Annotated in this window: 153 protein-coding genes, 2 tRNA genes and 6 pseudogenes (1 of these 161 running past the window's edge); 82 read left to right on the forward strand and 79 right to left on the reverse strand. The window is 64.3% G+C overall.

Going from position 1 to position 162,250, the window contains the following annotated elements; translation table 11 throughout:
- A protein-coding gene (locus B4400_RS05720) for a serine hydrolase domain-containing protein (protein WP_078307453.1) crosses the window boundary here: on the reverse strand, window positions 1–203 show its 5' end (the start). Its footprint begins 1,021 nt before the window's first position; 203 of the gene's 1,224 nt are visible here — the first part of the coding sequence; its start codon is at window positions 201–203; its stop codon lies off the left edge, out of view.
- A gap of 169 nt (window positions 204–372) precedes the next feature.
- Between B4400_RS05720 and B4400_RS05725 the strand changes: the two genes are divergently transcribed.
- Window positions 373–984: a TetR/AcrR family transcriptional regulator gene (locus tag B4400_RS05725; RefSeq protein ID WP_078307361.1), complete on the forward strand. Its 612-nt coding sequence runs from the start codon at window positions 373–375 to the stop codon at window positions 982–984.
- Between the two features lie 74 nt (window positions 985–1,058).
- Window positions 1,059–1,132: transfer RNA gene (locus B4400_RS05730), tRNA-Gly, on the forward strand.
- Between the two features lie 113 nt (window positions 1,133–1,245).
- Here B4400_RS05730 and B4400_RS24565 read toward each other — a convergent pair.
- Complete coding sequence (locus B4400_RS24565) at window positions 1,246–1,383, reverse strand: hypothetical protein (RefSeq protein ID WP_170914926.1); 138 nt, start codon at window positions 1,381–1,383, stop codon at window positions 1,246–1,248.
- 127 nt (window positions 1,384–1,510) lie between these two features.
- On the opposite strand from B4400_RS24565, the pseudogene B4400_RS25130 reads away from it, so the two are divergent.
- The 3 genes and pseudogenes from B4400_RS25130 to B4400_RS24570 all read left to right on the forward strand — a co-directional run.
- A pseudogene (locus tag B4400_RS25130) lies at window positions 1,511–2,077 on the forward strand (DUF6973 domain-containing protein); the annotation flags it as partial.
- Window positions 2,078–2,850: 773 nt separating this feature from the next.
- Entirely contained in the window at window positions 2,851–3,330 is a 480-nt protein-coding gene (locus B4400_RS05740; RefSeq protein WP_139360145.1) for a hypothetical protein, read from the forward strand.
- Between the two features lie 56 nt (window positions 3,331–3,386).
- Window positions 3,387–3,460 (forward strand) — tRNA-OTHER (locus B4400_RS24570).
- Between the two features lie 3 nt (window positions 3,461–3,463).
- Here B4400_RS24570 and B4400_RS05745 read toward each other — a convergent pair.
- The 4 genes from B4400_RS05745 to B4400_RS05760 all read right to left on the reverse strand — a co-directional run bounded on the left by B4400_RS05745 (window position 3,464) and on the right by B4400_RS05760 (window position 6,710).
- On the reverse strand, window positions 3,464–3,829 hold the full coding sequence (locus tag B4400_RS05745; protein WP_286142049.1) for a hypothetical protein: 366 nt from the start codon (window positions 3,827–3,829) through the stop codon (window positions 3,464–3,466).
- A 173-nt stretch (window positions 3,830–4,002) separates the two neighbouring features.
- A complete protein-coding gene (locus tag B4400_RS05750; protein ID WP_286142057.1) occupies window positions 4,003–4,989 on the reverse strand; it encodes a GNAT family N-acetyltransferase in 987 nt (328 codons plus the stop codon).
- A 113-nt stretch (window positions 4,990–5,102) separates the two neighbouring features.
- Window positions 5,103–6,176, reverse strand: a complete 1,074-nt coding sequence (locus tag B4400_RS05755; RefSeq protein WP_078307440.1) for a hypothetical protein — start codon at window positions 6,174–6,176, stop codon at window positions 5,103–5,105.
- Window positions 6,177–6,299: 123 nt separating this feature from the next.
- On the reverse strand, window positions 6,300–6,710 hold the full coding sequence (locus B4400_RS05760) for a DUF6188 family protein (RefSeq protein ID WP_078307316.1): 411 nt from the start codon (window positions 6,708–6,710) through the stop codon (window positions 6,300–6,302).
- Window positions 6,711–6,970: 260 nt separating this feature from the next.
- Here B4400_RS05760 and B4400_RS05765 point away from each other — a divergent pair, with 260 nt between their 5' ends.
- The gene (locus tag B4400_RS05765) at window positions 6,971–8,155 is read left to right on the forward strand and encodes an alpha/beta hydrolase family protein (RefSeq protein WP_078307314.1); all 1,185 of its coding nucleotides are present in this window, start codon (window positions 6,971–6,973) and stop codon (window positions 8,153–8,155) included.
- Here the strand turns inward: B4400_RS05765 and B4400_RS05770 are convergent.
- The 3 genes from B4400_RS05770 to B4400_RS05780 form a co-directional block, all read right to left on the reverse strand.
- Window positions 8,152–9,054 carry a class I SAM-dependent methyltransferase gene (locus B4400_RS05770; RefSeq protein WP_078307312.1) on the reverse strand — a complete coding sequence of 301 codons (903 nt, stop codon included), beginning with the start codon at window positions 9,052–9,054 and terminating at the stop codon, window positions 8,152–8,154. The genes B4400_RS05765 and B4400_RS05770 overlap by 4 nt on opposite strands.
- 64 nt (window positions 9,055–9,118) lie before the next feature.
- Window positions 9,119–10,642, reverse strand: coding sequence for a sugar transferase (locus tag B4400_RS05775; protein ID WP_286142050.1), 1,524 nt, complete (start codon window positions 10,640–10,642; stop codon window positions 9,119–9,121).
- A gap of 621 nt (window positions 10,643–11,263) precedes the next feature.
- Window positions 11,264–12,061, reverse strand: a complete 798-nt coding sequence (locus tag B4400_RS05780) for an oxygenase MpaB family protein (RefSeq protein WP_286151018.1) — start codon at window positions 12,059–12,061, stop codon at window positions 11,264–11,266.
- 208 nt (window positions 12,062–12,269) lie between these two features.
- On the opposite strand from B4400_RS05780, the gene B4400_RS05785 reads away from it, so the two are divergent.
- Window positions 12,270–12,872, forward strand: a complete 603-nt coding sequence (locus B4400_RS05785; RefSeq protein WP_078307439.1) for a TetR/AcrR family transcriptional regulator — start codon at window positions 12,270–12,272, stop codon at window positions 12,870–12,872.
- Here the strand turns inward: B4400_RS05785 and B4400_RS05790 are convergent.
- Window positions 12,862–13,443, reverse strand: coding sequence for a VOC family protein (locus tag B4400_RS05790; protein ID WP_078307435.1), 582 nt, complete (start codon window positions 13,441–13,443; stop codon window positions 12,862–12,864). The genes B4400_RS05785 and B4400_RS05790 overlap by 11 nt on opposite strands.
- Before the next feature lie 118 nt (window positions 13,444–13,561).
- Between B4400_RS05790 and B4400_RS05795 the strand changes: the two genes are divergently transcribed.
- The 6 genes from B4400_RS05795 to B4400_RS05820 all read left to right on the forward strand — a co-directional run bounded on the left by B4400_RS05795 (window position 13,562) and on the right by B4400_RS05820 (window position 20,302).
- Window positions 13,562–14,173, forward strand: coding sequence for a TetR/AcrR family transcriptional regulator (locus B4400_RS05795; protein WP_078307437.1), 612 nt, complete (start codon window positions 13,562–13,564; stop codon window positions 14,171–14,173).
- A 2-nt stretch (window positions 14,174–14,175) separates the two neighbouring features.
- Window positions 14,176–15,291: an alpha/beta hydrolase gene (locus tag B4400_RS05800; protein ID WP_078307306.1), complete on the forward strand. Its 1,116-nt coding sequence runs from the start codon at window positions 14,176–14,178 to the stop codon at window positions 15,289–15,291.
- 1 nt (window position 15,292) lies between these two features.
- Window positions 15,293–16,255 (forward strand): 2-hydroxyacid dehydrogenase, encoded by a 963-nt coding sequence (locus tag B4400_RS05805; RefSeq protein ID WP_078307304.1) that lies wholly within the window; start codon window positions 15,293–15,295, stop codon window positions 16,253–16,255.
- A 65-nt stretch (window positions 16,256–16,320) separates the two neighbouring features.
- On the forward strand, window positions 16,321–17,172 hold the full coding sequence (locus B4400_RS05810; RefSeq protein ID WP_078307302.1) for an SDR family oxidoreductase: 852 nt from the start codon (window positions 16,321–16,323) through the stop codon (window positions 17,170–17,172).
- 15 nt (window positions 17,173–17,187) lie between these two features.
- The gene (locus B4400_RS05815) at window positions 17,188–19,371 is read left to right on the forward strand and encodes an acyl-CoA dehydrogenase family protein (RefSeq protein ID WP_078307300.1); all 2,184 of its coding nucleotides are present in this window, start codon (window positions 17,188–17,190) and stop codon (window positions 19,369–19,371) included.
- Entirely contained in the window at window positions 19,361–20,302 is a 942-nt protein-coding gene (locus B4400_RS05820) for an alpha/beta fold hydrolase (RefSeq protein ID WP_078307298.1), read from the forward strand. Before B4400_RS05815 ends, B4400_RS05820 begins: the two co-directional genes overlap by 11 nt.
- 25 nt (window positions 20,303–20,327) lie before the next feature.
- Here the strand turns inward: B4400_RS05820 and B4400_RS05825 are convergent, their stop codons facing one another.
- Genes B4400_RS05825 through fadD2 form a run of 3 tightly spaced genes read right to left on the reverse strand, consistent with a single transcriptional unit; the run spans window position 20,328 to window position 23,743 of the window.
- Complete coding sequence (locus B4400_RS05825; protein ID WP_078307296.1) at window positions 20,328–20,792, reverse strand: SRPBCC family protein; 465 nt, start codon at window positions 20,790–20,792, stop codon at window positions 20,328–20,330.
- Window positions 20,793–20,821: 29 nt separating this feature from the next.
- Window positions 20,822–22,069, reverse strand: coding sequence for a saccharopine dehydrogenase family protein (locus B4400_RS05830; protein WP_078307294.1), 1,248 nt, complete (start codon window positions 22,067–22,069; stop codon window positions 20,822–20,824).
- 3 nt (window positions 22,070–22,072) lie between these two features.
- Window positions 22,073–23,743, reverse strand: coding sequence for a long-chain-fatty-acid--CoA ligase FadD2 (gene fadD2 / locus B4400_RS05835; protein WP_078307292.1), 1,671 nt, complete (start codon window positions 23,741–23,743; stop codon window positions 22,073–22,075).
- 123 nt (window positions 23,744–23,866) lie between these two features.
- Here fadD2 and ligD point away from each other — a divergent pair, with 123 nt between their 5' ends.
- Window positions 23,867–25,063 carry a non-homologous end-joining DNA ligase gene (gene ligD / locus B4400_RS05840; protein WP_078307433.1) on the forward strand — a complete coding sequence of 399 codons (1,197 nt, stop codon included), beginning with the start codon at window positions 23,867–23,869 and terminating at the stop codon, window positions 25,061–25,063.
- Here ligD and B4400_RS25020 read toward each other — a convergent pair.
- The 5 genes and pseudogenes from B4400_RS25020 to B4400_RS05865 all read right to left on the reverse strand — a co-directional run.
- Window positions 25,060–25,305 (reverse strand): annotated as a pseudogene (locus B4400_RS25020) (hypothetical protein); the annotation flags it as partial. The gene ligD and the pseudogene B4400_RS25020 overlap by 4 nt on opposite strands.
- Before the next feature lie 30 nt (window positions 25,306–25,335).
- On the reverse strand, window positions 25,336–26,094 hold the full coding sequence (locus tag B4400_RS05850; RefSeq protein WP_078307290.1) for a MerR family transcriptional regulator: 759 nt from the start codon (window positions 26,092–26,094) through the stop codon (window positions 25,336–25,338).
- Window positions 26,091–27,590: a flavin-containing monooxygenase gene (locus B4400_RS05855; RefSeq protein WP_078307288.1), complete on the reverse strand. Its 1,500-nt coding sequence runs from the start codon at window positions 27,588–27,590 to the stop codon at window positions 26,091–26,093. Before B4400_RS05855 ends, B4400_RS05850 begins: the two co-directional genes overlap by 4 nt.
- 11 nt (window positions 27,591–27,601) lie before the next feature.
- A complete protein-coding gene (locus tag B4400_RS05860) occupies window positions 27,602–28,522 on the reverse strand; it encodes a ferritin family protein (RefSeq protein WP_078307286.1) in 921 nt (306 codons plus the stop codon).
- 35 nt (window positions 28,523–28,557) lie between these two features.
- Entirely contained in the window at window positions 28,558–29,442 is an 885-nt protein-coding gene (locus tag B4400_RS05865; RefSeq protein WP_078307284.1) for an SDR family NAD(P)-dependent oxidoreductase, read from the reverse strand.
- A gap of 59 nt (window positions 29,443–29,501) precedes the next feature.
- Between B4400_RS05865 and B4400_RS05870 the strand changes: the two genes are divergently transcribed.
- Window positions 29,502–30,566, forward strand: a complete 1,065-nt coding sequence (locus tag B4400_RS05870; RefSeq protein WP_170914927.1) for a ferredoxin--NADP reductase — start codon at window positions 29,502–29,504, stop codon at window positions 30,564–30,566.
- 202 nt (window positions 30,567–30,768) lie between these two features.
- Here the strand turns inward: B4400_RS05870 and B4400_RS05875 are convergent, their stop codons facing one another.
- The 4 genes and pseudogenes from B4400_RS05875 to B4400_RS05890 form a co-directional block, all read right to left on the reverse strand.
- A complete protein-coding gene (locus B4400_RS05875; RefSeq protein ID WP_078307280.1) occupies window positions 30,769–32,652 on the reverse strand; it encodes an acetoacetate--CoA ligase in 1,884 nt (627 codons plus the stop codon).
- A complete protein-coding gene (locus B4400_RS05880; RefSeq protein ID WP_078307277.1) occupies window positions 32,642–34,282 on the reverse strand; it encodes an AMP-binding protein in 1,641 nt (546 codons plus the stop codon). The genes B4400_RS05875 and B4400_RS05880 overlap by 11 nt, the downstream gene beginning before the upstream one ends.
- Window positions 34,283–34,367: 85 nt before the next feature.
- Window positions 34,368–35,186, reverse strand: a pseudogene (locus B4400_RS05885) (HpcH/HpaI aldolase/citrate lyase family protein); the annotation flags it as partial.
- Window positions 35,183–35,716 (reverse strand): MaoC family dehydratase, encoded by a 534-nt coding sequence (locus B4400_RS05890; protein WP_078307431.1) that lies wholly within the window; start codon window positions 35,714–35,716, stop codon window positions 35,183–35,185. The pseudogene B4400_RS05885 and the gene B4400_RS05890, both read right to left, overlap by 4 nt.
- 112 nt (window positions 35,717–35,828) lie before the next feature.
- On the opposite strand from B4400_RS05890, the gene B4400_RS05895 reads away from it, so the two are divergent.
- Window positions 35,829–36,587 (forward strand): IclR family transcriptional regulator, encoded by a 759-nt coding sequence (locus B4400_RS05895; RefSeq protein ID WP_078307271.1) that lies wholly within the window; start codon window positions 35,829–35,831, stop codon window positions 36,585–36,587.
- Here the strand turns inward: B4400_RS05895 and B4400_RS05900 are convergent.
- Window positions 36,584–37,459, reverse strand: coding sequence for a LysR family transcriptional regulator ArgP (locus B4400_RS05900; protein WP_078307268.1), 876 nt, complete (start codon window positions 37,457–37,459; stop codon window positions 36,584–36,586). The genes B4400_RS05895 and B4400_RS05900 overlap by 4 nt on opposite strands.
- Window positions 37,460–37,530: 71 nt before the next feature.
- Here B4400_RS05900 and B4400_RS05905 point away from each other — a divergent pair, with 71 nt between their 5' ends.
- From B4400_RS05905 to B4400_RS05950, 10 genes are all read left to right on the forward strand, one after another.
- Window positions 37,531–38,124, forward strand: coding sequence for a LysE/ArgO family amino acid transporter (locus tag B4400_RS05905; RefSeq protein WP_078307266.1), 594 nt, complete (start codon window positions 37,531–37,533; stop codon window positions 38,122–38,124).
- Window positions 38,125–38,190: 66 nt separating this feature from the next.
- Entirely contained in the window at window positions 38,191–38,658 is a 468-nt protein-coding gene (locus tag B4400_RS05910) for a DUF4334 domain-containing protein (protein ID WP_078307264.1), read from the forward strand.
- The gene (locus tag B4400_RS05915; RefSeq protein WP_078307262.1) at window positions 38,655–39,722 is read left to right on the forward strand and encodes an NAD(P)-dependent alcohol dehydrogenase; all 1,068 of its coding nucleotides are present in this window, start codon (window positions 38,655–38,657) and stop codon (window positions 39,720–39,722) included. Before B4400_RS05910 ends, B4400_RS05915 begins: the two co-directional genes overlap by 4 nt.
- A 41-nt stretch (window positions 39,723–39,763) precedes the next feature.
- Window positions 39,764–40,309, forward strand: a complete 546-nt coding sequence (locus B4400_RS05920) for a TetR/AcrR family transcriptional regulator (protein ID WP_170914928.1) — start codon at window positions 39,764–39,766, stop codon at window positions 40,307–40,309.
- A 69-nt stretch (window positions 40,310–40,378) separates the two neighbouring features.
- Window positions 40,379–41,359 carry an ABC transporter substrate-binding protein gene (locus B4400_RS05925; protein WP_078307430.1) on the forward strand — a complete coding sequence of 327 codons (981 nt, stop codon included), beginning with the start codon at window positions 40,379–40,381 and terminating at the stop codon, window positions 41,357–41,359.
- On the forward strand, window positions 41,359–41,748 hold the full coding sequence (locus B4400_RS05930) for a hypothetical protein (protein WP_078307255.1): 390 nt from the start codon (window positions 41,359–41,361) through the stop codon (window positions 41,746–41,748). The genes B4400_RS05925 and B4400_RS05930 overlap by 1 nt, the downstream gene beginning before the upstream one ends.
- A 10-nt stretch (window positions 41,749–41,758) precedes the next feature.
- Window positions 41,759–42,472: a queuosine precursor transporter gene (locus B4400_RS05935; RefSeq protein ID WP_078307251.1), complete on the forward strand. Its 714-nt coding sequence runs from the start codon at window positions 41,759–41,761 to the stop codon at window positions 42,470–42,472.
- Window positions 42,473–42,511: 39 nt separating this feature from the next.
- A complete protein-coding gene (locus B4400_RS05940) occupies window positions 42,512–43,147 on the forward strand; it encodes a 5-oxoprolinase subunit B family protein (RefSeq protein WP_078307249.1) in 636 nt (211 codons plus the stop codon).
- Window positions 43,144–44,019, forward strand: a complete 876-nt coding sequence (locus B4400_RS05945; protein ID WP_078307247.1) for a 5-oxoprolinase subunit C family protein — start codon at window positions 43,144–43,146, stop codon at window positions 44,017–44,019. Before B4400_RS05940 ends, B4400_RS05945 begins: the two co-directional genes overlap by 4 nt.
- Window positions 44,020–44,037: 18 nt before the next feature.
- Window positions 44,038–44,589, forward strand: coding sequence for a GNAT family N-acetyltransferase (locus tag B4400_RS05950; RefSeq protein WP_078307245.1), 552 nt, complete (start codon window positions 44,038–44,040; stop codon window positions 44,587–44,589).
- 59 nt (window positions 44,590–44,648) lie between these two features.
- Here the strand turns inward: B4400_RS05950 and B4400_RS24830 are convergent.
- The 3 genes and pseudogenes from B4400_RS24830 to B4400_RS05965 form a co-directional block, all read right to left on the reverse strand.
- A pseudogene (locus B4400_RS24830) lies at window positions 44,649–45,209 on the reverse strand (VC0807 family protein); the annotation flags it as partial.
- A gap of 44 nt (window positions 45,210–45,253) precedes the next feature.
- Entirely contained in the window at window positions 45,254–45,922 is a 669-nt protein-coding gene (locus B4400_RS05960) for a VC0807 family protein (protein ID WP_078307243.1), read from the reverse strand.
- 20 nt (window positions 45,923–45,942) lie between these two features.
- Complete coding sequence (locus tag B4400_RS05965) at window positions 45,943–46,602, reverse strand: VC0807 family protein (protein WP_078307241.1); 660 nt, start codon at window positions 46,600–46,602, stop codon at window positions 45,943–45,945.
- A gap of 217 nt (window positions 46,603–46,819) precedes the next feature.
- On the opposite strand from B4400_RS05965, the gene B4400_RS05970 reads away from it, so the two are divergent.
- Window positions 46,820–47,281 carry an Hsp20/alpha crystallin family protein gene (locus B4400_RS05970; RefSeq protein ID WP_078307239.1) on the forward strand — a complete coding sequence of 154 codons (462 nt, stop codon included), beginning with the start codon at window positions 46,820–46,822 and terminating at the stop codon, window positions 47,279–47,281.
- Window positions 47,282–47,308: 27 nt separating this feature from the next.
- Here the strand turns inward: B4400_RS05970 and B4400_RS05975 are convergent, their stop codons facing one another.
- Together B4400_RS05975 and B4400_RS05980 are read right to left on the reverse strand one after the other, a co-directional pair.
- Window positions 47,309–48,277, reverse strand: coding sequence for an acyl-ACP desaturase (locus B4400_RS05975; protein WP_078307237.1), 969 nt, complete (start codon window positions 48,275–48,277; stop codon window positions 47,309–47,311).
- Window positions 48,278–48,572: 295 nt separating this feature from the next.
- The gene (locus B4400_RS05980) at window positions 48,573–49,247 is read right to left on the reverse strand and encodes a TetR/AcrR family transcriptional regulator (RefSeq protein ID WP_078307235.1); all 675 of its coding nucleotides are present in this window, start codon (window positions 49,245–49,247) and stop codon (window positions 48,573–48,575) included.
- 99 nt (window positions 49,248–49,346) lie between these two features.
- Between B4400_RS05980 and B4400_RS05985 the strand changes: the two genes are divergently transcribed.
- From B4400_RS05985 to B4400_RS06000, 4 genes are all read left to right on the forward strand, one after another.
- Window positions 49,347–49,835 (forward strand): DUF4383 domain-containing protein, encoded by a 489-nt coding sequence (locus B4400_RS05985; protein WP_078307233.1) that lies wholly within the window; start codon window positions 49,347–49,349, stop codon window positions 49,833–49,835.
- 95 nt (window positions 49,836–49,930) lie between these two features.
- A complete protein-coding gene (locus tag B4400_RS05990; RefSeq protein ID WP_078307231.1) occupies window positions 49,931–50,677 on the forward strand; it encodes a cutinase family protein in 747 nt (248 codons plus the stop codon).
- A 182-nt stretch (window positions 50,678–50,859) separates the two neighbouring features.
- Window positions 50,860–54,045 carry a bifunctional cytochrome P450/NADPH--P450 reductase gene (locus B4400_RS05995; RefSeq protein WP_078307229.1) on the forward strand — a complete coding sequence of 1,062 codons (3,186 nt, stop codon included), beginning with the start codon at window positions 50,860–50,862 and terminating at the stop codon, window positions 54,043–54,045.
- 63 nt (window positions 54,046–54,108) lie between these two features.
- Window positions 54,109–54,837 carry an isochorismatase family protein gene (locus B4400_RS06000; protein WP_078307221.1) on the forward strand — a complete coding sequence of 243 codons (729 nt, stop codon included), beginning with the start codon at window positions 54,109–54,111 and terminating at the stop codon, window positions 54,835–54,837.
- 60 nt (window positions 54,838–54,897) lie between these two features.
- Here B4400_RS06000 and B4400_RS06005 read toward each other — a convergent pair whose 3' ends face one another.
- On the reverse strand, window positions 54,898–55,425 hold the full coding sequence (locus B4400_RS06005) for an alkyl hydroperoxide reductase (RefSeq protein ID WP_078307219.1): 528 nt from the start codon (window positions 55,423–55,425) through the stop codon (window positions 54,898–54,900).
- A gap of 1 nt (window position 55,426) precedes the next feature.
- Complete coding sequence (locus B4400_RS06010; RefSeq protein ID WP_046255069.1) at window positions 55,427–56,014, reverse strand: peroxiredoxin; 588 nt, start codon at window positions 56,012–56,014, stop codon at window positions 55,427–55,429.
- A gap of 96 nt (window positions 56,015–56,110) precedes the next feature.
- Here B4400_RS06010 and B4400_RS06015 point away from each other — a divergent pair, with 96 nt between their 5' ends.
- Complete coding sequence (locus B4400_RS06015; protein WP_078307218.1) at window positions 56,111–57,049, forward strand: hydrogen peroxide-inducible genes activator; 939 nt, start codon at window positions 56,111–56,113, stop codon at window positions 57,047–57,049.
- On the opposite strand, the gene B4400_RS06020 is transcribed toward B4400_RS06015, so the two are convergent.
- From B4400_RS06020 to B4400_RS06035, 4 genes are read right to left on the reverse strand one after another with little or no spacing between them, the layout of a single operon-like run.
- Window positions 57,046–57,801 (reverse strand): isocitrate lyase/PEP mutase family protein, encoded by a 756-nt coding sequence (locus B4400_RS06020; RefSeq protein ID WP_078307216.1) that lies wholly within the window; start codon window positions 57,799–57,801, stop codon window positions 57,046–57,048. The genes B4400_RS06015 and B4400_RS06020 overlap by 4 nt on opposite strands.
- A 29-nt stretch (window positions 57,802–57,830) precedes the next feature.
- Entirely contained in the window at window positions 57,831–58,523 is a 693-nt protein-coding gene (locus tag B4400_RS06025; RefSeq protein ID WP_078307213.1) for a GntR family transcriptional regulator, read from the reverse strand.
- Window positions 58,520–59,251, reverse strand: coding sequence for a maleate cis-trans isomerase family protein (locus B4400_RS06030; protein ID WP_078307212.1), 732 nt, complete (start codon window positions 59,249–59,251; stop codon window positions 58,520–58,522). Before B4400_RS06030 ends, B4400_RS06025 begins: the two co-directional genes overlap by 4 nt.
- A complete protein-coding gene (locus tag B4400_RS06035; protein ID WP_078307211.1) occupies window positions 59,244–60,005 on the reverse strand; it encodes a maleate cis-trans isomerase family protein in 762 nt (253 codons plus the stop codon). The genes B4400_RS06030 and B4400_RS06035 overlap by 8 nt, the downstream gene beginning before the upstream one ends.
- Before the next feature lie 100 nt (window positions 60,006–60,105).
- Between B4400_RS06035 and B4400_RS06040 the strand changes: the two genes are divergently transcribed.
- The gene (locus B4400_RS06040; protein ID WP_286151003.1) at window positions 60,106–61,068 is read left to right on the forward strand and encodes a D-2-hydroxyacid dehydrogenase; all 963 of its coding nucleotides are present in this window, start codon (window positions 60,106–60,108) and stop codon (window positions 61,066–61,068) included.
- On the forward strand, window positions 61,061–62,452 hold the full coding sequence (locus tag B4400_RS06045) for an amidase (RefSeq protein WP_078307210.1): 1,392 nt from the start codon (window positions 61,061–61,063) through the stop codon (window positions 62,450–62,452). Before B4400_RS06040 ends, B4400_RS06045 begins: the two co-directional genes overlap by 8 nt.
- Before the next feature lie 7 nt (window positions 62,453–62,459).
- On the opposite strand, the gene B4400_RS06050 is transcribed toward B4400_RS06045, so the two are convergent.
- Together B4400_RS06050 and B4400_RS06055 are read right to left on the reverse strand one after the other, a co-directional pair.
- Window positions 62,460–62,954: a DUF3830 family protein gene (locus B4400_RS06050; RefSeq protein ID WP_078307208.1), complete on the reverse strand. Its 495-nt coding sequence runs from the start codon at window positions 62,952–62,954 to the stop codon at window positions 62,460–62,462.
- Window positions 62,954–64,231: an aspartate aminotransferase family protein gene (locus B4400_RS06055; protein ID WP_078307206.1), complete on the reverse strand. Its 1,278-nt coding sequence runs from the start codon at window positions 64,229–64,231 to the stop codon at window positions 62,954–62,956. Before B4400_RS06055 ends, B4400_RS06050 begins: the two co-directional genes overlap by 1 nt.
- Before the next feature lie 66 nt (window positions 64,232–64,297).
- Between B4400_RS06055 and B4400_RS06060 the strand changes: the two genes are divergently transcribed.
- The 9 genes from B4400_RS06060 (at window position 64,298) to B4400_RS06095 (ending at window position 71,948) form a co-directional block, all read left to right on the forward strand.
- Window positions 64,298–65,758: an NAD-dependent succinate-semialdehyde dehydrogenase gene (locus B4400_RS06060; RefSeq protein WP_078307205.1), complete on the forward strand. Its 1,461-nt coding sequence runs from the start codon at window positions 64,298–64,300 to the stop codon at window positions 65,756–65,758.
- A complete protein-coding gene (locus B4400_RS06065; RefSeq protein WP_078307202.1) occupies window positions 65,755–66,807 on the forward strand; it encodes an isocitrate/isopropylmalate dehydrogenase family protein in 1,053 nt (350 codons plus the stop codon). Before B4400_RS06060 ends, B4400_RS06065 begins: the two co-directional genes overlap by 4 nt.
- A gap of 110 nt (window positions 66,808–66,917) precedes the next feature.
- The gene (locus B4400_RS06070; RefSeq protein ID WP_070938077.1) at window positions 66,918–67,190 is read left to right on the forward strand and encodes an Rv0250c family protein; all 273 of its coding nucleotides are present in this window, start codon (window positions 66,918–66,920) and stop codon (window positions 67,188–67,190) included.
- The gene (gene sdhC / locus B4400_RS06075) at window positions 67,187–67,996 is read left to right on the forward strand and encodes a succinate dehydrogenase subunit SdhC (protein WP_078307199.1); all 810 of its coding nucleotides are present in this window, start codon (window positions 67,187–67,189) and stop codon (window positions 67,994–67,996) included. Before B4400_RS06070 ends, sdhC begins: the two co-directional genes overlap by 4 nt.
- A 36-nt stretch (window positions 67,997–68,032) precedes the next feature.
- On the forward strand, window positions 68,033–69,958 hold the full coding sequence (locus B4400_RS06080; protein ID WP_078307197.1) for a fumarate reductase/succinate dehydrogenase flavoprotein subunit: 1,926 nt from the start codon (window positions 68,033–68,035) through the stop codon (window positions 69,956–69,958).
- Between the two features lies 1 nt (window position 69,959).
- The gene (locus B4400_RS06085) at window positions 69,960–70,706 is read left to right on the forward strand and encodes a succinate dehydrogenase/fumarate reductase iron-sulfur subunit (protein ID WP_078307195.1); all 747 of its coding nucleotides are present in this window, start codon (window positions 69,960–69,962) and stop codon (window positions 70,704–70,706) included.
- 24 nt (window positions 70,707–70,730) lie between these two features.
- Entirely contained in the window at window positions 70,731–71,339 is a 609-nt protein-coding gene (locus B4400_RS06090; RefSeq protein ID WP_078307193.1) for an SRPBCC family protein, read from the forward strand.
- Window positions 71,340–71,413: 74 nt separating this feature from the next.
- On the forward strand, window positions 71,414–71,569 hold the full coding sequence (locus tag B4400_RS24295) for a hypothetical protein (protein WP_139360154.1): 156 nt from the start codon (window positions 71,414–71,416) through the stop codon (window positions 71,567–71,569).
- A gap of 82 nt (window positions 71,570–71,651) precedes the next feature.
- The gene (locus B4400_RS06095; protein WP_078307191.1) at window positions 71,652–71,948 is read left to right on the forward strand and encodes an ArsR/SmtB family transcription factor; all 297 of its coding nucleotides are present in this window, start codon (window positions 71,652–71,654) and stop codon (window positions 71,946–71,948) included.
- Window positions 71,949–71,973: 25 nt separating this feature from the next.
- On the opposite strand, the gene B4400_RS06100 is transcribed toward B4400_RS06095, so the two are convergent.
- A complete protein-coding gene (locus B4400_RS06100; RefSeq protein ID WP_078307426.1) occupies window positions 71,974–72,441 on the reverse strand; it encodes a winged helix-turn-helix transcriptional regulator in 468 nt (155 codons plus the stop codon).
- An 89-nt stretch (window positions 72,442–72,530) separates the two neighbouring features.
- Between B4400_RS06100 and B4400_RS06105 the strand changes: the two genes are divergently transcribed.
- Both B4400_RS06105 and B4400_RS06110 read left to right on the forward strand, forming a co-directional pair.
- A complete protein-coding gene (locus B4400_RS06105) occupies window positions 72,531–73,226 on the forward strand; it encodes an SDR family oxidoreductase (RefSeq protein ID WP_078307424.1) in 696 nt (231 codons plus the stop codon).
- Window positions 73,227–73,254: 28 nt separating this feature from the next.
- Entirely contained in the window at window positions 73,255–73,689 is a 435-nt protein-coding gene (locus B4400_RS06110; RefSeq protein WP_078307189.1) for a tautomerase family protein, read from the forward strand.
- Here B4400_RS06110 and B4400_RS06115 read toward each other — a convergent pair.
- A complete protein-coding gene (locus tag B4400_RS06115) occupies window positions 73,686–74,174 on the reverse strand; it encodes a flavin reductase family protein (protein ID WP_030097287.1) in 489 nt (162 codons plus the stop codon). The genes B4400_RS06110 and B4400_RS06115 overlap by 4 nt on opposite strands.
- 28 nt (window positions 74,175–74,202) lie before the next feature.
- On the opposite strand from B4400_RS06115, the gene B4400_RS06120 reads away from it, so the two are divergent.
- A complete protein-coding gene (locus B4400_RS06120) occupies window positions 74,203–75,000 on the forward strand; it encodes a crotonase/enoyl-CoA hydratase family protein (RefSeq protein WP_078307187.1) in 798 nt (265 codons plus the stop codon).
- Window positions 75,001–75,044: 44 nt separating this feature from the next.
- Here B4400_RS06120 and B4400_RS06125 read toward each other — a convergent pair whose 3' ends face one another.
- Together B4400_RS06125 and B4400_RS06130 are read right to left on the reverse strand one after the other, a co-directional pair.
- A complete protein-coding gene (locus tag B4400_RS06125) occupies window positions 75,045–75,359 on the reverse strand; it encodes a hypothetical protein (protein WP_078307185.1) in 315 nt (104 codons plus the stop codon).
- Between the two features lie 88 nt (window positions 75,360–75,447).
- Window positions 75,448–76,413 carry an isopenicillin N synthase family dioxygenase gene (locus tag B4400_RS06130; protein WP_078307421.1) on the reverse strand — a complete coding sequence of 322 codons (966 nt, stop codon included), beginning with the start codon at window positions 76,411–76,413 and terminating at the stop codon, window positions 75,448–75,450.
- A 108-nt stretch (window positions 76,414–76,521) separates the two neighbouring features.
- Between B4400_RS06130 and B4400_RS06135 the strand changes: the two genes are divergently transcribed.
- A complete protein-coding gene (locus tag B4400_RS06135; RefSeq protein WP_078307183.1) occupies window positions 76,522–78,252 on the forward strand; it encodes a serine/threonine-protein kinase in 1,731 nt (576 codons plus the stop codon).
- On the opposite strand, the gene B4400_RS06140 is transcribed toward B4400_RS06135, so the two are convergent.
- A complete protein-coding gene (locus tag B4400_RS06140) occupies window positions 78,249–78,818 on the reverse strand; it encodes a DinB family protein (protein ID WP_078307181.1) in 570 nt (189 codons plus the stop codon). The two genes, B4400_RS06135 and B4400_RS06140, sit on opposite strands and share 4 nt — an antisense overlap.
- Before the next feature lie 270 nt (window positions 78,819–79,088).
- Between B4400_RS06140 and B4400_RS06145 the strand changes: the two genes are divergently transcribed.
- From B4400_RS06145 to B4400_RS06155, 3 genes are all read left to right on the forward strand, one after another.
- Window positions 79,089–80,924: an acyl-CoA dehydrogenase gene (locus B4400_RS06145; RefSeq protein WP_078307179.1), complete on the forward strand. Its 1,836-nt coding sequence runs from the start codon at window positions 79,089–79,091 to the stop codon at window positions 80,922–80,924.
- A 97-nt stretch (window positions 80,925–81,021) separates the two neighbouring features.
- Window positions 81,022–81,975, forward strand: a complete 954-nt coding sequence (locus B4400_RS06150; protein ID WP_078307177.1) for an alpha/beta fold hydrolase — start codon at window positions 81,022–81,024, stop codon at window positions 81,973–81,975.
- Between the two features lie 33 nt (window positions 81,976–82,008).
- The gene (locus B4400_RS06155) at window positions 82,009–82,698 is read left to right on the forward strand and encodes a DUF1361 domain-containing protein (RefSeq protein WP_078307174.1); all 690 of its coding nucleotides are present in this window, start codon (window positions 82,009–82,011) and stop codon (window positions 82,696–82,698) included.
- Window positions 82,699–82,716: 18 nt separating this feature from the next.
- Here the strand turns inward: B4400_RS06155 and B4400_RS06160 are convergent, their stop codons facing one another.
- Window positions 82,717–83,157, reverse strand: coding sequence for an ATP-binding protein (locus tag B4400_RS06160; protein WP_078307172.1), 441 nt, complete (start codon window positions 83,155–83,157; stop codon window positions 82,717–82,719).
- Window positions 83,158–83,223: 66 nt separating this feature from the next.
- On the opposite strand from B4400_RS06160, the gene B4400_RS06165 reads away from it, so the two are divergent.
- Window positions 83,224–84,717, forward strand: a complete 1,494-nt coding sequence (locus B4400_RS06165) for a molybdopterin-dependent oxidoreductase (protein ID WP_078307170.1) — start codon at window positions 83,224–83,226, stop codon at window positions 84,715–84,717.
- On the opposite strand, the gene B4400_RS06170 is transcribed toward B4400_RS06165, so the two are convergent.
- The gene (locus B4400_RS06170) at window positions 84,718–85,845 is read right to left on the reverse strand and encodes an NDMA-dependent alcohol dehydrogenase (RefSeq protein WP_139361273.1); all 1,128 of its coding nucleotides are present in this window, start codon (window positions 85,843–85,845) and stop codon (window positions 84,718–84,720) included.
- Window positions 85,846–85,847: 2 nt separating this feature from the next.
- Window positions 85,848–86,873 carry an oxygenase MpaB family protein gene (locus tag B4400_RS06175; RefSeq protein ID WP_286142053.1) on the reverse strand — a complete coding sequence of 342 codons (1,026 nt, stop codon included), beginning with the start codon at window positions 86,871–86,873 and terminating at the stop codon, window positions 85,848–85,850.
- Window positions 86,874–86,951: 78 nt separating this feature from the next.
- Here B4400_RS06175 and B4400_RS06180 point away from each other — a divergent pair, with 78 nt between their 5' ends.
- Complete coding sequence (locus B4400_RS06180) at window positions 86,952–87,575, forward strand: TetR/AcrR family transcriptional regulator (protein WP_286151002.1); 624 nt, start codon at window positions 86,952–86,954, stop codon at window positions 87,573–87,575.
- Window positions 87,576–87,802: 227 nt separating this feature from the next.
- Here the strand turns inward: B4400_RS06180 and B4400_RS06185 are convergent, their stop codons facing one another.
- Window positions 87,803–89,134, reverse strand: coding sequence for an acetyl-CoA C-acetyltransferase (locus B4400_RS06185; RefSeq protein WP_078307163.1), 1,332 nt, complete (start codon window positions 89,132–89,134; stop codon window positions 87,803–87,805).
- A gap of 99 nt (window positions 89,135–89,233) precedes the next feature.
- Here B4400_RS06185 and B4400_RS06190 point away from each other — a divergent pair, with 99 nt between their 5' ends.
- The 5 genes and pseudogenes from B4400_RS06190 to B4400_RS06210 all read left to right on the forward strand — a co-directional run bounded on the left by B4400_RS06190 (window position 89,234) and on the right by B4400_RS06210 (window position 95,271).
- The gene (locus B4400_RS06190) at window positions 89,234–90,592 is read left to right on the forward strand and encodes a 3-oxoacyl-ACP reductase (protein WP_078307160.1); all 1,359 of its coding nucleotides are present in this window, start codon (window positions 89,234–89,236) and stop codon (window positions 90,590–90,592) included.
- A gap of 2 nt (window positions 90,593–90,594) precedes the next feature.
- Entirely contained in the window at window positions 90,595–91,449 is an 855-nt protein-coding gene (locus B4400_RS06195; RefSeq protein WP_078307157.1) for a MaoC/PaaZ C-terminal domain-containing protein, read from the forward strand.
- 246 nt (window positions 91,450–91,695) lie between these two features.
- Window positions 91,696–92,263, forward strand: a pseudogene (locus B4400_RS06200) (TIGR03086 family metal-binding protein).
- A gap of 98 nt (window positions 92,264–92,361) precedes the next feature.
- On the forward strand, window positions 92,362–93,480 hold the full coding sequence (locus B4400_RS06205) for a sulfate ABC transporter substrate-binding protein (RefSeq protein ID WP_078307417.1): 1,119 nt from the start codon (window positions 92,362–92,364) through the stop codon (window positions 93,478–93,480).
- Window positions 93,481–95,271, forward strand: coding sequence for a SulP family inorganic anion transporter (locus tag B4400_RS06210; RefSeq protein WP_078307154.1), 1,791 nt, complete (start codon window positions 93,481–93,483; stop codon window positions 95,269–95,271).
- A gap of 4 nt (window positions 95,272–95,275) precedes the next feature.
- Here B4400_RS06210 and B4400_RS06215 read toward each other — a convergent pair whose 3' ends face one another.
- The gene (locus B4400_RS06215) at window positions 95,276–95,893 is read right to left on the reverse strand and encodes a TetR/AcrR family transcriptional regulator (RefSeq protein WP_030097306.1); all 618 of its coding nucleotides are present in this window, start codon (window positions 95,891–95,893) and stop codon (window positions 95,276–95,278) included.
- A gap of 186 nt (window positions 95,894–96,079) precedes the next feature.
- On the opposite strand from B4400_RS06215, the gene B4400_RS06220 reads away from it, so the two are divergent.
- On the forward strand, window positions 96,080–96,967 hold the full coding sequence (locus tag B4400_RS06220; protein WP_078307415.1) for a TerC family protein: 888 nt from the start codon (window positions 96,080–96,082) through the stop codon (window positions 96,965–96,967).
- Here B4400_RS06220 and B4400_RS06225 read toward each other — a convergent pair.
- Together B4400_RS06225 and B4400_RS06230 are read right to left on the reverse strand one after the other, a co-directional pair.
- The gene (locus tag B4400_RS06225) at window positions 96,964–98,292 is read right to left on the reverse strand and encodes a cytochrome P450 (protein WP_286142054.1); all 1,329 of its coding nucleotides are present in this window, start codon (window positions 98,290–98,292) and stop codon (window positions 96,964–96,966) included. The genes B4400_RS06220 and B4400_RS06225 overlap by 4 nt on opposite strands.
- Complete coding sequence (locus B4400_RS06230; RefSeq protein WP_078307152.1) at window positions 98,289–99,179, reverse strand: metal-dependent hydrolase; 891 nt, start codon at window positions 99,177–99,179, stop codon at window positions 98,289–98,291. Before B4400_RS06230 ends, B4400_RS06225 begins: the two co-directional genes overlap by 4 nt.
- An 89-nt stretch (window positions 99,180–99,268) precedes the next feature.
- Here B4400_RS06230 and B4400_RS06235 point away from each other — a divergent pair, with 89 nt between their 5' ends.
- On the forward strand, window positions 99,269–100,009 hold the full coding sequence (locus B4400_RS06235; protein WP_078307150.1) for a MerR family transcriptional regulator: 741 nt from the start codon (window positions 99,269–99,271) through the stop codon (window positions 100,007–100,009).
- Window positions 100,010–100,011: 2 nt separating this feature from the next.
- On the opposite strand, the gene B4400_RS06240 is transcribed toward B4400_RS06235, so the two are convergent.
- The 3 genes from B4400_RS06240 to B4400_RS06250 form a co-directional block, all read right to left on the reverse strand.
- Entirely contained in the window at window positions 100,012–100,374 is a 363-nt protein-coding gene (locus B4400_RS06240) for a YciI family protein (RefSeq protein ID WP_078307148.1), read from the reverse strand.
- Window position 100,375: 1 nt separating this feature from the next.
- Window positions 100,376–100,732, reverse strand: a complete 357-nt coding sequence (locus tag B4400_RS06245) for a YciI family protein (protein ID WP_078307146.1) — start codon at window positions 100,730–100,732, stop codon at window positions 100,376–100,378.
- Window positions 100,733–100,874: 142 nt separating this feature from the next.
- Window positions 100,875–102,725 (reverse strand): fatty acyl-AMP ligase, encoded by a 1,851-nt coding sequence (locus B4400_RS06250; protein ID WP_078307144.1) that lies wholly within the window; start codon window positions 102,723–102,725, stop codon window positions 100,875–100,877.
- A gap of 349 nt (window positions 102,726–103,074) precedes the next feature.
- On the opposite strand from B4400_RS06250, the gene B4400_RS06255 reads away from it, so the two are divergent.
- The gene (locus B4400_RS06255) at window positions 103,075–104,415 is read left to right on the forward strand and encodes a cytochrome P450 (RefSeq protein WP_078307142.1); all 1,341 of its coding nucleotides are present in this window, start codon (window positions 103,075–103,077) and stop codon (window positions 104,413–104,415) included.
- Window positions 104,416–104,473: 58 nt separating this feature from the next.
- Window positions 104,474–105,763: a cytochrome P450 gene (locus B4400_RS06260; RefSeq protein ID WP_078307140.1), complete on the forward strand. Its 1,290-nt coding sequence runs from the start codon at window positions 104,474–104,476 to the stop codon at window positions 105,761–105,763.
- Here the strand turns inward: B4400_RS06260 and B4400_RS06265 are convergent.
- Window positions 105,760–106,884, reverse strand: coding sequence for a glycoside hydrolase family 3 N-terminal domain-containing protein (locus B4400_RS06265; protein ID WP_078307138.1), 1,125 nt, complete (start codon window positions 106,882–106,884; stop codon window positions 105,760–105,762). The two genes, B4400_RS06260 and B4400_RS06265, sit on opposite strands and share 4 nt — an antisense overlap.
- Window positions 106,885–106,902: 18 nt before the next feature.
- The gene (locus tag B4400_RS06270) at window positions 106,903–108,129 is read right to left on the reverse strand and encodes an RNA polymerase sigma factor (protein WP_078307136.1); all 1,227 of its coding nucleotides are present in this window, start codon (window positions 108,127–108,129) and stop codon (window positions 106,903–106,905) included.
- Between the two features lie 88 nt (window positions 108,130–108,217).
- Between B4400_RS06270 and B4400_RS06275 the strand changes: the two genes are divergently transcribed.
- On the forward strand, window positions 108,218–108,550 hold the full coding sequence (locus B4400_RS06275; RefSeq protein WP_078307134.1) for a TfoX/Sxy family protein: 333 nt from the start codon (window positions 108,218–108,220) through the stop codon (window positions 108,548–108,550).
- A 14-nt stretch (window positions 108,551–108,564) separates the two neighbouring features.
- Here the strand turns inward: B4400_RS06275 and B4400_RS06280 are convergent, their stop codons facing one another.
- Both B4400_RS06280 and B4400_RS06285 read right to left on the reverse strand, forming a co-directional pair.
- A complete protein-coding gene (locus B4400_RS06280) occupies window positions 108,565–110,241 on the reverse strand; it encodes a sulfatase-like hydrolase/transferase (protein WP_078307132.1) in 1,677 nt (558 codons plus the stop codon).
- A gap of 68 nt (window positions 110,242–110,309) precedes the next feature.
- On the reverse strand, window positions 110,310–111,359 hold the full coding sequence (locus tag B4400_RS06285; RefSeq protein ID WP_078307130.1) for a discoidin domain-containing protein: 1,050 nt from the start codon (window positions 111,357–111,359) through the stop codon (window positions 110,310–110,312).
- A 276-nt stretch (window positions 111,360–111,635) separates the two neighbouring features.
- On the opposite strand from B4400_RS06285, the gene B4400_RS06290 reads away from it, so the two are divergent.
- Together B4400_RS06290 and B4400_RS06295 are read left to right on the forward strand one after the other, a co-directional pair.
- Window positions 111,636–111,809 (forward strand): DUF2613 domain-containing protein, encoded by a 174-nt coding sequence (locus B4400_RS06290; RefSeq protein WP_078293036.1) that lies wholly within the window; start codon window positions 111,636–111,638, stop codon window positions 111,807–111,809.
- Between the two features lie 43 nt (window positions 111,810–111,852).
- Entirely contained in the window at window positions 111,853–116,085 is a 4,233-nt protein-coding gene (locus B4400_RS06295) for an alpha-(1->3)-arabinofuranosyltransferase (protein WP_078307127.1), read from the forward strand.
- Here B4400_RS06295 and B4400_RS06300 read toward each other — a convergent pair.
- Window positions 115,968–117,137: an acyltransferase family protein gene (locus tag B4400_RS06300; protein ID WP_286151017.1), complete on the reverse strand. Its 1,170-nt coding sequence runs from the start codon at window positions 117,135–117,137 to the stop codon at window positions 115,968–115,970. The genes B4400_RS06295 and B4400_RS06300 overlap by 118 nt on opposite strands.
- A 191-nt stretch (window positions 117,138–117,328) precedes the next feature.
- Between B4400_RS06300 and pgfA the strand changes: the two genes are divergently transcribed.
- Window positions 117,329–118,510 carry a cell envelope lipid trafficking protein PgfA gene (gene pgfA, locus B4400_RS06305; RefSeq protein ID WP_078307125.1) on the forward strand — a complete coding sequence of 394 codons (1,182 nt, stop codon included), beginning with the start codon at window positions 117,329–117,331 and terminating at the stop codon, window positions 118,508–118,510.
- A gap of 10 nt (window positions 118,511–118,520) precedes the next feature.
- Window positions 118,521–120,203 (forward strand): MmpA family trehalose lipid delivery protein, encoded by a 1,683-nt coding sequence (locus B4400_RS06310; protein ID WP_139361274.1) that lies wholly within the window; start codon window positions 118,521–118,523, stop codon window positions 120,201–120,203.
- Between the two features lie 8 nt (window positions 120,204–120,211).
- On the opposite strand, the pseudogene B4400_RS25135 reads toward B4400_RS06310, so the two are convergent.
- Together B4400_RS25135 and B4400_RS06315 are read right to left on the reverse strand one after the other, a co-directional pair.
- Window positions 120,212–120,364, reverse strand: a pseudogene (locus B4400_RS25135) (4-hydroxyacetophenone monooxygenase); the annotation flags it as partial.
- A 63-nt stretch (window positions 120,365–120,427) separates the two neighbouring features.
- Window positions 120,428–121,612, reverse strand: a complete 1,185-nt coding sequence (locus B4400_RS06315) for a glycosyltransferase family 4 protein (protein ID WP_078307122.1) — start codon at window positions 121,610–121,612, stop codon at window positions 120,428–120,430.
- A gap of 128 nt (window positions 121,613–121,740) precedes the next feature.
- On the opposite strand from B4400_RS06315, the gene B4400_RS06320 reads away from it, so the two are divergent.
- From B4400_RS06320 to mmsB, 6 genes are all read left to right on the forward strand, one after another.
- Complete coding sequence (locus B4400_RS06320) at window positions 121,741–122,520, forward strand: class I SAM-dependent methyltransferase (RefSeq protein WP_078307120.1); 780 nt, start codon at window positions 121,741–121,743, stop codon at window positions 122,518–122,520.
- Window positions 122,521–122,563: 43 nt separating this feature from the next.
- The gene (locus tag B4400_RS06325; RefSeq protein WP_078307118.1) at window positions 122,564–123,775 is read left to right on the forward strand and encodes a phosphotransferase family protein; all 1,212 of its coding nucleotides are present in this window, start codon (window positions 122,564–122,566) and stop codon (window positions 123,773–123,775) included.
- A complete protein-coding gene (locus tag B4400_RS06330) occupies window positions 123,772–124,899 on the forward strand; it encodes an Rv3169 family protein (RefSeq protein WP_078307116.1) in 1,128 nt (375 codons plus the stop codon). The genes B4400_RS06325 and B4400_RS06330 overlap by 4 nt, the downstream gene beginning before the upstream one ends.
- Window positions 124,896–126,371 carry an aldehyde dehydrogenase gene (locus B4400_RS06335; protein WP_078307114.1) on the forward strand — a complete coding sequence of 492 codons (1,476 nt, stop codon included), beginning with the start codon at window positions 124,896–124,898 and terminating at the stop codon, window positions 126,369–126,371. The genes B4400_RS06330 and B4400_RS06335 overlap by 4 nt, the downstream gene beginning before the upstream one ends.
- 76 nt (window positions 126,372–126,447) lie before the next feature.
- Window positions 126,448–127,794 (forward strand): MFS transporter, encoded by a 1,347-nt coding sequence (locus tag B4400_RS06340; protein ID WP_078307112.1) that lies wholly within the window; start codon window positions 126,448–126,450, stop codon window positions 127,792–127,794.
- 15 nt (window positions 127,795–127,809) lie between these two features.
- The gene (gene mmsB / locus B4400_RS06345; RefSeq protein WP_078307110.1) at window positions 127,810–128,721 is read left to right on the forward strand and encodes a 3-hydroxyisobutyrate dehydrogenase; all 912 of its coding nucleotides are present in this window, start codon (window positions 127,810–127,812) and stop codon (window positions 128,719–128,721) included.
- On the opposite strand, the gene B4400_RS06350 is transcribed toward mmsB, so the two are convergent.
- A complete protein-coding gene (locus tag B4400_RS06350; protein WP_078307108.1) occupies window positions 128,709–129,680 on the reverse strand; it encodes a cytochrome c oxidase assembly protein in 972 nt (323 codons plus the stop codon). The two genes, mmsB and B4400_RS06350, sit on opposite strands and share 13 nt — an antisense overlap.
- A 164-nt stretch (window positions 129,681–129,844) precedes the next feature.
- On the opposite strand from B4400_RS06350, the gene B4400_RS06355 reads away from it, so the two are divergent.
- A complete protein-coding gene (locus B4400_RS06355; protein WP_078307106.1) occupies window positions 129,845–130,069 on the forward strand; it encodes a hypothetical protein in 225 nt (74 codons plus the stop codon).
- Between the two features lie 57 nt (window positions 130,070–130,126).
- On the opposite strand, the gene B4400_RS06360 is transcribed toward B4400_RS06355, so the two are convergent.
- The 5 genes from B4400_RS06360 to B4400_RS06380 form a co-directional block, all read right to left on the reverse strand.
- Window positions 130,127–130,960 (reverse strand): LLM class F420-dependent oxidoreductase, encoded by an 834-nt coding sequence (locus B4400_RS06360; RefSeq protein ID WP_078307104.1) that lies wholly within the window; start codon window positions 130,958–130,960, stop codon window positions 130,127–130,129.
- Window positions 130,961–131,007: 47 nt separating this feature from the next.
- Entirely contained in the window at window positions 131,008–132,828 is a 1,821-nt protein-coding gene (locus B4400_RS06365; protein ID WP_078307409.1) for a phosphoenolpyruvate carboxykinase (GTP), read from the reverse strand.
- 208 nt (window positions 132,829–133,036) lie between these two features.
- A complete protein-coding gene (locus B4400_RS06370; RefSeq protein WP_078307102.1) occupies window positions 133,037–133,402 on the reverse strand; it encodes a DUF6802 family protein in 366 nt (121 codons plus the stop codon).
- Window positions 133,399–134,844: a hypothetical protein gene (locus tag B4400_RS06375; protein ID WP_078307407.1), complete on the reverse strand. Its 1,446-nt coding sequence runs from the start codon at window positions 134,842–134,844 to the stop codon at window positions 133,399–133,401. The genes B4400_RS06370 and B4400_RS06375 overlap by 4 nt, the downstream gene beginning before the upstream one ends.
- Window positions 134,841–135,926 carry a hypothetical protein gene (locus tag B4400_RS06380; RefSeq protein WP_078307101.1) on the reverse strand — a complete coding sequence of 362 codons (1,086 nt, stop codon included), beginning with the start codon at window positions 135,924–135,926 and terminating at the stop codon, window positions 134,841–134,843. Before B4400_RS06380 ends, B4400_RS06375 begins: the two co-directional genes overlap by 4 nt.
- 130 nt (window positions 135,927–136,056) lie before the next feature.
- On the opposite strand from B4400_RS06380, the gene trmB reads away from it, so the two are divergent.
- From trmB to B4400_RS06400, 4 genes are all read left to right on the forward strand, one after another.
- Complete coding sequence (gene trmB / locus B4400_RS06385; RefSeq protein WP_286142060.1) at window positions 136,057–136,872, forward strand: tRNA (guanosine(46)-N7)-methyltransferase TrmB; 816 nt, start codon at window positions 136,057–136,059, stop codon at window positions 136,870–136,872.
- 14 nt (window positions 136,873–136,886) lie between these two features.
- The gene (locus B4400_RS06390) at window positions 136,887–137,552 is read left to right on the forward strand and encodes an NYN domain-containing protein (RefSeq protein WP_286142061.1); all 666 of its coding nucleotides are present in this window, start codon (window positions 136,887–136,889) and stop codon (window positions 137,550–137,552) included.
- Window positions 137,553–137,599: 47 nt separating this feature from the next.
- On the forward strand, window positions 137,600–140,620 hold the full coding sequence (mmpL3, locus tag B4400_RS06395) for a trehalose monomycolate exporter MmpL3 (RefSeq protein WP_078307100.1): 3,021 nt from the start codon (window positions 137,600–137,602) through the stop codon (window positions 140,618–140,620).
- 192 nt (window positions 140,621–140,812) lie between these two features.
- A complete protein-coding gene (locus tag B4400_RS06400; RefSeq protein ID WP_078307099.1) occupies window positions 140,813–141,445 on the forward strand; it encodes a hypothetical protein in 633 nt (210 codons plus the stop codon).
- 6 nt (window positions 141,446–141,451) lie between these two features.
- Here the strand turns inward: B4400_RS06400 and B4400_RS06405 are convergent, their stop codons facing one another.
- The 14 genes from B4400_RS06405 to B4400_RS06470 all read right to left on the reverse strand — a co-directional run bounded on the left by B4400_RS06405 (window position 141,452) and on the right by B4400_RS06470 (window position 157,439).
- On the reverse strand, window positions 141,452–143,263 hold the full coding sequence (locus B4400_RS06405; RefSeq protein WP_502688379.1) for a DUF2339 domain-containing protein: 1,812 nt from the start codon (window positions 143,261–143,263) through the stop codon (window positions 141,452–141,454).
- A gap of 76 nt (window positions 143,264–143,339) precedes the next feature.
- Window positions 143,340–144,005, reverse strand: coding sequence for a TetR/AcrR family transcriptional regulator (locus B4400_RS06410; protein ID WP_078307095.1), 666 nt, complete (start codon window positions 144,003–144,005; stop codon window positions 143,340–143,342).
- 25 nt (window positions 144,006–144,030) lie between these two features.
- Window positions 144,031–145,281 carry an MlaD family protein gene (locus B4400_RS06415; protein ID WP_078307093.1) on the reverse strand — a complete coding sequence of 417 codons (1,251 nt, stop codon included), beginning with the start codon at window positions 145,279–145,281 and terminating at the stop codon, window positions 144,031–144,033.
- Window positions 145,278–146,471, reverse strand: coding sequence for an MlaD family protein (locus B4400_RS06420; RefSeq protein WP_078307090.1), 1,194 nt, complete (start codon window positions 146,469–146,471; stop codon window positions 145,278–145,280). Before B4400_RS06420 ends, B4400_RS06415 begins: the two co-directional genes overlap by 4 nt.
- Entirely contained in the window at window positions 146,471–147,598 is a 1,128-nt protein-coding gene (locus B4400_RS06425) for an MlaD family protein (RefSeq protein ID WP_078307087.1), read from the reverse strand. Before B4400_RS06425 ends, B4400_RS06420 begins: the two co-directional genes overlap by 1 nt.
- Entirely contained in the window at window positions 147,595–148,641 is a 1,047-nt protein-coding gene (locus tag B4400_RS06430; protein WP_078307083.1) for an MlaD family protein, read from the reverse strand. The genes B4400_RS06425 and B4400_RS06430 overlap by 4 nt, the downstream gene beginning before the upstream one ends.
- Complete coding sequence (locus B4400_RS06435) at window positions 148,634–149,692, reverse strand: MlaD family protein (protein ID WP_078307080.1); 1,059 nt, start codon at window positions 149,690–149,692, stop codon at window positions 148,634–148,636. Before B4400_RS06435 ends, B4400_RS06430 begins: the two co-directional genes overlap by 8 nt.
- The gene (locus B4400_RS06440) at window positions 149,689–151,257 is read right to left on the reverse strand and encodes an MlaD family protein (protein WP_078307078.1); all 1,569 of its coding nucleotides are present in this window, start codon (window positions 151,255–151,257) and stop codon (window positions 149,689–149,691) included. The genes B4400_RS06435 and B4400_RS06440 overlap by 4 nt, the downstream gene beginning before the upstream one ends.
- Window positions 151,258–152,115 carry an MlaE family ABC transporter permease gene (locus B4400_RS06445; protein WP_078307076.1) on the reverse strand — a complete coding sequence of 286 codons (858 nt, stop codon included), beginning with the start codon at window positions 152,113–152,115 and terminating at the stop codon, window positions 151,258–151,260.
- Window position 152,116: 1 nt separating this feature from the next.
- Entirely contained in the window at window positions 152,117–152,974 is an 858-nt protein-coding gene (locus B4400_RS06450; protein ID WP_139360162.1) for an MlaE family ABC transporter permease, read from the reverse strand.
- 506 nt (window positions 152,975–153,480) lie between these two features.
- Window positions 153,481–154,113: a response regulator gene (locus B4400_RS06455; RefSeq protein WP_078307399.1), complete on the reverse strand. Its 633-nt coding sequence runs from the start codon at window positions 154,111–154,113 to the stop codon at window positions 153,481–153,483.
- Between the two features lie 41 nt (window positions 154,114–154,154).
- Window positions 154,155–155,330: a MacS family sensor histidine kinase gene (gene macS / locus B4400_RS06460; protein ID WP_078307074.1), complete on the reverse strand. Its 1,176-nt coding sequence runs from the start codon at window positions 155,328–155,330 to the stop codon at window positions 154,155–154,157.
- A gap of 9 nt (window positions 155,331–155,339) precedes the next feature.
- The gene (locus B4400_RS06465) at window positions 155,340–156,539 is read right to left on the reverse strand and encodes an AI-2E family transporter (protein ID WP_078307072.1); all 1,200 of its coding nucleotides are present in this window, start codon (window positions 156,537–156,539) and stop codon (window positions 155,340–155,342) included.
- A 21-nt stretch (window positions 156,540–156,560) separates the two neighbouring features.
- The gene (locus B4400_RS06470) at window positions 156,561–157,439 is read right to left on the reverse strand and encodes an alpha/beta fold hydrolase (RefSeq protein WP_078307070.1); all 879 of its coding nucleotides are present in this window, start codon (window positions 157,437–157,439) and stop codon (window positions 156,561–156,563) included.
- 142 nt (window positions 157,440–157,581) lie between these two features.
- Between B4400_RS06470 and B4400_RS06475 the strand changes: the two genes are divergently transcribed.
- The 5 genes from B4400_RS06475 (at window position 157,582) to B4400_RS24835 (ending at window position 161,583) form a co-directional block, all read left to right on the forward strand.
- The gene (locus B4400_RS06475; protein ID WP_078307068.1) at window positions 157,582–159,105 is read left to right on the forward strand and encodes an adenylate/guanylate cyclase domain-containing protein; all 1,524 of its coding nucleotides are present in this window, start codon (window positions 157,582–157,584) and stop codon (window positions 159,103–159,105) included.
- A gap of 72 nt (window positions 159,106–159,177) precedes the next feature.
- Window positions 159,178–160,341: a lysylphosphatidylglycerol synthase transmembrane domain-containing protein gene (locus B4400_RS06480; protein ID WP_139360170.1), complete on the forward strand. Its 1,164-nt coding sequence runs from the start codon at window positions 159,178–159,180 to the stop codon at window positions 160,339–160,341.
- Window positions 160,342–160,396: 55 nt separating this feature from the next.
- Complete coding sequence (locus tag B4400_RS06485) at window positions 160,397–160,948, forward strand: YceI family protein (RefSeq protein ID WP_078307064.1); 552 nt, start codon at window positions 160,397–160,399, stop codon at window positions 160,946–160,948.
- A 30-nt stretch (window positions 160,949–160,978) separates the two neighbouring features.
- On the forward strand, window positions 160,979–161,380 hold the full coding sequence (locus B4400_RS06490; RefSeq protein WP_078307062.1) for a DUF3054 domain-containing protein: 402 nt from the start codon (window positions 160,979–160,981) through the stop codon (window positions 161,378–161,380).
- Window positions 161,381–161,457: 77 nt separating this feature from the next.
- Window positions 161,458–161,583, forward strand: a complete 126-nt coding sequence (locus B4400_RS24835) for a hypothetical protein (protein WP_286142055.1) — start codon at window positions 161,458–161,460, stop codon at window positions 161,581–161,583.
- Window positions 161,584–161,667: 84 nt separating this feature from the next.
- Here B4400_RS24835 and B4400_RS06495 read toward each other — a convergent pair.
- The coding region (locus B4400_RS06495) for a hemophore-related protein (protein ID WP_286151530.1) at window positions 161,668–162,250 on the reverse strand (583 nt) is incomplete at its 5' end.

Genomic DNA, 162,250 nt, shown 5'->3' on the forward strand with positions numbered 1-162,250 from the left:
TTGTCGCTAGTGCCCGCCCAGAGATCCACAACCTTCTCACCCCGGTAGTAGACGGCCAGTGCCCCGCCGCCGCGCAACCGGTTGCCGAAGAGCGCACCGAAGGCCTTGCCCAACAAGCGGAATCGATGGTCCACCAATAGCTCCCGAGGGACATGTGGGGCGATCTCCGGCAGATCAGAAGAAAACTCGGGCTCGGATGTCATCTGCTGACCCAATCGATTGATGAAGGAACTTCGGCGGTCCTGCCACATCAGCTTTACCCGAGAGTAAAGCCAGTGAGATGTTCCGTCAAGACTGGCGCTGCACCCTGCTCGATACGACGACCGCTCACAGGTGCCGGATCACGGAAGTCATCCATGCCATCCTGTGACGATGCCACCCACCCATCGCAGGCCGTCCGATGACGAGCTGCTGGACGGCGCCCGTGACGTATTTGCCGAACATGGTTACCAGGCAGCGAGTATGGCCGAGATCGCCCGGCGTGCGTCGACCACAAAGCCGACGTTGTACGCACATTTCGGGTCAAAGGAGGCGATGTACTCGCTGGTCTTCCAACGCGAGGCCGAGGCCATTCAGAATCACCTGTTCGCGGTGTACGAAAACCTGCCGGAGGGCGACGTCGAGGGGTGGGTGAAGACGGCACTGGACGCCGGAATGAGCTATGTCGCTGACAATCCCACCAGCTTTCGCGTCTTGGTTGGCACCTCGGAGGCCGGGACTCCAGCTGCCGCAGCGATGCGGTCGATGCTCGACAGCTTCATCGATCGAATCGCCCAGATCGTCGATGACGCGGTCCGTCGCCGCGGCGCCATACCGGCGCTACCGACGCGAACAGTGGCGGCAATGGCCGTTGCGAGCGGTCTGGAAGCGGCGCGCCAGGGCATCCTTGTCGACGGGCTCAGTCCCGCGCATGCCGCCGAGCTGGCGACCGCCTACATCGCGGGCGGAATAGCCGCGATAGAAACAAGACTGGTGACCCAGTAGCGCCCGTGAGCCCACAACGGCCAGGACCGCGAACGTCAGTCCCGTGATCCGGTAGAGTTCCCCGGCGAGGCACCGCCGATGTAGTTCAATGGCAGAACATCAGCTTCCCAAGCTGAATACGCGGGTTCGATTCCCGTCATCGGCTCCATAAGTGAGCAGCGGTAACGCCGTTCGATCCTGTTCGACCGGGGCCCTCAGGGTCGCCAAAGGTCACAAGTCAGATGACACTCTTGTCGGCCGTCGAGTGATGCCCCTGCTCTCTTACGGATGGGCTTTGCCGTACTCCAGAACGGAGAGTGCCGCCCCCATCTGGGGGGTTCCGAGGAACGACGGGGGCGGCACCAGCGATGATCCTGGCAGATTGCTGACCGATTCGCCCAATCCACGCGCGACACTCACGCCTAGGAGCAACCTAAGCCGATCTAGCAAACATCATATCCTGGACAAGTGCCGGTGTGATGTGAGAGAGTTCGACTGCGGCTACTCAGAGTCGTCTGTGGGGGATTTACGCGGAGGGGCTCATCTCGTGGTCATCAAGCATCGTTGGCATGTGTCTACAGGTTTGCGCAGCGCACTGGCAGTGACGGCCGTGGCGGTTGTAATCGTTGGTGGCGTCAAGGTGACCAGCGACTACACGACCCCGGGTAGCGGCTTCTCTACTATCGCCACAGGCGCGGCCGACCCAACTGGTCCCACGGGAGGCTCGAACGGGCCTGGCGGGATGAACGGCCAGCAGTTCCAGCCGCCAAGTCTGCCGCCGCAGCAGTCGGACTACCAGGGCGGTATTAACCAGCCGCCGCTTGATCAGAACAACGGGATTTCCATCTACAACACGGGCGCTCAAGGTGCGCCTCAGCAGGTCCCTGGTCAGCAGGGTGGGCAACAGCCGGAAGGGCAGCAGCCTCTACACGGGACGCAGATTCCCGACTACCAGACTGCGACTCCATACACGCAGGGCCCGGGTAAGACGAATCCGGATTACCAAGCGCCACAACAGGGAAATCAGGCTCAACAACCACAGCAGGGCCAACAACAGCCACAGACCCATGCCCCTACCCAACAGCCGAGTCAAGCGCCCACGCAGACTCAGCAGCCGTCAAGAGAGAATCCGAGTCCAACGAGCGCCACCCAGCCGAGTTCGACTGTCAGCACAACGATTTCGACCACAACGACTTCTCAGAACAACAACGCCCCGTGCGACAAAGCCGTATCGATTGACCGACTGACGTGCGTGTTGACTAAGGCAAACAAGGTAAAGGACCTCACCACAAACAAAGAGCAGATCGAGACGATCTTCAAGTCGCCGACCCTGAGGCAGGAGTGGATAGATCACTACGCCGACTTCGAGTTCCGGATAGTCCCAGGCAACTCCGCATACACCCAGCCAAGCGAGGGATATATAGCAGTCGGACAGAACATCGTTCAAAGCAACAACCCGGGGTCTCTGGCCGAAACGCTTGCTCACGAGTTCGGGCACGGCCAGTACTTCTATTCAGGCAGGCCCGATGGCGACAGCACGGGCCTGGTGAACGAGGCCTATGCAACGCTTCACAACATCACAGTTCAGCGGGAAATCCTCTCCAACGGCGGACAAGATATCGGCATAGCTGGGCAATATGCAATCTTTGGCCCAGACGGTCAGCCCGTAGTGAACCCAGACGGGACCGCCGGCTACTACGACGTCACCCAACTGTTGAACCAGATATACGACTCCCCAAAAAGCCTCGATGAAAAGATGGCCGATATCGCACAGATATTCGCTGTCCACGAGGCACCGAGCAGTTGCCCGACCATCAACTATGCGCAGTACTACAAGACGGGATGCCCATGACGATTACCCCCACAGTCCGTCGGCGATCCGCTGTTGTGGCGGTCGCGTTGACGGCCGTATTTCTGAGTTGCTGCGCTAGCCCGCCCAACGCGACTGGAGTGCCAGACGGTGATCGTGATCTCTGGTGGCTGGTAGATCAGGCCGAACAGAACGTCCCGCTGACGATTGATAAGACCCAAGACATCCTCGGCATACCGCTCAAACAGGTGAGCGATCAACGGTGGCGTGGCGAGAAATCGGTTGAATTGAGTTCAAAACTCACCGTGCAGAACGTCGAGTCCTTCGCGAATGACAACGACAAACAGCGACTCACATTTTTCATGGTGTCAACCCGGCCATGCATCACAAAGGCCGATGTCGAATCCAGGTACAGCACCCTCGAGCGATACTACGTATCACCGCACAATCCCGACTTCAAAGAGGGCTGGGCGCAAAACCGGGCGTGGGGAAAGCTCGTGTTTCTGATCGGCCGCGGCTCGGGCTGCGTCGCGGAAGTCTCACTAGTCGACAGATAGCAGAACTGTGCCTCTGGATAGCCGTTAGGCGATCCCGCAGCATCGCGTCCGTATGAGCCACCGGAGGGGCTTTGATCGGGCGTTGCCTTCCCCCAAGCTGAATACGCGGGTTCGATTCCCGTCGTCGGCTCGACTAGTTCCGGCACTTCCTCTTGGTGGCTTCGTGCTCCTCGGGATTCGTGTGCTTGACCCACGCGCGTACCGGCCAGAACAGCACCCACAGCACGCCATATCCCGCCCAGTAGATGGGCAGCATGATCATCAATGCAAAGAGCCAGCCCGGATAGATCAAGATCAGGCAGAACTGGGCGAACTGCTTGATTCCCACCGGCTGTCCCTCGGCCATCGAAATCAGGAACCCGGGCCGCATGGCCTCCAGGATCCATTTGCCGGCGGGCTTCTGCGCGGCAGCCGCGCCCTCGATCTGCGCGGAGGTCTGCTCGGAGGCTGTCGACACAGGCTCGATACCCGCGGATCCGGTGGGCTCATAGGCGGTCATGTCGTTGACGCTAAGCACCCACGTTGGAGATCCATTGAATGCCTGCACACGGCGCTGGAACGGGGTCCAACCGATTTCCAATCACCCCTACTCCGATCTTGCGCAGCGCCGTTGGAAATTGATTGGACCGTCGGTTGGAGATCGTTAGGAAGCCGGTTCGGTCGAGTGCAGCGTTAGAGCTGCTTCACCAGACTGACCGAGCGATTGACCTCCGAGAACCCCAGCCCCTCATAGAGCCGCACGGCACCGGTGGGGCTATCCGCGTCAACGTCAAGAACGGCCCGCTCAAGCCCTTCGTTTTTGTAGGTACGCATGGCGTACGTCAACACCGCCCGCGCGAGTTTGCGTCCACGCCAGTCGCGCCGGACACCCACCAAGTCGATGAACCCGAACGAGTAACCGTTCGCCTCCCACTCCTCCTCATTGACCTCACTGAGCAGGTACGCGGCGACGGTATCCTGTCCCGCGGCATCACGTGCGACGACGACGAATGAGAGGTCAGCGCGGAACGCCTTCAGCCTGTGGTCCGATTCCCAGTCCACGCGGGCGATCGGCTGGCTGCCCCAATGATCGCGGAACGCCTCGTTGTGGGCGTCCCGGGTTGCTTCAGACCATTCGGGACCATAGGTCTCGATCCGCATGCCCTCAGGAAGAGTGACGTCAGGGATGGGTTGACTGAGATCGCGCTCGAGCTCATGCCACCACCTCACCGATTCGTATCCGTTGCGGTGGAACAAATCGATCGTCCAGACAGCGCGTTCCTCCGCGACTCCGGCGAGCCAACCAGGCAAGCATTCATCCGATTCCACGAGATGCTGCAGCCCGCGCTGCTCCTGCCAACGGAGCAGACTGGTCCCGATTCCTTCGCCGCGCCGGTCGGGATGAACGGTGCCATCCAACGTCACCCATACGACAGTTTCATTGCTGGACTTCACCGTTGCCGAGCCGAACGCGACCGCTCGCCCCGATTGGTCGACTGCGATGACCGAGTCGAGCGCCGGATCGAAGTCGTCGTCATCGAATTCTTCTACGAGTTCGTCCATCATGACCAGGCTCGTGGGGTGATCAATCGCTCCCGAGGCTCGCCAGAGGTCGAACAGCAGCGGTATGTCATCTTCGGTTGCTGCCCGCCACGTCAAGTCATCTCCGGCGCTTGGCATTTCCACCACGGCCGGGGCACTGACTCGTTCACTCAGCGGGGTGGTAGACGCGTGCAGCTCTTTGGACGTCATCGGTCCAATCTATTTCTGACCCCAAAAATGCCGCAACGGATTTAGTCGCCCGTGGCCTTCTTCGCGGGCTTATCCGGGGCGCTGGGCTTCTTCCCCGAGACGTCTCCCAGCACCTTCTTGATGGCCCCGCCCAGACCCCGCATCACGTTCGGCTGCTTGGTCGTTGGGGATACTCCCTGATTGGGTTTCGACATCAGCACCGGCGGCTTTGTCAACATCGTCGGCAGCTTCGGTGTGAGGTCGGGCCGCACCGTAGGCGCTTTCGTCTGCGGTGCGGTCTTGATGGCTTCCGCCGTCGTGGATTCCGTCTTGGACGCCGTTTCCTTGGCGTCAGTCGCCTTGTCCGTTGCCTTCACATCGGCTGTCGTGACGGCTGGCCTCTCCGCCTGCTTGGCCGCCGCCGGCGTAATCGGGATCGGCTTGGTCAGCGCATCGCGGATCGGCGCGACCGACTCCGAGACGGTCGTCACCACCGCCTGCCCCGTCGCCTGCACCGCCGCTACGACATTTCCTGTGCTTCCCAACGTTGTCAGAAACGCATTGGGCACCCGCGTCACGATGAGCGTGAGCTGTTCAGTCGAATGAAACGCCACCGCCCAAAACACCTCAGTACCGCGCACCGCGGCGGCCTCCAACGGCGTATGCACCACGGGCACGGACTCGGGGCCCGGGGGATTGTTCAACGCGTCGAACAGATCGGAGCGCGCCTGCCCCAAAACCCCCGGGAGTTGACCAGGCTGGGTGAGGGCCGCCTCGCCGATCCGCACGAGCCCCACCGCGATCACCTCAGTACCGAACTGGGTGCGTGGCACCACCTGATCCAGGTCGGTGCGGATAAGCCCGGTCCACACATCGTTGGCCGCCCCACTCACCGTCGCGCCGGCCAGTCCAAGTGCCTGCACCACGGGCTGTCCCGACTGCAGCTGGGTCACGAACGTCCCCGGCGCCAGCAGCGTCGCCGTCGGCACCTGGACGGCACCCTGAACGACGAAAGGGCAGATCAGCGAGCAGTTCTGCACCTGGTTGGCCAAGAACTGGGTGATCAACGCGCCAGGCGGAGGCTGCACCGACGCCGCGGTGAGATAGACGTCGAACCGTGCGCTGCGTGCCGACAGCCCCGGCGGAGCATTCAGTCCTACGGACGTCGCGAGTACCGCTGACGCACATGCCACCGCGAGAAGTCTCACGCAGTAACCACGAGCCAACCCGCCGTCGGGTTCGATCGTGGCGAAAGCCGGTTAGGCCCCGGCTTCCTCCGGCACATCGTGGCGCACCACGCGGACCTTGCCGCGCGGCAGGCTGGCCACGTACCCGTGGTACTTGCCATAGATCTCCCACGCCGTGTCGAAGTCGTGATGTGGCACGTCGATCACGTGGTCGTCGGAGAACTCCATGTGCAGATCGCCTTGGTCGTTCCACCTGGCCTCGGTGCACGTAGCACCCGAGATGCTGAAGAGCGGACGCTCCTCATCCAGGATTGCCTTCGGATCGACGCAGACGATTTCCCGTGGCCACCTCCCCGCGGGGGGAAGTGTGAGCCACATCGGCACGGCGATAACCACCTCGTTGTAGTCACCCAGGCTGATTACCAATCCGTCACGGAACATGATCCGCTGGACCGGTAAGCCCTCAATCCATGCTTCGGACATACCTTCACTCTGAACCCACCCAAGAGGCCCGCACAAGGGGTTGACGCCACAAGTTTTATTGTCGAAACTAGACGAAACGTAAACGTTATTTGTGCTGCCCCGGTCCGTGGACAGCACACTGTTCTACTTGCTTTCAGCCTGTTTCCGGGCTCCCGCCAAGACCACGGCGTCACCGCGCTTGACGAACGAATTTCGCTTAGGTGCCCTAGCATTCGCTGTGAGCTAGCAGCGTGGCTAGCAGGCGGGCGAAAGGTACACCCATGACAGCGGAGCTATCGGAAGACATCGACCGGCCGCGGATCACCCCGCGCCCCGCCCCCACCGCACGCCCACAGCTGCCGCGTCGCGGTGACTTAACCCTGCGGGAACGCGCACTGGTCGAGACCTCCGCGCTCACCGACATCGCCCTACGGACCGTCGGCGCCCTCTCGGTCATGGGAGTGGTGGCCCCGAGCCTCATCATCGACCGCGAGTTCGTGGCGCGTGAACGCGACAACCTGGCCTTCTACGGCGAGCTCGCCGCGATGGGCGATGCGGATCTTTCCTTCCCGGCGCCGGAGACCACGCCCGTGGTGTTCTCCCACCCCGCCGGCCCGGTCGCACAGGCCCTGGCCAAGGGCACCGTGGAGAACCTGGACTTCGAAAGCCCTTACGTGGCACGCAATCCAGCGATGCGCGACCTCTGGAAAAGCTTTCCGCACAATAGCGTCGCGCGCGCCCAACACTGGCGCCATGACGACGGACCCCGCCCCACTCTGTGCGTCATCCACGGATTCTTCGGATCGCCGTACCTGCTCAACGGAGTGTTCTTCGCACTCCCCTGGTTCTTCCGCAACGGCTACGACATCTTGTTGTACACCTTGCCTTTTCATGGACGACGTGCCGAGAAATACTCGCCGTTCAGCGGGGCGGGGTACTTCAGCCACGGGTTCACCGGTTTCTCCGAGTCGATGTGCCAGGCCGTGCACGACTTTCGGATATTCGTGAACTACCTGCGCGGCACCGGAGTGGAGAAAATTGGGCTGACGGGTTTGTCACTGGGCGGATACACCACCGGATTAATCTCCACCGTAGAGCGCCGTATCGATGTCGCCATTCCGAATGTGCCCGTGGTTGACGTGAAATCGCTTCTGCACGGCTGGGTTCCGGCGGAGCCCACGATCAAGCTCGCCGCCAAACTCGGCCACCTCGATCAGGACCAGCTGGACGGAGCCCTCTCCTACTCATCACCGCTGACGTACCAGCCGGTGGTACCCAAGGAGCGGCGTCTGATCATCACCGGGCTCGGCGACCGTCTAGCGCCCCCGGAGCAATCCGAGATGCTGTGGGAGCACTGGGATCGTTGCGCACTGCACTGGTTCCCCGGAAATCACATTCTGCACGTGAATCAGGGCGACTACCTGCACCAGATGACCGACTTCCTTGACCGCTATCTCGCCACCTAACCCTTGACGGCCGACACCAGGCTGATCGAATTGAACATGTACCAGGCAGGTTGACTGGGCTCCGGCAAGGCACGCCCCGAAATGTTCAGGTAGTCCAGCAGCTCGGTGCGCTCCGAATCCCAACCGTGACAATGGAACCAAGTCGTGGCTTCACTGCGCTGCTGGTTGTAGATCAGGGAGAAGAAGTCAGAGTTCGCCTCGTCTCCACTTTCCTTGGCACCCGCCACCAGCATGTCGAAGACCACGTCGGCGTACGTCGTCATCTGCTCAATACCCACGAAGCTGCCCGGTGCGGCCAGCTGGTCGATGGACTCGAAAAGTCGTTCCTGCGCATCGGCCGGCAGATAGATCAACAATCCTTCGACAATCCACGCCGACGGCGCCGATGGATCGAAACCCTTGTCCTGTAGCGCCTTACCCCAGTCCTCACGAAGGTCTATCGAGATCTCCTGGCGAGACGCCTTGGATTCGGCGCCGTGCTCGGCGAGTACTTCGCGCTTGAACTGATGTACCAAGGGCTGGTCCAATTCGAAGATCGTCGTCCCCGGAACCCAGTCGAGTCGATAGGCCCGCGAATCCAGCCCCGAAGCCAGGATCACCACCTGCTTGACTCCGGCCTCGATCGCCCTACCGAAGTAGTTGTCGAAATAGCGGGTGCGAGCGCCTTGAAAGCTCACGAAGTACTGCCCGAATTCCTCTGAACGCAAAGGGTGTTCGGGTACGCCACCGGCGACCAGGTCGGCCCACTCCCCGCCCGCGGCGCGACAGAACACCCCCGCGTACTGATCGGCGGCCAGCGGCGCGGGCTTGGTGGCCTCGAGCGCTCGGCTGGCGGCTACGAACAGGGCCGTGGAGCCGACGCTTGTGTTGATGTCCCAGTTGTCGCGATCGGTACGCATGGTCGCGACAATACCCCGCGACTGTGACAACTAAGTTGACATGCGTGGGCGCATCGACGGCGCGCTAGTAGGCCCCGTCACTGCGGGCCACCGCGCGGAAAGTGCGCCACAGGATGGATACGTCGGACACCATGGACCAGTTCTCGACATACGACAGGTCCAACCGCACCGCCTCATCCCACGGCAGATCGGAACGCCCACTGACCTGCCACAAGCCGGTCATCCCCGGCTTGACCAGCAGCCGGCGCTTGATGACGTCGGTGTACTCCTCGACCTCCCGGCGCAGCGGCGGCCGGGGGCCCACCAGACTCATCTCACCCCGCAGCACATTGAACAGCTGGGGCAGTTCATCCAGGCTGGTACGGCGCAGGAACCTGCCCACCATGGTGACCCGCGGATCTTCGCGCATCTTGAAAAGCGGTCCGGCGCCGTCGTTTTGTGCCAGCAGCTCGGCCACCATCTGGTCTGCGCCCGCCACCATGGACCGGAACTTGATCATGCGGAACGGCTTGGACCGCACGCCGATGCGTTCAGCCGAGTAGAACACCGACCCACGCGACTCCAGCTTCACAGCAAGGGCGCAGGCCAACAGAATCGGGCTAAACCCGATGATCAGCAACAGTGCACCCACGCGGTCGAACAGAACCTTGTGCATGCGCGAAGCACCCTCGTACTGGGGCTCTGCGAGGTGGATCAGCGGTACGGACCCGGCCGGCCGCACCCGAACCCGGGGCTGGTCGACATCGAACACACCGGGCGCGACCAGCAGATTGACACCGATCTCGCTGAGACGCCAGGCCAGTTCGCGCATCTTTTCCGGGCCCAGCTGCTCGGTGGCCGTCACCGCCACGGTGTCGGCACCGGCCTCCAGTACCGCAGCGACAATGCGGTCTTCCGAACCCAGGATGGGGATCACCCGGTCGATGACCTCGATGTTCTGGCCCGGTGCACCCAAATATCCGGGAACACACACGCCGACGACGCGATACCCGAGCGCAGTATCACGCCCGAAGGCCTCGGCGAGGTTGAGCGCCGCAGCGTCGCCGCCGAGCACCACAACCCTGAAGATCTGCTTGCCGCGCGCACGCTGACGGTTGAGCCAACTGCGGCTGAGCTTCCGGTTGAGCAACAGGAACACAATCCCGACGATGAGCGACATCCCCAGCGCGAAACGCGAGACATTGAATTTGAACAGCACGCTGACGATGGCGAAAAGACCGAACATGTGGAATGTCGCGCGCAGTACCCGCTGGTACTCCTCGCCTCCACTGCCCATGAGATGCGGTTCCCTGCTGCGGTACACACCCAGCAGCAAGGCCCAGTAGCAGAAGAACCCAATCCTGATCCACAGTTCGGCGGGGGTCATCGGGTTGGTGGCGTTGCGTAGTTCGATCCAGGTCCAGCCGGCGACCGCGACGATCAGGGTGTCGGTAATCATCAGCCACCGGGTGTAGCGGTCTCCCCATTGCGCAGCGCGGTGTCCGGCAGAGGTTTGACCGACTGCTTGTGAGCGGCGCGGGCGCCGCACGCTGCCGATTCGGCCCCTCAGCCGGGTCGGCGCAGGCGAGCCTTCGTTCACCGCGACCACGAGCGTGTCCTTCCAGAACAACCCCAACAGCAAAAATCAGAAAGTCTTGTGTCATGAAGCGCCAGGCGCCGAAGTCTCGCCCAATCCGGCGATGACAACCGCCGGGCGAACGAATCAGGCCGGTGGCCACGTCAAAGGTGAAACGCCCGTTACCCAGTTTTGTACGAAAGGGAATGTATCCAGAGAATCGCCGTCGGGCAACACCTCACCGCCCATGGCCTGCAATTGTGATTGAGGTCACCGACGCTCAGGAGAAATGAACAGCTTGTTCTTATCCGGAAGCGCTGAAAGTCGCTCTGAACTGGGAAAATCCCGAACTCTGTCAAGTCGAAGCAAAGTTCATCATGTACAAATTAGCTCACTACAAACGTCGCAGCAGGGAACGCCAGCAATGTCAGCGTCAATTAATAGAGACGGCTGCGCAACATCTTCAAGGGAAAGCGACGGCGGGCCGGCCGCAGCCAGGGGGCCATGGGGTTACCCCTCCACGACCTGACAGATTTTGCTCACAAGCGAACAGGCACCCAGTAATTCTGGTAACGGCAGTGAACCACATGGTCAGCGCCTCGATGTGGTGCACCTCATACCGCTAACTGGATACGTGCGTTAGCCCAATTTGGTTCAGACCAGCGCGCGCCCGGTGCGAATTCTCCGGTCGAGATCGATCATCAGCGCGTTGAACGGGAAGCGTCGCAGCCCGTTGGGCAGGAGACGATTGGCCATACCAAGAAGCGTGACGACGGCCCGGAAGGTTCGCTCACGCGCAGGACTCCAGGGCAGCCGCATCTCATCCCGGAACCGCTGCGGCAAGAATCCCGTCGAGATGAGTCGCGAGAAGGCACCCACCGGCCGGCGCATGAACCGCGGTACCGCAATGGCCGCCGAAATGATCCGATACAGGTACGGCCGCACGTGATCATCGATATGGACCAGGTCCAGGGATTGCTCCCAGTACGCGTCGAACTCCGCACAGGACTTCGGCCACATCGCGAGGGGCATCTGCAGCGTCGTCCCCATGACGGCACCCTCTTGCAGACACCGCTCGGCCATGTCGGCCGTCATCGGACCTACGAAGGCCTCGTACACATCGACAAATCCCTTGTAGAGGCAGATCGCCACCCATTTCTGCAGTTCCGGGTCAAAGGCGTTGTACTGCACCGTGTCCCCTGGGGCCGAGCGGACCTGCGCGTGGGAGCGATTGGTCGCCTTCCGGAATGCGGCCTTCTGCTCCGGGCTCCCCAGGGATGACACCGCCAGGAAGGTGAAGGTGGTACGGGCCCGCTTCACGGGGTGCAGGTCGGCGCGGCCACTCTCTACCTTGCTATCGACGACGCCATACCCGACGCCGGGGCGTGCCAGCTGCATGACGATGTTGGCCGGACCTCCCAGCAGGGCCAGCCCCATCAGGTTGTCCGCCATATTGCTCTGTCGTCGCCAGGACCACCACGGCGACAGACGCGCGGCGGGAGGCACCGGCTCGTCGCGACGACTCCGCGTACCCGGACCTCCGTCGCCAACGATCGATTGATCGACCTCTGACACCCGTTCGATTGTCACCGTTGACCCCTTAATCTGCGAACGCTTGTTCTCAAATATCTTCCAGCGGGGTACCACCTGTCAAGATGTACTGGTGACGTCATCGCGGGTCTATGGCGGCGTGCAGGCTCCCGACCGCCAAGCCGAGCGCCGGAACCGGCTGCTCGAGGCGGGCCTCGACCTACTGACCTCCGGCCCCGCACCCAATGTGACGGTCCGCGGCGTGTGCAAGCACGCCGGTGTGGTCGCACGGTACTTCTATGAGAACTTCACCGATCTCGACGAATTGACGGCCCAGGTGTACGACGGCGTAATCGGCACGGTCGCCACATCAACCCAGAAAGCCGTCGACGCCGCGCCGCTGCGCGAGAAGACCGCGGCAGGCATCGCCAACATCGTGCACGTCATCGCGGCCGATCCCCGGATCGGCCACCTACTCTTCGGCAGCAATCCTGCTAATTCGGTGATCGCACAACGCCGTAGCGCGGCCGAGCAGCTTTTCGCAGCCCTCTCCGGCCAGCACTTGAACAAGACGTACCAACTCCCGAACGACGAATCGATGCGCGCCGCAGCCTACTTCGCCGTCGGCGGCGTCGGCCAGACGCTCGCGGCCTGGGTGACCGGCCAGTTGAAGCTCAGTGCAGACGAGCTTGTCGTCGTACTTACCCGCCTGCTCGAGCCGGTCAGGCGGTAGCGACTTCCCGTGGGGTGCGCTCGGCGGCAGTCTTCGGCGCAACACGCACATCCGCCGAGGTGAACTCCTTAGTCCAACAAGCGAATTCGAGTGTAATTCCGTCAGGATCGAGGAAGTAGAACGACCGCACGTACACGCCCGGGTGCAGTTCCCTCGACACCTGGAACTCACTCTCGTCGTGATTGAGAATCGGTCCCACCCGCACACCCTTGGCCTTGAGCTTGACGCGGTACTCATCGAACTTCTCAGCGGGAACATGCAGCGAAATGTGGTTCATGGAGCTGACGGCGCTCACGATGTCGCCGATTCCCGGAATGGCGGCCGGGGCCGAAATGCCCGGGACACCGTCCGGCGCATCCTTGAACCAGAAGAAGGCCAGACTGTCGCCACCACCGGCGTCGAAGAAGAAGTGTTGCCCCTGCCCCATCGGCAGGTCGAGCGACTTGATGAGCGGCATGCCCAGCACGTTGGTGTAGAAGTCCACAGTGCGCTCCATGTCCGAACATACAAGCGCCACATGGTTGAAACCGCCGAACTCGAATTCGGGGTTGGGGTTGTTCGGTTTGATCATCGTCATGGGGAGCCTCCTTGATCCGACCGCATGACAGCCTTGCGTTTTACGCTAATCTGAATCTAACATCAGATTCAGAAATGGGTCAATGGTGCACGGCGAACAGACAGGGGTGAGCGTGGTCCAACCCACCGTGCGAGGCCGTCAAACCCAGGCCGCGATCGATGAGGCCGCGCGAACTGTCATCACCCGCAAGGGAATCCTTGCCACCACCGTTGCCGATATCGCCAGCGAGGCAGGCCGGTCCACGGCGTCGTTCTACAACTACTACGACTCCAAAGAGGCGATGGTCGCGCAGTGGGCCATGCGATTTCGCACCGAGGCGCAGGAGCGGGTCTCCTCACTGGTGGCCGAGCCACGGGCACAGACAGATAAGCAGCGCGCGCGAGACATCGCGACCGCGCACTGGCTCACCTGGCGCCACCAGTTGGCCGAGATGATCAGCGTCTCGCAGATGGCCATGATCAGTACCGAGTTCGCCGAGTTCTGGAATCAAATATGTTCCGAACCCATCGATTTCCTCACTACCACCATCAAACGGGCACAACGCGACGGCTACAGCCCTGGCAATGATCCGCATCTCATGGCCACCGCGATCGTCTCGATGATGAACCAGTTTGCCTACAACCAGCTCAGCCAGGGCAATGCCGCCACCGTCGACGACGATGCCTGCATAGACACTCTGGCCGGAATCTGTTACCGCGCCATCTATTCCAAGGAGGTCTGCTGAACATGACGACGATCGTGCGGGACTTTATCGGGCTACCGTCGCCGACCGCCGGACGCAATGGTGCCGGTGGGCACCCGTGCCAGGGTCTGTATCACCGGGCGGCCGGAACCACACCCAAGATCGCCTTCATCGCCACCCACTATCAGATCGACTTCTCCGAGCATTACATCGCCGAATACCTGGCACGGCACGGGTACGGATTCCTGGGCTGGAACACCCGATTCCGGGGATTTGAAAGCCACTTCCTACTCGACCATGCCCTGGTGGACATCGGCGTGGGGGTGCGCTGGCTGCGGGAGCAGGCGGGCGTGGAAACGGTACTGCTGCTGGGCAATTCAGGGGGTGGCTCACTGATGGCGGCATACCAGTCGCAGGCGGTCGCTCCGAAGGTGACACCGCTGGAGGGCATGCGTCCGGCAGAAGGGCTCGACACTCTGCCCGCCGCATCGGGCTATGTGGCCAGTGCTGCCCATCTCGGCCGCCCCGATGTGCTGACCGACTGGATGGATGCCTCGGTGATCGACGAGAGCGACCCGGCCTCCACCGACCCGGCCCTCGACCTGTTCAACGAGGAGAACGGGCCCGCATACTCCCCCGCGTTCGTCGCCAAGTATCGCGAAGGCCAGGTGGCGCGTAATCACCGGATCACCGCCTGGGCGCTCGATGAGCTCGCCCGGGTACGTGCGGCCGGGTTCAGCGACCGCGCCTTCACCGTGCACCGGACCTGGGCCGATCCCCGCATGGTCGACCCCACCCTGGAGCCCACCAAGCGCCCGGCCAACCTCTGCTACGCGGGCGTGCCGGTCAAAGCCAACCGCTCCACCTTCGGAATCGGTTGTGCCACCACGCTGAAGAACTGGCTCGGCATGTGGAGCCTGTCGCACGCCCAGACCCGCGCCGAGCCGCATCTGGCCGATGTCACCGTCCCCGCCTTGGTCATCAACGCCGATGGCGATACCGGAGTCTTCCCCTCGGACGCCCAGCACATCCACGACGCACTGGGCTCGACCGACAAGTCTCAGGCCTCCATCGACGCCGACCACTACTTCCAGAACCCGGGAGCCCGCCAGGAGCAGGCAGATATCATCGCAGAGTGGGCAGGCAAGCGGTGGCGGTGAGATGAGCCGCTCGCGCGAAGGCCATCGGGTACGAGTCCTCGCCCACTTTCCGGGCGGTCCACTCGCTCGCGAACAGCTTGCACCGCACACCGATTGGCTCGACGTCCATTTCTGTGCCGAAGACGACGACGACACCTTCTACGCCGAACTGCCGCACGCCGAGGTGCTGTGGCATGTGCTTCGTCCGCTGTCCGCCGACGACGTCGCAAAGGGCGAACGGCTGCGGCTGATCCACAAGTTCGGTGCCGGGGTGAACACCATCGCGCTGGACGCCGCCTCCGCACAGGGTGTCGCCGTCGCCAACATGCCGGGCGCCAACGCGCCGTCGGTCGCCGAGGGCACGCTGCTGTTGATGCTGGCAGCGCTGCGACAGCTCCCGCGGCTGGACCGGGCCATCCGCGCCGGTCGCGGATGGCCCACCGATCAGTCTCTCGGCGATACCGTTCGCGATATCGGCTCCTGCACAGTGGGATTGGTGGGGTACGGCAACATCGCCAAGACCCTGGAACGGATTTTGCTGGCAATGGGCGCCACCGTCGTGCACACCAGCACCCGCGACGACGGTTCCGCCGGCTGGCGAAGCCTGGATGACCTGCTGACCAGCAGCGATATCGTGTCGCTGCATCTGCCGCTCACAGACGCCAGCTCCGGCCTGCTCGACGCCGCGGCGCTGGCCCGGATGAAACCCGGATCGGTCCTGGTCAATACCTCCCGCGGCGCGGTCGTCGACGAGGCGGCGCTGGTCGCGGCGCTACGGCAGGGGCCGCTCGGGGCCGCCGGTCTCGATGTCTTTGCACAAGAGCCGATCTCGCCAGAGAATCCGCTGTTGACCCTGCCCAACGTGGTGCTCACACCGCATGTCACGTGGTTCACCGCCGACACCATGACGCGCTACCTGGAGCATGCAATAGACAACTCCCGGCGTATACATGAGGGGATGCCGCTAGCTGACCGCGTGCGCTAGGCTAGCGCCCGGAGATTTACACTAGAGAGTATTCGTAAACGAACCACAATGGCGTGGGAGGACGAATGGGAACAGCTGTACAGCTCGCGGGCAAGGTCGTCGCCATCACCGGCGGAGCACGCGGAATCGGCCGGGCCATCGCCACGGCGTTCGCGGCCGAGGGCGCGAAGGTGGCGATCGGCGATATCGACAAGAAGCTGTGTGAGAACACCGCCGCCGAGATCGGAAACGGCACCATCGGTCTGCCGCTCGACGTGACCGATCATGGCAGCTTCGAGGCCTTCTTCGACACCATCGCGGCCACCGTCGGACCCGTCGACGTGATCGTGAACAACGCGGGCATCATGCCGATCACACCGTTCGGGGAAGAATCGCTCGAATCCATCCAGCGCCAGCTGGACATCAATGTGCGCGGCGTCATGTGGGGCAGCCAGCTCGCCGTCAAACGGATGAAGCCGCGCGGTGGTGGCGTGATCGTCAACATCGCGTCGGCGGCAGGCAAGATGGGCGTGCCCGGACTCGCCACGTACTGCGCCACGAAATGGGCAGTGGTCGGTCTCTGCGAGTCACTGACCCTCGAACTCAAGGATGACAACATCTCCGTTGTCTGCGTGATGCCGGGCGTGGTCAACACCGAGCTGGTGGCCGGCCTCGAAGAGCATTGGCTGCTGGGAATCGTTCAGCCCGAAGACATTGCCGCCGGCGTACTGAAAGCAGTGCGCAAGGGCAAGTTCCCCGTCATGGTGCCCAAGAAACTGGGCCCACTGCTGCGAACAACCGCCATGCTGCCCCGAGCGCTGTACGGTCCCGCGGCGCGGTCACTGGGGATGGACCACTTCATGCTCGACGCCCATGGCACCTCGGCGCGTGCCGCATACGAGGACCGCGCCAGCCACAGCGAGCCCAGCGCCGACTAGTTAGGAAGCAGCCCAATGCCTATCGCCATCAACAGTGAACATGTAGCACTTGCGGATTCGGCGCATGCGTTCGTCGAACGTGTGGTGCCCTCCGAGCTGCTCCACGAGACACTCGAGACGCCATTGCCGTGGCCGCCCCCATTCTGGAAGGCCGCCGCAGACCAGGGCCTTACCTCTGTGCATCTCGCCGAATCCGTTGGCGGCCAGGGATTTGGCGCACTTGAGCTCGCGATCGTGGTGGCCGAGTTCGGACGGGGAGCCGTCCCCGGACCGTTCGTCCCGTCGGTGATCGCGAGCGCGCTCATCAGCGCCCATGATCCCGGCCATCCGCTGCTGAACGATCTCGCCTCGGGTGCGTCCATCGCCACCTTCTCCTCCGCATCGTCGTTCACCGGAACGTCTACCGCTGAGGGCCTTACCGTGGATGGGCAGGCTCGTTCGGTGCTGTCTGCCGCGTCGGCGGCGTATGTGGTAGCGCCCGTTTCTCTTGGCGCCGAACGGGTGTGGGTGGTCCTGAGCGCCGATGACCTCACCCTCGCCCCGCAGCAGAGCGTGGACCGGCTGCGACCGGTCGCGCATGTGACGGCAACCGGGGCGCAGGTTCCCGCCGAGCGCGTGCTGTCCAACCTCACCGACGCCCGGGCCACCAGCATCATCTCCACGATCGTCTCGGCCGAGGCCGTCGGCGTCGCCCGCTGGGCCACCGATATCGCATCCGAATACGCCAAGGTGCGTGAGCAGTTCGGCCGCCCGATCGGACAGTTCCAGGGCATCAAGCACAAGTGCGCCACCATGGCCGCAGTCACCGAGCGCGCGACCGCTGCCGTATGGGACGCCGCACGCGCCCTCGACGATGCTGACGAGAGCGCCGGCGTGGTGGAGTTCGCGGCCTCTGCGGCCGCGACGCTGGCGCCCGCCGCTGCCCAGCAGTGTGCGCAGGACTGCATTCAGGTACACGGGGGCATCGGTTACACCTGGGAACACGATGCCCACATCTACTATCGCCGGGCGCTGGGTCTCATTGCCGCACTGGGCCGTTCCGGCAGTGCACCGGCGACCGTGGTGCGCACCGCCGTCGAGCACGGCCTGCGCAAGGTGGACATCGACTTGGCACCGGAAACGGAGGCGCTGCGCGAAGAGATTCGCGCCGAGGTCGCCGCGCTCAAAGAGATCCCGTCCGGAAAGCGCAACACGGCCATCGCCGAAGGCGGCTGGGTGCTGCCGTACTTGCCCACACCGTGGGGACGCGCCGCCTCTCCCATCGAGCAGGTCATCATCTCCCAGGAGTTCCTCACCGGAAAGGTGCGCCGGCCGCAGCTCGGCATCGCGACGTGGCTGGTGCCGTCCATCGTCGCGTACGGCACCGAGGAACAGAAGCAGCGCTTCCTGCCTCCCACGTTCCGTGGCGAGATGATGTGGTGCCAGCTGTTTTCCGAGCCCGGCGCCGGGTCAGATCTCGCGGCTCTGTCGACCAAGGCCGTCAAGGTGGACGGCGGCTGGCGTCTCACCGGCCAGAAGATCTGGACCTCGGTGGCGCAGTTCGCCGACTGGGGCGCCTGCCTGGCCCGCACGGATCCGTCCGCACCCAAACACAACGGCATCACGTACTTCCTCATCGACATGAAGAGCGAGGGCGTCACCGTTCGGCCGCTGCGCGAGATGACCGGCGGCGCGCTGTTCAACGAGGTGTTCATCGACGATGTGTTCGTGCCCGATGAGCTGGTGGTCGGCGAAGTCGACCGCGGCTGGGAGGTCAGCCGCAACACGCTGACGGCGGAACGGGTTTCGATCGGCAGTTCGGATCTGCCCTTCCTGGCCAGCCTGGACGACCTGGTGGCCTTCGTCGGCAAGAGCGAGCTCAGCGAGGTCGCGCGCGATCGGGCCGGACAGCTCATCGCCGAAGGACACGGGGTGAAACTACTGAACCTGCGCTCCACGCTGCTCACCCTTGCCGGTGGCGACCCTATGCCGTCGGCAGCCGTCTCCAAGCTCCTTGGCATGCGCACCGGACAGGGATATGCCGAATTCGTCGTGAACCATTTTGGACAAGACGGCGCTATCGGCGATTCTGAGCAGGAGCAAGGCCGCTGGGCGGACTATCTTCTCGCAAGCCGCGCCACCACCATCTACGGCGGCACCTCCGAGGTGCAGCTCAACATCATTGCCGAGCGACTGTTAGGACTGCCGCGTGACCCGTAATTCCGCTATCGAAACCGGCTGGCGCCTGAACGAGGGATTTTTCACCGCCGCCGACGGCACCCAGATTGGATTCTCCGATACCGGGAACCGTGCGGCGCCTGTGACAGTCCTATTCCTGCACGGCTGGACCCAGAATCGCGAGGCCTGGGACGACGTCGCGGGTCCCCTGCACGAGCGCAGTCCCGAACTACGCGTCATCGCGCTCGACCACCGGGGCCACGGTAAGTCTGATCCCGCGCCCGGGGGCACCGTGAATGTTCCCCAACTGGCCACGGATGCTGCCGATTTCATCAACGCAGAGATCCCCACGGGGCAGATCGTGATCGTCGGCCACTCGATGGGCGGCATGACCATGATGGGTCTCGGTGAATATCACCCCGAGCTCGTGGCCCGACGGATTTCCGGCGCGGTATTCGTCGCCACCTCCGCGGGCAGGCTTCTGCACCGGCTCCGGGTCGTCCCGCCGGTCTTCGAGGTCGTCAAGGCGGTAATCCTGGGTGTCGTGGCGCAAGGCTGGTTCCTCCAGCAGGGCTACCTCATGCGCCCTATCATCTCGACGCTGGTATTCGGACGCGACCCACGGCCCTATGACGTCAGCCGAGTCTGGGACCAGATCCGCTCGGGTACCCCGCGAAGCTACAAGGATGCCGCCGAGAGCATGGTGCTCCACGAGGACTTGACCGAAGGCCTGGGCGCCTACCGCGGCAAGCCTGCCGCAGTCCTGGCAGGTGCGCGTGACTTCCTCACTCCGGCAGGCGATTCACGCATCATCGCCGCGGCTCTGCAGACCAACGAATTGCGCACCTATCCGGGTTCGGGGCACATGCTGCCCAATGAGCGCGCCAGCGAGGTCGTCAACGAGATCGTGACGGTGCTGGAGGCACTACGTCAGGAACCAGCCACCAGAATTACCACGGAATCTGCCGGGTAATGGCATCCCGGCAGCCTGTTGTCGGCTAGCTGTACCGACCGTGAAGTCGCGTCAGTGTGGCCTCAATCCCTCGGGTGTTTCCCTTGATGAAGCCGGCTAGCTTGTAGTTCAACAGGTTCTGTATCGGGCCGGCATTGCGGAAGTCGAACGTCTCGGTGACACGCGTGCTGGTCGGCGATAGGGCGTCAAACTCCCAGCGCCACCGGTGGCCCAAAGGATGCCGCCATTCGACAACCCTGTCGGGTTCGAGCGCCGTCACGGTGCTGGTGATGCGGTAAGGAAGACCGAACATTCGCATCCCCGTGGAAAAGCGCGAGCCCACCTCGAGATGATCAGGCGTGCGGATATTCTGGCCGACAGTGCCCGACCCGTCGAGTTCGTGGTGACGCCGCGGGTCCGCGACAATTCCGAACAATTCCGTCGCCGGGGCAGATACCTCCACTGAACGACTGATCTGCTGAGGCCCCGCCTCTACCACTGATACAGACATACATCCACTCCTTCGTTTAGCGGAGAAACCTAGAGCCGTTCGACGTCGACCGTCACGCCCTGGGCCACCCGCAGCCGCTTCAACAGCGGGTCACCCATGGCAGCCGCGGGCGTCAAAACCCCCAGCCGGTCCGGTAATTCGCTGCGATCCAGAGCCAGGGTCAAGCCACTCTCGCCCAGCAGCACCGCGGTCGCCTTGTAACCGGGGTCGCCTTCCTGCGCGATGACCGCCCGATAACGCACCCCCTCGGTTGTGGTGGTGTAGGTCTCTACCCGGTAGTGGCCCTTGTTCCGGGTGCGCTCGCTGGGACCCGAACCTGGCTTCGGCAGTAGGCGCTGGGCAACGAATTTCGGCATAGGCACCCGCGTGCCCAGACCGAAACCGGCTGTCAGGAAACCTGTGACGGCGGCGGCCGCAATCGGCGCGACCACCGAACTTCCCAGGCTCATCACCTCGCGATAACGTATGCGGGTTCCGTAACCCCAGTCCAATAATGCGTTGCTACGTCGCACAATCCGGGTGTTGACCGGCCCCATGAAGAACGCACCCAGCCACTTGCCCGCCAACTCCGGTGCCACAGATTCCCCACGGAGCGTTTGAAACTCACGCTGACGCCCCACCTCCGGCTCGGCCGGGCGGTCCGGGCTCAACGAGTAAGGATCCTGAGAGTTGCGACGCACCTCCGGATCCTCGGCGCTCGCCTCCATGACCTCGACCATCGACGCCGCCGTACCACCGCTGACACCGCCGCGGAACTTACTCAGCACATAGGTCGTCTCGAGCAACTCGCCGGTGCCGTCTTCCTGAGCCTGCCGGTACAGCGCATACACGCTCAGATCCGAGGGGATGGAATCGAATCCGCAGCAATGAACGATCCTGGCGCCGGTGTCAGCGGCCTGCTTGCCGTAGACGTCGATACTCTCCCGGACGAAGTTGACCTCACCGGTCAAGTCCGCGTAGTCGGTTCCCGCCTCGGCGCACGCGGCCACCAACGGCAACCCGTACTTTGTGTACGGCCCGACGGTGGTAACAACCACCTGGGTTGAAGCGGCCATGGCCGCCAGCGTCGCCGGTCGCGTGGCGTCAGCCTCGATCAACGGCCAGTCTCGAGCCGCCGGACCACACGCAGCACGCACGGCGGCAAGCTTTTCGGTGTTTCGCCCGGCCAGCGCAATCCGTGCCCCGGTGGCCTCAACCCGTCCGGCCAGATAGAGCGCGGTCAGTTTCCCGACGTACCCTGTTGCCCCGTAGAGAACGATGTCGTGTTCCCGAGACATGCGCTACACCTCCAAGTCGCGTAGCTGGCGCTTGAGGATCTTGCCGGAAGGATTGCGCGGCAAGATATCCAGGAAGACCACGTCACGCGGCACCTTGTATCGCGCCAGGTTGTCGCGCACGTACGCACGGATGCTGTCGGCATCCACCGTCGATTCGGGGTGACGAACCACGAACGCCCGCAACCGTGCTCCCCAATCCGGGTCGTCCACACCGAGCGCGGTGGCCTCGATGACATCCGGGTGTCCGCTGATGAGGTCTTCGACCTCGGCGGGGAACACGTTCTCACCACCCGAAACGATCATCTCGTCATCGCGTCCGGACACATACAGCAGCCCGTGCTCGTCGAAATAGCCGACGTCACCACTGGACATCAGACCGTCGATGATCTGCTTGTGCCCACCACCGGTGTAGCCGTCGAACGGGATCGCGTTGCTGACGAAGATCCGCCCGACGGTGCCCTGGGAGACCGGCTTTCCTTCGTCGTCAAGGATTTTCACGGTCGCACCCTTGACAACGGGGCCCACGGTGGACGGGTTGATGGCGAGATCCTGAGGGCGCGCGATGGTGGCGAAAGCGACCTCGGTGGATCCGTACAGGTTGTAGATCACCGGCCCCAGCGTGCTGAGCGCTCGCGAGGCCAGCTCACCGCCCAATTGCGATCCTGACACGAAAACGATACGCAGCGCGGACAAGTCGGGTTTGCGCTCGGCCTCATCGAGAGCGTTTAGGATGCGATTGAGCATCACGGGTACCACCACCACGGCAGTCACCCGGTACTTCTCGATATCGGTGAGCACGTTCTCCGGCTTGAACTTGCGATGCAGAACCAGGGTGCAGCCCAGGGTGAGCGCCAGACTCTGATGCAGGTAGCCCAGGGCGTGGAACATCGGTGCGGGCACCGATGTCACCTCACCCGAACGGAACGGCACATGCGAGAACATGCCGCCGACCGGCGCCAGAGTCAGTGCCAGCTTGCGTGGCGCGCCCTTGGGGGTGCCGGTGGTGCCGCTGGTGAGAATCACCAGTGAGGAGTACTTCGAGGGGCGCGGCGCCGGCGAGGTGCTGTTGCGTTTGATGACCGCCTCGATGGTGTCGTCGCTGGAGGCCGGCTGGTCGGGGTTCTCGGGGTTGGTGGGCAGCGCCATCAACCGCCCCAGCTCCGGGCTGTACCCGTCCAGGAACTCCGCGTACTCGGCGTCGTAAATCAGGACGCGGGCGCCTTCACGCTCGGCGACTTCTCTGGTCTGCGGTCCGGAGAAGTCGGTGTTGAGCAGGATCACCCGCGCACCCGCACGGTGCGCGGCGTAGTTGGCGATGATGAACCAGCGGTGGTTACGCGCCAAGATCGCGACCCCGTCGCCGCCCTTGATACCGAGGCGGTTCAAGCCATGAGCCAGGGCGTTGACGCTGTCATTGAACTCGGCGTAGGTGATCGAGCCCTCGTCGTCGATGATCGCCGTCCGAGCCGGGCTACGGTGCGCGCCGAAGCCCGGTACCGCACCGATCTCGCCGAACCGGTAGAAGTCGCGGACGATCGCCGCGAGCACGTTGGGCGGATCGAGTTTGAGCATGCCCGCCTCGATGACCTTGCGGAGATAATGCAGCTCAGCGCCACCGCGCTTCGCAAGAGTCTGAAGTTTCGAGAAGAGCGGCCGTTCGGCGGTGATCGACATGATCGACAGCCTATGTGACCTCCCTCTCAGTGGCACAGCCAACCGGTCGGTCGGGGGGCACGCCACCAAGTACCCCCCGGGAAAGTCGGTCTGCGGCCCTACGATGACGCCATGGCAGACATCGTGCTGCAGGTCGCGGGGCGCGATGTCACCATCACGCACCCCGACAAGGTGATATTCCCCAGCGGGGAAAACACCGCGGGCATCGCCAAGGGCGACCTGGTCCAGTACTACCTCGATGTCGCCGACGGGGCGCTGCGTGGCGTGCGCGACCGGCCGATGATTCTGAAGCGGTTCGTCAAGGGCATCTCACAGGAGGCGGTGTTCCAGAAACGGGTGCCGGAGAAGCGGCCGGACTGGATCGCCTCCGCGGAGCTGCACTACGCGCGCGGGACCTCCGCCCGGGAAGCCGTCGTCACCGACGCGGCGTCGCTGGCCTGGGTGGTCAACCTGGGGTGTGTCGATCTCAATCCACACCCGGTGCGCGCCGACGATCTGGACCATCCCGATGAGCTGCGGATCGACCTCGACCCCGTGCCGGGGGTGCCGTGGAGCCAGATCCTCGATGTCGCGTTTGTCGTGCGCGGCGTTCTGGAGGATCACGGACTGACCGCGTGGCCGAAGACGAGCGGGTCGCGGGGCTTTCATATCTACGCGCCGATTGCACCGCGATGGACCTTCCGGGAGCTGCGGCGGGCCGCCGAGACGGTGGCCCGCGAGGTGGAACGCCGTGCCCCGGAGCTGGCGACCAGCCGGTGGTGGAAAGAGGAGCGCCACGGGGTTTTCGTCGACTTCAACCAGAACGCGAAGGATCGCACGGTGGCCTCCGCCTATTCGGTGCGCGCGACCCCGGACGCCCGGGTGTCGACGCCGCTGCGGTGGGACGAGGTGGCGGGGTGCCGTCCTGAGGAGTTCACACTGCATACGGTCCGGGAACGGTTCGCCGATATCGGCGATCCCTGGCGGGGCATGGACGACGCCACCGGGACGCTGGATCAGCTGCTGGAGCTGGCAGCAGAGCTCGGACCCGCCGAAAAGGCGCCCACGGGTGCTTCCCGCGAAGGGCGGCGTCAATCGACGATGCCCCTCATTGAGATCGCGCGGACGAAGACCCGGCCGGAAGCCGAGGCCGCGTTGGCCCAGTGGCGCGACGACTATCCCGACGTCTCGAAACTCCTTGAACCGCAGGATGTTCTCGTGGACGGTATGCGTGGGCCGAGTTCGGTGTGGTACCGGGTGCGGGTGAACCTGATACACGTGCCGGAGGCAGAGCGCCCGCCACAGGAAGAGCTGATCGCCGACTACTCACCGTGGGGCTAGTCCTGTGGTGCCGGTAACGCGGCCAGCGAGGCAACACCTACCGGCGACAGCCGAAAGCGCTACCCCGGTGCCGAGAATGGACGTGAGCTTACTGATTTCGCCGCGACGCCCAGGCGCGACAGACCAAGAGCCAGCAGCGCGTTGCGGATACCGAACATGCGCCCCATGGGTACGGCGGCCGTCCCAGCGACCTGAATCCCGAAGGCCCGAAAGAACAAGTACGGCGAGTTCCTGGACCCCGCAAGCCCCGGGGAGGAATGGGCGTCCGGCTCTTACGAGGGATCGGCGGGGAGCTGTGCCTGCTCTCGGTACAGGTCCATCTCGGCGCGCAACGCGTCGTCAAGCGCGCGGTTCATGGCGGAGTGCGAGGTATACGTCGCCGCCCGCCGCATCGTTGCGATAAGTTGTGTGGCCCAAGCGAGTTCGTCATCAGTGGACGGGACCCAACCGGGCCCACGCTGGCGTGCGACCTCATCACGCGCGGCACCGATGAGCACCCGCGCGGCATCGTCGAGCTTCTCGTTGGTCCTCACGTGAATCCCGGCAAGGTCGGTCACCCTCATTCCCAGGGAGATCAGTGCCGCGAAGTTGTCGATGGTGTCGAGATCGGTGACAAGATAGGAATCCGAGCCATCAACAGGCTGGATAAGCCCGGCCTCGACCAGACCGGTCTGGGCCGCCGAATCGATCGGGCCCAGTATCTCCTCAAGCTCTCTCAACGAGAGTTTTCCCTGAGCAGCGTTCGAGAAACGCTTTTCCAGCAGACCCTCGAGATCCGACAGATCGAGCACATCGGCGAGCTGGGCACCTCGCTGCAGTCCACTCAGGAACTTCGTGATGTGTTTGAGCGTGAAGCCCTCGCTGAGTAGCCGGTTGATCGCCTTCAGCTGACGCAGGTGCCAGTCGTTGTAGATAGCTGTCCTGCCCCGGCGCAGCGGCCGGGGCAGGAGCCCACGTTCTTGGTACCCGCGGATGTTCCGCGTCGTCGTCCCCGAGGCTTGTGCGAGGTCGTCGATCCGGTACTCGGTCATGGTTTCGAAGCTCGCCCTGTCGATATCAGTTCGTCGCTGGTGTGCGAAACAGTGATTTTATAGTCCTGCAGGTCGAATCTCTTGAGTTGGTTGACGTACTGCGTGGCGAATCCCGGGAACATCGTCGCATTGAATCCGTCATCCGTGAGGTACCAGCTCTGGCACCCCGAGTTCCAGGTGGTGGATTGCAGGCGTCGCTGGATGTCCTGGTTGTAGCTTTCCTGGATTTCGGGCCGGGCATCGACCGATTTCCAGCCGTTGCTGAGCAGTGCGGAGATCGCGTCGGTGATGTAGTTGATCTGCGCTTCCATGTATACCAGCGCCGAGCTGTGCCCGGGGCCGGAGTTGGGGCCGAAGGTGAAGAACAGATTGGGATAGCCCGACACCGCCACACTGCGGAAGGCGTAGGCGCCGCCGCCCCACTCGGTGGCCAGGTCCCGGCCGTCGAGCCCGGTGACCGGATAGGGCGTACCGGCCTTGCACACGTCGAAACCGGTCGCAAAGACAATGCAATCGAATTGGTGCTCAATGCCTTCGACCGTGCGGATGCCCTTGGGCGCCAGCCGGGCGATGGGCCAGGTGACCAGCTTGCAGTTGTCCGCCTGCAGCGCGGGGTAGTAGTCACTAGTCATCAGCAGGCGCTTGCAGCCCGCCGAAAAGTCCGGTGTCAACTGCCTGCGCAGCCACGGGTCCTTCACCTGCACCCGCCGGTGCGCGGCACCGACGGCCTCGACGAGACGGGTGAAGGGGCTGTCCCACACCACACCCAGCGCCACCGACTCATGTCCCCAGAACCAGGCGGCACGTGCCAGCCGCTGACTGAGCGGCCACTTGCAGTACAGCTGCTTGAGCCGACCGCCCGTCGTGCGGTTCACCCGCGGCAGCACCCAGCCCGGCGTGCGCTGGAATACCTTCACCGTCTCGGCGGTCTTCACCAGTTCCGGGACGATCTGAACGGCGCTGGCTCCCGTACCGACGACCGCGACACGCTTACCCGTGAAGTCGTAGTCGTGATCCCAACGCGCGCTGTGAATCTTGTGGCCCTCATAGGTGTCGAGACCAGGGATGGCAGGAAAGCTCACGTTCGCCAGAGGCCCGGAGGCCATGATGACGGTGCGGGCACGCACCGGCTCCCGGTTGTCGAACTCGATGGTCCACTCCCCCACCGCCTCGTCGTAGGCAACGCCGACAACGTTGTGGCCGAAGCGGATATACGGTGCCAGCGCCGAGGATTCGACCATCTGGTCGATGTAGCCGAGGATCTCGCCACTGCCGGAGTACGTGTGCGACCACTCGGGGTTCGGGGCAAAGCTGTACGAGTACAGCCGCGAAGGAATATCGCACGCCGCCCCGGGATAGGTGTTGTCACGCCAAGTGCCGCCCACCCGATCGCTGCGCTCGAAGATCGCGAAGTCGTTGACGCCCTTGTCTTTCAGACGGATGGCTGCACCGATACCGGCGACCCCGGCGCCGATGATGGCTACGGAGATAGTCATGCTGGCTGCTTTCAGGCGACGGGTTCGTAGGTGAGTTCCTGTGACCAGGTTGGCTTGTTCTCCACCAACCGCATGGGAATCATGCCGGTCAATTTCACGAGCAGATCAGCCGTGATGTGGTACTTGGACTTGCGGTTGATCACCTTCATCGCATGCCAGGAGATCAACCGGTACATCGGTAACCGCCGAACGTTCGGATTGCGCTCGCCGACGCTCTTGTACCGTTTCATCGCGCCATAGAGGCGCTCCTCGTCGACACCCATGGCCACGATGTTGTCGCGCATCTTGTTGAGCAGCGGCACGTAGCTGAGCAGTCCGATCAGCAGGCTGGGCTTGAGCCAGCCACCGATAAGCTCGGTGAGCATCTTGCGCATCTTCGAGTGGCCGAGGATGTCCATGACCTCGAAATCCACCGCAAGATGCCGTGATTCGTCCGAGTTGATCCGCTTGAACGCTTCCTGCGCGATCGGGTCCTTGACCTCATCGGTGATGAATTTGATGAGGGCACCGTCCAGAGCAACCTCCAGCATCGGGATGACGGTACCGAGGAAGGACAGCGACATGCCGTCGGAGTACTTGTCGAGAAAATTGATCACCAGCTGGACATTGACACTCGGGGAAGGGATCTCGTCATTCTCGAGCATCCCCCAGCGACGCATCAGGGCCAGCTCGGCGTTGGCGTGCTTCTGCTCCTCGGCGTGGAAGTGCTCATAGATGCTCTTCAACGTCGGCGTCGGCGCCTTCTTGGCCAGTGCGGCGAATCCACGCGCCCCGACATTCTCGATCCACATCAGGTCCGCGATGAACGGCTTGAGCTTCGTGTGCAGTTCGGGCTCGATCAGCTCGGCGCCGGGTGCGTCCCAATCGATATCGGCGAGTGCCCACTGCTTGTCTTTGATCATCTGCAACATATTGTCGAGATCCATTGCCATGGAACGTTTTTCCTTTCGGTGAAGTGATGCGGAGTTCAGTCGGCGGGCAGCAGACGGCCCAGCAGGCCGGCAATGCGGGTGTGCAGCACAGGAAAGTGTCGTTTGAAGTGCCAGATGACCTTCGCGTCGAGTTGCGGGACCACATACAGGCGGCCCCGGTCGTGTGCATCGAGGGTGCTGACGGCGACCCTCTCCGGGGAAAATCCTGTCCACTCGATGAGGCGGTCCACCAGGCCCGACGTGCCGACCTCGACTCCGGTGAGTCGCCCATCCTGGAAAATGTTCGTCTTGACTACGGTGGGGCACAGGACGGTCACGTTGACGCCGGTGCCGCTGAGCTCGGCGGCGAGGGTCTCCGACAGTGACATGACCCCGGCCTTGGAGACGTTATAGGAGGCCATCGCGGGACCTGCCGCGAACCCGGCGGCCGAGGCAACATTGATGATCCCGCCGCGCCCGGCGCTGCGGAGCAATGGCGTGAACAGCTCGCACCCGTAGATGACACCCCAGAGGTTGATGCCCAGCGCCCAGTTCCAATCGTCCATGCCGATCTGACCGACGGGCTTGCCGCCGATCCCGACCCCCGCGTTGTTGATCACCAGGGTGGGCGGCCCGGAAAAGACCTCCTGCGCCTCGAAGACCAGCTTCTCCACCTCGTCGCGCGATGAGACATCGCAGGTCACAGCATGTGCGCAGCCTGCGGACAGCCGGTCAATCTGGGCCACGGTCTCCGCGACCCGTTCGGCATTGATATCCGCGCACACCACGTGGCCACCGCGACGGGCCAGTTCGAGGGCGAAGGCGCGTCCGATCCCACTGCCGGCACCGGTGACCACTGCTTTCGCGTTCACCGAGATCGGCTGGCGCCTGAAGACGTCAAGTATGCCCATGACGAAATAGGACAACAGCAACTGTGCCATTTGTCAATGGCACAGTGCATGATGACAATGAGGTGTTCACCACTCCGGAAGGAACTCGCATGCCGACGCACACCGCCAGCACCCCCAGTGCCTACGCACTGGAAGTGCTCGACGTCATCGCCGAGACCCCCGATGCGGTATCGATCGTGTTCGCGGCGCCGCCGGATGCCCAGGCGGACTTCACCTACAAACCCGGGCAGTTCCTGACCCTGCGCGTGCCGATCGGTGCGGACACCGAGGCGGTATCCCGGTGCTACTCGCTGTCGAGCGCACCGGACATCGACGAACACCTGAAGGTGACCGTCAAACGAACCGTCGGCGGCCAGGCGTCAAATTGGCTGTGCGACAATGTGTGTGCCGGAATGACAATTGAATCACTACGTCCTGCAGGAACATTCACCATGCGCGATGCCGCGGCGGTTCCGGTGTTCGTGGCCGCCGGCAGTGGTATCACACCGATCATGTCCATGATCCGCACGGTACTGTCCGTATCCACTCAGAATGCCGTCCTCGTCTACGCCAACCGGGACCGAGACTCGGTAATCTTCGATGCCGAACTCGCGGCACTGCAGATCGAGCACGGGAACAGGCTGTCGGTCTCGCACTGGATCGAGGCCGAGTCCGGTCTACCGACCACCGACGGGCTGAGCGCGCTCTTGCCAACACTCCCCCACACCGACACCACCGCGTATCTTTGTGGCCCAGCCGCTTTCATGGATGTGGCGTCGGCGGCACTGCTCGACATCGGACTGGCGCGCGAAAACATTCATCGCGAGATCTTCGTATCGCTGACGTCGGATGCCTTCGCCGCCGCACCACAGGCCTCCCCCGGGCCGATCGATCCCGACGCCGTCAGTGCCACCGTGGAGATCGATGGTGACACCCACCAGATCTGCTGGCCGAAATCGCAGATACTTCTCGATGTGCTGCTGGATCAGGGCATTGACGCCCCCTACGTGTGTCGCGAGGGCAACTGCGGAGGCTGCTCCTACACACTTCGCGAGGGCGAGGTGACGATGCGGATCAACGACATCCTCGATGACCACGAGATCCGCCATGGCGTGCGGCTCGCGTGCCAGTCACTGCCGCAGTCGGACAAGCTCACCATCGCCTTCGACCGCTAACAGGCGACTGCATGAGGGCGGTCACACATCCGATGGGTGTGTGATACCCGATATCACCGACTGTTCAATTTACACTCGGCGACACCCAATCGTCCTCGCCATTCATTCCAGAGTTGGCTCTACATAACATGTCTGGCGGCTTCCAACCTTGAGCTCAACCTCGGTGGAGTGCAAATCTCCGTAACTGGCCCGCGGACAACCACTACCAGCGGTGTCCGCGCCCCAGCTCGCGGTACCAGTCGACGAGGTCCGGATTGTCGATCGACCGCGGATCCAGGGACACATCGACGCGCCCGGCCAGCACGCCGCAGATGGGAACCTCAAGTTTCTTGCCGGTACGGGTGTGCGGAATTCCGGGCGCCTCGATCACCTCGTCGGGGACATGTCGTGGTGATAGGCGCGCGCGAATCTCCCGCGCGATCCTTCCGCCCAGGTCTGCGTCGAAAACGTGTCCGGTTGCCATCGTGACGAACAACGGCATCCAGTAGGCGCCGTCAGGACCGTCGACACCGAGGACAAATCCCTCGGCGATCTCGTCCATCGCTTCCACGACCTCGTAAATATCTGCCGAGCCCATCCGGATTCCGTTGCGGTTCAGTGTGGCGTCGCTGCGACCATGGATCACCAGCGATCCGTGCTCGGTGACGGTGACCCAATCACCGTGCCGCCACACTCCGGAGTCGCGGCCATCGGACCATTCGTGTTCGAAATAGGCCGCTCGATAACGCGCTCCATCGGGGTCATCCCAGAATCGGATTGGCATGCACGGCATGGGTTGCAGGATCACCATCTCGCCCACTTCCCCGATGAGGGAGCGGCGATCGGGCGACCAGCTGCGCAGATCCACCCCTAGGTAGCGCACGGGCAGCTCGCCGGCCCGGGCGGGTACTCCCGGTGTCCCGCCGGCGAACGCGGTGCAGACGTCGGTACCACCCGAGAGCGACGACAACGCGACTCCGACATACGAGCCCGCCCAATCGAACAGAGCGGGCGAGAGCGGCGATCCACTGCTACCCAACGTTTTCAGCGCGCTGAGGTCATGCTCGGCCGACGGCTCCAGCCTCGCCTTCCTGGTTGCCTGCAAGTGCCCAGGGCTGGTGCCGAAGTAGCTCACCTTCTCGGCCTCCAGCAATTCCCACAACCGATCCGCGTTGGGATACAACGGGTGTCCGCTGTAGCAGACCACGGTGGCACCGACCAGCAGACCGCTCAGCCGGAAGTTCCACATCATCCAGGACAGCGCCGTCTGCCAGAAGAACACGTCACCTGGGCCCAGATCGCAATGCAGCCCCGCACCCTTGAGATGTTCCAGCAGCATGCCCCCGTGGCCGTGCACGATGCCCTTGGGCCTACCTGTGGTACCTGAGCTGAACAAGACCCAGATCGGGTGATCGAATGGCACCATCTCGACTACCGGGTCTTCACTGCCCCTGGGCAATTCGAGTATCAGCACAGGGTCCCCCGGCAAAAGCCGGTGCAGCTCCGCGGTGTCGGCCCCCTTGTCCACCCACCGACCGTTGTAACGGTATCCCGGACCGGAGATGAGCACCTTCGGATTGAGCTGGCCCAGCCGCGAGGCCGCGCCCTCGGGGGCATAGTCCTGGCCGCATCCGGCCCACACCGCACCCACCGCGGCGGTGGCCAGGAACGCCACCATCGCATCCGGCACATCCGGCAGATACGCGGCCACACAGTCACCGCGGCCGACACCGAGACGGCGCAGCTCAGCGGCCACTGCTCCGATCCTGCCGGGCAATTCACTCCACCCGATCTCGGTACGCTCCCCCGCCTCGTCGACACCCACGATGGCGGCCCCGCCGTGATGTGCGTGGCGCAGAATCGGGTCCACATAGTTGAGCTCTGTGCCCGGAAACCACTGTGCCCCAGGCATCACCGGACGTGCCAGCACGCCCTCATCACCGTCGCGCAACCCACGTCCCGGGACCTCGAAGAACTCCCACAGCGCGCGCCAGAACTGCGGTACGGAATCGACGGACCAGCGCCACACATCCGCGTAGTCGTGGGCCGACAGCGCGTACCGTCGCTCGAGGTGCTCGACGAATCGTTCGTAGGCACTACTTGCCATGCGTCTGGCCCGGCTCTTGTAATCCCAGAAGTTCCATGGCCTGCTTCCTCATATCGATCTTGCGCACCTTCCCCGTCACGGTCATGGGGAAGGTATCGACGACGTGCACATAGCGCGGGACCTTGTAGTGGGCAAGGTGCCCCGAGACGAAGGTACGGATAGCACCGGCGTCGAGCGGCGCGCGGCCTGTCCGCATCCGAAGCCACGCGCACAACTCCTCGCCGTACTTTTCATCCGGCACCCCAACCACCTGGACATCCTCGATGTCCGGATGCGTCAGCAGGAATTCCTCGATCTCGCGCGGGTAGATGTTCTCACCGCCGCGTATCACCATGTCCTTGATTCGCCCAATGATGTTGCAATAGCCGTCTTCTCGCATCACTGCCAGGTCGCCGGTGTGCATCCAGCCGTCGGCGTCGACCACCTCGCGGGTGTGGTCCTCGTCATTCCAGTAGCCGAGCATCACCGAGTACCCACGTGTACACAGCTCGCCGGATTGCCCGCGCTCCAACACTTCTCCGGTGCCGGGGTCGACAACCTTGACCTCGACGTGCGGGTGCACACGTCCAACAGTCGCGGTGCGGCGATCCAGGTCGTCATCGACGAGCGTCTGACAGGAGACTGGCGAGGTCTCCGTCATGCCGTACGCGATGGCGACCTCAGTCATGTGCATCTCGTCGATGCACCGCTTCATCACCTCAACGGGGCACACCGAACCCGCCATGATTCCTGTCCGCAACGAGGACAGGTCGCGCTTCGCGAAATCAGGGTCGGCGAGCATCGCGATGAACACGGTGGGCACCCCGTACACCCCGACACAACGCTCACTTTCGATCGCGTCGAGGGTGAGCGCGGGGTCGAATCCTGGTGCCGGTACCACGATAGTGGCGCCGTGAGTCGAGCATCCCAGGTTGCCCATGACCATGCCGAAGCAGTGATAGAAGGGCACCGGAATGCACAACCGATCTCCCGCCGCGAGGTGGATCGACTCTGCCACAAAGTACCCGTTGTTGAGTATATTGCGATGTGACAGCGTCGCCCCCTTGGGATAACCCGTTGTCCCCGAGGTGTATTGGATGTTGATGGGATCGGTGCTGGACAGCTGCGACATGCGGTCGCGCAGCGCGGCCACGGGGACCCGTTCGGCTCCCGTCACCAGATCGGCCCAGTGGTCCGTCCCGATGAACACCACATCGAGCAAGGTGGGGGCATCCGAGCGCACCTGATCCACCATCGTCACGTAGTCGGAGGATTTGAACGCCGTCGCACAGATTAGCGTGCGGACCCCCGATTGATTGAGCGCATAGGCCAGCTCGTGGGTTCGGTAGGCCGGGTTGATAGTGACAAGGATTGCGCCGATCTTTGCCGTGGCGTACTGCACCAGGACCCATTCGGCGCAGTTCGGCGCCCAGATTCCGACCCGGTCTCCCGTGTCGACCCCGCGCGATATGAGTCCGCGCGCAACGAGATTGATCTCGGCGTCGAGCTCACGGTAGGTCCATCTCCGGCCGCCGGTCACATCGACGAGGGCATCGACATCGGGATGGGCGCCGACTATGCGCTCGAAGTTCTCTCCGATCGTCTCCTCGATGATCGGAGATGCCAACGACCCGGCGTCATAGGACTTCATCGTGCCGCTTCACCACCTGCACCGCTGCGCCCGTCCACGGTTGGGCGAGACGGATCGAGCACGACTCTAACGACTCGTCCGGGCCGCCACCCTGGATTCCGGTGCTCAGGTCGACAATCCGTTCAGCACGCCTGAGCACAGGTGCATCCACCATCGCCCCTTCGAATTGGAAGACGCCACGTTCCCGGGCCGCCAGCTCGAGCACTTCGCGCGCCCACCGCACCCGTTCACCGGTCGGCCGATACGCCTCGCGAATGACACTCACCTGGGTGGGATGGATGGCCACCTTGGCATCGAACCCGACGGCCACGGCATCATCGGCCTCCGCACGCAACCCGTCGAGGCCCTTGATGTCGAGGTACACCGAGTCCAGCGCCATCCGGCCAAATGCCTTTGCCGCCAATAGTGTTTGAGAACGAACGTGTTGTGCCACATCGCGGTAGCTACCGTCGGGCCATCGGTTGTTGGTGCCCCAGGTCGCGGCGAACAGGTCCTCCGCACCCCACATCGCCGCGACGACGTTCCCGGGCCGCACCAGCTCGACGACGTTAAGTGCCCCCAGCGGGGTTTCGACGAGCACCACCACGTCCAGCGGCGCTAGGGCCGCGACCTGATCGGCATGCTCACTCTTGGCCAGCATCACCGTGGTGTAGTCGGTCCGAGCGACCGCATCCATGTCCAATAGGTGATCGGCGGTGCTGGCGGGATTGAGACGAATCACCGTGCGAGAGGGATCCAGCGGAGTAGTGATCAACGCGTCGCGGGCGGCAGGGCGGCCGGTGGGCGCCACCCCGTCCTCCAGGTCGAGAATCACCACATCTGCAGCAGCAGAGGCTTTTTCGAAGCGCTCGGGTCGATCGGCAGGACAGAAGAGCCAGCCCGGCCCTCTCTTGGCAAGTGTCATTGCCCCTGCCCTTCAACATGTTTGCGCACCATGGTCTGTCGCGAGGCCGTGGCCACCACGTCACCGTGCTGATTCCTGCCGGTGTGCGCAAAGGTGACGATGCCCTCGCCGGGGCGGCTCTTGGACTCGCGCTTGTCGATCACCTCGGACTCCGCATACAGCGTGTCTCCGTGGAACAGCGGTCTGGGAAAGGCGATGTCGGAGAATCCCAGATTCCCGACGATGGTGCCCTGGGTGAGTTGCGCGACCGATAGCCCGACCAGCGTCGACAGCGTGAACATCGAGTTCACCAGGCGCTGATTGAACGGCGGTAGCGCCTCTGAGAACGCCGCGTCGAGGTGCAGTGCCTGGGTGTTCATGGTCAACGTCGTGAACAGAACGTTGTCGGCCTCGGTGATCGTCCGGCCGGGCCGGTGCACGTACAGCACATCGGTCTCGAACTCCTCGAACCACAGACCGCGCTGCTCGACGATCCGTTTGCCGCTCACAGCCACCTCCATGCCCAGCCAGGCGTCCACTTGCTGGCGCATCGACACCATGGATGAAAACCGTGCTGCACGGCAAGGATGGTGCGTAAAGCTCCCGCCGGATGAACACCGTGAGGCATGAACGTCCATTGAGTGGACGCGTACTGTAGACGAGGTGACCGAGGCACCGAGTGTGGTGCGCCGCACCGCGGCGCTCCTGCGAGCGGTCTCGACCGAAACCGGAACCGGCGTCAGCACCACCGAACTCGCTCGCCGTACCGACATCCCACGGGCCACCGCGCACCGCCTGCTGGAATCGCTTGCCAGCGAAGGGCTGGTGGAACGCGACACGCGCTCCGGTCAGTGGTTCCTGGGCCCGGAGATCTACGTCCTCGGCGCCACATCCGCTCCCCGGTACAACATCACGGAGAAGGCGTCCGCCGATGTGGCGGCGCTGGCACGGGAAACCGGCGAGAGCGCGTTCTTCTCACTGCGTCGCGGTGATCACACCGTCGTGCTCCTGAGCGAGGACGGCGACTTTCCGATCCGGTCGCATGTGCTGTACGAGGGTGCACGCTTTCCGCTCGGCGTCGTCTCATCCGGAATGGCCGTCCTGGCGTACCTTCCTGACGAGACAATTCATGCCTATCTCGATAGGGCCGACCTACAGTCGGAGTGGGGCAGGGGTTTTCGCACCGATGCCGTCTGGGAGCGTATCGGCGCCACCCGACAGATCGGCTGGGCCGTCAATCCTGGTCAGGTGGTCGAGGGCTCGTGGGGTATGGCCGCCGCGGTGTTCGATACCCATCACAACCCCATCGGTGCGCTCACGTTGACGGGTATCGAATCCCGGTTCAACGCCGAACGCCAGCCAGTCCTCGGACAGTTACTCCTGCGGCACGCGCATCGGCTCAGCCGCACCGTGCGCCGCTAGCCCCCACGACGCAGGAGCGAGGCCGCCTCGCGCACCGCCGACGTGATCGCGGTCAGCGTCGAGGACTCGAATTTCCAGTGCTGCCAATACAGCGGCACATCGAGATGTCGCCCCGGTGCCAGATCGACGAGGCCGTCGCGATCCAGCTGCTCGGGCATCATTCCCCAACCCAGCCCCACCCGCAGCGCCTCGGTGTTTCCGCCCGTCGTGGGCACATAGTGCTCCGGCACGGCGACATCCCGGCGGAAGAGCTTGCGCAAGAACTGGTCCTGGAGGGCATCGCGCCTGTCCCACCGCATCATCGGCGCCCGGCGGACGGCGTCGATCCCCGAGTCGAGCAGCCCACCCGGGAGGTAGCGCGCGACGTACCCCGGTGACGCCATTCCGAAGTACCGCATGGAACCCAATGGTTCCGAGCGGCATCCCGCGATGGGCTTCGGTTCGGTGGTCACCGCCGCCATGACGACACCCGCGCGCAACAGTTCCGCGGAGTGATCCTGGTCCTCGATGCGGATATCGACCAGCACTCCGTCGGGAATCCGTGCCAACACCGACCCCATCCAGGTTCCGAACGAGTCTGCGTTCACCGCGAGCGCTACCCGTATCGGGGAGCCGTCGGCGCCCATCTCGCGCAGTGCCTCACGTTCCAGCGTCCCGACCTGGGCCGCCAACCTCATCAGCGAGGCACCCGCTTCGGTGGCCACACAGGGCTTTTCCCGCCGAACCAGCACTTGGCCCACCGATTGTTCCAGGGCCTTGACACGTTGACTCACCGCCGAGGGGGTGATGACAAGCCGCCGGGCGGCGGCATCAAAGCTGCCCTCCTCGATGACGGCGGCGAAGGCGACCAGCTGCTGCGAGTCCAGACTCACATTAGCTATTCTAATGCAGAGTAAGAATCATTAGCTGGACTGCATATTGCCGTGACCCTAGCGTCAGTGTTGTGACCGTTATTTTCCTCGGCTTTCTCACCGGAATGTCCCTCATCGCCGCCATCGGCGCCCAGAATGCCTTCGTGCTCAGGCAGGGGATTCGCAGTGAACACGTGCTGCCGGTTGTCGCCGTGTGCATCACCGGCGACTTCCTGCTCATCGCCGCGGGCATCGGTGGTCTCGGAGGCCTGATCACGGCCACACCGAGCCTGCTCACCGTGGCCAAGGTGGGTGGCGCCGCGTTTCTGATCGGCTACGGATTGTTGGCCGCCCGCCGCGCGTTGCGCCCCGGAACGCTGGTACCGGCCGAATCCAATCCGGCCCGCCTCGGCGCAGCCCTGACGACCGCGCTGGCCATCACCTTCCTGAATCCGCACGTCTACCTCGACACCGTGGTGCTGCTCGGCTCCCTGGCCAACGCGCACCAGGACGCACGCTGGCTGTTTGGTGCGGGCGCCCTGACCGCGAGTGTCACCTGGTTTGTGGCACTCGGATTCGGCGCGCGACATCTTGCCGGACTGTTCCAGCGTCCGGGAACCTGGCGGGTGCTTGATGCAGGGATCGCCGTCGTGATGATCGCCCTGGGCACCTCACTGGTCATCTGATCGCCCTTGCCGAACCATTTGGTTCGGTGTTAGCGTCCTTCCCGAACCAACTGACTTGGGAGAAACATGGACGTCGACAAGGCCCGCACGCGTTTCGCCGAACTTCGCGGCCAGAGAGACGTCAGCCCCGCCGATCTCGACGAGATCTGGGCCGCGCTCGACACTGTCCGACCCGAGGACATGCTGGGCAGCTGGAAGGGCGACGAGTTCCACACCGGGCACAAGATGAACGGCCAACTGGCCGCCGCCCGCTGGTACGGCAAGATCTTCACGTCCATCAACGATGTCGAACCCATCGTCTGTTACGACGAGGACGGAAAGCTGTTTTCCAACAACGCGTTGAGCCTGGGCGGTGCGACCCTGTGGGACATCGAGTTCCGCGGAGAGGTCACCGGCACCATGGTCTACGACGGCCAGCCCACCTTCGATCACTTCAAGTGGGTCGACGAGAACACGCTGATGGGCATCATGAACGGCAAGCGTCAGCGTGCCAGCGGCAACTACCTCTATTTCCTGCTCGAACGCGACCAGTGAAAGTCACCGCAGCACTGAGTCGCTCGGCAGAGTCTCCGTTCGCGCTGGAACAAGTCGAACTCGACGGACCGCGCCCCGACGAGGTGCTCGTCAAGATTCACGCCACCGGCCTGTGCCACACCGATCTGACCTTCAAGGCGCAGGTACCCATCCCGGCGGTCCTGGGCCACGAAGGCGCGGGGGTCGTCCAGGCGGTGGGTGATGAGGTGACCGATATCCGCCCGGGAGACCACGTGGTCTTGAGCTACCGAAGCTGCGGCGAATGCCGGCAATGCGGTGCGGGCGAGCGGGCCTACTGCTCACGGGCCGCGCGGCTGAACCTCGCCGGCACCCGGCTCGATGGCTCATCGACACTGTCCCAGAACGGGAACGGCCTATTCGGCTCGTTCTTCGGGCAATCCAGCTTCGCGCAGTACGCACTGGCCGCCACCGACAACACGGTCGTCGTTGATCCGTCGACTGATCTCGTCATCGCCGCACCGCTCGGATGCGGCCTGCAGACGGGCGCCGGTGCGGTGCTCAATGTACTGACACCCGAACCCGATTCGCAGCTTGTCGTATTCGGCGCAGGCGGTGTCGGCCTGGCAGCGGTGATGGCCGCTAAGGCCATCGGGGTGCGCACAATCATCGCCGTGGACCCGGTGGCCTCCCGACGTGACAAGGCAGTCGAGCTGGGCGCCACCCGCACCGTCGACCCGGCGGCCGAGGACGCGGCCTCCGTGGCACGCGGAGCCACCCACGCGCTCGACACCACGGCGAACACCAACGTCATCGCCACGGCGCTCGGCCTGTTGCGGCAGCGGGGCGTGCTGGTTCTGGTCGGGCTGGGGGCCTCACACGGAACGATCGACCTCACCGATCTCATGTTCGGCGGCAAAGTGATTCGCGGATGTATCGAGGGTGACGCGAACCCACAGGAATTCATTCCGGAACTGCTGCGGATGCACGCAGAGGGACGCTTTCCCATTGAATCGCTGATCAGTAGATACCCGGCGAGCGCGATCGATCAGGCCGTGGCGGATGCGCGGTCCGGTGCCGCGATCAAACCGGTGCTGCTCTGGTGAGTGCCATGCGCGCTGCGGGTCAGGCCACTCACGATCGGATCATGGCCGCGGCCAAGGCCGAGTTCACCGAATACGGCTTCGCCGGCGCACGGCTGAACCGGATTGCCACCACTGCGAACGCGAGCAAGGAGCGACTGTACAGCTATTTCGAGAGCAAGGAACAGCTGTTTGAAGCCGTTGTGGCGCAATGGATCAATGATGCGCCGTACAAGGTGCCGTTTAGCGCCGGTGACGTGCCGGGGTACGTCGCGGGGCTGTTCGACAACATCGTCGCCGATCCGCAAGGCGCACGGTTACAACGCTGGATCGAGTTAGAGGCCCCCGCCGGGATGTTCGACAACCACGTGCTGCGCCGCATCTTCCAGGCGAAACTCGATGAGGTACGCCAGGGGCAGCAGACCGGGCTCATCGACCCGACGTGGGACCCCATGAGTCTGCTCACGGTGCTGATCGATATCGCCTACTCGATGGCCGCCAGCGGGTTCGGCATCGACCGTATTGTCGGTGAACCGCTCGCCGAGCACATGCTCGCCGATCGCCGCGCCGCAGCCGCTGAAGCAGCGCGGCGACTGGTTGGCGGTCCGTAAGACATCGCCGCGACGTGCAAAGCCCCCTCGCGTGCTTGCGGCAGCTACCCTCGATACGTGCCGTCCGCGATTCTGACCCGCCGCGGGTTTCTGGCCGCCGGTGCCGCCCTCGCCGCGGGCACCGCGCTAGCCGCCTGCACTAACGACTCCCCTCGTACCTCGGAGCAGAACGGCACCGCCGTCATCAGGCACGCGTTCGGTACGACCGAGGTCACGGCGCCGCCGAAGCGCATCGTCAGCGCGGGATACACCGAACACGACTACCTGTTAGCGCTGGGCATCGTCCCCATCGCGGTCACCGAGTGGTACGGCGGCTACCCATTCGCAACCTGGCCATGGGCCACCGACCGGCTCGGCGCCGCCAAACCCGAGGTGCTCACGCTTACCGACGGACTGATGGTCGACAAGATCGCGTCCCTGAAACCCGATCTGATCCTGGCCACCGACGCCGGGCTGGACCAGGACACCTACAACAAGTTGTCCGGCATCGCACCGACCATCGCGCAGGCGGGCCGGTACGCGTTCTTCGAACCGTGGAAGGACCAGGCCAAGGCCATCGGACAGGCGGTGTTCAAACCGTCGGAGATGGACGCGGTGGTCCAGGCCGTCGACAACACCTTCACGTCGGCCGCCTCCGCGCACGCCGGCTTCAAAGACAAGAAGGCCATCTATCTGCAGGGCGAACTGCTCGACGGGCAGGCCATCGCGTACCGGTCCGGATCGCGCACCGGATTCCTCACCGCCCTCGGGCTGGCCGTTCCCACCGAGTTGGAGAGCTATGCCAAGGGCGAGCAGCTTGCGTATCTGCCAGCCGAACAACTCTCCAGCGTCCTCGGCCAGGCCGATGTGCTGGTGTGGGGCACCGAATCAGAGGAGCAGAGCGCCGCGCTGCGGGCCGATCCGGCGATCACCAAGCTGGGCTCCTCGCTGCTGAGCCGCAGCATCTTCGCCAGCAAGGAGCTGGCCGGCGCCATCAACTTCAGCTCGCCGTTGAGCCTGACCTACGTGGCGGACAATCTGGTCCCCCAGCTGGCCCGGATATTGGGGTGATGACCTACCCGAACGCCCGCCCGGGGCCATATTGGGTTGACGTCATGATTCGTGTGGTGGGCGGCGTCGTCGGCGCGACCGCTCTCGGCATCTTCGGACTGGCGGCATTCATGGTGTTGTCGTCCCGATTGTCGTCGAATCCGGCCGCCGACCCGCACGGCTTCGGGCTGATCTTGGGAATGCTGCTCGCCATCCCCTGCGGACTGGTGGCTGCGGGTACATTGCCCCTGACGCTTCCCCGCGGACAACGGCTTCGCGCCGTGACGATCGGTTTTATCGTGTACCTGGCCTCCGCCGCGGTGTTGATCTATTCGGCCGCCACCATGCCCAACCGCCCACCGCCCTGCGCGACAAATCCACCCGCACCCCAGTGCAAGCACGCACCTTAGACTTCGCGGAATGGAGACAAGCGAGGTCGAGAAGACTCCTCAGGACCAGGTGGTCTTCGCGCAGGTCGGTCGCAGCTACTATCCACTGCTGTCGGCCATCTTTGTCGGCGTGGTGCTGATCTCGAATGTCGCTGCCACCAAGGCAATTGGATTCGGGCCCGTTGTCGGCGATTGGTCGCTGATTACCGACGGAGCGTTCGTGCTGTTCCCGCTGAGCTACGTGATCGGCGATGTGCTCAGCGAGGTCTATGGATATCGCGCCACCAACCGGGTAATCCTGCTCGGATTCGCGATGGAGCTGTTGGCCTGCGTGGTGCTCTGGACCGCAATGATGCTGCCCGCCGCCGACTTCTACCCCAACCAGGAGGCATTCGCCACCATCGTCCGGAGCATCACCACACTGATGGTTGCCGGACTCGCGGGATACCTTGTTGGGCAAACACTTAACGCACTCGTAGTCGTACGGATGAAGAAGCGCTCCAAGGAGCGTCACCTGTGGGCGCGACTGGTGGGTTCGACGGTCGTCGGCGAGTTTGCCGATTCGCTGGTGTTCTGCTCGATCGCGGCCACCGCGCTGGGTATTCACACCCTCGGCCAACTGGCGACGTACACCGCGCTGGGCTGGATCTTCAAGTCCGTGGTGGAGATCGTGATGCTGCCGATCACCTACCGGGTGATCGCCTACATCAAGAAGCACGAGCCGACTTATACACAGGCGGGATAAATGCGCCCTTAGGCGCAGCCACGGGAGTACCGTCGAAGTATGAGTACCGCAACGGATTTGAAGGTGCGGGATCACGGGGACCGGGCGTTGTTGCTCGAATGTGCATCCGTGCAGGAAGTGCTGGCGTGGACGTCAGCACTGAATGTCGACCCTATCGACGGCATCACCGATATCGTTCCCGCCTCCCGCACCGTCCTGCTCAAGCTCCGCGGCCCCGCCGACCAGGCCATCGTTCGGCACCGGCTGACTCAGCGCGCGGCGCCGCCCGGCACGCTCGCGGGCACCACATCGCCACCGGTAACCATCCCGGTCCGGTACGACGGCCTCGATCTCGAAGAGGTCGCCGAGCACACCGGCCTGGGCGTGGACGGTGTCATCGCCGCACACACCGGAACGATCTGGACGGTCGGATTCTGCGGATTCGCACCGGGATTCGCCTACCTGGTGGAAGGCGACCCGCGCCTGGCCATCCCTCGCCGCGCCGACCCGCGCACCAAGGTACCCGCCGGCGCGGTCGCGCTCGCCGGCGAGTTCAGCGGCATCTACCCACGCGAGTCCCCCGGCGGCTGGCAGCTCATCGGCAGCACCGACGCCGTCGTCTGGGACCTCGATCGCAACCCACCGGCGCTGCTCACTCCCGGTACACGCGTCCAGTTCCAGGAGGTGACGGCATGAGACCCGCGCTGGAAGTCATGCGCACGGGCCCGCTGGCGCTGGTCCAGGACCTCGGTCGCATCGGCAAAGCGGCCATGGGCGTCGGACGCTCGGGGGCGGCGGACCGCGGATCGCATTCCCTGGCCAACCGGCTGGTGGCCAATCCCGACAACCTGGCCACCATCGAGGTAACCCTCGGCGGTATGTCATTCCGGATATCCGGCGGTGACGCTGTGGTGGCCGTCACCGGTGCCGACACCGATCCATCCATCAACGGGATTCCCTTTGGCACCAACAGCATTGCCCAGGTTCAGGACGGCGACGTAGTGTCACTCGGCGCACCGCGCAGCGGGCTACGCAGCTATGTGGCGGTGCGCGGCGGGGTCAGCGTGGCACCGGTGATGGGCTCGCGTAGCTTCGACATCCTGTCTGGCATCGGCCCCAGGCCCCTGCAGGCCGGGGACAGATTGCCGGTCGGACCGCGGTCCCCTTCCTTCCCGGAGGTAGAACTGGCGCCGGTGGCCCCCATCTCCGATGCCACCGTCGAGCTCAAGGTGGTACCCGGTCCACGCGACGACTGGTTCATCGATCCCGACGCGCTGACCCACCGAGCCTGGATAGTCTCCGACCGCAGCGACCGGGTGGGCACTCGACTCATCGGCAAGCCATTGGAACTGCGCGACCCGGCCAGGCAGCTGCCGAGCGAGGGTGTGGTCCGTGGCGCCATTCAGGTGCCGCCCGGCGGCCAGCCCGTTATCCTGGGCCCTGACCATCCGGTTACCGGAGGCTATCCGGTGATCGGCGTGATCACCGATCACGATGTCGATCTGGCCGCCCAGGTACGGCCAGGACAAACTGTTCGGTTCCATTGGTCACGACCGCGCCTGAGCTAGGAGCATCCCGTGTCTACGATGCCGACCGTCCCCGTCATCCGGACCCATACCGCGCGGCTCATCCACACCGCAGATCTCGATAGTGAAACGCGTTGTGCGGCAAGGGAATTACTAATAGACGCATTTGAGGGCGACTTCACCGAAGCGGACTGGGAACACTGCCTGGGCGGTATGCACGCGCTCATCTGGTATCACGGAACACTCATCGCCCACGCCGCGGTGATCCAGCGCCGGCTGCTGCATCAAGGACGGCCACTACGCACAGGATACGTGGAAGGCGTTGCAGTAGATAGCGATTGGCGCGGAAACGGACTTGGTCGAGCCATCATGGATGCGGCCGAACAGGTCTTGCGTGGCGCCTACGAGCTGGGCGCGCTGAGCGCCGGCGACGACGTCGCCCCGTTTTATCAGGCCCGTGGCTGGGTGCCGTGGGTCGGAGCCACTCCCGTGATGACGGCAGAGGGAGTTGTGCCCGCCGAAGACGAGGGTGTGCATGTGCTGCCGATGAGCTCCGGGGTTGACGCGTCCGGCTCGCTGACCTGCGATTGGCGCGGTGGCGACGCGTGGTGATGCCCGCGACGGCGCAGGAAAACCCAAATCACGGCGATCACAAACGCCAGCCGTGCGGCGCTACCGACCGTCGCCAATAGCCCGTTGGCCACCTGCGCGATGTCAACGGAGTACCTCAGGATGATGCCCGTCATCACCGCGGCCTGAACCAACTCCAGCGTGCCGACGATCACGCATAGCCGCGCATGCATCCGGTGATAGGCGCGCAGATCCGCATCGGCCCAGTGATGACGTGCCACCCAGCCCGGACGGATCAGGTCGATGATGACTTCGGTGAGTGGCCGTTTCGTCAGGCAGCTGCCGATATAGAACAAACCGAACAGCACCACCGGGACGACGTGGGTGAGCTGGGCCAGCTGCGGTGAACTGGTCAACAGTGCAACCACGAGCGTCGCGCCATGCATCAGCATGATGAATCCCGCGACGATGTCGAAGCGCTTGTCCCGTACGGCTGTGTAGATGACGCGCAACGCCGAGACCACCGCCGCGGCCATCAGTGCATGCAACTCCGAGGCGCCCAGCAGGCGCATCCCGTAGTACGTTCCCAAGCCGAGCGCGGCGCTGACCAAGGCGTGCCCGAGCGTGAATTTCCCTGCACCCTTACCCAACCCACTCACCACAGCGACGGTACCGACGCAATCTGAGAGAGTCTGAGAAAGTGGATCTACCGGCCGGAGAGGGCCCGTTCCTTGCGCCGCAGGTACATCCGGATGGCAACGACAACACCCACGATGAGTCCGCCCGTGGTGAGCATCGACACCACCGGGTTGACGGCCTGTACGACGTCGACGGAGAAGGTGTAGATGATCACCACCATCAGCGCGCAGAACAGCAGACTGAAGATCCCGCACCAGAAGCTGACATAGATATGCAGCCGGTGGTACGAGCGCTGATCCTCATCGGTCCAGCCCTGCTCCTCCGCTAGTTTCTCCACGCCGCCGGGCCATAGCTTGGTGACCAGCAGCTCCGTCAGCGGTTTACCGATGAGCGCGCTCACCAGGAAGTAGGTCGCCAGCAGCATGCCGGGCACCTCGTTGGTGACCTGCGACAAGCGCGGGTCGCGGGTCAACCACGCCATGATGAGACTGACCCCGAATATCGGCACCACCAGCAGCGAAACCGGGTCCAGAGCCCGCTTCCACGCCATCTTGACCAATGCCTGGGTGGCCGAGACCGCGGTGGCGGCCATGAGGGCGTGCAGTTCGGAGAATCCGGCCAGGCGCAGCCCGAAGTAGGCACACAGGGCGGGCCCGACGTTGAGCAATCCCTCGATCACGAGCTGGCGGGGCGAGATCCCGCTCTCGGTTTCGGACTGCTCGGTGGTCAGGGACACCGCGCGACTGTATCCGCTCGTCAGGCCGCGGGCGAGTCGTACGTCATGCGCTGCAGGTAACGCCGGATGACCACAATGATGCCGATGATCAGGCCCATTGTGGTGACCAGAGAAAAGATTTGGTTGACGGCCTGGGCGATATCCACCGAGAAGCTGTAAATAATGACGATCGAGATCGCCGCGAGCAGCAGGCTGATGACACCGCACCAGAAACTCACGTGGACATGCATCCGGTAATACGACCGGAAGTGGTTCTCGGTCCAATGGTGCTCGGCCGCGATCTCTTCGATGCGCCCGGGCCGGGCCTTCGCGATCATTAGCTCGGTCAGCGGCTTGCCGATCAGCGCGCTTCCGATGAAGAACAGCGAAAGCAAGATGCCAGGAATGGTGTTGGAGACCTGGGCCATGCGCGCATCGGAGGTCAGGAGTGCGATCACCAGGCTCAGCCCGAAGTTGAACATCAGAAAGCCGGACAGGACGTCGAACTTACGGTTCTTCACCACCTTGACGAGCACCTGGAGGCCGGAAACCACCGTGGCGGCAATCAACGCGTGAATCTCGGGCTGACCCAGCGCGCGCAGCGCGTAGTAGGTGCCCAACGATGGCCCGACACTGACCAGGACCTGTCGCAACACCTCACGCGCGGAGGACTTCTGGGTTTCGCCGGTCTGGTCGGGCACGGCGCGAGGCTACGCGATCAACCTGGGAATCCCGGGCTGGCGCGCAACACCGGCGCTCCACCGATTACTCCCGAAGTAGTCCCGGAAGGGAGTAGGCGAGCTGCCCCCGGAGCCACGTTCGCCGTCGGCGTACGGAAACCGGAACTTTAGCGGGGATCACTCAAGTTTGTACGAGTGACGGCCGGTTGAGATTCCGGCCCTGTATGAGGAGAGAGCTATGAGCAATGTGGTGTGGACACGACGCAGCCCGTTCGCCGAGTTCGACGCGCTGGTACGCCAGTCCTTCGGCCCGGCAACCAGCTGGCCGAGCCCGGGTTTCATTCCGGCCGCCGAGGTCACGAAGGACGGGGATGACGCCCTGGTCCGTCTCGATCTTCCCGGCGTCGACGTCGACAAGGACGTCACGGTCGAGGTGGAGCGCGGCACGTTGGTGGTATCCGGTGAGCGTCGAGATGGGCGCGCCGCGCAGACCGGCGACGAGCCGCTTGCGCGGGGAGCATCCAACACAGGACGCGTGCTGCGTGAGGTCCGTTACGGCACGTTCCGGCGTACCTTCACCCTGCCAACCCATGTCACAGGTGACGCGATCTCGGCGAGCTACGACGCGGGCATCCTGACCATCAAGATCGCCGGCGCGTACGCCAGTGCAGAGGCGCAGAAGATCGAGATCACCAGGTAATCGGTAAATCGAGACGAGGGGCCCGCGCTATCCGGCGCGGGCTTCTCTCTTCTTCGCCTCACGAGCCAGCATTCGGTCGCGCTGTTCTTCGAACTTAACCACTTGGCACTTAAGGTCTTCCACGTACGCGGCGAGCTGCTCGCGTCGTTGTTCGCCCTTGGCGCTGAAATCATTGCGCTCGAAAATCTGCCACTTACGCAGATTCGGCGTCACAACCTCTTCGAGATGCTGACGCGGGTCGTAGATGCCGTGCTTGGCCATCAGCACGCCGTTACGGCGGAAGTTGGGCATGCCCTGCCCGGGCATCCGGAAGTTCTCGATCACCGCGGCAATGGCATCCAAGGCCTGATCGGGCACAAGATCCAGTGCGGCACTGCACATGTTGCGATAGAAGATCATGTGCAGGTTCTCGTCGGCGGCGACGCGCTGCAGCATCCGGTCCGCGACCGGGTCATCGCACACCTTGCCGGTGTTGCGGTGACTGACACGAGTCGCCAGTTCCTGCAACGTGGTGTACGCGACCGACAGCAGGAAATCGGTCTTATGTACTGACTCTTCTTCATCGGTGGTGTCGAAGCCTGCTGTCATGTGTTCCATGCGCGCACGTTCCAATGCCACCGGGTCAACACCGCGCGTGACCACGAGGTAGTCGCGGATGACGATGCCGTGCCGGTTCTCCTCGGCAGTCCAGCGGCCCACCCAGGTACCCCAGGCACCGTCGAGACCGAAGTACTTGGCCGCCTGACGGTGATAGGACGGCAGGTTGTCCTCGGTAAGGAGGTTGGTGATCATCGCCGCCTTGGCGACCTCGCTTAGCTGCGACTGCTCCGGATCCCAATCTTCCCCGCCCATTTGCGCGAAATTGCGGCCCCGGTCCCAGGGAACGTAGTCATGCGGGTGCCACTCCGTGGTGACCGACAAATGCCGGTTGAGGTTAGCTTCAGCAATCGGTTCCAAATCGCTGAGCATCTCAAGGTCGGTCAGCTCTCTAGACATTTCACCTTGTCTTTCGCGTTGGAACCCCGAGCTCACGGACAGGGTAACTTAATCTGAGCAATGCCTGATGTGCCCGTCAGTCACGACTGATTGCCTGCAACGTCCGCCCCGACCGCACAACCGGACGGGCCACCATGCCTGTTTGGGCCCCACAACTGGGCAACGGCTTGCTACAGATCCGATATTCGAACCGGCTTCCCAGCACCCTAACCCGGTGAGAGCAACATCACTAATTCGGCCGTGTCGCGGCCCACTACCGAAAACGTGCGATCGCATGCGGTGGACCCGTGGCACCTTATGTCGATTTCAGGCCGGGGCCAGTGTCCAACATCGGAGCGAGGTAGTCGCGCGCGAAACCTTGAGCTTGTTCGGCGGTGTCGAGCTCTATCACGGTCTGCCGGGTGAGAATCAACGACAGTGCGATCCGCACATGCAGCTCGGCAACTGTGCGCAGATGCATCATGACCTGTGGCGAAACCGTTGCATCACCATAGATTTCGACTTTCCAGAGACTTGCGCAGAATTCCCGGAATGCCTCGACAAGCGGCCCGGCATCTGTCGTGAGAGCCGGCAGGATCGACTCAGGTTCGGTTTCCAACAACCTCCGCAGAAGCGGGTGGTCAAGAATGAATTCGACAGTATAAGAAGAGCTTTCGGCCATGCGATCGGCCAGCGTCATCGTGCGCCCCTCGATACGCGAGGCCACGCCGGCCATGTACTTACGCAATTCGGCGTACACGACCGCCTCAGTGAGGGCCTTCTTGTTCGGAAATCTCCGGTAGACCGTCGCGCGGCTCAGCCCAGCCCGCTTCGCCACGTCGTCGACCGTGGATCGGCGCCAGCCCGCCACCGCGATCTGTTCGGACGCGGCCGCCAGCACCCGCTCGGTGAGCTCGTCGAGGTCACCGGGTAGCTGCAGCGCCGCCGGATCGACCGAGGCCAGCGTAGTGAGCAGTGTGTCCTTAGTCACTTGCGTTACGCGCTCCCTTGTCACCCCGCGGAGCTTCTGACAATACTGGAGAAACAAAGACATGTAAATTGTCTCAATGTCTTATGCCGAGGAGAGCACATGTCGAGAGCTGCGTTTACTCGTTACATCCAGGACGTCTGCACCACCAGGGTTCAGTTTCTGGCCTTCCTGATGGCCGTGTGGTTCACCAGCAACGGACCTCTCGGTCTGATGATCAACCAGGACTTCCCGACGCATTCGACGCATTCGATGTACTCGATGTACTCGGCCTCCTTCTATGCGTTCGGGGTTATCCCCGTGGCGGTCAACGGATGGCACGCCCTCTTCCACCTCGCTACCGGTGTCGCCGGCCTCTTGGCCGTCCGCACGCGCATCGGCGCTATTCGCTATGCCGCCGCGACCGCGCTCATCTACTGGGGCATGACGGTGGTGTGCCTGGTGGGCGGCATGAGCGTATGCAGCGTGATGGCCGTCGACACCGTCGCTAACTGGGTTCATGGCGCCGAGGGCCTGATCCTGGCCTCCATCGCGGTGTACGGGGTCGTCGGTGGAGCCCGGCAGCCCGCTCGAGCGGTGCCGGCCCCCTAACGGCTCGGCCATTGGGCAGCGTCATCGAACCATCGGTAGTTTGGGTGATTCAACGACCAGTCGCGAGAGCCGCGCACGTCACGAAAGGTGCAGTGATGCGAACCGCAATGTGTCGCGCAGCGGCCGCGGCGGCCGCCTTCCTGGTGCTGTTCGGTGGGCACGGGCTGCAGTCGCCGCAGATGGCCCACGCGGAGAGCTGTGCCGATATCGACCTGTCTTTCGCGCGCGGCACCAATGAGCCTGCGGGCCTGGGCGATGTCGGCAAGCTGTTCACCGACGCCGTGAAGAAGCGACTCCAGGGCGCCAAGGGGATGAGCATCTCCACCTATGGCGTGGACTACCCCGCGAGCATCGACTTCCTTCAGGCCGGCAAGGGATCGGACGACCTGAGCAAGCACATCCAGAAAACCGCCGCCGACTGCCCGAAGATGAAGTTCGTGGTCGGCGGGTACGCGCAGGGCGCGGCGGTCGTGGATGTGCTGCTGGGGAACACCCCGCCGGGGACCTACGCCCTGACCAATCCTCTGCCCGCCGGACTCGAGCAGCGCATCGTCTCCATCGTTCTGTTCGGCGATCCCAAGAACATCCGGCCGCCCGGTGTAGACGCGAACCTAACGGTCCGCGAAGACCTGCTGCCCAAGGTGATTGACGTCTGCAACCCCGGAGACTTCTTCTGCGATCCGCAGGGCGGGGACATCATCTCGCACACCACCTACGCCAAGGACAAGCTCACCGACGGCGCGGCGGACACGGTGGTCCAGCGACTGGTCGCCGTCCTGGGAAACCGTTGCGTGAGCAGCGAATCATCCGACGCCTCCACAACCTGCTCCCCCAGCGCGTAACCGACGGCCCCCGCATCGGGGGTAGTCATTTCACCGGTTACCGCGTGCGCTCACGCCCCGACGCAGGACAATCGGACCACCCCAACCACGGCATTGCCTGGACTGTAGTCGCATGTGTACAGTCGTGGATGGCCAGAGTGTAGACGACCGACTACACCCGTGCGAGTGAAGGGGAAGCGCAGATGAGCGGCGATACTCGCGTGGTAGAGCCGGGCGAATACACGGCACCCGCACGCCCGCCGGAGATCACGGGCATTCCCTGCGCCGACGGGCACCCGCTGCCACCCGGTCCACTACCCGGGCGCCCCTATGCCCTGCCCGCCGATCTGCTTGTCGAAGAGCTCGGGCCGCTCTTCTATGCGGACTTCGGGGTTTCGCGTCGGCTCTACGCCTGCTCACTGGCCCTTGTCGAGGAGCTATGCGACGAGACCCGGTTCATCAAGGGCATTACCGATCGGCTGGACCGGTTCCGCCCGCTGGCGGGCGACGGGCTGTTCACCGCCTATCCGGGTGAGCCGAACTGGCAGACAGCCCACGATGTTCTGCTGCCCGGCTTCAGCTTTAGCGGCCTGCGCAACTACCACCCCGCCATGCTCGACATCAACCGTCAGCTGCTGGCCCGGTGGGACGGGAGCGCCGGCGAGCACCTCGTGGACGTGGCTGAAGATCTGGGCAAGCTCGCCATGGACACGGTCGGGCTGGCCGGGTTCGGGGCGAGGTTCGACTCCTACCAGCACGACGGCCTTGCCGCGGTTCCGGCGAGTTTCGCCGTTGCGCTACAACAACTACTGGCTCCGGGAGGCGGCAATCAGGATCTGTTCAGGGCCGAGCACGACAAGCTGCATACCTTCATCGATGAGCTCATCGCCCGGCAGGGCAACGGTGCCGACGAGCATGAGAACCTCCTCGGGCTCATGCTCGCGCCCGGTACCCCCGAGACTCCGGCGCTGGAGCTGAGCAGCGTTCATTCTCAGGTCCTGACGTTCTTGATCGCCGGGCAGGACACCACCTCCACGGTGATGCCGACCGCGCTCTACAGCCTGGTCAAAAACCCTGCCGTGCTCCACCGGGCGCAGGCCGAAGTTGACGCGCTATTCGGGCCGGGAGACGAACACACCCCGACGTTCGACGAGATCGGCAAGCTCCGCTACATCCGCCAGGTCGTGGACGAGACATTGAGGCTCTCACCTCCGGTCCGTGAATTCGACCGGATGGCCACGGAAGACACCCTGCTCGCGGGGCGCTACCCGGTGCAGAAGGGCGAGGTTGTCACCGTCCTCACCACCGCGCTGCACCGGCAGCCGCAATGGGGTGACAACGTGGAGATCTTCGACCCGGACCGGTTCTCACCGGAACAATCGGCCGGGCGGCCGGTGAACCTGTTCAAGCCCTTCGGCACCGGCGCCCGGTCCTGCATCGGGCGGCAGTTCGCGCTGCACGAGGCGACAATGACCCTGGCAACGCTGGTACACCGATACCGCTTTATCGACGCCGAGCATTACCAGCTGCGCACTCACAGCGATCTCCTCCGGAAACCGGTCGGCTTTCGGATTGGCTTGGCGCGGCGCACTTCCCACGACCGCCAGCATGAGCGTGCCGCGACAACCGCCGTCACACCGCAGGAGACGCTGCAACCGGCGGCGGCCGCCGCACCGGGGTCGGCACTGACCGTCTTCCATGGGTCCAATCTCGGCACCTGTCGAGCACTGGCACATCAGCTGGCCGAGGAAGCCTCCGACCTTGGCTACCACACGACCGTCGCCCCCCTGAATGAAGCGACACGAGCCTTGCCCCGCGAGAGCGTCATGGTCGTGGTCGCCGCGTCCTACAACGGTCAACCGACTGACGACGCCCGTCAGTTTCTCGCGTGGCTCGAGAGCGCGGAGGCTCGCGCGGACAGCGGGCTGCGCTTCGCGGTATTGGGTGTCGGGGACCGGAACTGGGCTGAGACCTACCAGGCGGTGCCGAGGAAAATCGATGAGCGCCTCGCCGCGCTCGGTGGTACGTCGATTCTGCCCCGAGGTGAGGCAGACACTTCCGGCGATTTCGCGGGCAACGTCGAGTCCTTCTCGCAGGCCCTCTGGACTTCGTTGGGCGCAGTCGCCGGTGCGGATGCTCTTGACGGCCCCACCGAGGGGCCCCTCTACGAACTACGCGCCATCGACGGCCCGGTAACGGCGGCTCTCGACGCCCGGTTCGAGGTGATGCCGATGACCGTCCTGGAGAATCGGGAGTTGGTCAGCGCCAACAACGCACTGGGACAGGCCAAGCGGCTGGTACGCGTCGCATTGCCTGATGGCGTCGAATACCGCACCGGAGACCATCTCACAGTCCTCGCAGATAACCAGCCTGAAGTAGTGGACGCCGCCGGAGAACTGCTCGGCCTCATCCTGGATCGGCGTATCTCCGTCAATACCCGGCGTAACACCCGGCGGGCCATCGCGCTGGACCGCGAAGTAAGCGTGCGGGAACTGCTCACCCACTTCCTCGAACTACGCAAGCCGGCCACCCGAACGCAGCTGCTGCGGCTCGCGGCGGCCAATCCCTGCCCGCCGGAACGGTCCGCGCTGGCGGCGCTCGCCGAACATCCGGAGACCCGCTCGCTCGGTATCGCGGGCTGCCTCATGGAATTCCCCGCCACTAAGCTGTCCCGCGCCGAGCTGCTGGAGCTGTTCGAGCCGATGACACCGCGGCACTACTCCATAGCCTCCTCGGCACGGCAGAGTCCGGGGATTGTCGAGCTGGTGGTCAGCGTGCTCGACGCTCCGGCCCGATCCGGGTACGGGGATTTCCAGGGAGTGGCATCCAACTACCTCGCCAACGTCACACCGGGACAACAAATCCGGGCACGCGTCGACCAGGCGCGGCAAGCATTCCGCGCCGGGGCCGACCCCTCCCGAAATGTCATCCTGGTCAGCGCCGGTACCGGTGTGGCACCGTTCCGGGGATTTGTCGGTGACCGGCTGGCCGCGCAGAGCGCTGGTGAGCCCTTTGCCCCAGCACTCTGCTTCTTCGGCGTCCGGCACCCGGAAGTGGACTACCTCTTCCGGGACGAGTTCGCGGCAGCCGAACAATCAGGTGTAGTCCAGATGCGCCCGGCGTTCTCCCGCGCCGCCGAGAACGGTGTCAAGTACGTGCAAGACCGGATCGCCGCCGACGCGCGCGACATCTGGGATCTGCTGGGCGACCCGGCCAAGCAGACGCACGTCTATGTCTGCGGCGATGGCGGCAAAATGGCCCCCACCGTTCGCGATGCCTTCTTGCAGATCTACCGGGAACACACCGGCGCCAACGAGTCCCAGGCCCGGGACTGGCTCATCGAGCTCGTCGAGGCCGACCGCTATGTCGAGGATGTCTGGACGGAGTGAGGCCTACTACGGCCAACCCTGCCCTCCATTCCGTTGCCTGCGGTCAAGTGGGAGAGTAACCCGATGCGTAGACGCACCTTCCTTCGTTCCGGTTCCTTGGCCCTGCCGGCCGCAGCACTGGGCCTGACCGCCGCCGGGAGCGCCACGGCCGACGTTCGCCCCACCGGGTCGATTACGTACCCGTTCAGCACCATTGACATACCCGCGAAAAGCGCGCCCTGGAATCTGGAAACGAGCCGCGCCGTCCTGCTGGTCCACGACATGCAGCACTACTTCGTGAAGGCCTATACGCCGCAAGCTGATCCCATCGCGACCGTACTGAAGAACATCAAGAGCCTGCTCGACACCGCACATGCCCACGATGTGCCGGTGCTCTACTCCGCGCAGCCGGGGGGCATGACACCGGAACAGCGTGGGCTCTTCGGCCAGCTCTACGGACCCGGCATGCCAGACGATGACGCCGAGCGGGCGATTGTCGATCCCATCGGGCCGGCGGCGACGGATACCGTTCTGGCGAAATGGAAGTACAGCGAGTTCTTCCGCTCTGAACTGTTAGAGATTCTGCGCAATGCCAACCGGGATCAGCTGATCATCGTCGGCGTCTACGCCTTCTCGGGGATCACCGCGACATCCACCGATGCGGTCCAGAACGACATCCAGGCATTCATCGTCTCCGATGCCGTGGCGGACTACACCTCCACGGGGCACAACCAGGCGCTTGCCTGGTGTGCGGAGCGCACCGCGCGAATACTGAACACCCGGTCAGCGCTAGCGGCACTGGATAATTCGTAACAGTTGACGGCACGACATAAGGCCGCCCGCATCACACGCGGGCGGCCTTATGTCTTGTGCTTAGACCAGCGCGGGCACCGTGGCCAGCGCCTGGGCGACGCCCGAGACGATCGCCGCGATCTTGAGCGCCTCGAGTATCTGCTCGCGGGTCAGTCCAGCCTCGCGCAGCACCTTCTCATGTGATCCGACGCAGAAGTGACAGCCGTTGATGGTCGATACCGCGAAGGACCACAGCTCAAACTCCGCCTTGTCGACGCCGGGGTTACCGATGATGTTCATCCGCAGACCCGGGCGCAGATCGTCATAGGCGCCATCGAGGAAGCCCCGCCCGCGGTAGAACACGTTGGTCATCGCCATGATCGAGGCGGCACCGAGCGCGGCGTCGAGTGCCTCGGGCGACAGGACGGTCGCGGCCTCTTCGCGAATCTCCTTGAACACCTGCTCGTTGCGGGTGGCCGCCGCTGTCGCGACGAGAGTGCCCCACAGCTGAGCCGGTGAGAGTACGGTGCCACGGGCGACCGTGCCCAAGTTGAGCTTGAGATCCTTGGCGTACTCGGGCAGCGCCTCTTTCAGGTTGTCAACACCCATGTCAGACGCCCGCGCTCATCAGCTCGCCCGCGTCAATCGTCGGGTCGCCCTTGCGCCAGTTGCAGGCGCACAGCTCATCGGACTGCAGTGCGTCGAGCACGCGGAGCACCTCGTCGACGTTACGGCCCACCGAACCCGCTGTGACGGAGACGAACTGGATGATGTTGTCGGGGTCGACGATGAAGGTCGCGCGGTCGGCGACACCATCAGAGTTCAGCACGCCGGACGCCTCGGCCAGCTCGCGCTTGAGATCGCTGAGGATCGGGAACGGCAGGGTCTTGAGGTCCTCGTGCTGTGCCCGCCACTGGAAGTGCACGAACTCGTTATCCACCGATGCGCCCAGAACCTGGGTGTCGCGATCGGCGAACTCGTCGTTCAGACGGCCGAAGGCGGCGATCTCGGTGGGGCACACGAAGGTGAAGTCCTTCGGCCAGAAGAAGATCACACGCCACTTGCCGGGGTGGTCGTCGCTGGTGACGGTGGTGAAGTAGTCGTCCGGCTGCTGGGCGTTCACCTTCGACAGATCGCCGCCGATGACCGCAGTCAGGTTGTAGGCCGGGAATTCATCGCCGATGGTCCGCAGAGTCACGATTCTCCTTCACGTATTCGCTGAATGCTTACTGGCACCATCGTGCCGGAAATCTTTCAAAAACAAAACGTGATTGTTGGCACTATATTGATAGGTATGTCCGATCGTAGTTATCAGCCGACAGTGGTCGGCCTGCGCGCCTTTGTGGCTATCGCCCGTAAACGCCACTTCGGCAGCGCTGCGGCCGAGCTTGGAGTCAGTCAACCCTCGCTCTCGCAGGCCCTGTCCATGCTCGAAGAGGGGCTGGGCGTGCGGCTCGTCGAACGCAACACCCGCAAGGTGTTGCTCACCCCCGAAGGGGAGACATTGCTGGAAAGGGCCACCGCGGCACTGGATGCGGTCGACGAATTTACCGCTGCCGCAAGCGGCGTGCGCGATCCCTTCGCGCAAACCCTGCGACTCGGCCTGATCCCCACCGTGGCTCCTTATGTGCTGCCGATGGTGCTCAGCGGCCTGTCCCGCGAGTTCCCGGAGATGTCCCTGCGGGTCACCGAGGACCAGACCGTACGGCTCTTGCGATCCCTGGCCGACGGGTCACTGGACGTCGCAGTCATGGCATTGCCAGCGCAAACTCCCGGTATGGCGGAGATTCCCATGTACCGGGAGGACTTTGTGTTGGCACTGCCGACAGGACATCCGCTCGCCGGAAGCCATGCGGTCGATCCTGCGGTGCTCGCTGAGATGCCGCTGCTTTTGCTGGATGAGGGACATTGCCTGCGCGATCAAGCCCTGGAGGTATGCCAACTCGCCGGGGTGCGACCCGATCTCGGCCACACCCGCGCGGCCTCACTGGCCACCGCGGTGCAATGCGTCGAGGGCGGCCTTGGGGTCACCCTCATCCCGGGCACCGCCGTCACCGCCGAGACCGCGAGTGGTGGACTGGCCACCGCCACCTTCGCGGCGCCGATCCCGGGGCGGCGGATCGGGCTGGTGTATCGCGCGATCAGTGGCCGCGAGGATGCCTACCGAAAACTGGCCGAGCTGTTGACCCGCCTTGTCGCGGCGGTACACCCGGTCTCGGCGGAGGCCGCCTAACGCCAGCGCGCGAGGATCTCCTCGGCCCGCGTCGACAGCGCGCGCTGCAGGAAGGGACCGAAACTGATCCGCCCCACCCCGAGAGGCCCGAACGACGCCGGGTCGTCCACATCGGGCACCGCGATCGCGTTCACTGGAAGCGGAAGCTCGGATGTCAAGCGCCGCTGCACCTCAGGAGCGTGACGGCCCACCGGGTACAGCGAATCGGCACCGGCCTCGGCGGCCAGGGTGAGACGCGCGATGGCCCGATCCACGCGATCCGACTCGTCCCCTATCTGACGCAAGAGGATGTCGGTACGTGCATTGATCACCACCGGTACGCCCGCCGTGTCGGCCGCAACACGAAGTGCACCAACAAGATCGGCGTGTTCCTGCGGCTCACGGATCCGGCCGCCCTCGCTGTGCACCGAGTCCTCGATGTTCAGACCGACCGCGCCCGCTTCGATCAGTCCCTCGATGAGTCGCCGGGGTGTCTGCGCATAGCCCGACTCGATGTCCACCGACACCGGCAGATCGACAGCGGCGGTGATCTGCGAGACCCGGTCCAGCACGTCCTCGTAGGACATCCCCTCCGCATCGGGCTTGCCTACCGAATCGGCAAGCGGATGCGAACCCACTGTCAGCGCGGCGAAACCGGCATCCGCCGCGAGCCGCGCGGACCACGCATCCCACACCGTCGGCAGAAATACCGGATCGCCCGGCACGTGAAGTGACTTCAGCAGGGTGGCCTTGGCGGCGAGGTCGTTGGTCATGCCCACATCCAACCCTGCCCCATGCGGATTTACTCCACCGATGCGCCCGCGGAACCACGGCGTGCCATGAGACGCGCGACCGCGTCGTGCATGTGCTCCTCAATGAGCCGATAGGCGGCGGGCGCGTCACCTGCCCCGATCGCCGCGCAGAGCACCTCGTGTTCCCGCACCTGCTCCCGCAGGTCCGGGTAGGTGCCCTGCAACTCGCCCAGCAGCATCCGCGTCTCCAGCAGCAGCGTGCGCATCGCCCGGCGCAATCGCGGGCTTCCCGAGCAGTCGACCAGCACCTCGTGAAAGTCCTGATCGGCGTCGGTCACGGCGACGATATCGCCTCGAGTGGCGGCCTCCGTCATCACCGCCACCGGCACGAGCAGCCGCCGGTAGGCGGTGACGGTATCGCCGGACATGATGCACTCCAAGGCCGCTCGCTCGATGGCGGCCCGCGACCGGTAGACGTCGAGGACATCTTCGTCGGTCAGCTCGATGACGAAGATGCCGCGGTTACGCTCGCTGCGCAGCAGGCCCTCCGACACCAAGCGCTGCATGGCTTCGCGCAGCGGTCCGCGGGACACCGCGAATTGCGCCGCCAGCGAGGACTCCCCCAACTGAGCACCCGGTGGCAGGACCCCGCGCATGATCGCGATCCGCAGCCGCTCCGCGATCAGCTCGGCTGTCGATTGCCGCTCCAGCGGAGCGAACTCCTCAGGTACCAGCGTGGTCATTGTCGTCTCCTGAAAAGCCGGCCCAAATGCGGAGCCGTGCCCGCCTCGGGCACCTCGTCGATTAATCGCAAACCTTCCCACACCGTCACCTGGTTTGCCGTCAATACCGCCTTGTCCAGCCGCGATTCGAGCCGCTCGACGTGTGCGATGGTGTGCATGGCGGTGTCGGGGATCAGCAGCGCCTGGGCATCGGGGTGGTCATTGGCAGCCGCCAGCTCGTCGACCTGGTCCGCCGTGAGACGGCCCACTTCGGCAGCGGTATCGATGCCCGCCTCCCCCATCGCCACCACCTCTATATCGTGGGCGGCCAGGAAGGCGACAAACAGCTCGGCGATATCGCGCGGATAGCTCGCCGCCACCGCCACCTTCGAAACTCCGAGTGCGGCAGCGGCATTGACGAAAGCGAAGGACGTGCTGGACGCCGGGGTGCCGCTGCGCTCCGACAGGCCCGCTACCTGATCTGCCGCGCCCTGCGGGCCGTACACGAAGCTGCCCGAGGTGCACGCCCATACGACAGCACCCGGGTCGTGCGGGCGCAGCAGCCGCGCGCCCTCCGCAAGCCTCTCCGAACCGCCCAGATCGAGCAGCTCGGGAACCGCGTGCAAGTCCGTGCCGTAGATGTGCACGACGGGAAAGTTCATATCCAGCTGACGCGCCACCAGCGGATAGTCCGATTCGGCAGCGTGGTCCGGGTAGATGAACCCCACCGTTGGACGCGTATTACTCACTCGAACCTCCTCCGAAGACATCGCGGAGCCACCTGCCGGGCCCCATCATGGGAAGACTCATCCGGTCAAGACAGGCCCAGATGGTCAGTTGGTTGGCCGTCAGCACCGGCTTACCGAGCAGGCGCTCCAACGGGTCGATCACGTCATAGGTGCGCAGATTGGTGCAACTGACGAAGATCGCCTCGGCATCGTCGGTATCGGCGGCCAGGATCCGCTCGGCGACGGTGCGGTAGTTGACCTTCCAGATGCCCCCGCCCAGGCCCAAATGGTCGGTGCGCACCACCGTGACGCCCAACTCCCCCAAGAACTTCGCCAGCAGTTCGGTCAGCTCGGCGTCGTACGGAGTGATGACGCTGATTCGGTTGATGTTCAGCGCGGTCACCGCCTCGGCCAACGCCCCCGAGGTGGTGACGGCCGACTTGGCTCCGGCCGCCATGATGGCCTCAACCAGTTCCCGCTCATGCTCGACGCCACGGATGAAGCTTCCCGAAGTACACAGGTATGCAACGACTTCCGGCTCTACATGCAACACGTCGCGGGTGGCCGCCTGCAGGTGACCGGTGTTGGACACCAGCTCCGCCATGGCCCGGCTCACCGGCACCGGCTCGTATGGCGTGCGGGCGAGATGTAGAGACACCTCAGCAGGAATCCACCGCCACAGCTCACGCTCCAGCGCGAGATCAAAGGGGGCGATGACGCCGATGCCTCGCTGATCGGCCGACTCCGCGAAGTCGGGAAGTGACGAAAGATCCACCGGCAGGGCCTAACACTCGCAGCATCGCTTCGCGCCTGAGCCAGAGCTGATCATCACTCAGATTGTTGACAATCATACGATATCTCCCTACGGTGTCAACGTGAGTGCCCGCCGGATTGTCGCGGATGAGCCGCTTGCGCGAAGACCAGTAATAGTGGTGCAGCACGCCGCCGCGGTTCCAGACCGTCTCGGCCCCATCGCTGAGATCGCCGAGCTACGACTGGTGGAATCGGGCCGACTCGCCACGGCACTGCCGGGAGCCGAAATTCTCTTCGTCTACGACTTCCGCTCCCCTGCACTACGTGAAAACTGGTATGCCGCAGACTCTCTGCGCTGGATACAGATCGCCTCTACGGGCGTCGATCCTGTGCTCTTCGGCGAGCTTGTCACGAGCGACGTCGTGCTTACGAATTCACGCGGCATCTTCGAACGCCCCATCGCCGAATACGTGCTTGCGCAGATCCTGGCCTTCGCCAAGGACATTCGCCGATCCACCCACGCGCAAGCTGCGCTGAGCTGGCGGCACTTCGAATCAGAGCCCATTGAGGGCGTCCCCGTCGCGGTGCTCGGGACCGGTCCGATAGGGCAGGCCATTGCCACACTGTTAACCGCCGTCGGCATGCGGGTCACGGTGCTCGGCCGGGCCGAGTCTGCTGACTTGGCCTCGCACGTCGGCGATGTCGAGTATCTGGTGCTCGCGGCGCCGTTGACGGCACGGACGACGGGAGTCGTCAACGCGCGTGTCCTATCGGCCATGCGGCCCACCGCTCGTCTGATCAATGTGGGTCGCGGTGAACTGGTGGGAACCTGGGATCTGGTGTCCGCACTGCATCGGGGGTCCATCGCCGGTGCCGCGCTGGACGTCACCGATCCCGAACCGCTGCCCATTGGGCATCCGTTGTGGCACACACCGAATGCGCATATCACTCCGCACAACAGCGGCGACGTCCACGGCTGGTCCGATCGGCTACAGGACCAATTCGTCGCCAACGTCGAGCGCTACCTCCGGGACGAGAAACTTCTGAACATCGTCGATAAGGACAGGATGCACGGCAATGCATGAACCGACCGACCCCACCGAGATGACGGCGCTGGAGCTGGTGGCCGCCTATACCTCGGGTGAGCTTTCGCCGGTAGAGGCGACGGCGGCGGTGCTGTCCCGGATAGCCCAAACCGACAGTGCCATCAATGCGTACTGCCTCGTCGACGAGGAAGCGGCACTGGCGGCCGCCACCAAATCCGAAGAACGCTGGCGCGGCCACTACACCCGCGGGCTGCTCGACGGTGTGCCGATCTCTATCAAGGACGTCTTCCTGACCCGAAACTGGCCCACCTTGCGCGGCTCCGGACTGGTAGATGCCGCCGGCCCATGGGAGGTGGACTGCCCTGCCGTCCAGCGCATCCGGGCCGACGGCATGGTCATGGTCGGTAAGACCACCACGCCCGAGCTCGCCTGGAAGGGGGTCACCGACAGCCGACAGCGGGGAATCACCCACAACCCGGCCGACCCGCGCCGCACTGCTGGCGGGTCCTCGGGCGGCAGCGCCGCCGCGGTGGCCGCGGGCATGGCTCCGATGTCGATTGGCACCGACGGCGGAGGCAGCATCCGGATACCCGCCAGCTTCTGCGGGGTCGTCGGATTCAAACCGACCCATGGCCGGGTCCCGATGTATCCGATCAGCCCCTTTGGCCCACTGGCCCATGGCGGTCCGATCACCCGAACAGTCGAAGACGCCGCGCTGCTGATGGACATCATCAGTCTGCCGGACCACCGCGATCCCACCTCGCTGTCGCCCACGCTTACCACCTACCGCTCACAGGTGTACCGGGATATGACCGGTCTGGACATCGCGTACTCGCCCACACTGGGATACGTCGACGTCGATCCCGAGGTGGCCGCCCTGGTGGAGAAGGCGGTGAACGCTCTCGACGAGGCCGGGATGCCCGTGACCCACGCCGATCCGGGATTCACCGATCCTATCGATGCCTTCGAAACACTTTGGGCCGCGGGAGCAGCCGCCAGCCTGAACACCTACGGCGCCCGCACCGAGGTACGCGACGGCATCGATCCTGGGCTGGCGCAGATGTGGGATACCGGCGCCGGGGCCTCTGCCACCGAATATCTGGCGGCGCGCAACACCTGCGTGCAATTGGGTATCGCCATGGGCGGTTTCCACGAGGTGCACAACGTCCTCATCACCCCGACCGTGCCGATCCCCGCCTTCTCGCTGGGCGCTGACGTTCCCCCGGACTCCGGGATGCGATGGTGGGCCCAATGGACACCATTCACTTACCCGTTCAACATGACTCAACAGCCGGCGCTCTCTATCCCGGTGGGTAAGACCGCACAGGGGCTGCCGGTCGGCATGCAGATCATCGGCCCGCGCCACAGCGACGATCTGGTGCTGTCGGTGGGCCATTTCGCCGAGCGGGTGCTCGCGGGCTAGGAACAGGCTAGGCCCGCGCGAAGGCCAGTTGCTCGCCCTGAACCCCGGTAAGCCACAGGTCCTGGCAGGCCGCCGCGATATCGGCCAGACCCTCCTCGATGGTCGCGAAGACATTTCCGGGCACCCAACCGGCATCACCGTTGATCAGGAGATTGTTCCGGCCGTAGAAGATCGCCAGATCGGTGGCGCCTTGCGCTGAATGCGCTTCCGACCCCGGCTCGTATCCGTACGCGGGATTACCGATCTCCCACGGTTCGAAACCGAAGAAGCACACGTCGCCGGGGATGGGGGTAATGGTCGGGTTCTCGCGGCCCGGTGCGGGAAGCAAGGGTGGCAGCAGGGTGTACACCTCATTGCGTGCGTACTTGGCGTGATAGGCCTGACCGACGACCGGCAATGAATTCCACACCGTGTCGCAGGTTCTCGGTGCCTCGGCGTCCAGGAGCCGCGCACGACAGGTGATGTCTCGCTTGGTCAGCGTGATCGAGATATAGCGGTCCATCACAGCCCTGCCAATACGGTGCTCCAGATGCCGAGTGCATCGGATATCTGGTCGGCCGTCACCACCAACGGCGGAATCATGCGCACCACATTCATGTGCGGTCCGCACATGAGCAGGAGCAGTCCGTTCTCGGCGGCGGCAGCCTGCGCGCGGGCGGCCAGCTGCGGCGCGGGACGGCCATCCTGACTGAACTCCACGCCAACCATCAAACCCAGACCGCGCACGTCGCCGTCAATACCCCTCTCGGCCGCTATCTTTCGCGCACCATCGAGAAGTTCCCTGCCCCGCACCCGCGAGTTCTCGACGAGCCGTTCTTCGTCGATCACGTCGAGGGTGGCCACCGCTGCCGCACATGCGACGGCGTTGGCGCCGTAGGTACCCCCTTGTGAGCCGGGCCAGGCGCGCCCCATCAACTCTGCAGATGCCGCGATACCCGAGATGGGGAAACCGCTGGCAATGCCCTTGGCCATCACCAAGATATTCGGCGTTACGCCGAAATGCTGATGCCCGAAATACTCTCCGGTGCGACCGAATCCGGTCTGGACCTCGTCGAGCACCAACAGGATGCCGTGCTCGCGGGCGCGCTCGGCAACGCCGACGAGGAACTCGGTGTTGGCGGGGATGTACCCGCCTTCTCCGAGCACCGGTTCGATGACCATCGCCGCCACCTGATTCGGTGCCGTCGCGGTGGCGAACAGGTAGTCGAGCTCTTGCAACGCGAACCGGGTGGCCTCGGCCTCGCTCCAGCCGTATCGATACGCCGTCGGGAACGGCGCGGTGTACACACCTGCCATCAAAGGCCCGATTCCCGAGGAGAATCGCGGTCCCGATGTCGTCATGGTTGCGGCGGCCAGCGTGCGTCCATGAAATCCACCCTGAAAGACAACGATATTCGGGCGACCGGTGGCCTGCCGCGCCAGCCGCACAGAGGACTCGATGGCCTCACTGCCGGAATTTGCGAAGAACAACGAGTCCAGATCCGCAGGCAGCACGTCGCCAAGGCGGCGCACCAGGTTCTGCAGCGGACGGTGCATCACGGTGGTGTATTGCCCGTGGATCAGCGTGGCCACCTGCCGTTGTGCGGCCTCTACCACGCGCGGGTGGCAGTGACCGGTGCTCACGACGCCGATACCTGCGGTGAAATCCAGGTATTCACGGTCACTTTCGTCGTACAGATAACAACCCTGGCCTCGCGCTGCCACCACCGAGGTGGCCTGCTTGAGCACGGGCGATAACGCGGTTGCGGATGAGCCGCTGGCGCGAAGACCCACAGTCACGGCGCCCCTTCCCTTGATACATCCAGAACTATTGTCGATTGTTGACAATCTCCCTAGCATGGTGGCATGCATCCCGGCACAGTGTCTACCCCCCTGCCCACCGAGACCGCGGTGATCGCCGCCGCACTCGCCCAGCAGGTCGGCCACGGCCCCACCTTCCCTGTCGTCGACCCGGCCACCGAGGAAGTGCTCGCCGATGTCGCCGACATGGATGGCCCCGCGGCCCTCGCCGCATTGGGCAATGCCGTTGCCATACAACGCTCCTGGGCCTCGACGTCACCGCAGCAGCGATCCGATGTGCTGATGCGCGCATACACGCTGATGATCGAGAGCTCCGAGGACCTGGCCCTGTTGATGACCCTGGAGATGGGCAAGCCCCTGGCCGAGTCACGCGGTGAGGTCGCCTACGCGGCGGAGTTCTTCCGCTGGTTCGCCGGCGAGGCGGTGCGCCTGGACGGGGGCGTGATGCTAGCACCCGACGGCGGATCACGGTTAATCGTGACGCACCGACCGGTGGGCCCGTGCCTACTGATCACTCCGTGGAACTTCCCGTTGGCCATGGGGACACGAAAGATCGGTCCCGCACTGGCCGCGGGCTGCACCTGCTTGGTCAAACCCGCAGAGCAGACACCACTGTCGATGCTGGCCCTGCTCGGGATCCTGCGCCGGGCCGGAGTTCCCGATGGGGTGGTCTCCGTCATCACCACCGCCGACCCCGGATCGGCTATGGCTCCCCTGCTGGCCGATCCCCGGATCCGCAAGCTCTCGTTCACCGGATCTACCGAGGTCGGTCGCCACCTCCTCGCGCAGTGCGCCCCCACCGTCAAGCGCACCTCCATGGAGCTGGGCGGAAACGCACCCTTCATCGTGTTCGACGATGCCGATCCCGAAGAGGCCGCCGCCGGCGCGCTGATCGCGAAGATGCGCAACATCGGGCAGGCCTGCACCGCCGCCAACAGGATCTACGTACAGCGCGCTATCGCGGGGCCGTTCACCGACGCACTCACCGAACGACTGGCCGCGTTGCGCATGGGGCGCGGTACCGAACCAGGGGTGGACGTGGGTCCACTGATAGACCCCGACGCCGTGGCCAAGGCCGACCGGCTGGTCAAGGACGCCCAGAATCGGGGAGCCACCGTGCGATTGGGAGGCGAGGCGCCCGGCAGCAGCGGCTACTTCTATCCCCCGTCGGTGCTGACCGACGTGCCCGATGACAGCGACATGATGCGCACCGAGATCTTCGCACCGGTTGCCGCGATAGCGAGCTTCGACACTGAGGAGGAAGTGATCGCCCGCGCCAATGACTCCGAATTCGGCTTGGTGGCATACCTATACACCAATGACACCCGCCGCGGATGGCGCGTGTCGGAGGCACTGGAGACCGGCATGGTAGGCCTGAATCGGCCCGTCGTGTCAACTCCCGCAGCGCCATTTGGCGGCGTCAAACAATCCGGAATCGGGCGCGAAGGCGGTTTCGCGGGCATCGAAGAGTTCCTGGAGACCAAGTACATCGGTGCGGCCGTATGAGCGCCCGGATGAGAGTAGCGACCATTCCGGGTGACGGGATCGGCGTCGATGTGACCCTGGAGGCGGTCAAGGTGATGGACGCCGCCACCGGCGGACGCATCGAATGGACCGAATTCGACTACTCCTGCGAGAGATACGCCAAGACCGGCGCCATGATGCCCGTCGACGCGCCCGCCATATTGTCCGGGTTCGACGCGATTCTGCTTGGCGCCGTGGGGTATCCGGGCGTACCGGATGACGTGTCGCTATGGGGCCTGCTGATTCCGTTGCGGCGGGCCTTCAACCAGTACGTGAACCTGCGGCCCGTCCGCTTGCTGCCCGGGCTCGCTTCACCTCTTGCCGGAGTGTCCGCGGATGCCCTGTCCATGGTGATCGTCCGCGAGAACTCCGAGGGCGAATATTCCACCATCGGCGGTGTGCACAATCGCGGCAGTCAGCACGAATTCGCGCTACAAGAATCGGTTTTCACCCGCCTTGGATGTGAACGGATCATCCGATACGCGTTTGAGCTGGCCGCCTCGACAGGACTGCGGGTCTGTTCGGCGACGAAGTCCAACGGCATCATTCATTCAATGCCGTACTGGGACAGCATCTTCAATCAGATTGCAGCCGAGTATCCGCAGATACCGTCCATGTCGATGCATGTCGACGCCCTCGCCGCACGCATGATCAGCGACCCGGGAAGCCTGGACGTCATCGTCGCTTCCAACCTCTTCGGCGACATCCTGTCCGACTTGGCGGCGGCCATCACCGGTGGACTCGGACTCGCGGCGTCGGGAAACATCAACCCGGAGCGCACGGCCATCTCCATGTTCGAGTCGGTACATGGCTCCGCGCCCGATATCGCCGGACAGGGCATCGCCAACCCCGTCGCGCAGATACTCGCCGGGGCAATGCTCCTGGATCACCTCAGCGAAACCGGCGCGGCGAACAAGATCCGCCGTGCCGTCGACCAGGTACTGGCGGAAGGCCGGGTCCGTACCCCCGATCTGGGCGGTACCGCCACCACCGAACAGCTCGGCACAGCAATTGCAGAATCCGCTCGGTGATCGTGAATTAACCAAAGACATCAGTGACTTGTGTCACCTCCCGTTCGGCTGTCCTGGCAAGATGGGTGTCGTAGCCTGTGATCCACGACACCTTCAGCCCAAGGAGTCCGATGTCGACGAAGACGGAGCTCACCGAGCTCAACCAAGCACTTGGCAGCCTGCGCCGCTGTGTCCATTCCCTGGAGTCTCGGTACGGCGACCTGCCGGCCGTGCGCCGCATCGTCAATGACGTGGAGCGGCTGGATATCGACGCCGCCGACCTGGACCTCTCACCGCATGAACACCGCCATGCCAGCAACGAGAAGATCCAGATCCCCGACACCGAATACGACCGGGAGTTCTGGGGCGATATCGACGACGAAGGAGTTGGTGGCTACAGATGAGCCAAGCCACCGGGGTCTTCTCGCCTTCGCGTGCCCAGATTCAGCAGCGCACGCTACGCACCGACAAGTGGTGGCTAGCACCATTACTCACCAACCTCGGCCTGGCGACCTTCGTCATCTATGCCACCGTGCGGGCATTTTGGGGTAGCGCGTACTGGGTACCGCAGTATCACTACCTGACGCCGTTCTATTCGCCATGCGTCAGCACCGCCTGCGCCCCCGGGGCCAGTCACTTTGGGCATTGGGTGGGCGATCTGCCCTGGTTCATTCCCATGGCATTCATCTCACTGCCATTCCTTTTGGCCTTCCGGCTGACCTGCTACTACTACCGCAAGGCCTACTACCGATCGGTCTGGCAATCGCCCACCGCCTGCGCCGTCGCGGAGCCGCACGCAAAGTACTCCGGCGAGACCAAGCTGCCGCTGATCATGCAGAACCTTCACCGGTACTTCTTCTACGCCGCGGCGCTCATCTCGATTGTCAACACCTACGACGCCATCGTCGCCTTCCATTCGGAGGAGACCGGCGGCTTCGGATTCGGCCTAGGCAACGTGATCTTGGTGACCAACGTCGTCCTGCTATGGGTGTACACGGTGTCATGCCACTCCTGCCGGCACGTCACCGGCGGGCGGCTCAAGCATTTCTCCAAACACCCTGTCCGATATTGGATCTGGACACAGGTCAGCAAGCTCAACACCAGGCACATGCTGTTCGCCTGGATCACGCTGTGCACGCTGATTCTCACCGACCTGTACGTCATGCTGGTAGCCAGCGGCACCATCTCTGATCTGAGATTCGTTGGTTAGCAACCACATCCATTCGCAACCAAATGGGGTTAATTAATGGCTGAACTCGAACGGCACCAATACGACGTCGTCGTGATCGGTGCCGGTGGCGCCGGCCTGCGTGCCGTCATCGAGGCCCGTGAACAGGGGTTCAAGGTCGCGGTGATCTGTAAGTCTCTGTTCGGCAAGGCACATACCGTGATGGCCGAAGGCGGCTGTGCGGCCTCGATGGGTAACGCCAACGACAAGGACAGCTGGCAGATTCACTTCGGCGACACCATGCGCGGCGGCAAGTTCCTGAACAACTGGCGGATGGCGGAGTTGCACGCCAAGGAGGCTCCAGACCGGGTCTGGGAGCTGGAAACCTATGGCGCGTTGTTCGACCGCACCAAGGACGGCCGGATCAGCCAGCGCAACTTCGGCGGCCACACCTATCCGCGGCTGGCACACGTCGGTGACCGCACCGGCCTGGAGATCATCCGCACCATGCAGCAGAAGATCGTCTCGCTGCAGCAGGAGGACTTCGCCGAAACCGGTGACTACGAGGCCCGTATCAAGATTTTCGCCGAGTGCACTGTCACCGACTTACTCTTGGACAGCAGCGATGGCGGATCCAGAATCTCGGGCGCATTCGCGTACTGGCGCGAATCGGGACGGTTCATCCTCTTCGAAGCTCCCGCAGTGGTTTTGGCCACGGGCGGTATCGGTAAGTCATTCAAAGTGTCATCGAACTCCTGGGAGTACACCGGCGACGGGCATGCCCTGGCGCTGCGCGCCGGAGGAACGCTGATCAACATGGAGTTCATTCAGTTTCACCCGACCGGCATGGTCTGGCCGCCCTCGGTCAAGGGCATCTTGGTCACCGAAGGTGTGCGCGGTGATGGTGGAGTACTCAAGAACTCCGAGGGCAAGCGGTTCATGTTCGACTACATCCCCGCGGTATTCAAGGGGCAGTACGCAGAGACCGAGGAAGAAGCCGATCAATGGCTCAAGGACAACGACTCGGCGCGGCGCACCCCCGATCTGCTGCCCCGCGATGAGGTCGCCCGGGCCATCAACTCTGAAGTCAAGGCAGGCCGTGGCACTCCGCACGGAGGCGTCTACCTCGACATCGCTTCGCGCATCCCCACCGAGGAGATCAAGAGGCGGCTGCCGTCGATGTACCACCAGTTCAAAGAACTGGCCGAGGTAGACATCACCAAAGACGACATGGAAGTAGGGCCTACCTGCCACTACGTGATGGGGGGTATCGAGGTCGATCCCGATTCCGGCGCCGCGACGGTGCCGGGCCTCTTCGCCGCAGGCGAATGCTCCGGGGGCATGCACGGATCAAATCGGTTGGGCGGCAACTCCCTATCGGACTTGCTCGTGTTCGGGCGGCGTGCCGGGCTGGGCGCCGCGGAATACGTCAAGGGGCTCGCATCTCGTCCACAGATCTCCGAGTCCGACGTCGACAAGGCCGCCGTCCTTGCTTTGGCACCCTTCGGCGACCCCGCGGCCGAGGGTGCCGAGAATCCCTACACCCTGCACACCGACTTGCAGCAGGCGATGAACGACCTGGTCGGCATCATCCGCAAGGAGGAAGAGGTCGAGCAGGCCCTGGTCAAGCTGAACGAGCTCAAGGAACGCTTCAAACGCGTTGCGGTAGAGGGACATCGACAGTTCAACCCGGGATGGCACCTGGCGATCGACATGCGCAACATGCTGCTGGTCAGCGAATGCGTGGCCAAGGCGGCCCTGCTGCGCACCGAGAGCCGCGGCGGACACACCCGCGACGATCACCCGAACATGGATGCCACCTGGCGCAAGACGCTCCTGGTGTGCAGCACGACCGGAGGAGATCCGGCCGTTCCCGACGTGCTTGTCACCCCGGAACCACAGCTCCCATTGCGCCCAGATCTTTTGGAACTGTTCGAGATCGGCGAGCTGGAGAAGTACTTCACACCGGAAGAACTGGCAGAACATTCGGGAAGGAAATCCTGACGTGAGCTACGACGCACAACTCCGGGTCTGGCGAGGCGATGACGACGGCGGTGAGCTCGTCGATTACACCGTCCCGGTGAGCGAGGGCGAGGTGGTGCTCGACATCATCCATCGCATCCAAGCCACCCAGGCCTCAGACCTGGCGGTGCGCTGGAACTGCAAGGCCGGCAAGTGCGGGTCCTGCTCGGCGGAGATCAACGGCCGTCCACGGCTGATGTGCATGACCCGGATGTCGACTTTCGATGAGTCCGACACCATCACCGTGACCCCCTTGCGCGCCTTCCCGGTGATTCGCGACCTGGTCACCGACGTGTCGTTCAACTACCAAAAGGCCAGGGAAGTCCAATCATTCACCCCGCCGAAAGACTTGAAACCCGGCGAGTACCGGATGCAGCAGGAGGACGTGGAACGGTCACAAGAGTTCCGCAAATGCATCGAATGCTTCCTCTGCCAGAACACCTGCCACGCGGTGCGCGACCATGAGGAGAACAAGAAAGCCTTCGCCGGCCCGCGCTATCTCATGCGCGTGGCCGAGCTGGAGATGCACCCACTGGACGTCGCCGACCGTCGTGAGGTGGCACAGGAAGAACTTGGCCTTGGCTACTGCAACATCACCAAGTGCTGCACCGAGGTGTGCCCGGAAGGCATCCACATCACCGATAACGCGCTGATCCCGATGAAGGAACGCGTTGCCGACCGCAAGTACGACCCGATTGTCTGGTTGGGCAATAAGTTGTTCCGTCGTTAGCCAGGTATGGCATAGGAGGAATCCGTGGAAACCTGGCTTGTCATCGTCATCTCCGTCGCCTGCCTGGCAGCCGCAGGTGCCGTAGTGGGCTTGACCCTGCTGGCAATCCTTGCCGCAGGGGGTATCTCCGCCGCGCGATTCAACCTCACCCCCGTGGCCGCCGATCAGCTGCGCGAGTACCTGAACTCCGAAGCCTCCTTCGCGCTCTCCGTGCAGCGCGACTTCTTCAATCCGCCCGACCAGGTGTTCAAGGCCTTACTCGACGAGCGCTTCATGAGCTGGATCCCCTTCACCAAGGGAGTGGACTACGCCGGCACAGCACTGCGTGAAGTAGGAACCAAGCGCGCGTTCGTCAACACCTTCGGGGTGCTGGCCGAACAGATCGTCGTCAATGAGCCCAATCACATCCTGGGCGTCACCATCACCGCGTGTTCCATTCCGCTGGTTCTGGATTCAGCCGCAGAGATCTTCGAGGTAGCGGACAACGGTACGGGCGGCACCCGGCTGACCTGGCATGTGGGTGGCACCCCGAAGTGGATCGGTTGGCTGCCGCTGCGCCTGGCCGCCCCCTTCGTTCGCCCCGTCGCCCGATGGCAGATCGGCAAGCTCCGAGCCATCATCGGGCGCCGCTGAACTCCAAGTTGTTGGCCAGGACTTTGTGGCTGGTTGCCAATGCCCATTTCACGCAATGCGGGCAGCATCGGAATATGGGAGACATCGTGAGCGTGGCCGATATCCGCACTGCCATCAAAGAGCTGTCGTTACGCGCCGACCTTGCCGATCGCGAAGGTCGCGCCGATGATGCACGCGAGCTCCGTGATCGCGTCCGCGGATACCAGGAAGAACTCGCCCAGCGCCCCTAGGCGACGCTGCCACCAGGGCGAACTACGAGCGGGTTTCTTATATCGCATTGTATCTATATAGATCGAATGCGATACTCGATGCATGGACGCTTTCGAGGCGATCGCAGAGCCAAGCCGCCGAATTCTGCTCGATGCCCTGGCCGGCGGTGAATGGACCGCCGGGGAACTCGTCGCGACACTGCCCGGGCTGACACAGCCCACCGTCTCCCGACATCTACGCGTGCTGCGTGAGGCGGGTCTCGTCGAGGTCAACCCAGACGCACAACGCCGGATCTATGCGCTGCGCGCCGACGGCCTGGTCCAGATCGACCAGTGGATCGACCCCTACCGACACTTCTGGAGTGACCGGCTGAACGCGATGGAACGACACGTGCCCTAGTGGCGGGACGACTGGCGGCAGCGATCTAACGGCCCGCCCGCCGAACCTCAATGCCTTCCGCGCCCACCTGCTGACCCGGCCGGGACGTCACCTGTACCTCGACTTCCCGCCCGGTCGTCTTGTCGATCAATTCCAGCGGCTTGCGCCCGTCCTGCAGGTACTCGTCCCCCCACTTGAGCAGGGACAGCAGCACCGGAAGCAGATCCTCGCCCATCCGGGTCAACACGTACCCGTCTCGCTCCCGCTGGCCGGGTTCGCGGTAGGGCACCCTCTCGATCACGCCCGCCGTCTCTAATTGCTTGAGTGCACGCGACACCGCCGGCGCCGATACCCCGATGCGCTCGGAAAACTCGTCGAACCGGGTTGAGCCGTAGAAGCATTCGCGAACGATCAGAAATGCAGTCTTGGTGCCGAGTAAGTCCAGGGCCTTCCCGATCGAACACGCATCGGTGTTCCAGCGGGAGCGGTCCTGCAACAGCCGCTCAAACTCCATGGTCACCTGCTCATTGTAACTAACGCTTGCGTTATTCAGCTAGTGTCGCTAGCGTCCTAACTAACGAAATCGTTAGTTAGGAGATGGGAATGATCGAAAACAAGGTCGTACTGGTCACCGGAGGACGCCGCGGGTTGGGCGCGGCCATCGTCGACGAGGTGCTGAGCCGCGGAGCCCGCAAGGTCTACAGCACCGCCCGCCAACCCTTCGAGGACCCGCGTGAGCAAGTGGCGACCAAACAGCTCGAGGTAGCCTCCGAGTCCTCGGTACAGGCCCTGGCCAGCGAGCTAGCCGACGTCGACGTTGTGATCAACAACGCCGGTGTGCTGCATCCCGATTCCCTGCTCACCGGCGACCTCGAACGAGTCGAGGCCACGTTCCAGACCAACGTGTTCGGCCCGCTTCGGGTCATCCGGGCGTTCGCCCCGATCCTCAAGGCCAATGGTGGCGGAGCGATCGTCAACATCCACTCGGTGCTCTCGTGGCTGGGTGGCGCAGGCGCCTACGGCGCGTCGAAGGCAGCCATCTGGTCGGTGACCAACACGCTGCGCCTTGAGCTGGAGCCTCAGCACACGCACGTGCTGGGCGTGCACGCCGGATTCATCGACACCGACATGGTGTCCGCCCTTGACGTTCCGAAGACACCACCCGGCGTGATCGCGGCACGCATCATCGACGCGCTGGAGAAGGGCGACAACGAGGTGCTGACCGACGATCTCACCGCCCAGGTCAAGTCCCAGCTATCCGGGCCCGTCGAGAACCTCGCCTACCGCCCCGGCCACTAGTCCGCGCGCCAACCAGGAGACCACCGAGATGCCCCTCTGGACGATTTACCACACACCACATGTGTTTTCCGACAACGATAAATCCGAACTGGCCAAGAGCATCACCGAGGTGTACGTCACCGTGGGGCTCCCGCGGTTCTACGTCGTCACGGTGTTCAAGGAGATTGAACCGTCCGACTTCTATGTCGGCGGCGAACAGACCGGGACCGCCGTCCGGATCGTCGTGGAACACATCGCCCGTACCCTGCCCGATAAGGCTGGGCGCGAACGCATCACCCAGTACCTCGGCCGGGTGCTGGCCCCACACCTGAACAGGGCAGACCTGCATTGGGAGTTCCACATCGACGAGACGAGCGAGGAACTCTGGATGATCAACGGGCTGGTGCCGCCCCCGATGAACTCTGACGCCGAACGTGAATGGGCACGGACCAATCAGAGCAGTCCCTACCCGGCGCCCGTCTAACCGATCAGCTTGCGGAACTTGCTGCGGTGGAACACGATCGGAGCGACCGCGGAGTGCACGGTCAGCCCGTGAATGTTCAGGATGACGATCGCGTGGTCACCGGCAGGCACCTCCGACTGGATGGAGGTCTCGATCCAGGCGGTGGTGCCGCCGATGAATACGGCGCCGCTCTCCGTGGTCGAGGTATCCAGCCCGGCGAACCGGTCACCGGTCTTGGCGGCCAGGGTGCGGGCGGCGTCGTCGTGCGCCTCTCCCAACACACTGATGCCCAGGCGTGGGGCGACCCGCAGGTTGGGCCACGTTGTCGATGAGTTCTGGACGCAGAAGGCCACAAGCGGCGGATCCAGCGACACCGGCACAAACGTGCTGGCAGCCAATCCGGTTCGCGTTCCACCGATCTCGGCGGCAATGGCCACCACGCCGGTCGGGAAGTGCCCGAACGCCTCCCGCAGCGTCGCCGCGTCCAAAGTGGTATCGCTCGTCATAACTGGATGTCACCTCTAGTCTTGCTTCATGACGTCACATGTGACCCTACGCGTCGACGGCCAGGTAGCTCGCGTCACCTTGTCCCGGCCCGAGAAGCTCAACGGACTCACCATCGACATGCTCAACGGGCTGACCGCCGCCGCGCGCCATATTGCCTCCGACACCTCGATCCGGGTGGTGGTGTTGTCCGGTGAGGGGGACACATTTTCTACCGGACTGGATTTCGCGGCCGCCGGGAAGGACCCCGCGCGCGTTGTCGCGAACTTCATTCCGCTCCCCTGGCTGGGTACCAACGGTTTCCAGGAGGCCTGCTGGGCGTGGCGCCGGTTGCGCATCCCCGTGATCGCCGTCGTCCAGGGGCGTTGCTACGGCGGCGGGTTGCAGCTGGCACTGGCCGCCGACTTCCGGTTCACCACGCCCGACGCCGAGTTCTCCATCCTCGAGGCCAAATGGGGTCTTATCCCGGATATGTCCGGAAGCGTCACGCTGAGTCAATTGATTGGAATTGACACCGCCAAACGGCTCACCATGACCGGCGAGATGTTCGACGGCTTCTACGCCAAGGAGATCGGCCTGGTCACCCAGGTGAGCGCCGACCCGGAGGCCGACGCGCAGGAACTCATCGACCAGATCCTGTCCCGCTCCCCTGATTCGGTGTCGGCGACCAAGACCCTGTTCGACAGGGCATGGTCCATGGTGCCGCGACGTGCCTTCGGCCTGGAGCGGCGCCTGCAGCTGCGGCTCATGCGTGGACCCAACTTCGCCATCGCACGCAAGGCCGGTATCGATAAGTCCGAACCTCAGTTCAAGGCCCGCAGCATCTAGAGAGCGTTGCCTATGCGGAGCGACCTAACATGGGCCTTTTTCGCTCAGCCCGCCGCGGGGACGCAATCACGAAGCTCGGGCGCCATGCCGTAAGGCCCCCACATCTGACGCTCCGCATCTTGGCGGGCCTCAGGCTCGTTACTTCCGTGACCGATCACCGAGCCGGCCCACTGCTTCATCCCGAAACCCATGCCCGGCATGCTTCCCGGGCCAAAGCCTGGTGGGCCAAAGTTGTTGTTGGCATACACCTGGCACTGGACCGCGACTGGTCCCTCACCCGGCACCGCCGACGCGACCGGCGCAGCGAACACCGCGACCGACATACCCACCCCTGCGACTATCGAACAAATCGTCCGCATAGCTCCTCCTCCTCGGTATCTGGCAATAGTTTGCCACAGACCGAGTATCACCCGCACTGCCGCTTCGCGGAGCAGAACCGGAGGGTCGCTAGTGTCCGAGGTATCCGTGCGCGGCGGCCACATCGGGGTGCGCTCGCAGCCGGCTCTTCCAGGCATTCTCGCCGTAGGTCGCGTGAATCGGGTCGTCCGGGTCCGCCGTGACACCTCGCGCCCGATCCCGGAGTTCCGGCGGCAGCTCCAGCGTGGGGATGTGCGCGTCAAGCCTGGGGTTGAAGAAATAGGCGACAGAAACGCGGGGCTTGCCCGTCAGCGTCACCCGGTGACGGGTGGCACGTAGATATCCGCCACTGGCCCGTTCGAGCAGTTCGCCGATGTTCACGATGAATGCGCCCGCGCGCCCGGGCGCGTCCAGCCAGACCCCGTCCACTTCGACCTGCAGGCCGCCGGCATCCGGTTCGGCCAACAACAAGGTCAGCACGCCAGAGTCGCGATGCGCGCCCACACCCTGCGCGGTTGTCCCGCTGGCGGGATATCGGATGACCTTGATCAGGGTCGCGGGTTCGACACCGAATGCCTCGTCGAATACTCCGCCCGCCGATCCAAGGGCAATAGCCCACTCCCGCAGCAGCTTTCGCCCCACTGCCGCCAGGGCGGCATCCCAGCTCGCGAGGCTTGCCCGCAACTCGGGAACCGCCTGCGGCCACTGATTGGGCCCCTGCAACCGCAGGTAATCAGGGCCTTCACCGCGCGCAGCCGCCCGACGTTCTGGCCCGACGTCGATCTGCTCACGCCAATCGGTTAACCCGCCGGTCAGCTCTCCACCCAGCCGGGTGAATCCACGGAAATGGGGGCTCCGCAGCATGGCGATGGCGTCCTTGTCCGGCGCCGGTAACGCGAAAAGCCTATGAGCGGCGGCCAGCACCTCATCGGCCAATCCGGGTGAAACTCCATGGCCGGTGAGATAGAAGAACCCCACCTCATGGGTGACTTCACGCAGCGTCGCGCGTAGCTGGTCCGGATCGCCAGCCAGGTCGACGACGGGAAGATCAGCCATGCCCCCATGGTCCTCGGCAAGCCGTGCACGGGCCACGGTCTTGACCGCCATGAGGAAATATCACAAGTACGATGGCCAAACCGTCGGGCGAGAGGGACGCACAGGGGAATGACGTCATCGGAGAGGCCCCCATCGGGTCCGGGTAGCCAGCAGCCCGGAGATCTTCCACCGGGGACGCTCATATCCGGATACGAGATAGAACGCGTCCTCGGCCGTGGCGGCATGGGGACCGTGTACCTGGCCGCGAATCCGAACCTGCAACGGCCCGAGGCTCTGAAGATTCTGAGCGCCCAAGCCTCACGCGATCCGGCCTTCCGGGCACGATTCATGCGCGAGGCCTCGCTTGCCGCTTCCCTGGACCATCCGAACATCGTCACGGTGCACAACCGCGGCGAGACGCCCAGCGGCGACCTGTGGATCGCCATGCAATACGTCCAGGGCAGCGATGCGCACTCGGAGTCCGTGAACGGTCGCATGTCGCTGACCCGCGCCGTTCACATCATCAGCGAGGTCGCCAAGGCGCTCGACTATCTGCATGCCCGGGGTCTGGTGCACCGCGATGTGAAACCGGCCAACATCCTGTTGTCCGAGGGAGACCGCCGAATCATGTTGGGCGACTTCGGCGTCACCCGCGCACTCGACGACGCCAATACCGTCACCTCGGCGGGGAATGTGACCGCGACGATCGGATATGCCGCACCGGAGGTCCTGTCCGGCGCGGCGATCGATGGCCGCGCCGACGTCTATGCGTTGGGCTGCACACTCTTTCGGATGCTGGCGGGCCAGCCACCGTTTGGCTCCGGCAGGTCGCTACCCGCGATCATCAACGCGCACCTTTCGGCACCTCCGCCCCGGATCTCCCAATTCGCCGCGGTGCCCGAGTCAATGGATGCATTGATCGCCAAGGCGATGGCCAAAAGCCCCATTGATCGTTATCAAAGCGCCGGGGAGTTCGCGCTGGCCGCGCAGCAGATCCTGGCAGACCCGCATCAGCACAGGCAGAGCGTGACCCAGCCGGTGCCAACCACCACACCCCGGCCAGGCGCGGCCCGAACGTTGGGTAAGCACAAACGCATTGCGGCGATTGCCGGCACCGTCGTCCTGCTCGTCGCATCGGCTGTGGTCGCCGTCGTCATCTGGCCCCGCCATGACAGCGAGAGAAAACCCAAGCCTGCGCCCGGGCCGAGCGCCGCCGCCGTCAAGCCGGGCGAATCGCTGGCCGGACAGCCCAACACCATCCTCGACACGTTGCTACCCGGCCAGTTCGACTATCCCGACGGGTGGGAGAAGAATCCGTCGCCCACCTTCAGGTCCGGGGAGTTCAACCCTGCGATGCCACCCGGCGCGGCCACCACCGTGGGCGGAACCCCCGCGGGCTGCAACACCATTGACCCCATCTGGGCGCTGCGCGCCAAGGACCGCGAGACGTCGACGTTGCATCTACGCGATCGCAAGAAGCCTGAGCGGGAGATCCTGATCCGGATCGTCCCGGCATCCGAAGCCCTCTCCACCGACGACACCTCCGACGCGCTGATGAAATGCGATGCCGTCGCGTACACCATCCCCGGTGCGAGCACCACGTGGCGATGCTCATTCGAGTTCGACGAGCCTGCGCCGGTCCAGAATGGCCACAAGGAGCTCACCGCAACGGAATCGTGCTTCACGTTTCCGTCCGGAGCGAACAGCATGCGACAGCATGTCTCGTTCAACGTCGTACGCGGCCTACTCGTGTACATCCTGGCCAGCGGTGCGTCCAACCGCAACGATGCGGCGGGTTCGCTCAGCGCGACCGCGTTGAATTTCGCGACTGCGATGAAGATCCTGCGCTACGGCCGCTAGTTCTTCGGCGACCAGGGCGTGAGCCAGTCGGTGGGCTCCCAACCCTCGACGGCCGCCAGCAGCTCATACATCGTTGCGCCATCAACGGCCTCGCGAATGATGTCCGCATGACCCGCGTGCCGGGCCAGCTCCTCGATGATGTGCAACGCCACCCATCGCACATTCCACGCATCGATGTCCTTGGGGAACCACGGCGCCGCCGGGACCGGTACCGGAGTGTCCAGTCCCTTCTCTTTGATGGCCGCCAGTGTCGCCTCGCTTTGCGCGGAGAATGCGGCCACGGCTCCGGCGAGTGTTTCGTCCTCACGCAAGGTGAATTCGTCCTCGGCCCGTTGCCTGTCGGGTCCGGGGTTGGGCGCGGCGACAATCTTGTCAGTCCAGCCCGCCAACATGTTGGTGACGTGCTTGATGAGCCCACCGATCGACAGGGTGCCCGCTGTCGGGGTCAAACGTGCCTGGTCGTCGGTCAGTCCAAAGGCCACGATCCGAAAGGCGTCTTGCTGCTGAGCGATGTACTCGATCAGCCCATCCAACTCGGTGGGAACGGGTGGGGGCATGGCAGGCATAACGAAGTTCCTCTCAGGGGCTGTGAGCTGGCATGCACAAGCCAACACCACGCCACCGACATCACTCCCCCGGATCTGTGAAAAAATGCCCCCTGACCTGCAATGTCGAATTGTGATGACAACCACAAGGCCAGGACTTTTGTCACACGCTACTCAGCGGTATAGTTCAGTTGTTACCGGTGGGTAACTTAATCAGTAGTAAGAACCCAACCGAATATCAGAACAGCCCCACGAGACCACGGTCAGACCCAAGAGAAAGCAATGACGCACATGGGCCACTACAAGTCGAACGTCCGCGACCTGGAGTTCAACCTCTTCGAGCTCTTCAACATTCAGCAGGTATTCGGTGGTGAGGAATTCCCCGAGCTGGACGAAGAGACCGCTCGGACCTTCCTTTCCGAGATGCGCACCCTCGCCGAGGGTCCGCTCGCCGATTCCTTCGTCGAGGGCGACCGCAACCCGCCGGTCTTCGACCCGGAGACCCACTCGGTGGCCATCCCCCAGGCTTTCAAGAAGTCCGTCAAGGCAGTCACCGACGCCGGCTGGGATCGCCTCGGCCTGATCGAGGAACTCGGCGGCAGCCCGGTTCCGCGCTCGCTGATGTGGGCCATCCAGGAGATGATCCTGGGCGCCAACCCCGCGGTCTGGATGTACAGCGGCGGTGCCGGTTTCGCACAGATCTTCTACAACGTGGCCACCGATGAGCAGAAGAAGTGGGCCGAGTTCGTCGCCGAGCGCGGCTGGGGCGCCACCATGGTGCTCACCGAGCCCGACGCCGGTTCGGACGTGGGCGCCGGACGCACCAAGGCCGTCAAGCAGGAGGACGGTTCCTGGCACATCGACGGTGTGAAGCGCTTCATCACCTCGGCCGATTCGGACGACATGTTCGAGAACATCATGCATCTGGTGCTGGCCCGCCCCGAGGGTGCCGGCCCCGGCACCAAGGGTCTGTCGCTGTTCTTCGTGCCCAAGTTCATCCCCAACTTCGAGACCGGCGAGCCGGGCGAGCGCAACGGCGTCTTCGTCACCAACGTCGAGCACAAGATGGGCCTGAAGGTTTCGGCCACCTGTGAGCTCAGCCTGGGACAGCACGGCGTCCCCGCCAAGGGCTGGCTCGTGGGCGAGGTGCACAACGGCATCGCGCAGATGTTCGACGTCATCGAGCAGGCCCGCATGATGGTGGGCACCAAGGCCATCGCCACCCTGTCGACCGGCTACCTCAACGCCCTCGAGTACGCCAAGACTCGCGTGCAGGGTGCGGACATGACGCAGCTGACCGACAAGACCGCCCCGCGCGTCACCATCACGCACCACCCGGACGTGCGCCGCTCGCTGATGACCCAGAAGGCATACGCCGAGGGCCTGCGCGCGCTGTACCTCTACGCCACCACCTTCCAGGACGCCGTGGCCGCCAAGGCCCTCAACGGTGTCGAGGCCGAGGAAGCGGTCCGGCTCAACGATCTGCTGCTGCCGATCATCAAGGGTGTCGGCTCCGAGCGCGCGTACGAGAAGCTCACCGAAAGCCTGCAGACCTTCGGCGGGTCCGGCTTCCTGCAGGACTACCCGATTGAGCAGTACATCCGCGACGCCAAGATCGACTCCCTCTACGAGGGCACTACCGCGATCCAGGCGCAGGACTTCTTCTTCCGCAAGATCGTCAAGGACCAGGGCAAGTCGCTGGCCTTCGTCTCCGGACAGATCGAGCAGTTCGTCAAGAGCGAGACCGGCAACGGCCGCCTCAAGGCCGAGCGTGCGCTGCTCGCAACGGCTCTGGAAGACGTGCAGGGCATGGCCGCGACCATGACCGCCAACCTGATGGCCGCCCAGCAGGAGATCACCCAGGTCTACAAGGTCGGCACGGCCTCCGTGCGCTTCCTGATGAGCGTGGGCGATCTACTGATCGGCTGGCTGCTGCAGCGTCAGGCCGCCGTAGCCATCGAGGCCCTCGACGCCGGCGCAACCGGTGCCGAGAAGTCCTTCTACGAGGGCAAGATCGCGGTCGCCTCGTTCTTCGCCAAGAACATGTTGCCGCAGCTCACCTCGACCCGGGCCATCCTGGACAACGTCGACAACGACATCATGGAGCTCGACGAAGCCGCCTTCTGATTCGTTAAACCACGAAGCCCCTGTCTCCCGCTAGGAGATGGGGGCTTCGTGCATTCCGGGGTACCGCCGTTATCAGACCCCGCATAGGGTTGCCCCTATGCCTCGTTACTACCGCGACCAGCAAGCGTGGAAAGACCTCCAGATGTTCCTTCCCGAGCGGCTACGCCTCGATGAGTCGACGGTGCCGCAAGAGGAGTTCTGGGAGTGGCACGGTAACCAGGTGCACCTCGACCGGTACCCCAACCCGGCGGCACCGGTGAAGGTGGTTCTGCTGCACGGCGTCGGCACCAATGGCCGTCAGATGTCACTCATTCTCGGTGCGCCATTGGCGCGCAGGGGCTTCGAGACCGTAGCGATCGATAACCTCGGCTACGGGCTTACCGATGTGGCGCCCGGAGCGGTGCCGGGATACGGCGACTGGGTGGACCTGGTGGTCGACTACCTGGAGTACGAGCGGCGCCGCGACGTACGTCCCATCGTGCTGTATGGACTCAGTGCCGGCGGCATGCTCGCCTACCACGTCGCGGCCAAGGCGCCGCGCGACACGGTACGCGGAATCATCGGCATGACGTTCCTGGATCAACGGGTGCGTGAGGTGGCCGACGGCACCGCACACGATCTGCTGACCGCACGCGTCGGGGTGCCGTTTCTGCGGCTCGCAGCCAAGACACCGGCCCGGCGAGTCCGGTATCCCATGTGGCTGGCGGCGAAGATGAGCACACTGGCGAACAGCCGGGCAGCGATGAAGGTCTTTATGAAGGACCGCACATCAGCGGCCAACTGGGTCAGCGTGAAATTCCTGGCCGACTACATGAGCTACGCGCCCGCCGTCGAACCCGCCGATTTCGATGTATGCCCCATCATCCTCACCCAGCCTGACGAGGACCGATGGACCCCGTATGAGTTCAGCCGGCCCGTCCTCGACCCCATCACCAAGGTGCCGGTCACGGTGGTACCGCTGGAGCGCACCGGGCACTATCCGCTGGAAGATCCGGGACTGAAGCAATTGGAAGACGCGGCGGTCGGATTCATTCGCGCCGTCGCAGGCTGACCGCTTCGGTCGGCCTTCGGGCAAACTTGACGCATGACCGAAGCCCGACGTGCCGTGCTGGTTCTCTCACTGGTCGCAACCAGCCTGCTGACCTTCCTGCTCGGGGTCACCGATCCCGCGGCACCGATGTTCTACCCCACCCGCTTCCTCATCTGGAATCTGTTTCTGGCCTGGCTGCCGGTCTTCGCGGCGCTGGCTTTTTCTGTTGTCCGGCACAAGATTTGGCTGATTCCGATCGGGCTGGTGTGGCTCGCCTTCTTGCCCAACGCCCCGTATCTCGTCACCGATCTGGTGCACCTGATCGACGGCATCGCGTTCTGGCGCCATGTTCTGCAGTACGGCGTCGCAGCCTGGACCGGAATCATCCTGGGCGTGGTGTCGCTGCGCTTGGTGCACGGGCGAATCCAGCGCGACTTCGGCACGGTCACCGGGTGGATCGTCGTGGTCGTTTCCGTTGGCCTGTGCGCCGTCGGTGTGGTGATCGGACGCTTCCAGCGCTGGAACTCCTGGGATCTGATTCACCGGCCGGGCGCCGTCGCCGCGAGCACCCTGGAGTGGGTGAGCTCGCCGTTCTCCTTTGTGGCCCATACCGGTGTGGCAGTGGCCGTCGCCGCATTCTTCGGGCTGGCGTACCTGACCGTGTGGTCGCTATCGGCTCCCGATGAACAGTCGGCGCGCATAGGCGCAAAATGCCTGCAGGACAACACAATTCAGAGCACTTAGCGCCTGTTCGAGATATCGCTACCGTGCCAGAGCCCCGACGCGTTCGGCCAGCTCGGCCACCGGAAGCCGGCCATCCAACTCCACCGTGGCGCTCTGGCGCAGCAGCGGCTCCACTTCTTCGGTGTACCGCGCGATCTGGGCCCGCTCGGTTTCGGTCTGACCGTACGGGTTGTTGGTACGCGTGCTCACGCGGACGATTGCCACCTCCAGCGGCACGCTGAGCAGCACCACGTGGCCAAACTTGTCATAGAAGTCCACCTGGTTGTCCACCGTTCCGGACACGATGACGTCCGGGCACCGCTCCAGCAGTGCTGTCATGCGGGCGGCGTCCCAGCTGCCGTCCGCGAGCGTCCAGCCGTCGTCATCGGTGTCGACCGTGGAAAATCCGCGGCGCGCCAGCTCCTCGAGCAGCGTGGTCTTCCCTGTTCCCGACATGCCCGTCACCAACACCCGTGCCACATCTGAACCATATGCGGTGGCGCGTCGTTGAAAGCAGGAGAAGAGTGGAGCCCAACGGAGGTGACGATGGAGCAGGCAGCACGACGGATCATCGCGGGTCTTATCGCCGCGGCGGCCGCGCTGGCGGCCGGACAACTGACCGCCGCCGCTATCGCCCCGGATTCCGCGCCGTTCTTCGCGGTCGGGAACACAGTCGTCGATCACACCCCGGCAGCCGTGCGTGAATGGGTCATCGGGATCTTCGGCACTTCCGACAAAGCGGTGTTGTTCGCGTGTCTATCCGCAGTCATCGCCGTGCTGGCCGCGACGGCCGGCCTCGTCGAACGCGAGCGGAGATACGGCTCGGTGCTCATCGCGGCGCTCGGCGTCATCGGTGCGCTCGCCGCCGCAACCCGGCCCACGGCGGAATTCACCTGGATCTGGCCCTCGGTGCTGGCGGCCTTCGTCGGAGTCCTGGTGCTGCATGCGCTGATTGGCCGCGTTGGCAGCGAGGATTCCCCTGACCGGCGCAAATTCTTTGGAGCAGCAGCGGCTTTCGCGGCGGGATCGGCGGGTGCGTACTGGCTGGGCAGCCGCTGGAGCAAGGGCGCCGTCGTCGCCGAAGAACGCCGAGAAGCCACCCTGCCCGCACCCGTCGCACCCGCACCGCCGATACCCGCCGGGATCGACGTCAAGGGAGCGGTTCCCTACATCACGAGTAATGCGGATTTCTACCGCATCGACACGGCACTGCGGGTGCCCCAGCTGACCACTGCGGAATGGCAGCTCAATATTCACGGAATGGTCGACCGACCACGCACCGTGACGTGGGCGGAGCTCACCGCGATGGCCGCCACCGAACGTGCGGTGACCCTGACCTGTGTCTCCAACGAGATCGGCGGGGACTTGGTCGGCAACGCGATGTGGACTGGCTTTCCGATCAAACCAATACTGGAATCCGTTGGAGTCCATGGCGATGCGGACATGCTGTTGTCAAAGAGCGCCGACGGCTGGACGGCCGGCACACCGCTGGACGCGCTCACCGACGGCCGCGACTCGATTCTCGCCATCGCGATGAACGGGACACCACTTCCCGTCGAGCACGGCTATCCCGTCCGGCAGGTGGTGCCCGGGTTGTACGGCTATGTCTCCGCGACCAAGTGGGTTGTCGACTGGGAGATCACTCGATTCGATGCCGCCCGCGCCTACTGGACCGTCCGCGGCTGGTCGGCGCGCGGCCCCATCAAGACGGGCTGCCGCATCGACACCCCCCGAACGGGCGGTCGCCTTGGCACAGGCACTCAGATCGTGGCCGGGACAGCATGGGCCCAGCACCGCGGCATCACCAAGGTGGAAGTACAGATCGACGACGGCCCTTGGCAGCCCGCAACACTCGCACCCGAGTACTCGATCGACACCTGGCGGCAATGGTGGTTCGGCTGGCAGGCAACACCGGGTGAACACATCATCACGGCACGAGCCACCGACGGCACCGGAGCGGTACAAACCGATCAGATCGCGTCCCCGGTGCCCGATGGGGCGACGGGATACCCCAAACGACTCGTGACGGTCGGAACCTGACTAACCGAACTCCACAACGCTGCGAATATTTTTGCCCTGCTTCATGTCTCGATAGCCTTGGGCGATGTCGTCCAGCGCATAGGTGCGCGTCACCATCTCGTCGGTCTTGAGCTCACCGCTGGCATACAGCGCCAGCATGGTGGGTACCGCCTCAAACGGGCTCCAGTTCCCGTAGATGACGCCCTTGATGGTCTTCTGCATCAGTGTCACCATGCTCAGGTCCAGCGACACTTCCTCGGGACGAAACGCGCCCATGCTGGTCATGGCTACCGTGCCGCCCTTGCGGATGGAGGCCACGGCGTCCGTGAGATCGCCCGGCTCCATTCGTCCCACCGTGATCATGGTGGCGTCCGCGCCCTGACCGTTGGTGTAGGAGCGAGCCCGTTCGGCGGCCTCATCCATCGTCGCGAACACTTCGGTGGCCCCGAATGTCTTTGCGGCCTCGCGTTTGTATGCCACCGGGTCGACCAGCAGGACATTCGCCGCGCCGGAATGTGCGGCCCCTTGAACCGCGGCGGCACCGACTCCTCCCAGACCCATGACGATCACCGTCTGCCCGGGCTTGACCGCGGCGGCGTTGATGGCGGTACCCCATCCGGTGCCCATCGCACACCCCAACAGGCACAACCGATTCAAGGGCAGCTCCTTGGGCACCTTGTACGCGGATTGCACCGAGACGGTGGTGTACTCGCTGAATGCCGAGAGCCCCAGCTGCTGCCCACAGGGCTGCCCGTCGAGGCGCAATCGATAGCTGGTGGGGTCGTCGAATCTGGATCCGGTGAGCGCATAGGCGCCGGCATCGCAGAGCTGCTGCATTCCGCGTGAACACCACAGGCAGCGTCCGCAGGCCGGCAGGAACGTCAGCACCACGTGGTCTCCGACGGCGAATTGTGTTGTGCCATCGCCGACTTTTTCCACCACCCCGGCGCCCTCGTGGCCTCCGCACATGGGCAGCATGTCCACCGGGAAATCTCCGGTGGCGATGTGATCATCGGAATGACAGAGACCAACGGCCGCCATCCGGACCATGATCTCGCCGGGTCGCGGGTCTTCCACCTCGACCACACAGGGCTCGAATTCCCCTGGCACGCTACGGATCACCGAGGCGTGCGAACGTCGATAGGCCACCGTCAATTGCCCCTGCGGCTGCGACGTACGGCGGACGGTTCGCCCTTGTCATGCGCCGCGAAGTTGGTCAGCTCACGGCCACGCATCCTGTTGATCACCCGCTGGTGCTCGCGGGCGTGGTACGCAAGGGGCGAATAGGTGACGCGCTCCGGTAGCACCCGATAGGCAGCGCGGTACGCCGCGAAGAATCTGCGCAGAAGACGCTCGTCGCGCTCGGACCATGCGACTCCGAGAATGTCGCGCACCCGCTGATCCATGGCGCCGAAGGTCAAGACGAAGAAGACACGGGAAATCGGCGCCAGCACAGGCTTCAATGCCGCGATCACAAGACCCGAGGGAACCCAGCGCGGAATCCGCTGGGCCAGCGGCGAATCCTCGATACCGCCCAAAGGATCGACCAGCTTGCCCAAATTCTCCGCAACCGCAGGATGGTTGATGAGCACCTGCCCGACCAGGCGGTCGTAGTACTCCCAGAACTCCGCGCGCGACGTGGGATATCCACGCTCGGGAACCTGCGTGATGCGGGCCAACAGGCGATTGTCCTGAAAGAGCCGCTCGTCTTCTTCGTCGGTCAAGTCCCGTCCCAGGAATCGCGGAGTCACGCGACGGCCTGCCACATACGCCGTCGCGATCACCCAGGCATACGCCTCCGGGTCGAGTGCGCTGATGTGCTTGCCCTGCCGACTGCCGGTCTCGCCCTGCATCTGCAACGGCCGATGCATCGTGCGTAGCCAATAACCCTGTTCGATCGCGGCCTTGCCCCCGAATATCCACTGCTGCACCGCATCGAAGGAGCGGATAGCGCGGCCCGCCGGATCCCGGTCTGCCACCGAGTAGCGGTCGGTGACATCCCCGATCACCGGATGCATGCCCTGCATGATGAATGCCGCGCCCACCGCGGGCAGGTACAGCCATTGACCCCCCAGCGTGGCTGTCAGCCCGAGCGGGTCAAACAGCTCTGGCACCGGCTGCGCCCAATCACTCGATACCGAATCCTGCGTTGCCGCGGACTCCACCAGTGCAGTCACACCGAAACCTCCTTGTGTCGTTACCCGAAAAGCTAACGTGAACACCAGGTCGCATATAAGTCTCATCTGGGGGACGCCATGGCATCGGATAATCGCAGTTCACGGCTGCGCAAAGCGCCACAGCAACACCGATCCCGGGAACTGGTCGCAAAAATCGTGACGGCGACAGGCAAGCTGCTGCTCACCGAGGGCCCCGAGGCGATCACCACCAACCGCATCGCTGCCATCACCGGAATCAGCAAGGGGTCGATCTATCAGTACTTCCATACCAAGGACGACATCATCATGGCGGCAATCCGGGATGCCGCCGAGCGACAGCTTCCGGGGGTTCGCTCAGCGCTGGCGGCCAACGCGCTAGCGCCGCCACATCAGATGATGGACTCCGCGATCGACATGTTGATCGCGTTCACCACCGACAACGCCCCTACCCTGCGCTATCTCAACGAGAATCCCGAGTTCGCCCGCGAGGTCGAGGCCAGCACGAACATGCCGGTCCTGATGCAGACGATGATGACGCTGCACGTTCAGCAGTACCGCGATCAGTACCACGCCGATCTCGAACCAGAGACCATCGCGTGGCTCTTCATCAATTCGGCGATCACCACCACGCTGATGTTCTTCCAAACCGACCGGAGCCCGATCGACCTCCAACAACTGCGGATGGGGCTGAAACGCATGGCGTACGGTCTGCTGACTTCGTAGCCGATCCCGATATGGCGGGACCCAGAAAAGTAGGTGGCCTCGCACCGCCGTCGGGTCGGGGGGTCGGACGGTGGCGCGAGGCTACCCATGTATCGACACCTACTCGGAGAGCGTTACAGCCTCCCGGAAAAAACTTGAAACTTTTTTTGACGATGCCCCGAGAATGTCAAAACCCCCGGTCATGGGCTTGCGCCCATGCCGGGGGTTTTGATGAGTGCTTAAGCCACTCAGGCTTCCAGGATGGCCGTCACGCCCTGGCCACCCGCCGCGCAGACCGAGATGAGTCCGCGGTACGTACCGGTCCCGCCGTTTTCCTTCTTCTTCTCGGCGAGCTGCTTGGCCAGCTGAGCCACGATGCGGCCACCGGTGGCCGCGAACGGGTGCCCGGCCGCCAGCGAGGAGCCGTTGACGTTGAGCTTGCTTCGATCGATGGCGCCCAGCGGCTTATCCAGGCCGAGGCGCTCCTTGCAGTAGTCCGCCGACTCCCACGCCTGCAGCGTCGCGAGCACCACCGAGGCGAAGGCCTCGTGGATTTCGTAGAAGTCGAAGTCCTGCAGGGTCAGACCGTTGCGGGCCAGCAGGCGCGGCACTGCGTAGGTTGGAGCCATCAGCAGACCGTCGGGGCCGTTGATGTAATCCACCGCGGCGGTCTCGCCGTCGACGAAGTAGGCCAGCACGGGGATACCGCGCTCGGCGGCCCACTCCTCGCTGGACAGCAGCGCCACGGAGGCACCGTCGGTCAACGGAGTGGAGTTACCGGCAGTCATGGTGGCGTCACCGTGCTTCACGCCGAACACGGGCTTCAACGTCGCCAACTTCTCCACGCTCGAGTTCGGGCGCAGGTTGTCGTCGCGATACAGCCCGAGGAACGGGCTGATCAGGTCGTCAAAGAAGCCACGGTCGTATGCGGCGGCCATCTTCTGGTGGCTGGCCGCGGCCAGGGCATCCTGATCGGTGCGCTTGACACCTGCCTGCTTGGCGGTGATGGCGGCGTGCTCACCCATGGACAAGCCCGTGCGCGGCTCACCGTTCTGGGGGATGTCGACACCGAGGGCGGCCGGCAGCTTGCCGAGCAGCTTGAGCCGCGTGACGTTGTCCTTGGCCCGGCGGATCGCCAGCAGGGTGTGGCGAAGATCATCGCCGAAGTTGATCGGCGCATCGGAGGTGGTGTCTACGCCACCGGCCAGTACCGACTCGTAGCGGCCGAGCGCGATGCCGTCGGCACCGACGATCGCGGCCTGCAGACCCGTGCCACAAGCCTGCTGCAGATCGAAAGCCTGGGAGTACGGCGACAACGGGCTGCCCAACACGGACTCGCGGGTGAGATTGAAATCACGGCTGAGCTTCAGGACCGCGCCGGCGATCACAGCACCCAGACGCTCACCCTTGAGGTTGAAGCGATCGGAGGCGCCGGTAATGGCGGCGGTCAACATGTCCTGGTTGGAGGCGTTTGCATAGGCGCCGTCCGAACGTGCGAAGGGGATGCGGTTACCGCCGAGGACCGCGACGCGGCGGCGGCCTTGCGAGGCGGTTGACTTGCGTGTCGAGCTGGTTGCCACTTGTCTCTCCACTGTTAAGGGGGCAGGATTACCGAGCATTCTTACTCTGGAGTAAGTTCTTTGTCGAGTTCACCCTAGACCAATTACGAAGGACGGCACATGTCCCCCAAGCTCACTGACGACCTCTATGCGCTGCTGGTCAACTCCGGGCCCGGCAACCTGCTCGCCGGCCGACTGGGTATCCCGCAGCCCGAGAAGCTGCGCCGCTACAAGAAGGGCCAGCCCGCGCTGGCCGGGCCCGTGCTGATCGGCGGCGAAGGCCGCCTCGCCGAGCCGCTGCGTGCCGCCCTGGCCGACGACTATGACCTGGTCTCCAACAACCTCGGTGGTCGCTGGGCCGACAAGTTCGGCGCCCTGGTCTTCGACGCCACGGGAATCACCACACCGGTCGAGCTGAAGCAACTGCATGAGTTCTTCACGCCGCTCCTGCGCAATGTCGGCAAGTCGGGCCGTCTGCTGGTCATCGGCACCACCCCGGACAAGGCAGCCACCACCGATGAGCGCATCGCCCAGCGCGCCCTGGAGGGCTTCACCCGCTCGCTGGCCAAGGAATTCGGCAACGGCGCCACCGTGCAGCTGGTCTACCTGCACCCCGATGCCAAGACCGGCGCCACCGGCCTGGAGTCGACCGTCCGCTTCATCCTGTCGGCCAAGTCGACCTATGTGGATGGCCAGGTGTTCTACGTGGGCGCCGACGACTCCGCCCCGCCCGCCGATTGGGACAAGCCGCTGGCCGGCAAGGTCGCCATCGTCACCGGTGCCGCCCGCGGTATCGGCGAGACCATCGCCGAGGTGTTCGCCCGTGACGGCGCGGCCGTTGTCGCCATCGACATGCCGTCCGATGACCTGACCGCTGTCGCACAGAAGGTCGGCGGAACGTCCTTGGCCCTGGATGTCACCGCCGCCGATGCCATCGACCAGATCACCGCGCACCTCACGGAGCACCACGGCGGCAAGGCCGACATCCTGGTCAACAACGCCGGTATCACCCGCGACAAGCTGCTGGCCAACATGGACGACGGCCGTTGGGACTCCGTCATCGCCGTGAACCTGCTGGCACCGCAGCGCCTCACCGAGGGGCTGATCGAGAACGGGACCATCGGTGACGGCGGACGCATCGTCGGCCTGGCCTCCATCGCCGGCATCGCCGGTAACCGCGGCCAGACCAACTACGGTGCCACCAAGGCCGGCATGATCGGTATCACCCAGGCGCTGGCTCCGTCGCTGGCCGAGAAGGGCATCACGATCAATGCCGTTGCGCCGGGCTTCATCGAGACCAAGATGACCGCGGCCATCCCGCTGGCCAACCGTGAGGTGGGCCGCCGCATCAACTCGCTGAACCAGGGTGGCGAGCCCGTGGATGTCGCCGAGACCATCGCCTACTTCGCCAGCCCGGCTTCGAATGCGGTAACCGGCAACGTGGTTCGGGTCTGCGGCCAGTCCTGGCTGGGGGCCTGATCATGGGTGCTGCCACGACACAGCCCTCGAGCCTTCGCAATATGGCCATGGCCGCGGTCGGTGCGCTGCCGTTCATCCCACGCCCGTCCACCCTGCCCAGCAGGGTTGTCCGGACCAACGGTGTGCGGATCGACCCGGCGCACGTCGCCGCCTACGCCAAGGTGACCGGCTTGAGCTTCACCGACAAGGTGCCGGTGACATACCCGTTCGCGCTGCAGTTCCCCTCGGTGATGGAGTTGGTGACGGGATTCGATTTCCCCTTCCCCGCCATCGGCACCGTGCACCTGGAGAACCACATCACCCAGCACCGCGCCATCACCGCGACCGACACCGTCGACATCGAGGTGCGCACGGAGAACCTTCGCGAGCACCGCAAGGGACTGCTGGTGGATGTCCTGACCGACATCACCATCGGCACCGACACCGTGTGGCAGCAGACCATGACGTTCCTGCGTCAGCAGCGCACCAGCCTGTCCGACGGGGTCAAGCCGGAACCGCCGAAGGCCGTCAAGCTGCCGCCGCCGAACTCCACGCTGCGCATCAGCGGCGGACAGATCCGTCGGTACGCGTCGGTGGGCGGGGACCACAACCCGATCCACACCTCGTCGATCGGCGCCAAGGCGCTGGGCTTCCCGAAGGCTATCGCCCACGGAATGTTCACCGCTGCAGCGGTTCTGGGGAACATTCAGGGCGAGATCCCCGATGCCGTGCGCTACGACGTCAAGTTCGGCAAGCCGATCCTGCTGCCCGCCTCGGTGGGCGTGTGGATCGAGAAGGATGGCAACGGCTGGGATATCGCCGTCCGCAATCCGAAGAAGGGTGACCCGCACCTGAACGGGACCATCACCCCGCTCTGATTCTGTTTTCGCCGAGTGTGCGTCCAGGTAGAGATTTCTCGTGAATCCGCTACCTGGATGCACACTCGCGTTGTTTCTGGTCCTCCTAAGGTGACCCCATGGACAGGCAGTCGGGTGGCGCTGGCCGATGTCACGGGCGAAGGCGCAGGCCAGCTGCCGGAGCAATAGGCATTCGATGAGTTGTCGGATGCCGCGAGGTCTCTTCGTCAGAGAGGTAGAGATCCCCTCTGGATATAGGAGCCCGTCATGACCGCAATACTCAGCCCACTGGAGACCGTCGCCAGCGCACGCGCCGCCCTGCACGAGGTCGTTGTGCGCCTCACCGCGGCGGACAACGACAAGCAGACACCCAACGCCAAGTTCACCGTCGCCCAACTCACCGAACATCTCCAGAACTCCATCAAGCTGCTCGGCAACGCGGCGGGTGTCGACATCGACATCGCCACCGAGGGTTCGGTGGCCGACCGCATCCTGCCGCCGTCGCAGGCAGCCGTCGATGCCTGGCAACAGCGCGGAACCGGCGGGACGGTGACCATGCCGATCGGCGAATTTCCCGCCGAGATCGCCGTGCGCATTCTGAGCTCGGAGTTCCTGGTCCATGCCTGGGATTACGCCGTCACCACCGGTCAGGAGTTCGACCCGATGGAAGAGCTCACCGGGAGCGTGCTGGAATCGGCACGCATGATCATCCAGCCAGAGCGGCGCGACGGCGACTTTCTTCGCCGACGAGGTGTCCGTCTCCGACGACGCCCCAAACCTGGTGAAGCTCATCGCCTTCACCGGACGTAATCCCGGATGGTCACCGGCAAGCTAGCCGGAGTAATACTCACGCTGATCTCGACGGCTGTACTTCGGCGGATCGATCGTTACGATCGCACGTCACTTGCCTGCAGCAAATTCGAGGAGTACGTCGTGTCAGCGGACGAGGCCCACCAAGAAGCACCACCGGTCGATTGGCGGGCGGTGCTGCGACAGCTCCCCTTGTTGAACATCCTCGGCGTGGTCGCCGTCCTCGTGGCGGCGACCCTGGTGGTGGTCAAAAATCTCCCAGACCACAGCACCGATCAGCTGCTCAACGTCTCCTACGACCCGACGCGTGAGCTCTACAACGTCCTCGACGGCACCTTCACCAAGCAGTACAAGGACAAGACCGGCAAGACAATTGAGATCAAGCGCACCAACGGCGGTTCGGGACGGCAGGCCCGCAGCGTGCTGGACGGCAGCCAGCGCGCCGACGTCGTGTCGCTGGCATCCGTCAGTGACGTGGACACGCTGAGCCTGCGCGGGCTGATCGCCCCCAACTGGCGTCAGCGGCTGCCCAACAACTCCATCCCGTACACCTCGACGATCGTGTTCGTCGTCCGCAAGGGCAACCCGCGCGGCATCCACGACTGGCCCGACCTCGCGCAGGAGAACGTCGCCGTCATCACACCGAACCCCCGCACCTCCGGGAACGGGCAGCTCTCCGTGCTCGCGGCATGGGGCTCGGTGGTGACGCGCGGCGGGACCGAGGCGGAGGCGCGTGCCTATCTCGCGGCGCTGTTCCGGAACGTCGCCGCACTCGACAGCGGAGCACGCGGCGCCACCAACACGTTCTCGGTTCAACGACTCGGCGACGTGCATCTGACGTGGGAGAACGAGGCGATCAACGAGGTCGAGGCCAACAAGGGTGAGCTCGAGATCGTCTATCCACCGGTGAGCATCCGCGCCGAGCCCGCGGTCGCCTGGGTGGACGCCAACCTGAACGATCCCAAGCGCACCGCGATTGCCAAGGCGTATCTGGAATACCTCTTCACCGACGAGGCGCAGGAAGTCGCCGCACAGCGCGGTTACCGCCCCTTCAAGCCCGAAATCCTTGCCCGGCACAGCAATACACTGCCCGCGATCAATCTGTTTCCCATCACGGCGATCGCATCCAGTTGGGATGACGCACGGCAGAAGTTCTTCTCGGACAACGGAATCTACGAGACCATTCCGCGCACCACCAACCGGGGCACCACCACCTTCGCCTCCGACAGACAAGGACGCTAGATGCCGTCGGCACTGCGAGTATTCGACAACTACGACGCCATCAAGGCCCGTCGCGACATCATCGCCGGTCTGACGGTGGCGGCGATATCACTTCCCCAGGCCATGGCCTATGCGCTCATCGCCGGGGTCGATCCGAAATACGGTGTCTACTCAGCGATCGTGGTCGCGGCCATCGCGTCGATCTTCGGGTCCTCGTCGCATCTCATCAACGGACCCACCAGCGCCATCTCACTGCTGGTGTTCAGCTCGCTGGCGTTCCTGGATCCGGAAAACCGGACCGGACTGTTCGAGGCACTGTTCCTGCTGGGCGTACTGGTCGGCGCGATCCAGATCCTCATCGCGGTCTTCAAACTCGGCGACCTCACCCGGTACATCTCCGAATCCGTCGTCATCGGATTCATGGCAAGCGCCGCCCTGCTGCTGGCCATCGGCCAACTGGCCAACGTTATCGGCGTGCGCGACAAGGGAGATGGGCATATGCAGGTGCTACAACGCGCCTGGCTCACCCTGTTTCACGGCGATGCCGTGAACTACCGCGCAGTGATCTTGAGCGGCTCGGCGGTGGTGTTGGCAGTTCTCCTGCGCCGGTTGGTCCAGCGCTATGGCCTGCCACAGATCGACATGCTGTTGGTGCTCATCGTCACGGCCGTGATCGCCTACGCGTACGGCTGGTCGGTACCGGATGGCACCGGGCATACCGACGTGAAGATCTCGGGCAAGATCCCGGCCAGCCTTCCGGAGTTTCACATTCCCGAGGTCCAGGTGAGCACACTGGGCGAGCTGTCGCACGGCGCGTTGGCCATAGCATTCATCGGCCTGATCGAGGCGTTGTCGATCGCCAAGGCCATCGCGCACCACACCGGGCAGCAGATCGATTACAACCGTCAGATCCTCGCCGAGGGCCTGGCCAACCTGGCCGGCGGCTTCTTCCAGAGCCTGCCCGGCTCGGGCTCGTTATCCCGATCGGCGATCAACTACCAGTCCGGCGCGGCGACGAGGTTCTCCGGAATCGTCAGCGCCGCAACCGTAACCATCGCGCTATTGCTCTTCGCCCCGCTGCTCCGATACATCCCGCAGGCGGCGCTGGCAGGTCTGCTGCTGGTAACGGCGGTGCGGCTGGTGGACTTCCGGCGGCTCGCGTACGCGGTGAAAGCCTCGAGGTATGACGCCGGGCTGGTCATCATCACGGCGGTGGTCGGTGTCGCCGTGAACCTGGATACCGCGGTGCTCGTCGGCGTGGTGCTCTCGATTCTGCTGTTCGTTCCGCGCGCGGCCAAGCTCAAAGCCGCCGAGCTCATCGTCACCGATGAGGGTGTCATCCGCGAGCGGACCCCCCAGGACAACCCCGACGACACCGGCAGTTCGGTCCGCAGGTCTTCGCCGGTCATCTACGACCTCGAAGGGGAGCTGTTCTTCGGTGCGGCACCCGAACTCGACCGCTATCTCGACGCGCTGCACGCGCGGATCCGCGAGGAGAATCTGAAGGTCGTCATCCTGAGGCTCAAGCGGGTGCGCCACCCCGACGTGGTCTGCATCGAACGTCTCGAACACTTCATCAAGGAGCAGCAAGAACTCGGCGTGACCGTCCTGCTCGCCGGGGTGCGCCCGGATTCGCTTGCGCTGCTGCAGAACATCGGATTCACCCAATGGCTCCCGGCCGAGCAGGTGTTCCCCGAGGAGGACCGAGAATTCTCGGCGACACTACGGGCTGTTCGGTACGCGCAGAACCGATTGGATGAAACACCGTCCGACCCGGCACCTCACCAGGACAAGCTCTACTACCTGGTGTGAGGGCCTAGGCGCGTTTGGCCACAGGCTCATCGCGCGGACGGCCCCGCAGACCACGCCAACCGAGGTTGAGCAGCGTGTCTTTCGCGCTCTCGACCTTGATATCGCCGGTCGCCACCCGGGACGCTACGGCCTCGCCACCGCCGACGAGAGCGACAGCCATGGCGTCGTAGTCGGTGTCGGGGTCGATCTCCGGTGAAGCGGCCTTGATCAGACGCGCCACCAGTTCGATGATCCGGTCACGCCCCTCGCGTACCTGCTTGGCGAACAGCTGCGTACTGGTGGCCTGTCCGTAGATGACGATCCAGGACGCCCGGTGCGTGTCGACGTAGTTGAGAAACGATACGACCGTGGTGCTCAACACGTCTCGTGGCGATTTCGTCAGATCGATATCGCCACGCACCGCCTCGACGAACCGGCCGAGCTCACGGCGAAGGCACGCCACGAAGAGATCTTCCTTGGAGCCGTAATAGAGATAGAGCATCGGCTTGGAAATCTTGGCCGCTGCGGCGATGGCATCCATCGAGGTGTCCCGGAAGCCGTTGAGCGCGAACTCCTGCACAGCGGCATCCAGCATCTGCTGCTCCCGAACAGCACGGGGCAGCCGCTTGGTACCACCGGCCATGGCTGCCTCCGAGGTTGGGACGTCAACGCGAACTTACTCCAGAGTAAGCTACTGGTTGGTTCGACTATTGCATACCGTCCCGCTACGGCGTGCTGGGACCGCTGAAATGGAGTGTTTTTGTCTCCGCCCCCAGCCTAGCGCGCAAACGCTACCTTCCGGATACCCCCGCCCCGTACCATGCGCGGCGTGGACTTCACCCTTGCGCTGACCCCCGACCTGGTGGCCGTCTTCCTCACTCTGTTCGTGCTGGAAGTGGTCCTGGGCATCGATAACGTCATCTTCATCTCAATCCTCGCCAGCAAGCTCCCCATCGCCCAGCAGGCCAGGGCACGCAACCTGGGGCTAACCCTCGCGATGGTCATGCGCGTCGGATTGGTGTTTGTGGCCGGCTGGATCATCACCCTCAAGGAAGACGTTCTCGAACTTCTGGGCCATGGCTTCTCGATCAAGGACTTCATTCTGATCGCCGGTGGGCTGTTCCTGGTCTACAAGGCGGTACACGAGATACACCTCAAACTGGAAGGCACCGGAGAGGAAAGCGAATCATCCTCGGGCGTCACAACATTTAAGTCCGTGCTGGTGCAGATCCTGCTACTGGATCTGGTGTTCTCGCTCGACTCGGTAATCACCGCCGTGGGCATGACGAGCAATATGCTCGTCATCGTCACCGTGGTGGTGCTTTCCTTCGCGATCATGCTCTTCGCATCTCGCTTCGTCTTCGCCTTTGTCAACCGGCATCCGACGGTCAAGATGCTCGCGCTGTCCTTCCTGCTGCTCATCGGAGTGTTCCTCATCGCCGACGGCTTCGGCATCAAGATCGACAAGGCGATGATCTATGGCCCGATGGCCTTCGCCATTCTGGTCGAGGCCCTCAACCTCTTGGCTGCTGCACGGAAAGCCAGGCAGGACAATACGACTCATCGGCCGGTCGCTCTGCGGCCCACCTATCCGGGTGTCGACGAGTCCGTGGCGATCGCCGCGGCGACGTCAACGAGTCCGGACGCCGGCTCAGTGGGGTTGTCCCGAAAGCCGGTGGACGGCAAGGGCGGCGATTCCCGCGCCGGCCTTGGCTAGCGCGGCGCGAGCCGAACCCGAAGCTCCTCCAGGCCGCGCAGCGAGCTGTTGGTGGTCCAGCGGGGTGTCCCGTCGATCTCGATCCGATCCACGCGGGTGACCAGCTCGCGCAAGACCGCTTGCCCTTCCATGCGGGCCAGCCCCGCACCGAGGCACAGATGTATCCCCGACCCGAAGGCCACGTGCTGGCTGACCGGACGGGCTGCGAGGAACCGGTCTGGATCATCGAATTCGCGCGGATCGCGATTGGCCGCGCCCCATAACAGCGCTACCCGCGCACCCGCCGGGATCACCACGTCACCGACCGCGTAATCCTGTGTAGCCGTGCGATAGAAGTTCTGAATCGGTGAGGAGTACCGCAGCTGTTCCTCCACCGCTCCCGCGAGAAGCTTCGGGTCAGATCTAATGAGCTCATACTGATCCGGGTTCTCCGACATGGTGAGAAACATGGTGCTCAGCAGATTGGTGGTGGTCTCGTTCCCTGCCAGCAAGAGCAGCAGAGCGAAGTAGAACAGCTCGTCGTGACTGATCTCGCCCTCGCCGGCATCCGCGACGAGCTTGCCCAGCACGGTATCTGCTCCCAGCAGATTTCCCTTACCGAGCTGGGTCAGAAAGTAGTCATGCAGGTGCCGAAGCCCGTTGAGTGTCCCCGGAACCTGTCGCAGGCCCCTGGGACTGAACTCCACGTTCGCCACCCGCACGGTTTCGTTGGACCAGTGCCGGAAGAACGCCTCATCTTCGGGTGGAATGCCCAGGATGTGCGCGATCATCCGCATGGGCAGCGGAACCGCCAGGTGTTCGACGACATCGGCACCGGGGTGGTTGAGGAGTTCGGTCACCAGCTCGGTGGCCATCCGGTCCACTGTCGGCGCCCAGCCCTCCAGCGCGCCGCGGGTGAATCCCGGCAGCGCCTTGCGACGCAGCTCGGTGTGCCGCGGCCTGTCCATGTTCAGCAACACGGGTACGTCAAATCTGGCTCGCACCACGCCATCCCGGTTCGAGAGCAGCGCGTCGTTGCGCGCGGCCGCGCGCACGTCTTCATAGCGGCACAGAATGAAGATGTTGCGCTTCCGGTTGTAGTGCACCCGCTCACCGGAGAGCAGCGCACGATATCCGGGGTGCGGGCTGGCCGCGGTCGACGGATCCATGGGATCGAAGTCGGTTTCCGGCACACCCGGGAAAGAGCGACGTCGCACCCTGGCCCGCAACTCATCCGACGCGTTGGACATCAAGGACCGCACCACCGGCCTCGTCGTGGTGCGGACCAGCTGGGCGTCGTGTCTCATCGATGAGCCGCTGGCGCGAAGACCGCTCAGTATGGTCATTTCAAGTGCCCGACCAGCTCGCCCTCGGCACCGAACAACCTGTCCTGCCACTCATTCAGCAGCAGCGTGGTATCGACGTCATCCGGATGAAATCCCTTGCGCATGAACGGCTTCATATCCCGGTAGATGCCGCGGAACAGCGGGCCACGCACCATGCTGAAGGTTTCACGCAGCAGCCGCAACGGCTGGCGCCGGCCCACCGGATCGGTGGTGACGATCGAAATCCAGGAAGCCAGCGTGATCGTCGGCACGGCGATGGTCGAGAGAAACCGCATCATGCGGATGCGCAGTTCCTCCGATGCGCCGATCTCACGGTAGACGTCGAAGGCCACCGACTTGTGCTCCAGCTCTTCGAGCGCATGCCAATTGAGCATGTTCCGGATCTCCGGGTCCGAGAGCAGTCTCTGGATATCAGGACGCCCCAGGACATTCTCGGCGAATACCGCGGTGAAGTGCTCGGCGCCCACGGTGAAGGCCAGGAGCAGGTGCCGCAACCTGGTCAGTCGGTCCGGGTCGGGGTACTGCTTGTCGAGAAACTTCTCCATACGCTCGGTGCTCTGCAGGAAGTACTCGAACCATGCTGTGGGATAACCCATCTCAGCAAGCTGCTCGTTAAGCTCACGGTGCTGCAATCCGTGCGTCATTTCCTGACCGATAAACCCGGCCACTCTCTTTTTGAGATCGGGATCGGTGATCTTGTCCCGGTAGCGGCGCACCGATCGGACGAAGATGTCCTCGCCCGGGGGAAAGATCGCGGAAAGAAAGGCCACGGTGTGACTGAAGACGATGTCGTCCTGCGCGAAATGCTTCGGCCCCGCGGGCGTCTTTTCGAATCCGAACTGGATTCGTCGCGTCTTCGGATACGTGCCCTGGGCGGTCGCCACCATGGGTGAACCTCTCATCACTCGTCGTTGAGTTCCATCAATAACCGTAACGGAACTTTCCGTAACGGACAATGGGGTAATCTTTAACCCTGATGGAACTGACGATCGATCAGCTGGCACAGCGGGTGGCCATGACGGCGCGCAACATCCGTGAGTGGCAGACGCTCGGACTGGTTCCCCCGCCCGAAAAGCGGGGACGTATCGGCATCTACTCCGATGACCACGTGGCGATCATTAACCACGTGAAAAATCTTAAGTCCCAAGGCTTTCCGCTGGATGTCATCCGACGGGTCATTGACTCCGGCGGCGGCTCGGAGGACAGCGTGCGCAAGATGGTCACCGAGGCCCTCAGTCCCTTCGCCACCGGCGAGCCGGTGATCCTCCCCCGCGCCGAGCTGGTACAGCGCCTCGGCGAGGATGCCGACACCGCACTGGCCGAGGCGGGACTGCTCTCCGACATCGACATCCAGACGGTGTCGGTGCGGGATACCGAAACACTTGACGCCATCCAGCTGCTGGTGACCGCCGGTATGTCCCTGTCTCGCATATCCGAGACGCTCCGCGAAGTCGATCGGCTTCAGCACCAGATAGCCCAACTACTTCTCGGTGCCTACGTCGCCGACGTGTGGCAGCCCTTCACCGAATCCGGATACACCTCCACCGACTGGGAAACCATCGCCGATAATGCCTCGCGGGCAAAGCAGTTGACGGTCACGCTGGCCTCCCGGCTGTTGGCCCGTGCCCTGGACGACACCGTCGATCCGATTCTCTTGCAGCAGGCCGACGAGGCCGAGACGATGCTCAAGAGCACCCGCCCGGCCTCGTCGGCCTGAGCTCAGTCCACCTCGCCGCAGCCCCGGTCCAGGCCACGTACCTCGATGGGGCACCAGACCGCGCGGGACACCTCGGCGGCCCACTGCTGGGCTTCGGCCAGGGTGGGCACGTCGATGATGCTGAAGCCGCCGAGCTGCTCCTTGGTCTCGGTGTAGGGACCGTCGGTGGCGGTATGCCCAGAGGCGTTGGCGGTCACCATGGTCGCGGTGTCGGCAGGCTGCAATCCGGCCGCGAACAGCCACACACCCGCCTCCTGCATGCGCCGGGTGACTGCCTGCACATCGGCGCCGATGGTTTCCAGCGCGGCGGCGTCGGGCTGGACCGCCTCGGGCGGGTAGACGATCGAGAGTAGATAGCGGCTCATGTCAGGCCTCCTCGTCCTGGAAGGGGCGCACCTCGACGGGCTCCTCGCATGCCGCCGACCCCTCGGCAGCCCACTTCAGCGCCGCGTCCAGGTCGGGCGCGTTGATGATCCAGAAACCGCCGAGGTGCTCCTTGGTTTCCAGGTATGGGCCGTCGGTGGTGGTGATCTTGCCGTCCGCGCTGCGCACCACCGTCGCATCCGACGGTTCGGTCAGCCCGTTGGCGAAGACCCAGACACCGGCCTCCTTCATCCTCTCGTTGAGCACGCCAGTCTGTGCGTAGAGCCGCTGCACATCCTCGTCACTCCAATCGGCCGCGTTCTCCGCGTAACTGTGGACCGAGAGTAAGTACTGCTTCATGGTCGTCCTTTTCTATCCGTAGCCATCGATGGGCGCCCGTTCGGCTTCCCTTCAACCACACCACGAATAGACCTCCCCAGAATCGACACCTCATCGAAAATTCGGGAAGAGATCGCGAAAGATCGTGCTTGGAACCGCCTACTTAGGAGGCGCGCGTTCCGAGTTTGTTGTTCAGGTACTCCTGGCGGCAGGCTCGGCGTGCGATCTTTCCGCTGCTGGTACGCGGGATCGCGCCGGCCTGAACCAGCTGCACATCGGTGACCGGCAGTGTGTGCCGACGGGACACCGCGGCGCGGATCGCGTCGACGATGGGGCTGGGTTCGGCCCGCCCGGCTCCAGCGGCCCGCTCAGCGACGATGACCAATCTCTCCCCGGCGCCATCACCCGCATCGACGCCAACCGGCAACTCGTTGGCGGGCACCGAGAAGGCCGCCACGAAGCCGCGCCGCACCACCGGCGACGACTCTTCGACCGTGGCCTCGATGTCGTGCGGGTAGTGGTTACGGCCGTCCACAATCACCAGATCTTTAACCCGCCCGGTGATGTAGAGCTCGCCGTCGACATAGACACCAAGGTCTCCGGTGCGGAACCAGAGCGCGCCCGGTTCGGTACCCACGGCGTGACTGTCCTCGGCTACACGTTCCTGCAGCTTGTTATGGAAGGAGAGGTCTGTCTCTCTGGGCCGGCCCCAGTAACCGCGGCCAATGTTGTTGCCGTGCAGCCAGATCTCACCCACCTGCCCGTCGGGCAGCTCCGCCTCGGTGCCGGGATTGACGATGACAGCCCACTGGCTGCGGGCGATCTGCCCACACGACACTTGCGGCACCGCATTCTCGTGAGTGGCTTCCACGCGGACCGCATACCCTGCGCCTAGCTGTTCACGATCCACATAGATGACAGACGGCTCTGCCTCGGGGGCGATGGAGGAGACGAACAGCGTCGCCTCGGCCATGCCGTAGGAGGGCTTAATGGCGTTGGGCGGCAGACCATGTGGGCCGAAGGCTGCGTTGAACTTCCGGATCGAGGCAATGCTGACCGGCTCGGAACCATTGATCAGCCCCGCCACATTGCTCAGGTCTAGGGCTTCGCCGTCCTTCGGTAGGCCGCGCTCGGCGGCGAGCTCGAAGGCGAAGTTGGGGGCTGCTCCAAAGGTGCGGCCCAGGTGAGACGCGGCCGCCAGCTCCTTGATCCAGCGTCCGGGCCTGCGCACGAACGACATCGGGGACATCAGCGTCATCCGGCCTCCGCAGAGCGGGAACATGAGCATGAGCAGACCCATGTCGTGATAGAGCGGCAGCCAACTCGCTCCTCGGACATCGACATCCAGGCCCACCGAGATGACCATTTGCAGGACGTTGGTCATCACCGCACGGTGGGTGATCTCCACACCGGCGGGCACTCGCGTCGAACCCGATGTGTACTGCAAGTAGGCGATGTCATCGGTACTCGGCGTCACTCTGGCATAGGTCGCGCCCACCGAATTCGGCACGCCGTCGACGGCAAGTACCCGGGGGCGACGCTCGCGCGGCAGTCTTCGGACGAAGCTGCTGACGGATTCGGCGGCCGCTTCGTTGGTAAGCACGACCGTCGGTTGGGCGTCGGTAAGCACCGCGTCGAGCCGTTCGGCGTGCCCGGGAAGTTCCGGGGCGAAGAGGGGGACCGCGATGTTTCCGGCCTCGATGGCGGCGAAGAAGCCGATGACGTAATCAAGGCCTTGGGGCGCCAGGATCGCGACCCGGTCTCCCGGCTTGGTCACCTGCTGAAGCCGTGCCGCGACGGCACGGGAACGCGCACGAAGCTGTGGCCAGTTCAGATCGGACGGTTCGCCGTCCGGGTCGCTACTGAAGTCCACATAGCGATAGGCAAAAGTGTCGTGCTCGCCGTCGACAGCGCTCTCAAGATAATGGTTGACGGTGTAACCGTCCGGTAAGGAGATGGCGCCCGTCTCGTCCAGGTACTCCTCGACACGTAACCCTGTCACCAGCGCACTCATCCCAACCTCCGCGTAGCCGTAACCACGACAGCCGGACGACGAGTAGCCATGAATAAGCCATCACGCTTTGCTACGGTCCCGACCGAACGTAGATGGTACGTGACGTACCAGTAGCAAACGGTACTCGAAGTCCCACTAGGACGCCGTGTCTAAAAAGGCCCGAGAGCACATTGTTCACTGTGTGCTTTGACACCCCGGAGTAGTGATGTGATCGGTACGACCGATCGACGCCGGGCGTGGCCCATCTCCTGCCTGCAGCCTGGGAAATCCCTCAAGATTTTTCGGCATTCCCTTCCCGCCGGGCCGCTATTAGACTCGTGACAAATAGCATCCAGCGTCGGAGGCAGATATGCGCCCCAGGAATCGGGTCAAGTACTGGTCGCGGTGGGTGGCCATGCACGGCATCAGCCGCATCGGACTACTCACGCAGGTCCGGACGATGCCGTTGGCGGCGTTGTTCCTCAGCCCGGACCGAGCCGACAATCACTACCGGTACATCGAACAGATCCGGTCAGTCGGTCCGATCGCTCCGGCTCGCGCCACCGGCCTGGTCTTCACCGGCCTGGCGCAGACACGCGAGATCTTGCGGGACCACCGATTCATCACGATGGCGCCCAACAACATTCCCTCCCCCGTTCTGCCCCAGGCGCTCAGCCGGTGGATCTTCGAGAAAACCGAGCCCGGTCTGCCCAATCCGGTGGAGCCGCCCGCCATGCTGGCCGTCGATCCGCCCGAACACACCCGGTTCCGCAAGCTGGTATCCAAGGCGTTCACGCCGCGCGCGGTGAGCAAGTTGGAAGACCGCGTCCGCGAGGTGACACTCGAACTGCTCGAGAACCTGGAACGGCAAGAGCGCGCCGATCTGCTCGACGACTACGCGTCCCAACTACCGGTGGCGATCATCGCCGAGATGCTCGGCGTGCCGCGCGCCGACGCCCCCTTCCTTCTCCAATGGGGCAACCACGGAGCGGCGCTCTTGGATATCGGCATGACCTGGTCGGCGTATCGAGACGCCACCCAGGCGCTCGTGGAGATCGACCGCTACTTCGACGCGCACCTGATCCAGTTGCGCAGCGAGCTGGCGCAGGATCCCACCCTCGACGGCATCCTCGCGAGCATCGTGCGCGACGGCGATCTGAACGACCGCGAACTCAAGGCAACCATGGCACTGCTGCTCGGCGCCGGATTCGAGACGACGGTCAATCTCATCGGGAATGGCATCGTGGCTCTGCTGCGTCACTCAGAACAGCTGGACTATCTGCGGGAGAATCCGGAGGGGTGGCCGAACGCCGTCGAGGAGATTCTGCGCTACGACTCCCCCGTGCAGGTCACCGGCCGGGTAGCCACCGAAACAGTCGAATTCGAAGGGCACACACTGCCTGCCGGCTCTATGGCGGTGCTGCTGCTCGGTGGCGCCAACCGCGACCCGGCTGTTTTCGACGAGCCCGATGTCTTCGACGTCAGCCGCGCCAACGCACGCGAGCACGTGGCGTTCGGCAGCGGAGTACATGTCTGCCTGGGGGCGAGCCTGGCCCGGATGGAAGGAGTGGTGGCGTTGCAGTCGCTCTTCGAACGCTTCCCCGAACTCTCCCTGGCCGCCGATCCGACCCCCGGTAAGCATGTCAATCTGCATGGCTTCGGAAGCCTGCCGGTGAACCTCGGCCGTGCCCGGGTGCGGGCCAGCAGTTAATCTCGAGGCTGCTTGGTGTCCGCTTGGCATCGAGCGGGCCGACACGGGGATCGGACAGATGCACGACCGGATCAAACAGCGCACCCATTGGGCCGTGACGCATGGGATAGCCCGTGCGTACCTGAAAGTGCTTGCCCGCCGAGGTGAACCCGTCGCGCAGCTCGGAATCGACACCGCCCAGGCCGCGGGCATCTACGGCATCATCGACAAAATCCGCGGCCGCGGAAGGATGTCACAGTCCGGCGGTGGCTGGATCACCGCGGATGCGCAGATCGTCCGAACAATCTTCCGCGACAACCGGTTCGTCACCTTCAAGCCCGAGCACCGGTCCGCGTCGCCCATCATCAAGCGCCTGGCCGCGTGGAGCGACCCGCGGCTGCTCAATCCCGCCGAGCCGCCATCCATTCTGATCACCGACCCACCCGATCACGGTCGGCTGCGACGTCTTGTCGCCGCGCCATTCACTCCGCGCGCCATCGAGTCTCTCCGCGGACGCATCCAGGAGGTGACGAACGGCCACCTGGACGCGCTGGAACAGCGTCCTCACCCGGATCTGATCACCGATTTCACCGCGAAAATCCCCATCGCCGTGATCGGCGAGATGATCGCCGTACCTCCGCAGGACTACTCGCTCCTGTACACGGCCATGAATCGCGCGATCCAGCTGATCGCTACCACCGCACCGTCTTGGCGCCAATACCAGGATGGCACAGCGGCTTTACGGGAAATAGATGAGTACCTCGAGAAGCACGTCGCCCGGCTTCGCCGGGACGGAACCACGAGCGAACTGGCCGCAGGGCTTCTCGACAGTGATCTGAGCCATTTCGAGCTCAAGATGTTCTTCGCGGTGTTCCTGGGCGCGGGATTCGTGACCACCACGCACCTGATGGGCAAGGCGATAGTCACACTGCTGCGCCACCCGGAGCAGCTGGCGGCGCTACACGCCGATCCGAGTCTGTGGCCCAACGCCGTCGAGGAGCTCATGCGCTACGACACCTCGAATCAATGGTCCGCCCGCGTCGCCACCGAGACGGTCGAGATCGAGGGACACACCATCGAGGCGGGTCAGTCGGCGCTGCTGTTGCTCGGCGGGGCCAACCGCGACCCCGCCGCATTCGAGAACCCGGACGTCTTCGACATCACCCGCGCCAATGCGCGCGAGAACATCACGCTGGGCACCGGAATTCACGTGTGCCTCGGCCAGGTGCTGGCACGCGTCGAGCTGCACATCGCCCTGCAGTCGCTCTTCGAACGCTTCCCGCGCTTAGCGCTGGCAGGCGAGCCACAGTACTTCGACGGGATGGGTATTCACGGGCTGCGCAGTCTGCCCGTGACGCTGGGGCATTAACCGCAGGCGGGAACACCCTTGAACGCCAGCACCCGGCGCACCGACGCATTGATCGCGTCGCCGTTCAATTCACCTGCGTTGTAGGCCGATTCGAGACGGTCCAGAACAGAGCCGACCTTCTCGGTACTCACCCAGAGCGCCCAGTCGATGCCCGCCTTGATCGACTTGAGCACGGCCTCCTCGATCGGGAAGCGGTCGGTGATGGCAGCCATCGAGGACAAGTCATCGGTGAAGATCACGCCGTCGTAAGTCGGCGCTCCGTAGCCGGTTCCCTTGCGCAGCAAGTCGACTGCGGCAGCGCTCAGGCTGGCCGGGTCGTCGCCGGTCAGTCCGGGCACCTGCATGTGGCCGATCATCACGGCGGCACCGCTGGTCACCAGCGAGCGGTACGGCACCAAATCGGTGTCCCGCAGCTGCTCCAGCGGCGGGGTCACCACACCGTTGGTGTGCGAATCGCCCGAAGCGTGACCATGGCCCGGGAAATGCTTGACCACGGCGCCTACGCCGCCGGCCTGATATCCCCGCACGGCGGCCTCGGCGTACTCGGCGACCTTCTGCGGATCGCCGCTGTAGGAACGGTCGCCTATCGCGCCATCAGGGTCGCCATCGGTCACATCGGCATCGGGGGCGAAGTCGATGGTGATGCCGAGGTCCTTCATCTTCTGACCACGTTCCTGGCTGAGCGCCTGCACCTGTTCGGGGGTCTGGGTGGCGGCCAGCTCCCGGGCGGACGGCGACGGACCAATGAGGTCCTTCAGACGAGACACCCGGCCGCCCTCCTCGTCGACGCTCACCGCGGCCGGGATCGGCCCGGCGGTGACGACGTCGTGCAGGGAGCCGTCGGTCAGCATCTCCTTCTTGGTCCAGCTGCCGACGAAGATGCCGCCGACGTGGTGATCACGCACCAGTGCGCGGGCGTCGTCGGCGTCCTTGACGCCCACCATGAGTAGCTGCGCCAACCTGTCGCGGGTGCTCAGGCAGGCTAGATCGCCTGCGGGCGCGGCAGTGACGGGCGTCTTTGGTGCGGACGTAGCAGACTCCTTCGCGGGCTCCGGCGCGTTGCCGCCACAGGCGGACAGCGCCACCGCAACGAGACCGGTCAGTACTAGCCCTGCACGCATTCTCATGAGGCCATCGTGTCATGCGCCGGTGTCGAGCCGGGCCAGCCGGTCACCGAGGTACCCGCGGAATACCTCGTTATCCGTGAGTACCAATGCTTTTCGGTAGGCGTCCGCTGCCTCCCGATTCCGGCCGAGTCTGGTGAGCAGATCGGCGCGCGCGGCATGCAGTGGGTAGTAGGCGTCGAGATGCTGCCGCAGCGAGTCGATGGCATCCAGTCCGGCCTGCGCGCCGTCGCGTTCACCAATGGCCACCGCACGATTGAGGGCGACGACAGTGGTGGGAGTGAACACCGTCAGCTGGTCATACAGCGCGACGATCTGGCCCCAGTCGGTAAGCGCTGCCGAGGGAGCGTCGTCATGAACGGCATTGATGGCGGCCTGGATCTGATACGGGCCCGGGGCGTTGCGCCTCAGGCAGCGTCGTACCAGTTGGTGCCCCTCCTCGATCATCGCGTGGTTCCACCGCGTGCGGTCCTGATCGGCGAGCAGCACGAGCGCTCCGGCGCCATCGGTCCGGGCGGGACGGCGGGCCTCGGTGAGCAGCACCAATGCGAGCAGTCCCACGGCCTCGGGTTCGTCGGGCATCAGATCAGCGAGCACCCTCGCCAGCCTGATCGCCTCGGCGGACAGATCCGTGCGGGTGAGCGTGGTGCCTGAAGAGGCGGCATAGCCCTCGTTGTAGACGAGGTAGAGCGCGGCCAGCACCGATGACAGCCGGTCCGGCAGATCGTGATCCCCGGGCACTCGGTACGGAATACCCGCCGACGCGATCTTCTTCTTGGCTCGTGTGATGCGCGCGGCCATGGTCGATTCGGAGACCAGATACGCATGGGCGATCTCGGGCGTGGTGAGTCCGCCGAGTAAGCGCAGTGTCAGGGCGACCTGCGCCTCGGGGGACAGCGCCGGGTGACAGCAGGTGAAGATGAGCCGCAGGCGATCATCCTGCACCGGACCCACCTCCTGGGGTTCCGGTTGCTCCTCGTCGAGAGCCGTTGCCTCCCTGGACAGTTCGTCGCGCCGCCGGTCGCGCCGCAGTTTGTCGATGCCGCGGTTGCGGGCCGTCGTGGTGATCCACGCGCCGGGATTCGGCGGTATGCCGTCCTGCGGCCATTTCGCGATGGCTACCTCGAACGCTTCTTGTACGGCGTCCTCGGCGAGGTCGATGCTGCCGAAGTAGCGGATCAAGGTCGCCACGGTGCGGCCGTACTCCTCGCGGAAGATCCGGCCTATCTCGTCGTGCGCCACGGGTCAATGGTGCCTCTCAGGTGTCGTGTGTCCTATCAGGACCACGAACAGCAGGTATCTCAATCGACAGCGCGCGACAATTGACCCCATGGCCTATGACGAGGACCTCGTGGAGCGCATCCGTGAAGTGATCGCGGCAACGAAGGGTGTCACCGAGAAACGGATGTTTGGCGGCCTCGCGTTTCTGGTGGACGGGCACATGACGGTCGCCGCGAAACGCGAAGGCGGACTACTGGCCCGCTGCGATCCCCACGACACCGAGGCCCTGACGGCCAAGAAGCATGTGAGCCGGATGGTGATGGGTGGGCGCGAGATGGATGGCTGGTTGAGCATCGACGCCGAGGGTGTGCGCACCAAGCGACAGCTGGAGCCGTGGGTGAAACGGGCACTGGCCTTCGCCGGGTCGCTTCCACCCAAGTAGACCGCGCCGATCGACTATCCGCCGCGCAGCACCATCAGTTTCTGCATATCGGCCAGGCCCTGCTCCTGCGCCTCACCCAGGAACGTCGGCAACGGCGCCTGCACCTCAGGCAGCACCTCGTTGTCGATGAGGGCTTGCAGCCCGGCCTCCTTGCCCCCGCGCCCTGTCTGGTTCTCGATCTCTTGCTGACCGGAAGGCGTTGAATAGTCATAGAATTCGCGATCCGACGGCCGCGCACTGTCGATCTGCATGCCGCCGGATTTCCAGTACGAGTAGGTGGCCAGCTTCGCCTCGGCGGTACGGACCGCGACGATATGACTGGGCGCCGAGGTGGGGATCTCGGTGGGCGCGTTCTCACCCATCACCGCACGGATCTGGGGATCCTTGAGGAAGGTGGCCATCTCTTCCACCGACATGTCATCGGTGACGTGCGCGATCCACTTGCGCCCTGCCGCATTGTTTTTAGCGATGCCGGCGATGTCGGCGCGCGCGGCCAGATACGAAAAACGCGGATCAGAACGCCAGCTATTGCCGCCGGAACCGATCGTCAGCAGCAGGGGTGCGAGGTCAACGCTGGAGGTCAGCTGGGTGCGCGTGTCCCCCGGCTTCGGGGTGAGCACACCGTGCGGATCGCGGATGTACAGCGGAACCCGGATGGCCTCCTCGTACGCAGTGGCCCCCTTGCCGCGCAGTCCATGCGAGCCCGCGTATTCGCCATGATCGGAGGTGAAGACGACGACGGTGTTGCGATCCACCTCTGGGCGCGATGCCAGCTTGTCCAGCACCCGGCCGACCTGGGCATCCACCTGCTGTTGTAGCCACAGGTACATATCAAGGCAGCGGGCCCATTGACGGGCCATATCCGGTCCCGAGTAGGTCACCGCGCCCGTCATGATCGGCGACATGAAATTGGCGTAGTCGATCTGCAGCTGCGGCTTGCCGTGCTGGCGCAGCTCATCGGGCGTCTGGAAGTTGACCGGCACAGCATCAAACCAGTGCGGAACATCTTCCGGGAGAGGATTCTTGGGCCACCAGCAGATGTCATGCGGATTCACCAGAGAGACCGTCGTGCACCACGGCCCCTTGCCTGCCTCGGCGTCGAACCACCCCGCGAACTGGTCGACGATCCCCGGGTCCTTCTGCAGTCCCTGGTTCGGCATGCCGTTCGGCGACGGGAAGGTGCCGCCCGAGAAACCATGTGCATCAAGACCTTCGGGTGTGTTGTCACTCCAGTGACCGAGATGCCACTTGCCCCACCACCAGGTCTGATATCCCTGCTGTCGCAGCATGGTGCCCCAGGTGGGGAACTGCGGTGCCAGGCTCGATTCGGTTGGCCCCTCCCCGGTGAACAGACATCCGGTCTGATGTGAGTACAGCCCGGTCGTCATGGCTCCCCGTGACGGGGTGCACATGTTCGATGCGGTGTAGTGCGACGCGAAGGTGATGCTGTCCCTTTGCAATCGACTAAGACTGGGTAAGAGGTTGGTGAGTTTCTGAACATCGGGGAACCACTGCGGGGCCCGCATCTGATCCACGACGATCACCAAGATGTTCGGCTTGTTCCCGCCGGCTGACGGTGAATCAGTGCGACTCGGCTTGCGGAGCAGCTCATATCCCCCGAAACCGACCGCGGCGGCACCCGCCGCAACAGCCCCAGTGGTCAGCACGGTCCTGCGGTTGAGCTCGGCCATGCATCCAACGTAACCGCAATTCCTGGCAATGAACGCCGAAGAACCCGGCCGGTTTTGGGTACGACGCGCTACGGCTGTGCGGGAGCCGTGGTCGCGGCGCCGGGTGCGGGCGCCGCGCCGCGCGGCGGAGCGACAGGCGCCGGCATCGGAGGCGGAGCACCTACCGGAGGCGCCGGCGCCGGCGCGGACCCCGGCGCCGGCCCTTCGGCCGCCGGGGGCTGCGTGCCCATGATCTCAATCTCGCTCACCGACACAAGACCGTTGAACGCGTCCTGCCGCTGGCCACTCTTGTTCACGATCGACACACCGGGTTCGGTGGCCTCGATGACCATGGTCACCGAATCGGTCACCACATTGACCTTGACACTTGCCAACGCTCGGCTCACCGGGACCTGCTGTTTGACCGAACTACCGTCGCTGAATTCCCAACGCACCCTGGTGATCTTGCGGTTCTGGGCGAAGCGGTCGGATCCGTCGATATCGGTCTTGGCATATCCGGGCACCAAACCGACCGAGGTAACGAGTGTCGGGTGGTCGAACTTCGCCGTGATCGACTGGCCGTCTTGTTCCTTCCACTGGCATCGCCAGGCGGTGAGCGGGTCGTTGTCGAATGCCTTAGCGGGGTCGTAGACGTACTTCACCCCATTGCTGTCGGTGCCGTCCTCGGCCTGAACGCAATTGGTGCTCAAGTCCACCGGCTTGACGGGACTCGACGGCACGGGAGGTGGCGCGGTGGTGGTCGTCGCCGCACTGCTCGTCGTCTTCGGATCATTCGGCGGCAGCATCCCGTGCGTCTGCTGCTGGGTGGAACCGTCGCCGTGCACCGCCATGTATCCGACGTAGCCGAGCCCCACGACCACGAGCAGACCAGCGAGCATCGCGAAGGCCATGATGATCCCGCGATGCGATCGCGCATTCGGATCGCGCCACGGATCGGAGAACTTCACCTGCGCGGCGAGGTTAGGCGGGCACGCGGGCAGCTGCGCCAGAGCTTCACGCAGATCCGGACGCGTGTGCCACAGTCGCAGCAGTTGATCCTGCGGTAGCGCCGGGTTGTGCGCGGCGGCAAGCTCCGCGTCGTAATCCGGCGCCGGTCCGTAGTTGTATGGACCGGTCATGGGCGGCCATTATTCCGCACGAACGGGCGCCAGCGGCCACATGAGGCCACCCGCCATGCCGGTCTATTCACGGTTCAACATGTTCCTTGCTCACTCGAGGCTCGCCCGAACCGAGTATCCGCAGGCCCGCAGAGTGCTCGTCTGCCCACCCCCGACCTCGCCAGTGATACCCAGCTAATCGTCGCAGTATCACAGTGGGTTGTCCGTCCAGAACTGTCACCCGTGACGGACGTGCTAGTTTGGCCGCTGGTATCTGCATGACCCAGAGGAGCTCCGATGACCAGATTTGTGGTGCCGGCCGCCGCAAGCGTGCTGATCGGCCTGCTGCTGGGCGCCGCCGCCGTCTTCGGCGTCACGCTGTCGGTCGAGCAGGACAAGAAGCCGGTCGTGACGGGAATCGATCCGTCGACCGCCATCCTCAACCGCCCCGATTACGGCAACCGGAGCTGACATCTCGCGGCCCCCGGCAGCGCCGCGCAGCATTTCCTGAGCCGTGACGCACCGCCTTGACTGTTCGCCGCTGAGTCGGCGGTGGCTCGCGGTCGCCGCGGCGTTCGCATTACTGCTGACCTTTGCCCAATCACCCGGGCAGATCTCCCCGGACACCAAGCTGGATCTGGCGATCAATCCGCTGCGGTTCGCCGCCCGGGCCCTCAACCTGTGGAGCAGTGATCTGCCGTTCGGGCAGGCGCAGAACCAGGCATACGGCTATCTCTTTCCGCACGGCGCCTTCTTCTCACTGGGGCATCTACTCGGGGTGCCGGCCTGGGTGACGCAACGACTGTGGTGGGCACTGCTGGTGGTGGCCGGGTTCTGGGGCGTCATCCGGGTTGCCGAGGCGCTGGGTATCGGTACCCGCGGCTCCCGGATCATCGCGGCAGTCGCGTTCGCCCTGTCCCCCCGGGTGCTGACGACCCTGGGAGCCATCTCATCCGAAACACTGCCGATGATGCTGGCTCCGTGGGTGCTGTTGCCGGTCATCCTGACGTTCCAGGGCCGAATGTCCCCGCGCCGGGCGGCGGCATTGTCGGCTGTCGCGGTCGCATTGATGGGTGCGGTCAATGCTGTCGCCACCGCCCTCGCCTGCGGTGTGGCCGCCATCTGGTGGCTGGCCCACACACCGAACCGGACATGGCGGCGATTCACGGCATGGTGGATTCCCTGCCTGGCGCTGGCCACCTCATGGTGGATCACCGCCCTGTTGATCTTCGGCAAGATCAGCCCGCGGTTCCTCGACTTCATCGAATCTTCCGGCGTCACCACGCAATGGACCTCTCTCACCGAGGTGCTGCGCGGGACCGACAGTTGGACGCCGTTCGTGGCCCCGACCGCGACGGCGGGTTCCTCGCTGGTCACCCAGTCGGCCATGGTCATCGCCACCGCCATGATCGCCGCTGCCGGTATGGCGGGGCTGGCAATGCGGGGCATGCCGGCACGCGGGCGCCTGGTCGCGATACTTCTTGTTGGCCTCGTGCTGCTGACGGCCGGATACACCGGTGCACTCGGATCGCCTGTGGGCCAGCAGATCCAATTCTTCCTTGACGACGGCGGCACACCGCTGCGCAATGTGCACAAGCTCGAACCATTGATCCGCCTGCCACTGATTCTTGGCCTGGCACATGCCTTGTCGCGGATACCACTTCCCGCCAGTGTGACCGTCCGGGAGTGGCTCGCGGCGCTGGCGCGCCCGGAACGTAATCGGGCGGTTGCCCTTGGGATCGCGGTGTTGGTGGCGCTCGCCGCGAGCACATCGCTGGCCTGGACGGGCCGGCTGGTGCCCCGCGGCGGTTTCGACGAGATCCCCGGATACTGGAACGAGACGGCACACTGGCTGGCCGATCACGATGATGGCGGGCGCGCGCTCGTGGTACCGGGAGCTCCGTTCGCAATCCAGACTTGGGGCCTCACCCGCGACGAACCCCTGCAGGCGCTGGGCCAAACACCTTGGGGAGTACGGGATTCCATCCCACTGACACCTCCGGAAACCATCCGCGCCATCGACTCGGTACAGCAGTTGTTCGCCGCCGGCCGCCCCTCGGACGGGCTGGCCGACACCCTGGAGCAACAGGGCATCTCCTATCTGGTGGTGCGCAACGACCTCGACCCCGATACGTCCCGTTCCGCGCGACCGATCCTGGTGCACCACACCATCGACGGGTCTCCCGGGCTCACCAAGGTTGCCCAGTTCGGCGACCCCGTCGGGGCCGGGACCGTGGAAGGCTTTGTCGCCGATAGTGACCTACGCCCAAAGTATCCAGCGGTCGAGATTTACTCGGTGGGGCACGGAAAGGGTTATGGGGAACCGTATTTCGCGGACATCGACAGCATGCCCCGGGTCGCGGGTGGACCCGAAGCTCTGCTGCGCTTGGGTGAACGGCGCCGCCAGCTGAACCAGCCACCGCTGGGCCCATCTCTCTTGGCTACCGACGCCGCACAGGCAGGTCTGCGTCCCGGACCCGCGATGGTCACCGACAGTCCGTTGGCTCGTGAGACCGACTACGGGCGCGTCGACGATCATTCCTCGGCCATTCGCGCACCCGGCGATAAACGCCGAACCTTCAACCGAGTGCCCGACTACCCCGCCACCGGCGTCCCCGCCGTGAACGGAAGCTGGACAGGCGGGACCATCACCGCATCCAGCTCCGCTTCCGATTCCACGGCGCTGCCCAATGTGGCCCCGGGCACCAGCACAGCCGCCGTCATCGATCGCGACAACGCGACGAGCTGGGTCAGCAGTTCACTGGAAGCCGCTCTTGGGCAATGGATTCGGGTGGACCTGGATCGGCCGATCACCAACGCGATCCTCACCGTGACACCGAGTGCCACCGCATTGGGAGCTCAGGTGCGGCGACTGGAGGTCGAGACCGATAACGGCACCACATCGGTGCGGTTCGATGAGCCGGGCAAGCCTTTGGATGTGGCGCTGCGGCCGGGGGAAACCAACTGGGTCAAGGTCACGGCCACCGGCACCGAGGACGGCACCTCCGGCGTGCAGTTCGGCATCACTGAGCTATCCCTCACCCAGTACGACGCCGCGGGATACGCCCATTCCGTCGATCTCCGCCACAGCGCAACCCTGCCCTCGCCTCCCGCGGAAGCCGCGGTGTTTGGCTGGGACTTGGGATCTCCGCTGGAGGGTCGACCCGGCTGCATGCCGTCCCCCGAGAGGCTGCGCTGCGCGGGAACACTCTCACTTGCCCCCGAGGAACCCGGCACCTTCATCCGGACACTGACTGTGCCCCGGCCTCTTTCGCTCACACCACGGCTCTGGGTGCGGGCCCGCTCCGGCCCGCAACTGCGTGATCTGATCACGCAGCCCGGAACCACCGCGGCCTCCGGGAGCGCCGACCTGATTGACCTGCGAGGCTCCTCCTATGCCGCCACCGACGGCGATCCCGGTACCGCCTGGACGGCGCCACAGGAGTCGGTACTGCGACAGCACCTGCCCTCTCTGGTGATAAAACTCCCCAAACCCGTGGCCGTCGGCGGTATTCGGCTCCAGCCCAGCAAGACGGAGGTGCCTACACACCCCAAGCAGGTAGCCATCAACCTCGGCGACGGACCCCAGATAAGGAACATCGACCCGAAGTCTCCCGAGACGACACTGGCATTGCATCCGGCTGTCACCGACACCATCACGGTCACGGTGACTGACTGGACCGACATCATTGACCGCACCGCGCTTGGAACCGATCAGAACAAGCCGCCCGGAATCGCCGAGCTCGTCGCGCTGGACACCGGCGGTCGGCCGGTCGCCCCGGCCGATGCGCGGGCCAATGGCAACCGCGTGATCAACATCGGATGCGCCGACGGCCCGGTGCTAGCGCTCGCCGGACGCTTCATCCCGATGTCCATCACCACCACGGTGCGGGATCTGCTGGACGGCAATGCCATCCAGGCGACTCCGTGCGATACCGCACCCATCGCGACGGGCGCAGGGCCTCAGGACGTCACCGTCAATCCACGCCAGCAGTTCATCGTCGATGGCGTCCAGCTCACCGCGCCGGACGCGGCACCGGCCTCCGCGACCGCGACCGTGGCACCCACGGGCAGATGGGATGCGGCCCGGCGTGAGGTGACCGCGGATCCCGCGTCGCACGACCGGGTGCTGGTGGTGCCCGAAAGCATCAACCCCGGGTGGGTGGCTCGTGATGCACAAGGGCACATCCTCGCCCCGGTACGGGTGAACGGATGGCAGCAGGGATGGGTGCTTCCGGCCGGCAGCGGCGGGCCGATCACACTCACCTTCGGCCTCGACACCTGGTACCGGGCGGGACTGTTCGGCGGACTTGCGCTGCTTCCCGTCCTCGCACTGTTGGCCTTCATCCCCGTGCGCCGAAAAACCACCCTCGCCCAGGTGATCCCATGGCGCTCTGGCCGCGCGGCGGGTGTCGCGGTGCTGGCGGCTCTCACCGCCATCAGTGGCATCGCCGGGGCCGTGGTGGGCCTGGCCGCATTGGCGTTCAAGGTGTGGGCGCGCTGGCCCCTGCGCACGCTCACGGCAGCGGGGGCCTATGTCTCCGGCGGTTCTCTGCTGCTGGCCGGAGCGGCCCTCTCCCGGCATCCGTGGCGATCGGTGGGTGGATACACCGGTCACTCGTGGTGGATTCAGCTGCTGGGGCTGACCTCTGTGACCGCCGTGGCGTTGGCTGCGGTGCGGCTCCCATCGCGCCGCTTCTGGAAGCGCCGCAATGCCTCCCGTGACGGAGATTCCACCAGCGCGTAACTGACAGCGGCCATCGCGAAGCCGAAGATCAGCGTCAGAATCAGCACCAGCGGGAAGTGACCGCTGAACGGGAAGCGCCCGATGACGGTAAAGACCATGTTCAGGGCCGCCAGATGCCAGATGAACAGGCCGTAGGACCAACGCCCCAGCGTCACCATCAGCGGGCTGCTCAATATTCGGTGCGGCGTGCCCGGGGCATCCAATGTCAACGGCATCAGCAGCGCCCACGCCAGCGTGGCACCCATCGCGATCTTGACGGCGTACTGATGCGGCGGTGCCTGAGTCAGCCCCTGCGGTCCGGCCAGCGGGGAGGCTGCCACCCCGAAGGCGATAAGGGCCACCACGGCGAGCAGCACGCGGCGACGCGCCAGGTGCAGTGTCCAAGCGGGTGGCGCCGAGCTCCATTCGGCCAGCAGCATGCCCGCGACGAACCACGAGAAGAAGGCGGGCGGCCACGTCAGCGGATTGACGCCCACGGCCGCGTGAAAGGGGATGAACGACCAGCCGAGACTGATGGCACCGAGGGACATGAGCACCGGAGCACGCCATCGCCCCGGCACCCGCCGCATGGCGACCGCGATGACCGGCAGCGCCACATAGAACGCCACCTCGACCGCCAGGCTCCACATCTGTGTCAGACCTGCCGTCAGAGTTAGCGGGATATACAACTGTGTGAGCGTCAGGTTGGCCGCCCAGACCACCCAGCTGGCCCCCATCGCATCCGGCAACAGCAACAGGATGACAACGACGGCGGCCAGGTAGGCCGGGACGATGCGGACGAACCGCGACGCGAAGTAGCGCCCGGTGGACGCGGCCGCGGGCCCGCCGTGTGCTGCCGCGGCATGTGGCCGCCACAGCAGAAATCCAGATAGCGCGAAAAAGACGGCCACCGCCAGGTCAAAGCGGCCCAGGATGCGTCCGTCGACGCCACCGTTGTGACCCGTCTGAAACGCGGTGTGGGTGACCACGACGCCCATCGCCGCGCAGGCGCGCATGCCCTCCAATGCTGGGACAAAGCCCCGCGCATGGACGGCCGGAGCCGATGGCCGCACTGTCGTCACCCCGCCGAGGGTACGGTTCTAAGTCGATCCGGCGGCATTTGACCAGAACCAGGACCTGGGAATCCGTACGATCGCCAAATGACCACCTGGCGGCCACGGCTGTTAGGGTCAGACAGATTTGCCCTGGGCATGCCATCTCGTCACGCACAGGGTTACCGCACGTTAAGGAGGGTTCGGCCACAGTGAACCGCGGGGTCATGATGCGTATCGCAGCGTGCGGGCTGCTGGGGCTGGGTTCGGCGCTCATCATCGCCGCACTGTTGCTCAGCACGTACACGAGCAACCGGCTTGCGAAGATTCCGCTCGACTGGGACGCCACATTGGTGAGCGAGGGCAAGGGCCGTGCCCTGGACCCGGCGTCGCTGTCCGGACCGAAGTTCATCGCCGATCCGGATAAGCCGCTGGCGCTGCAGGAGCAGATCACCACCGTCAGCCCCACCGACGCCACCAAGGTCGGCCTGCAGGCGGGCATCACCCTTCGGCGCACCGATAAGCAGGGCGACGCCGGTTTGGTTCTCGCCACTGTCGACACCGTCACCGTGGACCGCCACTCCGCCGAGGCGATCTCCAGCGATGACAACCCCGGCGGCAGTGTCCAGAAGCCACGCGCTATCGAGGACGAGACACCACCGACGACGATTGCGCTCAAGCACGAAGGGTTGAGCTACCGGTTCCCCTTCGACACCGAGAAGAAGACGTACCAGTACTTCGACGTAGTCGCCCAGCGAGCATTCGACGCCAACTACACCGGCGAAGAAGATGTCAACGGGCTCACCGCCTACCACTTCACCCAGAACGTGGGCTACGACGCCAACGGCAAGCTGGTCGAACCGGTCTCGTACCCCTCGTTGTACGACAAGGACGAGGACTCGAAGGTCACGGCCCGCGCCCAGCAGTGGGGTGTGGAAGCAGAGCGCGAGGACGAAGAGATCACCATGACCCGCTACTACGCGGCACAGCGTGAGTTCTGGGTGGATCCGGTCAGCGGCATCATCGTCAAGAGCAAACAGCATGCGCTGCAGTACTACTCGCGTGACGCGCTCAAGCCCGAGGTCCCGATGGTGGACTACACCGTGCAGTCGAACGACGAGACCGTCGAGAAGCAGGTGAAAGCGGCACGCGATACCCGCGACAGCCTGTCCATCTGGTCGAACATTCTGCCGATCACCTTCGCCGCTCTCGGCGTCGTGGCGCTGGTCGGTGGTGGGCTGCTGGGCTCGTTCAGCCTGCGCGCCGAGTCGGCGTTGATCGACCCCGGCCTCGACACGGTCGATCATGGCTTCTTCGGCCGTCGCGGTCCGGAGAAGCCGCCCGCCAGCGAGGCCGACACCGACAAGTTCCCGTCGCCCCGAAACCACCTCTAGCCGGGACGTCTTGCGCCGCACGCGCGTCATCGCGGCGCCGCTCTACGCATTGGGCTTGGCGGCGGCCATTACCGCGCCTCTTGCCGCACCCGGTTATCTGCTGATCCGTGACGCCGTCTCAACCCCGCGGTCTTACCTGACCGATGCGGCGCTGGGGGTAGGCGAGGCAGCCCCTCGCGCCGTCCCGCAGGACTTCTTCATCGCCATCGCGACGTCACTTGTTGACGGCGGAATCCTCGTCAAGGCCCTTCTCGCGGTGAGTTTGTGGCTCGCCGGGTGGGGAGCGGCGCGCCTGGCCGCTCAACTGGTCCCAGACGCCGGGATTCCCGGCGAGCTGGTGGCCGCCACCATTGCGATCTGGAATCCCTATGTGGCTGAACGGCTTTTGCAGGGCCATTGGAGTCTGCTGGTCGGTTACGGCTGCCTACCGTGGGTCGCGCTGACGGTAATTCGGCTGCACACGGCGACCAGTATCGGCGCATGGTGCACGCTGGCGTTCTGGATCGCCGCGGCCGGATTGACGCCCACCGGAACGGTGCTCGCACTGATCGTCGGGCTGGCCGTGTCGTCAGATCTGCGGTCAAGGCTTGGTGTACTGGCGATTTCGCTGCTGGCCGCGATGCCGTGGCTGGTGGCCTCGGGGTTGGGCACGGCCATACCGGCCGGAGACCAGGCCGGGGTCCACGCTTTCGCGGCCCGGGCCGAGCCTGGGCTGGGCACGCTCGGCAGCCTGGCCTCACTCGGCGGTATGTGGAATGCCTCTGCGGTGCCGGCCTCGCGAACCACATTGTTCGCGTTGGCCTTCTCGGCGGTGCTGCTCGTGGTGCTGGCGGTGGGCGTGGTGGTGCTGTGGCGCACCCGAACAGCGCTCGGATTGCTCGGTATTGCCGGTGCGGCCGTGATTCTTCCGGCGCTGCTGGCGACGGGCCCGGGGCTGTCGCTGACCACCTGGCTCATCACCGAGGTGCCCGGCCTGGGCATTTTGCGTGACGGCCAGAAGTGGGTGGCGCTGGCGGTACCGGGGTACGCGGTGGCCGGTGCCGCCGCCGTGACCGCGGTACGCGAACGTTCCGCACAACTAGTGGGAGCCGGAGTGGCATGCGCAGCACTGATATTGACGCTGCCTGATCTGGCTTGGGGAGTGGGAGGCCGAGTCGAGTCGGTGGTCTACCCGGCCGGATGGCACACGGTCGCCGCCTACATCAACGCCGAACCTCATCCGGTGGCTGTATTGCCACCGGAGACCATGCGGCAATACCCGTGGGGACCTCCTTCGATCCCGGTGCTGGATCCGTTCCCGCGCTGGATCCGCGGAGACGCGGTGAGTAGCGGCGACCTTCGTGTCGACGGGCAGGACGTGCGCGGCGACGGCACCCGGGGACGTGTCGTCGAACAGCTGCTACGCACCGGCGCCACACCGCGCGAGCTCGCGGCGCAGGGCATCGGCTGGGTGGTCCTGCAGGCTAAAACTCCTGGTGAACAAGAGTTTTCGTCAACAACACTGGCGCAGCTCGAGCCGGTCTACCGCGACGGCGACATCGCGCTCTACCGGGTACCCGGGCCGTGGGAATCCATCGGAGCATCACCGAGCCGTCGCAACACCGCCATTGCGGCACATACGATCTGGGTGGCACTCCTGGCAGCGGGCGTGCTGGCCGGCGGCCTGCGCCTCACCCACCGCCGGCGAGCGTAACCACGCCAAGAGTCATGGGCCGAGGGAACCACCGCACTGGCCGTGAAGCTGTAGTCGTCGAGCTCTACCTCCAGCCGCTGCTGGATATCGTCGTTGAACCTGTCCTGCCGGTCCTTGCGCACATCGAGGGTCAGGAGCCCGCGGCTGCGGATAATGCCGATCACGCCGCAAGGATCGGTGCCTCGCTGGCGGCCCGGTATCTCACCGCGGGCTGATCCGTCAGATCAGGCGGGAATTTCGACCTGCGGAGCCGCGACCGGTTCGTCACCGACGATCCCCGACACCGGGATGCCGAGCATCGCCGCCTTGAGCACGGTCCACACACCGGCCGCGCTGCGCTCCCACGACAGGTCGGCACAGCGAGCACGCGCCGCCTCGCCCATCCGGTAACGAAGGTTGTTGTCCGCCAACAGGGTCGCGGTATGCCGGACGAACTCATCCTGGTCGCGGGCCAGCAGACCGGTGATGCCGTCGGTGACCGAATCGGTAAGGCCACCGGAAGAGCGGTAGCCGACCGTGGGCACGCCATGCTGCGCGGCCTCGGTGACCGCCAGGCCCCAGCCTTCCTTGCGTGACGGCATCAGGTGCACCCAGGCACGTTGCAGCACCCGGTGTTTGGCTTCCTCACCGAGATATCCGTGAAATGTCACCGACTCGGAAATACCCAGCCGGGCAGCATGCCCCACCAGCGGATCCATCCACCAGCCATCGCCGACGACATCGAGATGCACGTCGGGTACATGGTCACGCAGTAGCGCGAGCGTGGTCAGCGCGTGCTCAATCTGCTTATGCGGCACCAAGCGCGAGAGCACCACGACTCGCGGCGTCTCGCTGCGGGCACCGTCCAGCGCCTCGGCCACCGACAGCGCCGGTATCTGATCGATACCGTTGCGCACCACAGCAATCCGTCCGGGCTCCACACCGAGCGCCACCAAGTCGGATGCGGACGGCTGCGAGACCGTCAAGTACTGGTTGCGCCGGTGCATTCGCGGAGACAACCGCGATTCCAACCACCAGCCCAGCCTGCCGATGAGCTGCCCCGCCACCGGCCACTGCTCTCGGTGGCAGTGGTGCACCAGCATCACCACGGGCGCCGTCACCACGGTGCTGGCGAAAAAGGGGATGCCGTTCTGGGTATCGATGACGACATCGGGGCGCACCTCACGCAGTGCGCCCAGACCGACGCGACCGGCCAGCAGCGACAACAGTGCGCGCGGGTACACCGTGAACCGCCCACCGCCACGTGAGATGCGCACTCCGTTGACCACCTCATGGCGAGGCGCGCCGGGGTAGGCGGCACATCGCAGTGTCACCCTGACACCGGACGCGGCCAGCTCGGCGCCGATGCGCTGCAGGTATGTCTCGCTACCGCCGCCCTGCGGATGGTCGGTATCACGCCAGCACAACATGAGGACCTCCCGCGGGAGGCCCGGCTGATCTGACGCTTCGCTTAACACCGCTAAGCACCCTAGGCCGTTAGGGTGGGCCTCCAGAAATTCCGTGTTCCGTAAAAGAAGACCGAGCAGAACGAGAACCCGTGCCGGATATCACCGATCTGTTTGCGCAGCGAGCCACTCTGCGGCGTTCTACCAGCTTGTTGTCATCTTTTCGCTTCGAGCAGAGTGCGCCCGAGCGGTTCTACGGAACGGTGGCGCAGGACACAGTTCACCTGGTCGCCGACTTGTGGCTACAGGCCACCGGCACCGGGTTGCAGGGCCGCACCGTGCTGGATGTCGGGGGCGGGCCGGGCTACTTCGCCTCGGCCTTCGCCGACGCCGGCGCACAGTACGTCGGTGTCGAACCCGACCCTCGGGAGATGCATGCGGCTCCTGACGGAACCCAGGGCATCCACGATCCACGAGCGGCATATCTGCGCGCATCCGGAATGGCCTTGCCGTTCGCCGACGACAGCGTCGACATCTGCCTGTCCTCCAACGTGGCCGAGCATGTACCCGAGCCCTGGCGCCTCGGCGCGGAAATGTTGCGGGTCACCCGCACGGGCGGGCTGGCGGTCTTGTCGTACACCGTCTGGCTCGGCCCTTTCGGTGGCCACGAAATGGGTCTGACGCATTACTTCGGCGGTGCCCGCGCCGCCCGCTGGTACACCCGCAAGCACGGCCATGCGCCCAAGAACAACTACGGGTCGTCACTTTTCCCGGTCTCCGTGCGCGACGGGCTCCAGTGGGCACACAGCACGGGCGCGCTGGTTGCCGCATTTCCCCGCTACCACCCCAAATGGGCATGGTGGATCACCAAAGTTCCCGCTGTGCGGGAGGTTCTGGTGAGCAATTTGGTGCTTGTCCTGCGCCCCCACTGAATCCAGAATTGCAACAGGTTCCACTTCCCCTGACTGCCCGGTAGTGTTGCGTACGTCACGCAACGAGGCGGACATGAAACGGAAGTCACGACACTTGACTGAGCAGACAGCGACGCATGAGGACGTTGCACGCCCCGCGGAATCACAACGGGACCCGGAGACCTTGCGCGGCGCACTCGCCGAGTGGATCTCCGCCCAGCTGCCGGCCGATGCCGCGCTCAGCGTGGACCACGCGGAGCTGCCCAGCGCCAACGGCATGTCCAGCGAGACGATCCTGGCCGATGCGCAGTGGACCGAGAACGGTGTGCGCGCTGCCCACCGGCTGGTGATCAGGACGGCACCTCAGCCCGACTCGAGCCCGGTGTTTTCGACTTATGACATGCGCCGCCAGTTCGACGTGATGGACAAGCTCGGCCAGCACACCAGCGCGGTGGTTCCGCCGGTGCTCTGGTACTGCGATGACCCCTCGGTGCTCGGCGGCGAGTTCTTCGTCATGAAGCGCGTCGACGGGGAGGTGCCGCCCGACCGGATGCCCTACACCTTCGGATCCTGGGTGACCGAGGCCTCCGCTGCCGACCGCCGCAAGATGCAGCGACTCACCGTCGACCAGATCGCCCGAGTTCACTCGGCGCCCGTCGAAGAGTTCGCGTTCCTCGACGACGCCCGCGAGGGGGAGACGGGTCTGGACGCCCATGTGCGCCGCACCCACGAGTTCTATGAGTGGGTACGCGGCGACGGCCCCACCATCCCGTTGATCGACCGCGGCTTCGCGTGGTTACGCGAGAACTGGCCGACCGAATCGCTAGGCACGAAAGATGCTGTCAGTTGGGGTGATTCGCGCCCGGGAAACGTCATCTACCAGAATTTCGAGCCGGTAGCACTGCTCGACTGGGAGATGGCTACCGTGGGGCCCCGCGAGCTCGACCTTGGATGGATCATCTTCCTGCACAGATTCTTCCAGGATCTGGCCGAAGTGGCGACGCTCCCGGGCCTCCCGGATTTCTGTCGGCGCGAGGACATCGCCGCCGAGTACGCCGCACTCACCGGGCACCACGCGGGCGATCTGGACTTCTACACCGCCTATGCCGCGCTGCAGCACGCCGTGATCATGGTGCGCATTCAGATGCGTGCCATGGCTTTTGGTATGGCAGAGATGCCGAATGACCCCGATGATTTGATCCTGCACAGGGCTACGCTGGAGAAGATGCTGGACGGAAAGTACTGGTCGCAGCTCGCAGAGGAGACCAGCGCGTGAGCCTGTCCCCCTTCGACGATTACCCGATCCACCAGATCGCCGATGTAGTCCGCCATGTCGGCACCTCGGATCGAAACTTCTATGACCGCTACTACTTTGGCTGCCACGGTGGGCACGCCGACCTGCCATATCTGATCACCGGACTGGGCGTCTACCCGAATCTGGGTGTCACCGATGCATTCGCTTCGGTGCGCGACGGCGACGACATCGTCGTGTTCCGGGCCTCGCGCGCATTGGGCGACGACCGAGCCGATCTCAAGGTCGGGCCGTACCGCATTGAGGTCCTTGAGGGTCTCAAGAGGGTGCGGCTGATCCTGGAACCCGGCTCCGAATACGACCTCGCCTTCGATATCACCTACACCGGTGAGATCCCGGCCTCCCTGGAACCCGGCCATTACCAGCGTCAACTGGGCCGCGTGATGTTCGATACCTCACGGTTTGCCCAAACTGGCACCTGGACAGGCCAATTGACGGTTGGTGGTACCACCCACGAGCTGGATGGAGTCAACTGGTCGGGCAACCGCGATCGATCCTGGGGCATCCGCCCCGTCGGTGAGGGCGAACCCGCCGGACGGCGCGCCTCCCTGGCTGGGGGCTTCTTCTGGCTCTACAACGTGATCTCGTTCCCCGAGTATTCGATCGTGTTCATCAACCAGGAAGACGAGCACGGCAACAAGGTCGTCAGCGGGGCGCGCCGGGTATGGCGTGATCCGGCGAAGGGGATCGACGAACTCGGACCCGTTACGCACGACATCACCTTGGTTCCCGGTACTCGCGAAGCGAGTTCGGCGGTCATTACGTTGGGTGACATCACCATCAAGGCCGATATCGTGCTGCCGCACTACTTCGGCTTCGGCACCGGGTACGGCCTGGATCCGGATTGGCGCCACGGCATGTGGCAGGGCGACCTCGTCGTGCAGGGCAAGCGGTACAAGACCGCGGAGCTGGACGCCACGCTCAAGTTGTTGTGCCCTGTCGACAATCTCGCCACCTTCACCGCCATCGAGAACGGCGTTGAGACCCACGGCAGTGGACTGTTCGAATTCGGCCCCATCGGCCCCCACAAACCCTCCGGCTTTACCGGGTTCGTTGATACACATCAGGAAAGAGACGGCGATTCATGACCAACGGGAACAACTTTGACAAGCTCTTCATCGGTGGCGTCTGGACTGAGCCGGCCACCGACCAGGTGATCGAGGTCATCTCGCCCGCCACCGGCCAGAAGGTGGGCCAGTGTCCGCTGGCCTCCCCCGCTGACGTCGAGGCCGCGGTCAGCGCCGCCCGCCGCGCCTTCGACGACGGCCCCTGGCCCAAGCTGACCCCGCACGAGCGGCAGGCGGTACTGCAGAAGGCAGTCGCCGGGCTAGAGGCCCGCAAGGACGAGATCTGCAAGGCCATCGCCGACGAGACCGGCGCTCCCCCCATGGTGATCGAAACGCTGCAATGGATGGGCGGCTTTGGCGCCATCCAGTACTACGCCAACGCGGCGGACGCGGTGAAGTGGAAGGAACTGCGCAACGGCGCGTACGGCCAGACCGTGGTGACCCGGGAGCCCGCCGGTGTGGTGGCCGCCATCGCGGCCTGGAACGTGCCGCTGTTCCTGGCGCTCAACAAGATCGGCCCGGCGTTCCTCGCAGGCTGCACGGTGGTACTCAAGCCCGCCGCCGAGACTCCCCTGTCGAGCTTCATCCTGGCCGAGGTGTTCGCCGAGGCGGGCGTACCCGAGGGCGTGCTGTCCGTGGTGCCCGGTGGAGCCGAAACCGGCCGGGCGCTGACCAATAACCCCGGCGTCGACGTATTCAGCTTCACCGGCAGCACCGTCGTCGGCAAGGAGATCGCCGAGATCGCCGCCAGGAATCTGAAGAAGGTCACCCTCGAGCTGGGCGGCAAGTCGGCGGCCATCGTGCTCGAGGACGCCGACCTGGCGGCCACCCTGCCGATGCTGGTGTTCGCGGGCCTGATGAACGCGGGCCAGGGCTGCGTCAACCAGACCCGGGTGCTGGCACCGCGGTCTCGGTACGACGAGGTAGTCGACGGCATCGTCGGCATGGTCTCGCTGATGGGAGTGGGACTGCCCGATGATCCGGCCACCCAGGTGGGGCCGCTGATCACCGAGAAGCAGCGCGCCCGGGTCGAGGGCTACATCGCCAAGGGCATCGAGGAGGGCGCGCGGCTGGCCTTCGGCGGCACCAGGCCCGAAGGGCGAGAAGAACTGGACAGCGGATACTTCGTACAGCCAACGATTTTCGCGGATGTCGACAACTCGATGACCATCGCGCAGGAGGAGATCTTCGGCCCGGTGCTCTCGATCATCGCCTACGACTCCGTGGATGAGGCCATCAAGATCGCCAACGACTCTCATTACGGCCTGGCGGGCAGTGTGTGGACCACCGATGTGCCCAAGGGCCTGGAGGTCGCGGCGCAGATCCGCACCGGCACCTATGGCATCAACTGGTACGCCTTCGACCCCAGCTGCCCATTCGGCGGCTACAAGCAGTCCGGTATCGGCCGCGAGAACGGGCCCGAGGGCATCGAGGAGTACTGCGAGCTCAAGAGCGTGCTGCTGCCGATGGGCTACACCCTCGACTCCATCTAGCCATCGAGTGCGAGCCTCACGCGGAAATCTTGCCCGAAATCCGCGTGAGGCTCGCGCTCGACGTTAGGGTTCGGCTGTGTCCACCACCGCAGAGGCCGACGCTGCTCCAACAGGTCTCCGCAAGGTCGTCGCGGCGTCGATGGCGGGCACCGTCGTCGAGTGGTATGAATTCTTCCTCTACGCCACCGCGGCCACCCTCGTCTTCAACAAGATCTTTTTCCCCGCTGTACAGGCCGGGGGGAACGATCTCGACAACATCATCAAGGCCTTCCTCACCTATGCGGTCGGGTTTGTCGCGCGGCCCATCGGCGGGATCGTGTTCGGGCACTTCGGGGATCGATACGGACGCAAGCACCTTCTGCAGATCGCGATCGTGCTGGTCGGTGTGGCCACCTTCCTCATGGGTTGCCTGCCGACCTTCGCCCAGATTGGCTATGGCGCCCCGATTCTGCTGGTGGTGCTGCGGTTCCTGCAGGGTTTCGCGGTGGGCGGCGAATGGGGCGGCGCCGTGCTGCTGGTGGCCGAGCACTCCCCCGACGCCCAACGGGGGTTCTGGTCGAGTTGGCCACAGGCGGCCGTGCCGCTCGGCAACCTCCTGGCCACCCTGGTGCTGCTCACGTTGTCGTGGACGCTCTCCGATGCCGCGTTCCTGGCCTGGGGCTGGCGCGTCGGCTTCTGGTTGTCGGTCGTCATCGTGGCGATCGGGTACTACATCCGCACCCGGATATCCGACGCGCCGATCTTCCATGAGGCCCGCCGAGAACTGGAAGAGAACAAGGCCAGCTCCTACGGCGTCGTCGAGGTATTCCGCCGGTATCCGCGCGGGGTGTTCACCGCCATGGGGCTGCGGGTGGCCGAGAACATCCTCTACTACATGGTGGTCACCTTCTCGATCACCTACCTCAAGATCGAGCTCCACATGGACACCAAGCGGATTCTGTTGCTGCTCTTGATCGCTCACGCGGTCCAGGCGATTGCCCTGCCCATCGTGGGGCGGTATACGGATATCGTCGGGCGGCGTGCGCCCTATGCGCTGGGAGCCCTGCTGGCCGCGGGCTGGGGTTTCATCGCGTTCCCGATGTTCAACACCCGAGACGAATGGGTGATCTTGGCGGCCATCGTGATCGGCCTGCTGGTGCACTCGCTGATGTTCGCGGGGCAGCCGGCGATCATGGCAGAGATGTTCCCCACCCGGATGCGCTACTCCGGGGTGTCGGTGGGTTACCAGGTGACCTCGATCTTCGCCGGGTCGCTGGCTCCGGTCATCGGTACCGCGCTGCTGAGTAAGTACCACAGCTGGGTGCCGGTGGCGATCTATCTGGCGGCCGTTGCTCCCATCACGCTGATCGCTGTGTGGGCACTGCCGGAGACCAAGGGCAGCTCGCTGCATGAGCTGGATGCCGCCGACAGGGCGCGCGCCTAGCGCTAGGTTGGTCCCATGGCGACCTACGGCTGGATCGGTTTGGGGAACATGGGCGGCCCAATGGCTGCCAATCTGGTGGCGGCCGGGCACACGGTGCGCGGCTTCGACCTCTCGGGTGACGCGCTGGCCGCTGCCGAAGCGCGAGGCGTCACCGCGGTAGAGGAGATCGCCGAGGTGCTGGCGGGCGCCGAGGTCGTGTTCACCATGCTGCCCAAGGGCGAGCATGTCCGCTCGGTGTTCGAGGGTCCCTACGGGATCTGGGAAAACGCCTCGCCATCAACGCTTCTGGTCGATAGCTCGACCGTCGACATCGAAACCTCGCGGTACTGTCACGCCGAGTCGGCACGCCGGGGGTTCCGGTTCGTCGACGCCCCGGTCTCCGGCGGGATCAGCGGCGCGCAGGCCGGCACGCTGTGCTTCATGCTCGGCGGCGACTTGGAAAACTCCGGTGCGGCAACTGATTACATCAAGCCGATGGCCGGACGTGTCATCCACGCCGGTGAGGGTGGAGCGGGCGTGGCCGCGAAGATCTGCAACAACATGATGCTGTTCATCGACATGATGGCCAACTCGGAAGGCTCGCAGCTGGCCGAGCGACTCGGCCTGGACCCCAAGGTGTTCTGGGAGATCTGCTCGGTATCCTCGGCGCGGTCCTGGGCGCAGCAGACGTGGTACCCCGTACCGGACATCATCGAATCCGCTGCCGCCAATCGCAATTTCGATGCCACCTTCACCGTTGACCTGGCGCACAAGGACGCCCGCCTGGCCTTGGCCGCCGGGGAAGCCACCGGCGTGAAGCTGCCCGCCGCCACCATGGTCACCGAGCAGTTCCAGCAGCTCATCGACGAAGGACTGGGCGGCAAGGACTGCTCACTGATCGTCAAGTACGCAACGCCCGACGGGTTGGCGCGCGGCTACCGGGCCTGACCGGGCCCGCCGTCGTGCAACTGCTGCAAAAACCGGTTGTACGAAGCTAATTCGTCGTCCTGGCCGGCCTCGTCGGCTTCCCGCGCCTCGGTCTCGGTCTGTTCCTCGCGCCGCCACCGGATGGCGAATATCAGGGTGGTCGCCAGCGCGATCGGCTCACCGTAGGACCAGGCCAGCGCACCGGCCAACGCCTGGTCCTTGACCGGGTCAACAGCCCACCCGGCGGGCGGGTTGGCGAAGATACCGATCAGCGGCCTCGGCGCCATCATGAGGATCACACCGATGAACACGTGCAGCGGCATCTCCACGAAGATGTCGAACATCCGGCCCAGGTTGGTCTGCCGGATCGGCAACGGGTCGGTGGACAGGATGGGGATGACGAAGAGCAGACCGCTGACCAAGAAGAAGATCTCTAACCCGGTGTGCCCCAACCAGGTAGCAGCGACGGTGTCGAACAACTGCGACAAATACAGGCCGTAGTAGCTGAACAGGAGCAGCGGAATGGTGACCGCGGGGTGCAGCAGGAAGGCACCCGCGCGACTGCGCAACCCTGCCAGCGCGGCGACCAGCACCCACCTGCCGGGCCCGTGGTGCGGCGTCGAGCGCAAGAGCAGCCGTCCCGGCGCGCCCAGCACCAACAAGGGCGGAACCAGGATCGACAGCGTCAACTGCTGAAACATGAACGCACTGAACAACCGAAATCCGTAGCGCTCGATCGAGAGTCCCATCACCGCGCCCAGGATCAGGCATCCGGACAGGAAACTCACCGTCGACCACCATGGCCAACTGCGGCCCAATCGGCGCAGCCGGACCACACTCACCACGTACCACCCCGCCAGCAGGACCGCGACGACGGGAAGCACCGGGATGGTCGGCGGATCCCACTCGAGCAACGACCAGGCCGTCGGAGGATCGGCCGGGATGGTGGTCAGCCCAGTAGCCCACCTCGCCTCGTTCATTGATTACATTATGCGCATATTTGAATGACCTGGCCATCCGGGGCGCATATCCGGGCGTTCACCTGCAATTCGGATCGCCGCTAGCCAAACAGCGTTGGTTCACAGCTTCGGTAACTAGGGTGCGCGACGGGGCCGGGGAAACACAGCAAGAAAGGTACGAACTGATGGCTGTATCCGTGAATCTCGAGAAGGCACTCGACAAGGCCTACGAGAACAAGGACCTCAAGGATGTCCTCGACGCACCCCCGTCGGCTCTCGCCGGTCTGACCGAGAAGCATGACGCGGTATTGAAGGAAGCCCTCAACATCTCGACCGTGCGCGAGCTGGGCACCAACAAGTACCTGGCGGTCGCCGCGGCGCTGGCCGCGCTGGAGAGCAAGACCGGCTAAACCGTTGCCCGAGAATGCTTCTGCGCAGACAACCGCTGCGCAGAAGCATTCTTGTGGTCAGCCGCGAAGCGCCTCCGCCAGCGGCTCCAGCACGGCCGGGTCATAGGGCGGGGGCAGGTAGATGATCGCCAGATCGAGACCCTCCGCGCCCAGTGCGGCGGACTCATCGACAACCTTCGCGTAATCGCGATCCTCGCCGAGCCGAATGTGGGCCGAGAGCGTGATCTCGGCCGGATCTCGTCCGATATCGGCGCAGTGCGCGGCCAGCACATCGCGTTTGCGCGCGAACTCCTCGGGTGGTCCACCCACGAAGTTCCAGTGCTGGGCGTACTTGGCGGTGATCCGCAGCGTCCGCTTCTCGCCACTGCCGCCTATGCAGATGGGCGGGTGCGGTTTCTGCGGTCCCTTGGGCTCGTTGCGAGCATCTTTGAGCTGGTAGAACGTGCCGTCAAAGCTCGTCGTCTCCTGGCTCAGCAGGCCGGTGAGAACCTCGCAGGCCTCCTCGAACCGGTCGAACCGCTCCTTGATGCTGCCCAGCTCGATGCCATAGGCGCCGGATTCTTCCTCGTTCCAGCCGGCACCGATACCGAGTTCCAGGCGACCGCCGGACACGATGTCCAGCGCTGAGGCCATATTGGCCAGCACGGCCGGATGCCGATAGTGGATACCGGTCACCAGCACCCCGACACGCAGCCGCCGGGTGGCCTGCGCCAGCGCGGTGAGGGTTACCCAGCCCTCCAGGCACGGCCCAGAGGAGTCCGAGAAGATCGGATAGAAGTGGTCAAAGGTCCAGCCGGACTCGAAGACCTCGATCTCGTCGGCCACCTTCCAGATGGCCAGCATGTCGTCCCAGGTGGTGTTCTGCGGAGATGTCTTGAACGCGAAGCGCATTCCATAACCCTATGCAGGACTCACCTGGAGTGTCGACCAGATACGAACTATCCCAGCCGTTGTTTGAGGGCGTCGAACTCGTCCTTGACGCCCGTGGGCAGCTTCTCGCCGATGAACTCGAACCACTCCTCGATGAGCGGCAGTTCGGCCTGCCACTCCTCGTTGTGGACCGCCAGCGCCTCGGCCACATCGGCCTCGTCGACGTCCAGACCCGACAGGTCCAGGTCCTCGACACCCGGAACGGTGCCGATCGGGGTGGATACGCCGTTGGCGCGGTGCTCGATCCGGTCGACGATCCACTTGAGCACGCGGCTGTTCTCGCCGAAGCCGGGCCACAGGAAGCGACCGTCGCCGCCGCGACGGAACCAGTTGACGAAGAACACCTTCGGGAGCTTGGACTCGTCGGCCTGCTTGCCGACGTTGATCCAGTGGTTCAGGTAGTCACCGACGTGGTAGCCCATGAACGGCAGCATCGCCATCGGGTCGCGGCGCACGGTGCCAACCTTGCCCTCGGCGGCCGCGGTCTGCTCCGAACCCAGTGTGCCGCCAATGAACACACCGTGCTGCCAGTCCCGGGCCTCGGTCACCAACGGCACAGTCGTCTTGCGACGGCCACCGAACAGGATCGCCGAGATCGGCACACCCTGCGGGTCATCCCATTCGGGGGCCAAGATGGGGCACTGCGACATCGGGGTGCAGTAGCGCGAATTCGGGTGCGCGGCTTTGGTCTCGGTCTCCCGCAGGACCCAGTCCTGACCCTTCCAGTCGATCAGGTGCTCCGGCTCGCCCTCCAGGCCTTCCCACCAGACGTCGTTGTCGTCGGTGCGCGCGACGTTGGTGAAGACGGTGTTGCCGGCTTCGATGGTCTTCATGGCGTTGGGGTTGGAGCTCCAGTTGGTGCCCGGTGCCACACCGAAGAAGCCGAACTCCGGATTGACGGCGTACAGGCGACCGTCCTTGCCGAAGCGCATCCAGGCGATGTCATCACCCAACGTCTCTGCGCGCCATCCGGGAATGGTCGGCTGAATCATCGCGAGGTTGGTCTTGCCGCAGGCCGACGGGAACGCCGCGGCCACGTAGTAGGCCTTGTTCTCCGGCGAGATGAGCTTGAGGATCAGCATGTGCTCGGCAAGCCAGCCCTCGTCGTGGGCCATCGCCGAGGCGATGCGCAACGAGTAGCACTTCTTGCCCAGCAGCGCGTTGCCACCGTAACCCGAACCGTAGGACCAGATTTCACGAGATTCGGGGAAGTGGGTGATGTACTTGGTGTCATTGCACGGCCATGGCACATCTTCCTGGCCGGGCTCCAGGGGCGCACCGATCGAGTGCAGCGCCTTCACAAAGAATCCGTCATCGCCCAGCTTCTCCAGGGCGGCGGCACCCATCCGGGTCATCACGCGCATCGAGGCGACGACGTACTCCGAGTCGGTGAGCTCCACACCCAGCTTCGGATCGTCAGCACCGAGCGGGCCCATGCAGAACGGCACCACCCACATGGTGCGTCCGCGCATGCTGCCACGGAAGAGCTCTGTCATGGTGGTGCGCATCTCGGCGGGGTCCACCCAGTTGTTGGTGGGACCGGCGTCCTCTTTGCGCTCCGAGCAGATGTACGTCCGCGATTCCACCCGCGCGACATCCGACGGGTCCGACAGCGCCAGGAATGAGTTGGGGTGCTTCTCGGAATTGAGCCGCTGGAACGTGCCTGCGTCGACCAGCTGCTGAGAAACGCGCTCGAATTCCTCATCGGAACCATCAGCAAACACAACTCGATCAGGTTGCGTCAGCTCAGCGACCTCGCGAACCCAGGCGAGCAATCCCGCATGCTTCGTCGGAGCGTTGTCAAGACCGGGAATGGTCGCTGCTGTCATCGAGAGCATCTCCTCGTTGATGCCGGGTGGGGTACGCAGTTGCCGCACCGGCGCTGGTCGGAAGCTAGATACAAACCTAGATATATGAGGTTAGCGCTGGCCCTGTTCAGCGTGAAACGGGGCCACTGACAGTCCGTCATAGGACCGGTAACAGCGGCCGAGGTCTCTACTCTTCGCGCCGGGCCAACACCGCCCAGATAGCGAAAAATCACTGACCGCCGACGCGGCCGTGCTCGATCAGCTCCCAGTGCGCGCCCGCACCCCGGGCCCACGTCTCGTAGGTGCCGTCGGCCCCGAACGTGGTCACCTTGTCGGCGACGCCGTCCTCGTCGATATCGGAGACTATGGAAAGCCCGGTCGACCCGTCCGACGGATGCAGCGCAACGGTGTCGCCAATGCCGTCGTGGTCGGTGTCGATGAGATCCGTGCCCAGGTCCACCAGCCCGCCGTCGCTGGGCAGGTACATGTGGTGATCGACATGCAGGTCGGGGCTCAGGGCATGCCCGGGTTCGGGCAACCCTTCTCCCAGCCCACCAAGGCCCTCATGGAAACCCTGGCCGAAACCATCGATCATGAGAACTTATTGTCGTCGCTTCGGCCGATCGCGTCCAGCCGTTCGGTGACTATCGTTAGCGCCTTATGCACCAACGGCAGGTCGCGATTACGCAGCGCCGTTGCCCGGGCGGTGTTCATGGCGGCTTCACGCAGCTCGGAGTCGATTTGCCCCACGCGGGCGGCCAGCTTGTCGTTCTCACGTTCGTCGATCTCGACCAGATCGGCATTGAGCCTGGTCTCTACCTCAAGTACCCGCGCGGCAACCCACTGCTCCAGATACGCGCGCAGCTCTCCCATGGTGTCTCCCAACCACCGGTCCAGCACCGTCCGGTCGTGCAAGAGCCCCCGCACTGCCACCAGCCATACCGCGATGCAGGCCCCGGCCACCAGCCCTACGGCTAAACCCGCCGGCGCCATGCCCGGGCGCGCGGAAGCCACCAACCGGGACACCGTCAACGCCGCACCCAGACCGAAGAACACTCCGAACAGCGCCATCATCCGGGTCTCCAGACGACGCGATCGCACCGAGGGATCAGCCACCTCGGGCGGCACCGGGCGATTCACGCTGGGGCGCGGTGCCACCCAGCGTTGCGTCACCTCGGCGGACACCTCGGCAAGGTGCTCTTCGGTGCCCTGCTCGACTTCCGCCACCACTTCACCCACTCGGCGCCGTACCCGCTCACCGAAGTCGGCCACATCGCGGCGCTTCAGTTCCGCGATGTCCTCCCGGAGTTCACCGCCCACCGAGCCGACCCGCTTGCGCGCGAAGTACAGCAGCGTCATGCGGGCCTGCGCGATGCGGTTGCGCAACGCCAGGGTCCGCTCGGACTTGCCCGAACGCGTGCGTCGCAGTACTGCCTGACGCTGATTGCGCAGCTCGTCGGCGCGGGCGCCCTCCCCCGCCTCCGGCGACACGTTGAGCATTCCTTGCAGACGAGTTACCCAGGCACGCAGCCTGTTTCGTTCATCCAGGGCAGGTTCTCCGCGAACCTTACGCACCGCGCTCACCAGTTCATCGAGCCCCGGTGCGGCACCGCGCGTCGAGACCCCCAGCCAGGTGACACCGCTGAACCGGGAATCGTGCTGGGCCAGGATCTCCCGATTGCGGTTCATCACCTCACGCCAGGACTGGTGCACGTCGATCTTGGAAACGACGGCGACAAGGGCGTCTGTGTTGGCCGCGGCCAACTGGATCAGGCCACAGTCCGACGGGGTCAACGGTGCGGTTCCGCTGCATACGAAAACCACCGCCGACGGCGCCTGCCCGTGGCGCAGGTCCTCCGGTTCGACGATCCGCACCCCCGAGGCGCGTGACGCCAGCTCGGCGGCCAGGGTGCTCGCACCGGCCAGCCAACTGCCGGTCACCATCACGGCGTCTTGCAGGTCCACACCGAGTGGACCGAGTGCGGGGTCTACCGCCAGCACCAGCTCGTCGACCCGCTTATCTGTGGAGGTCGTCACGCCCGGCCCCCGGCCAGCCGCCATAAGCGCAGCGATCCGCGCGCGATGTCCGTGCCCATCGCGGCGTAGGTGGCATTCACCGGGCCGGCGGCGAACCGCTGCCAGCGCTCGGCGCGGTAGCGGTGATCTTCTGGATGATCGCTCAGCTCCACGGCGATACCCGCTGCCGTGGCGGCGTCCACCGCACACCGCATCGCAGCCACCACCACGTCGTCACTGGTCAGGAAGGCATCGATAGGTATCGGCAGGACACCCGTCACACCAATCCTGCGGAGCTCGGCGAGCACAGTCCGCATCCGGCGATACCAACCCTGCGCGATGGCGGCGCGAATGGCCTTCACCACCGCATCGATACCCGACAGGTCGCACAGCAGCGAGGCCAGCCCCGGCGCCGCCAGGGTGGGAACCTGCCGAAGCGCCCCGATCGCGCACCCCATCGGATACAGGTCCAGCTCATGCAGTAACCGCTGCCGCATCCGCACCGGCACCTCGTGCGTACATGTCACGAACGCATCCACGGAGCTGGTGTCCGCGGGATTCTCGACCATCAGCTTGAGCGCCTCGACCATCGCCTGATCGATATCGGCCAAGGGGACGTGCGCGGACAACGGCAATGTCGGCACCCGCGTCTCGCCGCGGTACTGGGCGCAGCGCTCCACGGCTGCGCTCCAGGGACCGCGGGCGGCGCCGGGATCGGTCAGATCTGCCTTATTGAGAATCAGCACCTTGGGTGCGTTGGACGCCGACAACACCGCACGGTCCTCGGGCTTGAGCGCCTCTGCGAACACCACCACCTGGACGTCCATGGCGTCGGCGTCCGCGGAATCAGCAGGATCCACGCCGGGGATGGGCACCTCGATGAGGGCATGTCCCGGTCCGTCCTCGGCAGGTAGCGTGCGCCCCAACGCACCGATCACGCTGGTGACGCCCACACCGGCACGGCCCCGGACGGTGACCCGAAGCGGGTCCCCCGCCCGCACCGCCAGATCGTGAATGCGCTGGCCGCCGTGCACCTGGCGAACCTCAGGACGCGTCGCGAACCGGTCGAGCGCTCCCCGGAAGACCTCAAACCCCCGCGTCATCCCTTTTCCAGACCCAATCTCATCGCTCGTACGGAAATGCTCACATTGTCACCTGATCCGGTGGAGGGTTCCACCCTGGTAGGCAACTGTTGAGTATCAATATGCGCAGGGATTATGGGATCTGCCGCCTATAGGTGACCATGGGAAGATGCGTTGTGACGGCCAGGAGCGGGGCTGTGCGGTGCCTGAAACAGCCACCGACGAGCTCCCGGGGACCGTCAGTGCCGGTTCCGCCGCCCATACCGACGGCTCCAACCACCACCCACGCCGAGTGTCCAGCTTCCGCTCACGCGGGTCATCGCTGTCCGACGGTCAGCAGAAGGCCTGGGACAAGTCGTGGCAGAGCTACGGCCGTGTCGCCCGGGAGACCGACGGCACCTGCCCGCCGCTGGACCCCACGGCATGGTTCGGTCGCACCGCGCCCTTGATTCTCGAAATCGGTTGCGGTACAGGGACATCCACTGCCGCCATGGCCCTGCAAGAACCCCAGTTCGACGTGCTTGCGGTCGAGGTCTACCGCAAGGGCCTGGCCCAGCTGCTTTCGGCGATCGATCGCGAAGGTATCGAGAACATCCGGCTGATCCGCGGGGATGCACTGGACGTGCTGGAGTACCTGCTGCCGTCGGGAACGCTGACCGCGGCACGAGTGTTCTTCCCGGATCCCTGGCCAAAGACCCGCCACCACAAACGCCGACTGCTGCAGCCGGGCACCGTGGCGCTGCTCTCGGACCGGCTCCGCCCGGGCGGCACCCTGCATGTGGCCACCGACCATGCGAATTACGCCGAACATATCGCCGAGGTCGGGGATAACGAATCCACGCTGCGGCGCCTTGAACTCGATGATCCCCGCATTCCGGTCTCCGTGAGCCGGCCCACCACTAAGTTCGAGGGGAAAGCGCACACGGTCGGCAGTGCGATCAACGACTTCGTCTGGGAGCGATTGTGAGCCTCGCCGAGGACCTGGAGCGCCCAGATACAGCGGATGAATCGGTTCACCGACGCAGGGTGCTGCGGGTGCTGCTGGTGTGGGACGCACCTAACCTCGATATGGGCCTGGGGGCCATCATTGGCGGCCGCCCGTCCGCCGAGAACCGGCCACGTTTCGACGCCCTGGGCCGTTGGCTGCTCGAACGCACTGCCGCGTATTCGGCAGATCATCCCCATTGCCTCGTCGAACCCGAGGCCACTGTGTTTACCAATATCGCGCCGGGGAACGCCGAAGTGGTGCGCCCGTGGGTCGAGGCGCTGCGCAATGTTGGGTTTGCGGTATTTGCCAAACCCAAGATCGACGAAGACAGTGACGTCGATGTCGACATGCTTGCTCATATCGAGCTGCGGTCCGAGGAAGGCCTGGCCGGGGTACTTGTGGCCTCGGCGGATGGTCAGGCTTTCCGCGAACCGATGGAGAAAATCGCCGGTGACGGGGTGCCCGTCAGTGTGCTGGGATTTCGCGAACATGCGAGTTGGGCGCTAACCTCGGATACTCTGGAGTTCGTCGATCTCGAGGACATACCCGGAGTTTTCCCCCGAGCCTTGCCGCGGGTGGGTCTCGATTCGCTCCCCGACGAAGGCGCCTGGTTGCAGCCATTCCGACCCTTGTCGGCATTGCTTACGACGAGGACGTGACGAGACATAAGGAACCGGCGCGTGAGAGACGCTAGTTAGGAGATTCTGTGTTCGCCTGGTGGGGCCGAATGGTGTACCGGTATCGGTTCATCGTCGTTGCCGCGTTTGTCACGATCTGCCTGGGTTCCGGGCTGTTCGGGATAACGCTCGGCGACCACGTGACGCAGAGCGGTTTCTTCGCCGACAACAGCGAGTCCGTAAAGGCCTCCGTGATGGCCGACGACGCGCTGGGACGTGACCGAACCACCCACGTCGTCGCCGTCATTGCGGCACCCGAGGGCAAGACCGTCGACGATCCTGACTTCCAGAAGAAGGTCACCGACCACTTCAACCAGCTTCAGAAGGACAATCCCAAAGAGGTCTACGGCTGGGCCGGCTGGTTACGCGCCCCCACCAGTACAGACCCCACCGTCAAGCGGATGGTGACCGACGACCGTAAGCACACCTTTGTCTCGGTCAGCCTCAACGGCGACGATGACGACACCATCCTCAACAACTACAAGGCGCTGTCGAATCCGGACAAGGACGACGACCCCGCGAAAAACAAGTTCCTGCTCAACGGCGTCGATATTCAGCTGGCCGGCCTGCAGCCTGTTGCCAGTGAGCTGACCGGAACCATCGGCAAGGACCAGCAGCGCATGGAGGTCCTGTCGCTGCCCGTCATGGCCGTCGTGTTGTTCTTCGTCTTCGGCGGTGTGATCGCCGCCGGACTGCCCCTGATGGTGGGCGGCCTGACCATCGCCGGCGCACTCGGCATCATGCGGCTGATCACGCTGTTCGCCCCAGTGCACTTCTTCGCTCAGCCGGTGGTCACGCTGATCGGCCTGGGTATCGCCATCGACTACTCGCTGTTCATCGTCAGCCGTTTCCGCGAGGAAATCGCCGAGGGCTACGACACCGAAACTGCGGTCCGCCGCACCGTCATCACCTCGGGCCGTACCGTCATGTTCTCGGCCACCCTGATCGCTGCGGCCCTGATGCCGATGCTGATCGTGCCGCAGCAGTTCCTGAGGTCGCTGACGTACGCCGGTATCGCCTCGGTGCTGCTCGCCGCGATTCTGGCGGTCACCGTGTTGCCTGCGTGTCTGGGTGTTCTCGGGCGGCATGTCGACGCCCTGAGCATCAAGCGGTTCAGCCGAACCAAGTCACGCGAGGAGCTGGAGAACGGCTTCTGGGGACGCACCGTCGTCTTCGTGATGCAACGGCCGCTGGTGTTCGCCGTGCCGATCGTCATCGTGATGCTGCTGCTGATCATCCCGCTGGGCAATCTCAAACTCGGCGGATTCAGCGAAAAGTACCTGCCGCCAACGAATTCCGTCCGCATGGCACAAGAGGACTTCGACACACTCTTCCCCGGCTTCCGTACCGAGACCATCACCATCGTCACCAAGGGCGCCACCGACTCACAGCTCAATCAGATCCGGGCCGATGCGATGAAAGTTCCGGGGTTCGTCGAGCCCGGTGGGGACAAGACCCAGATGTGGCAGCGCCGTCAGTCGGTCAAGACAGATGGCGACGCCAGCGTGAAGGTCATCCAGAACGCCCTGATCAACCGCGACACCGCCGGAGCCAAGGTCAAAGAGCTTCGGGCGATGTCCGTCCCCAAGGGCGTCACGATGTATATCGGCGGTACTCCCGCACTCGAGCAAGACTCGATCGACACCGTGTTCGACAAACTTCCGCTGGTGATCGTGATTCTGATCAGCGTCACCACGATCCTGATGTTCCTGGCGTTCGGCTCGCTGGTATTGCCCATCAAGGCGGCAGTCATGAGCGCCCTCGGCCTGGGTTCCACCATGGGCATCCTGACCTGGATATTCGTTGACGGTCACTTCTCCAAGTGGCTGAACTTCACCCCGACACCGCTCACCGCGCCTGTCATCGTGCTGATCATCGTCGTCATCTACGGCCTGTCCAGCGACTACGAAGTGTTCTTGATGTCCCGCATGATCGAGGCCCGGCACCAGGGGCTGTCGACTACCGAGGCCGTGCGTGTGGGTACCGCCAACACCGGGCGCATCATCACCGCAGCCGCGTTGATTCTGATCGTGGTGGCCGGCGGCTTCGCCTTCTCCGATCTGGTGATGATGAAGTACCTGGCCTTCGGTCTCATCGCCGCCTTGATCCTGGACGCCACCGTGGTCCGCATGCTGCTCATCCCGGCGGTCATGAAACTGCTTGGTGATGACTGCTGGTGGGCACCGGCCTGGATGAAGCGCATCCAGGTGAAGCTCGGCCTCGGCGAGGTCACCCTGGCTGACGAGCGCAAGCGTCCGACCGGCCGCGAGCAGGCCATCGCGGCGGCGAGTTCTCCTGTCGGGTCCAATGCACGCACCACAAAGCTGCAGATCGCCTCCGAGCGCACCCGGCTTCCCTCGACACCCACACCGCGCCAACATGATCCGTCGGCACCGGCGCGGCCCACTCCGACTCCTCCGGCTCCTCCAACCACCCCGGTCAGCCTGGCCGGTGATGCCGGCGGCGACGCACCCGCGACCACGCGGATGTCGGTGCCCGGTAAGAACGTTGCTCCTACCGACGCGCCCACCACGCGCGTACCCGGTGGCAACCCCACCGGCCCGGACGCTCCGACCACCCGCAGCGGCGTCGCCGGAACACACCGCCCGGACCGCCGCAATGCCGACAGAGAGATCGAGTCGTGGCTCGGCGAGCTGCGCGGTCCCAAGCAGCCCGGCTCCGGCCCGGCCGCCGAATCGGGAGATGCGACCACCGCGATACCCGTCGCCAAGCCTCCTCAGTCCACGTCGCAACCAGCACAGCCGAATCGTGCCAGCAGCACTCCGGCTGAGGACGCGACGACGGCGATGCCGATCGCCACTCCGGATGCCACGCGGCAGGGCCCACCCCGGGCTCCACGTCCTCCCCAGTCACCACAGCCCGCTCCCCCCGCCGCTGATGCCACGGAGGCATTACCGGCGCCCGGACAGGGTCGTGATCAGAAGCGCACCCCGCAGCAACAGCAGGAAGTCGACGAGGCCACTCGCCGTAGCCGCGGTGGCAGCGTCAGCGCCCAGGATCTGCTGCGTCGCGAGGGGCGCCGCATCTAACGCGATGCGGCTGACCTAACCATCTCTCGCTGAGATGCCATTCGCGTACGGCGTTGCGCGGCCGGTGTGTTCGTCGATATCAGCTCGACCACCGGTGGCGGATGCAGAGGCCCAATGGCGAATTCTGGTCATGCTGGGAGATGACCCCTCAGCAGTACCAAGGACTGCTGAGTGATGGAAGGTTCTGGTGACATGACCCACGAAGCGCACCAATCGGAGACGGCCGCATACCTTTCCGCACTGGGAAGATTGGTTGGAAAGTATCTCGGCGGAACAATAACGGCACGAATTTACGCCCGAGATTTCATGTCTCTGAGATCCCGATTCATTACCGATCCAGGTGTCGACGACCCGACGGTACGAGAAATGTTCGTAGACCTCGAAGACTACGTCCCCGCCTATCAGCCTCCTGATCCCTCCGAACCGCATCAGATCTCAGAACCGGAAATGCGCCGCCGTCTGGTCGAAGACCGAGTTCCTGCACTGGAAGAGCGCTACGGCAAGCTCATCGACATCCAGTCACCTGACCCCGAATACCTCGCCAAGCAGGCCGATCTGGCACGTCGAATTGACGATCTGCTGTCCGCATATGCGCAAGGCGGATCTTCTGGAGAGGATTTCATCGCAGGTGTCTACGCAGCCCAAGACCTTGGGGACCAGTGGCAGGTCTTCCACGATCTCTTCGATACGGCATACGCGGACGCAGCAGAGTTGGAGATGGGCTCCCCAGATGTTGGCAGCGACGCGTATGGACGCGATGCGCGATTGCTGGCCGCAGAACGGGCACAGACCTTGGAACGCGCTTTTGATTTAACGGCCGACTGAACACGGCTAGTTCTCGCCACGCGTTGCATATTCACGGGCATACAGCGTGCCACCGCCGAGAAGCAGCAGACCCGTGACGATGAACGCGCCGATCCGGGCGATGCCGTCGAGCGTGGCCAGGTCGAACAGGAAGAGTTTCGCAACGGCCATCGCCGCGAGCACGAATCCTGTTCTGGTTACCCAGCTCTGGTTCCGGTAACGCCGTAGACCGGCAAGCAGCAGCGCCACGGAGACCGCCATCCAGGACACCGTTGCCAGGCCATGGCCCAGCAGGAATCCGTCGTTATCGCCGAGCAGCGCGGTACCGGAGAGAACAATCGCCGCAGTCCCCGAGTAGAGCATCGACACACCGCCCAGCACACCACGCACGGGAGCGGACTGCGGGCTCGCCCAGCCAACCCGGTGCATGGCCGCCATCACCATGCCGACAGTGGCGGCGCTCAGTACGCTCGCCACGATCAGCAGCGGACCGGCCGCGTGCACGGCGCTTGCCGAGTTGGTCAGTAGCTTCGGGGGCACATAGGCGATGTATGCCATACCCCCCAGTGCGCCGAACACCTGCCCGAGCACCAGCGAAATACGTTCCTTCAGTTGATATCCAATGGAAGAGAAGGACAGCGCAAGTGCCAGCAGCACCACTACGAGGAGGGCGTCCCGGCTGCCCTCGACCGACGCGTGCAGCAGCGCCAGCCCAGCCACCGCGGCCATGGTGATGCGCGCGTGCGGCGGAAGACCACCCACCAGCAGCAGCACCAACCCCATCACTGCGGCGATCCCGACGGGTACCAGTACACCCAACGGCCAGACGGAGAAGAACAGGGCGCTGTAGAGACCCGGCATGCACGCCGTGGCAATCATCACCGACGAGGTGAGGTCGCCGTCGCCGTCGTCGCCGGTCAGCAGCCATAGTGACCCCACCAGGGTGATCAGCAGCGTCAGCACCGCCATGATGAGCAAGGCGTACGGCTGTCCCCCGCCCGCCGTGGCACGAATCGCCGCCAGCACTGTGAGGCTGACGCCCACGGTCCGGAATGCTTGCAGCACAGGCCAATTCCGGCCGACCTGCGCGGGCAGGCTCGCGATCAACAGCACCAGGGCGAAGGCCGCCAGTTCGACGGTAAACCCGCCGGTGAGGAACGGGGCCAGCAGCGTGATCGCGCCGACCACACCCGCCGCGAAAGGCTGGGAATTCCACCGCCGCGCCAGCACCAGGCCGGCGCCGGCGATGGCCAGCCCGAGGACCAATCCCGCCACCACCGGAATCTTGTCGTAGATCACTGTGAGCGCCAGCACGTCGAAGAAGGCGGCCGCGAATCCTGTTGCCGCAGTGGCAATACCACCGACTCGTCCGCCGGGCCTGGATTGCACCCGGACACCCAGGCCAACCAGACCTGCGGCGAGGACGGCACCGGACGCCATGCGAGGGATCGGACCGAAGTACCCGCTCTTGGCGGCCAGCACCAGGAGCATGACCACGCCGGCGAGAGTCACCACCGCGCCCGCGAAGGCCATCGCCTTGCTGGCGAATCCGTCACGCGTCCAGAACGGCTCGTGTGGCAGGGGCGGGGTCGGTGCCGGGACCTGAACGCGCGGTACAGGAGCTGCCACGGGAACGTGCGCCGCCGGTGCCGGGGCAGCCGGCGAGGCGCCCTGAGCACGCCGGTAGTCATCCCAATACTGTTGCGCTTTAAGGTATTCAGTCTGTGTCCATTCGACCATCCGGCCCCGCAGTGCATCGATCTCGCCGCGCAGCGCGCGCTCTCGCCCGTCGAGTTCGTCCAGCGTCGCGGTCATCTGCTGCAACTGTGGATCTGTCATGCCCCTCAGCGTGGCGCCTTCCAGATCCGAGGTGAACACGTAAACCTACCGCCGCACATAGGGGTTTCTCACGGCATTAGGTAGGCCTACTCACACCACCGCCCGCATCGTCTGGAGCCTCCGCCGCGACATGTCCCAGATACGCGGCATACAGGGTTCGGGAGGCAAAGGATTCCTGCTCGCCCCACGGCAGTTGCGGCCTCGTGACGAGTAGCGAGGCGACCCCATGCGTGGTGGCCCACAGTTGCAACGCCGGTTCGAGGGTGTTGCCCGGCGGGAACAGCTCCTCGTCGACAAGTTCTTGAACGACGCCCCGCAGATGCAGGAAGGCTGAGCTGTGGAGTATCTCGTCAGATTCGCCACCACGCCGTGGCGGTCTCGCGGTCGCGAATCGGTACATCAACGGGTTCTGTGCGGCGAAGCGCACATAGGCCAGACCGAGTGTATGCAGGCGTTCGAGCGCCGTGGAGATGTTGGACGTTGCGCGCTGCAGTGCCTCACCGAGCTGCTCGAAGTACCTTGAGCACAACGCGTCCGCCAACTCATCGGTGCTCGAAAAGTGCCGATAGAAGGACGGTGCCGTGATGCCCAGCGCGCGTGTCAATTCACGAGCCGACGGAGGGCGTGCCTCGCCGGACCTACCGATGAGATCCATCGCGGTATCGATGATCTGCTGCCGCAGTTGCCAACCCTGCCCCCGGGGCAGACGCTTTCTCGGTGCGGTTGCGTTTTCGTCATCCATGTATCACTCCAACCGCATGTACGGATCAGCGCGGGGGCTCGATGGGTAGCGTCGGCCCGCCTTGGGGTGTCGGGATGGTGAATCTTCCCTTGGGAGTGGGGTCCGTCGTCTTCCCGAGGTCGGCACCCGCGGGCGGGCCTGCGGTGTCGTCGCCCGCGGGGCGGGGAGCGTTCTTGGCGCCGCGGATCAGAACGGCCGGATCGTCGTCGGTGCAGTACGTATAGATAGGCGGTTCCGGGAAATCGGCCGACGAAGGCGGCACTCGGGGAGTCCCGTAGTCACAGGCGTACCGCGGGTACAGGTCGGCCGTGGCCCACACGCCGCCGTCGCGCATGGTGTCGGCGATCCCACCGAACACCGAACCCCGGTAATTGGGGAAGAACGCGTTGATGGCCGGGGTGCGCACGTACAACATCTGCGCTGTCGACGCCAGGTTGGCCAGGAGGGCGACCATGGTGTCGGAATTGTCGGCGAAGAGTCCGTCCACGGCGCCCAGAGTTTTGGGGGTTTGGCCGACCAGGGTGCGGTAGCCGTTTTGCATCTTGTCCACGCCGCGCAGGGTGCGGCCCAGAGCATCGGCGGTGGCTTTGATGCCGGCGTTCTTGTCGGCCGCCAGCGTCAGCACCACCCGGCTGGTCTTGAGGAGGCTGGTGGTCTCCGGCAGCACCGAGTCCAGGGTACTGAGCAAGAAGGTGCCGCCGTCGATGATCTCGGTGAGCTTGCGCGGCCCTTCCTTGCTCAGGCTCAGTTCCTTCTTGATGAGCTCAAGCTTTTTGGGATCCACCTGCGCCAGCAGACCGTCGGCGTCCGCCAGGAGCGTGGCCAGCGTCACGGGCACCGTAGCGCCCTCGGAGATCACGCTCCCGTCCTGCAGGAACGGGCCCTGCTGACCGGGCCCACCCTCGAAGTTGAGGTACTGCTCGCCGGCCGGCGACAAACCCGTCACGCGGACGTTCGCCGCGGTCGGGATCCTGTACTTGGATTGGATCTCCGCAGTCGCATTCACACCCTGTTGGGTGATCTCGAGCGACCGCACCGTCCCGATCTTTACGCCGCGCAGCGCCACATCCTGATTCGGCAACAACCCACCCGACTCCGGTAGCTGCACCATCACCCGATACGTGGATGCGAACGGGTTGACCCGCAACGCGCCTACGAACAGATAGACCACCGCCACGACCATGGTCAGCGCCAGGGCTACCCCCGATAACACCGCTTTCTGGCGATGGCCCGCACGCACAGCGCCGACCAGAGCATTTGCGAGTGCGTTGATCATCGCCCGGCCCCCGGAGCAGGCGGAACGGTCTCGATGACACCCGGTTCGGTAGGGCTGGGGCGCACCGGAACGTCTTGCCCGTACGCACCCTTGCCGACGACGCGTTCCTGCAGGCGCCACAGTGTGTACTTGACGGACCCCACCAGCTGCGCCCAGCTGTACCGCTTGGGACCGTGTGTCCCTATGTCGGCGTGAGAACCCGCATCCGGCATCGTGCCAAGAACCAACTGATCAAGTCCCGCGGTGAGCGAAAGCGAGTTTCCGGCAGTCGCTTTGATTGCGGTGGGCATGATCCTGTTGAAGGCGGCGAGGCTGGTATCGGGATCCAGCGCCACGTCGTTCCATGCCTTCGCGACAGTATTGGCGTCCTTGATGACGCTGCGGCCACTGGTGTCTGTACCGGCAATCGACGGGAACTTCTGCAGCTGTTTGGTGGTGTCACCCGCCATGACGAGGAGCTCGGACAGCTGCGCGGTGTTGGCAGCCAGCGTCTCGGTCGCCGGCCCCGCCGCCGTCACGATATCGGTAATAACCTGGTTCTTGGCGTCGATCCGGTCGGCCAGTTGCGAGGTCTGGGTGAGAGCCTCAGAAATCTCTGCCGAGCGTAAATTCAGCTTTCCCAGTAGCTGGTTGGAGTCGTTGATGAGATCGCCGAATGCCTGGCCGTGATCGCCGGTTGCCTTTCCGAAACCATTGACGATGTTGGTCAGGTTGCGCACCGCCCCCCCGTTGGAGGCCAGCGCGGCCGAGCTGAGCACCGATTCCACCGTGGCGGCTGCGGTCGTCGAATCCAGACCGATGGTGTCACCGTCTTTCAGGAGCGGACCATCCGAAATAGCCCCTGCGGGTGGACGGATCGAAACAAAAACATCACCGAGTGGTGTGGCGGAACGCAATTCGGCGGTGCTGCCCTTGGGCAGCCGGACACCATCCAGGATGCGCAGCGTGGTGATCGCCGTGTAGTTATTCACGTGCATCTCGTCGACCTGCCCCACGTCGGCGCCGGCAAGTTTTACCTTCGCACTGTCCGGCAGGTTGAGGACGTTGGCGAACAGAGCCGTGAGACGGTATCCACCACTACCGATACCCGGCGCGGGCAGCGGCAGGTCACCCAAACCATTGGTGGAACACCCGCTCACCACAGCGACGGCCGCGACCGCCGAGGCCGCCAGTACCTTGCGCGCCGCCATCACTTCTGCCCCATCGCCGCGAGTCCGTCCAGAATGTAGGTCAAACCGAAATCGGGGCCGTAGTCCTGCAGAGTTCCTGTGCCGCAGCCTAATTGACGCAGGCCCATCATGTTGCAGATTTCCTTGTCCATCTGGCTTTCGAATAGCAGCCGGTCGGTCATGAATCGGATACGTAACCGCTTGTTGTCCTGGTCCACGACGTTGTACATGTTGTCCCATGCCAACGGTTGGACGTCGATCCATTCGGAGATCTCACGCTGGTTGTCCACCACCGCCTTGAGCGCGGTATTGGAGTTGAGGATGGTTTCTTTGAGGCTGTCGCGGTTGGCCTCGACAATGTCTCCAGCTTGCTTGACCAGATCGTTGAACTTGTGCCCAGTGGATCCGGTTCCCAGCGCCTCATCATCGAGGATTTGGCTCAGTTGGCGCACAGTAGAAGCGAATTCACGCAACTTGCCGTCGTTGGCTGCCGCAGCGTCGAACAGCGAGCTGACGTTCTTGATGATGGTGGTCACCTGCTCGCGCGTGGCCACCCCACCTTCGGAACTCAAGCGCAGCGCCTTGGATAACTCCCCGAGCCCGGCCTTGATCTTCTCACCGTTGCCATCAGCGATCCCGGCAGCCGAGTTGACGATGTCGGCCACCGGTCCCTGGCCTTTGCCATCTCCCTTGAGGGACAACGAAAGCCGGTCCAGCATTCCCAGCACCCTGTCGAACTCCACCGGGGTTTTGGTGTGGTCCAATCCGATAGTGTCGCCATCCTTGAGAGCCGGCCCGCCGCGATAGGGCGGAGACAGCTCAACTTGACGGTCGGTCAGGATCGAGGTGGACAGCGTGACCGCCTGGACATCGGCAGGCACGGTCACCTCTTTGTCGACCGTGAACTGCACCTCGACGTAACCCGATTGCGGCGTGATCTTCGTAATCTTTCCCACCGGCATGCCGAGCACAGCAACAACATTGGACTCATACAGCCCCGAGGCATTGTCGAACTGCGCGGTCAGCGTGATGTGGTCCAGTTGCGACTTCACGAAATACGTGCCCGCGCCGATGACGGCCGCGGCCAACACAACTACTGTGCCTCCCACCGCGATCAGCCGTTTCCGCCCGGAACCCATTGTCGTCATTTGCAGTCCTTGAAATACGGGATCATTCCGAATTGCTTCGCGCGCCCGCTGATCGCACACATCCACGAATCCACCAGCAGGCCATTCGATAGGTTGATGTCGATGGCGTTGCCGGTGCCCGTCGAGTTGGCGATACCGCGGATCAAGACCGGCGCTATCGGGTAGAGGCTGCGCAGCAGATCGTCGTGCTTACCCAGCATGTCGGAAAGCCCATGCGCCGTCTTGAGCATGTCGTCGAGCTGCGGGCGGTCCTTGATCAGGATCTTGCTGAGCTGCTCGACAAGGTTGGTAAACGACTGCAGCATCGCGTGGAAGGTGGCGCGGCGGGCCACGAGTTCACCAAGCAAGTCTTGCCCCTGGTTGATCAGCGCGCCGACACCGGACTGCTGGCGGCGCAGGGTGTTGGTCACCTTTTCGGTGCTCCTGAGCAGAGTCCCCAACTGATCGCGCCGCTCGGCGATCACCGAGGACAGCGACTGGATGTTCTCCATGGCCTCTGGCACCACATTCGGCAGGCCCTGCAGCTGCTTGCCGAGGATGCCAAGTGACTGGGCAACCTTGTCGAAATCGACTTGGTCAAAGGTGTTCGTCGCCCCAGCCAGCGCGGCCTGCAGATCGTAGGGGACTTCCGTATGAGCTAGGTCAATTGTCTTGCCGGGCAAGGCTCCTGTGCCCTTGGGCTGCAGATCCAGGTATCGGGAACCCAGGATGGTGGTGACCCGGATCGAGGCTTTGGTGTCCTTGCCCAATGTGATGTCGTCTCGGACACTGAGCCCGGCCTCGACATGGTCTCCGACCAGCTTCATACCGGTGATGTTCCCGACGGGTATACCCGCCACCGTGATCGGCTGACCCGCACGCAACGAGGCAGCCTGGGCGAATTCCGCCGTGTAGGTGGTATAGCCCAAGCCCATGGCCTTGACCAGCAGCAAGCCACCTACCAGCGCACCGATTGCCGTGATAGCGATGAACCCTAGCCAGGTCTTGTTGTAAGTCTCGACCGGCCGACTCTTGATCCTCTGCCATCTGGATTGCTCAGCCATTGGCCATGCTCCGGCATCGTGGGGTGTGCTGGGCGACGTTTCCAGGCGTGGCGGCGTTGACGATGATCGGTATCACGTCGTTGAGACCGGGGAAGAAGCCGGTGAGGTTCAGATCGCACATGTAGACGTTGATAAACGCTCCCTCGGAATAGAAGCGAGACAACCCTTTCAGAGTGATCGGCAGGTTGGCCCCCAAGAACGCGTACTGCGGCTCAATACTCACCACGTGCTTACCGAAACCCGGCTGACGGGTGATGAGCTCGTCGAGCGAGGGATAGACCTCATCGGTGATCTTTGACAGGCGCCTCATCGACTGCGCCATCGAGCCCACCGAGGACACCAACTCCGGCCGCTTGCGATCCAGATCCGACACCGTCTGCCGTGTCTGGGTGAGCATCTTGTCGAGGCTGTCGTTCTGCTGCGCGAGGTTGCCGGTGACGGTGTTCAGGCTAGTGATGGCATTACCCAACGCCTGGTCACGGCCTGCAAATGTCTTTGTCAGAGTTGATGTTTGACTGACCAGTGTGACAATCGAGGCGTTATCGCCCTGCAGTGACTGAATGACACCCTTGGTCAGATTATCGGCCTGCTCGGGCGACAGCGTGCTGAACAGCGGCTCGTAGCCGTTGAGCAGCGTGGTCACATCAAAGGATGGGTCCGTCCGCTCCACCGGGATGGTCGACCCGCCCGGCAGCACATTGGTGTCGCCCGATTTGCCCAGCGCCAGACCGAGATAACGCTGTCCCACGATGTTCTGGTAGGTCACCGAGGCAACCGTGTTCCCGTACAACTTCTGGTCGTTCTGGACCACGAAGTCGACCTTGGCCTGGTCGTTGTTGACCAGCTCGATCTTCTGCACACGGCCCACCCGAACCCCTGCCATGCGCACGTCATCACCGTCGCGCAGTCCGTACACATCGGTGAATACCGCCGAATACGCTGTGGTGCTGCCTGATACGTCGCGTCGCAGCGTGGCGTACACCAACCAGCTGAGTGTCAGCGCCACGGTCATGAAGACCACAAGCCCGATCAGCGGACCACGAAATTTCATTGGGGTCCTTCCTTCACGAACGACACCGCGGTCCCGCGGGCCAGGGGGCCGAGCAGCAGTTGTGTGGCGGGAGTTTGCAGACCTCCGGTGATCACGCCGAGCTGATCCCGTTCATACTGGCTACCAACAGGACCGACATTCCCACCGAACGACGCGGGCACGATGGGCACGCCTCCACTGTCGTGTGCACCGGGAGCTACCGGCGCGGGCGGAATCGGTGGCGCCTGGGGTGGCGGAGGCGGCTCCAGGTCATCGGGATCCAGGGTGCCCGGAACGCGCGGCTCCGGAAGGGGATGCCAGGACGGCAGCGGCGGGTTCGGGTCCGTCAGGTTCGGACCGCCCGGCGGCACCACGTACGGCGGACCCACCGCCACCAGATTTCCGTTGGGGCCCAACACTGTTCCGCGCGGCGGCTGCAGATCCGGCGGCACCTTGTAATTCTGCGGAAGAAGCGTCTCGGGCAGATCCGGGCGCACCACCTGTTCTGGAGCGGTGAAACAGCTCGGCCCCTTCAGCTCGCCGTACCGCGGGCAGTCCACCCGCGTGTAGGTATAGCTCGGAGCCAGCGTCACCGAGATCGGCATATGTGGAATGTCTCGTTCCGCGACCCACATCTGCTCAAACCAGTTGCGGGACAGCTTGTTCATATTCCGGAAGATCGGGACAAACTTGTCGGCATTCGTGGCGAAGACGCCGATCGGAGGGGTAAGGCCGGTGGTGATGCCGATCAGCTGGTCGGTGTGGTTATCGAAGGCTTGCTTGGTGGTTCCCACCGTGGTCAGCCCCGCGTGGACCAGACTCGTAAGCTGCTCACGATTTTCGGCGAGAGTCTGCATCGGCCGCACTGCCTGATGTAGCGAGTCCAACAAATCGGGCGCCGTCTGCTTGAGACCCTCGGTGGCATTGAGAAGCGCCGAGATCGTCGAGGGGCCTGGGTCCGTGGCCACGACCTCGTTCAATTGAGCAATGAGCCGGTTGAGTTGAGCGCCCCCGGCCAGCAGTTTGACGCGGCGGCTGTCGGTAGCCGCGGCCACCGCCGCGAGGATTCCCACGGAATTGTCCTCGCGACCACGACCAGTGGCATTGAGGACATCACGCAACTTGCTCACGGTGGTCTGAAACAACACCGTGGGCAACTCTTGGTCTTCGGCGATATGGGCGCCGGCGCGGATGGGCGCACCGGGCCCGCGGTCAACAAGCTGCACCGAAGACACCGCGAACACATTGCCCGGCACCACACGGGCTGTCGCGGTCGCCGGGATTGCCTTGGCGTACTGCGGTTTAAGGTTGATATGTACGAAGTTCGGCTTGTTACCGGTGGCCGGGGTGACATCATCGACCTCGCCGACCAGTACGCCGTGGTACTTAACGTCCGACTTCTGCGGTAACCCGTCTCCGACATTTGTCAGGTCGGCGACCACGCGCATGTAGTCGTCAAGGCGGCCTGCGGACTTGAGCAGCATGGCCGCGGTGAGTATCACGATTGCGGCGAGCGTCACACCGGCCATGGTGAGCAGCTGCCTATCGGATGGCCCCCGGCCGTCTACTTCGAAGGAGTTCGGCATCTAGCCACCCAACCTCGCGCCGGCGTCGACACTCCACAGCGCCATGGTGAGCAGCATGTTGACGACGATCACGATCGTGATGGCCGCACGCATCGCGTGCCCGGCAGCGATCCCTACACCCTCAGGACCGCCGCTTGCATAGAAGCCGTAGTAACACTGGATGGTTGAGGCCAACCAGACGAAGACGACCGTCTTGATGACGGAGTACACGACGTCGATACCGCTGACGCCGATACCGAAGTAGTGCAGGTACGAGCCCACCGAGCTCCCGCTGAGAATCTGCACCATCACCTGGCAGGACAGGTAGCTGACCGCCAGACACGCGACATACAGCGGGATCACCGCGATGATCGATGCCATGAGGCGCGTGGTCACCAGGAACGGAATCGGCCTAATGGCAACCGAATCCATCGCGTCGATCTCCTCCGCGATCCGCATCGAGCCGAGCTGTGCGGTGAACCGGCAACCCGCTTGCATCGCGAACGCCAACGACGCCATGATCGGTGCCAACTCTCGCGTGCTGGCCAGCGAGCTAATGATGCCGGTGGCCGGCCCCAGTCCCAGCAAGTCCAGGAAGTTGTACGACTCGATGGCCACCAGTGCGCCGGCAGTGATCCCGAGAACCAGCGCCACTCCGGCCGTGCCACCGCCCACTACCAATGAGCCATTGCCCCAGGCAATATCGGACAGGTGCCGCAAGAATTCCTTGCGATACTGCCGTAGCACCACCGGAACTCCGGCCACAGCCCTGAAGAAGAACGCGACCGTATGACCGAATCGGGCCATAGGCAGGCGAATCTTATTGTAAATAAGGACAAACGGACGGAGCCGTGGCGATAAGTAGCTGGATACCGTCATGTCATAACCCCGTCCGCGGAAAGAGCATGATGTACAGCTGGCTGATGGCGACATTCACGATCATCAACAGCAAGATCGATTCCACGACCGCCGCGTTGACGGAGTTGGCAACACCGATCGGGCCGCCCTTGGTGGACAGACCCTTCTGGCAGGCCACCACCGCCACGATGGCGCCGTAGATGATCGCCTTGAGTACGGCCAGGATCATGTCGCCAGGTGTGGCGAAGGAAGCGAACGTCGACACGAAGCTGCCCGGTGCACCGTTCTGCCAATAGACATTGAACAGGTAGGCGCCCAGAAACCCGACGAAGCAGACGATTCCCGTGAGCGCGACGGCGATCATGATGGCGGCCGCGAACCGGGGCACCACCAGACGCCGGATCACCGAGACACCCATGACCTCCATGGCGTCGGTCTCCTCACGCATGGTGCGCGAGCCCAAGTCGGCGGTAATGGCCGAACCCACGGCCGAGGCCATCAGCACCGCGGCCACCAAGGAGGCGGCCTGCCGGATGATCGCGATGCCGCTAGCGGCACCCGCCAAGGAAGTCGCACCCACTTGACCTGCAAGCAGCGCGAACTGGATCGACAGCGTGACACCAATCGGCAGGGTCACCAGGATGACCGGAGTTACGGCCGTCGCGGCTTGGAAGGCACCCTGCCGAACAAACTCCTGCCACTGGAACTGCCCGCTGAACAGGTCGATGAAGAACCACTGAATGGTGCGCACGCCCACCATGAACTGCTCACCGACAGTGCTCAAGGATTCCAGCGGGTGACGCCTGACGTACCCGGTAGCCCAATCCTCGATTGCCGCGACGCCGTCTCCAGTGGCCACTCCGGCTTCCGGTGCACTCACGGCCGACACTGGCGCGGCGCCACCCCTCGTCCAGTGGGACCAGACGCACGAATCGTCGCACCACGCATTCCAGACTCCTCGTTGACCCGGTATTCGCTGGGCGCCAAGGGCTGCGGCGCCAATGTGCGTTGACGCTAGATGATGAAGCGTTAATTTAACAGTTGGTCATATCCTAAATCACACCGATCGGTATACTGTGCTGTGGGTCACAATTCGGGCGTCCCGGTTAGCCGAGCGTGTTCCGAAAGCCTGCGCATAGCCGTTCGAATTACATTGTCGAAAAGCATTTTTCGCATGGCATGACAATCTGAGCGCCCGCTCACAGACTCGGTCGATGAGCAGATCACCCGTGGCTGGTCGCTAGAGGTGCGCAGCGCGGGCCATCGCGTTGTGAGTCACAAACGCGGTTCCGGGAGCTGCGCCGACCGTCATCGTCGATCTATCAATATTTGCTGGAAGGGTGCGTCACCGGCGCTTCCGATGAGGGGACAGAAAGCCGGAGCCCCCTATTCGTCCAATCCGTGTTCGATGGCGTACCGCGTCAGCTCCACTCGGTTGCCCAGCTGGAGCTTGCGCAGCGTGGACTGCACATGATTCTCGACAGTGCGATGGCTCAGCGACAGCCGTGTGGCGATCTGCTTGGCGCTCAATCCCTTTGCCACCAGCCGCAGTACCTCGGTTTCCCGTTCGGAGAGCCGCGGCGTGTCGTCGGTCTCCGTCGTCGGCGCACTCGACATACGCCGAAACTCCCCGAGCACCAGACCTGCCAGACCGGGCGTGAACACAGCCTGGCCCTTGGCTGTTGCCTTCACCGCGTCGATGAGCTCGGTGGCGGACGCACTCTTGACCAGGTAACCCGTGGCGCCGGCTTTCACCGCTTCCAGTACATCCTCGCGTTCGGCGGAGGCCGACAACACCAAGATATGGCTACCCGGGGACACCGCCAGCACCGCAGCGGTGGCCTGTGCACCGTCGCCGTCGGTCAGCTGCATATCCATCAGCACTACATCGGGTTTCACCGTCGCGGCGATCCGGCCGGACGAGGCGACCCCGTCGGCAGTGGCGACCACCCGCAGTCCCGCCGCCTGTAGGTCACGGGAAACCCCATCGCGCCACATGGGATGGTCATCGACCACCATCACCGAAATCTGTTCGTCGTCAGTGCTTTCCGGATAATCGGTCATACCCCCACCTCCTGAGACTTGGGCACCGTGATCTCCCATTCAGTGCCCGCGCCCGGCGCCGTCTCCAGCAGGACGGCCCCGCCGAGATCAGCCACCCGGCCCAGAATCGACCGGGACACCCCCATCCGCCCCTCACGCTCTGCCTGATCCAGCCTGCCGTCCGCGATGCCACTGCCGTCATCGCGGACGGTCACGACCACCGAGTCCTCCAGATCTTCGATGAGCACGTACGCGTGCGCCTCCTGCCCGGCGTGCAGTGCCACGTTGGACAGTGCGCTGCGTACCACAGCAGCCAGCTCGCTGGCCATGTGCTGGCCGATGAGCACCGGCGAGCCCGGCGCGGACACCGAGACCGTGGTACTGGCCTGAGTGCGCAGGAGCGGGCGCAGATCAACCAATTCGTCATCGGCGAGCATCGTCGGGGTCGCACCCGAAATCAGCTCCCGGAGCGCCACTTCCTGTTCACCGGCGATGGCGGCCAGCTCTGCGGTCGGACCACCGATCTCGGTGCCCCGCCGCTTCACATACGACAACACCTGAAGCACCCCGTCGTGCACTTGACGCGCGAGCCGTTCACGTTCGATCGCCGCCGCGGCCGCACGTTCCGCCCGCCGCAGTTCATGGAAGGTGCGCTTCGCGGTGGTTGATGCGGCCCCAATCGCGAGCCCCACCACCACCAACGCCGGCATCGTGGCGTCGAGCCATAGCGCGCTGACGGGTAACCCGCGCGCCGCGATGCTGATCGCGGCGAGGACGAAACCGGATATGACACCGGCGAGCTGTCCGCGCAACAGACCCATGGAGACCACGGCGTTGGCCACCCACAGCGTGGTCGGCAGGGTCTGATGCCCGCTGTACCACTGCACATCAACGACCAGTCGCCCGGCGAGCATCAGCGCGATCACGATCACCTGATCGCAGAGCACTATCTGCCAGCGGCGGAACCAGTTGCGCGACAGAGCGACCGCTGCAAACCCGGTCCATATCGCCATGCCGGCATACAGCGCCCAGCTCAGCGTTTGTCGCTCGTAGTGGGTGTAGGACGCCAGCTGTGAGGCCAACAGCGCATACCCAAAACTCGCCAAGCGGAACACCTGCGCGGCACGCCACAACGATGCCGTCGGATCGTTACCGCTCACCCAGCGCGGGACGGTTCCGTTTCCGGATGCCATGTGAATTCATCAGTCCTTGGGTGGGGCCGGGCCCAATTCCGGTACTCCGTTGCCCGGACCGGCACCGACCGCCGGGGGGCCATTGGCCGGCACCATCTCCGGGTCGAAGATCTCGGCTTCCTCTTCTCCCTCAACCAGATACGGATCGTCGGAATCCTCGGGCTCGATGAGGGCACGGATGGCGGTATTGAGCACCGCGACCGTCGGCACCGCCAACAGTGCGCCGATGATTCCACCCAGCACGCCGCCGGCGGCGATGGACAGCACCACGGCCAACGCGTGGATCTGCACCGCATGGCCCATGATGAGCGGTTGCAGCACATGGCCTTCCACCTGCATCACCACAATGACGATGACCAGGATCATGGCGGCGGTGAAGGCGCCCTTGGTAATCAGGGCGATGAAAACCGCCACAAATCCGGAGATCGCCGCACCGATGATCGGGATAAACGCTCCTAGGAACACCAGCGAGGCCAGGGGAAGCGCCAGCGGCACACTGAAAGCCGCGAGGCCCACCCCGATGCCGATGGCGTCGACCAGTGCCACCGCCACGGTGGCACGCACGTAGCCGATCAGCGAACCGAAGCCCAGCGCACCGGCGCGGCGCACACGTGGCCGCACCGCCGTCGGGAAGATCCGGGTAACGAACTCCCAGATCTCCTTTCCGCCGTAGAGGAAGAAGATGATGGTGAACAACGTCAGCACGGCGCCGGTGATGATCTCGGTGACCGTGGTGGCCGTGGCCAGCGCCCCGCTGGTGACCCGGCCCTGGTTGTCCTTGATGGTATTGACCAGCGCGTCCCCCGCCTTGCTGATCTGCTCCTCGCTGATGTGGAACCGGCTGTGAATCGCCCAGTTTTTGAGCGACTCAATGCTGTTGGTCAGCTGCGCCGACAGGTCTGGCAGGCCCTTGATGAACTGGTCCACCACGAAGGTCAGGATCCCGCCGACCGCGGCGGTACCGGTCAGCAGAACCACGACGACCGCCAGCGAGCGCGGAACCTTATGCCGCTGCAGGTAATTGACTGTTGGAACCAACAGGGCAGAGCCCATCAAGGCGAGCAACAGCGGGATGGTGATCGTCTTGAGGTGCCAGAACAACCACAGAAAGGTAAGCCCGAAGGCAAGCAGCACCAGCAGGCGCCAAGCCCACGCCGCCCCCTTGCGCACATACGGATGAACCGATTCGGCAGCGTCAGCATGCGTCATGCGGCGAGCCTAACCCAGCAACTATCCCTTCGGCGCGGGCTCGGCCAGCACCTCGGTCAGCCACTTCACGACAAGCTCTGGCTGCTCGTCGACGATGAAGTGACCGCAGTTGGGCACCTCCGTGATGTTCAAGTCGTCGGCGTGGTCGGTGAAGCCATCGAGCAGCGACGGATGCACCGCCACATCGTCGAGCCCGAACAGCACCCGCACCGGCATGGCGAGTTTCTGCTCGTCATAGGGGCCACGCGCGAGTTTGGCGAATTCCTTGCCGACCATGGATCGGTAGATCTTGGATCCCGCCACCCGGCGATCGCGATCACGGAAACAGCCACGGAAGAAGTCCACCGAGTCCTTGGGCATTCCACTGCGGCGGATGAACCACCACAGGGTCGGCGACAGGTGTGAGAGGGGCCCGACTACCGGGGCTCCCACCACCAGCTGATAGGCCAGCTTGTGGGCGTGCCGGGCAACGCGGCCCGGCTCCTGCCATACCGGCGGGATGTTGAGGATGGCCAGCCGCCGGATCCGCGAGGGCGCCTTCAGGGCCACCAGCTGCGCGGTCCAGCCGCCCCAGTCGTGTCCGACCAGGTCGAAGGACTCGAGCCCCAGCGCGTCGGCCGCGGCCAGTACATCGGAGGCAAACTGCTCCTTCTCATAGCCCGTCGCAGTGACCTCGCTCCAGCCCGCCCCGCGCAGATCCATGGCGTGCACCCGGTATCCGGCAGCAGCCAGGGCGGGAATGACCTTGTGCCACATCCACCAGTTCTCGGGCCAGCCGTGCAAGAGCACCACGGGGCGTCCATCCTGCGGTCCGGCAACGGCGACGTGAATCTTCACGTCCCCTGCCTGTACGTACTGGTGGTCCACTCCTTCGAGGACCGGCATGCTGCGCTGGGTCATGGACCGAACCCTACCGCGCAGTAGGTTCCGTGGCACGACCGCAGCCGCCACATACGCATCCGTAATACCTGCATGAACTGGCATGCTTCGTCATAGCGGACAAAGAAGCGTACAAGTGAAGTAGACCGATCGGAATACCTAGGTGATGGAACGGCTGCGCGAATGGTTTCGGGCCATGCATGTGCTGGGCCCCCGGTGGACCGTGTTCGTGGCCTCGATGGTCGGCATCAACTCCGCGACTCTGCTGCTGTTGTTCTACTTCCTGCGCCACTGGATGCCCTTCAAACAGCCACCCCACGACTGGGTCTTCGAGAACGGCCCGCCCTTGTTCTGGGCGCTGTTCGGCCTCATGGTGGTGACGAGCGTCGGCTGGGCCCTGCACATGGAGCATCGCCTCGCCCGCTGGTATTGCCGGGGCGGGCCACCGACGGCCCTGGAGCTGCGCACCGCATTGACCGCGCCCCTGCAGCAATCGCTGGTCCATCTCGGCGGGTGGGCCATCGGTGCGGCCGTCTTCATCGCCATCGGCGCCGCCCACGACTCCAAATGGACCCTGGCCACCATCATCGGCTGTCTGCAATCCGCGACGGGCAGCTTTGGCCTGACTTATCTGCTCGGCGAACGCATCCTGCGACCAATCGCAGCAAAGGCTTTGAGCGCCAGCGAGTTTCACGGCCGCTTCGCACCCTCGGTGTTCGTGCGAGTCCGGCTCAGCTGGTGGATCGGCACCCTGGCGCCGGCGATCGGGATCATCGCTCTATGCGGCATGGCCCTCTGGAAGCCCGATGATTTGACCTCGACTCGCGGCCTTGCGCTCACCGTCCTTCTCATTGTCTCGACCACCCTGGTCGCCAGCTATGGCCTCGCGCTGCTGACCGCCGGACAGCTGGCCGACCCGGTACGCCAGCTGCGCTCCGCCATCACCGATGTCGCGCAGGGCAACTTCGATGCGCGTGTCGATGTCTACGACGGCAGCGAGCTGGGTGTTCTACAGGCCGGGTTCAACCGGATGATGCAGGTGGGCGAGGAACGCCGGCAGCTGCGCGAGCTGTTCGGTAAACACGTGGGCGCCGACGTGGCCAGTCAGGCGCTGCAACTGGGCACCAACCTAGGCGGCGAAAATCGTTATGTCGCAGTGTTCTTCGTCGACATGATCGGGTCAACCTCGATGGCCGCCGATCGCGCCCCCGAGGAAGTGCTGACGATTCTCAACGACTTCTTCCGCATCGTGGTGGAGGTCGTTGACAGCCGCGGAGGCTTCGTCAACAAATTCGTCGGAGACGAGGCGCTGTCCGTCTTCGGCGCTCCGCTGCATCGCCCGGATGCCACCACGGCATGCCTGGCCGCCGCACGCGAGTTACGTGACCGGCTCACGGAGGATTTCCCGCATCCGTTCGAATTCGCGATCGGGGTATCGGCCGGGCTTGCCGTCGCCGGGAACGTCGGTGCACCCGAACGCTACGAGTATTCGGTGATCGGCGACCCGGTGAACGAGGCGTCGCGACTTACCGAACTGGCAAAACACCGTCCCAGTCGGCTGCTCGCGTCCACCAACGCGCTGTATTTCGCCGATCCCGATGAACAAAAACACTGGGATCACGGCGACTCTGTGCTGCTCCGGGGCCGCACCAGGGCGACACACCTGGCGTGGCCTGCGGGAACCTGAAAGAAGTGGCTTGTCCGCGCCGTTACTGTGGTGCCCGTGCCCGATGACCCTGACCGTACCTCCGGCGGCGATATGCCGCCCGAGTGCAGCGGCCCGGGCTCCTGCCCCGATGACCCCGAGGCGGACACAGCGCCACAACCCGTCATCAAGCAGCGGGGAAAGTACTGGTGGTTGCGGTGGGCGATTCTCGTCGTGCTCGCGATCGTGCTCGCGGTGGAGATCGGATTCGTCTCCGACCAGCTGGCATCCGCCTGGCAGAGCCTGAAGGCCGCTAACCCCTGGTGGGTGCTGGCGGCAGTGCTGGCCGCCATGGCCTCCCTGCACAGCTTCGCCCAGATCCAGCGGACACTGCTGCGTTCAGCGGGCGTGAAGATACGCCAGTGGCGCTCCGAGGCCGCCTACTACGCCGGGAACGCGCTGAGCACCACTCTGCCCGGCGGCCCCGTGCTTTCGGCCACCTTCATCTATCGCCAGCAGCGGCTATGGGGTGCCACCCCGGTAGTCGCGTCCTGGCAGTTGGTGATGTCCGGCGTACTGCAGGCGGTGGGGTTGGCGATTTTGGGCCTCGGCGGAGCATTCCTCTTGGGCGCCAAGACCAACCCGTTCTCGCTGATCTTCAGCATCGGCGGATTGTTGGCCATCCTGGTCCTGGCGCAGGCGGTGGCATCCCGGCCGGAGATGCTCGACGGCATCGGCGTACGGGTCCTGCGCTGGGTCAATGACCTCCGCGGCAAGCCGCCGATGATGGGAGTCGCGCGCTGGCGCGAGATCCTCAAACAGATGGAGGCGGTGACGCTGACTCGCCGCGCCCTCGGCGAGGCCTTCGGCTGGTCCCTGTTCAACTGGATCGCCGATGTGGCCTGCCTGGCCTTCGCGGCCTACGCCGTGGGCAGTCGGCCCTCACTGGTCGGCGTCATGGTCGCTTACGCCGCGGCCCGTGCCGCCGGCTCGCTTCCGCTCATGCCGGGTGGACTGCTCGTGGTCGAGGCCCTTCTGGTTCCCGGCCTGGTGTCCTCGGGGATGACGCTGCCCGACGCGATCTCCGCGATGCTCATCTACCGCGTCGTGAGCTGGATCTTCATCTCGGCGATCGGCTGGGTCATCTTCTTCTTCCTCTTCCGCAACGAGAGCCAGATCGACCCCGACGCCACCCCGAACCCCGCCAAGGAGCCCGAACCCGGGGCCAACGCCCGGTCTGACGGTCCGCCAAAAAATTCTTCCGATCCCCCGAAATAAAGCGGACCATAGTCCGGTTGGCATGAATGTCTCACCCCAACTTTGAGGAGCATTCATGACCACCACCGCCCCCGTTCTCGCCGCCGGAACCTGGACCATCGACCCGGTTCACTCGGATATCACCTTCTCCGTACGCCATCTGGGTGTCTCGAAGGTTCGCGGCTCGTTTACCGACTTCAACGGTGAAATCACCGTCGCCGAAGACGGCACACCCTCGGTATCGGCCACCATCGACGTGACCTCGGTCAGCACCCGCAACGACCAGCGCGACGGTCACCTGCGGTCGGCCGACTTCTTCGACACCGAGAACCACCCCACCGCCACCTACCGGTCCACCTCCGTCCGTGCCAATCCAGAGGCGGGCGGAAACGACTACATCGTCGACGGCGAGCTGACGCTGCACGGTGTCACCGAGCCGGTCTCGCTGAACCTCTCGCTAGAGGGTGTCGGTCCCGGTGCGCAGGGCGGCAGCGTCGCGGGCTTCGAGGCCAAGACCGAGGTCAACCGCAACGACTTCGGCGTCACCGGCGGAGCCGGACTGGTCGGCGACAAGGTCACGCTGACCTTCAACATCGAGGCCGGTCACCCGGAGGCACCCTCCAACTGATGCCCGCGCGGCACCGGCTACGGTCGGGGAATGCCGAGCGTGCAACAGAATTCGTCACCCCAGACGCCGGTGACATCCGTACTGCTTTCACTCGTACTGGATGTCATCGGCGTCGTGGTCTTCTGCACCATCGGCCGCCGCAGCCATGCCGAGGGCATCACGCTGGTCGGCGTGTGGGAGACGGCATGGCCGTTTCTGTCCGGGGCCGGTGTCGGCTGGCTGCTGAGCCGGGGATGGTCGCGCCCGACATCGGTGACCCGGACCGGGGTCGTGGTGTGGGTCTGCACCGTCGCGTTCGGGATGATCCTGCGCAGGTTGAGTAATCAAGGTGTGGCGTTCAGCTTCGTCATCGTCGCGTCGGTGGTGACCGCCTTGTTCCTGCTGGGGTGGCGGGTCATCGCGAAGCGGCTGATCAATACGACCGATAGCTAGTCAAGAAACAGCGGGCTGCCGTCAGGATCTCGTCAACGCGCTTGGGTAAACGCCCAGGGCCCGCGCAAGCTGGCTGCATGGAAGGTCTCGCCGCCGTGCTGGTACCCCTCGCCGGTTATGCCGCAGTACTGCTTTCTGTGCGGTACCTCAACCGTCATGACGATATCGCCCCGGCGGCAGGCTCAGAAGCCCTGACCCGCTAGCCCCTCAAACGCCGAGTGCGAGCCTCGCGCGGAAATCTCCTGGAAGATCCGCGCCAGACTCGCACTCGAGTTGTGTATATGTCCTTAGACGCGCGGACCGGGCGCGGGGCCCGTACCCACCGGGCCAGCCGGAGCCGGAGCGGTGACCGCGGGCGCCGGTCCGGGCGCGGGCCCGGGTCCCTGCGGGAAGGTGGCAGCCGGTACCTGGTTCTGGATGGCGGACTGCACGGCCGGGTTCTGCACGAGAGCCTGCGCAGCCGGGTTCTGTGCCACCTGCTGGGCGGCCGGGTTCTGCGAGAGCGCGGTCAGCAGCGCGGGGTTTACCCCCATCGCGGCGGGGTTCAGTCCGCCACCGTTGACCACCTGGGCCAGGTCCAGCGGCAGACCGCACTTGGTGCGCAGGTCATTCAACGGTGCGGCGATGCCACCGAGTGAACCGGCCACGTCGGGCCGCGACACCAGGTAACTCTGCGTCTTGGCGGCAATCTGGTCCTGCGGGGCCGCCTTGATCTCGGTGAAGGCCGCATCGACGTCCGGATGCTGCTCCAGGTAACCCGCCGCGTTCTGCACCACGTTGCCGACGGTCTTGGTCATCTTGCTGGCCTGGCATCCGTCCGGTGTGGGTGTGGCCGGAGTCACCGTCGCCGCAGCGGGTGCGGCGGCGTTT

Source organism: Mycobacterium sp. D16Q13, from assembly GCF_002013375.1.
Lineage (GTDB): Bacteria > Actinomycetota > Actinomycetes > Mycobacteriales > Mycobacteriaceae > Mycobacterium.

Excerpts from the sequence above, each read along its gene's own strand:
- B4400_RS05725 (WP_078307361.1), top strand. The coding sequence starts at position 373 with ATGCCACCCACCCATCGCAGGCCGTCCGATGACGAGCTGCTGGACGGC.
- B4400_RS05745 (WP_286142049.1), bottom strand. The coding sequence starts at position 3,829 with ATGACCGCCTATGAGCCCACCGGATCCGCGGGTATCGAGCCTGTGTCG.
- B4400_RS05750 (WP_286142057.1), bottom strand. The coding sequence starts at position 4,989 with ATGCCAAGCGCCGGAGATGACTTGACGTGGCGGGCAGCAACCGAAGAT.
- B4400_RS05760 (WP_078307316.1), bottom strand. The coding sequence starts at position 6,710 with ATGTCCGAAGCATGGATTGAGGGCTTACCGGTCCAGCGGATCATGTTC.
- B4400_RS05765 (WP_078307314.1), top strand. The coding sequence starts at position 6,971 with ATGACAGCGGAGCTATCGGAAGACATCGACCGGCCGCGGATCACCCCG.
- B4400_RS05770 (WP_078307312.1), bottom strand. The coding sequence starts at position 9,054 with ATGCGTACCGATCGCGACAACTGGGACATCAACACAAGCGTCGGCTCC.
- B4400_RS05780 (WP_286151018.1), bottom strand. The coding sequence starts at position 12,061 with ATGGCGGACAACCTGATGGGGCTGGCCCTGCTGGGAGGTCCGGCCAAC.
- B4400_RS05790 (WP_078307435.1), bottom strand. The coding sequence starts at position 13,443 with ATGATCAAACCGAACAACCCCAACCCCGAATTCGAGTTCGGCGGTTTC.
- B4400_RS05800 (WP_078307306.1), top strand. The coding sequence starts at position 14,176 with ATGACGACGATCGTGCGGGACTTTATCGGGCTACCGTCGCCGACCGCC.
- B4400_RS05805 (WP_078307304.1), top strand. The coding sequence starts at position 15,293 with ATGAGCCGCTCGCGCGAAGGCCATCGGGTACGAGTCCTCGCCCACTTT.
- B4400_RS05810 (WP_078307302.1), top strand. The coding sequence starts at position 16,321 with ATGGGAACAGCTGTACAGCTCGCGGGCAAGGTCGTCGCCATCACCGGC.
- B4400_RS05815 (WP_078307300.1), top strand. The coding sequence starts at position 17,188 with ATGCCTATCGCCATCAACAGTGAACATGTAGCACTTGCGGATTCGGCG.
- B4400_RS05825 (WP_078307296.1), bottom strand. The coding sequence starts at position 20,792 with ATGTCTGTATCAGTGGTAGAGGCGGGGCCTCAGCAGATCAGTCGTTCA.
- B4400_RS05830 (WP_078307294.1), bottom strand. The coding sequence starts at position 22,069 with ATGTCTCGGGAACACGACATCGTTCTCTACGGGGCAACAGGGTACGTC.
- fadD2 (WP_078307292.1), bottom strand. The coding sequence starts at position 23,743 with ATGTCGATCACCGCCGAACGGCCGCTCTTCTCGAAACTTCAGACTCTT.
- B4400_RS05850 (WP_078307290.1), bottom strand. The coding sequence starts at position 26,094 with ATGACCGAGTACCGGATCGACGACCTCGCACAAGCCTCGGGGACGACG.
- B4400_RS05855 (WP_078307288.1), bottom strand. The coding sequence starts at position 27,590 with ATGACTATCTCCGTAGCCATCATCGGCGCCGGGGTCGCCGGTATCGGT.
- B4400_RS05860 (WP_078307286.1), bottom strand. The coding sequence starts at position 28,522 with ATGGCAATGGATCTCGACAATATGTTGCAGATGATCAAAGACAAGCAG.
- B4400_RS05865 (WP_078307284.1), bottom strand. The coding sequence starts at position 29,442 with ATGGCACAGTTGCTGTTGTCCTATTTCGTCATGGGCATACTTGACGTC.
- B4400_RS05870 (WP_170914927.1), top strand. The coding sequence starts at position 29,502 with ATGCCGACGCACACCGCCAGCACCCCCAGTGCCTACGCACTGGAAGTG.
- B4400_RS05875 (WP_078307280.1), bottom strand. The coding sequence starts at position 32,652 with ATGGCAAGTAGTGCCTACGAACGATTCGTCGAGCACCTCGAGCGACGG.
- B4400_RS05880 (WP_078307277.1), bottom strand. The coding sequence starts at position 34,282 with ATGAAGTCCTATGACGCCGGGTCGTTGGCATCTCCGATCATCGAGGAG.
- B4400_RS05890 (WP_078307431.1), bottom strand. The coding sequence starts at position 35,716 with ATGCGCCAGCAAGTGGACGCCTGGCTGGGCATGGAGGTGGCTGTGAGC.
- B4400_RS05910 (WP_078307264.1), top strand. The coding sequence starts at position 38,191 with ATGGACGTCGACAAGGCCCGCACGCGTTTCGCCGAACTTCGCGGCCAG.
- B4400_RS05920 (WP_170914928.1), top strand. The coding sequence starts at position 39,764 with ATGGCCGCGGCCAAGGCCGAGTTCACCGAATACGGCTTCGCCGGCGCA.
- B4400_RS05930 (WP_078307255.1), top strand. The coding sequence starts at position 41,359 with ATGACCTACCCGAACGCCCGCCCGGGGCCATATTGGGTTGACGTCATG.
- B4400_RS05935 (WP_078307251.1), top strand. The coding sequence starts at position 41,759 with ATGGAGACAAGCGAGGTCGAGAAGACTCCTCAGGACCAGGTGGTCTTC.
- B4400_RS05940 (WP_078307249.1), top strand. The coding sequence starts at position 42,512 with ATGAGTACCGCAACGGATTTGAAGGTGCGGGATCACGGGGACCGGGCG.
- B4400_RS05945 (WP_078307247.1), top strand. The coding sequence starts at position 43,144 with ATGAGACCCGCGCTGGAAGTCATGCGCACGGGCCCGCTGGCGCTGGTC.
- B4400_RS05950 (WP_078307245.1), top strand. The coding sequence starts at position 44,038 with ATGCCGACCGTCCCCGTCATCCGGACCCATACCGCGCGGCTCATCCAC.
- B4400_RS05970 (WP_078307239.1), top strand. The coding sequence starts at position 46,820 with ATGAGCAATGTGGTGTGGACACGACGCAGCCCGTTCGCCGAGTTCGAC.
- B4400_RS05975 (WP_078307237.1), bottom strand. The coding sequence starts at position 48,277 with ATGTCTAGAGAGCTGACCGACCTTGAGATGCTCAGCGATTTGGAACCG.
- B4400_RS05985 (WP_078307233.1), top strand. The coding sequence starts at position 49,347 with ATGTCGAGAGCTGCGTTTACTCGTTACATCCAGGACGTCTGCACCACC.
- B4400_RS05990 (WP_078307231.1), top strand. The coding sequence starts at position 49,931 with ATGCGAACCGCAATGTGTCGCGCAGCGGCCGCGGCGGCCGCCTTCCTG.
- B4400_RS05995 (WP_078307229.1), top strand. The coding sequence starts at position 50,860 with ATGAGCGGCGATACTCGCGTGGTAGAGCCGGGCGAATACACGGCACCC.
- B4400_RS06000 (WP_078307221.1), top strand. The coding sequence starts at position 54,109 with ATGCGTAGACGCACCTTCCTTCGTTCCGGTTCCTTGGCCCTGCCGGCC.
- B4400_RS06005 (WP_078307219.1), bottom strand. The coding sequence starts at position 55,425 with ATGGGTGTTGACAACCTGAAAGAGGCGCTGCCCGAGTACGCCAAGGAT.
- B4400_RS06015 (WP_078307218.1), top strand. The coding sequence starts at position 56,111 with ATGTCCGATCGTAGTTATCAGCCGACAGTGGTCGGCCTGCGCGCCTTT.
- B4400_RS06020 (WP_078307216.1), bottom strand. The coding sequence starts at position 57,801 with ATGACCAACGACCTCGCCGCCAAGGCCACCCTGCTGAAGTCACTTCAC.
- B4400_RS06025 (WP_078307213.1), bottom strand. The coding sequence starts at position 58,523 with ATGACCACGCTGGTACCTGAGGAGTTCGCTCCGCTGGAGCGGCAATCG.
- B4400_RS06045 (WP_078307210.1), top strand. The coding sequence starts at position 61,061 with ATGCATGAACCGACCGACCCCACCGAGATGACGGCGCTGGAGCTGGTG.
- B4400_RS06050 (WP_078307208.1), bottom strand. The coding sequence starts at position 62,954 with ATGGACCGCTATATCTCGATCACGCTGACCAAGCGAGACATCACCTGT.
- B4400_RS06060 (WP_078307205.1), top strand. The coding sequence starts at position 64,298 with ATGCATCCCGGCACAGTGTCTACCCCCCTGCCCACCGAGACCGCGGTG.
- B4400_RS06065 (WP_078307202.1), top strand. The coding sequence starts at position 65,755 with ATGAGCGCCCGGATGAGAGTAGCGACCATTCCGGGTGACGGGATCGGC.
- B4400_RS06070 (WP_070938077.1), top strand. The coding sequence starts at position 66,918 with ATGTCGACGAAGACGGAGCTCACCGAGCTCAACCAAGCACTTGGCAGC.
- sdhC (WP_078307199.1), top strand. The coding sequence starts at position 67,187 with ATGAGCCAAGCCACCGGGGTCTTCTCGCCTTCGCGTGCCCAGATTCAG.
- B4400_RS06080 (WP_078307197.1), top strand. The coding sequence starts at position 68,033 with ATGGCTGAACTCGAACGGCACCAATACGACGTCGTCGTGATCGGTGCC.
- B4400_RS24295 (WP_139360154.1), top strand. The coding sequence starts at position 71,414 with ATGGGAGACATCGTGAGCGTGGCCGATATCCGCACTGCCATCAAAGAG.
- B4400_RS06095 (WP_078307191.1), top strand. The coding sequence starts at position 71,652 with ATGGACGCTTTCGAGGCGATCGCAGAGCCAAGCCGCCGAATTCTGCTC.
- B4400_RS06100 (WP_078307426.1), bottom strand. The coding sequence starts at position 72,441 with ATGGAGTTTGAGCGGCTGTTGCAGGACCGCTCCCGCTGGAACACCGAT.
- B4400_RS06105 (WP_078307424.1), top strand. The coding sequence starts at position 72,531 with ATGATCGAAAACAAGGTCGTACTGGTCACCGGAGGACGCCGCGGGTTG.
- B4400_RS06110 (WP_078307189.1), top strand. The coding sequence starts at position 73,255 with ATGCCCCTCTGGACGATTTACCACACACCACATGTGTTTTCCGACAAC.
- B4400_RS06115 (WP_030097287.1), bottom strand. The coding sequence starts at position 74,174 with ATGACGAGCGATACCACTTTGGACGCGGCGACGCTGCGGGAGGCGTTC.
- B4400_RS06120 (WP_078307187.1), top strand. The coding sequence starts at position 74,203 with ATGACGTCACATGTGACCCTACGCGTCGACGGCCAGGTAGCTCGCGTC.
- B4400_RS06125 (WP_078307185.1), bottom strand. The coding sequence starts at position 75,359 with ATGCGGACGATTTGTTCGATAGTCGCAGGGGTGGGTATGTCGGTCGCG.
- B4400_RS06130 (WP_078307421.1), bottom strand. The coding sequence starts at position 76,413 with ATGGCTGATCTTCCCGTCGTCGACCTGGCTGGCGATCCGGACCAGCTA.
- B4400_RS06135 (WP_078307183.1), top strand. The coding sequence starts at position 76,522 with ATGACGTCATCGGAGAGGCCCCCATCGGGTCCGGGTAGCCAGCAGCCC.
- B4400_RS06140 (WP_078307181.1), bottom strand. The coding sequence starts at position 78,818 with ATGCCTGCCATGCCCCCACCCGTTCCCACCGAGTTGGATGGGCTGATC.
- B4400_RS06145 (WP_078307179.1), top strand. The coding sequence starts at position 79,089 with ATGGGCCACTACAAGTCGAACGTCCGCGACCTGGAGTTCAACCTCTTC.
- B4400_RS06150 (WP_078307177.1), top strand. The coding sequence starts at position 81,022 with ATGCCTCGTTACTACCGCGACCAGCAAGCGTGGAAAGACCTCCAGATG.
- B4400_RS06155 (WP_078307174.1), top strand. The coding sequence starts at position 82,009 with ATGACCGAAGCCCGACGTGCCGTGCTGGTTCTCTCACTGGTCGCAACC.
- B4400_RS06165 (WP_078307170.1), top strand. The coding sequence starts at position 83,224 with ATGGAGCAGGCAGCACGACGGATCATCGCGGGTCTTATCGCCGCGGCG.
- B4400_RS06180 (WP_286151002.1), top strand. The coding sequence starts at position 86,952 with ATGGCATCGGATAATCGCAGTTCACGGCTGCGCAAAGCGCCACAGCAA.
- B4400_RS06190 (WP_078307160.1), top strand. The coding sequence starts at position 89,234 with ATGTCCCCCAAGCTCACTGACGACCTCTATGCGCTGCTGGTCAACTCC.
- B4400_RS06195 (WP_078307157.1), top strand. The coding sequence starts at position 90,595 with ATGGGTGCTGCCACGACACAGCCCTCGAGCCTTCGCAATATGGCCATG.
- B4400_RS06210 (WP_078307154.1), top strand. The coding sequence starts at position 93,481 with ATGCCGTCGGCACTGCGAGTATTCGACAACTACGACGCCATCAAGGCC.
- B4400_RS06215 (WP_030097306.1), bottom strand. The coding sequence starts at position 95,893 with ATGGCCGGTGGTACCAAGCGGCTGCCCCGTGCTGTTCGGGAGCAGCAG.
- B4400_RS06225 (WP_286142054.1), bottom strand. The coding sequence starts at position 98,292 with ATGACCATACTGAGCGGTCTTCGCGCCAGCGGCTCATCGATGAGACAC.
- B4400_RS06230 (WP_078307152.1), bottom strand. The coding sequence starts at position 99,179 with ATGGTGGCGACCGCCCAGGGCACGTATCCGAAGACGCGACGAATCCAG.
- B4400_RS06235 (WP_078307150.1), top strand. The coding sequence starts at position 99,269 with ATGGAACTGACGATCGATCAGCTGGCACAGCGGGTGGCCATGACGGCG.
- B4400_RS06240 (WP_078307148.1), bottom strand. The coding sequence starts at position 100,374 with ATGAGCCGCTATCTACTCTCGATCGTCTACCCGCCCGAGGCGGTCCAG.
- B4400_RS06245 (WP_078307146.1), bottom strand. The coding sequence starts at position 100,732 with ATGAAGCAGTACTTACTCTCGGTCCACAGTTACGCGGAGAACGCGGCC.
- B4400_RS06250 (WP_078307144.1), bottom strand. The coding sequence starts at position 102,725 with ATGAGTGCGCTGGTGACAGGGTTACGTGTCGAGGAGTACCTGGACGAG.
- B4400_RS06255 (WP_078307142.1), top strand. The coding sequence starts at position 103,075 with ATGCGCCCCAGGAATCGGGTCAAGTACTGGTCGCGGTGGGTGGCCATG.
- B4400_RS06260 (WP_078307140.1), top strand. The coding sequence starts at position 104,474 with ATGCACGACCGGATCAAACAGCGCACCCATTGGGCCGTGACGCATGGG.
- B4400_RS06265 (WP_078307138.1), bottom strand. The coding sequence starts at position 106,884 with ATGCGTGCAGGGCTAGTACTGACCGGTCTCGTTGCGGTGGCGCTGTCC.
- B4400_RS06275 (WP_078307134.1), top strand. The coding sequence starts at position 108,218 with ATGGCCTATGACGAGGACCTCGTGGAGCGCATCCGTGAAGTGATCGCG.
- B4400_RS06280 (WP_078307132.1), bottom strand. The coding sequence starts at position 110,241 with ATGGCCGAGCTCAACCGCAGGACCGTGCTGACCACTGGGGCTGTTGCG.
- B4400_RS06285 (WP_078307130.1), bottom strand. The coding sequence starts at position 111,359 with ATGACCGGTCCATACAACTACGGACCGGCGCCGGATTACGACGCGGAG.
- B4400_RS06290 (WP_078293036.1), top strand. The coding sequence starts at position 111,636 with ATGACCAGATTTGTGGTGCCGGCCGCCGCAAGCGTGCTGATCGGCCTG.
- B4400_RS06315 (WP_078307122.1), bottom strand. The coding sequence starts at position 121,612 with ATGTTGTGCTGGCGTGATACCGACCATCCGCAGGGCGGCGGTAGCGAG.
- B4400_RS06335 (WP_078307114.1), top strand. The coding sequence starts at position 124,896 with ATGACCAACGGGAACAACTTTGACAAGCTCTTCATCGGTGGCGTCTGG.
- mmsB (WP_078307110.1), top strand. The coding sequence starts at position 127,810 with ATGGCGACCTACGGCTGGATCGGTTTGGGGAACATGGGCGGCCCAATG.
- B4400_RS06350 (WP_078307108.1), bottom strand. The coding sequence starts at position 129,680 with ATGAACGAGGCGAGGTGGGCTACTGGGCTGACCACCATCCCGGCCGAT.
- B4400_RS06355 (WP_078307106.1), top strand. The coding sequence starts at position 129,845 with ATGGCTGTATCCGTGAATCTCGAGAAGGCACTCGACAAGGCCTACGAG.
- B4400_RS06360 (WP_078307104.1), bottom strand. The coding sequence starts at position 130,960 with ATGCGCTTCGCGTTCAAGACATCTCCGCAGAACACCACCTGGGACGAC.
- B4400_RS06365 (WP_078307409.1), bottom strand. The coding sequence starts at position 132,828 with ATGACAGCAGCGACCATTCCCGGTCTTGACAACGCTCCGACGAAGCAT.
- B4400_RS06370 (WP_078307102.1), bottom strand. The coding sequence starts at position 133,402 with ATGATCGATGGTTTCGGCCAGGGTTTCCATGAGGGCCTTGGTGGGCTG.
- B4400_RS06380 (WP_078307101.1), bottom strand. The coding sequence starts at position 135,926 with ATGACGCGGGGGTTTGAGGTCTTCCGGGGAGCGCTCGACCGGTTCGCG.
- B4400_RS06400 (WP_078307099.1), top strand. The coding sequence starts at position 140,813 with ATGACCCACGAAGCGCACCAATCGGAGACGGCCGCATACCTTTCCGCA.
- B4400_RS06405 (WP_502688379.1), bottom strand. The coding sequence starts at position 143,263 with ATGACAGATCCACAGTTGCAGCAGATGACCGCGACGCTGGACGAACTC.
- B4400_RS06410 (WP_078307095.1), bottom strand. The coding sequence starts at position 144,005 with ATGGATGACGAAAACGCAACCGCACCGAGAAAGCGTCTGCCCCGGGGG.
- B4400_RS06415 (WP_078307093.1), bottom strand. The coding sequence starts at position 145,281 with ATGATCAACGCACTCGCAAATGCTCTGGTCGGCGCTGTGCGTGCGGGC.
- B4400_RS06420 (WP_078307090.1), bottom strand. The coding sequence starts at position 146,471 with ATGGCGGCGCGCAAGGTACTGGCGGCCTCGGCGGTCGCGGCCGTCGCT.
- B4400_RS06425 (WP_078307087.1), bottom strand. The coding sequence starts at position 147,598 with ATGACGACAATGGGTTCCGGGCGGAAACGGCTGATCGCGGTGGGAGGC.
- B4400_RS06430 (WP_078307083.1), bottom strand. The coding sequence starts at position 148,641 with ATGGCTGAGCAATCCAGATGGCAGAGGATCAAGAGTCGGCCGGTCGAG.
- B4400_RS06435 (WP_078307080.1), bottom strand. The coding sequence starts at position 149,692 with ATGAAATTTCGTGGTCCGCTGATCGGGCTTGTGGTCTTCATGACCGTG.
- B4400_RS06440 (WP_078307078.1), bottom strand. The coding sequence starts at position 151,257 with ATGCCGAACTCCTTCGAAGTAGACGGCCGGGGGCCATCCGATAGGCAG.
- B4400_RS06445 (WP_078307076.1), bottom strand. The coding sequence starts at position 152,115 with ATGACGGTATCCAGCTACTTATCGCCACGGCTCCGTCCGTTTGTCCTT.
- B4400_RS06455 (WP_078307399.1), bottom strand. The coding sequence starts at position 154,113 with ATGGTGGTCGATGACCATCCCATGTGGCGCGATGGGGTTTCCCGTGAC.
- macS (WP_078307074.1), bottom strand. The coding sequence starts at position 155,330 with ATGGCATCCGGAAACGGAACCGTCCCGCGCTGGGTGAGCGGTAACGAT.
- B4400_RS06465 (WP_078307072.1), bottom strand. The coding sequence starts at position 156,539 with ATGACGCATGCTGACGCTGCCGAATCGGTTCATCCGTATGTGCGCAAG.
- B4400_RS06470 (WP_078307070.1), bottom strand. The coding sequence starts at position 157,439 with ATGACCCAGCGCAGCATGCCGGTCCTCGAAGGAGTGGACCACCAGTAC.
- B4400_RS06480 (WP_139360170.1), top strand. The coding sequence starts at position 159,178 with ATGCCGCCCGAGTGCAGCGGCCCGGGCTCCTGCCCCGATGACCCCGAG.
- B4400_RS06485 (WP_078307064.1), top strand. The coding sequence starts at position 160,397 with ATGACCACCACCGCCCCCGTTCTCGCCGCCGGAACCTGGACCATCGAC.
- B4400_RS06490 (WP_078307062.1), top strand. The coding sequence starts at position 160,979 with ATGCCGAGCGTGCAACAGAATTCGTCACCCCAGACGCCGGTGACATCC.
- B4400_RS24835 (WP_286142055.1), top strand. The coding sequence starts at position 161,458 with ATGGAAGGTCTCGCCGCCGTGCTGGTACCCCTCGCCGGTTATGCCGCA.